The organism is Ruegeria sp. D3 (genome assembly GCF_056534465.1).
This window is the reverse complement of the sequence record NZ_JBQFPK010000006.1, coordinates 57,672-266,846: the sequence shown is the minus strand read 5'-3', so window position 1 is coordinate 266,846 and position 209,175 is coordinate 57,672. Positions and strand designations below refer to the sequence as shown.

The window sequence follows — 209,175 nt, the reverse complement described above, 5'->3', positions numbered from 1 at the left end:
CTAAGTCTCTCCTTGCTCACACAGTCCAGCCGCCGTCGATGGCGAAAGTCTGCCCTGTAGTAAATCCGCTTTCATCGCTGGCCAGATAGGTCGCCAGCGCTGCAATCTCGTCTGCATGGCCAATCCGGCCCATCGGTTGCCGCGCGATGAAATCCTTCAACGCCTGATCGTAATCACCCATCGCGCGCAGGCGATCGTGCAAGCTGGGGCTGTCTACGGTGCCGGGGCAAATCGCGTTGCAACGAATGCCGTCTGTAATGAAGTCCGCCGCGATTGATTTGGTCAGCCCGATCACTGCGGCCTTGGACGCACAGTAGGAAAACCTGTTTGGCACCCCTTTGATCGAAGACGCCACCGACGACATGTTGACGATTGAACCACCGCCCCTGGCAACCATTCCGGGGATAACCAGCTTGGCCAGCCGGAACATTGCCTTGACGTTCAGATCAAAACTGAAATCCCATTGCGCGTCGTCGCATTCCAGAATGTTTCCGGAGCCCACAAATCCAGCACAGTTGAATAGAACATCCACTTCACCCGCAGATGCAATTGCTTCGGCCACCGCGTCAGCATCCGTTACATCCAGATTGACCACCGAGACGCGTTCGATAGCCTCAAGTTCGGCCAGCGTATCCTCGTTGATGTCGCAAGCAATAACTTCAGCGCCTTCGGCCACGTATTGTTCAACACTTGCGCGGCCGATCCCCTGCCCCGCCGCAGTAACAAGCGCTTTTTTTCCGGCCAGGCGGCCTTTTCTTGGCTTCATTTTCCTCGGTCCCAAAATTTTAGTCATGCAACAAGGCACATTCCCCAAAACGCGCAATTGCTTAGCCAACTCTCAGCCATACGGCTTCTAACCTCATTGGGTCAGCAATATTTCGCAATCTCAGGCTTGGCAGGCGCCGGGCCTCCTAAAACTCCGACGCGCTTGATTCCTCCACCTCTTTTCATATTTAAATCAGGTATTCACTAATAAATCAACATTGACATTTTGCAGTCGGCAAAACGATGCTTTATGCATTCGCCCTAGGAGGAAGACGTGGTGGAACAAACCGAAAAGTATCGTGCGCCAGCACTCGAAAAAGGTATTGATATTATTGAGCTTTTGTCACTCCACGGGGATGGACTGACACAAGGTGATATCGCCCGCGCTCTAGATCGGTCGCAAAGCGAAATCTACCGAATGCTGTCCACCCTGGTCCGGCGCGGTTACGTCATTCGTTCCAAAGACGACGACCTGTATTCGTTGAGCCTAAAGATGTTTGCGCTGTCGCAACGCCACCCACCGGTCGAGCGGTTGTTGGAAGTTTCCACACCCAAAATGCGCGTGACGACACGACGCGCCTGGCAGTCCTGCCACCTGAGTATGGAAAGCAATGGTGACATCGTTGTGGTGGCCTCGGTTGCGGCACCAGGTGACTGGGTGTTCTCGTTGCGCGTGGGTACCGTCATGGGGTTGGGCAACACCGGGACAGGTCGGGTCATGGCCGCCTTTCGCACCGATCAACAGATTGAGGCTCTTCTGGACATCCACCGGCTGGCGCGAGGCGAACCACAAATTGACCGGGGCGAGTTCATGGAACATGTCGCCCGCATCAGAGAAGTTGGCTACGAAAGGATGCCATCCGCAACTGCAGTCGGTGTTACCAATCTAGCCTATCCTGTCTTCGATCACGAAGGCACCGCTATTTGCGCCATTAACTGCCCGTATGTCGAACGCATCGATCAGATGGACGTACCTTCGATAGACGAGGTGCATCAGCTATTCCTCGACTTGTCTAAAGAGCTTTCGGCCTATTACTCGGGCGGTTGAATAGTAACGCCAACCGCCAAGATCCCCTGCCGCAGGTCCTGCGCCGCCAAGCCACTGCGACAGCCCCGGACGTTCCGCCCGCATCAGAACAAAGCGAAATCAACCTTGTTTTGCTTTCCGACTTCCGTTCAACTGTTTTCGAGTTTGGAAACCTGAAGAACAGTGTTTCGGTGATGCGCTGATCTCGCCAAATGGAGAGCGCGACATGAATCAGTCCAAAAGCCGTCATGAACATCAATCAGACGCTGCCAGACAAGCCATGTTGGAAGAGATTGCGTCCATAGTTGAAAGAACACCTGATCCCGATCACCTTCTTTTTCAAGTCGCACTCAAGCTGAAGACCTTGTTGGTCATGGACGAATGCGCGTTCGCTTTGCTCAGTCCGGATGGTGATTTCTATTTGGAAGGCACTACCGCACAAGCCAACAAGGATTGGGTTGTCTGGAGCTCTGAGCAAATCCCAATCGCCGAAGACTTTATCGGCAACGCGCTGACTTCCGGCAACCGACAAGTACACTTTGCTTCACCAGAGCGAGATAGCGCACATGACAGCAAGACCTCCGTCGCCACGATGGTGTTACCTGTCAAATCTCTTGGAAGAGTTATTGGCGCCATCCTGCTTCAAGGCGAGCGGGCGGCCGAATTCAGTGAGACCGACACAAACGTCGCACACAGCGCTGCGATCCTTTGTGCAACGGCGTTTCTTGACCGACAATTACGTGTTTCGCGACCAGATCAACAACTGGACGGACTCGTCGATGCAATAAACACAATTCCAGAAGGTTTCGCTCTGTACGATTCCGAAGACCGGTTGGTGCTTGCGAACAAGACCTATCGAAAGATGCTGTATCCAGGGCATGAAGATCTGGTCAAACCAGGTATGAGCTTTGAACAGGTTGTTCGAAAAGCTCTTTCGCTCAATGTGATTGCTGATGCGGTCGGGCGCGAAGAAGAATGGCTGGTGCAACGCTTGAAACGCCATGCCAATCCCGAAGGCACCCAGATGCAAAGCCGAACATCCGGGGGGTGGATAAAAATAAGCGAACGCAAAACCCGCGACAACGCCACAGTCGCGATTTACAGCGACGTGTCCGAGCTGAAAAAAGTCGAAGCACGCAATGCCGAGCTGGCACAGATACCCGAGGAAAACCCCAACCCGGTGATGTGCATCGGTAGCGATGGTACTTTGATATACGCCAACAGAGCCAGCAAGCCGATGTTGGACGCGCTGAGCCTGAAAGTGGGAACGAAGGTTGGCTCGGATTGGATGCAGCGTGTTGAAATGGGCCTGCGAGAAAATGAACGGCAAGACTTTGAATACCAAGCAGGCGGCATGGTCTATACCTTGCTGCTCTGGCCGGTTCCCGACGCTGAACACGTCAATCTGTATGGCCGGGATGTCACGCAACTGAAGCAAGCCGAAAACCGGATGCGAGAATTGGCGCGTATCCCGGAAGAAAATCCAAATCCTGTACTGCGCATCAGCAGTCAGGGTCAGTTAATCTATGCAAACAAAGCAAGCGCCCCTTTGATCAACGCATTGCAACTAAAAGTCGGGGATCGCGTCGGGACCGGCTGGCGCAAACGCGTTAGCAAGGGTTTGCAATATGATGAACGACAAGACTTCGAGTATGAAGCGGGCGGCCTCATCTATTCCCTTCTGCTGTGGCCCATTGCGGAAGGCGGGTACGCAAACATTTATGGCCGTGACATAACCACCCAAAAGCAAGCGGAACGTGAGTTGCGTGTGGCCCGTGACATCGCGGAAACTGCCAACAAAACCAAAAGCACCTTTCTTGCAAATATGAGCCACGAGCTTCGCACGCCGCTGAACGCGATTATCGGCTATAGCGAATTGATGCTGGAAGAAGCCATCGACCAGAATGACGAAGCAAACCTGAGCGATCTTCGTAAGATTCAGTCGGCTGGCAAACACTTGCTCGCATTGATCAACGACATCCTTGATTTGTCCAAAATCGAAGCTGGGAAGATGGAATTCAATCTCGAATCCTTCGACGTCGCCCAGATGGTCAATGATGTCGGCACTACTATGCAACCGCTGGCCGAAAAAAACCGAAATACGCTGAAAATTCAATGCTCCGAAGGCATAGGTGACATGGTCTGCGACCTGACTAAGATACGTCAGGCGCTTCTCAATCTGTTGTCCAATGCCTGCAAATTCACCGAGAACGGAGACGTCGTGTTGTCGGTTACACCGTCGAGCGAGGCTGATTTAATTGAGTTTTCAGTTATTGACCACGGGATCGGAATAACGCCAGAGCAAGTCGACCGGGTTTTTGAGGCATTCACCCAAGCGGACTCTTCAACGACACGAAACTATGGCGGGACTGGTTTGGGCTTGTCGATTACCAAGGTGTTCTGTGAACAGTTGGGGGGCGACGTTCATTGTACCAGCGCTTTGGGCGAAGGCTCCACTTTTACAATTAGACTGCCGCGCATCTGCCAAGATCCGTCAATTGATCGGCTAAAGGTCTCGGACTTCTCCCAAAACGATCCGAACATTGATCCGAACGCTCCGCTTATCTTGCTGGTGGATGATGACCCTACTGTACATGACCTATTAGGTCGGCGACTGCATCGGGAAGGATACCGGGTTTTGGCTTCGACTAGGGGCGAGGATGCTCTGGAGCTCGCTCGGACAGTGCGGCCGGATGCGATAACCCTGGATGTGTTCATGCCTGAGGTCGACGGCTGGGCGGTTCTTTCTAAACTGAAGGATGATCCCGAACTGGCTAATATCCCGGTGATCATGCTTACCTTTGCAGAAGACCGTCAACGGGGCTTGTCTTTGGGTGCCAGTGAATACCTCGCCAAGCCGATTGACACCATCGAACTTCTGAGCGCCCTAAAGGACCATTGCCCCAGTCAGCCGACGCCGAGCGTTCTGGTTGTCGAGGACGAAGCAGCGACCCGCGAATTCATCTCCCGCGTTCTTGAGAAGGAAGGCTGGAAGATAGATCAGGCTGTCAACGGGCTGGATGCGTTGCATCAGCTTTCGGAAGCAGTGCCCGATGTAATATTGCTTGACCTCATGATGCCCGAAATGGACGGTTTCGAATTCCTTGCGAGGATGAGGAAGAATGATCAATGGAAAGAGATACCCGTTGTTATCGTGACGGCTAAGACTCTGTCGAACGAAGATCGGAAACGTTTGAATGGTTCCGTTCAGACGCTGATCCGCAAGGATGGAGATGAAATCGAAACCATCTTGAATCAGTTGAATGAAATTCTGCCAAGCTCAGCTTCACGGACACCTCGGCCGTGACCGACCTACCGGACACCAAAGCCCAACAAGCGCAAGCATTGTGGTTAGCGAATTTACGTCAGACGCTGATATCTCCGGTCAGCGTGATTGTCGGGCTTTGCGATATACTTGAGAACGAAGCTAGACGGATGGTCCCTGAGGATGCCGTATCCGACCTGAGCCGTATTTCCAGAGCGGCAACCGAATTGAACGCATTTGTCGATCAGCTGCTTCGTCCCGAAATGGCGATAAAGCTGACAATCAGCGGTGATGAAGGAATAAAACGACTGCGTCACGACTTGCGAACACCCATGAACGCAATCAAGGGCTATAGCGAAATGCTTCTGGAGGATTTGGAAGCACTGAACGCAGGTCAATTGAAACCCGACATTCTAGGTCTGCTTCAGCACACCGACGCTTTGCTGCATCATATCGACAGGCTGTCGGCTTTGTCCGACCATCAACCGAACGGGGGGTTTGGCCTTCCGGAAGCGTCCGACGACGCCGCCGAAATGTTCACAAAACTCACCCAGAGCATGCAGTCTACCCAACAAATTGCGGATACCGCCGGGCTGATCGGGCGTATCCTCGTTGTGGATGATCTTGAGACAAACAGAAGTCTTTTGGCTCGTCGGTTGGAACGGGACGGCCATGAAGTCAAAACCGCGGACGGAGGGCGAACAGCCCTGAAGATGATGGCGCAACACGCGTTCGATCTGGTTTTGCTAGACCTAATGATGCCCGATATTGACGGCTTCAATGTCTTGGCCCGATTAAAGGATGATGACGCTTACCGCGATATTCCGGTCATAATGATCTCGGCCCTGGACCAACTCGAAAGCGTCGCGCGCTGCATCGAGGCCGGAGCCGAGGACTATTTGCCCAAACCGTTCAACCCCGTCCTACTGAAAGCCCGGATCAGCGCCGCCCTCGAAAAACGGCGTTGGCGGGACTGCGAACGCGAGTACCTTCGGCAAGTGGAATCGGAAAAACAAAAATATATGGAACTTCTCCACAGCATCCTGCCGCAGAAAATCGTGGCACGCATGAATGACGGTGAAACAATGATCGCCGATCGCCACAGTGAAGCAACTGTTCTGTTTTCGGACTTTGTTGGATTCACCGAGTTGTCGTCCAAACTGCCGCCTGCCCATGTGGTTCACAACCTCAACCGCGTTTTCTCAGACTTTGACGAAATCGCGTCAGAACTCGGCGTAGAGAAGATCAAAACAATCGGGGATGCATATATGGCGGCCGCTGGCGTTCCGGATCATCGGGGTGACCATGCAGAAGTGGTCGTAGAAATGGCACTTCGCATGTTGGCAGTGGTCGAATTTCTGAACCATGAATTGGATCACCCCATGGATGTCAGAATTGGCATCCACAGCGGACCCGTGGTCGCTGGCATAATTGGATCACACCGATTTCTCTACGACGTTTGGGGCGACACAGTGAATATGGCTAGCCGTATGGAATCAACCGGTGCGCCAAACCGAGTTCAAGTTTCCGAAACAACAGCCAAACAAATCGAACACCGATTTGACCTTTCCGAACCTGCCGATATTCGTGTCAAAGGCAAAGGTCAGGTTCGTACGTTTTTCGTTATGCGGCGCAAACCTGCAGCGGGATAATTGTGCGGCCACTAGGACGCGGGCAACAGGTTTTCCATCTTTTCCAGTAAGCGGCTAAGTTCAACGGGCTTGGTATCGAAATCATCACAACCCGCGTCCAACGCTTTTTCCCTGTCGCTGGCCATTGCGTGAGCAGTCAACGCAACAACCGGGATCGAAGCCGTGTCCGAGTTGGCCTTGATGCGCCGTGTTGCCTCCCAGCCATCAATCTCAGGTAAGCTCATATCCATCAATATGATGTCCGGAGACTGGCTGCCCGCCATGGCAACGCCCTCCAACCCGTCTTTTGCAACCACGACCGCAAACCCTTTACGGGTCAATCTGCGCGATAGCATATCGCGGTTCATTTCATTGTCTTCCACCAGCAGAACTTTAACCAAAATCCACCCCCCCAATGCGCATCCGCGCGTTTTACCTTTCAATCGGCTTTAATCGAGACAAAACGATGGTCGCAGCCCACCCTAACTCCGGCACAGCGTTCCCCGAAACGATCAGCTTATAATCTCGACAATATAGATGCATGCAACGACAATCTGGCCCGAATAGCCGTCATTGGGTCCGGTGCGATGGTTATTCGAAAAACCAAATAGCAACAGCTTGGAACAAGTATTGCGGTAGCCCGCGACCCCGTATGACACGGTCAACCTAAATTGATCACCTAGTCGCCACACCGAAAAATTATAAGCATACAAGCCAGATAGGTTTTTTGTCCTGCTGTTTGGAAACAACGTAAATCTCGTCGACGTAGGGGTGCGACGACAGTTTCAGTCCGGATGCTTTGGGATTTTCGTGAACTGAAGGGCGCTGATGCAGTCAGCAATTAAGTTGAATTTTGAAGTGATCTTTTGTCAAATCGTTACGTGGGGGAAGCCATGGCGATTGACAAGAAGAAAACAAAAGAACTCAAGGGGCATTTTGCGGCTGCTCGAAAGCGGGAACTGAACTTTGCGATCTGTCTGGGCAAGACGACTGAAAACCTAGTCTTCCTGGTCGATCGCATTTTGGCGCCCGACGCATTGACCAAACGCGCAAAAAGCGAAGGTGAAACACAAAAACTTTCCTCTGGCACAATGTGGTGCGACGGAAACACGCTTAACCTCCATTGCCAAAGTGACGTGGTCGCGCAACTGGCCAAGAAAACGAAAGAGTTCCTTAAACTGGCCGAGGCTCCGATGCGGGTTGAAGTCTTCGGTCCAGAAGACAAACCTGAAAAACCAGTGTTCAATACCGAGCCTGCTGCAGATGACGCCGACGATGATACTGCGCCGGACCCTGACGCAATTGAATGGAAGACGTTAAAGGACAATCTGGCCCCTGACGTAGCCGCGTTTCTGAAAGCCGGTGAAGGAGACGTGTCCAAAATTCGCACGGCCTGGGGTTATGCCCTGAGGATAGGCGATGAGGAAAATGACTATCCAGGTGCAATCAAGGTCGCAAAAAGGCTCAGGACCGCGCTGCACACCCCAGTTACCTCGGATGATGGACAAGACGCAAAACCTGTCGATCTCAACAAGAAGCGCTGGCAAATCGGATCCGAAAAATTCGCACCTGTTTTCAAGTCCGCTTTAAATGCGGGCCTTCTTGATCCCGACAAGGCCAACCCAATCTGGGACAAGGCCGAAGCCTTGGCGAAGGCAGGCAAATATTCCGATGCTCTCAAGATCCTAAAAATCCTTTCCGATAAGATCACTGCCGCCAAAAAGGCAGGCATAAACACTGCCAAGCCGGAAACAACGAATGGGCCCGATCCAACATCCGAATTGCAGCGGGTTGCCAAATTATTGAAGTCGGCACTGGACGAAGGCACGCAAGGGCTTGAGAAAGCACTGCACACATTCGCGGCCTCTAAGGCCATGGTCGCGGGTGGCGATACAGCGGCGGCTCTCATCCAGCTTGAACAGGTCGAAAACGCCATTGCACAGGCAAAACGACCGGATGAACCTTCCGCAAAGCTGGCACCTGAAACAGAAGGTAAAAAGGTCGCGGCCCGCATTCGCAACATCTGGGACGAAGCGCACCGGGATGTATCTGGCCAGATCGATAAATTGAGGCAAGAACTGTCTGCCTTTGACGATCCAAATTGCCAGACCCTGTCGGAAAGTGGTCTGACCGGTTTTTCTGAAAATCTGTTCGTTCAATTGAACGCCGCCTTCATCGAACTGGACCGCGCAAACGAAACGCGCCTGCCAGATGCGTTGGATTCAGCAGAAAAAGCCTTTGACGACATGGCCGGCTTTTTGTCGAGCAATCCGGCAATCAAGTTGATCGACACGAATGATCTTGGGGTCTCCATGTCTTTGGGCACGGTTCTGGGTGATGCGGTTACTAAGATGAAACACGTCCTGAGGGCAGGTTGATTTTCAAAACGGGGGGCGCGCATGCGCGGCGAAAAAGACGAAGATTGGCATGAGGCCAGAGCAAAGGATTTCGCAGCCAAACTGATGGCGGCACTGCGGCTGAAAGCCGTTGTAGTTCCAAACGCCGCCAATGTTGAGGAGCAAATCGCCGAGGCCTCCGAAGCGCTTTATTCCCTTACGGATGACGGAACCGATTTCGAAAAATTCAAACGCGGGAATTTCACTTTCACAGACAAAGAGATTGACACATTCGACTTGACGACGAATGAGGTCAAACTGCTGAAAGCCTGGCGTCACCCAATAGATTTTCGCGCACGTCAACAAGATGAAAAACTGCTCAAGAAGAAAATCAAGGCGCTCAATACATCTATTGATCTTAAACTGAAAACCATCAGCGCGGATCTTGCGGAAGAAGACGATCGGTTCACAAGACGAGGCCAGCGGGTACTGAAACGTTCGGCGAAGTTGGCAAAAAAATTGTCAGAAGCGGGTCGGTATAGCGATGCACAGGCCGTGTTGAATGGGCTTCTGTATCTTGAGACCTTGGAAAAGCTGGCATTGTCCAACGAAAAACCCGCAGCCGCTCCAGGCGGAGAGCTTCAGGGCAATTCAGATGTGAAAGTCAATGTCGCCCAAGCCGTTGACGAGCGAAAATCAACCGAGGAATTGGCTGAAGAGTCGAAGGAAGATCAGCTTGAACACACAGCGCGCGACGCGCTGGCGACACTGAACTATCTCAAGGACATGCGCGCTGCCGCAGGACAGCTGAGCCGCAGGTATGCATACGACAAGGCGCAAACCAAAACCAAGGCTTATAAAGCCCTGGTCGATTTTCAGAGCGCAACGAAGAGCTACAATCTGAAATGGAAAGACTCTGATGATGTCCTGAGCCACTTCGGCAACGATCCGTCGAAACTTAAACCCTGGCAAGATAAGGCGGCCAAGCATATCCACACCGGAGAAATCATCCTGAAAGCCGTTTTCCGAAAAAGCGCAGAATCGCATGAAAGCGCTGTCGGAAATTACCTCAGAGTGAAAGATCACGAGGTTCAGCAAAAAGAGGCCGACGCAACCGGACACGGCAATATCAAAACAGCGCGCGGGGTCTCGGGCTTGCCTCAGGATATCATGAAACCGTTGGCCGCCAAGCTCGAGGTGTTACAGATGCTGGCTGCTTCAGAGGAATTGGGTCAGGCCGACTTCCTTCTACTTCGAGATTTTGAAAACCAAATCTCCGAGGATCTTGATGTTCTGAAGAAGCATTCCGATAACTACAAGGCTTACGAGAAATGCGCAAAACGCTACGAAGCCCTTCTCGAACATCGGGTGATTAAGTATTCAGATTTTCATAAAGAATATTTCCAGGATGAACTGGACCTGCAAAACCGTAACATCAAGGATCCGGAAAAGCTGGCTGAAGCCTTGAAACGATTGCAAGAGCACGAAGATTTGCTGAAGGCTCGTATCAAATCTCTCGAATCCTATCGAACAGATTACAAAGACTTCAAAGATAAGTTCGACAAAGCCAAGAAGGATAAGACCAAGGCGTTCATCGCTCAGTTCAAGAAGACCCTCAAAGTGTTTTGCGAGAAGCTTTCGCAAAAGAACGGCGAAAACACCATCCGCGGCTTAAAGATTGACTCCGAGACGCAAAAATCCCTGGAACAGGCCGCCGACCGCGAAGACTATGCAGGTTTGTACGACAGGTTGTTCGACGGAATTTGGGGAGAAGTCGACATCGGCAAAAACAGCTCTGTTAAGAAAGCTGACCGCAAGTTGGATAAACTGACCGAACGTATGGACTGGAAGATAAACAGTCTGGTTCGAACCGAAAAAGCACTTTCCGGGCTGCCATCTGGGCAGCTGAGCGTGGCAGAGCTGAAGGGCAAATTGAAACGCCAAGACGCCAGCGCTCTGGCTAGAACTATCTTGGACGTAAACAACTCAGGCGACCTTAACGACAGACTCAACAAGTCAGAAGCAAACTTTAAAGAAGCGCAAAAGACCTTGAAAAACTTCGTCAGCAAGGAAAAGAAAAAGCTGAAAGGGGCTGCACGCGACAGTTTCGAAAGCAATGAGGTTCTACTCAAGGCGTTGAAAACACGCGCTAAAACAGCCGCGACCCCTGAAGATTTCGATGAATTAACGATTGAGGCTGAACGTCTGTTATCAGAAGCACGTGATTTCGCAGAAGCAAATGTGCCTTTGAAGATGTCAAAAGATCAGAGCTCGAATGAAAAGTTCGCTTTGATTTTGCAACGTCTCCGTGACGGCCTTTCTCCTTTTTACGACGGGCTTGAAGCTTTTCACAAAGAACATGTTCCGGCGGTCGCGAAGAAAGCCCGGAAGGTCAAAGATGAAGACCCGACCGCCAACGCCTTTGTCAGTCTTTACGACGCGAATAAAAAGAATATTGGCACCGTGGCCGAGCAGATCGAAGAACGGATGGATCTCGATGACAAATGTGGCGACCTGATAAAACGGTCCAAGGGTCTGGGCATGCCTGAACTGATCGCCCTGCGCGAAGAAGCCTTTACCGTGATCCGAAGAAATCGACGGTTCCTGGAAGAAACAATGATCGGCGGTCTGATCAAGACAAACCCGTTCGACAACGGCCGCCCTGTACGCCGCCTGCTACATTTTCTGGAAAAGACCGAAGCCGACTTACTCGCCGAAGTTAAACAGACCTAAGCCAGGAGAGCGAAATGTCATTTGAAGCAGAACGTGTCTGGATGACGAAGGTCTTTGGCGACGGCGGTCAGTTGACTCAGAATCTTCAAGACGAAATCGACAATCTCATCGCGCGTGAAAAGGCCATTGAGGTGCTCAATTCCAGTGAGGATTTCGGAGAAACAAAACAAGCGCTGCGCGACGGTCTGCGTGAGTTGGGTCTTGTCGTCGAAAAAAGGAACCACAACCTTAACGAGGCGATGGCTCTTTCCAATCCAGTGTTGGGGGCTGCCTGGAACGCGGCAGACGTAAAATTCCCGAAGACCATTAAAGTACTGGCGCAAGTGGACGGAGACAAAATCCCGGTCGAAATCGAAGACAGTGAATGGGACAGTTTTGCGGATCGCGCGGGCGAGTTTGTAGGCCTCAAGAAAGGTGAGGAGACATTCGAATTCAAGTCCGAAGCGGCGGCCACCGCGATCCGCGAAATCTTTGACATGTTGCGGCCGCTGGTTGAAAAGTCGAATGAATTGGCGGCGATGGTCGACAAAAAAGGTGAACGCCTGTTCAGCGACCGAGATATCGAAAAAGAATTGTGGACACCGTTGGTTCGTGAAGGGGTTATCCCGTCAAACCTTGTGCCTGACAGTTTCTCGGAAGGTATGCAGGTGTTCAAGAATGCGGCCGCCGTCTACACCGAATTGATGGCCCGCGAAGAAGGTAAGGAGATGAAGGTGGCGGGGGTCGACAAGGCGCTCCGCCGTGGCAAGCTGCTGATGACGGCCGCCAATCTTGGGGCCAGTCAGGCGCTTCACTACGCCAATATCTCGATCACCGAGGCCAGTCGCGAGGATTTGGCGAAGTTCATCAACTTCAAGGAAGAAAACATTGCGCTGGATGAAGACCTCGACGTCGACGAGATGCCCGACGAGTACAATGACCTAGTGATAGAAGGTAAAACCGTCGCCGAGATCAAAGCATTGCCGAAAGCGGACAGACCCGAGATCACCGAAGCCGACCTGACCAAGGCCAAATACCTCAAGGACAATCCAAACGAGGAACTTTCCTATAAGGACTGGTTGGATAAGGAAGAAGCTTCGCTGTCCGAGCAAATCGAAGAAGAAGAAGACCCCGAAAAAATCGAACAGCTTCGCAATGAAAAGGACGGGGTTCGATACGAGAAAAACCGTCTCAAGTTCGGTGGTTTAACAATTAACGACGAGAAAACTCTGGATGAACTCGCTGCAGACGACAAGAAAGTCACCCAGTTACAACTGACGCGCGCCGAATTCGACGCGCAAAAGAAAGATGGGATTAAGGACTACGACAAATGGCTGGACGCGCAGATCAAAAGTGCGGAAGGCGAGGAAAAAGAGAAATACGAAGCCGCGAAGCTGACACAGCAATACGGAAAGTTCGTCGCTCAGGACGCCGCACGCAAATGCGGAGCCGCAGCAGCCATTGGAGCGGTTGAGGCCGCTCAGGCCTATAGGGCGAAACAGGAAAAACGGCGCGATATTGGTATTCAACTGGCAGGTGCCTTTGCTGACTCGGTCGCGGCAGGCATCACTAGCGCAACCGAAGCAGAAGACCTGACCACGAACGCAGATACCCAGAACCGTCAACACAAAACCAAATTCGGGATATTGGCAGGCAAAGCGGGTTTAAAAGCGGTGTCCAAACTCACTCAGGTCGCCGAGGGTAGGAAAACCCTGAAAGACCCCCGCGAGCTTGTGGTCGGAGCCATCGCCGATATCTGCGACGCTGCGGGCGAGTCGATGTCAGCATCGGGAACCAAGGGCGACGACGGTGGCTGGGGCGACACCGGAAATGACAGCCGGGATGAGGCATCCTCCTGGGGCATGCTGGCCAAGGGAATGGGTCTTTCGGTTACAATGATCGACAAGATGGTAGCCGCCGCGCAGAAAGGCGACTGGGACGATTTCGCCAAGCAAGTGCTTCTATTCACGACCTCTGGCCCGTTTACCGGAACAGCCGGGTTGATCGGTGACGCGGTCCGTGAAGACAAGGATGCCGATGACATCGAGGCCGGCTGGGGTGGCCACGGCAGCGATGCAGATTTTGCCGTCACCGCCAGAATTGAAGAAGAACATGCTGAAGGCCAATCCGAATTCGGGATGAGCAAATACATGGCCACAGTCAACGACCAGCGCGACATTATGGAGGAAACAAGAGAACTTTCGAAACAGATGGCCGATGAGAGCTTTCGCAAGGACAAGGTCAAAGTTCAGAAGGCGTATCAAAAAATTAGGGACACGGCCAAAAGGCTGAACATCCCCGAGGATCAAAAGGACCTCAAGCTGTTCATGTCACTGGATCCGGGCAAGCTTGACCCCGAAACGGTCGCAGACGCGGTTTTCAAAATGCTGTCTGTTTGCGATCGCGCTACGCATAATGATGTCCGCGCTGTCGCAGATATGAACTTGTCGAAAGAAGATGAGAATAAAATATTGGGTCAGATGGAGGTTTTGGGCGATCGTGTCGAAAAGCTGCAGGATGATCCGGACGGGGACAACCCAGAAACCGAGGACGAAATCCGCGGTCTCTATGACGACATTTCGAAAACTCTACTCAAGGACCCGGGGTTCCGCGCTGTTATCGAAGCCGACATGGAGGAAGAAGACGCCTGGCTTGAAGACCTCAAAAAGCAGGCCGATTTGAAGCGTTTGGATAAATTCAATGCGGACCCCAAACTCTATCAGGAAGAGTATGAAAAGGCGATGTCAGCGGTCGAACAGCTGACACTTGAGGTGAAAAAGACCGAACAACGCATCAAGATTGCCGATCAGGCCAGTAAGGGGGCGACAGGTATTATGTTGGCTGCGGTGCCCGCGGCCGGATTGATTGGTAAAATTCGAACTCTGGTCATGGATAGCGTTAAGCTGCACCGACGACGCAAATCCCTGTCCAAGTGGTCCCGCGAAATGAACGCGATCGCCGGAAGCTACAGCCCATATGAACCTGCTGTGGTTGGGGAACGCGATGCGCTGATCAAAGGCACCATACACGACGCTGCCGAAGTTGCTGCTGATATTGCTGGTGTCGGTGCAGAAGCTGCGCGTCTGGCCGATCAAACTCATGTCGGCGCGGCAGCTATGACCAGCATCGAAAAGATCGGAAAATTCCTGAATAAATTCTGGTTCGAGAAATACTCGCGGGATCGGATCAAAGAGGGATGGGAGTTGTTCCTGCTGGCCAGGGCAGAACCCAAAAACCGGAGGCTGGCCCGCCAGGCGATCAAGGTTAACACGACGCTGGGCAAGTGTGTGCTGGCTTATGGTGCCTGTATAGACGGTGACGCACAGGCGCGCCGGGCGTTGCAAAGCTGTGGGCTGACCCCCGAGGTGTTCGAGGATTCCGATGACGTATGTCAGGGTGTAGTCGAATATCTTCGCGCGGCATTGCAGGACAAGGAATTTGAGACCATCGGCTCAAACGCGGATGTCAGCTGGTTACCATGCGATATCGAAATGAATATCGAGTCCTGGTCAATGATCAAAGCCAGCGCGGTCAAATTGAAACCAGGATTAGACCCGAAATATTTCAAGACTGCCGAGATCAACGCGCTTTTGTTGGACTTCGAGATTCCAAAAAAAGGCGCATCGAAACAGGAACTGCGCGACGCGGCACGGATTGGAAGTGATCTGTCAAAGGCACTGGACAAATTCCGGCCGCTGGATACGCAAAAAAACCTTCACTCGCCGATGATCGTAGTCACACAGGAACTGAAACATAACGTAGATGTGGCGAACGATCGCATCATCGCGCGCGTTGCCAAAATCCCTGACGATTGACAGACAGCGGGAGATGCAGAACGCTGAAACAGACCGTTCGACTGTTTCAGCGTTTGAACTTCTGGGCTTCTAATATGATGACAATCAGGCGTTTGACAAACGCGCGTCCACATATTCCCAATTGACAATGCCATCGACAACAGCAGCAACGTATTCTTTGCGGCGGTTGCGATAGTCAACGTAGTAAGCGTGTTCCCAGACATCGACGCCCAAAAGAGGGAACATGTCGTGCACCAGCGGGTTCTCACCATTCGGTGTCGAAAGGACAACCAGTTTTCCCGACGTGTCGACAGCCAGCCAACCCCAGCCGGACCCGAATTGTTTACTGGATACGTTGATGAACTGCTCGCGGAAGGCTTCGAAACTGCCGAAGTCACCTTCGATCTTCTTCTTCAGAGCTCCGGGTACTCCGGTGCCGCCGGGGACCAGCATTTTCCAGAACTCCGAGTGGTTCCAATGTTGACCGGCATTGTTCAAAACAGTCTGGTATTTGCCACGATCCGCTGCTGCAGTCTTGATGATGCTTTCAAGAGATTGACCTTCAAGGCTTGTCCCCGGGATCAGTTTGTTCAGGTTGCGCGCATAACCAGCAGCGTGTTTGCTGTGGTGCAACTCCATGGTTTCCGCACCAATAACGGGCTCCAGAGCGTAGTAGCTGTAGTCAAGGGACGGCAGCGAATAGGCTTCACCAGCGCTTACCGATCTTGCCAAGGCAGGCGTTGCTGCAACCAGCAAGCCCGAGCCAGCGGACGCAAGAAAACCACGACGAGAGAGAGTCATTTTTCATTCCTTTCCATTGTCTGTCGATGGACCCGACAGATGACCCTAAAACACCTACGCGGGGGTTTTATTCGGAAAGGTGGATGTACAAATCGCCGCAGTGCCCGACGGAAAACAGGTTCGAATTTAGAAAGGACATTCGTTCGGATCTACCTGTCTGATTATTCCAGCTCGACAATATCTTTGCAGACCTGAGTCAGAAATTCGGTTGTGGTTTGCACATACGGATAAGGCGCGATGTCACTATGGGTTAGTATCCATAAATCCAATGATTGTGTCAGAAAGCCTGGCAGGGCCTCGATCAGATCCGAATGACCAGCCGCCATGAATTTAGGCAGCGCGGCAAATCCCAACCCACTTCTCACGGCCATCAGTTGGGCATTCACATTGTCTGTTCTGGCAGCAACATTGCACTTACCAGTGATTTTACGAAACTCGGTTTCCTGTACAGTTTGACTTAGCGCACCCGTGGCCACGATGACGTTGTGACCCAGAAATTCCTCTAGTGACCTGATCGGTTCCAAATCGCACAAATATTCTCGCGATGCGTATATGCCGAATTTTACAACACCCAACTTCTCGCTGTTGACACGGTACGCTTCGGGTTCACCCAACCGCACGGCAATATCAGCCTCGCGGTTATGCAAGTTGGTTTTTTTGTTCGACAACAAAAGGTCGATCTTGATGTGCGGGTTCAGCGAATGGAATTCAATGAGTTTAGGCGCCAGCACCGAGGCCCCGAACCCCTCTGGTGCGGTGACGGAAACACGGCTGCCCTTAAAGCCAAGATGACCACGGGCCACCTCACCCATATGGCAAAGCTCAGTTTCGATCCGCTGCGCGATTTGCAGGATATCATCACCGATTGGAGTTAGCGTAACACCGCTGGACCCGCGCTCGAACAATGGCAAAGAAAGCGACTTTTCCAGCTCACGTAACTTACGCCCCACTGTGGCCGGGCTTTCCGAAAGCTGCGTCGAGGCCGTAGCAATACTGCCCGAGCGCGCAACACACACCAGAAACCGCAACAAATCCCAATCCTGGACAGGAATTTTCTGGAAAGCATCTGATAGCTGGCCGTTGTCGCTCATGGGGTCATACCTTTGGTCATTCCCTATTTTTTCACATTTCCACGGGAAAAAAACCGTCTTCAACTTTACTTGTGACTTCGTGAGGGGAAAAAATTATTCTTTTGAAAGCAGTGAGTTAATAAATAGTTCAGGATCACAACCCAATTGATGATCCCCCCTTCATTTTTGAACAGTTGAGACGGTTTATTCCAAGCGCAGGTTACCCGGCGTGAGCGCAACAGCGTTTACTTATTAGCTTGGAGTGCAAAATGAACCCCGAAGAAATAATGAACCCGATTATCGAAGGCGACGATAACGACAATCAACTGATGGGAACACCCGAAGACGATATTATCAACGGTCTGGGTGGTGATGATCAGATTGAAGGTCTCGGCGGCAACGATACGCTGATCGGCGGTCTTGGCAATGACATGCTGGACGGCGGCGAAGGTATCGACACTGCAGCCTTTAATGACATCGACGTCCCAGTCGAAGTTGATCTGCCCGCAGGTGAGGCAACACGCGAGACCGGTTTCTCGGTCACAGTCGATGAAGCACCTTTCGTTAACTTTGCCGATCCCGAAGACAGCCTGGTTGACGAAGCGCTGGCGGGAAACCTGTACTATAACATCCACACCGCCGACTTCCCAGCTGGTGAGATCCGTGGTCAGTTGCTCGTCGACGAAAACAACCTGGATCAGGATGGCAACGGTACGCTGACTCTGACCGCGGTATTGGATGCGGCGCAAGAACCTGGCCCGCTGTCCGACTCTCTGGCAACCGGCACGGCGACTGTCACAGTAACCGTCGTTGACGGCGTTGCGACCTACTCGTCGGAACTGTCGGTAACTGGTCTGGCCGTATCTGACCTGCTGACTCCGATCCCAGGCGTCGTTTCTGCCATCCACCTGCACAACGCTCCCGCTGGCCAGAACGGTCCGGTCGTGCGTGACACGCTGGTTGATGCCGGCGCCGAGCTGGCAAGCGCGGAAGAAGTTTCGGAAAACCCGTCGGGCGTTCTATCTGTTGAAGACGTAACCGATGCCGTGACCGAAACCGACACTCTGACCAGCATCGAAAACATCATCGGTTCCGACGATCCTGACAACCTGATCGGTGACGAGAATGACAACGTTCTGACCGGTGGTCTGGGCGACGACATTCTGGATGGTGGCGAAGGTATCGACACTGCCGCGTTTAACGACATCGACGTTCCTGTCAGTGTTGACCTGCTTGAAGGAACAGCAACACGCGAAACCGGCTTCTCGGTCTCGATTGAAGACGCACCTTTCGTGAACTTTGCTGATCCGAACGACAGCCTGGTTGACGAAGCGCTTGCCGAAGAGCTGTACTACAACATCCACACCGAGGACTTCCCCGGTGGTGAGATCCGTGGTCAGTTGCTGGTTGCTCAAAACAACCTGGACGAGGACGGCAACGGTACGGTCGTTCTGACCGCGCGGTTGGACGCAGCACAAGAACCCGGCCCGCTGTCGGATTCCGAAGCAACCGGACTGGCGACCGTGACCGTCACTGTTATTGACGGCGTGGCAACCTACTCGTCCGAACTGTCGGTAACCGGCCTGGCCGTATCCGACCTGCTGACCCCGATCCCAGGCGTGGTTTCCGCGATCCACCTGCACAACGCACCTGCCGGTCAGAATGGCCCGGTTGTGCGTGACTCGCTGGTTGACGCAGGTGGCTTCCTGGCAAGCGCCGACGAAGTCTCCTTTAACCCCTCGGGTGTGACCAACATCGAAGAAGTGACCGAAGCAGTCTCTGAAACCGATACCCTGACCAGCATCGAAAACGTCATCGGTTCGAATGACGGTGACGAGATCATTGGCGACGACAATGACAACGTTCTTGATGGTCTGGACGGTGACGACATCCTGCGGGGTGGTGCCGGAAACGACACTCTGAACGGTGGGCTTGGCGATGACCTTCTGGACGGCGGCGCAGGAAACGACATCCTGAACGGCGGCGAAGGTGACGACGCCCTGCTGGGTGGCGGCGGAACCGACGTCATCGACGGCGGCGAAGGCTTCGACACCAACGACTTCTCCAACATCAACCTGGGTGCCGAAGATCCGACGATCGCAGGTGTCCGTGTCACGCTGGCTGCTGACGGCAGCGGTACGGCCGAATACAACGGCGGTGGTGGAAATGGCCCTCTGATCCAGGAAACCTTCGCCAACATCGAGAACATCACCGGTTCGTCCAACGATGACGAGATTGTTGCGACAGGTGCTGCACCGAACACCATCGACGGTGGTGCGGGTGATGACTTCATCGCTGGCGGCGGCGGTCTGGATGATCTGAGCGGTGGTGAAGGTATCGACACCAACAGCTTCCAGGGCATCGGAGCCGAAGTGATTGCAGATCTGGCAACAGGAAGCGCATCTTACGCGCCGAATGAAAACGTCACGATCTTCGAAAACTTCGACGGTTTCGAAAACCTGGATGGGTCTGCCAATGACGACCAGCTGTTTGGTGACAGTGGCGCCAACACCCTGACCGGCAACGACGGCAACGACCTTCTGGTTGGCCGTGGTGGCAACGATATCCTGGAAGGCGGCGAAGGCAATGACGTCCTGCAAGGCGGCGGCGGTAACGACATCACCGATGGTGGTGAAGGTATCGACACTGCAGATTTCCAGGACATCGGGTCTTCGGTCACAGCCAACCTGGCGAACGGTACTGCAACCTACGCAGCACCCAACGGCAATGCGGTTGCGGACCAGCTGATCAGCATCGAAAACCTGACAGGCTCTGAAAATGACGACTTCCTGACTGGTGACGATGGTGACAACCTGTTGGCAGGTGCTGCTGGTGACGACGTCATCAATGGTGGTGCAGGCAACGATGTCATCCGTGGTGACGCGGTTGGTGACGGCGAAGCGATTACCGTTACGGTAACCAACACTCTGGGCGAAGGCGGAACCTTCCTGACCCCCGTGTGGTTCGGTTTCCACAATGGCGAGAGCTTTGACCTGTTTACCGAAGGTGAAGCGGCCAGCCAGGGTCTGGAACGTCTGGCAGAAGATGGCAGCGTCGAAGGCATTGCGGCTGAATTCAACCAGCAGGTTGGTGACAACGGTGTGGATGCGACCATTCTGGGTGGCCTCGGTGCGCCGGGACCGATTGATCCGGGTGAAACGGCCAGCTTCACGCTGAACGTCAACACGGCTCAGGTTGGGCAGGGCTTCTTTACCTGGGCAACCATGGTTATCCCGTCAAACGACGCCTTCCTGGCCGTGCCGGATGACGCCTTGGCTGATCCGATCTTCGACGAAGAGGGCAACTTCCTGGGGCCGCTCGTCATTGAACGCTTCGGCAACGACGTTCTAGACGCTGGCACCGAGGTCAACAATGAAGAAGGCGCCGCCTTCCTCAACCAGACCGCGCGTGATCAGGGTATCGTCGAGAACGGTGTCGTGGGTCAGCACCCGGGCTTCAACGGCTCGGAAGGCAACCCCGATGGCGAGCCTGTCAACATTCTGGGTGGCACAACTGCTGCCAATACGATTGTTGACCCGATCGAAGGTGACTTCACCCGCAACAACGGCCAAGAGCAGCTGCTGCGCATCGTGATCGACATTGCCGAAGGTGGCGATGACGAGCTGTTCGGTGGCGCAGGTGACGACATCATCGACGGTGGTCGTGGCGACGACATCCTGGATGGCGGTGCCGACAACGACACCCTGATCGGTGGGTCCGGTCGCGACACGTTCACGTTCCGTCGCGGAACGGGCTTCGACGTCGTGGCTGACTTCTCGACCAGTGTTGAAGACGGTGACTTCCTGGACGTGTCGGACTTCGGTGTCACGCAGCTCGAAGAGCTCAACATCACGGCCGATGGTGAAAACACCATTATCGACCTTGGCAATGGTGATCAGGTCACGCTCGAAAGGGTTGCCCCGAACGAGCTGGTCGCTGAGAACTTTGTCTTCGCCGAAGAAGTGGTTGTTGCACCCACCAACGGAGACGACGATCTGATTGGCGGCGTCGGTGACGACGAAATCGAAGCCGGTAACGGTGACGATGTTGTCGAAGCCGGTGCAGGCAACGATGTTGTCGACGGTGGCAATGGCGATGATGATCTGGACGGCGAAGCCGGAAACGATCAGCTTATCGGCAGCAACGGTGACGACGATCTGGTCGGTGGTCTGGGTGACGACAACCTGGATGGCGGCAACGGTGATGACCTTCTGGAAGGCGGCGATGGCGCCGACATTCTGGACGGTGGTCGCGGTGACGACATCCTGGACGGTGGCCTGGGCAACGACATGATCGAAGGCGGCCGTGGCAACGACATCATTGATGGCGGTGCGGGCGACGACGAGATCTGCGGCGGTACCGGTGATGACATCATCAACGGCGGCACCGGCAACGACCGTCTGGAAGGCAACCGCGGTGCGGATACCTTCGTCTTCGAAGCCGGACTGGGTGACGATGTCATTGCTGACTTCGAAGCCTTTGCCAACGGCGACACTCTGGACCTGACCTCGGCAGCGTTCGATCTCGATGAATTCGCGGATCTGGCCGCGGTTGCGTCGCAGGACGGTGATGACGTTGTCATCGACCTGGGTGCCGAAGGCAGCATCACGCTGCTTGGCGTCCAGCTGGCCGATCTGAACGAAGACAACGTTCTGGTCTAACCCAAACTCGGCGGCGGCCTAGACGGTCGCCGCCGTTCCATTCCTTTATGTCAGAAAGAGGGCCACCATGTCCCATAGTCCCCTCAAACGTACCGAGCTTGAGCAAGCGTTTCGTGCTGCTCGCCCGGGCCTTTTTGCCACCGGCGCCATCAGTATGGTGATCAACCTGACGATGTTGACCGGTCCTTTGTTTATGATCCTGGTCTACGACCGGGCACTGCCCAGCCAAAGCTACCAGACCCTGTTCGGTCTGAGCGTGTTGATGTTGGGGCTGTATCTTGTGTTCGGCGTGTTGTCCCTGGTCCGGTCGCGTATCCTGATCCGCATCGGCAACCGGCTGGGCAACACTCTGGAGAAGCGCGTTTTCCAGGCGCAGATCGAGCGGTCGGTCAAAGAAGGTGGTGCCAAAGGGCGCGATGCCGTAGGTGACCTTGGTACGTTGTGTGATTTCATGGGCGGTTCGACCCCGGCCGTTATATTCGACGCGCCGTGGACACCGATCTACCTTGGATTTGCCTATCTTCTGCATCCCTGGCTGGGCTATGCCGGTTTGGCTGGCGTCGCGTTCCTGCTGGTTGTTGCCATGGTGAACAACGTTCTGACTCAACGCGGTGTTGCACGGGCAAATCAATTCCTTACCCGCAGCAACCGAGTGCTGAATGACGTGTCACGTAACCATGAAGTGGCACATGCCATGCGGATGCGCGATGATCTTTATGACCACTGGAACGGCCTGAACGGCCAGGCTCAAGTCAAACAAAGCCAGATCAGCGACATGGCGGCAACCTTGTCTTCGATCTCTCGTACTGTTCGTCTGGTCCTTCAGTCCGCAGTTCTGGGTCTGGGTGCGTATCTGGCGATTTCAGGCGATCTGAGTGCCGGTTCGATCATTGCCGCATCCGTTCTGGTCGGTCGCGCATTGGCTCCGGCCGAACAAGCGATCGGGAGCTGGCGTCAATATGTGCTGGCCACTGCCGCGCGCAAGCGACTGAATTCTCTTCTCGAGGATTACCCGCCGTCCCAGCCTTCGGTTCAATTGCCTCAACCCCGCGGTGTTCTGGAACTGAAAAACGTCTTTGCTACAACCCCTGACGGTACGTCTACCGTGTTGCGGAACATATCGCTTGCGCTGGACCCGGGTGAAGTTCTGGCCGTCATCGGCCCCAGCGGATCAGGTAAGTCCACCCTCGCTCGCGTGATTGTCGGTACTTTGGAACCGAACCGAGGCAGCGTGCGGCTGGACGGCGCGGACATGAGCTATTGGAACGCGCTTCAACTGCGGGACTCGGTCGGCTACATGCCTCAGACTGTGGAACTGTTTGACGGAACGGTACGCGAGAATATCGCCCGTTTTCAGGCAGACGCATCTGACGAAGATGTCGTTGCAGCAGCGCAGGCGGCCAACGCGCACGACCTGATCCTGAAACTGCCCAATGCGTATGACACACCTTTGGGTGAAAGTGGCAGCGCATTGTCTGGAGGCGAGCGTCAGCGGATCGGATTGGCCCGGGTTCTGTATAAAAACCCATCGCTGATCGTGCTGGATGAGCCGAATTCCAATTTGGATGCGGCAGGTTCTGCGGCCTTGGCCATGACAATCGATCGCCTCAAAAGTGAGGGCCGTACCGTTGTCATGATTGCTCATCGTTTGGGCGCCCTGAATCAGGCTGACAAGGTACTTGTCATGGATAACGGCATGGTTTCGGCCTACGGCCCGCGGGATGAAATCCTTCGGACGTACTCCGAAAACCGCAACAAGAAATCAACCGAAAGCGCCGAGAATGCGGCACCAAAACGTGAGGGCAAGACCAATGCGTAACGCAAAGACAGCTCCGGCAGACAAGATCGGCAACTGGGTTCTTTTGGGTGTGGCAACCATGAGCCTGATGTTGGGCGGATTGGGCTACTGGTCGATGGCAACTCGGATCGACGGCGCCATTGTAGCCCCCGGCATGGTCGCGCTGGAGACAGATCGCCAAACGGTGCAGCATCTGGAAGGTGGTATCATCTACGAAATCCACGTGTCAGAAGACGACGCAGTCAAGCAAGGTCAGGTTCTTGTCAGCCTCGACACCACGCGTGAACAGGCGGAACTGAACGCGCTCAGCAGCCAGATCGCGTCCCTGACTGTTCGCAAGGCGCGTTTGCAGGCCGAGTTGAACGAACAAGATTTCATGTCTTCCGCTGCAGAATTCGCCCAAACCGCAGACTACAAGGAGATTTTTGAAAGCGAAGCACAGCTGTTCGAAAGCCGCTCGATGGCTAAGCGCGCGAACATAGCCCAGCTGGAAACTCAAAAAGAGGCCCTTTTGGCGCAGGTCGCGGGTTTGCGTAGCCAGATTAAGTCTCAAGAAGCCAACAAATCGCTGACCCAGGAAGAACTCGAGACTGTTTCGGTTTTGAACGAAAAAGGCCTGGCGAACGTAACTCGTCTGCTTCAGGTCCGCCGGGCGGCATTGGATATCGAGGCCAGCCTGTCCACGAACACGGCTCAGATCGACAGTGTCATGGCACAGATAGCCGAGGTGGAAAGTGCTTTGGTCAGTAACGCAGCAACCTCACGAGAAGAAGTGTCGACTGAATTGTCCGATGTCTCGCAGCGGTTGCGTGAAGCGTTGGAGCGTAAAACAACGGCTGAGGATCGTATTGCCCGCAGCCAGATTCTTGCTCCGCTGGATGGCCGGGTTCTCAACCTTGGTTTTCACACAAAAGGTGGGGTTGTCGCTCCGGGTCAGGCGCTTATGGATATTGTACCTGTGGCCGAGCAGCCCATCCTGATGGCCAACATTCCCGTAACAGAAATTGACCGCGTCGTGCCAGGTCAAGAAGCCCGCGTTCGGCTGACCGCCTTCAACTTCAACCAAACTCCGGAATTGAATGGATTGGTAAAGTGGGTCTCGGCTGATACGCTTTCGGATCCCGCGACCGGCGCGGTCTACTACAGCGCTGAAGTGGAAATTCAGGAAGACGAGTTTTCCAAGATTCAAAACAATGATCTGGTTCCCGGCATGCCCGTTGAAGTACTGGTTTCAACCGGAGAACGCCTAGTCATCTCATACCTGTCACGGCCCATTCGTGACGCTATGAGCAAGACATTCCGCGACGAATAAAAGCCCTGCCCCGCCCGTTTGTGGCGGGGCATGTTTACAGGCCAAAACAATGCGTATTTCACTAGAGGCTCTTGAGTCCTTTGCGATCTTGTGTCGGGTTAAATCCTATTCAAAAACCGCTAAAGAATTAGGGCGGTCCCAGCCAGCAATAAGCAATAGAATACGCTCGCTTGAAGCGTTGGTCGGGTTTGACCTGTTCGAAAACGGTGACGCCAGCCTAAACCTGACAGACAACGGCCGCGAATTGTTGGATTGCAGTCAAGAAATCCTCCGAAATGTACATCGCATTCGCAGTATCTGCGATCCAGCGCGTATTCAGCCGGTTCAAATTTCCTTCGTGTCAACCGTCGAGTCTTTCTTGAACCCTTATAAGATATTCAACTCAGGGACAGATGGCAGCCTGTCGTCCTTGTTTATCGAATTGCTGAATTCCGAAGACATCGAAGGCAAAATCAGGAATTTGAAGGGAAACATCGCGTACACGATGCTTCAGGAGGACAATGCACCGCTTCTCAAGAAGAGCTGGCCGTTTACCATGCGGTGGATTTCAAACAAGGATTTTTCACTGAAAGAAAATATGAAGGGCTTTCAACTGCCGATAGTCGAGCTTTCGGATAACGCAAGATTTTCCAAGGTCTTTTATTCTAAACTCGAATCTTTGGGTGTTGAGTATAAGCCAGTGTTTCGGGCAGATGGGATCAGTACATATTTGAATGCCATTTCGGCCGGTGTCGGGATCGGATGTATTGGTGACTTATTTGTGGTTCATAAGATGAAGTCACGAAACCTGAGCTTTCTGGACGCGCAGATCGGAAATCTCGGGACATTTTACTTGAGCAGATTCAACGATGACGGCCTGTCCGCCGACGCTTTAAGAGCAGTTGGCATTTTCGACAAAGCTGTAAGCAACCAAAAATCTATACGAGATGATTACTATTCGACAGCCTAGACGGCGCAAGTTTCACGGATTCCCGACACAATCCTGGTTTCACCGAACGGCGAAACCGACGGCTGGCAGAATTCATTTCGACTTGATCGCTGGCTCTGTTGCTATCTGCCAGATCGAGCGTAACTCTCGTGCCGCGTGTTCGTAAAAGTCAGGTGCGGTAGACTGCGGCGTTCCAATCCTAAAATGTGCGTTCCCGAAATAGGTTTTCGCGAACACGGTGCTCTCTTACTTGAACCAAGGTCCTTTATATCAGGACGGGGAAAAGAGCGTTCCTCAGATCGCTCTTTTCATCGCGCCGATTTCTGACTCGAGATACGTTCAGCCTAACGGACGTAACACATCCGTAACCTAAGTCGTCGCTAAGGCAGACCCCGAGCCAGCTTATCCAAAAAGTTCATCCCTATTACCAGGAATTATAGGATAGATATTTGCCGGACATCTCGACCTTAACGCGATCGCCTTTTTCATTCGGCACGCGCTTCACCTGCATGTCGAAATCAATTGCCGACATGATGCCAGTTCCGAATTTTTCTTCGATCAACGCTTTCAGTGTCGGGCCGTAAACGCCGACGATTTCGTAAAAGCGATAGATGCACGGATCAGTTGGCACGCTTTGTTCCCAGACCTTGGTTGGCGGCTCAGTCAAAACGCTGGCGGCCTCTTGCGGCAGGGCCATAAGCGCGACCAAGGCGTCGGCCTTGTCGGCGGGGAAAGCGTTCATGCCCATGCAGGCAGAATGGGTCCAGACCGGCGACATGTCGATTTTCTCAGCAATACCCTCCCAGGTCAGCCCAGCCTGCTTCTTGGCAAACAGGATCATCATGGTGACGTCTTCTTTGGTCATCATAGTTGGGATTTCGATTGTGTCTTTCATTGGGTTTCCTCCTGTTTGGAATGTCTGTTCCTGGCGCTTTCAATCATTGACCGCGCGCAGTTGCGGATTGCTCTGCTCCTCGGTCTTTTCGGTCAGGTCGATAGTCACCGTTTCGGGTCGCTGCGCGGCGCCATCGCTGGCCTGACCGGCCAATTCCTTTGAACGTTGTCCGAGGAACTGAACCAGATGGTTGCGGATCGCATAATAGTTGGGGTGATCGACAATCTCAGTCCGGGTACGAGGCCGGGGAATGGTGATGTCAACTGACTCCGCCACCTGAGCGAAGGGGCCATTGGTCATCAGCAGGATGCGGTCAGCCAGCAGGATTGCCTCATCTATGTCATGAGTGATCATGAAAACGGTCTGCTCGGTTTCGCTCCACACCTTAAGCAATTCGTCCTGAATGGTGCCGCGGGTCAGCGCATCCAGCGCGCCGAATGGCTCATCCAACAACAACAGCTTGGGCTGATTTGCAAAGGCCCGCGCGATCGACACGCGCTGACGCATCCCACCCGAAAGCTGGCTGGGTTTACGATGAACCACATCGCCTTCAAGTCCGACCTTGGCCAGAAAAGCACGGGCGTGTTCCTCGACCTTCGCAGCAGGCCGGTCGGGATAGCGCGCCTTCACGCCAAAAGTCACGTTTTTCAACGCTGACAACCATGGCAGCAGAGAATAGTTCTGGAACACCACGCCGCGATCCAGCGAGGGGCCCGACACCTCGAACCCGTCCATCTTGACCACGCCCGAGCTGGGTTCGGCCAGCCCGGCTAAGATGTTCATAATCGTGGATTTGCCGCAGCCGGAATGGCCCAGAATACAGACGAACTCTCCTTTTTCGATGCCAAAGCTGGCGTTTTCGAACACGGTCAGGGTGCCCCCCTGACCGTCGGGGAATTCCTGAGTCAGCAATTCAATACTGAGAAACGGTTGGCTCATTTGAAACGCTCCTTACTCGGCATAGGCCACAGCGCGCTGCAGGTAGGCAAAGGCCGAATCCAACAGCATGCCAACGACACCGATCATGAGGATGGAAAAGATCACCGAAGTGAGGTCGAGATTGTTCCACTCGTTCCACACATAGTAGCCAATGCCGGTTCCCCCCACGAGCATCTCGGCCGCGACGATCACCAGCCATGCAATGCCGATGGATATACGCATCCCGGTGATGATCGTGGGCGCAGCTGCGGGCAGGATGACGGTAAAGGCAGTGCGAAATGGCCCAAGTTCGTGCGTACGTGCGACATTGACCCAGTCCTGACGGACCCCGGCCACACCAAAGGCGGTGTTGATCAGCATCGGCCAGATCGAGCAGATGAAGATCACGAAAATCGCGCTTGCCTCACTGTCCTGAATGATGAACAGCGCCAAGGGCATCCAAGCCAGCGGCGAAATAGGTCGCAACACCTGAATGAACGGGTTGAACGCTTTATAGGCAACCTGACTCATCCCGATCAGGAACCCTAACGGGATCGCCACGAGTGCAGCCATCAGGTAGCCGGTCAAAACGCGATAGATCGAATACCCGATCTGAATGCCGATCCCCTTGTCGTTTGGGCCTGCGTCATAGAACGGGTTCGATAGTTGCTCCCACGCTTTGGCGAGGACCTGACTTGGAGGCGGTACACCCGCCTTGGGGGCACCGCCGCCAGTCAGCCGCTCGTATTCCGTGAGCTCTCCGGCGGCTTTCTGAGCGGGGATGGCGGCCTCCCAAATCAGAAGGCCGACCACCAGCATCACCACCGACAGCAGCGCCGCGCGCTGGTTCAGGGTTAGATTGTCCAACATTTACGAGGCTTTCCCGATTGCAAAGCTTTTGACATAGCCTTCGGGGTCTTTCGGATCGAAGGTCTTGCCCATGATGGTGTGGGATTTGTAGGTCACGTCCGGCGCGTCGTACCCCAGATCGGTCATGATCTTCTTGGCATCGGCAGCCAGATAGACTTGCTCGGCCACGCCCTGATAGTCGACGTCGCCCTCAATGTACCCCCAGCGTTTCATCTGGGTCAGGATCCACACACCCATCGAATGCCAGGGGAAAGGGTCAAAGTCGATCCGGTCAGGGACTTTCTGAACTTCACCCAACCCGTCCGCATAGGTACCGGTCAGAACCTGCTCGATCACCGGGACCGGCTGATTGAGATAGTTGGTTGGCGCGATGGCTTCCGAGATGTCCTTGCGGTTATCCGGGTTCGACGCGAACTGAGTGGCGTCGATGATCGACTTGAGCAAAGCGCCATAGGTGTTGGGCAATTCGGTCGCAAAGCTTTGCGGCGCGGCAAAGGCGCAGCACGGGTGACCTTCCCAGATGTCCTTGGTCAGAGTGTGGATGAAACCTATCCCTTCCCAAACAGCGCGCTGGTTGAACGGGTCGGGCGAGAGATAGCCGTCGAGGTTCCCTGCGCGCAGGTTGGCAACCATCTCTGGCGGCGGCACCACGCGGATTTGGATATCGACATCGGGGTCCAGCCCGAACTCGGCCACGTAATAGCGCAGCAGGAAGTTGTGCATCGAGTATTCGAACGGCACGCCAAAGGTGAACCCTTTCCACTGGGCCGGGTCGCGCTTGTCCAGATGCTCGTTCGACAGCACGATGGCCTGCCCATTGATGTTTTCAACGGCGGGCATGATGTAAGGCGTCGCGACCGATCCCGCGCCCATGGTCATCGCCAGCGGCATCGGGGTCAGCATGTGACTGGCGTCATATTCGCCTGACAGGGACTTGTCACGCGCCACGGCCCAGCCAGCCGTCTTGATAACCTGCGCGTTCAGACCGTAGCGTTCGTAGAAACCCATCGGCTGCGCCATGATGATCGGTGTCGCGCAGGTGATAGGGACAAACCCAATATTCAGGTCGGTCTTTTCGGGTGTTCCCAGATTGTCCAGAATGGCTGCCTTGGCCTGATCCAGCGGAAAGACCGAAGCCAGCGCCGCAGCGGCCGTACCGCCCCCCAACATTCCCATAAAAGACCGGCGATTTATGTCACTTTGACCAAAGATCGACCGCACAATTGCACTTTCGACCAAACGCTCAGTGATCTGCTCGGCAGACATGAGTTCGGGTTCGGCGTGGTCTTTGTCATGCCCGTGAACGGATATGCATCCATCGCAGCCACAATCCGCGCCATGGCGCAAATCGGTCTTTTCTGAGAACGGGTTTCCGAGGCTCTTGATCGTCATGATTTTCCCCTGTTTCGCTAGATTTGCGGCCATGGTGGCAGGGGTTCCGATCGCGAAACAGAGGGCGCTCAAAATTTGTGCGTCCTAAAAAATGTATGTTTGTCAGTTGGTTAATATGGCTTCCCCCAGTAGAAAATTACGAGATTTCGTAAATTACGAAATCTCGTATTCTCGGACCGCACTGCGGCATTACTTTGGTAGCATGACGCTCGATTTGCTTTCCTCCGATTCCCTGCTGCAAGCCTTGCCCGAAGCAGCTTTGGTTCTGGACACGTCGGCTGACCGAATTGTCGACTGGAATCGTCACGCCACCGATTTGCTGGGCGGCACGGTTCCGCTGCCATTTTCCTACTACTTGGGCGAAGCGCTGCCTCAGTTTATCGTCTTCATGGAAGAGGTCGACCACCGGACCGAGGGCTGGACACGCGATGTGCCGCTGACAACAGCGTTTAAGGAGCTATTGCGCTGCGAATTGCGCGCCCGAATGATGCCCGGAAAACCGGGTTGGGTGATGATGACGATTTCCAATTTGGACATGCTGGATCGCAGGGCCGAACAAGCGGCCACGGCAGAGACCTTTCGAGGCGGCCTTGTCGAATGGCAGCGCACCCAAGGCTTCTTTGCCGAACTTGAACGACAGAACCAACTTATCCTCAACGCTGCGGGTGAAGGAATCTATGGCGTCAATGCTGAGGGCAAAACCACATTCGTCAATCGCGCCGCGCAGGAAATGCTGGGATGGACGACCGAAGACCTGCTGGGAAAAGACATCCATTCCATGATTCACCATCACCACCTGAACGGTGAAATCTATCCCTCACAACAGTGTCCGATTTACCGTTCGTTCCGGTTTGAACAAGTGCACCGCATCGAGGACGAGGTGTTCTGGCGCAAGGACGGCAAGCCAATCCGGGTCGAATATGTTTCGACCCCTATTTATGATCAACAAGTTTTGGCGGGGGCTGTGGTCATCTTTCGTGACATTACTGAACGAAAAGAAAACGAACGAAAGCTGCGCGAAGCGTTAGACGAGGTTGCCGCCCTGCGCGACCGGCTGGAACAAGAGAACGCGTATCTGCAAGAAGCCATTACGTCCGAGCGTGCCCATCACGATATCATCGGAATATCTTCTGCGATCCGGCAAATCGTGACTCGCATTGATCTGGTAGCCGGAACAGACGCAACCGTTTTGATCTCGGGCGAAACGGGAACCGGCAAATCTTTAGTCGCGACCGAAATTCACAAGGCCAGCGCACGCGCCCGACGTCCGCTGATCCATTTCAAGTGCAGCTCTGTCGCGCCGGAGCAGGTCGAAGCAGAACTGTTCGGCCAAGTTCGCGGCGCCCCCAACGGGGCCACTCGGGACAAGCCCGGCAAGCTAGAGCTGGCCCATGGCGGGACCCTGTTTTTAGACGATGTCGAGGAGCTACCACTTGAAATACAGGGAAAATTCTTGGCAGCGCTGCAAAATGGGAAAGTTCAGCGTCTAGGCGACACCCGGGAAAAGCCCATTGATATCCGGGTTATCGCCGCGACGGCATTGACTGAAGCACAGGCGCGTCGGGCGGACCGCATCCGCGAAGACCTATTTCTGTTTCTCAGTGTTTTTCCAATCACCTGCCCACCACTGCGCGACCGTCCCGAGGATATCGCTCCACTATCGCTGCACTTGTTGAAAATTGCCTGCCGAAGACTGAACCGCCCGGTCCCGAAACTGACCGAACACGGTGTGCAAAAACTGTTAGGCTATAACTGGCCAGGAAATGTAAGGGAGCTCCACAACGTGATGGAGCGTGCCGCCATCGTATCGCAGGATGCAAAAATGGTGATCGAACTTGCCGGCCAGACCTTCGAAACCGCGTCGAACCCCACTGTACGTACCGAAGCGCAGATGCAGGACCTGATCCGCGAAAATCTAGTTTCTGCACTACGCGAAACTCGTGGTCAGGTTTCCGGAGCAAACGGAGCAGCCGCACTTTTGGGAATGAAGCCAACTACCCTGACTTCGCGCTTAAAAACCATGAGCATTACAGACAACGAATGGGAGTAACTAACTTGGGTCAGGACGGCGTTGCCAACTTTTTTGCGCGTGATTGAGAGGGGTGGGGCGGTTCCTGCCAGACGTTCATTTCGGCAATATAACCTCCCAGAGGCCGAAAGCTTCGGTTCTGGTGTGACGGAATGAGACGATGGAGAGTTGATAGCGGCGAGGTCGAAAAACGGTGTTGAACTGGTCGTGGGTGGCAAGAAACCTTGGCGCCTGTTTTGGCGACTTGAACCGCCCCCTGAGCTTTTCGCACTTTCGAGTGGGTCTGTGTGATCCTTCGATCCGGTTGTCCAACCCTTTGTACGCTCGGTGAGCTGCGCCCGTTGCAAGATCGCGGATCGGCTTGAAATAGCTTCGCAACTTGTCCCCAGTCTGAGCTACCGGTACGCCCGGGAAGCAGGATCAGTCCAGCGCATAGGCCGGGTCGGTCAGCAGTTTGTTCTTCTGAATCTTGCCGGTTGCGGCCTGCGGCAAAGCCGCGACAATCCCGATCCGCGAGGGCACCTTGTAGGCCGCCATACGGTCGCGCACCCAGGCGCGCAGTTCCTGTTCGGTCACGGGCGCGCGGGCGACGACAAAGGCCAGAACCTCTTCGTTGCGGTCCACTTTGCGCCCCACCACCGCGCTGAGCGTGACGGCGGGATGGGCGGTCAGCACCGCCTCGACCTCGGGTGGGTAGACGTTGAACCCCGAACGGATGATCAGCTCTTTCGACCGTCCCGCGATATGCAACGCCCCATCGGCATCCTGCCGCGCCAGATCGCCCGACCGCAGGAACCCATCCGCCGTCATCGCCTGTTCGGTGGCTTTGGGATTGCGGAAATAACCCTTCATCACGTTTGGGCCGCGCAGCTGCAATTCGCCAACTCCCTGATCGTCGGGTGCATGAATGCGGACCTCGACCCCCGGAACAGGCAGACCGATGGAACTGTCGTCGCGCACATAATCCAGTCGGGTCGCGGCCACGCTGGGCGAGGCTTCGGTCAGCCCATAGCCATTGTGCAGCGGCTGGCCGAACAGGGCCTCGACCTCATGCTTGAGGCTCAGGTCCAGCGGCGCGCCTCCGGCATAGATAAAGCGCAGCTTGTTGGGGGTAATCTGGGCCGGATCATGCCCCAGCTCAGCCATCAGGGCGGCGAAAATCTGTGGCACAGCGGGCAGGATGGTCACACCCGACCGGATCGCATCCAACACCGGCGCGACTTCAAACCGCGGCATTGCAATCAGGCCAGAGCCCTTGGCCAGTGCCGCCAGAAAGACCGAGGTCAGACCAAAGATATGAGTTCCGGGCACCACCGCCAGCGTCACATCCTGCGGCGTGATCCGACGCATATCGCCCGAGACCTGAGACATGAAACACAGGTTGCCATGGGTCAGCATCACGCCCTTGGGCTCACCCACCGTGCCGCTGGTATAGATCAGAACCGCCGTCTGATCCGAACCCGCCTGCACCGGCTCGATTGGCACCTCGCGCAGGGGCGACAACATGAACGCGCCGCAATCCAGCGTGGCCACTTGAGTGGCCCCCATTCGCCTGGCATGGGCCGCCGAGGCAGGCGAGGCTTCGGGTGTGAACACCGTGCACCTTGCCTCGGACAGGTCGATCAGGCGATCAACCTCGGCCGCAGTCAGCCGCGCGTTGACCAGAACCGTCCAGGCGTCCAGCCGGCTCAGCGCCATAACGGCGACCAGAAAGGTCACGCTGTTTTCAGCCAGCACGAGGACCCGATCGCCGCCCCGCACCCCATGCCGGGTCAAACCCGCAGCGGCGTCCTTGATCATCGCCTGCAACGCGCCATAGGTAAACGCAGTGCCGTCATGATCGACAATCGCAACCGCGTCCGGTGCGCCGTTCAACAGGATGTCATGAATGCGCTTCACGAGGCTTTCCTTTTTGCCGCAATGTTCCGTGCAGGTTATTCAGCCTTTGCACGTTCCGCCATGCTAAAACCCAACTCTTGCAAGACCGCTTCGGTATGTTCGCCCAGGGCCGGAGCCTGCGTGATCGGACGCGGCGCATGGTTGGAGAACTTTGCCGCACCACGCGCCTGTCGGACGGGGCCAAGACCTTGCTGATCGACCACTTCGACCACCCCATTGTGCAACACCTGAGGATCGTCGAACAGCTGATGTCGGCGCAGCACGGGCGCGCAGGGCACATCATACGCTTCAAGCGAGGCAAGCAGTTCGGCCGTCGCACGGGTCGAAACGACCTCTTCGATCAGTTCCAGCCGTTCCTGACGGTTGATCTCGCGCTGGCTGGGGGTGGCAAATCGCGGGTCTTTGATCAGGTCAGGGCGGTACATCGCCTTGCACAGACCCACCCATTTCTTGTCCGAGATTGCCCCGACCGTGACAAAGCCGTCCGAGGTGGGAAAGATCATGTCATGGGGCGTGTTGGAAGCATCCTCTTCCTTGCCGACAACGGCCACAGGCGCCATGCCGTCAACCCAGTTGAAATTCAGCATCGCATCCAGCATCGAGACTTCCACATGCTGCCGCTGCCACGTCACCGACCGGCTGTAAAGCGCGGCCGAAACGGCCTGAGCGGCATAGACGGCGGAGATCTTGTCCACCACGACTGAACGGATCATCTTGGGCCGACCGGTCAAAGGATCAGATTGCATATCGGCCAGCCCCGACAGGGCCTGCACCACCGGATCATAGACCCGCTATTTGGAATAAGGCCCGCTGCTGTCGACCCCGCTGATCGACAGATAGATCAGGCGGGGATTGCGCCGTAGCGCATCCTCGGCGCTGAAGCCCAGCCGCTCGGCCACGCCTGGGCGGAAGTTCTGAGCAAACACGTCCGCCTCCTCGATCAGCTTCCACAGCACCTCGCGCGCGGCGGCGTCCTTGAGGTCCAGCGCAACCGACCGCTTACCCCGATTGCACGATACAAAGTCCGGGGTGAACCCCGCCACCTTGCCCCGGGCGCGCATGATATCGCCTGTGGGGGGTTCCACCTTGATCACATCCGCCCCCTGATCGCCAAGGATACCGGTTGAACACGGCCCCGAGATCACAGTGGTCACGTCGACAATCTTGATACCGGCAAAGGGGCCGGTCTTCTGCATGTCATCGGTCATGTGTGGTTCGCTTTCATAGCTGCCTGAAAGGCGGGTCTGCCTGTCAGTCTTTCGAAATAGTCGTCGAATTCGGCCGGGCGCTGGACCCCATGCGGTCGGCAAACCGCAGGCAAGTGACAAGCAGGATATCGGCCAGAGTGAATGTCTCACCCAGCAGACAAGGCGCGCCGGTCATGACTTGTCGCGCGGCTTTCTGCGCCATCCGCAGGAAATATGCGCGCGCCACATCGACTGCGACCGGGGCCTGAACGTAGATCTCGTGCAGATCCTGATGGCGGCGGATCGTATAAAGCGATACGGCGTCCAGCTCGGTCGAGATGAAGGACATCCACTCGAAAAACCGGGCCCGCGCCGCACTGTTCTTCGGGATCAGGTCAGGAGATCGGCTGGCATATGTCTCGGCCAGATACAGCATGATCGCCGTACTTTCGACCAGCGTCAGATCACCATGCTGCAGGGCCGGAACCTTGCAATCGGGATTGACCGCCTGAAAATCGGCGCTCCATCGCTGCTGGGCGCGGGCGGATCGGCTGACAGTCATAGCTGACCCCAAGTTCGTGCAGAACCCAATGGGAGCGCAGAGTGCGTACGGTGCCCACGCCCCACAGGATCGGCGTCACGGTTTGATCTGACATCGGGCCCTACCAGTTCTCTCCGTAGGGGCGCAGGTCCAGCTCATGCGTCCAGGCATCAGGGGTCTGGCTGTGAACGGCAAAAAAGGTCTCGGCAATGCTGTCGGGTTTGACCAGAATGTTCTCTGCATCCACGTGATCGTCGCCAAATTTATTGCGGCGGCGTTCATGGTTGGCAGGCATGTCGACACCTGCGTCGATCACGATATGGGCCACGTGAACCCCTTTGGGGCCAATCTCGCGTGCAAGGCTCTGCGCCAGCGCGCGCAGCCCGTGTTTGGCGCTGGCAAACGCTCCGAACCCCGCTTTGCCGCGCATACTGGCCGAGGCCCCGATCCCGTCCCCCGCCCCGATTGCCAAGGCGACCGGCTTTTGATTTTCCGCTGAAGGCATCGCCTTCCTCCCTGCGTCAGTCCTGTCTTGAACTTGACTATAGTTAAATTCAAAATCAGGTAGTAACGCCCAAATTCATATTCTTACTATTCATATGTGAATGCTGGATGCGCGCACTCAGGTAACCGCACCCAGATGCGACAACGCGCCGAGGGCTTCGGCCTCAAGCCGGTCAACGATGGCTGCAAAAGGCTCGACCCGGTCGACAAATCCCAACGCATGGCCCGCCGACAAAATCCCTCGCGACACGTCCCCTGTTTCATAGGCCTTGCGACCGATCTTGCCCGCGACATGTTCCATCAGGCCGCCGATACCGATGTCGGGATTGTCACGCTCCAGCTGCGACACGATGGCGGTGGTTTCGTTACGCAGACTGCGCACGGTGTTGCGCACCGATTGCATGGTCAGGGCCGTATCCAGTTCGGACGCGTCGATCAGCGCCTGCTTGTAACCGGGATGGGCCTGCAACTCTTCGGCCACCAGAAAACGCGTGCCCATGACCACTCCCGAGGCCCCCATGGCCAGCGCCGCAGTCACCTGTTTGCCGTGGCCGAACCCACCGCCCACCAGCCACGGGATCGTCAGGCGTTCGCCCGCCAGACCGGCATTGACCATGCTGCCGACCATATCCAGGCCCGGATGCCCGCCGCATTCCGCCCCCACGATCGAGACCATGTCGACGCCCACCTGTTCCGCCTTCACCGCATAGCGCAGCGACGGCACCTTGTGCAGGGTGACTATCCCCGCATCCTTGAGGATCGGCATGAATGCCTCGGGGCTGCGCCCGGATGTTTCGACAAACCGCACGCCTTCGTCGGCGATCAGGCGAAAGATGTCTTCGGTCTTTTCACCTGGCACCAGCTTCGGGATCATCGAAACGTTGACCCCAAACGGCGCGCCTTCGCTCATGTCGCAGCATCGGCGGATCTCCGAGCGCAGATCGCCGGTCTCGGGGAACGAGGCGGCTGTGATGAACGAGAGGATCCCCGCCTTGCCCGCCGCAGAGACATAGTCGGCATTGGCCAGCCATTGCAGGCCACCGGCGACCACGGGCAGTCTGGTGCCGTAGGTGCGGGTCACTGGGGTATCAAACATCTTTGGTCGGGTGGCAGTCTGGGCCAATTTCAATCTCCTTCGCGGAAAATCGGGGCTTTTTTGTTCAGAAACGCGGTGATGCCGGTCAGGGCCTCATCCCCACCAAGGGCCTGTGCCATGGCGTCCCGCTCGCGGGTCAGGTGGCTTTCGAAATCCGAGGACTCGGCGGCATTCAGCAACTGCTTGATCTCGGCCAGTGCCTGCGGGGGAAACTGATACAACCGATCGGCCAGCGCGCAGGCGCGCGCCAGCGCTTCGCCCGCGGGGGTGGTTTCGGTGATCACGCCCAGATTCAGCAGTCGGCTGGCCCCGAGCGGTTCGGCCATCATCGCCATACGCGCCAGCGTGGCACGTGGCAGAGCCCGGCCGAGCGCATAGGTGACTGCCCCGTCTGGCACCAACCCGGCGCGGATATAGGCCAGCGTGAACTTCGCCTGTTCGGCCGCCACGATCATGTCACAGGCCATTGCAATGGAAACACCCGCCCCCGCTGCGCCGCCTTCGACCGCGGCGACAACGGGCTTTGGACTGGTGCGCAGGCTGCGAATAACATCGCCTAGCTTATCGATCTTGTCCTGCCGTTGTTCATAGGTCAGGGCGCGACGTTCCTGCAGCGCGTTCAGATCACCCCCGGCGCAAAAGAAATCACCCTCACCGGCCAGAACGATTGCCGCGACGCCATCATCAGCGGCGGCCTCCTGCACCCCGGAAATCACCCCGTCATAATAGGCAGGCGTCAGCGCGTTACGCATAGCGGCGTTACAGTTCCAGATGATCAGCGCATGGCCCCGCCGCTCAGTTTTGACATTATCAGTCATTTGCCTCCTCCGGCCCGCTGGTCGGGCAATAGTTTGAACACACCGGTCGAAGTCGCGATCAGCGCGTGCGCCTCGTCGCGCAACTCGCAATCGGCGAACTTGGTCTTACGGCCGCCACCCGTCACCCGTCCCACAGCGCGCGACCGCCCCGAGGCCACTGCGGACACGTAGTTGATCGTCAGCGTTATGGTCGGAGCAGGCATCACCGAGTCTGGGTTTTCCGACAGGCTGGCCGTTAACCCTCCGGCCGTGTCCAGCATCGTTGCCGTTATGCCCCTATGAATGGACCCGCGTGGGTTCCGTTGCAGATCACCCATCTCCAACACGCAAAAGGCCTGTTGGGTTTCGCGGTTAAACCTCACTGAATACCCCAGCGTTTGCGCCAGTTTCAGCGGCCAGCGTTTCAATTCGGTATCCGCCATGATTATTCCGCTCCGAACGCGGTGAACCGCATCAGGTGATGGTCCACGTCGCCGAACTGATGGTCGATCATGGTCAGCCGACGCGCATAGTGTGACAGAGCATATTCGTCCGTCATCCCGATCCCGCCATGCATCTGAATGCACTCTTCCGCGACCAGGGCTGCCACCCGTCCCACCAGGTTATTGGAGGCGCTGACATGGCGTTCCCGCTCGTGGCGGGGCCCGCCCAAATGACCGGCGGCCAGAATGACGCCCGAGCGGACCTGCTCGATCTCGATCAGCATATCGGCCATTCGGAGCTGGAGGGCCTGAAACTTGCCAATCGGAACACCGAATTGCTTGCGCTCTTTCAGATAGGCAACCGTCAGATCGCGGGCGGCCTCCATTGCACCAAGCGCCTCGGCGCTCAGCGCGGTCAGGGCGCGGGCCACCGCAGCCTCGATAACCTCAAAACCTGCACCTGCCTGCCCCAGACGCGCGGCGGGGTCCAGACGCACTTGCTGCAGCGTCACGGTCGCGCCCGAGGTGCCGTCCAGATTAGGGTAATCGACCACTGTCAGACCCTCAGCGTCAATCGGGACCAGAAACAGGGATATCCCGGCCTCGTCCCGGACATCGCCGCTTTCGCGGGCGCTGACGATCAAATGTCCGGCCTGCGCACCAAACAGCACATTGGTCTTGGTTCCGGTCAGCACCCGCTCATCGCCCTGCGCCTGCGCGGTGGTCGAAACATGGTTCAGGTCATAGCGCGCGTCTGTCTCACCATGGGCCAGAGCGATGATCTGCTCGCCCGTGATGATCTCTGCCACCAGTTCGTCACGGCCCATCCCCGCCAATATGCTGCCCGACAGAAGGGCGGGCAGCAGCGGCTCGATCACGCCTGCGCGGCCCAGTTCCTCGAACACCACGGACAGGTCAAAGCCGCGACCGCCAAAGCCACCCTGCTCTTCGGTGAACAAGGCCCCTAGAACGCCCTGCTCAGCCAGTGCACTGAAAACTGTTTCATCATAGGCGCGCCCCGAGGCGATCACCGCGCGCCGATGGTCGTGCGTATAGCTGTCCCCCAGAAACCGCTGCAGCGTGTCGCGCAGCATGACCCGTTCTTCGGTATGATTGAAATCCATCTGAAGGGCTCCGTTACAGCTCCAGGATCGACTTGGTGATGATCGTGCGCTGCACCTCGTTCGAACCACCAAAGATCGACAGTTTACGCATGTTCAGATAGTTCGGCCCCGCCCCGGTGGCATGTTCCGGGCCAAGCTCTTCGGCGTTGTGGCCGCCGTTCAGGAAATCGACCTGAAATGGCTGCGCGTCAGGTCTGATGGCGCGGCGCAACAACGAGGTCAGCTCTTGCCGGATTACCGTCCCCTTGATCTTGAGCATCGAGCTTTCCGCCCCCGGTGCCTTGCCGCTGGCCGCCGCAGACACCATCCGCAGATTGGTCATGGCCATTGCCAGCAGGTCGATTTCAACCTGCGCCATACGCGCCGCGAACAACGGCGTCTCGGGCAGCGGCCGCCCGCCTGACTGCACCTGACCAGCCACTTTTTTCAAAGTCGCCAGCGCGGCATTCGAAAACCCGACGCTCGCATTATTGGTGCGTTCAAGGGTCAGCAGGTATTTGGCATAGGTCCAACCCTTGTTTTCCTCGCCCACAAGGTTTTCGACGGGCACGCAGACGTCGTCAAAAAACACCTCATTCACCTCGGCCTCGCCGTCGATCAGAACAATCGGACGGACAGTGACGCCCGGCGTATTCATGTTGATCAAAAGAAAGGAAATCCCTTCCTGTTTTTTGGCATCAGAGTCGGTGCGAACCAGACAGAAAATCCAGTTGGCGTGCTGGCCCAGCGTGGTCCAGGTCTTTTGTCCGTTGACCACATAGTGATCGTCCTCCCGCACAGCCCGCGTCTTGACCGCCGCCAGATCCGACCCCGCTCCCGGTTCGGAATAGCTCTGGCACCACCAATCCTGACCATCCAGAATACGCGGCAAGAAACGCTGACGTTGCGCCTCGGACCCAAAGGCCAGCAGCACCGGGGCCAGCATACTCAGACCAAAAGGCAGGTTGCGCGGCGCATGGGCCAGACAACATTCCTCTTCAAAGATATGCCGCTGCACGGCGTTCCATTCACATCCGCCATAGGCACGTGGCCAGTTTGGCGCCAGCCACCCCCGAGCGTTCAACAAGCTGTGCCACAGTTCAATGTCAGCTTTGCTCAGGCGTTTGCCCAGACGTACCTTTTCGGACAGGTCTTTGGGCAGGGTATCTTTCAGCCAGGCGCGGATTTCGGCGCGAAAAGCCTCGTCTTTGGTGCTGTAAGTCAGATCCATTGCAGCGCCTTTGTTAGAAGATCTCGAACAGGCCCGCGGCACCCATTCCGCCGCCGATGCACATGGTCACAATGCCCAGCTTTGCGCCACGGCGCTTACCCTCGATCAGCAGATGGCCCGTCATGCGCGCCCCGGTCATACCAAAGGGGTGCCCGATCGAGATCGAACCACCATTGACGTTGCAGATCGCCGGATCAATCTCCAGCCGGTCCCGGCAATACAGTGCCTGGCTGGCGAAGGCTTCGTTCAACTCCCAAAGGTCGATATCCGAGACCTTGAGCCCATGACGCTCCAGCAGGCGCGGTACTGCAAAGACCGGGCCGATCCCCATCTCGTCTGGCTCACATCCCGCAACCACAAACCCCTTGAACGCGCCCAGAGGCTCCACCCCTTCGCGGGCTGCAACATCGCTGTCCATCAGGACCAGCGCCGCCGCCCCATCCGACAGCTGGCTTGCATTGCCTGCGGTGACAAACTGCCCGTCGCCGCGCACCGGGGCCAGGCTGGACAGGCCCTCAAGCGTGGTGTTGGGCCGGTTGCAGTCATCCATCTTAAAGGTCACATCTTTGCGGGTCACCTCGCCGGTTTCCTTGTCCTTGAACGCCTGCGTGACGTTGATCGGAACGATCTCGTCATCCAGCTTGCCGGCGGCCTGCGCGGCAGCCGTGCGTTTCTGACTTTCCAGCGCCAGTTCGTCCTGCGCCTCGCGGCTGATACCATGGCGTTTGGCGACCACATCCGCCGTTTCGATCATCGCCATGTAGACGTCGGGCTTATGCGCCTCCAGCCACGCCTCGCGCGATTGCGGCGGGCGGGTCGGAGGCATCTGGCTGATGCTTTCAACACCGGCACCAATCGCGGCCGGGGCCCCCTCCATCACGATGGCATGAGCGGCCATGGCCACCGTTTGCAGGCCCGAGGAACAGAACCTGTTCACGGTGCTGGCCGAGGTCGTCACTGGCAACCCTGCGCGCAGCACGGACTGGCGCCCGATATTGGCCCCGGTCCAGCCTTCGGGATAGCCACAGCCCATGAATACGTCTTCAACCATGGCCCCATCGATACCGGCGCGTTTGACCGCATGTTCGATGGCATGGCCGCCCATGGTCGCGCCGTGCGTTTCGTTGAACGCCCCGCGATAAGACTTGGCAAGCCCGGTGCGGGCGGTGGATACGATGACAGCTTGTTTCATCGGCTACTCTCCTTGGGTGTTCAGGCTAGCGAAGGAACGATCCTCTTGCGCCAGACGTTCCAGTAATGGGGCCGCTTTGGGATCGCGCATGGGGGCCAGGCGTTTCCGGTTGGCCCAGCCGATATCCAGCCACGCCAGATCACCTACGGCAAAAGGCCCCATCGCCAGACCGAACCCGGTCAGCGCCGTGTCGACGTCACACGGGCTGGCCCCGGCCAGAACCGTAGCGTTGTTCGCCTTTTGATACTGCGACAGGATGCGGTTGCCGATGAATCCATCACAGACCCCCGCGCGCACCGCGATCTTGCCAAGCCTCTTGGCCAGCGCAAAGCCAGTCGCCGTCACATCCGGGGCGGTGGCATCGCCCACCACAACTTCGAGCAGTCGCATCAAATGGGCGGGCGAGAAGAAATGCAACCCGATCACATCAGCGGGCCGGTCTGTCATCTGCGCAATCGCGTTCAGATCCAGATATGAGGTGTTCGAGGCCAATATCGCGCCCGGACGGCAGACCTGATCCAGCGTGCCATAAATCTCTTTCTTGACCTCCATGCTTTCAAACACGGCCTCGATCACCAGATCAGCCTGCGCCAGATCCGTATAGTCGGTCGAGGCCCGGAAGCTGCCGGACAAGATGGCATCACAGGCCTGCTGGCTGAGCTTGCCACGCTTCACGGCCCCAATCAGCAGCTTTGAAACGGTCGAGGTTGCCCGATCAACGGACTCGGCGTCGCGTTCGATCAGTGTCACGTCAAGGCCGGACAAAAGAGAGCATACAGTGATGCCCGCCCCCATCGTGCCGCCACCAACAACCCCGACAGTGGCAATGTCCCTGGGGCTGACCCCTTTGATTTCCGGTAGCTTGCCCACCTGCCGTTCGGCAAAGAATGCATGGGTCAAGGCCGCGCGCTGATCGCTTTGCACAAGATCCAGAAACAGCGCCCGTTCTTTCGCCAGACCTTCATCGAAGGGCAACAGCATGGCGGCCTCAAGCGCCTCAAGGCATTTTAATGGCGCAACCGATCCGCGCGCCGATTTTCGCTCCTTGTCGCACAGAGCAGCAAACCGGTTCTCATTCATCTGATCGCAGTCATTTGCGCTGGTGGGTCGGGGGCTTTTCCCGTCGCGGATCAAAGCCTGCGCAAAAGCCAGCGCCTCAGCCCGCAGATCGGTCAGGGGCACCACCTTGTCAACCAGCCCGATCTCAATCGCCTTTTGCGCCTTGATTGGCCGACCACCGGTAATCATGCCAGCCGCCTCATCCATCGGCACCAAACGTGGCAGGCGTTGCGTGCCGCCCGCGCCCGGCAAAAGCCCCAGACTAACTTCGGGCAAACCCAACTGGCCCGAGTCGGCCGCCACGCGGTAATGTGTGCCCATCGCCACTTCGAGGCCGCCACCAAGGGCAGTGCCGTGAATCGCCGACACAACAGGGATCGGACAGGACTCGATCCGGTTGATCAGATCCGGTAAAACCGGCTCTAACATCGGGCCGCCGAATTCCCGGATATCGGCGCCGGCAAAGAAACTGCGGCCTTCGCAGATCAGAACAATCACCCGCGCCTTACCCTCCGACATCACTTGCAAAAAGGCGTCCTGCAGCCCGGACCGAACCGCATGCGACAAGGCATTCACCGGCGGATTGTCGGATTGAATGACGGCAACCTCGCCGTTGTATTCCAGGCTGATGGGGCGCGTCATACTGTCATGATTCCTTGCTGTGCTCGTTTCGCTTGCGCGATCATTTGGGAGGAATTGGTCGCCTGCCACAACCCGGCCTGTGTAGCGTCCGGTGTCGGCTGCATCCGCAATACCATTGGTGGTCCTCCTGTTTCCACCTATGGTTGCTCAACCCGCTGGCGGATCATCTACTCCATGATGCATATTCTTTTTTGACAGGAAATTGCCGCTTAAGTATAGCATTCATTCAAAAATGAATAGTATATTGAGCTGTTGCGCCCCTGCACTCTCTGACATCTTGCAGTGGTTTTTTGCAGTTTCAAACGGGCACAACAGCGATCGGAGCACCGATGAATGAACCGCTGGACTGGAACGGCGTCCGCGATTTTCTGGCAACTGTCGAGGTCGGCAGTCTGACACAGGCCGCAATCGGTCTGCGGATCAGTCAGCCTACGCTCAGTCGCCGAATCGCAGCGCTGGAAGAACAGCTGGGCGCGCAGCTTCTGGTGCGCGGCCCGCGGCATTTCAAAGTGACCGAGGCGGGCAAGCGCCTGGAGGCTATCGCTAAGCAGATGCAGTTGACCTCCAAGAAAATCGAAAGCAACGCCTGGGAAGGCGAAGACATTCTGGGGGGCACCGTGCGGATTTCCGCAACCGAGGCCGTCACAAATGCATGGCTTATCGATCAACTGCCGGAGTTTGTTACAGCCTACCCCGAAATTTCCATTGAAATGGTCACTGACAATCGTTTGACCGACCTTCTCAACCGGAATTCGGATGTGGCGATCCGGCTTGTACGCCCGACCCAGAAAGAACTGATCGCCAAGAAAGTCGGCGTGATGAAAGTCGGCTATTTCGCGTCGGTGACCTATGTCGAAAAGTTCGGTGCCCCACAGACCATTGCCGATCTGTCCGATCATCGCACCATCGCCATCGAAGGGTCGCGCAGGTTCGCTTCCGAAGTCGACGCCGTCACCCGCCATGGCAATACGGCGCTGCGCCTGCGCAATGTTCTGGGGGTGATGCGGGCCGTTCGCGCCAATTTGGGCATTGGCCCGATCTACAGCTTTCACGCCGCGCGCCATCATGACCTTGTGCGCGTTCTGGAGAAAGAACCTCTGATCGAAATGGAGATCTGGCTGACCGCGCACCCCGAATTGCACGAAAACCCCAGTATTCGCGCGGTGTATGATTATCTGGCACTGTGCTTCGCCACCCAGAAGGCACAGTTCAGCTGACACGCGCTCAGATATTCCGCCCTGCTTTGCCCGGCGTGTATCCGTACTCCTTCGTGAACGCGCGCACGAAGCTTGACGGTTCGGCATAGCCCGCGCGCCAGGCGACCTTGGATACGCTCAGATTGGTGGTGGTCAGCAACTCATGCGCGATAGCCAACCGGACCCGAACAAGAATGGTACGAAAACTTGACCCTTCCTCGGCCAGCCGCCTGGCCAGCGTCCGATCGCTGGTCTTTAGGGTCTGAGCCACCGATTTGATCGTCGGTGCGTTCGAGATATCCGACAGAATCGCATCCTAAACCTGCGCCGTCCAGGTGTTCTGCGCGCCGCTGCCCTGAAGCGCCTCGCATTGCTTGAGGCACATGGCCAGCTTCTCGGGGTCATGTTGCGGCAGGGCCAAATCCAGCAGCGACCGAGGGATCACCACCGCATTCATTCGGTTGCTGCATTCAACAACCAGTCCAAGTTCCCGGTTCAATACGGTGGCAAAACCTGCGTCATATTCCATGGTGCGAAACGTCGTCTTCGCCGCAAGACTTTCAGGCAATAAGACAGAGGCAAAGTTGAACAGAACGGTCAGGTGCCGCTCCAGTAGGAATTTTCGCAGGTTTTGCAGCAACGGCGATGTATCGAAGGTGATCAGCGCCTCGTCGCCCTGCTCAACCAGATCCATCCGTGCGATCATGAAAGACAGGCGCGCATAGTCCATCGCAGTGGCGAGGCTGGCGCGGAAGGTCGGGCTGGATAACAGGGCATAACCCCAGATCCCCAGTGTTTCGGGCCGGATGCGGCGGCCAATTCCGATGCCGAGACCGGGTTCATAGGGTTTGTGACGCAGGAAATTCTCGATCGCCGTCAATTCCTGCCCGATCATCACCTTTGTCGCGGAATCGTACAATTCGAACAGGGTCAGACCCGTTTCCTCCAGGCAATCTTCGGCACAAACGCCGAACCCGGGCGCGATTTTGGCATCGAACACCTCATATCTGGATCTGAACGCGATTGGGCAGATGACAGACCGGCCCGCTGATGTGATCGGGTTGCATTTCTTCTCACCCGCCCATGTGATGCGACTGCTCGAAGTTGTGGTGGATAATGCCACAGCCCCGGATGTGACGGCGAGGGGTTTTGCGCTGGCCAAGAGGCTTGGCAAGATCGGGGTGCGCGCGGGGGTCTGTGATCGATTCATCGGCAACCGCATCCTGTCGCAGTATCAATAGGCGAACAACGCCACGGTTCTGGCAGGGGCCAGCCCGTTTGACGTCGACACGGCGCTGACCGGGTTTGGTCTGGCGATGGTGCTTTTTGCCGTAGGCGATCTGGCGGGGCTGGATGCGGATGGCTATTTCTGGATGACCGGCCGCAAGAAAGAGCTGATCATTCGCGGTGGCCACAACATCGACCCTAAGATGATCGAAGAGGCGATGCACGCCAATCCCGATATCGTCCTGGCGGCTGCCATCGGCCGCCCCGACGAAAAGGCCGGCGAGCTGCCCGTGCTGTATTATCAATCCACAACGGGCCGCGATGTACCTCCGCAGGATCTGGCCGCATACGCGCAGGACAATATCCCGGAACGGGCCTCGCTGCCCAAGGCGTTCATCCGTCTGGATGAACTACCGCTGACGGCCATCGGAAAAGTCCACAAACCCACACTCAACATGCTCGAGATCGAGCGCACCATCCGCGCCGAGGCCGAGGCGGTGGAGGCCACGATCGACAGCCTTGAAGTCACACCCGACAGCCAGCGCGGGATCATCGCGCGGCTGAAAGCGGGCACCGGTCAGGATAACCTGGCCCGTAGGCTGGGCAATTACGAATTCGCGGTCGAATTCAAAGCCTGACGGCCGGGGAGGCCCGGAACAACAGGCGCCATCGGGAGGGAAAAACGTAACTAGCGATTCAGGTGATCTTGTTGCTTGCGCGGGCCTTTATCATGTTTTGATTGATCTTGAGTCTGACAATCGTCGATTTTGCCCGAGTGTTTCTTGCCGGCAGAACGCTAATGACCAGCGTGTTCTGTTAAGTCACCGGGCAGTTCATCAAGGCTTTTTATGTCACGCTGACCTTTGACCTGCACCCATACTGGCCGCAGGGACCATGCTGCTGGCAATTCACCCGGGCGGGTCAGCTCGCGCGTCATCTCGGAACTGACCCGTGAGGAACTGGCGCTGGCGGTGTCGCTGACCATGCATCCGATCGCCCGGCCTGCCGTCATCCTGTTCCGCCGTATCGACACGTTGGACCTGAGCCCAATCGCGCAGACCGCCAAGTAAAGCGGCCTTGATGAAACATTGCACTCAACGTTAGCCCACATTGTCGTGACCGCATGGAAGGCGGATGCCAGTCTGGCCAGCACTCATACCAAAGCTGCCGCCTATGAACAGCTGGATCAGCAATCGTCATTCTTTCGAGGACGTTTCCGACGGGTTCTATTTTAAAAGAGTATTGCCTTTAATGCTCATTTTTCTCACAATTTGCTCACTGCCATGAGGTCATGTTACAGGTGTATGGCGATGTTAGGGTCTTTAATCCTAGCTGTCTTTTGGTTCACCACAATTAACAACCTTTTCTTGTTAAGTTTTTCTGTCTGCTGAAATGCGCGTAGTAATCAATAGCCCTGCTTTTCACCTCAGCAGGTACGCATCATAGTCCGTAGTACGGCTCTTGCTTGTGACTCAGACAACAGACATGGATCGTAGAATTCCGAGCAACTCCGATCAAACCGCAGGACCATTTAGCTTCCGGTTTTGGTATTTCCGGCATGGCTATTCGAAAACTTTTTTCTCGGAAGACGGCCAGCGTACCTGCAAATCTCTTCGCCACTTAAACGTTGACACTTCACGCCCAGCTTTGCGGAACAGCTAAAATCTGATCATTTCATGCCAGTTGAAGTAGCTGCGCTCTGTTCTCTCTCAACGAAGACAGAACACAGCCAACCTTCGAACCCGAGGCTTACAGAATGGAACGTGACCTAGGTCAGACTGCTAGCAATCTTTTCAAGCAACGCCTGAGCTTCCTCGACTGAAACGTCTTCAATCTGAATACGGATACGCACTTCGTTGGCCGACAATTCACCGACCACGTTGCCTCCACCGGACAACGCGACAGAAGTCAGTTTTTGCACTTGCTGAGGTCTACCTCCCCGCGACTTGATTTTGCCGGGTTGGTTCAATGATTTTAGTGCTGCGCTTAGAACAGCCCATTCTGACTTCGCATCACTCGGCTCAGAAGCGACCAAGGCATTCCGAAGCTCCGTCTGAGCGCCCGAACGCAATGCAGCGGCAAGGGACAATCCTATTTTCTCTGTTAAATCAATGGGGTACCTCAAAACGTCCCCCAAAGCCTCATGCACGAGCGCAAAACTTCTGACTTTCGAGCGCTTGGCCTTAGAAGCTGCTGCAAACAAAACATCCACCGCCTCCTCGGTCGAGGAAAAAACCCCCTGCCCCGCAGCCAATACGGCAATGCGGCCTCGTTCGTATGGGCTAAGATTTGCTCTCAGTTCATTCTCTTCGACCATCGAAACGTAGGCTCCCTGCCCCGTTCCAGCTTGGCGCACAAATGCCGGGATTTTAGAAAACCGTGGATCCGTTTGAGATAGACGGCGGAAGGCCACCAGTCGTCGAAAGCCGGAAATCAGCCCATAGCCTTCGCCGCTTTGCGTCACCTCAATTGGCGTTCTCAATCCGTTTTCCCGAAGCGATTCTAGCAACTCGGCCATCGCCTCTTCGTCCTCAACCATACGGTCGCGACGAATGAAGTCAGGATCAATCGCTTCGATAGGCAGCTTTTCAGCGACCAATCCGGCGTCCTGTGCTGCGCGCCATTTGGACGCGTCGCCTTGATCTTTCGCCAAAGCAGCCCGATCAGTGACGGATGTCATACCGTTTAGCATGGCAGCTTCTGCAGCAACTTGCGCTATTGGGGGCGTGACACCCGAACCCTCAAATGGGTTCAACGATGGTTTCGCGGCGAAACCTTCCTCGATCTCTTTGAGCTCCTTAGTGTCCGGCACCGAAAGTCTTCTGCGTTTAGCCATTGCTCTCACCTCCCATATTTGCGTCGCGCCACCAGCAACCGATCAGGACTTCTTTGAATTCTGCGTATGTGCGATCAAACGTTTCCCGCCCTCTGACGTAGGTTTCCCGATTGAAGTCCCTGTAATCCGCTTCATAGATGCCGTTAACTTGCTCGCCCGCCTGCCCGACAAGTGCAGTAAAATCTTGCCGGTAAGCATTCATAAAGTCACCAAAATAGGCTTGGATGACATTCGCCATGTCTGTTTGCTGGCTGGCGTCAAACCTGGTTATGATGGCCCGAACAACGTCCCATTCAAATTTCAGCTCCGGTAGGCCTGCGGCCCTCAAGGCCGCATTCTCTCCGTCCTCAATACTGGCGAAAGTCGTGTAGAGCATATCGAAGAATCTGCCCGTTGAATCAAATTCAAGGAACGAGGCCCCCAACGGCACCAAAAGAATGTCAGCGGCTGCAAGAGCGTTGATTGTAAGGTACCCAAGTGCAGGAGGGGTATCGAGAAAGACAATATCGTAGTCATTCAGAACCCCCTCGTCCTCTAAGAAATTTGTCAAGCCATCCCACAACGGCCAACTCCGAAGTCCCATTCGCCACACAGGTATCTGAAACTCGGCCCAGTAGAGATTCAACTGCGCTCCGATAAGGTCAATGTTTGGCCAATGTGTTTTTTGAATTACGTCTTTTGGCGAGGTTTTCATCGCCTCTTCTAGAGTTTCATCCAAGGCTATTTCTGACTGTCCTGCAGCGCTTCGCACACGGTTCTCTTCCTGTACCGCACGCGCGTAATCTTTTGCTATCAAGGGGAAAACTGTTTGCCACTCATCTGCTACGCGTCCGCCCAAGATAGAGGTCATGGATCCTTGACTGTCCAAGTCAACAACCAGCACCTTGTAGCCGTCTAAGGCAGCGGACATTGCCAAATGCGCGGCGGTAGACGTTTTACCAACGCCTCCTTTGAAATTTGCGACAGCCACAACTTTCGCAGGCAATCCTTCCGGACGATAAGGCAGGTATTCTTTCGTACTAACTCCGCCTGCCGCAAAGTGTTTTCTGAGACTTATAACTTCTTCAAGAGTAAACCATTTGGAGCCGGCCTCACCTTCTCCTTGCGGAAGTTCCGGATTGGCCTTCAATACGCGTCTTAAATGCGCAGGAGCTACCGGAATTAGGTACTTTGTTATTTCCCAAATAGAAAAACGGCGAAGGCGTTTTTCTCCGTCTGGAGCGTAACCTCTTAGTGCCAGGTCTTCCCTCCCTTTAGCACAAAAGGTTGCCGCTTTGGCAAACCGCGTGGTTCCAATAGGGTCTGGAAGTTTCCCTGCCGCTTGCTCTGGATCTAGGTTAAAGTAGGGGGGCAGGGGAGGTTGCGTCGGTTTGCTCATTTTGTGTGCCTCACAGTATGTTCGCTATTAGAGCGTATATCGCCGAACTTAGCGAACATTTTACGTAGGCGCTATCCTGTGTGTCGGGGTTTTCCACAAAAAACATGGATAGAGCGCCCTGGAGGTCCGTTCTGAATAAAAAAACGAATAGAACAACGCAACAAATCGTTTATTTAATTTTAGATATTTAGAATCTTTGCCATTAAAAAACCTTTGGAAAACAACAATATAATGCGTATTGGGTGCCTGGTTACGGTTGTTAAGGGGCCAATCTTCGGTATCAAGGGTACCCATATGCAGGTCGATTGGTAACAGAATTCGGTGGGAACGGGCCCGATTCGCAGGATGTGCCGAAACCCGTTTTTTAGGCTCTGAGAAAAGCAAAAAATGTATCGGCGCTGGCTCGTGGTTACGGAGGTGTGGCCAGTATACAGAGGTTTCTGTGGATAAGTTCGGACGGAAAGTCTTTGGGTACCCGTCTGCAGGATGAGGGCCATCCCGTATTTAGGCACCCAAAATTGTTTGCTCCGGAGGTACCTTTCGTGTCAAATATCACAATAAAGAGCAGTCAGGCAGAATCATGCCAGAAACGAAATTGAACCTCGACCGTCTCTCGGGCGCGTTGCGCCGTGAAGCAGTCAAAAAGAACGTCGCTGCTATACATATCAGCGGTAAGCTGACGCTATTGCAGCGTAAGTTGTCGAATGTACTTTTGCTGAACGCCTATGATGCATTGACGTCTGCGACAACCCATACAATTGATGCGCGAACACTAGCGATGATGGTTGGGTACAACTCAAACGATTTTGATACATTGCGATCAAGCCTTCGAGCTTTGGCTGAAACTGTAGCCGAGTGGGACATGCTTGATGAAAAGGGCCGTCAAGAGTGGGGAGTTTCGTCTCTTTTAAGTTTTGCAAAGCTGAAGGGCGGTGTCTGTGAATATGCCTATTCACCAGCCCTGGCTCAAAAACTCTACGACCCCAAGATTTACGCTTTGATTAACGTGCAAATTCAGAAGAACTTCAGTTCTGGTCATGGACTGGCGCTTTATGAAAACTGTTACAGGTTTGTCAGAACCGGTTCGACTGGATGGTGGTCGTTGGATGTTTTTAGGAAGTTGATGGGCGTTGATGGAAGCGACTACTACAGTAGTTTCAAGCATCTGAACGCAAAGATTATAAAGCCGGCTGTGGCAGAGGTAAACAAGAGCTCGGATATTCTGGTTGAGGCGGATTTTCAAAAGAAAGGTCGTACAGTCACCGATATTAGGTTCAGGATTAAAGGTAACCCCCAAAAGGCAATGTTCCAGATTGACGACAGTGATGGGGTTCGAAATTTGCCGGTTTATAAGAAGTTGCTGAAGCAAGGGGTGTCCGACCGGTTAGCTCGTCAGTGGATCGCGGAGCACGGTGAAGACTACGTACAGCAGAAACTCGAATATGTAAGCGGGCAGGGGAGTGTGAAATCTGCGCTGGGGTATCTTTCAGCGGCTCTACGGGACGATTACCAATCAAACTCACCTGAAAACGACGTTGAACCTTCGCCCGAAGCCAAAGAGGCTGCTCGGCTGCGGCGCCTGGAAAAGTATGAGGAGGATCAGGCATACGCAAAAAGAGCTGCCGAGCGTTCGGAACGTTCACGTATGTTCGCTATTGTTGAGAAGTTGGTTTCGCGGCGAAACCCTACGCAAAGAGATGCTGATAAGCGTCTGTTCATGGCAGGGTTGGAAAATGAACTTGATCGAGAGCACTTCCGGACACATGGTTGGCGGTCCGGGTTGAATGCCTCTAAGATTTTCGAGTTTTGGGAAGATCTTGAGCCTGAAGCGTTCATTCCGGTTTCGAAAGACGCATAATAGGATCTTTGGTATCTCAAGAGTGTATTGCAGTGTTATTTTGAGCGACACGACGTTCGCACGGCATTAGAGCCACAAATTTTTCATTACCCGCATATCCTTAGCAAGGAAGTTTCTCCTAACTTTGAGAGTATATGAAATTGCACAACGTTGGCTGACCAAAATGCCAATTGTAGCTTACTGGGAAGTATTGGGACGCGCGACGATAACCCTTCGTTTGGTGTGTTGAAAGGTAATACGCAAAAAGGTATAATAATGAGCGTATAGTGCGAAGCGCCTATTGCTGACTAGATGGCTTAAAAGAGCCCTATGACTCCAAAACAAACCCGTTTTCGCTGGTTTTGTTGCCAAGTTTTGAGCCACGGATCTGTCCTGGCGATTACGCCAAAGTACCGAGCAACCAATCAGTTTGGCGTGGTGCGGACCACTGAGACACCGCAGCCGGTCATGAATTCTTCCAGATCCTGTTAAGAAATTCCGTACCGGATATAGAAAACTACCGCAAAAAGGATCACTCCCTTTGGATTCTGAGCACCTTTGAAGAAAACCAAGAACTGGCCTTCGGCTGGTTTTACCAAAAGTCATTCATCCGCGGTAACTGACGCCGTCAATAGCCAAAAGTCTGTATCAGATTCTGGCGATACTTATCGAAGTCCCCCTTGGTATTTCGGATCTTGCCGTGAAGGTAGGAATTTTTGTCGGGCAGCTTCAAAGAAGATACTTTAACAAAGCAAGCGCGAAGCTAATGGGTATTTTTAAAGTGTCCCGCTTTCTAAAACATGCTTGATAGTGGCACTGCCAATTTGTTCGCGCGTTTGAATAATGCCTGAACTGCGCAGAGAATTAGTGTGGCCTCAAGTTTTCAAAGTTCGCATTGGTTCTAGCGCTAACAAACGCACTACTTTTGATGGTTCCTTAGTGGATGTGAATGCCTATAAGTTTACTGGTCTCTCGCGCGCTGCGAGAATTGCCAAGACAATCCTCAAAACTTCCAAAAAATAGACAGTTTGCACTTTTTTTTAACTTTTTTGTTGCCGAAACCGGTTTCGGAGCATTGAGATACCCTTAATGACTACGAATCCTTCATATACGCTAACCAACCATTCCAGCCAGATGACGGTGTCCGGCCGAGTTAAGCTGGACGAGTTGGCCGCACATCTTGGCTTGTCCAAGAGCACGGTTTCACGGGCGCTCAACGGGTATTCTGATATTTCTCCGGTCACGCGTGCGCGGGTTGAAAAGGCTGCGCGGGCCTTGGGGTATCGACCGCTCAGTCACGCGCAGGCGATCCGAACCGGGCAGGTTCGAGCTATTGCGATGGTTCTGAACAGCGAAGAGCCGGATCAGCACAATCCCTTCCTGCAGGACTTTCTGGCCGGAGCCTGCCAAGCGGCGAGCAGCCTCGACTGGACCATGACCATCTCTACGGCCACATCCGAGAAAGACACGCTGAAAGTACTCAGCCGACTTTACCAGGAGCGCAAGGCAGACGGATTCATTCTACCACGAACAGCAGTGAAGGATGCGCGCATCGGTTTGCTGCGTAGCCTCGACGTTCCGCATATCCTTTATGGGCGCACCGGCTATGGGCAGCCGAACAAGTGGGACGAAACCTCGTGGTTCGACATTGCGGGGGAAAGCGCAATGCGCAACGCCGTTTTGCGGCTGAACGAATTTGGGCATTCGCGTATCGGCTTTGTTGGAAGCGACCCCAAGTTCAACTACGCGCATCTGCGCCGTGACGGCTATGCCGAGGGTATGCAGGCTGCTGGCCTGCCCTTGGACACGGATCTAATCCGTGAGGGCGCACGCACGCGCGAAGACGGTGCGTCGCAGGGGCGGGCGCTGATGGCGCTGGAATGTCCTCCGACAGCGATTGTGTTTGCGACCGATCTGGCTGCTCTGGGGTTCTGCGCGGATGCGCAGGACCAGGGTTTTGAAATTGGGCGCGATATTTCGGTGATTGGCTATGACGGCGTACCGGAATGCCAATACGCCCGCCCGGCGCTGACAACCTTCTCGGTGGATTCGCGCAAGGCAGGGCAACGGTTGGCAACCTTGTTGATCCAGCAAATCCAAGGGGCTGACCCCTCGACATTACAAGAACTGGTTGATGCCACCCTTGTTACGGGTGGTTCGGACGGCCCGCCCAGACTGACGCCAGAAGAACTGGCGCAGAAACGACAATATCTAACAAACCAAAAACGGGGAGATCTAACATGAGACTGAAATCCAAAGCGTCCCGGCTGTTGCTTGGAACGTCGCTCGCCTTTGCGTTGACCGCGTTGTCGGCGCAAGCGGACACGATCCGGTTCTGGACCACAGAGGAACAGCCCGAGCGTTTGGCCAAGCAACAAGAGATGGCCGATCAGTTCAAAGTCGAAACCGGCACCACAGTCGAGGTGATCCCGGTCACCGAAAGCGATCTGGGAACGCGCGCTACCGCCGCATTTGCCGCCGGGGACCTGCCGGACGTGGTCTATCACACTTTGCAATACGCTCTGCCTTGGGCCGAGGCTGGTATTCTGGACACCGAAGCCGCGACCGAGGTGATCGCAGAACTGGGTGCTGGCACATTCGCCCCGGGTGCTTTGGCGATGGCCGCGTTCAATGGCGAAACCGCGTCGGTGCCGGTGGATGGCTGGACGCAGATGATCGTCTATCGCAAGGACTTGTTTGACGAGGCCGGACTTGAGGCGCCCAGTTCTTATGCAAATGTCTTGGCCGCGCTGGACAAGCTGCACAACCCGCCCGAGATGTATGGTTTTGTTGCCGCAACCAAGGTGGACGAGAACTTCATGAGCCAGGTGCTGGAGCACGTGTTCCTTGCCAATGGCGTCAGCCCGGTCGGCCCGGATGGTTTCCAGCCTCTGGACGAAGCGAAGACAACCGAGGTCTTGGACTTCTACAAGGCGATTTCAAAAGCGTCGCCTCCGGGTGAGTTGTTCTGGAAGCAATCGCGCGAGCTGTATTTTGATGGCAAAGCCGCGATGATCATCTGGTCGCCCTTCATTCTGGACGAGTTGGCCGGTCTGCGCGACAGCGCGCCGCCAACAATCAACGATGACCCGACCTCGCGCGATCTGGCGTCGAAAACAGGGATTGTCACCAATTTCTCGGGCCCCTCCAATCCGGATGGGGCAGCTTGGGGCGATGTTCGGTATTTTGGGATTACCAATGACGCCGACACGGACGCGGCGATGGAGTTTGTGAAATTCGCTATGGATGACGGGTACACCCAAACCTTGTCAATCGCGCCCGAGGGCAAGTTCCCGGTTCGTCGCGGTAACGCCGAAAACCCGACCGCTTTTGCCGAAGCCTGGGCAGAATTGCCTGTAGGCGTCGACCGCAAGGCGCCGCTGGGTGATCTTTATGATCAGGCGATGATCGATGAGATTGTCGGCGGATTGGATGTGGCGCAGCGTTGGGGTGTGGCCGAAGGGCAGCTTTCGCTGGCCTCCAAGATGATCAACAGTCAGGCCATCAACCGGGTTGTGCGCCAGTATATCGATGATGAAATCGACGCCGCGGCTGCCGTGGCCGCGATGAACGATGAGCTTGCCAAGGTCCAGTAAACTCCTGCTTGACCGGCACTTGTAGCGGCGTGCGCGCCGCTACACCTAAACCTCTGAGGTCCCTTATGTCTTCGGCCACCCCACCGACCGGAACCGGGGCGCTAGCCAAACGCGAGGCGCGTTTGGCCTGGGCGTTGCTTTCCCCGACCGTAATCAGCGTATCGCTTGTCGTGATCCTGCCCTTGCTGGCGATCTTCTGGATCAGTTTCAAGCCGTTCACCTTGTCCGATCTGCGGCCGCCCGCACCCGTTGTGCGCGAGAGCTTGCGCGGATCAGGTGATGATTTGCGGATTGAATACCGGGTGCGAAACTCCAGTCAGGATATTGCTGTCACCGGTGTCACCTTATCCGACGTTTTGCCGGATGGCGTGACCGCGGGCGAGGTCTTGGCCCCTTGCGTGCTGGACGGGCAGGATTTGTTCTGTGATTTCGGCACTCTCGAAGGTGGCTATCGCGAACGTGTTCGCATTCCGGTCACGCTGGAAGGTGACCCGGATACTTTCGAAGATCTGATCGAAGGATCCGAACCCAGCATAACTGGAAGTGGCCCAAGCGTTCTGACCAATTTCGAGTTCAGCCTCGAAAACTTCGCCCGCGTTTTTGACGGGGATGAGTTCTGGGGCGTTTTGTGGGTCACGCTGTTCTACACGGTGTTCGGCACGATCGGGGCGCTGGTGATGGGATTGTTCGCAGCCCTGTTGCTGAACAAAAGTTTCAAAGGGCAGGGGATCATACGGGGTCTTTACCTGTTCCCCTACGTGGCCCCGGTCATTGCCGTGGCCTTTACTTGGGTTACGCTGTTCGACCCCTTCTCGGGTTCGGCCAATGCGCTGCTTGTGCAAATGGGGCTGAGCAGTGAGCCTATCAATTTCTTCGGCGAACGTCCTCTGGCCCTGATCATGGTGACAGTGTTCGAGATCTGGCGCTATTTTCCGCTGTCCTTCCTGTTCATTCTGGCGCGAATGCAATCCATCGACTCTAGCATGTATGAAGCGGCAGATATGGATGGGGCGTCACCGTTCCAGAAGTTTTGGCTGCTGAGCATCCCGCAACTGCTGGGCATCCTGTCGGTGCTGTTCCTGCTGCGCTTTATCTGGACGTTCAACAAGTTCGACGACATTTTCCTGCTGACCGGCGGCAACGCGGGGACCCGTACGCTGACCGTCAACGTCTATGAACAGGCCTTTGCGATTTCCAATATCGGGGCAGGGGCGGCGGTGGCCGTGGTGATCCTGATGTGCCTGATCGCCTTCAGCTTTGTCTTCTTCCGTTTCATCAGCCGAGAGGAGGGCCTGTGATGCGCAAAGGCTATTTGACTGGTCCAGCCTTGGGCGCGCTCTGGCTGGTTGTGATTGCGACCACCGTCGCCATTACCATGTCCTTCTCGACAGGGGCGGCGTTTCGACCGCAGGTTTTGCTCTGCCTTCTTTGGGGCGCTGTAGCCGGGTTAATCTATGTGCGTTACCCCGAACGACACGCTATGGCGCGGCTTGGTCTGTCGACCATGCTAGGACTGTCTGCCCTGACGCGCTTTGGTCCCGTTCTGATCGGCTCTGAAACGTCCCTGCAGGCGTTGTTGGTGACCGTTTTTGCCATGGCTGTCGTGACGCACCTGTCGCTTGCCGCTATACTGCGGGATACACCGTTTGGGGAACTCACGCGGCACGAGTTCGAGGATGCCGTGATCCGGTTCTGCACCGGCTTTGGCTATATCTTTTTCACCGCCATTGTTGTCATCCCTTTCTACGTCATGGTCATGACCAGCCTGAAATCGCAACAGGCGCTTTTGCAGAACCCTTTGGATTTCTCGGTCGACCTGTCGCAGGGCAGTGCGTTGTTCCGCAGCTATACCGAGCTGTTTCGCGACTTCAATTTCGGCACCTACCTGTGGACATCCTTCTATGTCTCGGTCCTGACGGTGTTCATCACGCTGGCCTTCAGTGTACCCGGTGCCTATGCAGTCGCGCGGTTCCGGTTCAAAGGCCAAAAGGCCTTCTCGCGCTCAATCCTGCTGATCTACATGGTGCCGATGATCGTGTTGGCGCTGCCGATCTACATCGCGTTCTCGCTGACGGGCCTGCGCAACTCGATCCTGGGGATCGTTATGATCTACCCGGTCACGACGATCCCGGTCGCCCTATACATGCTGCAAGGCTATTTCCGGGGCCTGCCGACCGAGGTCGAAGAGGCGGGTCTGATGGACGGCCTGTCGCGGCTGGCAGTGATCTGGAAGATCACCTTGCCGCTTAGCCTGCCGGCACTGGCCTCGGTCTCGCTTTACGTCTTCATGATCGCCTGGAACGAGTTCCTGCTGGCCTTCATGCTGCTGGATGACCCGTCGAAATTCACCCTGACCCGAGGTGTCACGATGCTTAATTCCTCGGAAATTCCACGCCAACACCTGATGGCCGGTGCGGTGATTGCCACCGTTCCGATCATGGCCCTGTTTCTGGGGCTTGAACGTTTCATGACCAAGGGCCTGACGGCAGGCTCGGTCAAAGGATGACTGACATGAACTACTATACGACCCCAAGTGAATCGGCCCGCAACATTCTGATCGCCAATGATCGCGGTGGCTATACCATCCCCACCAGCGGCCTTTACCCCTATCAGTGGAACTGGGACAGCGCGATTGCCGCGCTGGGTTTTGCCGAGTTCGACATCACGCGCGCCTGGACCGAACTTGAAACGCTGTTCTCGGGCCAATGGGCGGATGGCATGGTTCCGCATATCTTGTTTCACAAGCCCGATCCGGGTTACTTTCCGGGCCCGGATGTTTGGGGCGGCACCGGACCCATCCCATCTTCGGGCATTATCCAACCACCACTGGCCGCCACAATGGCCCGGCGGGTTTTGGACATAGACCCGACCATTGGGGCAGAGAGGATGCGCGCGCTATTTCCCAAAATGCTGGCCTGGCATCGCTGGATCATGGCATGGCGGCTGGACGATCACGGTGCAGTTTGCACGACGCATCCATGGGAGGCCGGGCGGGACAACGCGCCAGATTGGGACAATACGATGGCGGCGATTGATGCCTCGGATGTGGGTGAATATCAGCGCCGTGACACCAGCCACGTGAACAGCGCGGACCGACCGACGAAATACGATTACGACCGTTACATCAAACTGGTGAACATCGGGCGCGAGGTTAGCTGGGATCAGGAGAAACTGCTGGCATTGAATCCATTCCGTGTGGCCGATCCAACCATGAGTTTCACAACCTTGCGCGCCGCCCGCGATCTGTTGGCTATCAGCAACGGTCTGGGGTTAAAGGCGGAAGGGCTCAGTGAGGATGTGGACATACTGGAAACCGGAGCACGTTCGCTTTGGAATGACGCGCTTGGTGCGTTTGATTCGCGCGATGCGCATACCGGTGAATGGGCGGACAGCGTCTCGAACGCCAGCTACTTGTGTTGGTATGCGGGCATTGACTCTGACCGGATGCTTGAGCGGGTCAAGACGGTTCTGACTACTGTCCCACACCCCATTCCAAGCTATGACCCGCAAATGCCCAAGTTTGACGAACGCCGCTACTGGCGCGGCCCGACATGGGCATTCATGAACATGCTGACAGGTTTCGGACTGGCCGAGATGGGCCATGGGGTTGAAGCCGAAGCCTTGCGTCTGAAAACAGCCCGGCTTATCGCGGGCCACGGATTTGCCGAGTATTTCGACCCTCTTACCGGAGGCCCGGCAGGAGGCAATTCTTTCACTTGGACGGCTGCGGTTTGGCTGCATTGGGCGGGGAAGAACTGATGGGGAGTATCCAGCTTAAAGCCGTCGAGAAATGGTTCGGCGAAGTTCAGGTGATCAAAGGCATCGACCTGGAAATCCAAGACGGTGAGTTTGTCGTTTTCGTGGGGCCGTCTGGTTGCGGCAAGTCCACATTGTTGCGGATGATCGGTGGGCTCGAGGATATCTCGCGCGGATCGCTTCTGATCAATGGCGATGACGTAACCGACCATCCGCCCTCCAAGAGGGGGCTGACGATGGTGTTTCAGTCCTATGCGCTATACCCTCACCTTACCGTGGCCGAAAACATGGGTTTTTCGTTGAAAGTTGCGGGCGTGTCGAAACCTGAAATAGCTGAACGTGTGGGAAAGGCTGCCGAGGTTCTCAAATTGGATCCTTATCTGGAGCGCCGCCCCAAGGATCTTTCCGGCGGCCAACGACAGCGTGTCGCGATCGGCCGGTCGATCGTGCGCGACCCCACTGCGTTCCTGTTCGACGAGCCCTTGTCCAACCTTGATGCCGCTCTGCGGGTCGAAATGCGCTATGAGATCGCGAAACTGCACCAAAGTCTGAACCGAACCATGATCTATGTTACCCATGATCAGGTCGAAGCGATGACTCTGGCCGATCGCATTGTGGTGCTGGAATTCGGCAAGATCGCGCAGGTGGGCACTCCGCGCGAGTTGTACGAACGCCCCGCCAACCTTTTTGTCGCGCAGTTCATTGGCAGCCCAAAGATGAACGTGTTGCCTTGCTCTGTGGCGGGGGACCGGTTTCGTCTGGAAAATGGTGGCATTGGCCCATTTGACCGAACAGGTGACGCGACCCGGTTGGGTATCCGTCCTGAACATATCAGCGTTGTTGAATCTGGTGCGGGGAATAGTGATGGCGTGGTCGAGGTTGTCGAATACCTTGGGGCCGACATGTTCGTTATCGTCGACTGCGGATTTGATGAGAAGGTGACGGTTCGCCTTGGCGGGGATACGCAGATCAAGGCCGGAATGCAGGTTGGCCTTCTTTTCGCGCCTGAGAAACTGCAGTTCTTCGATGCGTCAGGGCAGGCGATCAGCGCAAATTAAAAGGGGGATAACCTTTCAGGGTTTAGTCTGATCGTTGCCTATGTTTTGCAAAGGCCATCGCTTCCAAAGCATAGTTTCATGAGCTTGTCGAAAAAATGGAGTGGAGTGGTCGCAACTTTGCTAGGTCCCCCCAAAACAGTTCTGTCGGTTGAATCCAAGCGGTGCAGGGATCAAGTCAACAAGCAGAGCGGCGTCAGGCGGGCGCGACACCAATAGAAACGATCTGAGAGCACAGTGTGCTCGCCGCAGTGAGTGACCGAGCCGTGGTCTGCGCCATAGTCGGTAAGATCATCCATTCCAACGCCCAAGCGCTGCCGGATCTTTCCTGTTCATGCACCAATGCGTGATGCATTCCCGATATCTGTGTTGCGTTGAACCGAGCCAGGGTTACCAGCAGTTCGGCCAGTATAGGGTTCTGTTTGTGAGGCATGGCCGAAGATGTCCCGCCACCGGACAGCGTGATCTCGTCCACGCCCTGTTGGGCCATCAGGCAAATATCCTGCCCGATTTTCCCAAGCGAGCCTGAGATCCGCGACAACAGATTGGCATAATCAACCAAACCGTTGCGGTCGGTCTGCCAACCATGATCCACGTCATGCAACCCCAAAGAGGTTGCAATATGGGCCGCCAAATCCCGTTGCGGGGTCCCAATCGTCTGGCCATCGCCAACAGGGCCGCCTAGCTGAACGCGCTCGATCTCAGGGCGAATGTCTTCGATATTCTGATGAAAGGCATGTAAAGGGCTGCGCCAGGTTCCGATCCGGTGGCCGACGGTGACGGGCAGGGCTGCTTGCATCCGCGTGCGCCCCATGATTTTGCGTTCACTAAACTGTTCACTCAGATCGCCCAACATGTCCGACAGCTGCGACAGGCGCGTTTGCAGCAGGTTGCTGGTCTCGCGCAGCGTCATGGCCAGCGCGGTGTCCATTACGTCTTGGGATGTTGTTCCGGTGTGAATGGCTGTGGCCAGTGGTCCTGCATCCGATCTCAGGGCTTGAACCAGTGCTGGTACAGGCAGCCCATCCGCCATGGTGCCAGCGCGCAAGGTATCCATTCCGGGCACGGCCTGTTCAATCCATGCGGCAGCAGCGTCCGCTTGGTCGGCGGGGATTTTGCCGGTTGCGCCCAAGCCGCGCGAATAGGCGGCCTCGAAGGCAAGCATATGGGTAAGTGACCGCTCCGCAGACCAGATCTCTTGTGCCTCGGCATCTCCGAACAGGCCCGAAAACCAGGGGTGCGAGAACAGATCGGTCATAGTCTACGTCCTTGTCTTGGGTTGTCCGGCTAGCGTTAGGTCGCAGCCGGGCGCAGGCCCAGAATGGCGCGCGCCTGGTCTACACTCGCAACTGGGCGGTCATGGGTGTGGCACAGATCGACGGCCCTATGCACCAGCGATGCATTGGACGGGGCAAGCGTGTCGCGATCCAGGCGCACGTTGTCCTCCAGCCCCGTGCGCACATGCCCGCCCGCCGCGATGGACCATTCGTTCAGCTTGATCTGCCCGGCCCCAATCCCGGCGGCGCACCACGGGACGTCTCCGAACAGGCGGTGCACGGTTTTGACGTAGAAGTCGAATACATCTCGATCCACGGGCATGGCATTGCGGACCCCCATGACGAATTGGACATAGGGTGTATCGGGCAATTGTCCCTCGCGGTGCATCCGGGCCGCTTGCAGGATATGCGACAGGTCAAAAGCCTCGATCTCGGGTTTGACGCCGTAGGTTACCATCTCGCTGGCCAGCCAGTTCACCAGATCGGGCGGGTTTTCATAAACGCGCGTCGGAAAGTTGTTCGATCCCACCGAAAGCGAGGCCATATCCGGGGACAGCGGTAACATACCCCCACGCGCCTTGCCCGCACCCGAACGACCTCCGGTGGAGAGCTGCACTATCATGCCGGGGCAGTGCGTTTCGATCCCGTCCTTCAGCGCCGCAAACAGGTCGGGGTCCGAGGTGGGTTTGCCCTCAGCGTCGCGCACATGGCAATGAGCGATGGAGGCTCCGGCCTCGAAAGCTTCGTGCGTGCTTTCGATCTGTTCCGGCACGCTGATGGGAACGGCCGGGTTGTCGGCCTTGGTGGGCACCGATCCGGTGATAGCCACACAGATGATGCAGGGGGTTTGTGAGACAGGATCAGACATCGAAAAACACTGTTTCTGAGGGGCCTTGTAATTGAATATCGAACCGGTAGCCGCCTTCCACCTGTTCCGCGATAAGAGTTTGCCTGCGCACGGGCTGCTCAATCAGGTTCAGCACCGGGTCCGACGCATTTGCCGCCATTTCATCGGGGAAATAAAGCCGCGTGTTGAGGCCTAGATTGATCCCACGTGCAACGAGCCACAAGTTGATATGTGGTGCCATTACTGCGCCGGTTTGGTCTTTAACAGCGCCCGGTTTGATCGTGTCGAACGCCCATTCACCCGTGTCGAAATCTGGTATCACACGGCCCCAGCCACGAAAGCCCGGATCAACAGAGCCCTGATCGGGATAAACGCCATTTGCATCCGCCTGCCATGTTTCGATCAGTACATCCTTGACCGGCGCGCCGGTTCCGTCGCTTACTACACCGCGCACAGTGATCTTCGTCCCTGACGCGTCTGGCCCCGCGATGTCACGGCCTAACTCGTGCCGGTAGATATCGAACCCGGCGTCTCCGGGGGCCAGCCCGATATGCACATAGGGCCCGGCGGTCTGTGAGGGTGTTTCCTTGAGATAGTTCAGCTTTTGCACCATGGTCAGTTCCCCTCGGGCCGGTTTTCGAAATAGGTCGACCGCAGCCCGCGCAGCACGATGTCGAATTTATAGGCAAGACAGTCGAAGGGAACGGAGGCGTTGATATCCAGCACGGCCACCAGTTGGTCGATCGCGCGCGGGTCGGGGATCGTGTTGATGATCGGGCACTTGGCAATCAGCGGGTCGCCTTCAAAGTAAAGCTGCGTGATCAGGCGCTGTGCAAAGCTTGTCCCGAAGACCGACACGTGAATATGCGCAGGCCGCCAACTGCTGACCCAGTTGCGCCAAGGATAAGCGCCGGGTTTAACGGTGCGAAACTGGTAGTAACCCTGATCGTCGGTCAGCGTTCGCCCGCAGCCGCCGAAATTCGGATCTATGGCGGCCAGATAGGTGTCTTTCTTGTGACGATATCGCCCTCCGGCATTGGCCTGCCAGATCTCGACCAGTGTATTAGGCACCGGGCGAGCGTTTTCATCCAGCACCCTTCCGTGCAGCAGGATACGTTCACCCACCGGATCGCCGGTTGTAGCGAAATTGCGCAGAAGGTCATTGTCCAACGGGTCGATGTCACTATGGCCAAAGGTCGGGCCGGACAGCTCGCTTGTGGTCCCTTCCAGCGACAAGAACGGTTGTTTCGGAGAGCGTGTCACGCTGGTTTTATAGTTGGGGTCCAAGGCTTGCGGATGCCAGGCCCTGTCGCGTGGGAAAAGCTGGGTCATTCCGCCATGTCCTCCATCTCGGAGAAGGTTTGTTTGGCAAGCGCAATGGCCCGATTGGCGCAGGGAACGCCCGCATAGACGGCGGCGTGCAGGAAAGCCTGAAGGATATCGTCTTTCGAGGCCCCGGTATTGGCGCAGGCGCGCACATGCATGGGGATTTCTTCAAAGTTCCGCGTCGCGGCCAGCAGAGCCAGCGTGATCATGGAGCGTTCGCGCGGGGTGATCGTGTCATCCGCCCACAGCGTGCCCCACGCGGTCTCGGTAATCATGTCCTGAAACGGCGCGTCGAAGGCGGTTTTGCGCGCCTCGGCGCGATCTACATGGGCGTCGCCCAGAACTTTGCGGCGCACGGACATGCCGGTTGCATGGCGATCCATCACGTTCCTCTTTTCGTCGGTCATCTTCAATACGGCAGCCCCACATAGTTCTCGGCCATCGCCTTTTGCGCGGCTTCGTTGCTGCGCAGAAAGTCAATCTCGGCCCGTTGCATCTTGAGGTCAAATTCGGACTGGTCGGGAAAGCGGTGCAGCAGCGTTGAAAACCACCAGCTGAACCGCTCGGCCTTCCAAACCCTCGCCAGAGCGTTTTGCGAATACGTGTCGATCCCGGCCTCAGACCCATCTTGGTAATAGTCCTTCAAACCTTGGAACAGGTAGTGCACGTCCGAGGCCGCCGTATTCAGCCCCTTGGCCCCGGTTGGGGGCACGATATGCGCAGCATCCCCGCACAGAAACAGCCGCCCCCACTGCATCGGCTCGGTCACGAAAGAACGCAGTGGCGCGATCGATTTTTCGATCGACGGGCCAGTCACTAGGCGATCGGAAAATTCCTTTGGAATGCGGCGTTTCAGCTCGGCCCAAAAGGCGGCATCGGTCCAGTCTTCGGGGTGATCGGACAGAGAACACTGGATGTAATAGCGACTCAGCGCCTCGTTGCGCATAGAGCACAGCGCAAAGCCGCGATGGGACGAGGCATAGATCAATTCGTGATGCACAGGCGGGGTTTCGGACAGAATGCCCAGCCAGCCAAAAGGATAGATCTTTTCGTATTCGCGCCGGACCGACAGCGGGATGGTTTTTCGGCTGACCCCGTGAAATCCGTCGCAGCCCGCGACGAAATCCGCATCGATACGCTGATCTTGCCCATCGGTGGTGAAGGTCACATAGGGAGTGTCGGTTTCAGCGTCATGAATGGTGACGTTTTCGGTGTTGAAGATCATCGCGCCACCTGCGGCCTCGCGCGCGTCATAGAGGTCGCGGGTCACTTCGGTCTGGCCGTAAACCAGAACCGGGGTGCCGGTATGGTGCTGGAAGTCGACCCGGAAGTAGTCGTCTTCGACCGCGATCAACGTGCCGCTATGTTCAATTGCCTCAGCGTGCAGGCGCGCGCTGACGCCTGCCTGATCCATCAGGTCGACAAAACCCTGCTCCAGCACGCCGGCGCGGATGCGGCCCAACACATAGTCCTTCGTCCGACGCTCCAGAACGATGCTGTCGATTCCCTGCGTTGCCAGAAGCTGTGACAACAGCAAACCCGACGGCCCACCGCCGATCACAAGAACTTGCGTCCGCATCTTATCCTCCTGTCCCCGCTATGCAGGATTGCATTGTGCAAGAGGTTTCGCAACGCACGGATGCGGCCATACCGTTGCGATAAAAGCATAAGGGGGCCATACATGATCCCATGCGATGAGTGGATACCGGCCCGTATCGGACCTAGGACGCTGGACTGATGATAAGCGGGTTTGCAAAAAAAGTTGCGATATTATGCATGTTATGCATTAAATTGCATCGCGACGCATCGCGCAGAGGAGGAGGAACCAATGAAGATCAAACGCACGCTGATCGGGGCGTTAGGGGCTTTGGCCCTAAGCATGGGGACGGCGGCAACGGCTGCCGAATATGAATTCAACCTGCAAAGCTTCTTACCTGCGCAGGCGACGATCCCATCGAAAATCATCGACGTCTGGGCCGACAAGATCGAAGAGGATTCAGGCGGACGTATCGAGATCACCCGCTATCCTTCGATGCAACTGGGCGGCAAGCCACCGGAATTGCTGGATCAGGTGATCGACGGCGTGATCGACATGACCTGGAACGTCATCGGCTATACGCCGGGCCGCTTCCCGTCGACCGAAGTGTTCGAATTACCCTTCCTGGTGAATGACGCCAAGCCCGCTTCGGCCGCGTTCTGGACCTTGCTGGAAGAAGACATCGCCGCGCGTGAGTTCTCGGACGTGAAGGTTCTGGGTGGCTGGGTCCACGGCCCCGGCATGATCCACGCCAATAAAGAGGTTCTGACGCCAGACGATTTCAACGGCATGAAAATCCGTGGTGCCTCGCGTCAGGTCAACGCCCTGCTCAGCACGTTGGGCGCGACCCCGGTGGGTATGCCTGTGCCCGCGGTGCCCGAGGCGCTGTCCAAAGGTGTGATCGACGGCACGACCATTCCGTGGGAAGTGACCAAGGCGCTGAAAGTGCCGGAACTGGTGGAGAATCACACCGAATTCACCGGGCCGATGATGTATACCGTTACCTTCGTTCTTGCCATGAACAAGGACAAGTACGCCGCACTGCCGGATGATCTGAAGGCCGTCATCGACGACAACTCGGGCTTGGAATTTTCCATGTTCGCAGGCGAAGTCCAGCAGGCCTATGACGAACCCGCGCGTGAAATCGCGCTGGATCGCGGGAACAACGTGGTGACTCTGGACGCTGAACAATCCGCCGCCTGGGCCGAGGCCGCACAGCCTGTCTATGACACTTGGCTGTCCGAGATGAACGAAAAGGGCATTGACGGTCAGGCCCTGATCGATCGGGCCAAAGCGTTGATGAACGAGTACGGCAGCTAAGCCGGACCTTCCGCGCGGCGTATTCCGAACGCCGCGCGGCAATTTATCCAAAATCTGCATCGGCACCGTTGGTGGAGGGGACATGCACCAAACGATAGAAAAGCTGGCGCGCGGCATGGCATTGCTGGGCGGCGCTGTTCTGACGGCTTTGATCCTGTTGATCTGTATCTCGGTTCTGGGCCGGTCCCTCAATACATTGCTGCATGGGTGGATCGGGCAGGTTGCGCCGGGCTTTTCCGAATGGGCTCTGGGGCTGGGTGTTGGGCCTATCAATGGCGATTTTGAGATTGTCGAGGCGGGCGTGGCCTTTGCCATCTTTGCCTTCCTGCCGCTCTGTCAGCTGAATTCGGGTCATGCGGTCGTTGATATTTTCACCTCGAAACTATCGCCTCGGGTTGACCGTATCTTGCGCATGTTGGCCGAGGTGGTCTTTGCCGCCGTTCTGGTACTGATCGCAGTGCAGTTGTTTGGGGGCATGATGGCGAAGCTGCGGTTTGGTGAGAATACGTTTATCCTGCAATTCCCTGTCTGGTGGGGTTATGCCGCCAGCTTTTGCGCGGCCGTGGTGGCCGCAGTCGTCGGTCTTTATATGGCGGGCATCCGCATCCGCGAATGCGCGACAGGAAAGGAAATCCTGCCGTGAGCGATCTCGCCATCGGGTTGCTGTCCTTTCCCGCGCTGCTTTTGTTGATTTTCGCCCGCGTTCCGATCGGGTTGGCCATGTTCGTCACCGGTCTGGTCGGGATCGTGACTGTCACCGGCAACCTGAATATCCCGTTGGGCCGGCTGAAATCCGAGACTTACACGACCTTCTCCAGCTATTCCCTATCGATTGTGCCGATGTTCCTGCTGATGGGGTATTTTGCCACGCTGGGCGGGATGTCGACGGCGCTGTTCAAAGCGGCCGAGGGCTTTTTGGGCCATCGCAGGGGCGGTGTCGCCATGGCCGCGATCGGAGCTTGCGCGGGGTTCGGGGCGATCTGCGGATCGTCGCTGGCAACGGCGGCCACGATGGGGCGCGTGGCACTGCCTGAGTTACGTCGGTATGGCTATGCCGGTGGCTTCTCGACCGCCACGTTGGCCGCAGGGGGGACGTTGGGCATTCTGATCCCGCCTTCGGTTGTGTTGGTGATCTACGCGATCCTGACCGAACAGAATATTGCCAAGCTGTTTCTGGCTGCATTCATTCCCGGCGTTCTGGCGGCATTGGGTTATGTGATTGCCGTCTCGGTCTATGTGCGCCTTTACCCAGACAGCGCCGGAACCCGTCCTGCCGTGCCTTACCGTGAACGGTTTCGGTTGCTGCTAGACGTCTGGCCCGTGCTGGTTGTCTTTGGCGGCGTCGTCGGCGGCATTTATGCGGGGTGGTTCACGCCCACAGAAGGCGCTGCTGTGGGGGCGGCTGGAACTGGCTTGATCGCGCTCGCGAATGGCGGGCTGACATGGTCGACGCTGAAAGACAGTTTAACTACCACGGCCAAATCCACGGCGATGATCTTCTTCATTATTCTGGGCGCGGGGTTTTATAACGGGTTTCTGGCGCTCACGAATGTGCCGCAGGAACTGGCGAATTTCGTGCTGAGTCAGGGCTTCAGCCCCTGGGCAATTCTGGCTCTGATCTTGGTGTTTTACCTGATCCTGGGCTGCGTGATGGACAGCCTCAGCATGATCCTGTTGACGATCCCGATCTTCTACCCGGTCATATCCGTGCTGGATTTCGGCTTGGTCGACCTGATCGCGATGCAACATGATGCAGCCCGCGCTGCTCTGGCCGGAGCCGCCGACATTGCCCCCGACATCCGCGCCGAGGTCGAGGCCCTGATTGCCTCAGGGGCCGAGATCAGTCGCGATTTGCAGAAAGAGATCGGTATCCGAGTCACACAAGGCATGGCCGACCGCATCGCCGAAGAGCGCACAGCCATTTGGTTCGGTATCCTTGTGTTGATCGTGGTTGAGGTCGGGTTGATTACGCCTCCAGTCGGGATGAATCTGTTTGTGATCAACACGATGGACCGTGAAACCCGTATGACCGAGACCTACAAGGCCGTGCTGTTCTTTGTCGGATCTGACATCCTGCGTGTTGTCCTTTTGGTGCTGTTCCCGGCGATCACCCTATTCCTGATCCCATTTGGCTGATCTGCGCCGATTTGTGCAAGAAAATGCACAAACGCAAAAAACACTGTTGCAAACATATCCGAGAAATGTGCATTATAACGCATATTTCAGGCGTCGGGGCGGAATTTTCCAAAAACCTCGATTCGAATGATCCCCGAACGAGGCGACCCCATTGGGGAAATGGGTCGCGTAGCAGGGTGATTGTTTTTCCGGCAAGCAGCCGCTGGCCTGTCGAGGGGAGGAGGAACCCGTGTCAGAAAACCAGAATGCAGCCCTTTGGTTTGTGGATCGTCATCTGCGTGAAGGGCGCGGCGACAAAGTGGCCTTTCACGAGGCAGACGGACAGCAACGCACCTTGACTTATCGCGCCCTGGCCCAGGAAAGCGCACGGTTTGCCGGCGCGCTGGCGCGCCATGACGTGCGCCGGGAAGAGCGTGTTGCGATGGTCGTGCTGGACCAGATCGAATTTCCGATCCTGTTCTGGGGCGCGATAAAGGCCGGGGCCATTCCCGTGCCGATCAACACATTGCTATCCGCGCCGGTTTACGCCGCGACCCTGAACGATAGCCGCGCGACGGTTCTGATCGTATCGGCCGAGATGTGGGCCACGGTCGCACCTGCGATCCAAGGCAATACAAATCTGCGGCAGGTGATCGTTATAGGCGACGCGCCCGATGGCACCACCAGCCTTGAGGCGTTCATGGATGGGGCCACGCCAGTGGAAACCGTCACCTCGGACAGTGATGAGGCCGCGTTCTGGCTCTATTCCTCGGGCTCGACGGGTCTGCCGAAAGGTGTGCGCCATGTGCAGTCCAGCCTTCGGGCTACCGCCGACACATTCGGGGCGCAGGTGCTGGGTATCCGGGAAGAGGACGTGGTGTTCTCGGTCGCCAAGCTGTTCTTTGCCTATGGGTTGGGCAACGGGCTGACCTTTCCGCTGTCGGTTGGGGCAACGACGATCCTGCTGGGTGGCCGCCCAACGCCGGATGTGGCGTTTCAGATCATCGCCGCGCACAAGCCGACGCTATTTTGCGGCGTGCCCACCTTCTTTGCCGCGATGAACGCACGGTTCGAGGCGGGCGATCTGCAAAGTGAGCCCAATCTGCGCCTGTGCACCTCGGCTGGCGAGGCGCTACCGCGTGAGGTGGGTGAGGCATGGGAAAAGAACATGGTTGCGCAGATCGTGGATGGCGTGGGCTCGACCGAGATGCTGCATATCTTCCTGTCGAACCGACCCGGAGACATTGTCTATGGAACCTCCGGCACGGCGGTGCCCGGCTATGACGTGCGTCTGGTCGACGAAGCCGATCACGAGGTTGGCGATGGCGAGGTGGGCGAGCTGCTAGTTCGTGGCCCATCCTCGGCCGAAAGCTATTGGAACCGGCGCGAGAAATCGCGCGCGACTTTCGAGGGGCAATGGACCCGGACCGGCGACAAATACGAGCGCACGGCCGAGGGTCGCTATATCTATTGCGGGCGCACGGATGACATGTTCAAAGTTTCCGGCATCTGGGTCAGTCCGTTCGAGATTGAACAGACGCTGATCGAACACCCCGCCATCCTTGAGGCCGCGATTGTGGCCCATGCCGACGAGCAAGGCTTGGACAAGCCCCGCGCCTTTGTCGTTCTGAAAGATGGTCAAAGCGTGGATGCGATTGGGGATCTGAAAGACTTTGTCCAAGACCGGATTGGCAAGTGGAAATATCCGCGCTGGGTCGAGGTGGTGGATGATCTGCCCAAAACCGCAACCGGCAAAATCCAACGTTTCAAACTGAGGGAAACCGCATGATCTGGCAGGATGGCGGCTCGGGCCGCATGGATGTGAACGGCACGGAATTGGAATACGGCACCTGGGGCCCTGCGCCACAGGATGCGCCAACCATCGTGATGCTGCACGAAGGGCTGGGTTGCGTCGCGATGTGGAGGGATTTCCCTGCCGAGATTTCGGCGGCAACCGGCTTTGGTGTTCTGGCCTATTCCCGCGCTGGCTATGGCCAATCCGATCCAGCAGAGCTGCCGCGCACTCTAGACTACATGACTGTCGAAGCGCAGCAAGTTCTGGGCCCCGTTCTGGATCAGGCTGGCATTCAGCGGGCGGTTCTGCTGGGTCACTCTGATGGCGCGACAATAGCGGCAATCTATGCGGGCTCGGTCTCGGACCAGCGGGTGCGGGGGTTGATCCTGATGGCGCCACATTTCTTTACCGAAGAGATGGGGTTGGCTTCGATTGCCGCCGCGCGGGAAGCGTTTGATACCGGCGACCTAGCAGGGCGGCTGGCGTCTTATCACCGCGACCCGGCGGCGATGTTTAATGGCTGGTGTGATGCGTGGCTGGACCCCGGTTTCCGCAACTGGAACGTGGCGGATGTCATCGACTACCTGCGCATTCCGACGCTTGCGATTCAGGGGCGTGATGATCAGTATGGCACACTGGCTCAGATTGCCGAGGTTGAAACCCGCAGCTATGCTCCCGTCGAAACAGCCATACTGGACAATTGTCGGCACGCCCCTCAGTTTGATCAACCCACAGCAACCCTGACAGCAATCGCAGAGTTCACCGCCCGGCTTGAGCGGTTGGAACAGGCAATGCCTGAAATGGCATGACCAGCGACTGTTGGCCTCCGCACGCTTACGTACCGGGTCAAACAGCGCGTCACCCCGAAGGTCTGTTTGACCCGCTGAAAATCGGCCTGTCGGATGTTGCGCCGTCTGATCTGGTGGATACATCCGCCTGGACCAGCGGTTTGGCCTTTCTGAATGAGGGGTACTATTGGGAGGCGCATGAGGTGCTCGAGGCCGTCTGGCTGGCCTGCCCGCCCAATTCGCCAGAACGTCTGATGGTGCAGGCGGTTATTCAATACGCAAACGCCTGTCTTAAAGGCCGGATGGGGCAGCCTCGCGCGATGGCGCGTCTAATGACCTTATCCGACAATCTGGCTCGCGAGGCGGTGGACCGGGCAGGAGGGGCTGTTCTGGGTTTGAATGGCGAGATGTGCAAAATAATGCACAACAAAGTAGAACCAGAGGGTAGAATCGGCAAAAAATGCATCTAAAAGATGCGTTATTTTGCACTCATTCCTTTACTCGATACATGCAGCGCACTATCCTGCATGTCTGAACGTAGGAGTTGCACATGACCAAGGTCATCAATTTTCAGACCCATCCATCGCAGTATCGCCATTGGCGGGTGGAATATGATGGGCCGGTTGCGAACCTGATTATGGATGTCGACGAAGATCAGGGGCTGTTCGAGGGTTATCAACTCAAGCTGAACTCTTACGATCTGGGCGTCGATATCGAACTGGCCGATATCGTGCAACGGATGCGCTTTGAACATCCCGAGGTGAAAGTGGTCGTCATGCAATCCGGTAAGGACCGGGTGTTCTGCGCGGGTGCAAATATCCGGATGCTCGGGGGGGCGGCCCACAGCCACAAGGTGAACTTCTGCAAATTCACCAATGAGACGCGCAACACCTACGAAGCCGCCGAAAAAGACAGCGGCCAGAAATATATTGCCGCCGTCAAAGGCGCCTGCGCCGGAGGTGGATATGAGTTGGCGCTGGCCTGCAACCACATCATGCTGACCGATGACAGCACCTCCTCGGTCGCGCTGCCCGAGGTGCCTCTGTTGGCGGTTCTACCCGGAACTGGTGGGCTGACGCGGGTGACGGATAAACGCAAGGTGCGGCGCGATCTGGCCGATGTGTTCTGCTCGACCGAAGAAGGGGTCAAGGGCAAGCGGGCGCTGGATTGGCGTCTGGTGGATGAGGTCGTGCCGAACTCCAAGTTCGACGCCACCGTGCAAGAACGTGCCCGCGAATTCGCCGCTGCGATGCCCAAGCCGGATGCTGCCGGGGTTGTTCTGGGTCCGTTGGACAAGACGGTCGGCGAAGATGGCTCGGTCACGTATAGCCTGATTGAAGTGGCTGTTGATCGGGATGCCCGCAAGGCGACCGTGACGATCAGTGGCCCGGATGCCGACGCGCCGCAGGACATGGCCGCGTTCACGGCGCAGGGGGATCAGGCCTATCTGTTGCGGCTGGCGCGCGAACTGGACGACGCAATTCTGCACTTGCGCCTGAACGAAATGGAGCTCGGCCTGCTGGTGTTCCGCACCCAAGGCGACCCCGAGCTGTTCCAGGCGCATGAGGCGTTGTTGCTGGCCAATCGCGATCACTGGTTGGCTAACGAGGTGCTGCAATATTGGAAGCGCCTACTGAAACGGATCGACGTCACTTCGCGTTCGATGTCGGCGCTGGTCGAACACGGCTCGTGCTTTACGGGTATTCTGGCCGAAATCCTGTGGGCGGTGGATCGTACGTATATGATGGAAGACGAGTTCGAGGGCGACAATCGTCCCTTGGCGACGGTCACTTTGACCGATGCCAATTTCGGACCTTTGCCTATGGGCAATGATCTGACCCGGCTTGAAACCCGGTTCTATGGCACGCCCGATGCGGCTGGCCAGATGGAAGACCATAAAAACACCGCGTTGGATGCCGAAGCCGCCGACGAGTTGGGCCTTGTGACGATGATCCTGGATGACATCGACTGGGAAGACGAGATCCGCATCTTCGAGGAAGAGCGCGCCTCGTTCAGCCCTGATGCGATGACCGGGATGGAGGCGAACCTGCGTTTCGCCGGTCCCGAAACCATGGAAACTCGCATCTTTGGCCGCCTGACCGCGTGGCAGAACTGGATTTTCAACCGTCCCAATGCGGTGGGTCCCGATGGCGCGTTGCAACGGTACGGCACCGGGTTGCGCGGCGAATATGACATGGAACGTGTGTGACAGGTTCCCCCCGAGCTTCATCAGGAGAAAGACATGCTAGACGTCATCAACGTAAGTTACGACACTCAGATCCCCAACAATGTCGGCCTGAGTCAGGACCGCAAGGTACTGAAAGCGCTTGAGAAATGGCATCCCGGCTATATCGACTGGTGGAACAAGCTGATCCCGCAGAACTTTCAGGACTCGATGGTCTACCTGCGCACCGCCGTCAGCGTTGACCCCAAAGGCTGGGCCAAGTTCGACTATGTGAAAATGCCGGAATACCGCTGGGGCGTTCTGCTGGCTCCGCAGGTCGAAGAGCGCATCATTCCAATGGGTGAGCATAAGGGCGAGAAAGCATGGCAAGAGGTGCCGGGCGAATACCGCAACATGCTAAAACGTCTGATTGTCATTCAGGGCGATACCGAGCCGGGCTCGGTCGAGCAGCAGCGGTTCTTGGGACTGACTGCGCCGTCGCTTTATGACATGCGCAACCTGTTTCAGGTCAACGTGGAAGAAGGCCGCCACCTGTGGGCGATGGTTTATCTGCTGCAGAAATATTTCGGCAAGGATGGCCGGGAAGAGGCGGATGACCTGCTGATCCGGTCCTCGGGCTCTGAAGAAGCCCCCCGTATGCTGGGCGCCTTTAACGAAGAAACACCCGATTGGTTGTCCTTCTTCATGTTCACCTATTTCACCGACCGCGACGGCAAAATGCAGCTGGAAAGCCTTGCGCAATCTGGGTTTGATCCGCTCAGCCGGACCTGTCGCTTCATGCTGACCGAAGAGGCCCACCATATGTTCGTGGGCGAAACCGGTGTCAGCCGTATCGTGCAACGCACCTGCGAGGCGATGAACGAGGCCGGTTTGACCGACCCCTACGATATCGGCAAGGTCCGCGATCTGGGCGTGATCGACCTGCCGACGATCCAGAAAAAGCTGAACCTGCACTATTCGCTGTCGCTGGACTTGTTCGGGCAAGAGGTCTCGACCAATGCCGCCAACGCCTTCAACGCGGGTATCAAGGGCCGGTATATGGAGAACCGTATCGACGACGACCACATGCTGCAAAGCGACACCTATGCGGTGAAATCCATCGTTGATGGGGCGATCGTGACTCAGGACGTGCCTGCACTGACCGCGATCAACATGCGGTTGCGCGACGACTATGTCCGCGATGCCTCGGGCGGTGTCGGGCGCTGGAACAAGATCATCCAGAAAGCCGGGATCGAGTTCAACTTGGCCCTGCCAGACGAGGCGTTCCACCGCCAGATCGGCGTCTTTGCCGCGATTAAGGCCAATCCCGAAGGTGATATCATCTCTGAGGCGGAGTGGGCCGCGAATGCCGACAAATGGCTGCCTTCCAAAGAAGATGGGGCTTATATCCAGTCGCTTATGGTGCCGTGCTATGAGCCCGGCAAATACGCAGGCTGGATCTCGGCCCCGAAGGTTGGGATCGATAACAAGCCCGGCGATTTCGAATATGTGAAACTGCACATGGCCTGATTTTGGGCTTGTTTGGCAGGGCGGTGGGGATCTCCACTGCCCGCCGCATCTTGCCAGCCAACGCGGGAAGGATATGGATAATGCCAGCGGAACGCTCCGCTCTCAGCGTAGACAAGGCCGAGGTACAGCCCAATCACTCGGTGATCCGGGGGCGTTGTCTTGGCTGTGACACCTGCACCGGCATCTGCGCAGCACTTATCGACGCCATGACCCTTCCCACCCTTATCCAGCGACGGCATAAATCATGAACAAACCCATCAAACAGCACCTGATCGACCCGGAAATCTGTATCCGTTGTTACACGTGCGAGATGACCTGCCCCGAACAGGCCATCGAACATGACGACAACAACGTGGTTGTGAATGCTGATCTGTGCAACTTCTGCATGGATTGCATCCCGGTCTGTCCGACCGGATCAATCGACGAATGGCGCGTGGTGACCGAACCTTACAGCCTGGAACAGCAATATGAGTGGGAGGAGTTGCCGGAACAAGAGGATCTGGGCTCGGATGACGCCGACACCGGGATTGAGGCGCTGGATGATGCGATGGCCGCGTTGTTGGCCGATGCACACAAGGGTGCGGGGGGCAAGTCCAAGGCCCCGGCCACGGCATCGAAACCCACGATCAACCTGTACAATTTGGGCAAACCTGTTCAGGCCGTTGTGCAGGGTAATTACCGCCTGACCGAGGCGTCCTCGGACAGTGACGTGCGCCATATCATTCTGGATTTTCAGGGCCACCCGATGCCGGTTCTGGAAGGTCAGTCGATCGGGATCATCCCGCCCGGCACCACCGGCGAAGGGCAGCCGCACCTGCCACGGCTGTATTCCGTGTCCAGCCCGCGCGATGGCGAACGACCCGGTTTCAACAATGTCTCACTGACCGTCAAACGCGAAGAGGGCGGCGTTTGCTCGAACTATGTCTGTGATCTGAAAAAGGGTGATGCGGTCAATGTCACCGGCCCGTTCGGGTCGACCTTCCTGCTACCCGACGACCCGGATGCGCGTATCCTGATGATCTGCACCGGCACCGGCTCGGCCCCGATGCGCGCCTTTACCATGCGCCGTCAGCGCAAGGTGGGCACCATTCACGGTGGCATGACGATGTTCTTCGGAGCCAGAGCGCCCGACAGCCTGCCCTATTTCGGGCCTTTGCAGAAAGTGCCCAAGACGCTGTTGGATCAGCATCTGGTATTCAGCCGGCAAGAGGGTCAGGACAAGGAATATGTTCAGGACAGGATGCTGGCCAAACGGGACATCGTCGCCGATCTGCTGCAAGATCCCAACAGCTATGTCTATATCTGCGGCCTGCGGGATATGGAGGACGGGGTCGAGCAAGCTCTGACTGAAATCTCGGCGGGCGTTGGACAGGACTGGACCGCGCTGCGGGATCAGATGCGCGACGCTGGTCGGTACCACGTGGAGACCTATTGATGTCGGCCCGGCCAGCCTCGGCCTATCGACATGATATCCGGGTGACATGGGGCGATTGCGACCCGGCGCGCATCGCCTATACCGGGCGCCTGCCATGGTTCACGCTGGATTCGATCAACGCCTGGTGGGAAGAGCGTCTGGGTCAGGGCTGGTATCAGCTGGAACTGGACCGCAATGTCGGCACGCCCTTCGTCCGGCTTGAGATGGACTTCAAAGCCCCGGTCACGCCCCGGCACACGCTGGCCTGTCACGTATGGCCCAGTCGGTTGGGCACATCCTCCATCACGTTTCGCGTCGATGGCGAACAGGATGGCCAACTGTGCTTTTCGGCCCAAACGGTCAGCGTCTTCATCGTGGCGGACGCGTTTGAAAAACGCCAACCGCCGCAGGATATCCAAGACCTATTGGCTCCGTTTTTGCATGACGCGGAGCAGACCGGGACATAACCGTTTTCCTTTTTGGTCCGGCGAACGTATTGTGCATTATTATACACATTCGGAATTGCGGAACATGGCGGAAATTACAACCTTCAGCGGGGTGTCGACCCAGATCGACACGGAATCCGAGATCGAACGCAGCATCTCGGCGCTGATGGTGCAGGTGGGCGAACGGGTCCGCAGCGCGCGTGAACGCAAGGGCATTTCTCGTCGTGTTCTGTCCGAAAGCTCGGGCGTGTCACAGCGCTATCTGGCGCAGCTTGAATCCGGGACGGGGAATATATCGATCGGGTTGCTGCAACGTGTGGCGCATTCGTTGGATCACCGGATCGAGTGGTTCGTGGGCGCAGAAGATCCGTGGAATTCCACCAGCCTGCGCGTGGCCGAATTGTTCTCTGCCGCCGATAGCGAAACACGTGATCAGGTGTTGCAGGCACTCTTGCCGGGCAGCGATCAGGGTGGACGGGCACAGCGCGTCTGTCTGATTGGCTTGCGCGGTGCGGGGAAATCGACGCTTGGTAAACTTGCGGCTGAACAACTGGATGCGCCGTTTCTGGAGCTGAACAAAGAAATCGCCCTGCATGGCGGAATGCCGATTGACGAGATTCTCGCCCTTTACGGGCAGGAAGGCTATCGCAAGCTTGAGGCCGGATCGCTGGACCGCGTGATCGAAAACTATGACCGCGTGATCTTGGCCGTGGCAGGTGGCATCGTGTCCGAGCCCGAGACGCTCAACAAGTTGCTGTCCAGTTTCCATACGATCTGGCTGAAGGCCTCGCCGCAGGAGCATATGGACCGGGTGCGCGCGCAGGGTGATGAGCGGCCCATGGCGGGCAATGCCGACGCGATGGAGCAGCTGACCTCGATCCTGGCAAGCCGCGAGGTTCTTTATGCACGGGCGCGGTTCATGCTGGACACATCGGGGCGGGCGCTGGACCAGTCTTTGGATGATTTGGTGGCGATGATCCGGACGCAAAAGCTGTTGGATGCGTGACCTAGGTCTATATCCGTACATAAGTGAACTATAACGCAGAAGGAGCCGATGATGGCCGTGGATGTCTGGCGTCAGGGGGCCGTCGGTTTTGTCATGCTGAACAACCTGCCTGTGAATGCCATCGGTTTCAGCGTTCGGCAGGGCCTGTCGGATGCGTTGGCTTGGGTTCAGGCACAGAAAGGTCTGTCGCGGGTGGTGCTGCATGGATCGCAGTGCGCATTTGCTGCGGGCGTGGATGCGCGAGAGTTTGACGCACCGCCGGTTGCGCCGCATTTGCCGGAGATTTTGAATGGGATCGAGGCCTCGGACGTGCCGTGGGTTGCAGCGATCAAGGGGGTTGCGTTGGGCGGTGGGTGTGAACTGGCGCTGGCTTGCCGCTATAGGATCGCGGCGCCGGGTGCCCGGGTTGGCCTGCCCGAGGTTACGCTGGGCGTGGTGCCCGGCGCGGGCGGCACGCAACGCTTGCCGCGCCTGATCGGGATTGCGGCGGCGGTTGACTTGATTGCAACCGGCAAACCCGTTCCGGCTGAACAGGCCGAAGCCTTGGGGCTGGTGGACGGTATCGCAGAGGACCCGGTGGATGTTGCACAGCATCTGGATGTTGGCACGCTGGAACTGTCTGTGTCGCCCGGATTGCGAGACCGGCCCGCCGCAGATGACACGGCGATTGCGGCTGCGCGCGCCGATGTCGCGCAGCGGATACCCCATCAGATCGCGCCGCCTAGGGCGATTGATCTAGTGGCCCTGTCCGCCACAACCACTTTGTCGGACGCAATGGCCCAAGAACGCGCGGCGTTTCTGGACCTGCGGCAAGGCGCACAAGCCCGCGCCCTGCGACATATCTTCTTTGCGGAACGGGCTGCGCGAGGGCAGGACACCGCCAGCAACAACCACATCGCAAATCGCATTCTCGCCCGGTACCACGAAGCCGCAGATACGGTGCTGATGGATGGCTCGACCCCGTGGGAGGTGGATGAGGCCATGGTCGAATTCGGCTATACCATGGGCCCTTACGAGGCGCAGGACCTGATCGGTGTGGACACTGCTCTTGCCAATCGCCGCGAAACCGCCCCGCGCGACCCGAACCGCCGAAATATTCCCATCGCGGACCGGATGCTCGAGCTGGGCAAGCTGGGCAAAAAGGTCGGAGCAGGCTGGTATCGATATCCCGGCGGGGGTGGGAAGGTTGACGACCCGATCGTGGCCGACCTGGCATTGGAGGAGGCACATTTCGCAGGGATCACCCGCTGTGACTATTCTGAGGAGGAGATCAGGGACAGGCTGCTATGTGCGATGATCAACGAAGCGGTTGGTCTGCTTGACGAAGGAATTGCCTTTTCGGCTCGAAGTATTGATCTTGTTACCGTAAGAAGCTGTGGCTTCCCACGGTGGCGTGGTGGGTTGATGTTTTATGCGGATACGATCGGGGCTGAAACTATCTTGGCGCGTCTGGATACCTATGCGAACGAAGACAGTTTGGTTTGGGCGCCCAGCCCTTCCCTGCGATATTGCGTGGAAAATAACGCCCGCCTGTCTGACCTGTTTCCGACCAAGTGACACTTAGAGACCCACAGTTAAACTTATCTGTTTAGAAAAGATCAGACGTTCGGGATTGTTGGGAGAAGAGTTCTCATGAACTGAGGAAGTGAAGTCAAAACAGCGGCTTGAGCCCGGAGTGGGCTTTCTGAATTCGCCAGTTCTGAGAGAAATAGACCCGTTTTTCAGGTCGATCCCCAGACGCCGGAATTCACTGCTTGTGCCGATGTTCTGTGCATTCGCATAGGAACATGGTTAAACGCCTGGAAAGGTAATATGACGCGAGTGAATAGGCGTCACGGAGTCATCAACCAAACAGCGTTTTCTGGTTTGCTAAACACTGTATGAGATAGCCATGTACTGTGCGAAAGGGATTTGATTTGCTCTGGCTGTTCATCTCCTGAACGATGGCTAAGATGGCGCCATGTCCAAGGTCAGACCGCGCATTCCACATGATTATTTTCCGCCTTTTGGTGGGTTGAAGTCCTTCTACGAGGTTGCTTTGACCGGCAGCGCCGTCAAGGCAGCGGAACGCTTGCAAGTTTCGGCGTCGTCTATCAGCCACCAGGTCAAGTCGCTTGAATCCGAACTGGGGGTCCGGTTGGTCGAAAACCGCAAGGGACGTCTGTTTCTGACTGCCGATGGCGCACAGTTTTTTGATCAGATCAAAGGGCCGATGTCCGAGATACTGCGCGCGACCGAGGCCATCCGTTCGATGCCGGGGCGCAAGCGGATATCTTTGACTCTGACGCCGTCTTTTGCAGCCGGCTGGCTGTTGCCGAGGCTTTCCGATCTTGAACGTAGCCACCCCGATCTTGAGGTCAATTTGGTCACCACAACACGTGTGGTTGATCTAGAACGGGAAAATGTTGATCTGGCAATCCGGCGGGGAATGGGCGAGTGGCCTCAAACGGTTGTAACTCCGCTGATGCGCGAAGTCATCGTGCCCGTGATGTCGCCTGCGTTTGCTCAGACGATTGGGGGTATGGCGCTGGCGGAAGTTTTGAAAACCCAGCGGGTTTTGGCAAATACGACCGTGGATGCAGAATGGGATCACTGGTGTCAGGCGCGGGGGTTTCAACCTCCGGCGGCCAATCAGCGGTATGGTCTTGAAACCTATGAATTGACGATTCAGGCGGCACAAGACGGTTTGGGTATTGCTTTGGGCCGCAGGCCGCTGGTGGATTCTTTGCTTTCTGCTGGCGTTCTGTGCGCGCCTTTTGATCTGCCCGACGCCGACAATATCGGCTATTATGTCGCGCGGCCCGATGGTGCCATGCGGTCCGATGTCAAACGGTTCCATGACTGGTTGCTGGCGCAAAGGAATTGAATTTTTTTCAACTCTTGCTGAGGTTTTTGCAGTACAAACATGTTCCTTCGCAACCTAGCTTCAAACCAAGGTTTGCAGGAGTTTGGCGATGGCCCAGCACAGTGACATTCAGCGCAACGGCCCCCTGTCGGGCATTAGGGTCATTGATCTGACCGCCGTTGTGTCCGGCCCCATGAGCACGATGATCCTTGCCGATCAGGGAGCCGATGTAATCAAGATCGAACGCGCCGACGGCGACTTTACCCGTCACGTGGCGACGCGCCGAGGGGGACATTCGGCCTCTTACCTGAACAATAACCGCAACAAACGCTCGGTGGTGGCCGATCTGAAAAACCCCGATGATATCGCCATGATCAAGACGCTGGTGCAGGACGCCGACGTGTTTATCCAGAATTTCCGCCCCGGTGTCGTGGATCGTCTTGGGCTTAGCTATGAAGTGCTGAGTGTGCTCAACCCCCGGCTGGTCTATATGTCCATTTCCGGGTTCGGGTTCGAAGGACCTTTGGCCAATAAGCCTGTCTATGACCCGCTGATACAGGCGTTATCGGCGCTTACCACGGTTCAGGCCGGATCGGACGAGGAGCGTCCGCGTCTGGTCCGCACGATCCTGCCCGACAAGCTGACGGCGGTACAGGCCAGTCAGGCGGTGACCGCCGCGCTGTTTGCCCGCGAACGCACAGGAAAGGGCCAGAAGGTCACGCTGTCGATGCTGGACACAGTGGCGGCTTTCCTCTGGGCCTCGGACATGAACGGCCACACCTTTGTGGGCGATGAGATGGAGGTTGAGGCCAGCCAGTCTTTCCATGATCTGATCTATGAGGTGAAAGGCGGATACCTCAGTATTTCGATCATGCAGAACAAACATTGGGAGGCGCTGGCCCATGCCACAGGTCGCCCTGATATCATCGACGACGAACGCTTTAAAACAACCGAGCTACGCGACATCAACCGGGACGCGCGGCTGGACTTGACGCAAGAGATGGTGCGTGACCTTGACCGCGACACGTTGTTGACTGCGCTGGAAGAGGCGGGTGTCCCCTGTGCCCCTGTCCTGACTCGACGCGAGATGCGCCAACATCCGCAGCTCGAGGCCAATGGTATGTTCGTCGAATATGACCACCCTACTGCCGGTCGCCTGCGGCAGACCCGGCCGGCTGCCGTGTTTCATGGTACTCCGGCGACCGACTTGCGCCCCGCGCCGGAACTGGGCGAACACACTGCCGAGGTCCGCGCGAGCCTGACCCCAAACCCTCTGGCGGATGCATCATGATTGACTTCTATTACTCCCCCACACCGAACGGTTGGAAAGTCGCGATCATGCTGGCCGAAACTGGTTTGGATCATCGCACCATTCTTATGAACCTGCGCGGTGGCGACCAGTTCCAACCCGACTTTCTGGCGATCAGCCCAAACGCCAGGATGCCGGCCATTCTGGACCATGACGCAGACGGTGGCCCGCTGAGTGTTTTCGAAAGCGGCGCCATCATGTTGTACCTGGCAGATCGCAGCGGCCAATTCGGCCCCGAAACCCCACGCGAGCGGATCGCCTTTACCGAATGGCTGTTCTGGCAGGCAGCCAATCAGGGTCCGATGGGCGGTCAACTGAGCCACTTTGTGAACTATGCGCCGAAGGACCAGCCCTATTCCCACAAGCGATACAAGGGCGAGTTCGAACGGTCTCTGGCGGTCCTAGAGAACCGGCTTGAGGGGCGCGAGTATATGTTCGACCGCTATACGATCGTAGATATGATGTGTTTTCCGTGGGCCTTCATCGCGAAACCTTTGGGCGTTTCACTGGATGCTTTTCCAAACGTTGCCGCCTGGCGTCAACGGATCAAGGCACGCCCTGCCGTTCGTGATGCGATCAACCTGCACAAAAACGCCCAGTTCACGGGCAAAGCCACGGCGCAGCAGAACGAAACCCTGTTCAATCAATCGGCCGCCCACCTGATGCCAACAAAAGAGAAATCCCAATAAAACCAGAACCATCAGCAAGGAGACACCAATGCCCAAGATCGAAGGAAGCTGCCTGTGCGGACAGGTCACCTATAGTTCCAGCGCCGATGAGCCTGCCATGATGGTCGTCTGCCATTGTCCGGATTGCCAGCGGCAAAGCGGCTCGGCCTATTCGACCAATGTGCTGGTGCCGACCGCGTCGATCGCATTCGAGGGTGACAGCCGCAGGACCTATGTGATGAACGGGGCATCCGGGCAGCCGGTGACCCGCAATTTCTGCGGTAATTGCGGCTCGCCTCTGTCGACCGAGATGCCGGCCTTTGGTGACCTTGCGGCGGTAAAGGCGGGGACGTTGCAGGACAGTTCATGGGTCAAGCCATCGATCCAGATCTGGTGCAATTCTGCGCAACCCTGGGGCCCGGTTTCGGATGAAATGGACAAAGCGCCGGCCAATCCGGGCTAAACGTCTGATTTGACACCCTGGCCCGTGCCTGATGAGATCATGCGCGGGTCATAGTTAAAACGAGCAGGACATTGCCTTATGAAAGTTGCCGCTGTTCAGGCCGCTCCGGTCTTTCTTGATCCACAGGCCAGCACGGACAAGCTGATCGCCCTGCTGCAGGATGCGGCATCCAATGGGGCCGAATTGGTTGTCTTCCCCGAGGTGTTTTTGTCCGGCTATCCCGTATGGCTGCGCGCCCCGAGCGTGGCCCATAATGACGAGCTGCTGAAGATCGGGCATGTGGCCTATCTGAAGTCCGCGATTACGACCGACGGCCCCGAGATTGCTGAGATCTGTGCCGAGGCAACTGACCTTGGCGTCGCCGTCATGACCGGGATCGTTGAACGGGCTGGTTCGGGCGGTTCGGTCTATGCCTCGTTGGTGACAATCCTGCCCGACAAGGGTGTCGTGAATGTGCATCGCAAGCTCAAGCCGACGTTTCACGAAAGGCTGCTATGGGCCGATGGGGATGGGCATGGTCTGGCTGTTCAGGATTGGAAAGGCATCCGGGTCGGCGGTTTGAATTGCTATGAAAACTGGCAGCCTCTGGCCCGGCAAGCGCTGTACCAGCAGGGAGAACAGTTGCATATCGCAACATGGCCAGGTGATCTGGACGTAACCGACCACATCACACAATTCATCGCGATGGAGGGGCGAGTTTATGTTGTTTCGGTTTCGGGTCTGCTGCGCAGCAGTGACATTCCTGACAGCTTCCCCTTGCGAAAACACGTAACCGAGGGGCGCGATGTCATCAACGACGGCGGTAGCATGATCGCGGCACCCGGTGGCAAATTGATAGCGGGTCCAGTCACGGGCGAAGAGATCACGCTCTATGCTGAGATCGATGTGGATCAGGTTATCGCCGCACATCTGAAACTGGACCCGGCAGGGCATTACAGCCGTCGCGACATCCTTAGCCTCAACCATAGCAAACAGCGGTTGGACTAACGGCAGCGGTCAGGCAGAGCCGAAGGTTTCATAGTGGATTTGGCTTCCGTCTATTCCGGCAGCTTCTAAACCCGACTTCAGATCAGTCACGAATCCGGCGGGACCGCAAAGCATGTAAAGCGCATCCGCACCGGCATCGAGCGCCAGAACCTCTGCGGCCGTGACACGGCCTTCTGCGTCGAAATCACGACCAACCAGATCGCTGCTTTCGGGCTGGCTGAAAAACACGCGTTTCCGTGCGCCGCGGGTCGCCGAGATCAGGTGGTCTGTTTCTTGGGACAGTGCATGGTGACGGCCGTTGCGTGCGCCATTCACGAACCATACCTGCCGTCCGGTATTCTGTTGCGCCAACCGATGCAGCATGGCCATCATTGGCGTCAAACCAACACCCACGCTGACCAGAACCAAAGGGCGCGTTGAATCAGGGATCAGAAAATCACCAGCCGGAGGGCGGGCTTCGATCGTGTCTCCGATTTTGATGCTGTCGTGTAAGAATTGCGATGCAGTCCCACCTGGCTCACGCTTTACAGTGATCCGGTAAGTGTCTTCACCGGGTTTGCCCGACAGGGAATAAGACCGACGTATTTTTACATCATGCGCAGGTATTTCGAGGGCGATCGGCAAATGCTGCCCGGCTTGAAAGGGTGACAGAGTATCGCCCTCGGCCGGAGCGAGGTGGAACGATGTGATCCCCTCGGCCTCGGATTTCTTGTCGACTACGGTCAGGTTTTGCGACGGGGCAGGGTCCGCTGACCAACGTAACGAAAGAGCCTCGGTCCGTTCAATTACCGCGTCGATCGTAACGTCGATCATGCGCAAAATGTTTGGATCACGCGCTTCTTCGGGCGCCCAGTCGATCTTGGCGCGCCCGGTCAGATGCAAAAGTCCACCGGTTGCGAAATCGACAAACAACAATCCGACACGGGGGTCCTGCAACAGATTTCCGATCGTGTTGAAAAAGTTGTTCCCGGAATAATCCGGTATGCGCAACCGGGTTGGGCTGATCACGCGCACGAACCCCGGCTCACCGCCTCTATGCGAAGCGTCGTAGCCATCCGAGGCCGCCTTTTGCGGGGCGTGATGACCGGAACCCAGGAAAAGCGTGTCAGCGGCACGGATGCGAGCGATTTGGCCGGGGCTGAGATGGTCGGATTCTTGGGCTTCTGTGGGCACGGTTCTCGGGGCGCGCCACCAATCGCGTTCATTGATGTACTGCGGGCAGTTTCCGAACGTTTGGCGAATGTCTATGATCAGCCCTTGGTCCGAACGTCGGGTCCGGCCGCTAAGACGGTTGCGGCGTCTTGTGGCCAGTTCGATCCCGACCACCCCAATATCGGTCCCTTCCTGCAGGCAGTGTGCCAGAGGATCCAGCGGGTCAACTTGTGTATCCAACGTCAGGCGTTCCGGATCAGGAGACCCGATGAAACCATCAGGCCCTTCGATGATTGTTGCCCAGACCTGACCGTCCGAGTCACCCGAGGCGACGACGAGAAACGGTTGCGCCTGATAGAACATACGGTGCTGTTCGGGCATGAAATCGCGTATATAGCGTGTTCCGATGGTGGCAATGTTATCCGCGCCCGCACGTTTTTGTGCGGCCAGTTCACCGGCATGGAATGGGGTATCTGCGTCGACCATCGGTTCACTCCTTCTTTATTTCCCAACACTGGGAACCCTTGCCCGAAGCTCTTTACACTCAAGTTTCGGGCAGGTTTGGTTCAGGCCACGAGGCCCGCAGCGGTGGTGGGCATCGGTTCAAAGCCATCCAGGGCCTCGAAATGCGCGATCCAGGCCCGTACGTTCGGGTAAGGGTCTAGCGAGACATTCCCCTCGGGCGCGTGGGCGGTGTAGGAATAGGCAGCTACATCTGCAATGGTCGGGCGGTCGCCAACCAGCCAATCACGCCCCTCGAGGCCATTTTCTAACTTTTTCATTGCCTTGGCGGCAGTGGCCGCGGCAAAATCGGCATCCAACGGAGCACCAAAGACTGTAATCAAACGTGCGGCACATGACCCGAACGCAATTTCACCTGCAGCAAGGGTCAACCATTTCTGGACAGCAGCTTCTCTGACTGGATCGCTGGGCATCCAGTCAGACGCATATTTCCGGGCAAGGTAGACCAGAATTGCGTTCGAATCCGATACGACGACATCGCCATCTTGCAAGACCGGTACTTGACCGTTTGGGTTCATGTCCAGAAATTCGGGTGTCTTGTGCTCTCCGGCAGCCAGATCAACAAAGATGGCCTCGTGCGCAATTCCTGCGAGCTGGGCGAAGACCAAAGCACGATGCGCGTGACCTGATTTCGGGAAATGGTGGATACGAACTGCGTTGGACATCTGTTGGCTCCTGTCATTCATAAGCTGTGTCTGACGGACAGATAACTCTTGCGAAAGTGGATGATAATTGTCAGATTTTGCGAATAATTAGGCCCTGAAAGGGCGCAATAAAATGGACAAGATTGATCGAATGCGCGCATTCGCGCTGGTGGCGAAAAATGCTTCTTTCACGTTGGCGGCGCAGCGGATGGGGCGTTCATCTCGACTGGTCAGCAAATATGTTGCTGATCTGGAAGAGGCATTGGGCGTGCAGCTTTTGAACCGTACGACACGCAGCGTATCCCTGACAGATGCGGGAGCGACGTATCTGGCAATGTGCGAACCGCTGCTGGATGGGTTTGACGAACTTGAGGAAACAGTCCGAAACGCCCAGAAATCACTGCGCGGCGTAATCCGGATTTCGGCGCCGACCGGCTTTGGCTCGGTGCGGCTTGCGCCGTCTATTGCGGCCTTTGCAACACAGCACCCCGAGGTCGAGATTGACCTGAACCTGTCCGACCGCAGGGTGTCGATCATTGATGAGGGTCTGGACCTCGCTATCCGGATAGGTCCGATGCGCGACAGTTCACTGAAAGTGCGTCAACTGGGGCAAATGCCTTTAATCGTATGCGCATCCCCCGCGTATCTGGACCGCGCAGGCACGCCGACAGACCCACGCGCCCTGGCGACACATGACTGCATTCTTGACGGGAACATGTCCGAGCCTGGTCTGTGGCGGTTCGATATCAAAGGCGAAGATGTGGCGGTTCCGGTAAGTGGACGGTTGCGCGCCAATGCCCCCGCAGCTTCGGCGCGTCTTGCGATGGATGGTGTAGCAATCGCACGATGTCCTGCTTACACAGTAGCTGAGGCTCTCAGGTCGGGTGCTTTGATCGAACTGTTTGCTACTTACCGTGTGGCACCTTATGTCGTCGCCGCTCTTTTCCCGCAAAATCGCCGTATGACGACCCGCGTCAGGCACCTGATCGACCACCTTGCAAACGACGACCTCATCACAAACGCAGGCGCGTGACCGGGCGGGGGTATTTGTCTAAGATCACCTCAGACAATGAATTTGCGGAACGTATTTGCCAAGGCTGCGTTACTTGCCAGAAAAGAGCCTGACGAGAAGATGTCTTGATCCGGCCAAAGCGGCTGCACGACCCCTTTGGCTTCCTGTACCAACAGAATTCCTGCAGCAATGTCCCACGGATCCAGGTTCCGCTCCCAATACCCTTCAAGCCGCCCGGCGGCGACATAGGCAAGATCAAGGGCCGCAGCGCCGTTTCTGCGAATACCGGCACACTCTGGCATAAGTCGTTCAAGGTCCTGAAGGGCAGATTTCAGATAGGTCACACGCCCCCCGGCAGGGACGCCAGTGGCAAACAAAGCTGCGGTCAGATCACCTTCGCCGCTGACCGATATCTGTCGCCCGTTCAAAAATGCGCCGCAGCTGCGTTCAGCTGTGAACATTTCGGCTTTCTGGGGATCGTAGATCAACGCAGCCAGTATATCGTCGCCATCACACAACGCTATGGATATGGCCCAATGGGGAATACCCTTGAGGAAATTCGTCGTCCCGTCCAACGGATCCACCACCCATCGCAAAGCCGTCCCGATGCCCGCGCGCGTTCCAGTCTCTTCACCGAGCCAACCATACTTGGGATAGGTCGCGGTCAGGTGCAGATTGATTTCCGCTTCTGCCGTGCGATCTGCGTCGGATACGAAATCGCCTTTGGATTTTTGCGAAATGTTTAGCGTGTCGCGGGTCTTGAAGGCTTGTTGCAACCCGACCCCGGCGCGAAGCGCGGCCCGTGCCATCGCTTGCATGTGTTCAGACGCCTTGGGCGACAGCCAAGGAGTAACTTCCTGCGGCAACGTCATCTGTTGGAATACCGTATTCTATGGCAGAGGGTCGATGGATCTTCCAGAATAGACCCGTAGTTCTCGGGAAGATCTGCGAAATCAGTTTCACCCGAAATCAATACGTCCAGAACTGGGTCTGCCAACAGGTCAATCGCCTTGGTTAGCCGCTTTTTGTAGTCCCAGCGCGCTCTCATATGTGCGGGGATACGACCGACTTGGCTGCTGATGATCCGCAACCGCCTTTGATGGAACCGGGCACCAAGCGGCACGGTCGTGAGGTGATCACCATACCAACTGGCTTCGATGATTGTTGCTTCGACACCGGCAGCGTTTATTGCTGTCGCCAATCCGCTTGAGGTGGCTGAGGTGTGGATGACCATGTCTGCGTCTTCGGGCACGTTTTCGGGGGTGGCAAAAGCACAACCCAACTGTCCGGCAAGCGCGGCCTTGTCCGGGTTGATGTCCACTATGCAAACCTCGGTTCCGGGCGTTCTGGCACACAGGTATCCGGTCAGCGCGCCGACAACACCGCCGCCAACAATGGTCACTTTGCTGCCTGCGCAAACGCCCGCGTCCCACATGATGTTCAATGCTGTTTCCATATTGGCCGCCAACACGGCGCGGGCAGGAGGAACGGATGGATTGATCGAAATGGCCGCATGTGAGGGTATGCTGAACCGTGTCTGGTGGGGATATAGCGCGAATACAGTCTCACCCTCACGCGGTCCGGATTGAACCGTGCCAACAGCCGAGTAGCCATATTTGACGGGGAAGGTGAAATCGCCTTGCTGAAACGGCGCACGCATGGTGTCATGTTCGCTGCGCGGTACCTGACTGTGAAACACAAGCCGTTCGGTGCCCCGGCTGATGCTCGAGAACAGGGTGGACACTTGTATATGGTCCGGGCCATCAAGGATGTCCGTTTCGCGTATTTCAGTGCTAGCGGCTTTAGTAATCCATAAAGCCCGTGTTGGCGGTTCTGGGTTGGCGGTCATTGTTTATAGTTCAACTTATTCGCGTTAGGACGCATGAGCAGCGGTCCGGCAGGGTAAGGGGTAGGTAGCCACTTGTTCATGTCGAGGTTCCAGTGTGCAGTCAAACAGCACGTCTGTACCCAAACCATAGACGTCCGTCTTAGGCCGAAGGGCCTGCGCCAGGCTAGCGACCGGTGATGTGGTCAGCCCTTGTGGTCCGGCCCCAATCAATAGGGGTGCAACCGCGACATGCAGCCGGGTCAGCAGCCCTGCTTCAAGAAACTGAGCAATCGTGATGCCGCCACCTTCGATCAAGACGCGTTTCAATCCACGCTGACGCAAGGCGCTCAGGATTTGTGCCGGCGAAATCCAATGGGTGCGGGGCAACTTGACCACTTCGATATGGTCAGGACGCGGTGCATCTACCGATTGGATGACTATGCACCGGGCGTTCATGTCCTGCATCAGACCGATATCGTTTGGCATCCTCCCGTTTGGGTCAATGATCACGCGGACCGGATTTTGACCTTTTACGAGGCGAACGGTGAGGCGTGGGTTGTCATGCAGTGCAGTTTTAACGCCGATCACAACCGCATCCGACAAAGCCCGTAGACGGTGTAAATGTACCAGCCCTTCACGACCAGAGATGTCTTTGGCATCGCCCGAAACAGTTGCAATCCGTCCGTCCAGTGATTGCCCGATCTGCCCGATCACCTGACCCGAGGGGTTCGGCTGTGCTAACGCTCCATAGACAGAGATGGCCCGCTTTTCGCCTTCCGTCCAATCCGGATCGCACAGACAACCATGACCCGCTCGAACGGCAAGAATGCGGTCCCAAACCCTGGGTGTTACGTCAATGTCGTGCATTGGTTTCTCCGCATTCTGTATAGAGTTGAGCGACTGTCATCGCGGTACCGATAAGTGGTCAGTGTGCCCAATCGTCCCAAGCGTTTCCGCGACCGCGCCCCGCCTGTCTATTCCCCAATCGAGGGCGTGTTTCTCGCCCGCCTCGTGGGCTGCCTGCGCGATTCCGTCTAAAACTGCGTCATGCAGTTGGGTCTCTTGCGGCCCCAACCGCCACGGGCTTTGTGCGGAAGCAACAGTGTAGCCCACTATTTCGCTCAATTCCGCAAACCGTGACCCGGATAACGGCCCCAGCGCTGGTCCCAAACCTTTGTCGTTCGTCTGGTGCCAGTTGAACGCCCGAGTGACGACACAGTCACGTTCGTCGTTGGGCGTCCAGCTCATTTGGCCATCGTAGTTCAGGGCCGTGTAGATTGGTATGCCCGCTTCGGCTGCACGGAGGATCAGAGCATTGATCCAGCTTTCGGGCATAAGATCGAACAAGGCCGAAGCCGTGATCAGGCCGACGTCCCCGAGCGGCAGATTTTTTACGTCACCGAGATTGCCGACGACGCATTCGGCTTCGGGATGGCGATCACTTGCAATACGCAACAGGGTCGCGTCGTTGTCGAAAAACCGCCAACGCATCTTGGTGAACCCTGCTTGAACAAATGCCCGGGCCGTTGATCCGGTACCACTGCCCAGATCCAGTACAATGGACCCATCTTGAACGCAGCTTGCGGCACTAGCGAGCAGTTTTGGATCGCGGGCCCAGTGATCGGCTGGTTCCCGAAGATTCAGCCAATCCGGTTCAAAGCTGGTTTCAGATGTCTGCTTCATACCACCCACGCGCCACATGGCTTTCGTGCAGCTGCACCCGAATGCGTTTGACGCGGCCATTGTCGCCCAATCCGCTGGTTTTTGCGACCGCCTTGAGTTGATCCCAAATGTGATAGCAAAGAAACTCGGTCGTTGTGATCTTGCCCTTGAACGCGGGGACTTCGTCCAGATTTGCGTAGCGCAGCGGGGCAAGCGTGTTGGCCAGAGCCTCGGTGGCCAAGCCGATATCAACGACCAGACCGTTTTCATCCAGATCTTCGGTATAAAACGCCGCATCCACAACGAAGGTCGCGCCGTGCATCCCTTGCGCGGGGCCAAAAACAGGAGAGGGTAGGGAATGCGCGATCATTACATGGTCGCGGACTTCAACAGCAAACATAGGCAGTCCAGTTCATTTCGTGGGTCCAAAGGGGAAAGGCGGCGCAAGTGGCTCGGCCACCCGTTTGATGACATCGGCGAAATGCCGGGTTGTGTCGTGCCAGCTCGGCAACCCTGCCGACTGTTCCAGTGAAGCATGCGCAGCTTTCGCCAACTGATCCGGGTCTTCCAGCAGGGTGCGCAATTCGGCTGCAAAGGCATCCGGTTGATCGGCGGGCACAAGACGCCCGGCATAGCCAACCGTTTCGGGGACCGCGCCGACTGCGCAGGAAACAACCGGCAGACCGTGCAGCATCGCCTCGCTCAGGACCATGCCGTAGCCTTCGTATCGTGTGGCCAGAGCGAACATACTTGCGCGTCGGTATGCATCCTCGATGGCGGCACCATCGACCTCGCCCCTTAGTTGGATACGATTAGCTAACCCTGCATTCGAGATCTGTGATTGTAATTCTGCTGTATAGTTTGGGTCTTGCGGGCGGCCGATAATCTCCGCCTGCCAAGGCAGGTCGGCTATTTGGGCCAAAGCAGAGATCAGGACGTCGTGGCCCTTACGGGATGACAATAATCCAACGCTCAGGATCAGCGGTGGTGAAACAGGTGCCGAACCAGTCATGGGGCGCAGGAAGCCGGGGCTTGCCACAGTGATCCGATCAGGGGACACACCGAAATCGGCCCAAAGCGTCTCCCCGATATGGGTGCTGGTCACGATGACATGGGCGACATGTTCCAGCACTGCGGCCTCGTTGCGGATCAAATCCTGTGCGCGAGCGGGATCTGTTCCGGTTTCCAGCCCAAGCGGATGGTGGACAAGCGCGATCACAGGTGCGGGAATACTGGCGACACCTTCGGGTGGCATGGCGCCCAGAGCCAAACCGTCCACGATAACCGGGGTAGAGGCAGGAACGGCCCGCAGAGCATTCAGCGCAGTTTCCATGTCATGCGCGGGTGCATTCGGAAAACTGCCGGGCAGTTCCAGATGCGCAGTTGGGCAGCCGACTTGGTTCAACAAATCCAATACGGTCGCGTCATAGATGTAACCGCCGGTGCGCTGGTCTTTGTCTCCGGGTATCGCAAAAACGGCGTTCATGATGCGTTTTCCAAGGGATTTGTGTTCAACTCAGCTTCGGAGGGCATAAAAACAAAAGCAACCGCAGGAAGGGCGGCCAACAGCATCACAGCACCATAGCAGATACCCATCGCGATCCCAGCTTCGGGCGATGCTCCCAGTATGGGAAAAAGCGCGGCGGCGGCACCTTCTCTCCATCCCCAACCGGCGATCGACAACGGAACCAGCATGGCGCACAGGACCAAGGGCAGAACTGTCACGCTTGCCTCAATCGATAGTTCCGTTCCAGTAGCACGGGCGCATGCATAGAGGCCGAATATCAACAGAGCAGCAGCCGTCATGGCATGAGCCGAAATCTCTGGGCGGATCATCGACACAAGGCAGAATTTCGTAAAACGGGCTGTCTTTTGGGCCGACGCCAGCCAGATCAACACACCGAAAGTCAGGGCAATGCCAGCTCCCAGAACCCATCCTGTCCCGCTGGGCCATTCGATCCCGCCTAGCCACAATAAACTAACGGACAGACCGGCAACAAGGACCGCAAACAGAGCCACCTGACCCATGAGCCGCTCGGCCACGACGGATTGCGCGGCGCGTTTCAGGTCGCCATGGTGCCGTGTTCGGATTGCACGGCTGACATCGCCAACGACGCCACCGGGTAACAGGGAATTGGCGAGAAGGGCTAGATAATATTCCTTTAGCGCTGCGCGGTAAGTGATCTTCAGCTCCAACGCCCGCGCGGTTAGCTGCCATCGCCGTGCCATTGATAGGGTGCTGCAATTCAGGGCAAGGATTGCTATCACAATCCAGAACGGCTGAGCTTCGCGCAGTCTTTCCCAGACCTCTCCGGCCGCGCTCCACCACAAGACGACGCCCAACAGCGCGAGTGATCCGAACAGTCGGTACACGCGGCCGCTCATCTCGGTTCCCCCGCCAATTGCCCCGAAGATGTGAAGGCTAACAGGAAATCATCGCGAAACGTATCCATCCGACGCACCGGGCCATCCGCGGCGGGCGCTAGACCGTCAGTCCAGCCCCAGTGGTCAATCAAAGACAGAACATCTGTGGGGCCGATAACATGGATCGGGACATCGCGATTGTCACTGCCAGCCACAAAACCTGCGGCTTGATGATCTCCTGCGACAATAACCAGTGGTGCTTGCTTGCCCAGTTTTGCCACATGTGAAAATACCGCTTGTAAACTGTAATCTACCGCGCGGCGATAGGCGTCCCGCACATCATCGTGATCCTGCCATAACTCGCGCGCGGGGGGACCTTGCTCGGCCATCGGTGTGAAAACGGTTCCATCGCCCAGGTCCTGATCCCTGATCATCCGCGGGATCGGTGTCCATGGCGCGTGGGACGAGATCAGCGCCACTTGAATGAAATCAGGCCGTGGGTCGGGCGGTAGCAAATCCTGATAGGTCGCCAGAGTGAACTGATCAGGCATAGTCACCCAGCCAAAACGTTTTCCGCGATAAGGAATGTCCGCGGCTGCAAATATGTGATCGAACCCCATCACGGCGCTTTCGGGCCAGGCCAGCGTAATCGCAGGCATGATCGCCGCCGTGCGATAGCCGGCATCCCGCGCATAGTGGAACAACCACTTTCGATTGCTGACCAGCATTGCGTTGTAGCGCCCGTTATCCGACGTCCAAAGTCCGGTCGACAAGGCGCCATGTGCCAGCCAGCTTTCGCCACCTGCCGTGGGTGAGGTCAGCCAGCCGCTTTTGACGGACAATCCCGCTTGTGTAAGGGCTGTCTCGGCACTTTGCAGCGTCGGCAGGTGGGTGTCGGAATACAGTGGATTATCAAAGCTCGCGCGGCCATAGCTTTCAATCCAGATCAGTAGAACATCGCGGCCCGAAAGCCTATCCAGTAAACCTTGCGCCTGGCGCATCGGATCTGCCCGCGCCTCGCGACGGAACACAGACAGATCGTCAACGATTGCCTGCATCTCGGTCCCACGCTTGAACACAAGCCGGGATGTCCACGCCGTGCCCGGAGGGCTTTGATCAAAACGCCAATATTTAAGGTGATGCCCGGCGTCCGCCACGGCCCAGGATCCTGTGATCATTATGCCAAGCACCGCAGCCGTCTTCGCCCAAACGGGGGGTGACAGAGCCCCCCAGGCTTTCAACCCAAATCGCAGCAATACGAAATAGATGGCCACCAGCGCGCCGCCTGTCACAGCCATCGCTATGGCCAAGGGCCTGCCAACACTGTCTTGCAACAAGCCAAAACCTGCCTCGATCAAAAATGTATCGACGATTGGATTGAAGGTGCGGTTATACGCGGTGAACGTGGCGTAGTCAGCGAGTTTCATCAGGCTGGCTGCGATCAAAAGGGCCGCCAGAATTGACGCCACCCCAGGAATCCTTCCGAATGCGATCATGAACAAAAAGATCACGGGTAATTCCAGCGGCCAGCGATTCACCGCAGACCAATTCATTGTGCCGGGATGGTTCGGCAGGACCAAAGCGCAAAAGACCAAAAGAGCGCCGAGGACAAGTGCGAAAGATAACCTCATGAGTTGCGGCTCAGCAGCCAACGGATATCCACGCCAAATGAGTAACTCAGCGCGATTGACGCACTGATGGAAATCGGCGCGATCAGAAAGTGAGGTGCCAACGGGCAAATGAGGATCAAAAGTGCCGCGATCTGTACCACGCAGATGGTTTTGCGACGAAAGGATGGCCTAAGCTCTCCTTGCAGTCGGGGTATTGCCCAACCAGCAACAACAAAGGCATAGCGAGCAAAACCAAGGATCAGAACTTCGGCCTGTGTTGTTCCGGATAGCATCAGCCACAGCGCAAGCACTGCACCCAAGGCGGCATCGGTTTCCATGTCGAACCGCGCGCCAAAATCGGACTTCAGGCCAGAGCGACGGGCCAGCCAGCCGTCCAGGCCATCCATCGCAAATGCACTTGTTCCGATACAGAATATCACCCAGCCCGACACAGTGTCGGCGACAAAAAGCGTGCCGAAAAGGAAAGCCACAAGGGCCGCGCGCAGCAAGGTTACGGTATTGCAAAGGCCCAGCAACCTGTGAGGGTACGAAGTTGCCAACCCCAGCCCGGCAAGGGCTGAGGCCACGAAGAACGCAAGCAGAACCCAAAAAACGGTTGGCAGGGTTAACCATGCCAAGATTGTCAGCCCACACCCAATCAAACCTACCTGAAGCCAAAAGGAGGTCAGGGGCGACATCAGCCAGAGAGACTGGCGGTCGGTTGTCACGCGCTGTGACGCTTGGACTTTGGTTTGCGGTGTCATAATCTATTGTGATCTAGCGTAGATTTCCCTTTTGACTAATCTCTTAACAAATGCCGAGCGTCATTATTCAGGTGATCACGAAACCTTGACCGAAGCAATCAATGGTAAATGGTCTGACGCCATGCGCAGATTCGGCGTCGACATAGCCTGTGCATCAAAGACCCCATCAGGCCGATCAGTCATAATTCGGTCCAGAGGCAACAAAGGGCGGCGTGACGGAAAGGTCGCCCGCGCAGGTCCTGCAAGCTTTTGCCCAACAAGACGTCTGTGAAACATCAAACCACCCCACGGCCGCCATTCGTTCAAGTCACCCAGAAGAATTGTCTGCATCTTAGGACGGCGCCGCAAATATTGCCCGATGATACGCATTTGTATGACGCGCAAGGGTTGGAACAGCGATAAATGCGTTGAGAGGATTCGCATATCGACGCCGTCTCGCAGGGTCTCGACCACGACCGCGCCGCGGTGGCAATGCCCCGGAAGATCGACAACATCGCGGTGGGTTACCTCAAGAAGCGGATGAAGAAATAGAATGGTTCCCAGGAACCCGTCGCTTTGCGATCCCCATCGCATCGCATGCTGATCATGCTGGTAAACCAAGCCGGTGTCGGCCTGTATGCGGCGCATGTCTAAAATTCGCGCATGTGGCCGGCACTCGCCATCGGCCTCCTGCAAGGCTAAAACGTCCAGCCGAAGAGGGGCCAGATCAGCAGCGATGGTTCGATGGATACGATCGGGATCAACCCGCTTGTCCGCTCCCTTGGCGCGGTGAATGTTCCAAGTGGCACAAGTTAGACGGGTTAAGCGCATTTAGTTTACTTTGTCGGTGCAGGGCGCGGGCTATATGGTTGTTTGACTAACTTTATCTAGTTCGACAATCGTCAAGGGACCAGCCATGCGCAATATTGCTTTAAGCTTTCTGATCGCAACCTCTCCAATCGCAGCGGCCGCCGAAATGGCAAGCTACGAACTGGACCCCGAGCATACGACGGTGTTTTTTACCATTGAACACATTGGATATGCCGACACGCTGGGGATATTCGGCAATGTGCAGGGTATTTTCGACTATGACACCGAGACGCAGGAATTGGCGAATGTTGAGGTCGCGATCGACGCCAAAAGCGTCAACACCTTTAACAAGGCGCGTGACGGACACGTTAAAAACAAGGATTTTCTGCATGTCTCGGAATTCCCCGAAATCACCTTTGTCGCAGAGACCGGTACAGCCGCCACGGACAATGCGGGCACAGTGACCGGAGACCTGACGATATTGGGCGTGACCCAGCCGGTGACACTGAACGTGAAGTTGAACAAGGCTGAACCCTACCCATTTGGGCACAAACGGTTTGTGCTTGGGCTTTCGATAGAAGCCTCCATCAATCGCAGCGACTATGGCATGACTTACGCGGTCGAGAATGGCCTTGTGGGTGACCTTGTGAACATAAAAATCGAAACCGAAGCTATGCGGATCGAATGACCCGTTTCGGCCTGCACCAAGCTTAAAAATGGTCTCTTTTTTTTGTGCGCGTTTGTGAACGGTGCATCCATTGCGTGCGTAGTCCATGTGCCTAATGTCCTGACCACAGCAAGCATCGCCGTTTGTCACGTTTCGGGCGGCTGCCAGCCAGTGAAAGGACATTTGATGAAATCGTTGGTAAAAGCCGCACTAGGGGCCGCCATAGTTGGCACCTCGTTAGGGACCGTTGTGAATGCCGGAGATATCCAGGCTGGTAGTGAAACGGCCGCGCAATGCGCCGCCTGCCACGGTAGTGCTGGTATCAGTACGGCCGACAACTTCCCAAACCTTGCCGGTCAAAAAGAAGGCTACATCAAAAAGCAGTTGATGGCGTTCAAAACCAAGAGCCGCAAGGATGATTTGATGAACGCCATCGCAGCGAACCTGTCCGATGCAGAGATCGATAATCTGGCCGCTTATTTCGCCAGCCTGCCCGGGGGCGAAGCTGGGGCGGTTGCCAGCAATGACACGGGTCTTGACGGATCGTTGATGGCGTTCCCGAAGGATCATGAAACCACGTTCACCCGTTATCACCGCAAAGACTATGACGACCGTAAACAGGTTCGGTTCTTCAGCGGTAACGATTTGGCGCTTGAAGGGGTCAAGACCGGTCTGCCGTTCAAACCTGGTTCGTATTTCCTGGTCGAGATTTACGACGCTAAAAAAGACGCTGATGGTAATCTGCTAAAGGACGCTGAGGGTAAATTGATTGCTGGCGAGCGTAGGCTCTTTACGGCAATGGAAAAGCGCGACGGTTGGGGGGATGATGTCCCTGAAATCTATAAGAATGACGATTGGCGTTATTCGGTCTTTGAGGTCGACGGCTCGAACAAGGCTGGTGTGAACGAAGCTCCGTGCATGGCCTGCCACAAGCCGCTGACCGAGGATGACTACGCGTTTACCGTTGACTGGGTCGAAGACTTCCACGCGTCACAAACGGCTGGCTATTCGCACAAGATCGTTGAGTAACAGGGCAATCGCCTCACTGTAGATTTCTGAAAACCCCGGTTGAATTGCCGGGGTTTTTTGCTTGTGCAAGGCGCCCAAGGCTATCCCTTTTTCTTGCGCATGCTCAAACCAATGCGTTTGCGCTTGGTATCCACATCGACGACGGTCACTTTGACAATCTGGCCGGTTTTGACCACGTCATGGGGATTTTTGACAAACCTGTCGGCCAACTGGCTGACATGCACCAGGCCGTCCTGATGAACACCGATATCAACAAACGCGCCGAAGGCGGCGACGTTGGTCACGGTGCCTTCCAGAACCATTCCGGGCTTTAGATCGGAAATCTCCTCGACACCTTCGCGGAAAGTCGCTGTTACAAAACTTGGACGCGGGTCGCGCCCGGGTTTTTCAAGCTCGGCAAAGATGTCTTGGACAGTCGGAAGGCCAAATCTGGCATCGACGAATTGCTGCGGTTTCAGCCGTTTCAGGGCCTGTTCATTCCCCATAATCTGCCGAATGTCTCGACCGCAGGCAGAAACGATGCGCCGGGCTACGTCGTAGGCTTCGGGATGCACCGAGGATGCATCCAGGGGCTCTTTGCCGTCCCGGATGCGCAGAAACCCTGCGGATTGTTCATAGGCGCGTGGTCCCAACCGCGCGACGTCCAAAAGTTCGGACCGCGTGGCGAACGGGCCGTTGATGTCTCGATGTGACACAATGGCTTCGGCAAGGCCAGGCCCCAGGCCCGAGACGTGCGAAAGGAGCGGGGCAGAGGCGGTATTCAGGTCCACCCCGACGGCGTTCACGACATCTTCGACGGCGGATGCCAGCGACTGCGATAACCGGTGCTGATCCACATCGTGCTGATATTGGCCCACTCCGATTGATTTGGGTTCGATCTTGACCAGCTCGGCCAACGGATCTTGCAGGCGCCGTGCGATTGAAACAGCGCCGCGCAGAGAAACATCCAGATCGGGAAACTCACGCGCCGCGAGTTCCGATGCCGAGTATACCGAAGCGCCTGCCTCGGAAACCACCACCTTGGTGGGCGCTTTCACTGACTTGGGCAGCAGTTTCAACGTGTCGGCGACAATCTTCTCAGTTTCGCGGCTTGCTGTGCCGTTGCCGATCGCGATCAACTCGATCTGATGCGCTTCGATCAAAGCCAGAATGCTTGTCTGCGTGGCCTTCAGTTCGTTTTTCGGTTGAAACGGATACAGCGTGGTGGTGGCGATGACTTTGCCGGTTGGGTCGACAACAGCCGCCTTCACACCAGTACGAATGCCCGGGTCCAATCCCAGCGTTGCCTTGGCACCTGCTGGTGCGGAAAACAGCAAATCCTTGAGGTTATTCGAGAACACTTGAATTGCGTCATCCTGCGCCCTGCTGCGCAGATCGGCCATCAATTCAACCATAAGGGACAGGGACAGTTTAACCCGCCACGTCCAACCCGCCACCTTGCGAAGCCAGACGTCTCCGGGTGCATCGCTGCGCGTCTGCAAACACGCAGCAACGATGGCCTCGGCGCGCGCCACTCCTGTCTCGGGTTCAGGCGCGATATCAAGTGTAACAATACCATCCTTGGACGCGCGCAGCATCGCCAACGCCCGATGAGAGGGCGTATTCGCCCAAAGCTCGACATGCTCAAAATAGTCGCTGAACTTGGCACCCTCCATTTGTTTGCCGTCGATGACTTTGGACGTCAGATACGCTTCGCGTTGCATGAAGCCGCGTAAATCGCCAAGCAAGCTCGCATCCTCGGTCAATCGCTCGGCGATGATGTCACGCGCGCCGTTCAGGGCATCTTTGGTGGTGGGCACCCCTTCGGTTACATAGCGCTCGGCCAGTGCCTCAGGATTGGCCGAGCGGTTTGTCAGGATCGCATCGGCCAGCGGCTCCAACCCGTTTTCGCGCGCGATCATGGCTTTGGTGCGGCGCTTGGGCTTGTAAGGCAGGTAGATGTCTTCCAGCTGCGCCTTTGTGTCCGCCCGAGTAATGGACTTGACCAGATCGTCGGTCAGTTTGCCCTGATCCTTAATCGAGCCCAGAATCGTTTCGCGCCGCGCTTCAAGTTCGCGCAGATAGGTCAGCCGGTCAGACAGCGTGCGCAGTTGAGTGTCGTCCAACCCACCCGTCGCTTCTTTGCGGTACCGCGCGACAAAGGGAACGGTGGCCCCTTCGTCCAGCAATTTCACCGCAGCACCGACCTGTTCGGAGCGGGCGCTGATCTCTGTGGCGATGGTGCGGGCGATGCGGTCCAAGGGGGCCTCCTGAATATTATCCGGAGGACCTACTTAGCCAGCCATATGCCGAAGGGAAAGAGGCCTTACACCTGAGCGGCTAGCGCCTGCAAATCGTCGTGCAGCGTTTTGGCAATTTCGACGTAACCACGTTCAGTGTTGCGGGCCCTTGCGGCAAAGCGCCTTTGCGAGGGCAGGCGTGCGCCCTGACCGATGATATCGGCGAACAAACGCTCGGCGCGGGTATCATTTGCGGCCAAACGGCCGCCGCTGAACTGGGCCGGATCAAAAGCAAGAATGATCTCGCCGTGATAGGGCGCGCCGCCCGCGCCTTCGGCGTATTCCATGCTTTCAAGGCTGGTCAAATCGTCGATCAAAGGGCCTGCCATCAGCTCGATCATGATCGACAGGGCCGAGCCCTTATAGCCGCCAAAGGTCAGCATTGCGCCCTCCATCGCCGCCTTTGGATCGGTCGTGGGTTGGCCGTCCTTGTCGATGGCCACACCCTCGGGCAGGGGCTTGCCCGCGCGTCGATAGAGTTCAATTTCACCGCGGGCGAAGGCACTGGTGGCAAAGTCGAATGTAAACGGGTCTTGCCCCTGACGCGGCCAACTGAAGGCCAGCGGGTTGGTGCCGAGGCTACCGCGCGTGCCCCCCGCAGGGGCGACCCAGGAATGGCTGGGCACCATCGCCATCGCGGCCAGGCCAACTGCAGACAAGCGCTCGACCTCGGGCCAGAGCGCCGAGAAGTGAAAGCAGCGGTTGATCGCCATGGCGGCAATGCCGTGGGTTCGCGTCTTCTCGATCAGTACCGGCAGCGCCTGTTCGAAGGCCAGCAAGGACATGCCGCCCTGCGCATCCACCCGAATGATGGCATTGTCAGAATGTTCCAACACCGGCGCGACACGCCCATCGATCTTGCCCGCTTTCATGGTGTCGTTGCACATGAACAGGCGGAACAACCCGTGAGACTGGCAATCGTCGATTTGACAGGTCGCAAGCATCCCTGCAATTGCGTTAGCGTGGTCCGTTCCAAAACCGGATTTCGTCAAGATGTTGAGGCTAAGGGCCTTAATCTCGTCCAGTTCCAGTTTGACCGTCTCGTTCATGCCCCGCCCCTGCGCTGTCATTTGGTTATGACAGGCATAGCGCGGCGGGGCAGGTGAGGGAAACGGTTTTGAGCCTTAGCTCTGCGCCTCGTCCTGCAAATAGGCAATCACGTTGGTGATATCTTCCTCTTTCTTCAGGCCGGGGAACTGCATTTTGTTGCCGGGCAGGGCGCCTTTGGGGTCAGCCAAAAAGGCAGCCAGAGTTTCAGGGTTCCAGACCAGCCCTGAAGCCTTCAGAGCATCCGAGTATTTGAACCCTTCCGCTTGTGCTGCTTGTGCACCGACGATTCCGTACAATGACGGTCCAACGCCATTCTTGCCTTCTTTGATTTGATGGCAGGCTTTGCATTTGCGGTAGACTTTCTTACCGGCTTTAATGTCGCCTTCCACCGCAGCGACGGCGACAGGGGTTGCAGCGGCAGCGGGTGTTGCCTCGGCTTTGTTTTCATCCATGTTGAAGAACAAGCGCGCAGTGACCGGTACGGTGCGGGTGATGCCGGGCAGGCTGGCCAGTTCCATCAGCTTGTCGACACCTGTATTCACGCCTGCGTCTTCGGTGCTGATAAACACCATGTCATTGGTCGACACCATAACTGACGTCTCGGATACGCGGACAACGAACATTTCTGCGTCGAATTCCACGTCTGTCCCCACCAGAGTAAGTACTGCTTCGACGTCAATTACCGCGGTTTCGCCCACTCCAAGCGCCTTGACCTCGGCCATGTCGAACTCGGCCTTAAGGGCGGCAGTGCCCGCTTTGCGGAAGACGTGCTCGATCATCCGCTCGTTACGGATGTCGATATTCGTTTCGACCGACGACAGATCGATTTCGATCTCGGCCTTGCCATCTGGACCCACGTGACCGGATAGGTTGGTGAAGGAATTGACCTCGCCCACGGTATCTTTCTTGATGGTACCATACGCCAAATGAGAGTTTTCAGGCGACAGGGTCCAATGCTCGGCCAATACTGGCGTTGCAACAATTGCCGACGCAATCGTGACTGCTTTCAACAGAAGTTTCATTTCTTTCCTCCACGGGTTATGTCAATTCTGACCAGGCGGGCCAGGCTCGTGAATGTCAAACACACACAGGTCACTATTTATTCAATGGTTGGTGCAATTAGTTCCGAACAAGCCGTACGCGGCGCGATACAGACGCATTCAAAACGCGTCTGGCGGTTTGGGCTGGCCTTGTCCGGCGCCTCCGACGTAGCCGACGATTTATTGCAATCCACTTGCCTTCGCGCGCTCGAGCGCCATCATCAAGTGACATCACATGACCGGTTGGACAGTTGGCTGATGACGATCTGCCGCTCGATCTGGCTGAATGAAGTCCGGGCGCGCTCGGTTCGAAAGGCGCAGGCGCTGTCGGTCACACCCGAAGCAGAATTAATTTCGCCTGAAGCTGACTCGGAAACGAATATTTTCGCAGCTGAGGTGTTTACTCAAGTGATGCACCTGCCAGAAGCGCAGCGGGAAACGGTCATGCTTGTGTTCGTTGAGGGCTATAGCTACCGCGAAGCGGCTGCGATGCTGGATGTGCCGATTGGAACCATTATGAGCCGGTTGTCTAACGCCCGGCAGAAACTTAAAACCGTGATGCAGCTAAGTGCTGCAGACGCCGTTCGACGGAGTGGCAAATGAAGTTTTCCGATGAGACGCTGATAGCGTATCTGGAAGGCACAGTGGATGACGACCAGGCAACCGCGATTGAACACGCGGTCCAGGACGACCCTGAGCTCGAGGCGCGCCTTATGGCGCTGGACCCGTTCGCACCTATGGTGCAGGCGGTATTTGAAAAGGTGCCCGCCGAGGCGCCGAAAGTTGAGCTGCCAGAGCCGCAGCCGGTGGAATCTTCGCATTCTTCAGGCGGACCGTGGCGCCTGATGGCCGTTGCGGCTTCGGTGGCAGTTGTCGCTGTGTCAGCAACGTTCTGGACAACCCGGCCTGAACCTCTGGGTTGGGCGCAGCAGGCGGCGATCTATCAGTCGCTTTATGTACCAGACACGATTGCGTCGCTGGACAACTCGGAACAGGCGCTGAAAATGCAGTTCGATTTGGCAGAGGCAGAGCTGGGACGGTCCTTGAACCGCGAAACGCTTGAAGCTTTGCCAGGAATGGAACTGAAACGCGCGCAGGTTTTGTCATTCAATGGCAAACCGCTGGTTCAGGTGGTATTTGCCGACGAACAAGGCCAACCATTCGCCTTTTGTATCATCCGACAAGGTGAGGGTGCCCCCAGTAAGGACGTCAATCTTGCCGAGCTTAGCGGTCTGGCAACGGCGACATGGTCCGAAGGTGGCTATGGTTATATGCTGATTGGCAGCAATCCGCAGACACCTCTGGAAGGGCAGCTGGATATTTTGACCGCAAGTTTCGCCAGCTGATCCATCCGCTGCAGAAACGCCTTGTGAACTGGTGGAAATACCCGAAATATGCCGGGTATGACCACTAAACCTGTCAGGCCAGACCCGGAAGACGACGACTCGCTGGGGCCGCGCAGCATCTATGATGCTGATCCGCCAGAGGAAGACGATCTGTGGTTTCTGCCCGCCGACGCCGAGATTGACGAAGATTTTCTGCCACCGGGCCCGAAGGCCGATCGCAGAACACTGTTCGACTTCAGGGATTGGCGGGCCGCGCAGGCCGAACTCTCCTATGAACTGGCGGATCTTGCGGCAAGTTTCGGGGCTCTGGACGAAAGACTACGAGCGGGTCCAGAGGGATGGACGCATCGGTTGGCACTGATGGATGTTTCGGACCTAGGTTGGTGGACCGGTGACCGGATTGGCGTTGATCGCCTGGCGCTGTGGACAGGGTTGCGGATCGGATCGACCGGAGATGACGTTCAGGCGTTGTTTCGGGCAGGTTGGGCCGTCAGACGCCTGACAACCGGAGCTGGCCCGGCCGAGGGTGGCTGGACCACTGGATTGACCGCATTTCTTGATCGTATGGCGCTTGGCATGGACGAGGTCCCCGAGGCGATTGCTGATTTGGCGGACGTGATGGACGGGGTTGCAAGCTTGCACTCGGTTACGCAAGCAGCGATTGCATTCCACGCATGGCGCGCTCTGTCTCAGGGCATGGGACAAGACACAGAGGCTGCGGTCATTGCGGCCCGACACGCGGCAACGATGGGCCGGGGAGGCGCCCTTTTCATGCCGGTTGCACTGTCTGGGCCGGGTGCTTTGCGTGGGGTTGGAGAGGTCAACGATAAGCTAAGTGCATGGATCAAGGGGTTAGGTCAGGCCGTTTTGGCTGCATTGCTTCACTTGGACCGTGTCAGCGCGTGGGAACTCCGTGCTCGGGATCTGACGTCCGATCTGAGTGGGAAAACCCCGCCAATGCTGCTTGATGTGTTAGCCGCGTGGCCAATGGTTTCGGTTCCTTTGGCCGAAGAATTGACCAAGGCGTCACGAGCGACCGCGCAGCGTAACATTGACCTTTTCGCGTCACGCGGTTTGATCCGCGAGGTGACAGGGCAGGGACGTTACCGTGTCTGGACCGCAGCACTGTAATCCATGATCCAGTTGCGAAAGTCCCGGGCAGGGGGTCGCAAAGCAGATTTGGACGGGTAAATCAGGTGATAGGCTTCTTGCCCCGCGACGTCGATGCCGGGCAGGCAGGGCACAAGGCCCGACAGGGCCATGACCCGGTCGGATGCAGGGGCACGCGCCAACGCAATACCGCCTCGGTTGGCGGACAGCTCAGCCGCCATTATGGAATTGTCGGCAAAGAAAAACCGGGCCCGCCCGGCTGGAAGGCGCAGTGTTTCGAACAGATGAAGCCAGCTGGCGCGATGGGTTGATACTTCGATGAGGGTGAACTGAAACAGGTCCTCTGGGCTATGGATGCGATCCGCGATATCTGGCGGAGCGACGGGGTAAAGGCGTTCGCGCAACAATTCGTCGCCCTCAGTGCCGAAAAGTGTCGGATTACCGAAAACGATTTGAAGATCAGTAAATCGATTGGCAAAGTCTGCCGTCAGATTACCTGTCGTCAAAGACAGGTTGATCCTGGGGTACAGGTCCTGAAAGGCTGGCAATCCGCCGGCCAGAATACCATGCGCAAACAAAAGTACCGACTGAACGTACAAGCGTTGCCCGCGCGTTTCGCCAAAAAGACCCTTGGTCGACGTTTCCAGCATCAAAAGCGATTGCTGGACCGACGGCAAATAGGCGCGACCTGCCTCGGTCAGTGTCACAGAGTGGGGATGGCGATGGAAAAGGGGCGTTCCCAGTTGATTTTCCAGGGCTTTGACTTGCTGACTGACGGCGGCTGAAGACATGTTCAACTGCCCAGCCGCGCGCGCAAAGCTTTCGGTGCGGGCCGCGGCCTCGAAGACACGAAGCCAATTGAGTGATGGGATGCGGGACGACATGAATTCAGGCTAAGCTCAACTTACCCTCACGGGCAAGACACAACATTCTGCCTTACTTCGGATAACGTCTAAGCTTTGAAGACATGCCTGAGAAGGAGACACGCATGTCTGCATTGAATTCCGCGCCGATTGGCAGTCTGACGCCTGAGCAGATAGAAAGCTATTGGGAGGATGGATATCTGTACCCGCTCACTACGTTTTCGGAACAGGAAACGTCCGAGATCAGGGCAGAGTTCGAACAGATCGAGAAAGACTGGCTTGGCGCAGATCTTCCGCTACCCCTGAATACTTATAAACGGGTCAACGCACATCTTGTTATGCCGCTGGCAGCGCGTGTTGCGACGGACCCTCGGGTGCTGGATATCGTTCAGGGTATTCTGGGGCCGGATATCATGGTTTGGTCGGCCGAGTTTTTTGTTAAGGAACCGAACACCCGCCAAACAGTCGGTATGCATCAGGACCTGACCTATTGGGGGATGGGAGAAACGCCGGATCAGGTGACGGCGTGGATCGCGCTGTCTCCTGCAACGTGTGACAGCGGATGCATGGATTTCGTACGTGCTAGCCATAAGAACCCGATCCTGCCGCATAACGACACCTATTCGGATACGAATTTATTGTCGCGCGGGCAGGAGATCGCGGTAGAGGTCGCGGATGAGGATAAAACCCATATCGAGCTGGCACCGGGTCAGATGTCGCTGCACCACGGGTTGACCATCCACGGCTCCGGGCCGAACCGCTCGGATGACCGGCGGATTGGTCTGGCGATCCGTTATCTGAACCCGAATGCTAAGCAATTGGTGGCCGAACGCGATTATGCCCTGTTGGCACGGGGCGCCGATACGCATAGCAATTTTGTGCCGGTACCTGCGCCCGAAACGCTGTTTTCACCCGAGGCGTTGGCGCTTTACGAGCAGGTACGGCAAGATCAGAGAAAGGCCCTGGCCGAGGGAGCAGACAGTTCTGTGCCGCTGTACGCCATTTCTTAAAGCGGCGGTCAGCGGCCCACACCGATATAGGTTTCGAATCCCGATTTCCGGGCGGCCGATTTGGAATAGATGTTCCGCAGATCCACCATTCGGGGGGACTTCATTGAACGTGCCATGTCCGACAGGTTCAGGGCGCGGAACTCATTCCATTCGGTCAACAATACGACAGCATCCGCATCGGTGGTTGCGGTATAAGGGTCGTCGCACCATTCCACGCCCGGCAACAAGGCTAATCCTTCGGCCCGACCCTGCGGATCCACAACCCGAACCGTTGCGCCTCCGCCGATCAGTGCGGGGACAATGGTCAACGAAGGGGCATCACGCATATCATCTGTATTGGGTTTGAACGTAACACCCAGAACCGCGATGGTCTTACCGTTGAAGCTGTCATCGCATACGTCGCGAATTTTCTCGATCATGCGGTGTTTGACGCCGTCATTCACGCGCATAACCGTTTCGGTGATCTGCATCGGATAAGCGTGTTCCTGACCGATCCTCGCCAAAGCAGCGGTATCTTTAGGAAAGCATGAGCCACCATAACCCGGACCAGCATGCAGGAACTTGTTGCCGATACGACCATCCAGACCAATGCCACGCGCGACTTCTTTGACATCACCGCCCACACGTTCGCACAGGCCGGCGATTTCGTTGATGAAAGTAATCTTGGTCGCAAGAAACGCGTTTGCCGCGTATTTGATCATCTCGGCGCTTTCCAGATCCGTCGTCAGGATCGGGAAGTCTCGCAGATAAAGCGGCCGGTAAATCTCGGCCATAACTTCTGCGGCGCGGTCGCTTTCAACGCCAACGACAACACGATCGGGGCGCATGAAATCGTCAATCGCCGCTCCTTCGCGCAGGAATTCAGGATTTGAAGCGACGTCAAAATCTGCATCCGCATTGGCCTCAAGAACAGCCTCGTGCACCTTTCTGTTGGTGCCGACGGGCACGGTCGATTTGGTGACGATCACGGTGTAGTCGGTGACCGACTGAGCAATCTCTTGCGCGGCGGCCATCACGTAGGTCAGATCAGCGTGCCCGTCGCCGCGCCGGGTTGGGGTTCCTACGGCAATGAAAACTGCGTCTGCACCGTCCACGGCAGCAGCCAGATCGGTCGTGAAACTCAACCGCCCTGCTGCTACATTCTTGGCCATCAGGACATCAAGTCCCGGTTCGTAGATGGGAACTTGGCCGGCTTGCAACATCTCGATTTTCTTTTCGGCTTTGTCGACGCAAATAACGTCATGGCCAAAATCCGAGAAGCAAACGCCCGACACAAGGCCAACGTAACCTGTGCCGATCATCGCTATCCGCATTTTTCAATGTCCTTCAACAAAAGACTGTTTAACGCGCGCCAGCATTTCGCAAAGTTCAACGGGTTTCAATGCCGTTTCCTGCCGCCGGGTTGCATTCTGGGTGTTCTTGCTGTTTCTGAGGGTCCTACCAGCCAGATTGAGTTTTGTGGAACGAGACAATGACAAAAACTGCTTTAATAACCGGCATCACAGGGCAAGACGGATCGTATCTGGCCGAGTTTCTCTTGGAGAAAGGGTATGAAGTTCACGGAATCAAGCGCCGCGCCTCGTCGTTTAATACGCAACGTATTGATCATATCTATCAGGATCCGCACGATCCGAACCCTCAACTCCACTTGCACTATGGTGATCTCAGCGACACGTCCAACCTGACCCGAATCATTCAGGAAGTTCAGCCGGATGAGGTCTATAACCTGGGCGCGCAATCCCATGTTGCCGTCAGCTTTGAATCGCCGGAATACACAGCGGATGTCGATGCGATTGGGACGCTGCGATTGTTGGAAGCGATACGGTTTTTAGGCCTGGAAAAGAAGACACGTTTCTATCAGGCGTCCACTTCCGAGTTGTATGGCTTGGTGCAGGAAATTCCTCAGAAAGAAACCACACCGTTCCATCCCCGGTCCCCATATGCCGTAGCCAAGCTTTATTCATACTGGATTACTGTGAATTACCGTGAGGCGTACGGGATGTATGCTTGCAACGGAATTCTGTTCAACCACGAAAGCCCGCGCCGGGGTGAAACCTTCGTGACGCGGAAAATCACACGGGGTCTTGCGAATATTGCGCAGGGGCTTGAGGAGTGCCTGTACATGGGCAACATCGACAGTCTGCGCGATTGGGGGCACGCGAAAGACTATGTGCGGATGCAATGGCTAATGCTGCAGCAGGATGCGCCAGAAGACTTCGTTATCGCGACAGGCGTACAGTACTCCGTCCGTCAGTTTATCGAGTGGTCCGCTGCGGAACTGGGTGTTACGCTGGAGTTCTCGGGTGAAGGCGTTCAGGAAGTTGCGACTGTTAAAGCGGTCGAAGGCGAAAAAGCGCCCGCGCTTAAGCCCGGGGACGTCGTCATGCGTATCGATCCGCAATACTTCCGACCCGCCGAGGTCGAGACCCTGTTGGGCGACCCGTCGAAGGCCAAAACCAAACTGGGATGGGTGCCGGAACTGACCGTTCAGGAAATGTGTTCTGAAATGGTAAGCGAAGACCTCAAGACCGCCAAACGTCATGCCTTGCTGAAAGAGCACGGCTTCGATTTGCCAGTAAGCCTGGAAAATGGCTGAGGTGGGCGCAATGCGGAAAATCTATGTTGCCGGTCATCGTGGTATGGTCGGTGCGGCCATACTACGGCAGTTGCAAGATCGTCGGGCGGCAGGTGAGGCATTAAGCATTGTAACCCGCACTCATGCGGAACTGGATTTGACTGATCAGTCCGCAGTTCGGCACTTCATGGAGACCGAACGGCCCGATGTTGTCGTTTTGGCGGCAGCCAAGGTCGGAGGTATTCACGCGAACAATACATACCCGGCAGATTTCATTTACGAAAACCTGATGATCGAATGCAACGTGATCCATCAGGCGTTTTCAGTAGGAGTCCAGCGCCTGCTGCAACTTGGCAGCTCATGCATCTATCCCAAGGCTGTACCGCAACCGATGCGAGAAGATGCTCTGCTGACCGGAGTGCTTGAGCCGACAAATGAGCCGTATGCAGTCGCCAAGATTGCAGGTATCAAGCTGTGCGAAAGCTACAACCGGCAGCACGGCGTTGACTATCGCTCGGTTATGCCAACCAATCTGTACGGCCCAGGCGATAACTTTCACCCTGAAAACAGCCATGTTCTGCCGGCTTTGATCCGTCGTTTTCACGAAGCCAAGCGGGACGGTCTGGACGAGGTAGTCATTTGGGGAACCGGTAAGCCGCGCCGAGAGTTTCTGCACGTAGACGATATGGCCGAAGCGTCTCTGTTTGTGCTCGATCTGCCACGCGATGTTTACGAAGCGAACACAGAACCCATGCTGAGCCATATCAACGTCGGCTGTGGCGAGGATATCTCGATCGCGGAGCTTGCAACTCTGGTGGCCCGCACGGTGGGTTACACCGGGCGGATAACTCAGGATGTCAGTAAACCAGATGGCACAATGCGTAAGCTCATGGATGTGTCACGACTGGCGGATATGGGTTGGCGTGCGCGGATCACCTTGCAAGACGGCATCCACGAAACCTATGCGTGGTTTCTGGAACAGGCAGATGCTGACTTGCGGGCAAAGTGAAGCTCAGATTACAAAACCTCTGATCAGAACCAGCGTCCTGTGGCGGTTGCGGTCGGAGCGACAGGTGCAGGGTCGGAAACCGTTGATAGTACTTGATAGGAAACATCTGTGGCTGCCGGCGCATCAAACCCGACAAATCGCGAGACCGATCCACCGCTGCCGCTTAGGGCAGGTTTGGTCCCAGAGGCAAAGGCAATTGGAAAGGTCCAACTGTTTTGCCCGCTTGAAAAAATCGCGCCTTCGCCGATGGTGCAGCCTACTGCGCTCAGATTGACTGTACAGATTTGAGTGCCGTCTGCGAAACGAACAAATTCACCATTTGCGTTCGAGCCCCGCTCGATCACCGCGCCTGTCGGCGTGCCAGATGTTTGTGACACAGATCCTAGCACGTTGCCGGGGCTATAGCCAAAATCCGCCCGCATCAAACGACCCGCAGTTACGTCCGAAGCACTGCTTTGAATCGCTGCACCAGTTGCAATTGCCGTTGTCGGATCGAAAACAAGGGCATCTGTCCATGTATTCCCATCTGCCGAAACTTTGATCGAAAAACCAGTTGAGCCTGCCAGTCCCATTTCGGCGTGACCGGTCCAGTTGGATTGAAACAAAAGCGAAGCGGTATCCCCCGCGCTTGCCTTGTTGATCTTTAACTGGTGGCTATTGCCCTCATGGCTTAGCAATGTGGCAGAAGAACGAACCGAGAGGCGGTTTGTTGCGTCCGAGGTCGTTGCGACGCCTATCCCGTCCAGATTCTGCGTTGCCCCTGCCGGCACAACCCAATCCGAGCCCGTCCAGACTTTCACACGCCCGGCGCTGATGTCCCACGCTCTCCAGCCAATATCTGGCGCTACAAAGTGCCACGCATTATCCAACCATGCCGCAAGCATGTTTTCCTGACCTGACCATTCACCAACCGGAGCTTCACCCACGGCATGAACTTCACCCTGCGCTGGGGCCACTGGTGGGTTTGATGCACCGGTTGACACGACGCTTAATTGAACAATCACATCCAATTGCCGTAAGGCTTCGTTATGAGTGACGTGCTTTTGTGCTTGCGAGGGTTGAATGAATGGTAAATCCAAGCGGGGTGAAACTTGTGGCATTGGGGCGTGTCCTCCTGAAGATGCTGGTCCGACAATTGCTTTGCGCGCCAAACTGCCATCAAATGGATGAATCCACGCTAAGCGGGCAGAACGCTTCCGAAAGAAAGTGGTAAGTTTTCTGTCAGGTTGCCCGAAAAAGAAAAGGCACCCAAAACCGGGTGCCTTTGTACTGAGATAATGGGGCGGAAATTATTGGGCTGCTTGGTCAGTCGCCATCGTATCGTGCAGATATTCCCGCAGGTCGTCGCGCAGATCGGGTCGGGCCAATGCAAAAGCCACGGTTGCTTGTAGAAATCCAGCCTTCGAGCCGCAGTCGAAACGTTGTCCTTCGAACTTGTGCCCAAATACTGGCACACCATTTCCGATATCCTCGGCAATCGCGTCCGTCAGCTGAATCTCACCACCGCTGCCTTTTTTCTTCTGGTTCAGATTATACAGAACCGATGGGCCCAGAATGTAGCGGCCGATCACGGCGAGGTTCGAAGGTGCCTCATCCGGTTTGGGTTTTTCGACCATGCCACGGGCGCGGACAACTTGTCCGATATTCTCACCTACGTCCAAAACACCATAGGAGCTGGTTTTTTCCTGAGGAACCTCCATCGCAGCCACCATGTTTCCGCCGGTTTCCTCATAGGCTTCGACCATTTGCTGCAAGCACGGTTTGTCCGCGGCGATGACGTCATCAGGCAACATGACGGCAAAGGGCTCATCCCCGATCAATCGGCGAGCACACCACACAGCATGGCCTAGCCCCAAGGCTTTGTGCTGCCTGATATACGCGATTGCGCCACTTTCCATGTTGGTTTCATCCAGCACTTCAAGCAGCTCGTCTTTGCCCTTGGCCTTGAGTTCTTGCTCCAGAATATGGTTGTGATCAAAATAGTCCTCAAGCGCGGATTTGCCGCGCGATGTGACAAAGATGAATTCCTTGATGCCAGCCGCACGCGCTTCGTCAATTGCGTATTGGACCAGCGGACGATCGACCAGAGTCATAATCTCTTTGGGGACGGATTTCGTCGCAGGCAGAAAGCGGGTACCCAGTCCCGCAACCGGGAAAATCGCTTTGGTAACCTTGCGTACCATTGTACCTCTCAGTTTTTAAAATTTGCACCGAAGTCCAGAGGCTTCGGAACGTTGTCTTAGGCCGTGAACCCGGAATGTTCAATGACATCGCGAGACCGCTAGGGAAACAGGAGAAATCGTGCCATCCCAATACAGGGAAGTCAAAACGATCCATTGTCACATGCGAATGAAACCTTACCTTTCGTGCTATTTTAGGAAACTAATTTACATTTTAGAGCGAGATAGTTTCCAAAAAAGCGCCTAATTGATGGAAAAACAGGCGGGTTGGTTAATACCTCAAAGCCAGAATCTGGCTTTGAGGTTTGTACTATGCATTGGCCACAATGCTTTCCAGTGGATCATGTTCCGCAACGAAGTGATCGGGCTTAATTTCGTTAAGTTGCGGGACATAGTCCTCTTGGCCAGCGGACAGGCGACTGGGGAGAAACCGCAGGGCAGCCTTCGGATCCATCGGCGAGGGAAGCTCACCGGGGATTTTCAGCCTTTGGCGGCTCCGTTCCACATCTGGGTCAGGGATCGGAACAGCCGATATCAGAGACTTGGTATAGGGATGGATCGGATCAGAGCAGATCACCTCGCCATCCCCCAGCTCCACGATCCGACCCAGGTACAACACCATGATCCGGTTCGACACGGCACGTACCACCGACAGATCGTGGCTGATGAAGATCATCGAAAGGCCGAACTCCTGCTGCAACTCGCGCAGCAATTCAACGATCTGCGCCTGAATGGACACGTCCAAGGCCGAGACCGCTTCGTCGCAGATGATCAGCTTGGGTTTGTTGATCATCGCGCGCGCGATGCCGACCCGTTGGTTCTGACCGCCTGACAACTCGTGTGGATAACGGTTGATCATGTTGGCGTTTAAGCCCACACGCTCCATCATTTCGCTGACCATCTGCTTGCGCTCGCGGTCCGTCAGATCAGGGCGGTAGGTCTTGAGCGGCTCGGCGATCGAAGCCGAGATTGTCATGCGCGGATCGAGGCTGGCCAATGGGTCTTGAAAGACGATCTGCAAGTCCTTGCGGTACTTGTTCAGCTCGGCGCGTTTCAGACCCACAATAGGATTGCCCAACCAGCTGACATTTCCGCCACTGGGTTCTATCAGTTGCAACACGGCGCGCGCCAGCGTGGACTTGCCGCAGCCGGATTCGCCCACAACGCCCAGAGTTTCACCCTTGCGGATGTCAAAGCTTACGCCATCGACGGCTTTGAGTGGCACTTTGCGCCCGAACAGCCCGCCTTTGACGTTGATCGGGAAATGCACCTTGACGTCATCGACCTTGAGCAGCGGTTCTTCGACCTTCTCCAACGCCTTGGGCGCATCGCCCGCATCAATGCGTGGCATCGCCTCGAGAAGGGTGCGGGTATAGTCGTGCTGCGGGTTGCGGAAAATTTCGCGGGTGTCTCCGGCCTCAACAAATTCGCCCATGCGCATGACTTGAATACGGTCGCACATACGGGCGACTACGCCCATATCATGGGTAATCAGGGCAATCGCGGTGCCTTCGTCCTTTTGCAGGCGCACCATCAGGTCAAGAATGTCGGCCTGAACGGTCACGTCCAGCGCCGTTGTCGGCTCATCCGCGATCAGCAGTTTGGGATTGCACAGCATCGACATGGCGATCATCACGCGTTGGCGCATCCCGCCTGACAGCTCGTGCGGGTATTGATCCAGTCGCCGCGCGGCCTCGGGGATGCGGACGCGGTTCAGCCAGTCCAGACAGCGAGCCCGCGCTTTGGAACCCTGCAGCCCCTCATGCACCTGCAGAACCTCGCGCATTTGCTGGCCGATGCGCAGATGCGGGGTCAGCGCGGTCAATGGGTCCTGAAAGATCATGCCCACGTCTGAGCCACGGATCTTGTTCAGGCGGTTGATGGGCAGGTTCAGGACTTCGGTGCCGTTCAATTTGACTGACCCAAGCGCCCGACCAGCAGGTGGCAGCAAGCCCATGGCCGCCATGAAGGTTTGGCTTTTGCCCGACCCGCTTTCACCCACGATGCCAAGGCATTCGCCGGGGTTTATGTCGAAACTGATGCCTTTGACGGCCTCGACCACGCCATCGGGCGTGTCGAACTGGACTTTCAGGTCTTTTACGGAAAACAGACTCATATCAGCGATCCTTTGGGTCCAGAGCGTCACGCAAACCATCCCCGATGAAGAACATCGTGATGATGATGGCGACGTAGAATGTCAGCGGGAACATCAATTGCCACAGGGTGCCATACCCCATGGTTCCCGCCCCTTCCGCGATGAGACGACCCAGCGAGGTGTACGGTTCTGAAATCCCCAGCCCAAGGAACGAGATAAAGCTCTCGGTCAGGATCATTTCAGGCACCAGAAGCGAGGCATAGACGATCACCACGCCCAGCAAGTTGGGCAGGATATGGCGGTACATGATCGTGAATTCGCTGACGCCTGCGGCGCGGGCGGCCTCGATAAACTCACGGTTTTTCAGGGTCAGGGTTTGACCCCGTACGATCCGCGCCATGGTCAGCCAGCCGACCGCGCCAAGTGCGATGAACAGCATGAAGAAGGATCGACCTGCCACGACTAGCAGCAGAATAATCACCAGAGTTGCCGGGATCGCCAGCAAGATGTCGACAAAGCGCATCATGACGCTGTCGGTCCGGCCACCGATATAGCCTGCGGCGATACCATAGCAGGTGCCCACGATTAGCGCCGTGGCCGCCCCGATCAGACCGACTAACAGCGATGTGGTGGTGGCCTGTATGACGCGGCTGTACAGATCGCGCCCTAGATCATCGACGCCAAAAAAATGCCCCGTCTCAACCGAGGGCATCCCCATGCCACGAACGTCACCCATGACGTTCCAGTCGATCTCTTCATTGTTCCAGACCGCGAAATAGGGACCGATGATGGTGAACAGAACGATCAGCGCTAGAATGACTAGGCTGGCCATCGCAGCCTTATTGCGCACAAAACGCATCCGCGCGTCCTGCCACAGTGAACGCCCCTGAATGACCGTGTAATCGGTGATATCTTCGGCCAGGTGGGCGGCTTTTTGAGATTTTCCAAGCATGGTGCGCCCCTTAGTACCGGATTTTCGGATCGAACCAGGCATAGGCCAGGTCGGTAAAAAGGTTCACGACGACGGTCAGCGCGCCATAGAGGATCGTGACCCCCAAAAGTACCGCGTAGTCGCGTGAAAGGGCCGAGCCGACATAGGCTTGCCCCAGACCTCCGGTCGAGAAATAGATGTCCACGAAGACCGAACCGGTCAGAACATAGACGAAGACCGGGCCCAAATAGGAGACGACGGGCAAGAGCGTCGGTTTCAACGCATGGCGCCAGATCACGGTTCTGGTCGGCAGGCCCTTGGCCCGCGCGGTGCGGATGAAGTTCGAGTTCAGAACCTCGAGCATCGACGAGCGTGTGATCCGCGCGATCGAGCCGACATATGAGGTCGCGAGCGCGATGACGGGCATGATCAGGTATGGCCATTGCCCCCCATTCCAGCCACCGCCCGGCAACCAGCCCAACCACAGGGTAAAGGTCAGGATCAGGATCGGGCCCATGATGAAGTTCGGCAGCGCCTGAGCTGCAATGCCCAGACCGACAGCGAAATAGTCGATCCAGCTATTGTGCTTGATGGCTGCCGCAATCCCCAGGCCTACGCCAATCGTGGTAGCAAACAGGAACGACAGCGATCCATAAGTCAGCGAGATCGGGAAACCTTGGGCGATGATGTCGTTTACATCGCGGTCCTTGAACTTGAAGGATGGTCCGAAATCGAAATGCACCACGATGTTATAAAGATAGTCCCAAAGCTGCTTCCACAGCGGCTGGTCCAGCCCATAGCGTGCCTCGATATTGGCCAGAACCGCAGGCGGCAGAGGCCGTTCCGAGGTGAAAGGCCCACCGGGCGCGAAGTGCATCAAAAAGAAACAAGCGACGATCAACAACAAGATCGTCGGAACGGCGACCAACAGCCGCCGGATGATATAGGCAAGCATTTCATGCCCCCAATTATTGGCTGTGCCCCAAAAGCGGTTCTTGGGGCACAGCGGGATCTAAAGGTGATTACTCGGCTGTTTTGTAGAGGTTTTTGGAGTACCAGTTCTGCTCTACATTATTGACCGGCCAGTTCCCCACATCGCTGTCCATCATGTAGACGCCAGCATAGTGATAGATCGGGATGACGGGGGTCTCTTGCGCGATGATACGCTCGACCTCGGTATAAAGCGGCGCGGCATCGTCCGCGGTTTTGGCAGAGGCCAGCAGTTCATCAACTTTGGCGTTGTTATACTTGCCGTCGTTATAGCCCGAATCCGACTGCAACAGGTCCAGGAAGGTCGAGGCTTCGTTGTAGTCGCCACACCATGCGCCACGGGCCAGATCGAAGTTCTGGTTGCCGCGCTCTTCCAGGAACACTTTCCATTCCATGTTGGCCAGCTCGGCGTTCACGCCCAGTTTCTGTTTCCACATCTGGCTCAGCGCCACGGCAACTTTCTTGTGGGCCTCTGACGTGTTGTAGACCATCTCAAAGCTCAGCGGATTGTCTGCGCCATAACCGGCCTGGGCTAGCAGTTCCTTGGCCAGTTCGTCCCGTTCGGCTTGCGACATCGACGCCATTTCGACGTCCGGAACGGTGAAGCCTGCGGTTGCTTCGGGCGCGAAAGTATATGCCTGCGGCTGACCGCCTGCCATGATGTTCTCGGTGATGATCTTACGATCTACGGCAAGCGACAGGGCCTGACGGACATTCGGGTCTTTGAACGCTTCCGGACCACCTTCGGACAGGTTGAACGTGTAGTAATAGTTGCACAGACGCGGGAAGCTGATCGCCTCTTCCGGGTGCTCTTTTTGCAGGCGCGGGAACTGGCCTGCGGGAACTTCCGTGCGGTCCAGTTCACCGGCCAGATAGCGGGTCAGGGCCACGTTTTCATCGTTGATGACCAAGGCCACTACCTTTTCGATGATCGTGTTGTCATTGTCCCAGTACATCTCGTTACGCTCGCGGACCGAGCGTTCCTGCGGCAGATGCTCGGTAAGAACATAAGCACCGTTCGACACGATGTTGCCGGGCTTGGTCCAGGCGTCGCCGAACTCCTCAATCACTTTCTGCGGGGCAGGGAAGGTGGTCGCATGCGTGGTCATCTGCGGGAAATAGGACAGCGGTGCGCTCAGCTTTACTTCCAGCGTGTGGTCATCGATGGCCTTGACGGCCAGATCGTCAACCGGCTTTTCGCCTGCGATAATTTCAGACGCGTTTTCGATCGACATCAGTTCCATGTACCATGCATAGGGCGAGGATAGAGCGGGATCGACGGCGCGTTTCCAAGCATAGACGAAGTCGCCTGCCGTAACCGGATCGCCGTTGGACCACGTAGCGTTGTCTCGCAGGGTGAAGGTGTAGACATCTTTGGCGTCATTCGTGGTAAAGCCCGTTGCTACACCTGGAACCAGATTTCCGTCTTCGTCCTGGTTCATCAGACCTTCGAACAGATCGCGGACGATCTCGGCGCCCGAAACATCCTCAACTACCTGCGGATCGACCGAGCTGTGCTCGTCCAGAATGCGATATGTGAACGTCTGGTCATCGGCCAGCGCTTCACCCGTGGTCGGGTGGGTCCCGGCGGCAAAAGCCGCGCCGGTGATCATGGTCGAGGTCAACAGACCTGCTAGCGAAGTTCGAATATATTTGTTCATGTTTGTATTCTCCCGTTTTTGGGGGCGACACACGCATAGCCCGTCAGAGCGGTCGCTGACCTCTCTGATTGTCCGGCTCGGATCGAGCTCGGGACGGGTTCACAGTTTGCTTTGTCAGATCGCAATGAACACCGCGTCGCAGTCTTTCGGTTGCAGTCGGAAACGTGGTTGCGAAAGTCGCCCTTCACTGGGGCTGACGTTGGCATTATTTCAAAAAAGGTTAAAGCCTTTGCCTGCAAATTGGGCAATCTAACGTCAATTGTGAATGAAAACGGGTCCTATCCGGCAATAAAATAATTTAGCGCAGGCGCTTCTTGACACTTTTGTGAAGCTGCTTGGAAACAGGTTGACGCTTTACGCTTGGTAATGGCTCAAGCATAGCCTGTGAAAACAGCGAATCGCTATTTGGCCAGAGTCGCTTTCATTGAAGCCGCGGGGAAACAGGTCGGGATACGGCCAGTTTGTTCCTGCCACCTACCGATAGAACGGCGCGTCTTGAATCCAGGTAAACCATCCGCTCCGCCCACGTCGTGCCCTTGAGCTTCTAATGCTTTCTGCATTGCTACAATGTCTGATCGGTAAAGCGGGTCTATCGCACCCCAACGTCCCTTGAAGTCGCCGATTTGGTACTGGATGCGATCGCTTACGTGGCCGACAAACAGTGCATACAGATCGCTGTTGTTGTATCGCTTCAGCACATAGAAATTTGGTGTAACCAGAAATGCTGGTCCGTTTCGACCAGCAGGCATCATCAGATATCCTTCTTCGGGCAGTTCATGCTGTGGGAATGGTTTCCCCGACACTCGCTGAATGCCCAGTTTAGCCCAATCACGAATAAGTTTACCCTGATCAGGCCCCTCGTTTGCGCAGGACACAGATAGGGGAACCGTGACTTCAAATCCCCAATCGCGGCCCGGCACCCAGCCATGCCGCGCAAGATAGTACCCAATTGACGACAAAGTATCGTCAACCGAGGTCCAGATGTCTGCGCGTCCGTCTCCGTTTCCGTCAACCGCATGTTCAAGATAATTCGAGGGCATGAACTGGGGTTGCCCAAGAGCTCCGGCCCAACTGCTTTTCATCCTACCAGGTGGGGCGTGGCCCGCCTCGGCAATCTCGAGCGCTGCGATCAGTTCTTTGGTGAACAGTTCCGTCCGCGTGCTCATAAACGCTTTGGTAGCCAGAACCTGTATGGCGTCATGCCGGATGGGCACTTGACCGTATCCGCTTTCTCGTCCCCAAATAGCCAACAATATGCGGGCAGGGACACCGGTTTCAGTTTCAACTCGGGCAAGCACCGCGCCATGGCGGCGGGCCATCTTACGCCCAACCGAGGTTGCACCTTGCACTGAGCCAGGGTTGAAATAGCGGGCAGGCGCACCGAATTCGGCCTGTTTCTGTTGCGTCGGCTGCACCCTGTGTGTTCCGGGTGGAACCAGGTCGGGAAGATCCCAGTTGAGCATCACACCGTCAAATGCTCGCTGAAAAGTGTGTTTTGAAACGCCCTTGGCTTTTGCGTTCGGCCATATGGTTTCATCAATCCACGCTTGAAATTGGTGTTCGATGGCAGCGCGGTCCTGAGCCCGCGCAACAGTCGTGCAAAGTAGAAGAGCAAGAAAACAAACAATCCAATGCATTTCCGAATTGTCTCAACCTACGTGGTTCGCAAGTCAATAGTTCGTTTGTATAAGGCAGGGGTTGATCGCAAAGGAATAAGAACAATTTGGGGTTTTGGAAAACTCTTGAGAAATCGCCCGACTCTGTTGATAGTTCAGCCAGACCATATGCCGTAGGAGGGCGAACAGGCGTGGCCCATTTCAGAGTGTCATCCGCTGTGTTGCCAATCGCTGCATTGGTTCTGACCGCGGGGTTGTTTGCACATGTGGCCCATGCTGCCGACAGTTTTCTGGAGCCGCAAGGCCCCATCGCAGCCGTTCAGAAAACACATCTGGTGCGAGCAACGCTGTTGATCCTGATTGCTGTTGTGCCGGTTTTATGCCTCGTACCTTTGATCGCAATCAGGTATCGGAGGCGCAAACAAAGTCAGTCAGCTTATGCCCCGAACTGGGACTTTTCGGCGCGTCTGGAGTTCTTGATGTGGGGCGTTCCGGTCGTGATCGTCGCGGTCTTGTCTTTCTATCTGTGGAAGGCAACTCACCGGTTGGATCCTTATGCAAACTCATTTGGTGAAGCGCCTGCCATCAATGTGCAGGTCGTAGGCTTAGATTGGAAATGGTTGTTTATCTATCCTGACCACGGCATCGCCACTGTGGGAGAGTTCGGGATACCTGTAGGGCAACAAGTCGCGATAACGTTGACGACTGACACCGTTATGCAGTCTTTCATGATCCCTGCGTTAGCCGGCCAGATTTACGCGATGCCGGGAATGACCACTCAACTGCATCTCGTCGCCAACACGCCAAAGACCATGCAGGGTGAAAACACGCAGTACAATGGCAGGGGCTTTACCAAGCAAAAATTCCTGACACAGGCCATGCAGTTGCAGGATTTCGATACGTGGGTAAACAGCGTGCGCGCCAACGGTATTCCGCTAACAACCGAGACCTATAAAATACTGGCAATGCGCACCGACAGGGACGAAGTTCAGGCTGCGTTGGGCACCGCGACGATGCCTCTGAACGCCTTGTATTTCACACTGGATGACGGCGACTTGTTTCATTCTATTCTGCACCGTTACCACAGCGGTCAACCTTTGTCGGCAGCGCAACAGCCCGGGACCGTTTCATATGGTCAGGAGAGCGGGCAATGACGATTGAGTACAGCGGAATATTCGGCCGTCTGAGTTGGGAATCTTTTCCGATTGCGGGGCTGATCCAGTCTCCGAACGCCAATGAGATTGTCGCCAACGCCGCCGCCGCGATTGTGATAGTCGGAGCAATAGCCGTTATCGGCTTACTGACTTGGTTTCGTCTTTGGGGTCCACTGTGGCGCGATTGGCTGACCAGCGCAGATCATAAGAAAATCGGCATCATGTACATCGTCTTTGCAATCGTCATGTTGGCTCGGGGCGTTCTTGAAGGTGTTGTGATGCGCGCTCAGCAGGCCGCAGGCCCAGGTGAAGGTTTTCTGGAAGCTGAACACTTTGCCGAACTGTTCAGTACCCATGGCACAATCATGATTTTCTTTGTCGCGGTTCCTTTCGTTTTCGGCATTGCGAATTTTTTGGTTCCCCTGATGATCGGTGCACGAGATGTCGCCTTTCCGGTCATGAACCAGATCAGCCTTGGTCTTACGGTCTCCGCAGGCATGATGCTGATGGTGTCATTGGTGGTCGGAGAGTTCTCGACCGGTGGCTGGACGGCCTATCCACCCTATACTGGTGCAGCCTTTAACCCCGGCATAGGACCGGACTACTGGATCTGGGCCATTGTTGTGTCGGGTATCGGAACAACTCTGACAGGCATAAACTTCGCGGTAACGATCTATAAATTGCGCGCGCCCGGTATGACCTTCATGCGTCTGCCGATGTATTGTTGGACGATCATCTGCAGTTCGATCCTGATCGTTTTCGCAATGCCACCGCTTAGCGTGGCGGCTCTGATGTTGGCGGCGGATCGATACCTGGACTTCCATTTTTTCACCAACGACCTTGGTGGGAACATGATGAACTATGCCAATCTGTTCTGGCTGTTCGGCCACCCCGAGGTCTATCTGCTGGTCCTTCCCGCGTATGGGATTTATTCCGAGATTTTCGCAACCTTTTCGGCCAAACGACTGTACGGCTACAACTCGCTTGTCATCGCCACGATGTCGATCGCGGTTATGTCGTTCACGGTTTGGCTGCACCATTTTTTCACGATGGGTCAAAGCGCGCTGATAAATGCGGTGTTTGGGATTGCTACGATGCTGATCGCTATTCCGACCGGAGTGAAGGTTTATGACTGGATGGCCACACTGTTTCGGGGCCGAATCCGTTTCTCGGTCCCGATGCTGTATGGCCTCGCATTCCTTATGCTGTTTGTGATTGGCGGCCTCAGTGGCGTTCTTCTGGCTAATCCAACGTTGGATTATCAGGTTCACAACACGCTGTTTCTTGTCGCGCATTTCCACAACGTGTTGTTGCCCGGGGTGTTGTTTGGGTTGCTGGCTGGATATAACTACTGGTTCCCCAAGGCCTTTGGGTTTCGTTTGAACGAAGCTTGGGGGCGATTGACGGTTGTTCTGTGGACAGTTGGGTTCATGTTGACCTTTTTGCCGCTGTATTTCGTCGGTCTGATGGGGATGCCCAGACGGTCTTTCAGTTGGGAGGACCCCAGCTTCCACCCCTATATGATCGTTGCGGCGCTTGGATCACTGGTGATCCTGTCAGCATTGCTGGCGGTCGTTGCGCAACTATGGATCAGTATCAGAGACCGCGAGAAAACACGCGTGCCGGTTGGCGACCCATGGGATGCCCGCACACTGGAATGGTCGACGCCGGCGCCGCCGCCGCCTTACAACTTCGCTATTATCCCCAAGGTGACCGAGCGGGATGATTTTGCTGCGGCCAAGGAACGAAACGAAGCTTACCCGCGGCCTGAGACTTACGAGGATATTTTGCTGCCGCGCAATACCGCGATCGGTTTCGTTTTGTGTGTTTTCAGTGGTGTTTGGATGTTCGCGCTTGTCTGGTGGATCTGGTGGTTGGCCGCGTTGATGAGCGTCCTTATCGTCGTGGCGTTCATCGCCTGGACGTTCCAAACGGACACCGAAGAGGTCATACCGGCCACCGAGGTGCGCAAACAGCATGAAGCATGGCTTGAGATTGTGCGCAATTCGGACCCTGTCAATCGCGACCATGAATGCACACCTGAAAACCGTGGTCTTGCGCGACCAGATATGGAGGCCGCAACATGAAGCGCGCTCCAACCCATAGTTACCCTGGATTGAACCTGGGCCGCAGGCATCCCGAAGCGGACAAGGCCAGTGAAGTCGTCACATTCGGTTTTTGGGTCTTTCTAATGAGCGACCTTGTCTATTTTGGTCTGATGTTCGCGATCTACATCACCATGATAGATGCGCAGGCCAGTGGACCCGGTCCGCATGAGCTGTTCAACCTTAAGAGCATTTTTGCCCAAACGCTCATCTTGCTAACGAGCAGCTTGACTGTGGGGCTGGCGATGCTGGCCCTGAAGTACAACCTGCCACGCTCACGCATTGTGATGTGGTTTGGCGTGACGCTGGTTCTGGGGTTGAGTTTTCTGGTTCTTGAAATGAGTGATTTTGTGGCGATGGCTGAAAAGGGAGGCATTCCCCAACGCAGCGGGTTTCTGTCCGCTTTCTATGGCCTCGTTCCACTGCACGGCCTGCACGTTGCTGCCGGTTGCATCTGGTTGATCGTGCTTGGCATCCAGCTTCGCGTTTTTGGTCTGACAGACCTGCTTATGTCGCGGGTCGTGCGGTTGGCCTTGTTTTGGCATTTCCTTGACCTGATCTGGATCGGGATCATCACGATCGTTTATTTCGGAGGGCTTGCCTATGGATAAGCGCAGCGAAATGCACCGTCGGGAACGCCGTCGTTATCTTATAGGATATGGCGGCTCACTGCTGCTGACCATTTCTGTCTTCTTGGCAGCGTTTGTCTTCGGTATTGCGACCAAGGGCGTTTATTTGACGATTGGATTGCTGGGGCTTGCGCAATTGATTTTACAGCTGGTCTACTTCCTTCACATTGATCGCAGGCGCAGTAGTCGTGAAGATTTGGATCTTGTGTTGTTTTCAACGCTGGTTTTGCTGATCATTATAGTCGGTACAATCTGGATCATGGGAAATTTGGCGGTGCGCATGCACACGTTTCCAATGTAGTGGCCAAGTTGGAAACGTGAACTCTTCGGTATTCAAAGCCTTGCCAACAAAAGACCAAATCCAAGCGCTATCCAGCACAAGGCAAGGCTGAGGCATATGTTGCCCGCAGCCAGGGCAAATGTGTTCCTGCGCCGCAACTCCAGCGATTGATAAGCAAAGCTTGAAAAGGTCGTGAAGCCACCGCAGAACCCGAAAACAAGGTTTTTCTGTTCCTCGCTTATCTCAGTCACTCCGCCGAGGTACCCGATCCAGAGGCCCAGAATGAAGCTTCCAGCAACATTTACGATCAACGTCGCAAAAGGCAGATCGTGATTGATTTTCAAAGCCACCCAATGGCGCAGGACCGCACCTAGACCCCCGCCTAAACCAAACATTATATGCTGGTAAAATTCGCTCAACACCCGGACCTCGTGTTGAAAACGCGGCGACCTATTGCTTCGCCCGCGAGGGCGGCAATTAGGCCACATGCGATCTCAAGTACGGCAGCCATTACGGCGTACCAGGGGTTTATAGCGGCCAACATGTCTAAGTCTGCAACAAAAGAGGAAAAGGTAGATAGCCCGCCGCAAAACCCGACAGCGCCAAGGTGCAGGACATGGGCATGTACGCGGTGTCTTATGGAATATAGCCAGCCCAAGACAAAACAGGCGGCAATGTTAATCCCGAAGGTTGTTGTTAGGATCCGAATGCCGGGGATCTCTAAAGAAAAAGCCTCTCGAAACAATGACCCTGCTGCGCCACCCACGAAAACAGCCAAAAACATCCACGCTGTGGCTGAAACCTTCGGGTGGGTAGATTTTTGGGCCAATGATTTCGTCCGTTTCAAGCGTGCGAGTTGGATACCGTGTGACTAAAGTAGGATCAACTATGAGCCGACCTGAAGCCCTGCCCTCAAAATCATCGTCATCTAAATGCACTGATACAATTGCTTGCAATCAAACGCCAAATGCCCCCACGATTTGATCGAACCGCCATCTGATTTGGAGAGCTAGGATGATCGTCCGCAGACTATTTTATTTTCTCAGTTATGTGTGTCTGCCGCTGACGGTTGTTTGGGGACTCTTTTGGCCTCCTGCGCATTGGTTGTTGATATTCTTGGTGCCATATTCAGTGATCGGGCTTTATGACGTTCTGACCACCAAGCACAATGTGCTCAACAACTATCCGGTTCTAGGTCACTTCCGCTATATGTTGGAGTTCGTCAGCCCCGAGATACGTCAGTATTTCGTTGAGACCAACGAAAGTGGCCGACCTTTTAATCGTATCATCCGTGGGTTGGTCTATGCGCGCGCCAAGGGGCAGGTGGATACGCAGGCGTTTGGTACGCAATACGATATCCTGACCGTTGGGTATCACCGCGCCAACCACTCGCTCGCGCCCAAACATGTGGATGAAAGCGAAAAGCGTGTCTTTCTGGGTGGCCCCCAATGCAGCCAGCCCTACAACGCCTCGCGATTGAATGTATCTGCCATGAGTTTTGGTGCCTTGAGCGCAAACGCGATCAGAGCTTTGAATGGTGGCGCTAAGGATGGTGGATTCGCCCATAATACTGGTGAAGGTGGGTTGTCTCCGCACCATTTGGCCGAGGGCGGAGACATCATATGGCAGATTGGAACCGGTTACTTTGGGTGTCGGACGGCCGATGGCGGTTTCGACAAGGACAAATTTGCCGAAAAAGCCGGTACAGAAGTTGTCAAGGCGATTGAAATCAAGCTGTCGCAAGGGGCCAAGCCATCTCATGGCGGTGTGCTGCCTGCCGCAAAAGTTGACCAAGAAATCGCTCAAATCCGGGGTGTGCCGGTGCATCAAGACGTTATCTCTCCGCCGGTGCACTCTGCGTTTGAGGGGCCAACGGGGCTGATGCAATTCGTGCAGCATCTGCGCGAAATATCAGGTGGTAAGCCGGTCGGGTTTAAACTGTGTATTGGACGCCCGTCTGAGTTCATGGCGATTTGCAAAGCGATGCTTGCAACAGGGATTGTGCCGGACTTCATCACCATTGACGGAGCCGAAGGTGGCACCGGCGCGGCCCCGGTCGAATTTACCAATCGACTGGGGATGCCTCTGAACGAGGCTCTGATCTTCGTCAACAATTGCCTGCGCGGTGTAGGGTTGCGGGATCAGATTAGGATCATTTGCTCGGGCAAAGTGGCGACGGGATATGACATGATCGAGAAATTCGCGTTGGGTGCCGATATGTGCAACTCGGCTCGGGCGATGATGTTCGCGATAGGTTGTATTCAGGCCTTGCACTGCAACACAAACAGATGCCCGTCCGGCGTGGCGACCCAAGACCCGATCAGGGGGAGAGCGGTGAACGTACCGCAAAAACGCAAGCGTGTTCAGCGCTACCATGACGCGACTGTGGAGAGCTTTGTAGAAATTCTGGGGGCTATGGGCAAAGAAACCACCGCCGAGTTGCACCCATCAGATATCCGGCGCCGTACCGCAGATGAGCGTGAGAATTCCTATGCTGATCAATACACGCTAGTGGATTCCGGTGCTTTCCTTTCAGGTTCCATTCCGGATGAGTATGCGGCTGATTGGGAACAAGCCACATCCGAACATTTCTGATTTTTTTACGAATGCCGCCAAGGATTGACCTTTCAGATGCGTCTTACTCATCGTGATGCGCATGGAAACGTCGGATGAAGACTTGGCTCAAGCCGCGATTGAAGGGGACGCTGAGGCGTTTGCTGCCCTTCTGGAGCGTCACTACGATCGAATTTTCCGTCTGGCCTATCGATTGACCGGCCGCGAGGAACAGGCCGAGGATATTACTCAGGATATCTGTGCCAGTTTGCCGTCCAAGATTGCCGGGTTTCAAGCGCGGTCGAAATTTACCACTTGGTTGTATCGCGTTGTGGTGAACGCCGTCGAGGACACACGCCGCAGGCAGGCGACGCGCAGCAGAGCCGCGCTTGGGTGGGGCGACGTTGAGCAGATGCGCCGCGCCGAAGCAGCCGAGATAGCGGAAGCCGTGGAGTGGCTGCAAACAGCGATGCGGTTGTTGCCGCTCGACTTGCAGGAGACGCTGGCCCTGACCGTTGAAGATGAGATGACGCATGCGCAGGCGGGTGAAGTATTGGGAGTGTCCGAAGGTACCGTGTCATGGCGTCTTGCTGAAATTCGAAAGCGTCTGCGTGCAATGCGGCAAGAGGAGTTGGCGCAATGACCGATGATCTTGAGCAGTTGAAGAAAGTAATGGACGTCTCGACCCCCGGTCCAGACGCATCCCGTCGAGCCGCCAATATGAAACTGGCGCAAAAAAACTTTGCGGCGCTCCAAGGATCGTCCGCCCAGGACCGTCCCAATGTCAGGCGAGGCCTGTTGGCCCGCGTGACAAAAGGAGCGAAATCCATGTTGAATGCCCTCTTACACCGTGGTCTGCTGACGGCCACGACAGCCGTTGCAGCCGTTGCTCTGGTTGTGGTCCTGCCGCAGACACGTGACTATGTGCCGAACCCAACGTCTTGGAAACAAGTCCAACCCGATGTCCCACAAAATGTGGTGGCAGAGGCTGAAGACGCTCTCGGTAACAGTGAGCCAGGGTTTGAAGCCCCAGTGTTGGCCGAACTCCCCGCCCCATTGTCTGAGCCGAGAAACCAGCGGGCTACAGGCCAGAGATCCGTCGTAAATGGTAATTCCCTGACTGCGGATGAGGGCGGCAGCACGCCATCTGAGCTGTCGCGCCTGCATGGCTTGTCCCTCGAAAGGGATACTGAGGCATTTGCCACTGCCGAAACAAACCCGCTGAAAATTACAGCAGACGATCCCGTGTCCACATTTTCGATCGACGTCGATACGGCCTCATATTCAATCGTTCGGTCGTCGTTGCTGAATGGCAAATTGCCCCCGCGTGATGCGGTGCGTATCGAGGAAATGATAAACTACTTCCCCTACGCCTATCCTCTGCCCGAGGGTCAAGCGCCTTTCCGACCTTCGATCACTGTAAGCCCAACCCCTTGGAACGATGGGACTCAGCTTGTCCATGTCGCAATTCAAGGTATGACGCCGGTTGTCGAGGAACGCCCGCCGCTTAACCTTGTCTTTCTGATCGATACGTCGGGTTCGATGCAGGACGCCAATAAACTGCCGCTGCTCAAGAAGTCCTTCCGCTTAATGCTGGCTGAGTTGCGGCCCGAGGATCAGGTGTCCATCGTCACCTATGCAGGCAGCGCTGGACAAGTTTTGGAGCCGACATTTGCATCTGATCAAGGTAAGATCCTAGCTGCCCTTCAGCGCCTTGAAGCCGGTGGTTCGACTGCAGGGCAGGCCGGCTTACAGCAAGCATATGAAGTGGCGGAAACTATGTCTGCTGAAGGTGAGGTTACCCGAGTCCTTTTGGCGACAGATGGTGACTTCAATGTTGGGATGGCTGATCCCGAAGCGCTGCGGGACTTTATTGCTCGCAAGCGAGACAGCGGAACATATCTCAGCGTTCTGGGGTTTGGGCGCGGCAATCTTGACGATGAGGTCATGCAGACGCTGGCTCAGAATGGGAACGGTCAGGCCGCTTACATCGACACCTTGAGCGAGGCGCGTAAAATTCTGGTCGACCAACTGACAGGTGCATTGTTCCCGATCGCAAATGACGTGAAGATTCAGGTAGAGTTCAATCCCGCTCAGATCGCTGAATACCGCCTGATCGGTTATGAAACCCGAAGCCTCCGACGCGAGGACTTTACAAACGACAAGGTCGATGCCGGAGATATTGGGGCAGGGCATTCGGTCACGGCGATATACGAAGTGACACCGGTGGGGTCTGAAGCCATTAGGAACGAACCTCTTCGCTATGCCGACAGCGTGGTGTCCGACGCGTCTGAAGAGATTGGCTACTTGAAGCTGCGCTTCAAAGCACCGGGCTCAGAGGAAAGCCAATTGATCCAGGAACCGATTTTCTCCGGGCAGGGCAACGTGACCGAAGATATTGGTTTCTCATATGCCATTGCAGGGTTCGGCCAGTTGCTACGCCGAGGTGAATATCTAAACGGCTGGTCCTATGATGAAGCCATCGCATTGGCCAGCACATCCCGTGGCGATGATCCGTTTGGGTATCGATCAGAAGCTGTGACGCTGATGCGCCTCGCGCAATCGCTTGAGCGTTAGTCACAACGGGTGCCGTCCTACGCGGCACCCAACGACCTCTATCAGAAAGACCTAGGGTTGTTGCTGGCGTGGGTGTGTATTCTCCGAATACTCCATTCGACAGCGTCGCGCATGGTCTTGCCCAATGCGACGTCAAAGGCATTGACCAGATCGGGTGTCTGGTCGCTTTCTGAAATGACATATTCTTGAAACGAGTCCGACGCGATGATCTTGTCCTCGAACTCATCGATGATTTTGATATTCATTCTGACTTCGACCCGTACAATTGATGAGCCGTCGGGCTGTTCTACGACGATTCCCTGAAATTCGCGTAGGTCTGGGACTATGACATAGTCCGCGCGCAAACCCACAATGGACCGTCCGACTGCAGCGACTTTTCCGCTGTTTTCATAGCTTTCGACCAGCAGGGATTGAACAATCAAAGGTGCCCGGTCCACCCAACGCGCCCGCGGTAGGTATTGCACCTGAAGCGGTGTAGGTTGCACCGCGATCTGATCCGTATTGACCGCCGCGGTTGCGGTCGGTTCTTCCACTACAATCTGTCGTTGGATTCGTGGCAAGGACGTTGAAAATGTGCTTTTGGGCGTGAGCAAGTAGAGATCGTTCGGTTTAGACGCCTGCGTAAGCGTTCCCAGCCCTGTACAGCCCGCGATGGCCGCAACCACCAGTAAAGCAAGGAATATCCTGATCATTGGCGAAACTCCGATGCTTGGGTTCCCAGCAAAAAGCGTGCAGGATCGCGTTCGACCTTGTCGACCAACCGATCGAGGCTAACGACAAGCCGTTGGGATTCTTCGATAAAGCGAGTGAATTGGGGCAAGCCAACGCGCATGAAATCAGACAGTTGACGGCGGTTCTCCTGAACGATGCCGTCAATCGTGCCTAGCAATTCAGAAGCGGACTTTGAAGCACTGAGAACATCAGCTGATATTTCGTCCAGCCGGTCGGTTACCCGTGTGACCGTGTTCGCCACCTGATTGGCTGCGTTACGAATGTCTGCAACCACCTCTCCCACGTCTTCGTTAATCACTCGGTTCGCCGAGTCAAAGGCACGCTCGGCCGAGGTGAGGGTTCCCTTGGCCGCTTCCATCGCACCTGTGATCGTACCAAGGGTTTTGTTTGCATTCAGGAAAGTCTCGGAAACTGTTGCCAGCGCGACGCTGCCTTCATCCGACAGGCCCGACAAGTTCTCAGCCAAAGACGAGGCTTGCTCAATGAATGGTTTGAGATCCTGTTGGATGACCTGATCCGCTGTTTCAAAAGTAACCTTTGCACTGTCCAAGGCAGCAGCGGCGGATTCGGACGCTGTTCTAACGCTTTTTAAAGTGTCCGTACCAGTTTCCAGCGTTGTTTCCGCCGTGTCGGCCAGATTATCAAGCCGTTTTGAGAAAGCAGAAATCTCACGCGCTGCTCCACCCAGATCAGACGACAGGCCTTCAAAGTCTGACAGTGTCTTATCTAGGCGACCAGTGGCCGAGGCGACGTTTTCCAGAATATCCGAAACCGCCTGCCGGTTCTTGTCGTCGACGACCTCATTGATGTCTTCTAGCAACGTTATTGCTTTTTCCATCAGCAGCGGAGCGCCTTCGAATAAGGATTGTATCGCGCTGCGTTTACTTTTGATGAGGCTATCTTGCGGTAGACGCTCGGCTGTGGGCGAACCACCGGTCAGCTCTACATAGCTGACACCTGTTACACCAAGCGATTGTAACTGAGCGATTGTCTCTGTCGTAACCGGGATTTCAGCGTCAACTTCCAGACGAACGCGTACTTTTGAAGGGTCATTTTCATCGAGATTCAGAGAAATCACCTGACCTACCGGCAGGCCATTGTAGCTGACTCCACCAGCAGCGGATAGGCCCGAGACATTTTCGAACAACACATCATAATAAGCGTATTGCCGCGAGATTTCGAATTTGGCGAGCCACAGAAAGAACCCGAAAGCACCAAGTATGCCCGCAAGGGTGAAGGCGCCGATCAAGATATAATTCGCTCGGGTTTCCATGGTTCTACCTGCTTTGCCCTTTCTCTTGCGCTGCGCGCGCCCGAGGGCCGGTGAAATATTCTTGCACCCAAGGATGATCGACTTTGGTCATTTCTTCAATCGGCCCTTCAACCAAAACGCGTTTTTCCGCGAGAACGGCAATACGGTCACAAATGGCATACAGGCTGTCCAGATCGTGCGTGACCATGAATACAGTTAATCCCAGCGCATTTTGCAGTTCTCCGATCAGATCGTCATAAGCGGCGGCTCCGATCGGGTCCAACCCGGCCGTGGGCTCATCCAAGAAAACGATTTCGGGATCCATTGCCAACGCACGGGCCAGCGCAGCCCGCTTGCGCATCCCGCCTGAAAGTTCCGAAGGAAATTTGCCACAACTGAGCTGAGGCAAACCGACTAGGCTGATTTTCAAACTGCCAAGTGCGCACATTAGGCTTTCACTCATACCAGTGTGTTCGCGCAGAGGAGCGATGACATTCTGCAAAACGGTAAGTGACGAAAACAGCGCCCCATCCTGGAATGCAACACCCCAACGCTGTTCAATCCTTCGACGCTCCTGTTCGGGACCGTTCAACACGTCGACGCCCAGAACTTCAATACTGCCAGCTGTAGGTTTGTTCAGCCCGACAATTGTCCTTAGCAGAACGGACTTACCAGTACCTGACCCGCCGACAATGCCCAGTACCTCACCGCGCCAGACGTCCAGATCAAGGTGCTGGTGAACCACCTGCGGCCCAAACTGGTTGGTCAGGTTACGTACCCGAATGACGGCCTCGCGCTGGGTGTCGGCCTGGGTTGTTTTCTGCAGAACGGTTCCGTCCATGTCAGACCCCCATGACCGAGAAGAAGATCGAGAACAAAGCGTCCAGTGCAATAACCATAAAAATGGATTGAACCACAGACGAGGTTGTCCTCTGCCCGACGCTTTGCGCAGACCCCTTGACCTGCAACGCTTGCCAACAGGCGATAACACCGATGACCAGTGCAAAGAACGGCGCTTTGATCATGCCGATCGCAAATTGCCAGATGCCTGTGTTTTCCTTCAACCGCGTCGCGAACATTCCGGGGCTGACGTCGAGGTCGATCCAGCTCATAAGTCCACCACCAATCAGGGCGGAGATATCGGAAATGAAGCCAAGGATCGGCAACATAATCAGCAAGGCGACCACCCGCGGGATGACCAAAACCTCAATCGGGTCCAGGCCCAAGGTGCGCATGGCATCAATCTCTTCTTGCACTTTCATCGAGCCTATGGACGCCGTGAAAGCCGAACCGGACCTACCTGCCACAATAATAGCCGTCAGAAGGATGCCCAATTCCCGCAAAACCGAGATCGAGATCAGTTCGACTACGAAAATCTCGGCGCCGAACTGTTTCAACTGGGTTGCACCTTGGAATGCCAAAACGACGCCAATCAGAAAACCCATCAAGGCAACGATCGGAATGGCTTTGAAACCGACCTCTTCCATCTGCGAGACCAGAGCCGCCCGCCGTAGCCTGCGTGGGTTCAGAAGGGTCCGGCCTAGTCGGTGCAGCGTCAGGCCAAGAAAGTCCAGCATCGACAGGGTGTCTTTCCACCCGCCCGCCGTCCGTTTGCCGACGCTTTCCACCCAGTCTCCAAAGCTGCGATGGTGAATTTCAGTTACTGGGTCATCGGGGATGCTTTTGGACACAGTCGCAATCAGGTCGGAATAGGCAGGTGACGCACCATGAAGATCAATCTCACCCCCTGCCTTTTGTACCCGGCGGGTCAGATCGGCGACCAGCCATGCGCCGCTTGTATCCATTGCCTGAACGTCTGACAGGTCGACAACGACCTTGTTCCCCGTAGGCGTGAAGGATGTGAATGCGGCTTCTATACTGCTTAGGGTTTGGGTTAGCAGTTCACCCGACACTAGAATGCTGATGCCTTCAGCATCATGGTTCAAATTTACAGTTGGTCGGGTCATGAGCGTATGTGATTTAAAACACGCGTGCGCTGCAACGTATTTTTCGAAAGATTCTGGTAATTCTCTCCTCTCAATAGCGCATGTGTGACAGTTTCAGACGCAGGATTGATCGACCAAGCCGACAAACACGTTTCAAGTCTGATCTTAACTAAGGCCAAGTCTAACGAATCTGTTGCTGCTTGGGCAGAACCCGGACAATGTCCGCATCAAAAGCCAAGCCAGCAGGATCAGAGGAATTGGGATGCATCGCGCCGGGAATGTCCTTTTTATCATTATTGACCAGCTTAGGGCCGATTGTCTGAACGGCGCACTGGCGGGACATGTCGACCTGCCCAACATGCGCGCCTTCATGCAAGAGGCGGTGACGTTCGACAGGCATTTTTCAGTGACCAACCCTTGTGGCCCGTCGCGCGCGTCTATCCTGACCGGGCAATATGCGATGAACCATCGGTCCGTGCGAAACGGAACACCTTTGCGTCACGATACCCCGACCATAGCAAGTGAAATGCGAAAGGCTGGCTACTCGCCTTTGTTGTTTGGCTATACCGACACGACGGCCGACCCTAGGATACACGACCCAAATGACCCTGTTCTTCGGTCTTATGAACAACCCATGGCCGGGTTCGAAGAAGTGGTCGAGATGCGACTAGAAGAGTCTTACCCATGGCGGTCGCACTTGATGAAACAGGGCTATTCCTTTGACAGCTATTGGGATGTCCATTCACCGGTCTCTGAGTCCGGTGGTCCGGCCAAGCTGAATGATCCAGCGTTGTACGCGGCCAAAGACAGTGACACCGCGTTTTTGACGGATGTATTCCTTAATAGTATGGCGCCGCTTGTTGGGCAGAATTGGTTTGCACATCTCACCTATATCCGCCCGCATCCACCCCTTGTGGCACCTGCCCCCTACAACAACATGTATGACCCAACGTCGCTCCCTCTGCCTGCCGGGCTTGGGGGCGCGAACAGCGAGGCCGAAGTTCATCCTTTCTTTGCACCTACTATGCAAAAACAGACTGCTGCTGATTTCGTCCTGGGTTTTAAGAACGTTGATCCGACGCCTGAGAACATCCAAATTCTGCGATCTGTTTATCTGGGGTTGGCGACGGAAGTTGATCACCATATCGGACGGGTCGTCCAGTTCCTGAAGGACAGTGGGCAGTATGACGACACTTTGATCGTCATAACTGCCGACCACGGAGAGATGCTCGGAGATCGAAACAGCTGGGGCAAAATGACCGTCTATGATGCGGCCTTTCACACGCCCCTTATGATCCGGTTGCCTGGCAATCGAGACCAAGCGGGTTCCGTCATTTCTGCTCCGACCGAATCCATCGATGTTACTCCGACCATTCTCGACTGGATTGGGCAATCCATTCCAAATTCGATGGATGGGCGGTCTCTGTTGCCTTTGCTGCGTGGGAACCTGCCCGAGGACTGGCGCAGCTATTCCTTTAGTGAGCTGGACTTTTCCGAACCTTTGAACCCTACGATCTGGCAGGAACAGCTAGGGACTGATCCCAGCGATTCATCCCTTGGAATATTGCGGGATGACCGCTTTACTCTGGTAGAGTTCGCTGCGGACCTGCCTCCCATGCTTTTTGACCAAACGGGCCGTGGAGAGTTTGAAAACGTGGCGTTCAACCCCGACTACGCACCCGAACTGGCCCGGCTTACGCGCCAAATGTTGCGGCACCGAATGCGCAATATGGACCACACGTTGTCATTATGTGCGATTACATCCGACGGCCCAAAGTCTCGCTCTAGGCATTGATCGAATTCTGCGTGGCCTTGGGCGCTAACGCCTCTACACCTGCGAGATTTCCGATGTTACGGATATAACTCGGGGAGGGTGAAATTGGACATCACCGAAGAACAGATCAAAGCGATGACGTCGGCCGGGTTGAATCTGATTGGTCAGGCGTTGTCGATCTATGACAGTCAGCTTCGACTGGTTGTAAGCAATCGACCGTTTCAGGTGATGTTTGACCTGCCCGATGACCTCGTCAAACCCGGTGCGCTGTTTCGGGATACCATCCACTATCTGGCAACACATGGTGAGTATGGCGATGATGCGGATGCTGACCAGATCGTCGAACGCCGAATCCGACAGGCTTTGACTTTTGAACCCCACTACCTTGAACGCGTTCGAGCCAACGGTCAGGTTATCTCGGTCGAGGGCGCGCCGTTGCCGAAGGGGGGGTGGGTTGCAGTTTATACAGATATCACAAACACCAAACAGGCTGAGGCCCTGCTGCGCGCCCGTTCGGTAGAACTGTCCGGGCAACTTTTGGACAGGGCCGAGGAACTGTCGGCAGCGAACCGAAAGCTCGCTTCTACAAATTCGGCATTGGAAGAAGCCAAGCGGCAGTTGACCGAAACCGAAGCCCGCACGCGCATGACGACTGAAATGATGCCTGCTCATATAGCGCATTTGGATATTGAAGGAAGATATGACTATTCCAATCGACGTCTGAATTCAGTGATGCCAGGCCGTCCGTCCGACATAATCGGGATGCATATTTCTGAGGCATTGGGTGCTGCGGCCTATGACAAAGTCGAGCCGCACCTTCAGAAAGCGTATGACGGTGAAACTTCCGTTTTCGAGTTCACTGAAAACCAGGGTTCGCGACGTATTCGTGTTTCTTTCACGCCAGACAAAGAAGGCGGGGTTTATATCATGTCAGTTGATATCACCGAAGAAACACAAGCCCGGGTCGCCTTGCAGCAAACGCGCCGTCGGGCCATGGCGGCCCAGATGACCAGCGGCCTTGCCCATGATTTCTCGAACCTCTTGACGATCATTCTTGGAATGCAATCCCGACTGCAAAAGATGGACTTGCCGGAATATGCCCGTGAGTTGGTCACCGCCACGCAGCAGACTGCCCGCCGCGGGGGCCAATTGCTGAACAGAATAGCGGATATGACGGGCAATCGCACTCCTCAACCCAAGGCAACCGATATGCGTGGGTTACTTGAAGACCTGCGAATTCTGGCCTCGCCGTCGTTGCCGCGCGGTGTTGGGCTATCGGTGGTCAATACACTGCCAGACGTCGCCTTGATGCTGGATTCGGGCATGGTGCAGGATGCCCTGCTGAACCTTGTGTTAAATGCGCGCGATGCCTGTGGTGAAACAGGTCAGATTACCATCAGCGCTCATAAGGTGGGTAGCATCTGGGCGGAAATCGCGGTTTCCGATACTGGCCCCGGCTTTTCGCCTGAAGCTTTGGACAAAGCACTCAACCCGTTTTTTACCACCAAGGGGAATAAGGGGTCTGGGCTTGGTTTGCCAATGGTTTATGACACGGTCAAATTGGCTGGCGGGGATTTGGATCTGCGCAACACACCGTCTGGCGCCTTTGTGGTGCTGCGTTTGCCGTACAGACCGGCTCCGCCCGTGCAAGAGGGGCTTGTGCTGCTGGTCGAAGACAGCGACGCGCTCAGAAGCCAATTCCGTGACATGCTGGTCGAACTGGGATTTTCCGTGATCGAGGCAACTTCGAAATCCGAGGCTTTAGCTTTAGTTCAAAATTTACAGGACATAGTCTTGGTGCTGTCGGATATCCGCCTTGAGGGAGAGGAGACCGGGTTGAATCTTTTGGACGACATAAACGCATCGGTGCCCTGCATTCTAATGACTTCGCTGCCTTATTCCGACCCATTGCACAAACAAGCGCTTGTCCGAGCACCAGTTTTACGCAAGCCATTCACCCGCGCTCAACTTTGCGCCCTGATCAGAACCGAGGCCGCCTGATGACCCAACCACTGGTCACGATCGTTGATGACGAACCTGAAATTCGACGGATATTGACCGATGCTTTGGAGGAGGCAGGCTTCCGGACCCAGAGTTTCTCTCGTGCGCGCGAGTTCGAAGCCTCGTTGAAACGTGTTACTCCAGACGTGTGCCTGGTGGATCTTTCATTGCCTGACACAGATGGTCTGGCGCTGGTGCATCGCTTGGCGCTAGAGCAAGGCGCAGCGGTCATAATCATCTCGGGCCGAGCCCAGGTACAGGACCGGGTTACCGGATTGGAATTGGGTGCTGATGATTATATCACCAAGCCCTTTGATCCTGCCGAAGTTGTCGCGCGCATACGGGCCCGGTTGCGAGCGCCGCGGGCGCGACCAACTCATTCTGATGTGGCGCATTTTAACGGTTGGACTGCCTATTTCGATCGCTACATCCTGGATGATGGCGCAGGGACCGAGACCCCATTCAGCCACGCCGAAGGGGAAGTTTTGCGGCTGTTTCTGGAAAGCCCAAAAAGGTTGATCAGTCGCGCACATATGCAAGAGACTTTGGGCGGTGCCGCAGGGGATAGTTTTGATCGGGCGATGGACGTCAGAATATCCCGACTGCGTACCAAATTGGGTGAAGACCCCAAAAACCCCAAATTAATCAAAACGATTTATGGTGCAGGCTACATTTTTCTGGGAGATGTCGTTTGGCAATAAGCGATCGGCATTATGAGTTTTTCAGTCCACGGCCGCCAAGTGATTTCAGGTTATTAGTTCGGTTGGCCCGCCTTCAGAACCCCTTTCTATTCCCGCAGAGCTTGCTCTTTGACTTTGACGACGGGTCTTATCAGGTATTCCATCACAGTTTTTCGCCCCGCTAGAATATCGACTTCAGCGATCATGCCGGGAATGATCTCAACTGCCACTCCGTTGGCATCCAGAAAAGACTGTTGGGTTTGAATCTCAACGACAAAAACTTCTTCGTCATTTCGTTCTGATCGCGTTATGGTGTTTGCACCGATCCGGACTATTTCCCCATCCAGCGCACCGTATCGAGCGAAATCATAAGCGGTGATTTTGACCTTCACCGGCTGTCCGGCGTGCAAAAACGCGATATCATCTGGACGCACGTAGGCTTCGACAAGCAAATTGTCCCCGAGTGGAACTAACTCGATCAATTCCTCTCCGCTGCGGGCCAACCCACCAATCGTGGTTCTGTGAATCCGGTTGACCACGCCTCGAACCGGAGATCTAACTTGCGCGCGACTTGCGCGATCCTGCAAAGCCGGCAAAACGGGTTTTAGCGCTGCCAATTCCGCCGTTGTAACAGCAAGGTCAGTCAAGGCTGCAGTGTGAAACCGGCTGCGCGTCGCACGAATTCGGTCGTCAATCTCTGCGAGGCCAGTCTGCAGTCTGTTGGTCACAGCTTGCGCACGTGTTCTGCGCCCATGCCACTCGGCTTCATTACGGCGCAGAGTCAACAGCGTCGTGGCGGGTTCCATCCGTTTTTCTACAAGCGGCGTCATGATGGCGCGCTCTTCAGCTAGGATCTTAAGAGTTTCGTCGGCTGTTAACTTGTCTACCAGCCCTTCTTCATACTCCCTTTGTTTCTGCTCCCGTTGACGCTCGAGGATCGCGATTTCAGCGATGAGCTCTGACTGACGACCTTGGTACAAAGCAGTTTCCGATCGGGCCACGTCCGGCGCCCCTTCCATCAGTTCCTTGGAAAAAAAGAGCTCACGGTCTTCAATTTCGGCCATCAGCCGTTCCGCCCGCGCCATTAATCCGAAAGCGCGCTGTTGTTCCTGACTGAATTGACTATCGATTTGCGTCGTGTCGAACTCCATCAGCAACGCGCCTTTTTCCACGAATTGACCTTCGTTCACGTGCAGATGCTGCAGCACACCAGTTTCTGTTGCTTCGATCAGCTGGACGTCCGCCAATGGAACCACCCTGCCGTCTACACGTGTTACGTCGTCCAGTTCTGTAAGATATGCCCACAAACCCGCGCTGATAAGACACGCCAATATGACCAATAACAGGATCGAGCCCTTAAGAGGTGACCGTCCGCGCATTTCCCGTGCCAATGACGCAAAATCATGATGCTGCGACATTCAGATGCCTCCGCTGAGCAAGGGTGTGGTTAGTTAGGATACTCTTGGGACCATCGGCGCTGACCTGTCCATTTTCGATAACAATGACACGGTCCACTAAAGACAGCAGGCTGGTTCTATGGGTAACGATGACCATCGTAGTGTCTGTCGTCGCTTTTTTGAGGCGGTCTATAACTTTCGCTTCAGTTTTGACGTCCATCGCACTGGTCGGCTCATCCAACAACAATATTGGAGGTCGAGTTACTAAAGCCCTGGCTAGGGCAATGGACTGCCGCTGCCCACCTGATAAACCCTCGCCACGTTCTGACAGCATTAAGTCATACCCCCCGGATCGGGCGGCGGTAAAGTCTTCTACACCTGCAATTTTACCGGCCTCGATAATGTCCCGGTCGCGAGGCCTGGTGCTGCCACTTGCAATATTGTCCCGTATCGACCCTGAGAAGAGCCAGATATCCTGTAGAACAGTACCGATGTTTCGACGCAGATCCCCGGGGTCCAACTGGCGAATGTCCACTCCGTCAAGCATCACAGACCCGGACTGGGGTTGGTACAGCCCAAGCAACAGCCGTGTGACTGTGCTTTTCCCCGAGCCGATTGGGCCGAGAATTGCGACTTTTTCTCCGGGTTTGATATCAAAGGAAAGGCCAGACAAAGTAGCATCCGCCTGCTCTGGATAAGTGAACTCTACGTTTCTGAATGTTATTTGGCCTTGGCATTCAGGTCGACGTATCCACTTTTGACCTTGAGGTCGTTCATTCGTGGCGTTCATCAGTGCGTTAAGATTCTTAAAGGCACTTCGGGCCTGATTGATCCGTGTAAGTGTCTGGGCCAGTTGACCAAGCGGCGCCAATGCCCGTCCTGTCAACATAACCGAAGCTATAAGCGCACCCATACTTCCCTGACCATCGGCAATCAGAAAAACTCCGTAGAACACGATCAACACTTGGGCCGCCTGTTGCGTGAAACCCGTCAAATTTAGTGCAAATTGCGTAACTGCACGACTTCTCACGCCGTGGGAAGACTGCCGTTCCAATGCATCTTCCCAAAGGGCACGCATTTGTTGTGCCGCCGCCGTGGTTTTGATGGTTTCCAACCCTGACACAGTTTCGACCAGTACGGATTGCTTGGATTGCCCGTCTGAAAAACTTTGCTCGGCCAGCCGTGACAGAATTGGTTGAGCAATCAGACCCGTCATCAGAACAACCGGCACTGCCAAAGTGGGCACAAGTGCTAAAGGGCCCCCGACCAAGTAAATTACAAATATGAACAAGCCAATGAACGGCAAATCCACTAAGGCGACGAGGGTTGCCGAAGTAAAGAACTCTCGCAGAGTTTCGAATTCCCTAACTGTGCTCGCCACAGCGCCGGTTGAACCGGTACGAGAAGTCATGCGCAGATCAACCAATTGATTGAAAATCCGACGCCCGATGATCAAGTCGGCTTTCTGCCCAGCCTGATCAATGAACCCTGCCCGCAACAACTTGAGGGCGAAGTCGAACAGCAAAGCCAACCCAACACCTATTGTCAGGGCAATTAGTGACTCCTTGGCTTCGTTAGGTAAAACACGGTCATAGACGACCATGATGAAAACAGAGGTGGACAAACCTAGCAGGTTGGCAATCGAGGCCGCCAGGACAACCTGAAAATAGGACCAACGGTTTGCTGCCATCGCGGACCAGAACCAATGGCCCGCAGTAGGGTACCCGCTGTTTTTTGTATCTTCGGATTGAGACCGGCGAAATACGATCGCATAACCGGTATAAACATCTTGGAGATTGTTTTCGAAGACTTCACCAATCTCATCACCCAGACTTGGATCATAAATTAAGACCCTGCCACTGGTCGAGCGCCCATGAAAAACCACGACGCGATCGTCTTTTAAAAATAACAGGGCAGGAGCCAACGTATTGTCGAAACTCGAGAGCGTCCAAGCGCCATAACCAGCTTGGAGTCCAGCATTTTGCGCAACTTGAATCGCGTGGGGAATGGTTAAGTTCCCCGATACCCCGGACCTTGCAGCCTGCAAACTGGCTACTGAAATCGATCTTTCCAAAGATGAAGCCACGTGAATCAAACACGTTTCCAGATCAGGTAAATCTGTCCTTTTGGTTAGGGAACGCAGGTCGATCATTGATTTGCTCCATGTTCAAACGTCTGGATTCCCAACAGATCAAGGATGTCCCCTGTCAAACTGAGCACCGCGTAGTTTGTCAGAAAGAAACTCTGTTCGGCGAGGATTAGCCGTTCCTGCGCGTTGACAAAGTCGCGTTGTGCGTCGAGGATTTCGATCAGGCTGCGCCGTCCTATGGTGAACTGAGCGCGAGCAGCTTTAACGCTGTCAGCATTAACGGTGGCTGCAATCCGAGCTGCCTGTAGTCTTTCCGCTCCCGCCATTTGGTCAGAGCGCACGAATTCTAACTCACGGCGAAGTTGACGAACCAGATCTTCTCTTGCAAATTCTGCCTCTTTGACCTGAGCTTCTGCTGAGGCAATAGCCGCTTTTCGTTGGCCTGTGCTGTCAAGTTCGTAGCTGAACGATAGATCAACGCCGAAATTCGCATCATTGCCGTCATCGCGATCCGTGAAGGCCACAATTTCTATGTCGGGTTGACGTCTTGCAATCGCCGCTGACTGTTGCGATTTAGCCGCCAGCAAAGAAGCATCAGCGCGGCGAACCTGAGGGCTTTCGGCAATGATCTGTGCATCTGTTCTTGGCACTCTTGGAGCTTCTATCGCTGGTGATAAGGTGCCAGGTTCGTGGCCAAACACTTCATGAAACTGAGCTTCAGCACGATCTGTGCGGGCTCTGGCATCTGCGAACCGTGTCCGCGCGTCTGCCATGCGGGACTGCGCAGTCAATACGTCGGCATTTGAACCGGCGCCCTGTTCAAAACGCTCTGTAATTTGGCGCGTTATTTCCTCATGGACGCCCACGTTTTCAAGGGAGATTCTTTGAATCTCTCTTTGATTAGTAACTGAGACATATGCCTCAATTGCGGTTAGGGCGATGGCAGCGGCAGTTTGCAGTTGATCGCCGCGACTTTCAAGAACTCGGGCTTTCGCGGCAGTCAATTCTCCGGACGCAGCGCCGCCGTCATATACTAGTTGCGATATCCGAACGAAGGGCGTCACACCTGCAATATCGCTGTCCATGCGTTCGGATCTGGCGTTAATCCCCATTGAAACGCGAGGCAGAAATGCGCCCCGGGCGGAATCGCGATCTGCAATTGCCAGGTCATATCTGCTTGCGCTACGTGCGTTGGAGGGACTATTTTGAACGGCTGAACGTACGAGTTGACCGAACTCACTTTTTGCCAATTTAGGTGAAGGCGCGGTTGCGCCAACGCCGACCGATCCGCGCTCAAAAGACTTTTCAACAAACGCCAGGTCAGGTGCGGAAGCACATCCTGATAAGCAACAAAGAACAAAGAGCAGTTTTGTGATGGGGGTGAATTTGAGATTTGACATTACATTTCACATTTCACCGGATTCTATCATTTCATCCGACTGGGCGCACGCTAATGCTTGAATGAAATCAGAGACTTCTGAATTTTCTGTGAATGGTTTTGCGAAGCGATCATAAGTCAATTTTTCTTGAGCGCGCGAAATCCAGGTGCAGTGAGCCATAGAAACCTTATGTGCATGGATCAAAAGCAGAGCACCGCTTTCGTATAAAAACGCTAAGGTGTCTGATGGCATTTCTCGTACTTTTGGAAGCGATGCACCAAAGCAACCCTTAGGTAGTGAAACGTTTTCGAAAGTTTCCATGGGCTTAAGAAAACCGAGATCAGAGATCATCTGGCATAGCTTGCGTGTTTTGTTGGTCTCGATCGCGCAGGCTTTTAGAAAGACTAGAACGCGGCGTAATTCTTGCGACAGTTCACCTTTGTCATCGAAAAAAGGTTCCCCGTCGGATTTTAGTCCAATCAACTCGGAACGCTCGTTGACCATTAGTCTGTAGTCTTCGGTTTTCGGGTCTGTTACTTCCACCTCAAAAGGGGGGCAGCGCAATGCAGCTGGCACATAGCTTGCAAGCCAGCGACCATCCGGCGCAATAAAAGGTGAAGTCTGTGTTTCGCTCATTGAAAGCAGAGCGACCGGCATGATGTGTTGACCAATTTGTCTGAAAACAATTGGATATGCTGACGCTGCCTGAAAAATTTCCTGAAGAACAATAGGGCAGTGCCTAAGGTTTTCTGCGAAGTGGTAGCTCTCGAACCGAGACCAACCTTTGTCTTTGTGGCGACAGTAGGTCACTGGTGCCAAGTAAGTTTTTGACATGTGCGGACTTCCGTTCTGGAGTCGCTGCCAGCAATAATTGCCGGCAGCGTGGCAGGAATTTAAACCGACGCGCCGGTCGGGTCGGTATGTAGGATGTTGTCCGCGCTCAGTCCGCTTAGATCATTCAATCCCGTGAACTGAGCGACAGTATCGACCGTTGCCGATCCCGGAGCCGAATAATCAACCTTGACCAGTACGCTGTCCGTGCCGTCGGTGGCGAGTACGAAGATCTCGTCCCCATTCTGTACGCCAGTCAGGCTTTCAACTGCCGTTTCGATGGTGCCAGATGTCAGATCTGACAAGACAGTCGTGAAGCCCACAACGCCGGTATTCGTGCCTAAAGCGTCCCCTGCGCCGAGAGTCTCAACTCCGGTTCCATTGCCGCGCAAGGAACTTACGTTGAGACCACTGAACATCAATGCGTCGGTGACGTCGGCAACGGGACCCAAAGTGAAACCTGTAGTCGTGTCCACCCCGTTTTCCGCTGGGTCGGCTTCAAACACTACAAGGTCTCGTCCCATACTGGTCAAGTCGATCGAATCGTCGCCTCCCTGACCACGCAAAACGTTGTCGACATCGGTTGCCGTTAGGGTTTCGTCAACGTCCGTACCTAAGTGATAAACTGTTGGACCACCGTCAGGTGTTGTCACGGACAACACTACAGGCTGGCTGGCGTCTTGTACCGTCATGGTGAAAGTTACTAGAGGTTGGGAAAGATCCGTGAACACAGTGGCTGCTCCGCCGAAACTTACCGCCGATGCTCCAACCGGATTGGTGAGAAACAGGTCAAAAGCTCCGTTTTCAACATCCGATCCGGAATCGAACGCTACGACCGATGGGTCAAACCCTAGTTCTGCAGTGATTGCCAAGCCACTCGATATATCTCGGCCGGGGTCTGCGTAAATCTCGAAAGTCAGAGTTGAGCCGTTGCTGTTTGTTTGGACAATCGTATACGCTCCAGGTTCGTGAGCATTGTTCTGGTCCGAAACCGGGAGAGGATCAGAACCTCCGCTTACCGTTGCCGAAGCCTGAAAGTTCAAATTGTCCCCTGCATCAATGCCGGTGAAAGCTGTCGCGCTGACCGGCAAAGACCAACTGCCATCGGCGGCCACAGTCGCAGACCCGACCGGAGACCCATTCAGCGTAATGTTAACACTTTGTCCTGAACTCAAACCAACTGATGTTCCGGAAACTGTAACGCCCGAGCTCTGGGCGTTGCCGAGATCAACCGCACCATTTGGTCCAGTCTGGTTTATAGTCAAAATCGGGCGCAAATCAGTTGTAAGGTTTGTCGTAGCCGGCGTCGCCGAGTTGCCTGCTGTGTCGCTGACCGTCGCTGACAAGGTGAATCCGGTGCTGTCCGACAAGGATGAAAGGTCGAGCGTTGGGATTGTTGTGGACCAAGTCCCTCCGGTGACAACAGCTGCGTAAGTTTGATTGTTCAATGTGACTGATACAATCTGTCCGTCTTCTGCACTGGTCGACCCCGACACCACAAGATCGCTGCCTGCTTCATTGATATCCAGGATTGGCCCAATCGGCAGTGCATCCAACGTGATGGAAGGCGCGCTAAAATCGGTTTGCAAAGTCCCGGTGTCGCTGGAAACATTTCCGGCTGCGTCCGCAATCGTAGATGTGACATTGTACGTGACCCCATCTTGCAATGTACCCAACGCCGTTGAAGAGGCAGTATAGCTCCATGTGCCACCTGAGACCGTTGTCGTCCCGGAAACATCCACGGTTCCGTCTGGGAGAACAATTTTAACAGTGACAACCGTGCCGTCTGCAGCATCCGATGTCCCAGAAACTGTCATGTCGGTGGTTTGCTCAGATACGTTTAGGACAGCGCCATCGGATAGCCCGGTGATATTGATCGTCGGAGCCGTAAAGTCCGTGTTAAAACTGCTGCTGGCCTCGGATGCAGGATTGCCCGCTGCATCCGAAACATTGGCAGCGACAGAAATCGTAGCGCCATCAGTCAACGCCGACAGATGTGCCGCAGGGATGGTGGCGTTCCAGGTGCCACCGGACACGGTTCCAATGTATGTCTGCCCATTGATTTCAACAGTGACAGCTTGGCCGTCTTCCGCTGTCGACGATCCAGTAACCGTCAAATCAGTTCCCCGCTCGGATGCGTTTAAAACGGTTCCACTAGAAAAGCTGTCGATGCTCAGGGTCGGGGGGGTCACGTCTTTGTCTAAAGTCGCGCTGGCCTGAGGGGCATTAAGACCATCTGTGTCCATCACGTCTGCCGTAATCGTGAATGAGCCACCGTCGCTGAGGGCGACCAGATCAGCTGTGGGGACGGTTACACTCCAGCTGCCACTCGTGATGTTGCCGGTATATGCCTGCCCGTTCACTGTTACTGTAACCTGCTGTCCATCCTGTACACTTCCGCTTGTTCCAGTGATCGTCAGATCTGCCCCAACTTCAGCGGCATTGATGACACTTCCAACGGGCAGTGGTGAGATAGCGATAGTGGGGCCAGTCAAGTCCACTGGTACAGAACTGAAGGCCGGAGGTGAAACGTTACCGGCGGCATCAGAGGCAACCGCGTTTACAGATACCAACGTTCCTGTCGTCAAACCCGAAAGATCGGCGACCGGAACCGAAACGCTCCAGCTGCCGCTCGAGGCCGTTGTCGAATATGTTTGACCGTTGAAGTTTACCGTAATTGCTTCCCCGTCGGCGGCCGTGGTCGTGCCGGTCAGTGACAAGTCGCTGCCTACATCAACAAGGTCAATCGACCCACCTGCAACCTGATCTAAAGTGACAGCCGGTGCGGTGAAATCGGTTTCGATGCTGGTTGTGGCCTGAACGGCCGGATTTCCGGCCTCGTCTTGGACGTCCGCGGTAACAGTAATGGTGGAACCATCGGATAATGCAGTCAGATCCGAGCTGGGAACCGTGACGGCCCACTGTCCTCCTGAGATTGATCCGGTATAGGTTTGACCTCCGACGGTAACCGTAATTGTTTGTCCATCTTCAGCATCTGTCGTGCCAGAGACTATCAGGTCAGTTGCCTGCTCGGCTGCGTTCATCACGTTCCCAGCTGAGAGTCCTGAAATTGCGACGTTTGGTGGCAATGTATCGATGTCAAAAATGACCGTCTCGGTCGAGATTTCGTTCCCATCAACGTCGAGGCTGCGGACGACAACATTTGTCACGCCTTGAGGTAGGTTGGCTGCCTGTGCAGGCGATAAAGACAGGCTCCAGGTTCCATCACTGTTCAAGGTGGCCGGCGCGACAAAACTTCCAACAGCAACTTGGACTGACTCCGCGCCTTCAGCCGCATTTATGTTCAATGCGGCACTGCTCAATGCAGTGGATTGTACACCAGAAAGGTTCAGGTGAGGGTAGGTCGGAGCTGGGGGAGGAGCAGAGTCGCCACCGCCTCCTCCTCCTGCGCCGGCTGCTGCGGCCCCTGCCAGCCCAAGCCCGCCAAGTGCGGCTCCTACGCCACTGATGCCACCGGCACTAGCCGCGCCGCCGGCTTCGGCCGCTAGGCTGAATTGTGCAATTTCGGCCACCGCATCCTCGGCTATCATAATGGCGCCGCTTTCAAGAATTTGAACTTTTTCAGCGGCAACGACTATCGTTTGACCATTGGCCAATTTCAGAACAACATCTCCGTCTTCTAAAAGCTTGACCGATCGAACACCTGGAATGGTTTCCGCGAATTGGAAGGCGTAGAGTTCCTCGACGGTGGCCTGAGCAAGTGCGGGCAATGCCAACAGAGTCGAACCAAGACCACTGGCTAGCCCTGTTCCGGCCCAACGGCGCATCTTTCCGTCGATCCGCTTTTGTAGTTTGGATTTGTCAGCTGCGTCCGCCAGCAATTCGTGCGTACGGGTTCTGGATTCAGGTTCTTTGGTCATCTTACCCTCATATGTGGTGTCCGCGTCCGCCCGATGGGGCAAGTTGCTGTTCATCTGTCTTTCCCATCTGTGACTCATGCGGTCGGACCTGAAAAATTTGTGTTAATCTGAAACTGAACTCCTCGTTTTCACCACAATCGCGCTTTTGTTTCGGACTGGGCATCAGGTCATCCTGTTCACGAGGCCAGATGTGGCGTGGGGAGATGGTTATGATGCTTCAGTTCGAAGGAGTGGTTGCAACGGGAAGTGCAGCGCTCGATTCAGGTATCGGCGATACGGCTTTAAAAACGTTTAACGGAGATACGTATCTGTACAGCGTGACGGGCCCAGGCGGCGGCGTGGTTGTTTGGAAACTGATCGACGGTGCGATCCCGCAAGTGCAAGACACCGAGTATTTTGCGGGTTCGATCGCGTTTCAGGTTGGACGTATGGGAACTCCCGTTTTCTTTGCGGATGGAGACCAACTGGTGCTGGACGTGCGATCGGCCAGCGGTTTGGTTGGGTATGAACTGAATCCAGACGGCATAATCGGGGCGCTACAAGAAACAGGAACACTTGTGGGAGGCGGGGATGTCTCTGCCGTGGCCCAGCTATCTGGTGGAATTTTGGCTGTAGCTCACGAAGCCACCGGGAAGATAGCGACTTATAACCTTAACGGCGATGGGACTGTACGTCTTGCGGGGTCAAGCACGGGCCAAGCTGATTCGATGCAAGTGATACAGATCGGGTCCAGTTCGATTCTGGTGACAAGCGATGCCACTTCCGGGACAGTCGGAACCTTCAGTATCGATCACGGAACAGGCGCAATACGTGAAGTGGATAATACCGAAACGCTTAGCACCTTGGGGATTGCGACACCGACCGCAGTAGAAGTCGTTCAAGCTTATGGTCAGTCCTGGGTTGTGGTTGCCGGTGCCCAGAGCAACTCGTTGAGTGTCATGATGCTTGGCAGTGACGGCAGTTTGACCCCCACAGATCATGTGCTGGATTCTTTGCACACGCGGTTTGGCAATGTTCAGGATCTCGAGGTTGTCGAGGTGAACGGCCATGTTTTCGTTGTCGCGGGCGGAGGGGATGGCGGGATTACACTGTTCACCATGACGCCCGACGGGCAACTGGTTCACCAAGACAGTTTCGAAGATACGCTTCAAAGCGGTCTGCAAAACGTAGAAGCCTTCAGCGTTGCACATGTGGGTGATGAGTTGCAGATACTTGTAGCCTCGCAGCAGGATGCGGGTCTGACTCAGCTGTCCGTCGATGTGTCCAATTTGGGCGTCGTACGGGACGGGTTCGGTACTGTGAACGGAACAAGTCAGAACGACATCCTCAGCGGCAGCATTCTGGAAACAACTTTGAACGGTGGAGCAGGGGACGATATCCTGATTGCGGGCACCGGAGCGACAACAATGACGGGCGGGGCTGGTGCGGACATTTTCGTTGCCCAATACGGAAGTGACCCCATGACGATCACCGATTTTCAGGTCGGAGTCGATCGGTTGGACGTGTTTGACTACCCTCTACTCAGAACGCCCGAACAATTGACCTTTACGTCCACGGCAACAGGTGCGTTAATCGAGTACCTGAATGAAACGATCGAGGTAAATTCGAACACGGGTAGCCCGTTGTCGCTTGTACAGGTGTTCGGGGCGGGATTTGGAGGGCCGGACCACATTCCCGTCGATTTTGGCGACTTCGGTGGGCTTGATCCCGGCAGCTCGGACGGCATTCAGGGCGACATTACGATTGATTCCACATCTACAAATGCGGGGTTAAGCGACGCTGAGATCCGCTTTTCGATAGATGGAGGCGGGACCGTGAACGTGCGGGCTGACGACGATGGGGTGTTCGACTTGGGCCTGCCATCAGGAACCTTCACGGGTGAGTTGGATATCGTGAAAGGGTATTCAACGGCGTCAGGAGACATTACAGCCCTTGATGCTCTTCAGGTTCTTCGTATTGCGGTTGGGCTTGACCCAACATGGGGACCGGCTACCGCGGAAAATCTGATTGCGGCAGATATCAACAGGGACGGTGCAGTGAACGCGTTGGATGCGCTTGCGGTTTTGCAAGTGGCAGTTGGGCAATCTTCTTCACACCAGGCGGAATGGGTTTTTATCGACGCCGATGCCGACCTTTCAGTTGTCACCAGAACCAATGTCAGTTACGAGACGGGCACAGATATCGTTGTGGTCGACAATGTCCTGGCTGCTGACATGACTTCAATTCTGCTAGGTAACCTCGAGTCAGTTTAAGCCCGTTCCCAGGTCATTCTCGAAATGCTCGATTGAAATAGTCTGATAGCGGTTTGACGAGGAAGGAAAGGGGCGTTCTTTCGTCCGTCTTGATCATAGTCTCAACAGGCATACCCGGTAGCAGTTCCTGGCCATTCAGACGTTCGACCTGGCCGTCATCGGGTGTTACCTCAGCGCGGTAAAAGGTTTGACCTGTTGCCTCGTCAGTGAAGGTGTCTGCTGACACATTGATCACCTTGCCCGCAATTTCCGGCGTTTCACGTTGGTTAAAGGCTGTGAAGCGCAGCAGAACGGGTTGCCCGACATGCAGCTGATCCACATGGATCGCATCCACTCGTGCTGCAACCAGTAACGGTGTGTCTTGCGGCACAATATACATCATAGGCTCACCTGCCTGGATCACCGATTGCAAGGCAAATACCTCGCTGCCATAAACGGTGCCGGTGACCGGAGACCGAATATCCAGGCGCGACAAGCGAACGGTCAACGACAATCTCCTTTCCGCAAGTTCTGCGATCTGGGCCTGAATGTCCCTCAGGGTTGCGATGGCTTCCTCGCGCCGTGTCGCGGTCAACTCGACGATTTCGATTTCCGTCGAAGCGATCTGCCCCCGAAGTCGCGCGATGGATGCCTCAAGACGTCCGATTTCCCCGGTCAGGCTAGCCTGTTCACGCTGCAGGGCTAGAACGCGGCTTGCAGGGGTTAAACCACGTTTAAACAGGCTTTGCTGGTCTTCCAGTTCTTCGTTAATCAGCTCCATCTGACGGCGCAGGGAAGCCAGTTGAGAATCGTTGCCTTTGATCTCACTTTCAATCTGAACAAGCTGGTTGCGCAATTGTCCGGTCTGTTGAATCAACGTTTCTAGGCGCGCTTCGAACAGACGCTGTTGTCCGTAGACAAGGTCATCGGCCAAACCTTCTTGCATTTGAAGCTCTTGCAACTGCGCCGCAAGGTTGTCGATAGAAACACCGTCGCGTTCGGCTTCCAAACGGGCTCTGCGCGCCAGAAGCTCGAACAGCTGCGCTTCGACAATGGTTTTTTCAGAGGCGAGGAAAGTATCATCAAGCCGCACCAGCAAGTCGCCGCTATCCACCGCATCTCCGTCGCGGGCAAAAAGCTCTCCGACGACGCCGCCGTCAGGATGTTCAACGACCTGACGATTGCTTTCTACTTCGATGGTACCCTGGGACACGATGGCACCGGCAAGCCGTGTACGAACCGACCATATACCTAACCCTCCAACTAGGATCGCCAAGGCAACAAACCCGACGATAGCAGGGAAAGTTATGCGCCAGACAGGCCGTATATTATTAGCGTCCTGGTCTGGCATCAGTCGTTCGCCTTTTCTCGGGTTACCTTGACAGTCGTTTTGCTTAGGTCGCGTTTGATCACGTTGGCATTTTGTACCATAGCTCCTAAAACCTCGTCCCGATTTCCGGACTTCACGACCTGCCCTTTTTCAATAACGACCAAGTCGTCGCATTCTGAAATTGCTTGCGGGCGGTGGGTCATTACGATGGCGGATTTTCCTTCGGACTTGAGGCCGCGAATTGCCGCGTTCAGTGCCTCGGTTCCATCGGCATCCAAGGCCGAGTTCGGCTCATCCAATATAAGCAGAACCGGATTTCCATAGAGCGCGCGTGCTAGAGCTATACGCTGCTTCTGGCCGCCTGATAGCTGGCTATCATTGCCATCAAGAAACGTGTCATAGCCTTTGGGCAACGTTAAAATTAGATCATGAGCATTTGCCTTTTTGGCGGCGTCTACCACGGCCTGAGCATCCGGGTTCTCGGACATGCGCGCGATGTTTTCCGAGACGGTTCCGTTGAACAGCGTCACATCCTGCGGCAGGTATCCAATGTGCTGTCCCAACTCGCCGGAATCGTATTGATCCAAGGTTGCCCCGCCCAAGCGGACCTCTCCATTTACGGGACGCCAAAGGCCCAAAAGCGCCTTGGCCAGTGTTGACTTTCCTGACCCGCTTTTCCCGATCACGCCGAGCGCTTTTCCCGGCTCCAAAGACAAGGACACATTGCGCAATGTCGGACTTTCCGCGCCAGGCGGAATTAGCGTGACCGTCTTGGCCGTTAAATTGGCCTCGGGCGTGGGCAGTTTTGTGCGCAGAGCGTCGGGCGGCGTAGATTGCAGGAACTCGTTCAATGAGCCCCATGCAGTTCTGGCGCGCTGAACCATCGACCACTGTCCTATAGCCTGTTCAACCGGGGCCAAAGCTCGGCCCAGTAGGATCGACGCGGCGATCATAGCACCTGGCGTCAATTCGTTGCGCAACACCAGCAACGCGCCAAGGGCCAACATGGCAGATTGTAAAAACAGACGGAGGGACTTTGTCAGAGATGAAAAGCTGCCAGTCCAATCACTGGCGGAAATCGTTTGCCGCAATGCGTCCGTCCGCTGTCGTTGCCAGCGGTTGGTGATGTCTGTTTGCATACCCTGAGCGCGCACAATCTCAGCGGCTTGGCGGGCATGTTCCGAAAATGAGTTGGCCTTGGCCGAAGCAGATTGTGCGGCGGCGATTTTGCGATGCGTCAGTTGTTGGTTCATCAGAGCGATGACGACCAGAACCGCACCGCCTGCGATGGCCAACCACCCTAGCAGCGGATGAAAAAGGAAAATGGCCGCCAGAAAGACTGGTGTCCACGGGATATCCATCACAGCAAGCAATACCGGCGATGAGCATAGGTTTTGAATGGATTCCAGATCCCGCAGGGCCGTTGCCGGAGCTGCACGGATTTGTGGATGCAGAGATCTGCGCATAGTGGCGTCAAACACCCGTTCATCCAACTGGGATTGGAACCGTGCACCAAACCGCGCAACAATCCGACCGCGGGCATAGTCTAACATGGCCATCAGGGCATATAGCAGAGCGACCAACAAAAAAAGCGCTGCCAGGGTTTCCACCGCGCGTGAACCAAGCACCCGGTCGTAGACCTGCAACATAAAAAGAGGGCCAGTGAGCATCAAAAGGTTAACAAACACACTGAACAGGAAAGCAAGCGCCAAAAATTTTGCACCCTGATTGCGCGCGGCTCTTAGCTCCTCGCGAGGGGCAGGTGGTGGTACTAAGTCATTTTTCACGAACGGAACCCTGGGTCCTGAGAGCTTTGACACATCTTAGACTGATGGTCAGAAAGAGAAAATGCCAGTCTAGGCTGAAGCCAGAAAACAGCGTGGTGTTCGCAACAAATGAGCCAGCCGAAATGGTTTGGAAGCAGCCAGCGTCACTTGGCTTCTAATGCTGTTTTAAAGAAGGATTGGACAAGTCGAGAGTCTCCGCGCTCTTTCAAATGTGCCAGATAATAGCGGGTCTCAACCTTTACATCTCTAAGCGGAATTGCGCGCAGATTGGGGTGAGAAACGAATTCGAAATCGGCGACGAAGCCGATTCCGATACCCTGTTCTACAGCTTTCCAAATAGCTTCCCTGCTTCCCAACTCCAGAATTGGATCCAGAACGACTCCTCGTTTTTCCGTTTCGGTTTCGATGGCCAGCCGCGTGGTGGAACCGACCTCGCGTCGGACTACTCGTTGTCGGTGAAGGTCGGCAATTGAGATACTTTCCTTGTGGTAAAAAGGGTGGTCGGAATTTACGAACGCCACTACCTGGTTTGTGCTATAGAGCTGAGTTGTCACTCGGGGGTCAGATTGAACTTCAGCCAGGATGGCGACATCAGCGTCGTAGGACAGAATCCGATCAAAACACCTTTGCGAATTGCCAAACCAAACCTCAATGTCGATCGCCGGGTATTTGGATTTGAAGGCAACGATCATATCCGTTGCATGAAAAGGACCGACCGCGGCAATACTGAGGCGACCGGCGTGAAATCCCCGAAACGACTCCAGCAGCGTTTCGGCGTCAATCTCGGCCTGGTGCAATCGCGATGTAATGGCTAACAATTCTTCGCCTGCGTTGGTCAGATGTACTTCACGCCCAACGCGGTTGAAAAGTTGAATATTATAGCGGCTTTCGAGGTCTTTTACCTGTGTCGAGAGTGTAGGTTGCGTGATGTTGAGCTCCCTCGCGGCAGCCGAGAACCCTCGGAATGTCGCAACCGCATGGAAAGATCTGAGCTCGGATTTAAGCATTGAGAAAACCTGAATTTACATCCGCATTTATTAGAAAAGTATATATATCGAGCTCGGGTTATTTGAAAGAAAAGACCAAATCCCGAGTTGCGATGGTTGCAAAGATTTCATTCAACTAGCTACCATTGCTCAGAGTATTTACATCCTTTGACAGGTTTTTAGGGCTCTGGAATGAGCGGAATCGATTATATCTATAGCTATGATGGCCGCTCGTCCTTGGCGGGTTCCGGACAAGCCAAGTTTCTGCGATTGGCTTCGGACAAAGGCCAACCAGAAAGCGCGCAAACTTATCTGAAAGCGAAAGCCATTCAGCCGGAGCTAACCGCAAAAGCTCTGCGCGCGATATCTGAAATTGTTGGTTCACGATTCTATGTTCCGCCGGCCATGCTGGCGCGAATCCTGCGTGAAGCTGACCCGGTTGCGACCGTCGGGCGAGAATGTGTCCGGTTTGAAGGGTTTTCCGCCTGTTGCAGTGTGTATGCGCGACTGGACCTCGAGCATGAGTCGCTTGACGTGGAAAAGCGGAGAACTGGCACTACGAATGTGGATTTTGGGCCTGAATTGCGTGCTCTGTTGGCGCAGGTTAAACCGAGCAGCGAACTAACAATCGGAATCGGTTCATCCTTTGTAGATATTGCGCATGAAAAAGGCTGCGTAACAGAACGCAAAGTTCCGCTGCCGTTGCGCTGGCTGAAAGGGTTCGCCGAGGTTCAAGGGCATCTTGCAAGCATGGAGAAGGTTTTTTCCCTTCCGTCCGTGCCGGCACAAAGGTTTTTGCGTACGTTGCCGCGTTCAAAAGCCGATCATTTGCTCTGGGTTTCTGCCGCGGGAAACCGTGTGCGAACGATGACGCGTAAAAGCGCTGATAATGTACCTTTGCGTGGGGCGCATCGTTTACGTGTTTTGGAGACTCTGGCGAGTAAAGCGCGATATTTGAATGTTTATGGAAACCCGGCACTTGGAAGCTCTGCCTGGGAGTTGGAATTCGGCTCTCAGAGATTCACGTTGGTATTGAACGCAGAGCCTTGGCGCGGCTTTTCGGGGGATGGGCGGTTGCTGTCTGATTTGGTTCATCCGAACAGTTGCGTTCCGATCATTCGCGCCCATTTGAATTGGCAAGATAGTCTCGACCTAGCGTTTATGGGGCATGAACCTGGCGTATCAGGCGCAGACATTCGTCAGGCGATCTCACATCTGGCGGCAATTGGCCAAGTAGGTTTTGACCTTTCTCGAAACGCCTGGTTCCACCGGCAGCTCCCGTTTGGTCTGGAGCGTCTGCAGGCGCTCAACCCTCGTCTCAAGTCCGCGCGGGCGCTTTTTGACAGCAAGGCTGTGACGTTGTCGCAAACTGGCGCCGACGTAGTCAGCGAAAACGTTACTCACCGCGTGCGTCTCTCTCAAGACGGATACAGTTGTACTTGCCCGTGGTATGCCAAACATCAGACAACGCGGGGGCCCTGCAAGCATGTTCTTGCAGTAGAGATGGAGTTGGAGCGTTTGCATTGAACGAAACGGATTTCATCCGGTTGGTTACGACAAAGTCGGCCAAGCGTGTCCTGAAGGCACTGGCCGATCTTTCCGAAGAAGACCGCCGTAAACTTGCTCCAACTGCGCTGAAAGTTCAAAAGCGTCAGCAGAAAGTAGCCTGGGACGTTCAGTTCAAAGGTCTCAAACCTCCAGTTGATCTCGCCAAGGATTTGGAGGCTTTAGGCGTGGCTGTCTTGGCAACGGCGCGCCCGTCCGAATACAATTGCGGCGATTGGCGCATTCTGCCAAGTTCGATCCCGCTGGAGGAGGTTTTTGCCGTACTGAACCCAAGCTGGATGAACGCGTGGGCCGAAGCTGCGGTCGAAGATAACCCTCGATTGATCACCACAATCCACGCCCTTGTTAACAAGGGGCTTTGCACCATCCCCAAAACTGATGCTTACATACTTGGATATTATGCTGGACAGGCCGGCATACCGGAATTGGCCCGCACACAATTTCTTGCCGAGGATGTCTGGCGTTTTTTTAAGGTCGAAGGTGGCGGCGACCTCAGCCTAGCCGCAAGCGATAAGTACTGTGGGCGAAATGTTTCATGGGCCAACTTACTCATTGAACTCAGCCGGGACGGGACTTTAGACAGGCAAAGGCTTCTGGATGCGTCCTTGGATGCGTTAGAGCGGGACTTTGGCCAGTTCAGGGCTGGGTGGTATTTCCGGTTCCACGTCGCCATGGACCCCACGGAAGATGAGATTGCAAACCGGGCAAACCGTTACCTCGACTTGCTGAGCAGCCCTGTTCCACCCACTGTTGCATTCGCCCTGAAGTTTCTGAAACGGATGGACACAAATGGGGGGGTGGACCCGACTTTACTTGTGACTTCTATCGAACCGGCGCTTCAAAGTCGGCAAAAATCATCGGCAAAACTGGCGATAAAGCTATTGAAAAGCAGTGCCAAACGGCATCCCCAATGCGTGCATGACGTGGCCAAAGTCGCCGTTTCGGCCCTGATATCTGAGGCCGGAGAGGTTCAGGCGCTAGCGCTTGATTTGGTCGAAGAACTGGATCAGGTGAAAGATGCCGAAATACAGGCTCGGATGCGGGATTACCTGGAGCTGGCAGCCCCTACTGTTCAAACTCGACTTGCCGCTCATCTGCAAGACGCTCCTGTCCAAACCAATGAAACCCTTTACCCAACTCCAGTGCTCGAAGACGTCGTTCCAGTTGCGTCGGCGGAAGAAGCTGTTGAAACGTTTTTGGCGCTGCTTGAGCACTGCGATGATGCAGTACTGACCGAACGTGCTCTGGATGGCATGGCACGCTTTGGAGCGGCAGCAGAGCCCTTGCTGAATCCGTTGGCCAAGCGCGCAAACCAGTTGAGGGCGCGCGGGATTGATGCTGGGCTTGAAAGCAGAAGCCATTTGCAGATTCCTATTGCAGCTACGGCCCTCGCGTGGGCGCGCGATAGCGATTTTGTGGCGGAAATAGAACCTTCCCTGCAGCCCCGATACTCGGGTCATATTCCTTTGGGAACCGATCCAAACAGCTTTGTTGGTATGTTCTCTGCGCGTTCTGCTGAACTGCTGGCATTTGTGCAGGCCGGTCTATCGGTACCCATGTTGTCTGCTCCGACCGACAATCGTGGATACCTGGCTCCGCAAAAGCTGATCCAGCGTATGAATGAGTACCGGCAGAAGAAGTTGGTTCCGGGGCAGGCGGATTTTAAGTTGGCGCTAATGCGACTCGCGCCAGAGGATCGCGAAGCGGCCCTTTTGGATTTCACGCCCGAAACCGAGGAAGAAAGAGCCCTGGCCTACGCAATGGGCGCAGATCACATTCCCGAGAAAGATCCGCAATTATGGGCGCTTGCCTGGGCTTCACGGCTGCCATGTAGACCTGATCCCGCAGTGCAGAAGTTAGTCGGAAACTCCATTCCCGGAGCGGGTGTACCAGCAATTTATACGTTCCACGCCGAAATTCGTCGGATCGACGAATATTTCTGGCCTATGCCGCGAGTGGACATTTCGCCTGAGATACCGAAGCATTTACCCCGAGAATTGGGTTTTGCTGTGCCGGCAAAGCTTGCGCACACATATCTTGGTGATCCAGGTGTCAGTTGGTTCACTCACCCAAGCCCGTGGGTCGGTTTACTTAGACCCTCGCAATCAGAGCTGTTTTTTCTGTCTGGTATCTTCGAGTTGGAACTCGATCAGAAGTTAACCAACCATTTCTGTCTGATGTTTTTGGACCCTTTCTTCAGACCTGGACTAAACACCGGTCCGATGTCTCACGCAATGTTGGCTTGGTATTTGGCTAGCGCCGATGAAGGGATCGGAACAAGCTCGGTTGATGCGCTTGCGACGATCATCGCGCAGAGGACGTTCAGTCCGACCGAATTCGCTACCGCCGCCCGTCAGCTTGTCTTTTTCGCAGCATTGCCGCTGCGGCGATGGACCAAGCGTTTGGCCGAGGTGGCAGGTGTGTCCGCTCAGCATGGCAAGGCGGTCAGACGGGCCTTGTCCTGGATGTTGGTGGACCTGCCCGACGATGTGCCACGAGATTTGGGCGGGTTGCTTGAGTTGCTGCACGAGTTGTGTACCGCGAGCGGTACGGGTCTTGAGAACACAGAAGCCGTCGTCGCCCTCAACAACATCAAGGTTGCGGGCAAAACAGGTAAGTTCGCCAAAAAGCTGGTCGGTTTTATAGGCCCTATAGACTAGGGTCTGGCTCCGGCCGAATTGACAAAGATCGAGTAGACGGACGTCGATGCGGTGATGAACAGAACATTTCCCCGCGCTCCACCAAAAGTCAGGTTGGCAACGGTTTCGGGCACTCTGATTTTTCCTAGCAGATCACCGTCAGGAGAAAATACATGAACCCCATCCGCTGCCGAGCACCAGATATTGTCGTGTCGATCTACACGCAGCCCATCAGGAAGGCCGTTGTCAATCTCACAAAACTCTGCGCTATTCGCAAGACTACCATCTTCACCCAAATCAAATACGCGAAGAACAGACGGTACAGATGGATCGTGGCTGCTGCCGGACTCCGCGATGAAAAGACGAGTTTCATCCTTTGAAAATGCCAGCCCGTTTGGTTGGACAAAGCTTTTCGTGACCGCGTTGATTTCAAACGAATTGGGATCGACACGATACACGAAACTGCCGTCCTGTTCGGGCTCGGCTTTGTACCCTTCCAAGTCTGACAGTATGCCATAGGTTGGATCCGAGAACCAAATGGAACCATCCTGTCGCACGACCACGTCGTTGGGAGAGTTCAGGAGTTTCCCCGCGTGGCGATCTGCAATCACAGACCTGCTGCCGTCGTGCTCGGTCCTGATCACCGATCTGGTTCCGTGATGGCAGGTTACCAGACGACCCATCGGATCACGGGTGTTGCCGTTGGCATAGTCCGAATGCTGCCGGTAAACACTTACCCCTCCGTCGGGTGTCCACTGACATATCCGCGCGTTCGGAATGTCTGAAAACAGCAGCAGATTATGAGCAGGAAACCAAACAGGACCTTCAGTCCATATATGTCCCGCAGATATTCGGGAAAGCCCTACATTAGTGTGGATCAGATCGCGAAATTCCGGGCGTATGATTTCATATGTCTGCGAAAGGGTCATACATCGTATCCTTTGCGACTGGCCAATGCGACGACCCCGACGATAACGACACCGGTCAGGATCAACCGAATTCCGGCCCCTAGCCCGTACGAGTTCAGCATTGAGACGATCAAAAACATAAAGAGAGCGGCACCCCAGATACCGGGCACATTTGAATTGCCGCCACCGATGGATGATCCTCCGATCACGACCACGGCAATCGACATCAACATGTATTCGGTTCCCATGTTGAGGTTGGCCCCGCCCGAGAAGCTGGCGAGTAAAAACCCCGCAAGTGCAGCGCAGACGGCCGAATTCACGTAGACGCCAAAACGTACTGCGTGGACGGGCACTCCGCTGAGACGGGCGGCGCGCAGGTTTTGACCGATTGCGGAAATCCAGCGGCCGGCAATTGCGCGCTCTAGCACGACCCACGCGAGGATTGCCAACAGGATGCCGACTACGGCGATGTTCGGAATACCAAGTGCGCCACCGGTTGCGAATTCTGCCAACGGTTCGGGCGGTTTGATCCGCAGGCCCCGGTTCGACCAGATCGCAAGCGACTGGTACAGGAACGAGGCTGAAAGCGTGGCGATAATAGGCGGGATACGCAGCAACAGTATCAGGCCAAAGTTAATGACCCCGCAACCGATACCAACCCCGATTGCGACCAGCAGGCCGGGCAGGATCATCGCGGTTTCACTGTCCATGAATTTCAAGGCAAGCGTGGCTGCCAAAGTCATCGAAGCCGGAATGGACAGGTCTATGTTGCCGGGACCCAAAGTGATAACCAGCATCTGACCAATGCCGACGATGGCAGAAAAAGACGCAAAGGTCAGGGCGGCGTAAAACAGCGATCCAGCCCCGGACCCGGCGATCAGACTGGTGGCGCCGAAGGTAATGGCAGCCGCAAGAAATGCCCAAATCCAGGGTTTGCTCAGTAACGCGCGGACAGAAGTTGCAGCCGTCATCGGTTCTGATGCGTTGTCGATCATGCAACGGCCCCTTTGCGGATGAAGACAAGCCGAACGGCAAGAACAAGGATCAGGATCGCGCCCTGCGCGCCAATCTGCCAGTCCGGTGACAGGCGCAGAAACGACAGGAAACTGGCGGCCAGCGTTAAAGTCAAAGCACCAATCACGGCCCCGAAAGGAGAAATGCGACCGCCGACGAATTCTCCGCCGCCGAGAATCACGCCAGCTATCGACAACAGCGTATAACGCAGCGCGATATTGGCATCCGCGGCGGTTGTCAGCCCGACCAGAGACATCCCTGCAAGTACGCCAAACAGCCCCGCCAGCCCGTAGGCCGAGGCTCGCAACCGCACCAACGACCATCCTGCACGTTCCATCGCACGGTCATTTCCGCCGACACCCTGTAGGATCACTCCGACCCAAGATCGCTTGATCAAAAAGTGCACGGCCAATGCAATGACCAGTGGTGCAACAACGGCGATCGGAACCAGCGGAGTCTTCAGGCTCATTAGTGTTTTCAGCCATTCCGGCGACGCTCCACCGGGGGATGGCAGGATCAAGACCGCTAGGCCTCCCCAGACAAAGGACATGCCCAATGTAACAACGATGGCGGGCAATCCGCGCAATTGGATCAATGCGCCCAGCAGCGCGTAAGCCAAGATGGCTGCGGCCAGGATCATGTAGCCAATAACAGGGGTGTCATGGACAAATGTCGCCGTAACGCAGGCGCAAAAGCTGACAAACGTCCCGATGGAAAGGTCGATGTCATTTACCATGATGATCATCATTTGGGCGATGGTGGCCAAAGCCACTGGTATGGCAAGATTGAACAGCAGGTTCAGACCAAAATAGCTCATCGCGCGGGGCTGCAGATAGAACACGGCCCCCAACAATAAAACAAGCGACAAAACCGGCAGGGCCAGGCGTAGACGATCGCCGCTCATTGTACTGCCTCCTGCATTTCGAATGAGGCATGCAGGATGTTTTCTTCGCTGATCTCATCACCGACCAGTTCTGCAGCGATTTCGCCAGCGCGAAACACAAAGACCCGGTCACATTCCAGGATTTCGTCGGTCTCGGTTGAGTACCAAAGAAAGCTGCGGCCTTTGGCGGCTTCGTTCTGAATCATTTGATAGACTTCTTTTTTCGTTCCGATATCCACGCCGCGCATCGGATCGTCCATCACGACCAAAGGGGCCGAGGATGCAAGGGCACGGGCAAACAGGACCTTTTGCTGATTGCCGCCGGACAGAGATAATATCGGGTTCAGCAGGTTGTCTGTGCGAATTCCGATCCGGTCTTTCCATTTCTGAACCAGCCCCGACTCGGCCGGTCGGTCTACCATCCAGCGCTTGCTGAACTCTGGCAAGGTCGTCAAAGATAGGTTCCGCAAAATGGACCATAGGGGCATCACACCGTCTCGGGCGCGGTCACCGGCCACGAAAACAACCTCGGGGCGCTTGCCTGATTTCCAGACGGAGGAATGGTCAAAGAAGATCTGAGCCAGCGCTTCGGCCTGCCCATGCCCGGCCAGACCGGCCAAACCCACGATCTCGCCCTGACGCGCGTCCAGCCCTATAGCAGAGCTGACAAGGACAGGCCCCAGCTCCCGTTCGGATCGCGCGCTGCCCTGCGCGTCGTCATCCGGTGCGACATGCCCCATTGCGTCAACGATGGATTGACGGGTAAACGCCTGCGCTGGCTTGTCATCCACGATCTGACCGTCTTTCATGATCACGATGCGGGTCGAGACGTCGAAAATTTCGCCCATCATGTGCGAAATGAACAGAACCGCTCCGCCCTCGGAACAGTAACGCTTGATATGGTCCAGCAACTGCTGAGCGATTGCCGCATCCAGCGACGAGGTTGGTTCGTCCAGAATAACAAGACTGGGCTCGCTGTCGCGGTCGGCGAAAGCGATGGCGATCTCGACCATTTGGCGTTCGGCAATACTAAGATCGCCAACTGTGGCGCGAGGGCGAATGCCATGGCCGGGAAAGACAAGGTCCAGAGCGTCCGTCATTTTCTGCGACGCGACTTTGCGCCAGCCTTTGCGCGGCATATTGCGATACGGGATCCGCAGGTTTTCCAGAACCGTCAGATTTGGACAAAGCGAGAGTTCCTGAAACACGCTGCGCACTCCGGACGCTTGCGCGTTTTCGCTGTTTTTATGGACGGGGTCCGAGACCCGATACCGAACCGCACCTTCTGTTGGGGTTAAACGCCCATTGATCACATTGGCCAGCGTTGATTTCCCTGCGCCGTTGTGGCCTACAAGACCAACACATTCCCCGGCTTTAATCTCGATCGACGCGGCCCGAAGCGCCTGAACCGGCCCAAATGACATATGGGCCGCGTCCAGCGCGACAACCGGCGCATCAGGTGCGCCGGATATCGTTTGCATGTCTTTCATCGATTTACTTGGACGAAGCGATCACGGCCTTGGCATCTTCCAAGGAGTATTCGACATTCGCAACCGAACCCTTGGGCGTGGTTTTCAACGCGTCTTCAAGTTCGTCCTGTGAAATAGCCAGGAAGGGAACGGTAAGGTCCTTGGGCACCTCATTTCCGTCCAGAACCTGCTGCGCCACCCAGAAAGCCAGGGTGCTGACACCGGGTGCAATCGACAGCGAAGTCGTTTCATAACAGTTCGCGGATTTTTCATCTGACCACCACTGCAGCTCATCCTGCCGGTTACCCATGACGATGGTTGGCATTGCTCGGTCGGTGGCTCCGATGGCTTGTGCGGCCCCATAGCCGTCACCGCCTTGGGTCACGACACCGACAATCTCGGGCAGGCTGGGCAAAATACCCGCAACGGCTTTCTGGGCCACGTCTTGAGCCCAATCGCCATGGACCGAACCCACGATTTCAAAGTTGGAGTTCTTCACTTCGTCATGGATGCCGGCGCTGATTTCATCGTCCACGAAAACGCCTGCCAAGCCCCTGATTTCAAGCAGGTTACCGCCTTCGGGATAGCGTTCAGCCAAGTATTTGACCTGCTCGCGACCCATTTGTTGGAAATCGACGGCGATACGCCATGCGCAGGGTTCCTGTACGATACCGTCAAAGGATACAACGGTAATTCCGGCGTCACAGGCAGCTTTGACGGCGCCGTTGATCGCTGTGGGCGAGGCCGCGTTGATCACGATCGCATCATACCCCTGCAGGATCATGTTTTGAATTTGCGCAGCCTGCTCGGTGGCCTGGTTTTCGGACGTCGTAAAGGCATCAGCGGAAGCAACTTTACCGTCTGCAACCGCGGCCTCTCCGACTTTTTGCCAGCTTTCCAGCATCGCTTGGCGCCATGAATTACCGGCATAGTTGTTGGACAAGGCGATGCGCTTGTCAGATGTGTCCGCCACGACGTTGGTGGCTGCGAATACCGTGATCCCGGCGGCTGCGCCGAGCATAATGGCCTTGAGTGTCATTCTTTCCTCCCTCGGCGGCCGATCCGCCGCACAAATACCGCGCCCGCTCCTCCGGGACGATGTCGGAAAGATTCCCCGGCAGGTGCGAAAGGTTAAGAGTAGGATGCGCGCAAAGCTTGCGGGTTCCCGCAAAACTGTTGCGGTAATCCGCATGACAGGATCGGGGCAGACTTCTATACTCTGGTGTGCTGGCCAATTTACCGAAAGTGCGTCGATGGCTGATCTTGCCTACTACCTTAGAATTTCCAACCACCTGGCGGGAAACCTGGACATCAAATCCGCGCTGCGCTCGGTCAAGTCCGAGATTGACCGCATTCTGCAGGTCGATCATTTGGATGTTTGTCTCATCGACGACAAAGGATACTGGAACACAAGCTACGAAGTAGGTCTTCGCACGAGTTGGAGCCGTACGCGGGCTCCTGTCGAGGTATCTCCGGTACGCGATATACTGCGCGGTGAATGTGACAGTCTACTCACTGGAAATGCTTTGGAGGACCCGCGATACGTTTTCGAAGGCGCAGACTGCGGACCCATCATCAGACATGAAATGCGCAGCCGCGTGAATGTTGCGATGAAGGTACTTGGCCGTACGATCGGGGCGCTGAACTGTTCTTCCCGAAAGCCCGATTTCTACGATGAACAGGCCTTGGAACAAGTGCGCAATATCGCAGATATCCTTGCCCCATATTTCTATGCCTTGCGTGCAAATGAACAAACACGGCGCGAAGCGATCATGCGTGCGGAACTACAAGCCCGTGAGGAAGGGTTGCGTCTAGGTGCACTTAGCCTGACAGATGCGTTGGAACTGGAGCGCCAACGGATCGGCATGGACTTGCATGATCAGACTTTGGCCGACATGACCCGTATCAGTCGTGAGTTGGAGCGGTGTAAGACAGCTAAAGACATCGAAGTGCTCCGCGGCAATTTGCAGATCTGCATTCAGGGTCTGCGGGAAATAATCGATACATCCATTCCATCGTTGTTGGAGCTGTTTGGCTTTCAACACGCTGTCCGGACTCATTTAGAGCGCGCGGTAGGCGCTGATCAGGACATCGAGATCGACGTGCGTGATTTTTCTGATGGTCTGATAGATGACCTGCCACAAACCAAGCGGATCGCTTTGTTTCGGATTGCACAAGAAGCCATCAACAATGCTGTACGTCATGCGGATGCTTCTTCGATCCTGGTCGAGATCGAATGTCGCGAAGGGCTTCACTTGCGGATCAGGGACAATGGCGCAAGCGCCTCCGCACTCGAGGCAAAAAAGGCGTCTGGTGGTCTGACCCATATGCGCACACGCGCCAGATTGATCGCTGCGCAGTTTGACATTCGGTGTTCTGAAGGCACTGAAATCAGTGTTTGTCTTCCGGTGTCCGAATGCCCCAACAGAAAGGTGAGTGCATGAAAGTTCTGTTGGTCGAAGACGACGCTATGCATGCCAATTACTTGAAGGAATTGGTTCAGGAAGCGTTGCCCGAGGCGTCAGAAGTGAGTCTGGCGACAAATGGCCGAGACGGAGAAATTCAGGCCCGCCAGGACGCCGTTGAAGCCATTGTCATGGATCTGCGCATGAAAGAGCGCAATGGTATCGAGGCCGCACGCACCATTTGGTCAGAACGACCTGACACGCGTATCCTATTCTGGTCGAACTATTCGGATGAGGCTTACCTGCGTGGCATTGCTCGGATCGTGCCGAAAGAGGCGGCTTATGGTTATGTCCTAAAGACGGCCAGCCCATCCCGGATGCATCTGGCTCTGCGTGCGGTGTTGCTTGAGGCTCAGATCATGGTGGATCGCGAGATTCATCAGATTCAAAGAGATCAGAGCCGGTCCGGTGAAGCCCTGACCGAGGTTGAACTAGCCATCCTGACCGATCTTGCGCTTGGCTTGCCGGATAAGGCGATTGCTGCCCGTCGCAAACTGGCGCTGCGGACGATACAAAACCGACTGCTTTCGATATACGAAAAACTGGATGTGAACGATTTGCTGATTGATACCGGCGATGTCGCGATCAACAAACGTGTCCGCGCCGTTTCAAAAGCAATGACGTCTCAGATTTTGAACAACGAAGCCATCGTAGCAGCAGAGAAAGACCTCAGCAGCTGGTTGGCCCGATCGTCTTTTCACGTATAGCGCCACGCGTCAGGCGGGCAGAATATTGTGGTTAAGCCGGAACAGATTTTCCGGATCATACTGCGCCTTGACTTTGGCCAGCCTCATCCCGTTTTCACCGTAGGCACCGGCCATGTGATCGGCCTCATCTTCGGGCATGAAATTGACATAGGCGCTGCCGGTGGCATGGGGCGTCATACGATCATAGAGCGCGCGTGCCCATGCAATGCATTCGTCGTCTTTTTGAGGGTCCTCCCACCGGGTATGGACGTTCATGATGAAATGCGCGGACCGTTCCGGATATGCGGTGGCGTCGGAAGACACGCGGGCCATGGCACCGCCCACATGCGCAATAAACACCTCGCATGCCGGGTCGGGCAAGCTGGAGATACCATTCAGCAACCCCGTTATCGCATCTGATGACAACGTGCTGAAATCGTGACTTTTCCAGTAGTTCCGTGCACCCGGTGTCAAAAGCGGGTCAAACGCCGCCTGCCAGTCCACAAAGGCGTGGGGCGAAATGACATCCACAATCGGAGAGCCCAACCCGCGTAGTTCCTTCATGGCGTCCTCGCCATCTCCCATGGGGCCGGCATAGCAGGCGGCAAAGATCAGAACTTCCCGCCCGTGCCATTCTTCGGGCAGGAAGGGCAAAGGGGGCGCTTTGCGCATCACGCTCCAGACTGTCAATTCATCGGGTGCAGAATCCGCTATTTGCACATACTCGGCCAACAAGCCTGGCGCGGCTTCGATGGGGTGAACAATCAGTCCGGATAGGACCTGAGGACCGAGAGGATGCAGTTGGAATTCAAACGAGGTGACGACGCCGAAATTCCCCCCGCCACCACGGATTGCCCAAAATAGATCGGGGTGGCTGGACGGTGATGCAGTGACGATCATACCTTCCGCTGTGACCACCTCGGCTGAAAGAAGGTTGTCGATAGTCATGCCAAACTTGCGTGTGGTCCAGCCGAAACCTCCACCCAGGGTCAATCCGGCTGTACCGGTTGTCGAGTTGATCCCGAGCGGAACGGCCAAGCCGTGGGCCTGCGTCTCGCGGTCAACGTCGCCCAGCAAGGCGCCAGGTGCGACTCGAGCGGTTCTGGCCATCGGGTCTACGTGGACTGATCGCATCTGGGACAAGTCCAGCATAACCGCATCGTCAGCAACAGCGTGACCGGCGATCTGATGTCCGCCCGATCGAACTGACATGACCAGACCAGCGTCCCTTACAAAATTCACTGCCTTTTGTACGTCGCTTGCACCCAAAGCCTGAATGACGAATCCAGGATGGCGATCCACGATACTGTTCCAGGTTGTGCGTGCTGCGTCGTATTCCGCAGTACCTTCGCAATACACGCCACCGCGTAAAGCCGCACTAAGATCATCCAGTGAAGACTGGTCAACTTGGGCCGAAGTCCCATGCAGAGTTTTTACGTCGAACATAATCGATGCCTTCCTTAATAATGGAAGGTCTCTTGCCACTTGCCTCTGATAGAAATTGGAGTTTCAATTATTGCGTCTTACGCGAAAACTCCCGGATCTATCCGATCTACCGGAGTTATAACATCTGCCGGAATATTCAGGCGCGCGGCTGCTTTTCTCAGGCTTTCCTCGTCAGGCGCTTCGTAAAGACAATAGGTTTTGCGTTTATCGGCACTAAGGAACGAGAAGATCCATTCGACCCCCTCCTCATCGTTGATTTCCTTGATGTGCGCTTTGCCGTCGTCCGTGATATTCAGCTGTTCGGCGAAATGGCGTTCTATAATATATCTTGGCATATGCACCCCCAGGGCATGCGTTTATGAACTAAGTGACCGTTCCTTCAAGCTTAGACATAAGGGAAATCATACCCAAATTCTGTGCGATTGCCAACGCTTCGGCCTCTAGGTGAAACGCATGTTCGAGGTTCTGCTTATGCCCGAATTTTCGCAAAGCAGACGCGTATGAAGCCTTGCTGTGCGCGATCCAAGGTGGGCTGGCCATATTTGTGTCGATCTCGATTGCCTTGGTCAGCATATGTTCCGCGATGTCGCGATCGCCCAGCAAGGTTGCCAGATTGCCTAGCCGGCGTGCGGCCGCCCCGGTGCAAACGGTGGTGGCACCAGCAGTGATCGTCAGGTCCTCGTAGGGCAAAAGCAGGTCAAACAGCGTTTGCGCATGGTCTTGCCTGCCAACCGCGACACAAATATCCGCAAGATATGACAGCGTAGTTGAATACATGGCATCTGCCGGTAGGTCGAACCGGTTTGCCGCCAATTCGTTGAGAATCCGTTCGGCCGGGTCGGAATAGCCCAACTCGGCGGCGATAAGACCAAAGCCAGGTTTCCAAGTGATGTCGTCGGGGTCTTCCTCCATCAGTTTCTTGATCACCGGAGCGACCTCGTGAAGCCGGTTCTGTTCGCGTCGGATCGTGAACATCTGCACACCGAAAACACCTTCGATGTGTTTACCGTGGGTTTTTCGGCCGATCTTTACAGCCTCAGTCGCGAATGCTTCGGCTTGTTGCCAAGCGCCTTCCATGATGGCAACCATCGCGCGCGCGTGGATTTGAACCCAGTAAAGCTGCAGGTGATTGTCCTTTTGCGAGACCTCTGTCAGCAGCTTGAGCGAGCGGTCAAGCATAACCCTGTCAGCCATCTCGGCCCCAACAAACAGGCTGAGGGTCCGGTCGCGCCCTTGGTCAATCGTGCCCAGTTTTTCGGCGACGTCGTGCATGGCTTGCAGGTTTTGCCGCCAATTTCGCGCCTCTTCATCCTGCCGAGCCACAAACGGGGCACCAAAACGCATCATCATGACTGAGAACTGCGATTTGTAGTCACCGAGATTTGCCGCCAGTTTCATGGCGCGGTGGCCGTACTCCGCCCCTTCACTAAACTGACCGATAAACATATAGGCCCGAGCGAGTTGGCTCATCAACTGGCACTGGCGTCTTTCGTCGTCTTCGGGCAGACCATTCAGTGCCTCAAGACACAATGAGATCGCCTCATTGTGACGTTGGCTGGACATCATGCACGAATCCGCGAAGTGCTGCGCGATGTCTGCGGACAGTTCGGCATGTCCCAGTGTTCGGGCCGCGTCGGAGGCTTGTTTGAGCTTGGCAATCCCTTGAGGCAGATCCCCGAGGCTGTCGTAGCTGCGCCCAACCAGAACCATCGCCGTAATTGTTTCTGCGCTGTTTTGCGTTCCAAGTTTCTCTGCAGCATGAAGTGCCTCGGTCGCGTTGGTCATCGCTTCTTGACTGGCAGACCGGGCAAGGGCCATTTCTGTTGCCAATTTCCATTGCGTGAACGCGACCTGCCAATCTTCTGCTTCGGTCAAATGCCTTGCTACCAATTCAGGTCGGCGCGCAATCTCGGCCGATCGCAGACGTGTCAGGGCCTTGGCTACGTTTGCGTGTTGGGTTCTTCGGGTCGCAGACAGCATGGATTGGTATGCGGTATCGCGGATCAGGGCATGCCGGAAAACAAATTGGCCGCGGCTGTGTCCGCTTTCGAAAACAAGTCCCGTTTCCACCAGTTCTGCCAGCCCCGACTGCAGGTCCGGTCTTTCCAGATCAATTGCCTCCGCCAGAAGGTCCAGCGCAAACTCGCGACCGATGACCGCGCCTGTCAACGCCATTTGCTTTGCCTCTGGCGACACAGCGTCGAGCCTGGCCATCAATGCGCCCTTCAACGAAGACGGAACGGCCAGATTTTCTTCTCCGGCTTCCATATATGCGCTGGTAAGTTCTTCGACGAATAGAGGCACGCCGTCGGTTTTTTCCATGATCAGGCGAACCAGAGACGCGCCTGGTGACTGGCCCGATATGTTTTGGATCAGGTTTTCAACTTGTTCAAAGTTGAAACGACGCAGGTGCAAGGTCTGGACGTGCGCATCGCCGGCGTCGCGCTGTAGTTCCCAGCCAGGGCGGTGCGTGATCAGGATCATCAGCGGCAAATCTGCGCAGATCGCCCGGAACCGATCAAGCAAGGCGTTCGTCGACGGGTCGATCCAATGCGCATCCTCGACGCACAGAACGACCGGTTTAACCTGCGACCGCGCCTGCACCGTCTTTATCAACGTTTGCACAGTTATGTCGCGCTGTTCCTGCGGAGACAGGTCCAGAATATCCCGAGCCAATGCGCTTGCGGGGGCGACCAAGGCTGCAAAAACGGGAAGAACCTGATCCAAGTCGATGCCTTGCCGCGCTTCGAGCATGGCCCGGACGTGGCGCAACACCTGGTCGTCGTCGAAGCCTGGCTCCACTCCTGCATCCTGCGATATTCGCTCGGTTACAGGATGGAACGGACTACTGGTTAGATATGGCGAGCAATTCAGTCTGATGATATCAGCCTGACCTGCATTCGTAACGTCGTTCAGAAATTCTTCTGTCAGGCGTGATTTTCCTATGCCCGCTTCTCCGGTCAGCAGAATGACTTCACCCTGTCCTGCGCGGGCGCGAAGCCAGGTTTGTTGCAGGATACCCTTTTCGGAACTGCGCCCAACAAGCTGGTTTGATCCGTCATCACGATGTGCTGCTTTAAACCGGCTTTCAGCTTGCCTTTCACTAACCACCTGCAAGAGCTCTCGGGGGTCTTCAAATCCCTTAAGGTCGACGCGCCCAAGCGACGAGAATTCGAAAATACGATGTAGCATCGCTTGCGAATCCTCTTGGGTCAGAACAACCGTGTTCGGCGGGGCTTTTTCCTGCAACCGAGCAGCAAGGTTGAGGATTGGGCCCGTCATCGCGCCTTCTTCATGTGTGTTTTCGCCGATTGTATCGCCAACAACTACATCGCCACTTGCGATGCCTATACGTGCGGCCAGCGGTTGACCGGAAGGCGTCCGGAGCTTTTGAACCCGGGAGATAGCCTCTAAACCGGCCTTAACCGCGCGCAAGGCGTGGTCTTCGAATGCACGCGGCCAACCAAAAAAGACCAGCAATCCATCGCCAAGATACTTGGCGACAAAGCCACCATAGCGTGATACCGCACCTGCAACTGCGTCCTGATAGGTTTGCAACAGCAGGCGCATGTCTTCGGGGTCCAATTGGTTCGTCAGTTCTGTCGAGCCGACAAGATCAGCGAAGAACACCGTCAGATGCCGGCGTTCGGCCTCATCGTTTTTGACCGCTTGATCCGGAAGCAAAGAAGTAGCCGAAGAATAGACATGGTCTTGTTGATCGAATTCCTGAATGGCAGCCAGCAGGATTTTCCTGTGGCCCAATGACACCCCTATTTCCTTGAGGTCGTCATTCGTAAGCAGAGGCAGCGCACGCGCGTCGACGTCGTTTTGCCGAAACGCATCAGTGTACTGACCCAACCCAAGTTCTTGCAGCCATGTTCCGACTTCAAAACCCATTGCAGGATCATGCGGTGGAAACGGATTTGGATCAAGTTGAGCGTTCAGGCGCGCAACGGGAAGCGCGTAGGCGACGCGAAGGTTCGCGTCGCCGATACCGTTTGGTTAGACAGTCGCACCTTTGATGCGGATCGCCGATCCAAGTGCTCCGGCGCAGAAGCCGACGACGACTGCGATAACCAATTCGATGGTCTGGATATTGGCAAAGGACCAGTGTGCGAAGATAAGCGTTTCAAGCACACCGACGACACCGCCCATAACCGCGCCTAGCATCAGGTTGCGGGTCATCATACCCAGCGCAAGGCCCAAGATGCCCGGCAGGCTGATAATGTTGGCGCCGATTGTTCCCAGAAGTTCAAGCATATCGTGCCCTTTCTCAGTCGGCCTGCTTGGTCAGGAATGACCGGATTTCTGCGCTGCTATCAGCAACCTGATCTTGCAGCGTTCCAGACGCTTTGCTCGCCAGAGTTTCCGTCACCTCTTGGTATTGTTCCAGGTATCCGGGTGGCAGGCTGTGTGCGATGCCCTGATGGCAGTCGATGCATGTCATGTTGTTGTCGATCGCCCTTTGGTGTTCGGACGCGGCGCGGGTTTCCTGAATAGTGAAGTCCATGTAGTCGAAATTATGGCAGTTGCGGCATTCGCGACTGTCCGATGCCTTCATCTTTTTCCACACAGCCGAGGCCATACTCAGGCGATGGTCTTCGTATTTTTCAGGCGTACTGATTGTGCCAGCCAACTCGTGATAAACGTCTTTGACAGCCATGATCTTGGCCTTGATTTTGTGGTTCCATTCATGGGGAACGTGACAATCCGAACAAATAGCCCGGACGCCCGAGTGGTTGTTATAGTGAACCGTTTCGCGGTATTCGCCCAGATTGGTCTCCATCGTGTGACACGAGGTGCAGAATTCCTCGGTGTTGGTCAGTTCCAGGGTCCAGTGGAACCCGCCCCAGAACAGGATGCCAGCCAGAAAACCTGCCAGCACCAGAAAACCCGAGCTGAACATGACGGCCGGTGTCCAGATCGCGTTCCAGATGCGGTCTATCCAGCCGCGTTTTTCGGGGGAGTCTGCCATGTCGGTGCTCCTTTCAGTCAAGCGTTGGATCAGTTTCCGGAAGAAGGTTCAAAAACATTGTCGACGAGCGCGGGCGTGTCTGCCTGCGGAACATGACACTGATTGCAGAAGTACCGAGTACCGGCGATTTGATCCAGTTCACGTCCTTCGCGATCCAGGTAGTGCGTCATCGATAAAGTGGGTGCGTTGCGCTCACCGGCCTTTGTCCAGTCGTGGCAGGACAGGCATTGGTTGGTCCGCAGATCAATCTGGTACTGGTCGATTGAATGCGGGATCAGCGGAGGTTGCTGTCGGTAATTCCTCTGCATACGCCCTTCGATAGTGCGGTGGACCTGATCGAGTGGAACGGGTTCATCAACCTCGGCCCCGCGCAGGGCTTCGACTTGCGCGGATTGGGCAAGGGCGAAACTACTCAGAAGTAAAACGGGGATCAGGGCGGTGACGCCGGTCAGGATTGGCTTGTTCATCTTGGCACTCCCTTAGGTAGGTCTGGCTGCGCGCCTCTCGGGCGCGGGAACGGGATCGAAAGGCGCGGCGACCTGGTCGTCGAACCGGTGAGTAAACTTGAAGACATCGACCGCGCAGACATCGATACAGCGGCCGCAATTCGTGCAGTCGGGCGACAGGATCAGCGGTGTGGTGCCGGTTTTGCCGCGTAACGCGGGTGAGATGACGTGGTTTTCCGGGCAAACGGCAAAGCAATCCATGCAGTCGTCACAGGCTGCGCGATTGGGCGCGCTGACACGCAACATCGCTTTGGTGCCAATCAGGCCATAGAATGCTCCGACCGGGCACAGGTGCCCGCACCATCCGTGGCGTGACACGAACAGGTCGAAGAAGAAGATCGCAACGATCATCGCCCAGACAAAGCCCGCGCCGAAAATCAGCCCGCGATGCAGCATGGTAATCGGGTTGATCAGCTCCCACGCAATGACGCCGGTCAGACCCGAAACGATCAGCACCGTAGCTAGGATCCACAGTCGGGTACCGCGTTTGGGTTGCCAGCCTTTGGGCAGATCCAGCTTGCGGTGCAGCCAATGGGCGGCATCGGTTACGGGGTTGATCGGGCAGGCCCAGGAACAATAAACCCGACCGCCGATCAGCGCGTAGGCGACCAGAACAATCAGGCCTCCGATCAGGGCGGTAAGCTCGGGCCAGTGCCCGGCAACCACGCTTTGCAACAGCACAAGCGGGTCGGTCAGCGGCAGCACGCCAAGGGTCAGCGACCCGGCCAGCGTGCCCTGAATGATCCAGATGCCAAACCACGGGCCCAGCAGAAACAGAACCAGAAAGAACAGTTGAGAGGCACGGCGCAGCAGCAGGTATTTGTGCGCGCCGATCCAGCCTTTGACTTCGATGGCTTCCTGTCCGACAGGCATATGGGTGCGGGTGCTCATTGTCCGGCCCCCGGCAAATTGTATTCCGGCGCAAAGCCGCCCGGCGCGACCAGATTATCGGTACCCGGTCCGGGAAGGCGATCGGGCAGGTCGATGATACCTTCGACCACGGGCGCGCCTTTAGCGGCCTTTTCTTCCCAGCCTTTGCGATAGTGGTCGGCACTGCTACCGCGTGCCAGCCGGGTGGGCAGAACCTTGATCGCGGCTTCCGGTAGAACGCAGCTTTTCTCGCACATTCCACAACCGGTGCAGCGGTCGCCGTGTATGGTAGGGAGGAACAGCGCGTGGTGACCCGAACGGGTGTTATGCGCGGTCTCAAGCGTGATTGCCTCGTCAATCACGGGGCAGACGCGGTAGCAGACGTCGCACCGCAGCCCCAGGAAGTTCAAGCAGTTTTCCTGATCGACCAGAACGGCCACGCCCATATCGGCGTCGTCGATGTTGTCCAGCGAAGGGTCCAGCGCCCCAGTGGGGCAGGCGGCGACACAGGGAATGTCGTCACACATCTCGCATGGCACGTCGCGAGCGGTGAAATAGGGTGTGCCGGTGGCGACGGCATCGACGCCAAGTTCGGCCAGTTTCAGCGTGTCGTAGGGGCAATCCCGCACGCACAGGCCGCAACGGATACAGGCTGACAGGAAGTTTTGTTCCGGCAAGGCTCCGGGGGGACGCAATGCCTCGGCTGGTAACGCCCGCGCGTCGCGCGCCAGCCAGGCCAACATGGACCCGGCCGCCACGCAGCCACCTGCGGCGCGCGCCGAGTCCTGAAGGAACCGGCGCCGCTGCGGCGAGAGGGGAGAGCCAACACCTGACATGGGTCTTACCTTTGCCTTGCCAGTCTCTTACGCGCGCTCGACCTTGCAGGCGCATTTCTTGTAGTCGGTTTCCTTCGATAGCGGGCAGGTTGCATCCAGCGTCAGCTTGTTGGTCAACTGGTGCTCGTCAAACCAAGGCATGAACACCAGTCCGCGTGGTACCTTGTTGCGCCCGCGGGTTTCGACCCGGCTGGTCACCTCGCCCCTGCGAGTGGACAAAACAATTTCCTGACCGCGCCGCAGACCGCGATCCCGTGCGTCGTCGGGGTGCATGAAAACAACGGCTGACGGGAAGGCGCGGTGCAATTCCGGAACCCGACGGGTCATCGAACCCGAATGCCAGTGTTCCAGAACCCGACCAGTACAGAGCCACAAATCGTATTCATTATCCGGCTCTTCAGCAGCAGGTTCATAAGGTGCGAAGATGATTTTGGCCTTGCCGTCTTTGTGGCCATAGAATTTCACGTCGGCCCCTTTGGGTACATAGGGATCATAGCCTTCGCGGAAACGATAAAGCGTTTCTTTACCGTCCACGACCGGCCAACGCATGCCGCGTGCCTGATGGTACATTTCGAACGGTGCCAGATCGTGCCCATGACCGCGCCCGAATTCAGCGTATTCTTCGAACAATCCTTTCTGCACGTAGAACCCAAAATGTTCTGCTTCGTCATTGTCGAAACCTTCGGCGGTTTCAGAAAGCGGGTATTTGTCCACATTCCCGTTCTGGAACAGAACCTCGAACATCGTTTTGCCGCGATGCTCTGGCATCTTGGCCAGCAGCTCTTCGCCCCAAACTTCTTCTACGGTGAAGCGCTTCGAGAATTCCATCAGCTGCCAAAGGTCGGACTTAGCCTCGCCCGGCGCTTTAACCTGTTGATGCCAGAACTGAGTGCGGCGTTCGGCGTTGCCATATGCGCCTTCTTTCTCGACCCACATAGCCGTTGGCAGGATCAGGTCAGCTGAAACTGCGGTGACGGTTGGATAGGGATCTGAAACTGTGATGAAGTTTTCAGGATTGCGATAACCGGGGTACCCTTCCTCATTGATATTCGGGGCGGCTTGCATGTTGTTGTTGCATTGAACCCAATATGCATTCAGCACACCGTCTTTCAGCATTCGGTGTTGCAAAACAGCGTGGAAGCCCGGTTTGGGCGGGATTGTACCTTCGGGAATTTTCCATGCGGTTTCACAAATCTCGCGGTGCTCGTCATTCGCGACAACCATGTCCGCGGGCAGGCGGTGGGCAAATGTGCCAACCTCTCGGGCGGTGCCGCAGGCAGATGGTTGGCCGGTGAGCGAGAAGGGCGAGTTGCCGGGTTCGGAAATCTTGCCAACCAAAAGGTGGACGTTATACATCAGCGAGTTCACCCAAGAACCGCGCGTATGCTGGTTGAAACCCATGGTCCAAAGGCTCATGACTTTCCGGTTTGGATCCGCATATTGTTTCGCAAGTTTCTCAAGCTTGTCAGCGGGAACACCTGAGAGTTCAGATACATATTCCAAAGTGTATGGCTCAACAGCTTTGGCATATTCTTCGAAGCTGATGGGTTCCATTTTGCCCGAGTTCGGGTTTTCCGCGTCTTGCTGAAGTTGGTTTTCGTCGCGCAGGCCGTAACCGATGTCGGTTGCCGTCTTGGTGATGTTTACGTGCTTTTTGACGAAGTCTTCGTTCACCGCACCATTCTGAATGATGTAGTTGGCGATATAGTTCAGGATCGCCAAATCGGTCTGTGGGTTGAACACGATGCCATTGTCCGCCAATTCGAAAGAACGATGTTCAAATGTTGACAGGACATGAACTTCGCAGCCCGGTTTGGTCAGACGCGTGTCTGTCAGGCGCGACCACAGGATGGGGTGCATTTCGGCCATATTGGAACCCCACAGAACGAATGTATCTGCGTGCTCGAAATCGTCATAGCAGCCCATCGGCTCATCTATGCCAAAGGTCCGCATGAACCCAACAACAGCCGAAGCCATACAATGGCGCGCGTTGGGGTCGATATTATTCGAGCGGAAGCCAGCTTTCATCAGTTTGGCGGCGGCATAGCCTTCCCAGACCGTCCACTGACCCGAGCCGAACATGCCCACGCTGGTCGGGCCTTTCTTGGCCAGCGCCTCTTTCCACTTGGCGGCCATGACATCAAAGGCTTCGTCCCAGCTGACCGGTTCGAACTCGCCATTCTTGTCGTATTCACCATTGGTTTTGCGCAGCAACGGAGTGGTCAGGCGGTCTTTGCCATACATGATCTTGGACAGGAAATAGCCCTTGATACAGTTCAGGCCGCGGTTCACCGGCGCGTCCGGGTCGCCCTGAGTGGCCACAACGCGGCCTTCCTTGGTGCCAACCAAAACGGAACAGCCCGTTCCGCAGAACCGGCACGCGGCTTTGTCCCAGCGGATATCCGGCGTTGCCGCCTGAGCGTCGGCTGCGCCTGTGGCCAGCGGAATACCGGCGGCCGAGGCTGTGGCTGTGGCCGCAGTGGCCTTGAGGAATGTCCGGCGTGATTCAGAATGTGTCATAGCGTGAGCCTCCGGCTGGTGGTTTGGCTTGGGGCATCGGGACGCGGGCGGGTCTCTGCGAGGTCCTCGAAATGGTGATAGGTCAACGTCAGAGACACGACCCCTGGGATCTGGTGCAGATCCATGATGGTCTCGGACGCAAGGCGTTCAGGGGTATCTTCGACAACGACGACGAAACGGCCGTCTTCGGTCTGGGCGTGGAGTTCGACGCCCGGAGTTGCGGCCATGGATTGCGCCGCATTGGCAGCATAGTCCGGCGCGACATGGGCAAGGCAACCGCAGATGTTCATTGTATCGCTTCCATTTGAGGTTGAGGGTTATGCTTCAGTGTAAGTGCGTCAGCAGGACAAAGCGCCTCGCACAATCCGCATCCATTGCACGCGTCAACATTCAAAGCGGGTTCCGCGCGCCCTTGGGTTTGGAGCGAAAATCGGATTGCGTTCTGCTCGCAATTGTCCTGACAGATGCGACAGCTGACGCCGTTCATGGATAGGCATGCTTGCTTTTCAAGCGACGCGCGCCATGGCCACAGGGCCAATCGGCTGATATCAAGCGCCGGTGTTGGGCAGGCTTCGGCGCACGCGCCGCAAAACGTGCAGGGATTTTCGGTTGGAGTGAACGCGGGAAATCCATCTGCCGCGATTGAAAGAACGCCTTCGGGGCAAGCCACGACGCAGTCTCGGCATTTTGTGCATTGATCATAAAAGACCTGGCCGACCGATCCCGGAGGCCGGGCTATTTTGCCGTCCTCTTCTTGAAATCGGGCGCGCAGGAAAGCGCGACGGGTCGTCACTTGGTCCATTTTAGACCTGGCTCTCGTCGTTTCTTTTGTTTGCTAATTTCCGCTTAGCGTTTTTGAACCGAGCAGGTTTTGATTTAGATCATTTTTTGGGCACTCTTAAGGTTGATCTAGGATATATTTTTAAATGAATGTCGGAATTTGACGGGTGACCACAGTTTGCAGCCCAAGAATGAGAGAACAGGCTCGGTGTGACCTACCGTTTCGCGTTTGCAGTTCTCAGCAACAAAATGAACACGAAAACGGACCCTAACGAGGTGGTCACTATGCCGACCGGCAGTTCTTGCGGGGCCAGCAGCAGTCTGCTGAGGATATCGGACCCGGTCAGCAGAACAGCGCCGACCACCGCGGCCGCAGGGATTAAGTGGGTGTGCAGTGGTCCGGCAATTCCGCGCGCGATATGCGGAACCATCAGCCCGACGAACCCGATCACCCCGGCGACCGAAACGAATACAGCCGTAGCCAGAGCGGCAACAAAGAACATCTTGAACCGCAGCGACTGGACCGGGACACCCAGTGTCGACGCCGTCATGTCACCGGTCAACAAGGCGTCCAGCCAACGGCTGCGATACAGTGAATAGACCAGAATTAGGACCAAACCCGCGCATACGAGCGGAAAGGTTTCCCAACGCGCCAGACCCAATCCGCCCAGCATCCAGAAGATGACAGAATGCGCAGCACGGTTGTCACCTGCGAAAATCAGGTAATTAGTCAACGCCGAGAACAGAAACGACACGGCAAGCCCAGCCAGGATTAGCTTTTCCGGTGCACTGGTTCGCAGCCCGTGGACAAGAGCCAGCACAATGCCCGAGGCCACCAGACCCCCACAAAATGCTGCTATCGGCAAAGTCCAGAACCCCAGTATGTCACCAGTCACCGTAATGACGAACACTGCCCCCGCCGCCGCACCGGAGGAAAGACCGAACAGGAACGGGTCGGCCAGATCGTTTCGCGTAGTCGTTTGCAGCACGACTCCAACAACTCCAAGGCCAGCGCCGATCACGGCGGCAAAAAGCGCGCGGGGCAGGCGCAGGTCGAAGACGATGCGGTGAAGGGGTGACATGTCTCCCTCGACCAAACCAGCGCCGAGCAGAATAGCTAAGACCGTATCGGACAGAGGAATGGATGTGGTTCCGTAGATTGTCGAAACCAGAAGAAGGGCGGCCAGAATGGCCACCCCCATCAAAAGTGTCAGCCCCAGACGGCCCAAATCAGTTCAGACCCGTGCGCATGGCTGCTGCCAATTTTGCGATGGCCTGAATGTTTGCCGGCCCAGGGGTCAATTCTTCGTACCGCAAACCGATCCAGCGCTCGTTTTTGACCGCGTCGGTTTGTGACATCACAGGATGTTCTTGCAGAAACCTGAACGTATCCGCGGCTCCGTTTCCGGTTTGATAGTCCAACAGCACTAAAAACTCAGGGTTCGCGGCTGCCACGGTTTCCCATGACGTGCGACCCCAGCTTGTGTCCATATCACGGGTAACGTTGAGACCACCCGCCGCTGCTATCATAGCGTTGGGGATTGCGTATTTCCCAGCAGTGAACGGAGCGTCCGCCGGGCCATCCAACAGAAACACTCGAGGTTTCGGTAAGTCTGCGGTTTGTGCCTCGATTGCGGTCAGTTCATCCTTCCAACCAGATACAAGCGCTTCGGCCTTGTCTTTGACATGCATGACTTTGCCCAGTCGCAGAATGTCGTCAAACAAAAGGTCCATGCTGGCCTCGGGGCGGTCTTTATGCAAATGAACGCAGCTTTCAGTCAGGATCATGGTTTTGATCCCGAACGGGGCAAGTGTTTCTGGCGTTACATCACCACCGGGACGCATTCCATAGTACCAGCCGGCGAAGAACAGATCGGGTTCTACCGCGACAATATTTTCCACCGATGGATATTTCGGTGCCAGTTCGGGGATATCTCCACGAAGCGTGTCGAATTCAGGACTGGTTTTGTACCAGCCGGTGATGCCCGTGAGGCCGACGATTTTGTCTTGCAGACCCAGCGCAAAGGCCATGTCGGTCATGTTCATGTCATGTACGACCAACCGTTCGGGCTGGGTTTCAAACACTAACGGTTCACCACAATTGTCTACGGTCACTTCATGCGCAGCAACACCGCCCGCCATGGCCATAACCAGAGCCACGGACAAGATATGTTTCATTTTGGAAATCTCCTGGAGGGTTGGGAAACAGTGGTTTTTCGTATGTCCAGCGCAGGGATCATCCGACCGTCGTGCTGAAAGAACAAGTAGTCGACGCCGAACGTGTCGCGCACATGTTGAGTCGTCAGGACCTCCGAAACAGGGCCAAAGCCGGTCAGCCGGGTAGATTTCATTAATGCGACATGGGTGGCGAATTCGGGGATCATGACAATGTCATGGACAATCATTATGACAGTTATCCCCAGTCCAGCGACCAGCGACAGCATCCGCCCTTTGGCGTCGGGATCCAAATGGTTCGTCGGTTCGTCCAAAAACAGAAGAGTAGGGTTCTGCGCCAGCGCACGCGCGATATGGGCGCGCTGACGTTCGCCACCCGACAACACTGCCATGCGCTTGTCGGCAAGCTCCATAAGGCCGGTCAGGTCCAGAATTCGCGTCAAGTCGTTTGCGTGATCTTCAGAGGAGCGGTCCGAGCGAATTGGAATTTGCCCAAGTGCCACATAGTCACGCAGATGCAACCGCCCATCGGGATATTCCTGCTGACTAACGACGGCAATTTTTCGGGCGCGCTCCGTCGCTGACAATGTTTTCAAGCTCTGCTCTTGCACCAGAACGTCGCCTTCAGACAGAGCTTCAGCGCCACATAGTAAGTTCAGCAGAGTGGTTTTGCCAGCGCCATTCGGACCGGCAATGGCCAGAACCGACCCCTCTTCCAGATCGAACGAGATGTCCTGCAACAGAACGTCACCGTGAAAAGAATAGTAGGCTACACCACGCGCCTGCAGGAAGGGTCTGCTCATCATCGAGCTTCTCGAACAGCCAACGCCGGCATGCGCGCCAATGTCTTAGTTATCAGAGGCGCAGGCCTGTCTGTGGCCTTTGTCCAACCAGTTGCGCTGCCCAGGTATTGCGCGGCGAATTGGGCAAGAGCATTCAGCTCCTGCTCGCTGCCGATATCACCAAACAGGTATTGGGCTTTTCCCAGGGCCTGAAATCCGACAGTGACCGGGTGATCGCATCCAGCCATACAATCTACTGTGCGCACTGCGAAACCCGCAGGCAATTCAGGGCACAAGGCATCCGCAATGTGCTGCGCTGCCTCCAGACCCTGACAGGTCGCGCAGATCAGAACGAAATGATCAGTGGTCTCGACCATCAAGCGCCTGTTCCACGGCCGCTGGGGCCGTACTGAAACGCGGTCGCGCATAAAGGCGTAAGAGGTACCATCAAGCCTCCTTCCAGGACGCCCCGCCCCGGGTTGGTTTCGGTTGCGATGGCAGGTCTCCTGACTTGCGAGTCGAGGCTTGGCCACCCTTCCCGACATTATTCACGTCAGTGGGATATTGGCTTCGCTCACCGCCTACAGTTGCGGGGGCAGTTACGGACTTGGCACTTAAACCTCACCGTATTCCCTTTTCACCGCTGGAGCATGCCCCAGGGAACCATCAAATGCGTCACTGCCCGAGATCAGATCGCCGGTCAACACAAATCACCGGAGGTTGCGCAGGAATGTAGTTTTGAAAATATGTTTCCCTTCAGGAAAATTGCAGGCGATAACGACGAAGCGAAAGGCGTTAAGGATAGGTTGGTGAAAGCATCAAACGATAGGTCCAAACCTCAGTTTTCTCAGGATCCCCACAAGGTCAGGGACCCCGGTGAAAAGAATCTCGAAACGGCGATCGGTCGGGAAATCCGCGCGTTGAGGTTGCAGCAGGGTGTAACAATTGCGGAATTGTCGGGGCTGACCGGGTTATCCATCAGTATGCTGTCAAAAATCGAAAACGGATACACATCGCCTTCATTGACGACGCTGCAATCTCTGGCCAATGCCCTAAGCATGCCGATCACTGCATTTTTCCGCAGATATGAAGAAACCCGAAACGCAACCCACACCAAAGCGGGGGAAGGCATTGAAACCGAGAGGGCCGGGACACGCGCAGGCCATCAATACAGCCTTTTGGGTCATATGGGGTCCAATGCCAGCGGTGTTGTGGTCGAACCCTATCTGATCACGCTGACGGAAGAATCCGACACTTTCCCGACGTTCCAGCATGACGGGATTGAAATGCTCTATATGCTTGAAGGCGAAGTCGATTACAGACACGGCGATCAAATTTATTTGCTGGTGCCGGGTGACACGTTGTTCTTTGATGCGGACGCACCGCATGGACCCGAGGTGTTGCGCAAACTGCCAGCCCGCTACCTGTCGATCATCTCATATCCGCAGACGCGTTAGCCACGATTCGGCGATTGATAAACCGCTGCTGAGGTTTTGCGGGGTTGCTCTCCGTGATTTTTGAATGCGGGGGAAATAGATAGCCGAAAATATTCCCCTTATGAATATTAATTTCCCCTTGTTGATAACCTGAAGTTCAGGTGTTAGCGTCTGCCCAACTCAATACAGGAGAAGCTGACACATGTGTGGAATTGTCGGCCTTTTTTTGAAGGACAAAACGCTCGAGCCTCAATTGGGCGCGATGCTGACAGATATGCTGATCACAATGACGGATCGCGGCCCGGACAGCGCCGGGATCGCGATTTATGGACCTGTCGGAGATCAGGCAAAGCTCACCGTGCAATCCGACAATCCGGACGCGGATTTTCAGACTCTGGCCGAAGATTTGGCCGATGTCTTGACCAGCCCCGTCAGCTTGGGTCGCAATGACACTCATGCGGTTCTGAGCATGGCCAACGACAAAGTCAGCGCTGCGCGGCAGGCCCTGAGGGAATTGCGCCCTGGCCTGCGGATCATGTCCGACGGCGATACGATCGAAATTTATAAAGAAGTTGGATTGCCTCGGGAGGTGGCGGAGCGATTCCAATTGACCTCGATGTCCGGCAGCCACGGGATTGGCCATACACGCATGGCGACTGAATCTGCCGTCACCACAGAAGGGGCGCATCCGTTCAACACCGGCGCGGATCAGTGCTTGGTGCACAACGGATCGCTGTCCAACCACAATGCGCTGCGCCGCAAACTGATGCGTGAAGGCGTGCGCATCGAATCCATGAACGATACCGAGGTTGGCGCGGCCTATCTGACGTGGAGGATGCAAAATGGGGCCACTTTGGGCGAGGCGCTGGAAAGCAGCCTTGAGGATCTCGACGGGTTCTTTACCTTTGTGGTCGGCACCAAGGATGGGTTCGGCGTGGTTCGCGACCCCATCGCCTGCAAACCGGCGGTGATGGCCGAGACCGATCAGTACGTGGCCTTTGGCAGCGAATACCGCGCCTTGGTCAACCTGCCGGGGATCGAGGATGCCCGCGTCTGGGAACCCGAACCTGCAACCGTCTATTTCTGGAGCCACTAAAATGCAGAGCTATGATGTTGCCGAACAGGGCCTGCGCGGGCTGAACGCCGCCCTTCAGGCCCAAAGCACCGAGGCGAACCAGACCCAGTGGCAGGTTCAGAACCCCAAGGGCAGTCACGCCATCGCTGTTGGTTTGGACGCTCCGATTGAGGTCACGGTCAAAGGCTCGACCGGGTACTACTGTGCGGGGATGAACCAGCAGGCGACCGTTCGGGTCGAAGGCTCGGTCGGGCCGGGCGTGGCCGAGAACATGATGTCGGGCACAGTGATCGTTGAAGGCGACGCCAGTCAATATGCCGGGGCCACGGGCCATGGCGGGTTGTTGGTGATCAAGGGCAATGCCAGCTCGCGCTGCGGAATTTCCATGAAGGGGATCAGCATCGTGGTGCATGGCAATATCGGCCATATGTCCGCCTTCATGGCGCAGGCGGGGACGCTGGTGGTCTGCGGCGATGCGGGTGACGCGCTGGGGGACTCATTGTACGAGGCGCGGCTATTCGTGCGCGGCTCGGTCAAAAGTCTGGGCGCGGATTGCATCGAAAAAGAGATGCGCCCCGAACATCTGACCCTACTGGCCGACCTGCTGGACCGCGCAGGCGCGGATGCCAAGCCCGAAGAGTTCAAACGCTATGGCTCGGCCCGCCAGCTGTATAATTTCGATGTCGACAACGCGGCAGAATACTGAGGAAGACCGTTATGGACGATCACACACCACGCACGATGCCGATACAGTCTGAAACGTTTTCAAACCCGGTCAACGCGGAAATTCGGCGGGCGGCGGCAACGGGCATCTATGACATTCGCGGTGGCGGCGCGAAACGCAAGGTGCCGCATTTCGACGATCTGCTGTTTCTGGGGGCCTCGGTCAGCCGCTATCCGCTGGAAGGCTATCGCGAACGCTGTGACACCTCAGTCACGCTGGGCACGCGCTTTGCCAAGAACCCGATACAGCTGGATATTCCGATCACCATCGCAGGCATGAGTTTCGGCGCGTTGTCCGGCCCCGCGAAAGAGGCGCTGGGTCGCGGAGCGTCCGCTGCGGGCACGTCGACCACCACCGGTGACGGCGGTATGACACCCGAGGAACGCGGTCATTCCTCGAAACTGGTCTATCAGTATCTGCCTTCGCGCTATGGCATGAACCCCGACGATTTGCGCAAGGCCGATGCGATTGAGATCGTGGTGGGGCAGGGCGCCAAACCCGGCGGCGGCGGGATGCTGCTAGGCCAAAAGATCAGCGACCGCGTGGCCGAGATGCGGACCCTGCCCAAAGGGATCGACCAGCGCTCGGCATGTCGGCACCCGGATTGGACGGGCCCGGATGACCTTGAGATCAAAATCCTCGAACTGCGTGAAATCACGGGCTGGAAGGTGCCGATCTACGTGAAGGTCGGCGCGACGCGACCCTATTACGACACGGCGCTGGCGGTGAAAGCCGGGGCTGATGTGGTGGTGATGGACGGGATGCAGGGCGGCACTGCGGCCACGCAGGACGTGTTCATCGAACATGTGGGTATCCCGACGCTGGCCTGTATCCGCCCCGCCGTGCAGGCATTGCAAGATCTGGGTGTGCATCGCGAGGTGCAACTGGTGATCTCGGGCGGTATTCGCAACGGTGCTGACGTGGCCAAGGCAATGGCGCTGGGTGCAGATGCGGTGGCCATCGGCACGGCGGCTTTGATCGCCTTGGGCGACAATGATCCGAAATGGGAGGCCGAGTATCAGAAGCTGGGCACCACCACCGGGGCCTATGACGACTGGCATGAAGGCCGCGATCCGGCCGGCATCACCACGCAAGACCCGGAGCTGGCGGCGCGCCTTGACCCGGTTGAGGCCGGGCGGTGTCTACGCAATTACCTCAAGGTCATGACACTTGAGGCGCAGACCATCGCGCGCGCCTGCGGCCACAACGATCTGCACAATCTGGAGCCCGAAGACCTGTGCGCCCTGACGATGGAGGCTGCCGCCATGGCGCGCGTGCCTCTGGCGGGGACAGAGTGGTATCCGGGCAAGCCGGGGTTCTGAGACAAGCGGGCGCGACCCTGACCGGGGCCGCGCCTTTTCTTTTGGGTTCAACAGGGAAAGGAAAGCCGACCATGACGACAGATCTGGCTGCTTTCGCCAAGGAAAAAGGCGTCAAATACTTCATGATCTCGTTCACCGATCTGTTCGGTGGACAACGGGCCAAACTGGTCCCTGCACAAGCCATCGCCGAGATGCAGATCGAAGGCGCAGGCTTTGCCGGGTTCGCCACTTATCTGGACATGACCCCGGCGCACCCTGACATGTTGGCGGTGCCCGATCCGTCCTCGGTCATTCGGCTGCCTTGGAAGCCCGAAGTTGCGTGGGTTGCAGCAGACTGTGTGATGGAGGGTGAAGACGTGGCCCAAGCCCCGCGCAACGTTCTGCGCCGTCTGATCGACGAGGCCGCCGCCGAAGGGCTGCATGTCAAAACCGGGGTCGAGGCCGAGTTCTTTCTGTTGACCCCCGATGGCGAACAGATCAGCGACCCGTTCGATACCGCCGCCAAACCCTGCTATGACCAGCAGGCGGTGATGCGCCGCTATGACGTTGTGCGTGAGATTTGCGATTACATGCTGGATCTGGGCTGGGGCCCGTATCAAAACGACCACGAGGACGCCAATGGCCAGTTCGAGATGAACTGGGAATTCGACGACGTTCTGCGCACCGCCGACAAGCATTCGTTCTTCAAGTTCATGACTAAATCCGTGGCCGAGAAACACGGGTTTCGCGCTACCTTCATGCCCAAACCGGTCGAGGGACTGACAGGTAATGGCTGTCACGCCCATATCTCGGTCTGGGATGCACCGGGGGCTGATGCCAAGACCAACGTATTCGCGGGTGAAGGTGACGGCCCGACCGGAGAAGTGGGCCTTAGCGAAAAGGGCAAACATTTCCTCGGCGGGATTATGAAACATGCCAGCGCGTTGGCTGCGATCACCAACCCCACGGTGAACAGCTACAAACGCATCAATGCCCCGCGCACCATGTCGGGCGCGACCTGGGCACCCAATACCGTCACGTGGACGGGCAACAACCGCACCCATATGGTGCGCGTGCCCGGTCCGGGCCGGTTCGAGCTGCGTTTGGCGGACGGTGCAGCAAACCCGTACTTGTTGCAGGCGGTGATCATCGCGGCGGGGCTGTCCGGGCTGCGCTCCAAAGCCGATCCCGGCCCGCGTCATGATATCGACATGTATGCTGAGGGTCACACCGTAACCGACGCACCGAAACTGCCGCTGAACATGCTGGACGCGCTGCGCGCCTATGACAGTGACGCGGGGCTGAAGGCGGCGATGGGGCACGAATTTTCCAGCGCCTACCTGAAGATGAAGCATCAGGAATGGAATTCCTTCGTCAGCCATTTCTCACGCTGGGAGAAAGAGCACACTTTAGACATCTGATTGGCAACCCGCCGATATTCAGCACAACTCTTGTGCGGTTGTTACATTCTCTTGTTATGCGGCGCTGCGGCATGGGCGGTTTTGGACGCTATGCCGTAGCGTAAACTTTGTGGTTTTGGGTGGAATCGCCTATGCTGCAGCGCAGAAAAAACGAGAGGATCGGCACCATGTTCCGCCTGGATGGAACGAAAGCGCTGGTTATTGGCGTGGCCAATGATCAGTCGATTGCCTGGGGTTGTGCCCGCGCCCTGCATGCGCAGGGGGCCGAGGTCGCATTGACCTATCTCAATGACAAGGCCGAACTGCATGTGCGAGGCCTCGCGGATCAGGTCGGGGCAAAAATCGTTATGCCGCTGGATGTCCGAAAACCAGACCAGACGCAGGCGCTGTTTGATGAGATTGGCGCGCGGTGGGGTCGGCTGGATACACTGGTGCATTCGATCGCGTTTGCTCCGCGTGATGATTTGCATGGTCGCGTTGTGGACAGCTCGGCCGAGGGGTTTGCATTGGCCATGGATATCTCGGTCCATTCTTTTTTGCGTATGATCCGTCTGTCAGAACCATTGATGGATCGTGGCGGCACCTGCATGACGGTCTCGTTTCTGGGTGCCAGCCGGGTCGTTGAAAATTACAGTATCATGGGCCCGGTCAAAGCGGCGCTTGAAGCTGCTGTTCGATATGCTGCTGCGGAGCTGGGGCCAAAGGGTATCTCGGTTCACGCATTGTCGCCTGGCCCGTTACAAACACGGGCTGCCTCTGGGCTGGCTGAATTCGATGCCCTGCTGTCAGATGCCGCCGCCCGAGCACCCACGCACCATTTGGCGACGATCGAGGATGTTGGTGCCTATGCCGCTTTTCTTGCCAGTCGCGAAGCATTCAACGTCACCGGTGGGGTCCATCCCATCGACGGCGGATACAGTATCGTCGGTTAAAGGATGCCCTCATGATACCGCATACACATTCCAAGTCTCTGCAGTTCGGGTCCGATATGGCCCGCGATGCAGCCGTCGCAAATGACAGAACCTATAGTGCCGTTGAAAATGCGCTGGAACAATCGCAGGTCAAATGGAACTTGTTGTCAAAATCAGCTGCGTTGCAATCCAGTAAAATCGCGACGGATCACTCCGAGCGTACGCGAAACCTGCTTCAGGGCCTTGCAGACGCGTCTGCGCGAATTGCTGGCTCATCGTTCATTGCGAAGGATTGGGCGGATTACCTGAAGGACGCAAGCCAGCGGGTCGCTTTGACAATGGATGTGCTGCGTGAGCGCGGCGATATTTTCCTTGAACACGAAGCTGCTGGGTGCCCACCCGTATTGGTTTACGATTACGAAGTTGTGGTGGATGGCGCGCAGCTCAAGCGGCCTTGCAACTATCAGCTGTTGCAGATCGTGCCGCCTGAAGGTGTCAAAATCGACAACACCAAACGCCCGTATGTGATCATTGATCCAAGGGCGGGCCACGGTGGTGGTATAGGCGGATTTAAAACCGACAGTCAGGTCGGGGTAGCGCTATCCAAGGGGCACCCGGTTTATTTTGTCAGCTTTGGTCGTGACCCGGTGCCGGGCCAGACCCTCGCCGACGTCATGCATGCCGAGGCTGGATTTGTCAGAACGGTAAACGCCCGCCATCCCAACAGTCCTCAACCTGTTGTCACGGGTAACTGTCAGGGCGGTTGGGCCACGTTGATCATGGCGGCCTGCAACCCCGATTTGACGGGCCCGCTTGTGCTGAACGGAGCGCCGATTGCCCCTTGGTCAGGCGAAGTCGGGGAAAACCCGATGCGGTACAATGCCGGAGTTCTGGGCGGCACATGGCAGCCGATGTTTTGGTCCGATCTGGGTGCTGGCAAGTTTGACGGTGCCAATCTGGTGATGAGTTTCGAACAGCTGAACCCCAGCCGGAATTACTTTGGAAAGTACTTTGATCTCTATCGTGATCCCGAAGGCGGCCGCCAGCGGTTTCTGGACTTTGAACGCTGGTGGGGTGGTTACTTCATTTTGAACGAAGCCGAAATCCACTGGATCGTCGAGCAGCTGTTTGTGGGCAATCGTTTGGTCAAGAACACGGCGCAGCTGGAGCCCGGTGTGCCAATCGACATCAAGGCAGTGAAGGGCCCGATATTTGTTTTCGCCAGCCAGGGTGACAATATCACACCGCCTCAACAGGCGCTGAACTGGATTGCCGCAACCTATACCGACGAAGAAGAAATCCGCCTGCGCGGTCAGCGGATCGTTTACATGTTGCACGACGAAGTCGGGCATCTGGGTATTTTCGTATCGTCCAAAGTCGCGCGGAAAGAGCATACCGAGCTTGCCTCGACCCTTGAAACGGTCGAAGCCATGGCGCCGGGGCTTTATGAGATGAAGATCGAAAACGTCGAGGGCGAGGGGCTCGACAAGAAATTCGAAGTCCGCTTTTTGGAGCGGACACTGAAAGATGTGGCAGCGCTGGATGACGGGCAGCAGGACGAGACCTGTTTTGCTGCTGTAGCGCATATGTCGGAAACTCAGGCAAATATCTACGAAACCTTTGGCCGCCCTTTCGTGCAATCTGCGGTTACGCCGACCACGGGTCAGGCTTTGCAAGATCTTCATCCTTTGCGGCAGCAACGTGCGTTGGCGTCTTCCGCTCAGCCTGCGATGTTGCCCGTGAAAATGGCCGCTGACTTGGCCAAGGAAAACCGCTTGGTTGCTGCGCAGGACAATCCCTTTTTGCAATTGGAGAAACTGACAGGGGACTGGATCGAGCAGATGATGGACTTGGGCCGGGACCTGCGCGATGCCTGGTACGAAGCCGCGTTCTTTTCAATGTGGGGCGGCCCGGTGGCGACGTGGTTTGGGCGAAAAAATGCGGCCCATCGAACCTTGCCAGACCCTGAAGGACTGAAGGCCCTTCCCGAAGTGCAGGCCGCTTTGGCCCATATGAAACAAGGGGGCGTCGCCGAAGCTGTCGTCCGCATGTTGATCCTGCTGGCCTACAGCAATCAAAGTTTTCGCTCGGAAATATTGGATCGTTGGGCTCATGTGTTTAAACACGAGGATCCGTTCAAAGACCTGACAGTTGAACAGCGTCGCCGCCTTTTGCACGAACAGACGATCATAACGACGTTTGACGAACAAGGCGCCCTCGACAGTTTGTCTGATCTATTACCCGCCGAGGAAGAGCGCAGCAAAGCCGTTGATCTGATCGAGAGGATTGTTGGAGATATTCCGCAACCTACAACCGAGCTGATAGCTATGGTTCGAGACTTGCGACAAGTGCTTGACCTGCCTGCGCCAGAGCCTAAGACAGCGGCACTTCGGACATCAAAGACTCGCAGACCAGCAAAGCGGCCTGCTGAAATCAAGCAGAGTTGATACAGAATGAAAATCCTCGAAAATCGAACGTTTTCGCAACTGGAAGTTGGCGATGAGGCGCAATTGACCCGACTGTGTACAGTCGACGACCTGTACGCGTTTGCCTCGGCATCAGGTGATCATAATCCGTTGCATCTGGCGGCTTATGATGGCGATGGCGACGGTCGGCCCGAAGCGGTCGCACCTGCGTTGTGGCCTGCGGGCCTGGTGGCGGCGGTGTTGGGAAATATTCTGCCGGGCGCAGGGACGCAGACCCGACGTGCAGATCTGAGCTTTCATGTTCCGGTCTTGGCAGGGGATGAGCTGACGGCCTTTGTTACTGTCGCGGAAAAGCTGGAAGACGGCGATCTGATCTGCACAACCGAAGTGCACCGCGTTGGGGACAATATTCTGGTCCTCAGCGGAAGTGTTCAGGTAACGCCACCCGCCCAACACATGGAGTTCGATTCGGTCGAAGTTCCGGGTCTTGTTGTTCAGCGCCATCGCCATTTCGACGCGCTGTTGGAAAAGGCGCGCCCGCTTGATCCGATGCCAACAGCGGTTGTCGCCCCCGAGGATGCCAATTCGCTTGGCGGTGCCTTGCTGGGCCATGCTAACAACATCATCACGCCCATACTTGTGGGGAACCGAGGCAAGATCGAAGCCGCTGCAGCCGAACTGGGTGCCGATTTGACAGGTATCGAGATCGTTGAAACCGCCAGCCATGGGTTAGCTGCGCATAAGGCAGTAGACCTGGTGGTCGAAGGAAAGGCGGAAACCTTGATGAAGGGGTATCTACATACAGATGAGCTGTTGCACGCGGTTCTGCGTCGGGAAAAGGGGCTGCGGACCGGGCGGCGACTGTCGCATGTATTCGTTATGGACGTACCGGGCATGTCGCGGCCGATCATGGTAACGGATGCCGCAGTCAATATCGCGCCTGACCTCGAGACCAAGGCGGATATCGTCCAGAACGCAATTCATCTGGCGCACTCGATAGGGATCGAAACCCCGAAAGTTGGGGTGTTGTCGGCGGTTGAAACGATAAATCCTCATATGCCCTCATCAGTAGACGCAGCGCTGCTGTCCAAGATGGCCGAACGGGGTCAGATCACAGGTGGTCTGGTCGACGGCCCTCTGGCGATGGACAACGCGGTTGACCTGAACGCGGCACGGACCAAAGGTATTACGTCCGAGGTCGGCGGCGCTGCGGATATTCTGGTCGCTCCGAATATCGAGGCCGGAAATATGGTGGCGAAACAGCTTACTTTTATCTCTCATGCCGAGGCCGCCGGCATTGTTCTAGGGGCGGCAGCGCCCATTATCCTGACGTCCCGGTCAGACGACGACGAGTCGCGCCTGGCATCTTGTGCAGTGGCAGCGCTGCACGCCAATGCAACCAAAGGCAAAATCCATGGCTAACCATGTTCTGGCGTTGAACGCCGGCTCCTCTTCGCTCAAGTTTGCGCTGTATGAACTGGTGGATGACAATCGCCCCAGTACGCGGTGGCGTGGACAGATTGAACGCTTGGGCGACGCGCCGCGTCTGCTGGCGCAATCCGCTGGTGGGCGGTCGATAGACCGGCCTTTGAGCAATACCAAAAACCATGACGAAGCAATCCATGCGTTTCTGGAACTGGCGCAGGAATATCTGCCTGACATTCAGGTCCGTGCGATCGGGCATCGCGTGGTGCATGGGGGCACCGTATATTCCGAGCCTGTTCGCATCGACGACGCTGTTATTGATACTCTCAGCAGCTTTATCCCCTTTGCGCCGCTGCACCAACCATACAGCCTTGCGGGTATTCGTGCCGCCAGCGCGGCTTTCCCCAACACGACGCAGGTCGCTTGTTTCGATACCGCCTTCCATCGTACGCACCCGTGGGTCAATGACACCTTCGCGCTGCCGCAAAGCTATTATGACAAAGGTGTGCGTCGGTACGGCTTTCACGGACTTAGCTATGACTACATTACACAAAAGCTGAAAGAGATCGCACCGGGTCTTTACGATGGCCGGGTGGTTATCGCGCATTTGGGCAACGGTGCTTCGATGTGCGCGGTGTCCGGAGGGCGTGCCATTGCATCGACTATGGGGTTCTCGGCGTTGGATGGTTTGCCTATGGGGACGCGCAGCGGGCAACTGGACCCCGGTGTTGTGCTTTACATGATGCAGCAAGATGGCCTGTCTGCCGATGAAATCGCCGAAGTCCTATATCGCAAGTCAGGACTTTTGGGTCTTTCAGGTATTTCTTCGGACATGCGGACTCTGTTGGCCGCGGATACGCCCGATGCGCACAAAGCCATTGACTATTACGTGTTCCGCATCCGTCGGGAGTTGGGCGCGTTGTCGGCCGCGCTGGAGGGGATTGATGCACTGGTCTTTACCGGTGGTGTTGGCGAAAACTCAGCCCCAATTCGGCAAATGGTATGTGATGGGATGCGGTGGATCGGAATTGATATGGACCACGCACGCAATGCAGATGGCGGTACAGTTCTGTCGACCGATTTCAGCCGAGTCCGAATTCTGTCGATCCCAACGAATGAAGAGATGGTGATCGCGCGGGCCGCTGCAGCGATGATGTAATCAATCTGCTTTCGTTTTGCGGTTCCGCGCGTACTTGAGCGCGGAACCCAACAGCGCACTGACGATTTCTGGCGTCAGCGCGCCTATTGGATCGCGCCGGACGCCCGAGACAACATTTCGCGCTTCGGTTAGGTTTTCTTTTATTTCAACCTCAATGTCTTGCAGGGCCATATCGCGCAGCTCGACGGCTGCGGTTGTATCCGTCGACGCAGTCATCGAGTTCGCGATCAATGCCAGCAAGACGGCGAGTACCAGATTGAGCCCGGCCAGAATAAGAGCAGCCACAGGTTTGGTCAGCGTCGCCGAAAGCCAGAAGAAACCGGCTATGTTCAGCATCACTACAGCCAGACCGATGGCAAATCCTGCCGCGGCGTAGATGCCGGTTCGTTTCGCTGCGACAGCAACCTGCCGTTGCGCAATCAGGCGTTCGGCGCGCAGGATGATCGAAATATTTCGGGAAATGCGGCTCATGCGTGGTCTCCTACCGGGAACGGCCCATCAGGTAGCCAACCGCGAAGATTCCGATGGCAAACATAATCGATTTCTTATGAGGGATATCCTCAAATTCCGTCAGCACCTCGTCAATCTGCGAGGTCCATTGATCCAGTGTGTCCGAAATCTGTTCGGTTACGCTTTCGCTTTTGGCAGGGTTTTCAGTCTGGGACCTATCTTCCAGTTGTCGACGGAGCTCCGCAACTTCTGCTTCCAACTCGGCTTTTGTTACCATCCTCGGGCCCTTTCACCGCTGACATACTATCACAGCTTTGCAGTGCGCCTGAGAATGATACCGAGTTTTTCCGTTTAGTAAAACGGACTTATGTGGCTAGTAGTCCGATACCAGCAAGAAGTCAGGCGCAACATCTTCTTCGATCGTTGCAAAACGCGGGATAGGGTCTTCGAATACATTGTCCGTGCGGTCGTCGTTAACTGTGGAGACCTCGCCGATCAAGCAGTCGCCCTTTTCCGCCCAGAAGGCGTGCCATATCCCGGGCATTAGCGTAACGCTTTCTCCAGGTTGCAGGCGCAATAGCTCTCCGGGTTTGATGGTTACAGGACAACTGTCGCTGGGGACGACGACAGGGTTGTCACGGTCAATACTGCCATCCGGGTCCGACGCATAAATCTCCATCACAAGATCGCCGCCGCCGCGGTTGATGATGTCTTCGGCCTTGATGATGTGGCGATGCATCGGCGAAAGCTGTTTGTCGCGAGACACCAACAGCTTTTCGGCATAGAGCATCCCCCGGCCTTTATTCAGATCGGTCACGTCGCCGTTGCGCAAGGTGAAAAGGAATAATCCCAGCTCATCAAACCGGCCTTGCCCGTAATCGGTGATATCCCAGCCCAAACTACGGTCTCGAATCCCTTGCGCATCATCGCTGCGCATACGGTCAGGCGACCACGTGGCGAACGGAGGCAATACAGCCCCGAAAGAGTGAATGAATGCCTCTGCTTCGGATTTGATGGAATTAATTTCAGATCGTTTCATCTGTGCCTCTTCAGCTCAAAGCTCATGCGCCCATGGTGGGTTTGCTCCGGCGCGTGATACGGTGATCGCAGCAACCTGTGCCCCTTTGATGAGGGCCGCGCCTAGCGTATCAGTTGTGAGATGGCGTACGGCTGACTTGGTCAAGTGACCGGATTTCTGCAACTCTGCAAGAACGCCCGCATTGAACGTGTCGCCAGCGCCGACCGTATCGACAACTTCTACCGGGTTGGAGGGTGTCGATATTTCTGTTCCGTCTGCCAAATAGCCCGAAGCCCCATCGCTGCCTTTCGTTACAATCAAGGCGGTAGGTCCGTCTTGTAGCAATCGCCGGGCTTTGTCAGCGGTACCTTTTTGTCCGGGAAGAATCCAATCAAGATCCTCGTCCGATACTTTTACAATATCCGACTGCGATATCATCCGGTTCAACCGCGTTCGATACCGTGACTCATCCTTGATGAAGCCCGGCCTGATATTAGGGTCCAGCATAACGGCGCGGTTAGAACCATGCTGCTCCAGAACTGAAGCGTAGGCATCAGCGCAGGGTTCGCAAGCAAGACTTATCCCGCCAAAATAAAGGGCCGTAACACCGGCCAACTGCGGCGGCATGTCTTTGGGCATCAGCATTCGGCCCGCTGTGTTTTCGTCGTTAAACGAGTAGGTCGCGTGGCCGTTTTTCAACTGTACGAATGCCAAAGTCGTTGGACGATCCGAGCGAATGACATGCGTCTGATCTACGTGGCTGTTGGTTAGGGCGTCGACAAGCTGATCGCCGAACATATCGCGGGACAAACCAGTGAGCATTCCGACCGATGCGCCCAAACGACCCAACGCGATGGCGGTATTGAAGATCGCTCCGCCTGAATGGGGGACAAAGCCCTGTGCCCCGTCGGTGGTTGGGGTAGGGATCATGTCGATCAGCGCTTCACCGCAGCACAGGATCATGCCGGGACCTTTCCAGTTTGGCCGCGTCAGGCCATCCGACGCGCGAGCGCACTTTTGCAGAAATTGTTAGCGCCAACAATGCCAAATTCATCCTGTTCCGAGACATAAAGGTTCATCGACCGGCGCAATTCACTAAACCGCCCCCCTGCGTTGAAGGCGTCTCGGAAGGCGTCCTTGAACAACCAACGGTTCTTTTCAGCCACGCCGCCTACCAGAAAAACACCGCCCGCAGGCATCATGGTCACAGCCATATCGCCCATGACGGCCCCCAAGTGTGTGGTAAACATATGGGCCGCGCGTACCGCATGAGGGTCTGTTTGAGCCTGCGCGTCTTGCAGGATATCCTTTGCAGGACGGGTTTCTGCGTTGGTTTGACCGGCCGCGAGTTGGATGGCTTGGTAGAGGATGGGCAGGCCGGTGCCGCTCAGGAACATCTCGGCTTCAAGGGTCAGCGAGTCGTCAAAGAAACACTCGGTCGCGACCTCGCGGGCGGCGCGAAATACTTCAACCTCGTCAGCGTGGCGCGGTGACAGGCCTACATGGCCGCCTTCGCCAGATGCCGTATGATAGTGCCCCTCGGAATAGAGCAGCGACCCAACCCCGAGGCCGGTGCCCGGCCCAACGACCAAACGGGTGCCGACCGGTGGGGTTTCCGCACCCTGCAACACTTCGACGTCACCGGCACCGATTTCGGCCACAGACCACGCCGCTGCGGTGAAGTCATTGATCACGAAGGTATGCTGCGCGCCGGTCGCACGACCGATGTCGTCCTCAGACAAATCAAGCTGCGCGTTGGTCAGTCGGATCGTACCATCTCGCACCGGGCCCGCCCCCGCGGCGACAACAGCGCGTGGATCGGTGCCAATCTCGTCGCGCAGGCTGTGAAACGCCTCAAGCAGTTGCGGCAGCTGACCCGTTGGGTATTTGCGCAGGTCGGTGAGTTTCCCGTTTGAGATAACTCCCAACCGGGTGTTGGTCCCGCCGATATCGGCAACCAGATTCCAGTGTTCATGCATGGCTCCGGCGGGTTGTGCCAGGGGGACAGAGACTTGTGCACCGGCGAGGGCAGTTTTCACCGCCTCAAAGGACGCTTTGGGTGTCCGCTCCATCGTATCGAAATCCACATCAACCAGACCAAAGCGCTTCTCGTAGCCAAGGGCCCATTCGTAGTTGTCCAGCAGCGACCAGATAAAATAGCCTTTGACGGGCACATCCTGATCCAACGCGTCTTTCACAGCGGCCCAATGCTGGTTGAGGTAGTCGATCCGGTCCTCATCCTGCTGGCGCTCAGAGCTGGCCATGCCATTTTCGGTCACATAGATCGGCAGATCGCCGGTATATTCTCGAGCGGCCCGGGTAAGGAAACGTGTCAGGGCAGAAGGCTCAATCTCCCACCCCATTTGAGTTTTGGGCAGGGGGCCAGGGACCTCTTGCAGGCTGGGCCAGGCGGTGTCGGCGGGCGCGATCAGTTTGCGGGTGTAGTAGTTCAGCCCGCACCAGTCGACCGGCGCGCCGATCGTGTCGAAATCATCCTGCCACCCGGTTGGCAGATAGGGTTCCAACCCGTCCAGAACATTTTGCGGATAGGCTTTGTCGAACACGCCGCCCAGAAAGAACCGGTTGTAGATACCGTCATACAAGTCGGCCGCCTTACGCGCCTCGGCGCTGTCATCGGCGGGTTCGGCCCATTCCAGATTGAACACCGCGCCCAGATTGGACATGCCCAGACCGCGCATCGCCTCGATCGCTCGGCCATGCGCCAGCAGAACATGATGCATCGCGCGAGCCGTCGCGCGGATATCGCGCAGGCCAGGAGCGTGGTGGCCGTCGAAATGGCTCAGCCAGCTGACGCACCAGGGTTCGTTGATGGGGGCAACACTGAACATCCTGTCGCCGATGCGGCCCATGATGACCTCGGTGAAATCGGCGAACCATCCGGCAATATCCCGGTTTCGCCACCCGCCCAAATCCGCCAGCGGCGAGGGCAGTTCCCAATGATAGAGCGTCGCACAGGGGCGAATACCGCGTTCCAGTAGCGCATCTGTCAGCCGGTCGTAATAGTCCAACCCGGCTTCGTTAACCTGACCGCGTCCTTCTGGCAAAACCCGTGCCCAACTGGTTGAAAAGCGATAGCAATCAAACCCCGCTTCGCGCACCAGATCAAAGTCCTGATCGAAACGGTTGAGGTGATCGCAGGCGAGGTCTCCGTTTTCGCCGCGCACCACGTTGCCGGGCGTGTTCGCAAACGTGTCCCAATGGGTCTGACCTGCGCCACCCTGCGCGTGGCCTTCGATTTGATAGGCAGAGGTTGCGACACCAAAGAGGAAGTCTTTGGGGAAATCAGCACGGGTATATTTCATGTTCAGAACCTGTCAGGAGCGGGGCCGGTCGAGCCGCCAACTACCAGTTCGGCCTCCAGCAATCTAGTTTTAACCGGGTCGTCCGGTGTTTTGATCCGGTCAATCAGCATTTCGGCGGCGATCTCCCCAGCCTGCCTGACCGAGGATCGCGTTGCAGTAAAGATCGGTACGTCCTGTCCATTCTTGAGATAGGAAAGGTCGTCATCATGCGCGATGACCGATACATCGCGACCCATTTTCAGCCCAGCCTCATTCAAGGCGCGCCGCACCCCAATGGCAGAAATCATTGACGAGACCAATATTGCCGTCGGGGGGTTATCCAGTTGCAGCATGTCGCGGGCTTCGTGATGGCCGTAAACCTCGGTCATCTCGGCGCTGCGCATCAGGGCGGGTTCGGGCGTCAGATCAGCTTCTTGCAGAGCCTGCAGATATCCTTCGCGGCGACGTTGGGCGAAATCCATATCCTCTAACCCATTGATCAGCGCGATACGTCTATGCCCCAGATCAATCAGAAATCGGGTCGCCCTCAGGAATGAGCTTTTGTTGTTCACATCGACCCAGTCATACGGCACCTCGATCCCGGTCGAGCGGCCATGGACGATGAACGGAACCGCCATGCGGGTCAAAACCTCGATCCGGTGTTCGTTGACCTTGGGGCCTTGCAGAACGACCCCGTCGACAGCGCCGCGTTGGAACAAGTCCCGATAGGTGCGTTCGATCGAGGTATCGTCGGCATTGGTGAACATCATGTCATAGCCATGCGCGCCATAGGTCCGAGCGGCCCCCGCTACAAAATCCCCAAAGATCGGGTTCACCATTTCATGTTGCGCTGAGCTGGGAATCACATGCCCGATCACCATAGAACGCCCCGTGGCCAGCCCTTTGGCGCGGCTGTTCGGACGGTAGCCGTGTTTGGTCGCCGCAGCCTGAACCCGCTCTCGCGTGGCTTCGTTCACCTCGGGGTATCCGTTCAGCGCGCGACTGACCGTTGTCTGCGAAAGACCAAGGATTTCTGAGAGCTGCTTTAGGTTCATTTAGCTTCAAAGCGCCTTCAAATTGGTGGCAAAACTGTTGTGAGTCGGTTTTCCTATTGGGTCAACCTGTTTCTACATACCGTGTGTTTTATTAATTTTTTGGCGAATTTCAAACCCAATATTGACAGAACTTGAATGTTAGCGGATAAAGCCCGTCATTCAAAGCGCTTTGAAAATTGAGTCTCACGGGCGCGACAGAGTTGGGAGGAGAATTCATGAAACACTCGCTTTACGCAGGCGCGGCAACGTTCGCCCTGATGGCGGGCGCGGCGCATGCCGACAAGGTCACGGTGTTTGGCCCCTGGTTGGGGCCGGATCAGGAAAATGTCGAAAAGGTGCTGGACGGCTTCGCTGCCGCGACCGGGCATGAGTACGCCTATGTCGGCTCGGACAGTTTCGAACAGCAGATCCGCATCGACGCGGAAGCAGGATCTGCCCCTAACGTTGCGGTTTTCCCGCAACCCGGTCTGGCAGCGGATATGGCCAAATCCGGATTCTTGACGCCTTTGGCAGATGGCACATCCGATTGGATTCGCGACAATTACGCTGCAGGCCAATCCTGGGTCGATCTGGGGACTTACGCAGGCCCGGATGGCGCAGACAATCTTTACGGATTTTTCTACAAGGTCGATGTGAAATCGCTGGTCTGGTATGTTCCCGAGAACTTCGAGGACGCCGGGTACGAAGTGCCGACCACGATGGAGGAACTCAAAGCTCTGACGGACCAGATTGTGGCAGATGGCGAGACGCCTTGGTGTATCGGTCTGGGGTCTGGTGGAGCGACCGGCTGGCCCGCGACCGACTGGGTTGAGGACATGATGCTGCGTACACAATCGCCCGCGGACTATGACGCCTGGGTCGCAAATGAGATGAAGTTCAATGACCCAAAGGTCATCGCGGCGATCGAGGAATTCGGAGCCTTCGCTCGCAATGACGACTATGTCGCCGGTGGGGCAGGGGCTGTGGCCACAACCGATTTCCGCGACAGTCCCAAAGGCATGTTCAGCTCTCCGCCGCAATGCTATCTGCACCGTCAGGCCTCGTTCATCCCGGCATTCTTCCCGGAAGGTACGGTCGTGGGTGAAGATGCGGATTTCTTCTACTTCCCGGCCTATGAAAGCAAGGACTTGGGCAGCCCGGTTCTGGGTGCGGGCACGCTTTGGGCGATCACCAATGACAGCCCCGGCGCTCATGCTTTGATCGAGTATCTGCAGACCCCCGAAGCGCACGAGACCTGGATGCAATTGACCGGGTTCCTGACACCGCATAAGGGCGTTGATACCTCGCTGTTCTCGGACCCGACGTTGAAGAAGATGAACGACATCCTTCTGGGTGCGACCACTTTCCGGTTTGACGGGTCTGACCTAATGCCCGGCGGTGTTGGCGCAGGGACGTTCTGGACCGGCATGGTCGACTATGCTGGCGGGGCCTCGGCGGAAGAGGTTGCCAACGAAATCCAATCCTCCTGGGACGCGCTGGACTAAGCGTTCCTGATCGGGCAACCCGCTGGTTCGGGTTGCCTGCCACCGTCGCAAGGGAGACGCGGCATGCATCCGGCATTACAGGGCCTGCTGACCATCGCCATCGGCGTGTCAGGGTGTGTGGGCTATTTCTACCTCTCCAACCAATTTCTGGACAAAGTGCTTTTCCCGGCGCGCGGCCCGAATGCAGGGCGCAATATCAACCGCGCCAACATGATCCGCCCGTGGCTGTTCCTGTTCCCGGCGTTGGCGGCGTTGGGCCTGTATCTGGCCTATCCGGTGGTCGAAACGCTGCGCTTGTCCCTTACGGATCGGGTACCCGGTGGGGGCTATGAATGGGTGGGCCTGGAAAACTACATCCAGATGGCGAATGAGCCCAAATTCTGGGAAGCCATGCGCAACAACATGTTCTGGTTGATCATCGTGCCGGCGATGTCCACCGCTTTGGGTCTTTTGGTTGCGCAACTGACCGACCGCATTCGTTGGGGCAATATCGCCAAGTCGCTGATCTTCATGCCGATGGCGATTTCTTTTGTGGGTGCATCGGTGATCTGGAAGCTGGTCTATGACACTCGGCCGGCCGAACAGGATCAGATCGGGATGCTGAACGCCCTTTACATTTTCTTTGGCGGGACCGCGCCGCAAACTTGGCTGACTATCCCGTTCTGGAACAGTTTCTTCCTGATGGTCGTCCTGATCTGGATACAAACCGGTTTTGCCATGGTGATCCTGTCCGCGGCCTTACGTGGCATCCCCGAAGAAACCGTCGAGGCCGCCATTCTGGACGGCGCCAACCCGTTCCAGATTTTCTTCCGTATCAAGGTGCCGCAGATCAAGACCACCATTCTGGTCGTTTGGACCACGATCACCATCACCGTGCTCAAGGTCTTTGACATCGTCTTTGCCATGACCAACGGCCAGTGGGAGACACAGGTTCTCGCCAACTACATGTATGACAAGCTGTTCCGCGCCAATGACTGGGGTGTGGGGTCGGCCTCGGCCATGGTGATTATGCTGCTGGTCACTCCGATCCTGATCTGGAACGTGCGCAACGCGCGCAAAGAGATGGAGTGAGGCCATGAGCGATATTGCAGGAACCAAACCGGCGCTGCGCTGGGTCGTCCATGCCTCGGTCATATTTCTGGTCGTGCTTTGGGTTGTGCCAACACTTGGGCTGTTGATCTCGTCTTTTCGCACGGCTGATCAGATTGCCACAAGCGGCTGGTGGAAATCGCTTTTCCCGTCCGAACAGAACCTGACTTTGCGGTCCGCCCCGCCGGACACACAGGTTCTGGAAAACGGGGTTTACGTGATCGAAGGCAACCTGTTTGACGCGGGCACAACGGCTACGATCTCTCAATGGGGTGTCAGCTCTCGGGCCGTGGACGCATTTGTTCCGGGTGACACTGCTGAGCTGCGCCGGGGTGGTACGATTACCGTGGACGCGCAAGGCAACTACCGGATGGAGAATTCGGAAGAATTTACCGGCAGCCGGGGCGCCCGTGTGTTCGTGACCGCAGAATTGCCGCCCGAGTTCACGTTGGCCAATTACCACAAGGTTTTGTTGGCCGAAGATTCCTCTGACAGCATGGGGCGGGCGTTCTTCAACACTTTGACTGTGACCATCCCTGCGACGATCATTCCGATCTTGGTGGCCGCCTTTGCGGCCTATGCGTTGGCGTGGATGGATTTCCCCGGCCGCGCCCTGCTGATTGCTGCCGTAGTTGGATTGTTGGTGGTGCCGTTGCAACTGGCGCTGATCCCACTTTTGAAATTCCACCTCAATATCGGGATCGGGAAAGGCTATCTTGGGGTTTGGATGGCCCATACCGGCTTCGGGATGCCGCTGGCAATCTACCTGCTGCGCAACTACATGGCTGGCCTTCCCCGAGACCTTATCGAAAACGCGCGGGTCGACGGAGCGACCGAGTTTCAGATCTTCACCAAACTGATCCTTCCACTGAGTTTCCCGGCGCTGGCCTCTTTCGCGATCTTCCAGTTCCTGTGGACTTGGAATGATCTGCTGGTCGCCAAGGTCTTTTTGATCGACGCGTCGGGTCAGACCACCGTCATGACCAACCAAATTGTCGAGTTGCTGGGCACGCGGGGCGGCAACTGGGAAATTCTGGCCACGGCGGCGTTCGTGTCGATCGCCGTACCGCTGATCGTTTTCTTCGCAATGCAAAAATATCTGGTCCGGGGCTTGCTGGCCGGATCCGTCAAATAGAGGCTTCTGATGAACGTGCAGAACACTGTGGACACAACCAAGGTAACCCAAGCAGCGTCCGATTGGTGGCGCGGCGGTGTGATCTATCAGATCTATCCCCGCAGCTTTCAGGACAGCAACGGCGACGGAATTGGCGACCTGAAAGGGATTACTCAGCGTCTGGGCTATATCGCCTCGCTTGGGGTCGATGCGATCTGGATATCACCGTTCTTCAAATCTCCGATGAAGGATTTCGGTTATGATGTCAGCGATTACCGCGATGTCGATCCGATGTTCGGAACGATGGCTGATTTCAAAGAGCTTCTGGATCGGGCGCATGGGCTTGAGCTGAAAGTGATGATTGACCTTGTATTGTCGCACACCTCGGATCAGCACCCGTGGTTCAGTGAGAGCAGGTCCAACCGCGAAAACGAAAAGTCCGATTGGTATGTCTGGGCGGACCCGAAACCGGACGGAACGCCGCCAAACAACTGGTTGTCAATCTTCGGAGGCTCGGCCTGGCAGTGGGACTCGCGGCGGTTGCAGTATTATCTGCACAACTTCCTGACTTCGCAGCCCGACTTGAATTTCCATTGCCCAGCGGTTCAGGATGCCTTGTTGGATGTGGCTAGGTTCTGGCTGGATTTGGGCGTAGATGGGTTCCGGCTGGACACGATCAACTTTTACTTCCACGACAAGCAGCTGCGCGACAACCCCGGCCTGCCGATGGATCAACGCAACGCCTCGATTGCGCCGATGGTGAACCCCTACAACCATCAGGATCACCTTTTCTCCAAAAGCCAGCCTGAGAATATCGCCTTCCTCGAACGGCTGCGCGCGCTGACTGATGAATATGAAGGCCGCGCCTGTCTGGGAGAGGTCGGCGACGCGCAGCGCGGGCTTGAGATCATGGGCGAATACACCACCGGCGATAAGCGGATGCACATGTGCTATGCCTTTGAGTTTCTGGAAAAACGCGCGCTGACGGCGACTTATGCCAAACAGGTTTTCGATCAGTTAGAGGACAAGGCCGGTGATGCGTGGCCTTGCTGGGCCTTCTCGAACCACGACGTTCAGCGACACGCGACACGTTGGGGATTAAGCGACGAGGCCGTTCGACAGCACGCGGTTCTGATGATGTGCCTTCGCGGCTCTGCCTGCCTGTATCAGGGTGAGGAACTGGGCCTGCCCGAGGCCGATGTGGCATTCGAAGACCTGCAAGATCCCTACGGCATCGAGTTCTGGCCAGAATTCAAAGGCCGCGACGGATGCCGCACGCCGATGGTCTGGACCGCGCAGGACGAGCAATCGGGATTTAGCGCCGGTCGTCCTTGGCTGCCCGTCAGCCCGCTGCAAGCCGAGCGCGCGGTAGACAGGCTGGAACAGGACCCGAACTCGATGCTGCGCCACTATCGTCGCGCAATTGCGCTGCGGCATGCGCATTCGGCACTGATGTCTGGGGAGCAGATGCAGATGACCCAAATCGGTCCTGTTCTGACTTTTCTGCGCGACGCGCCGACCGAGCAGGTTTTCTGCGCCTTCAACCTGGGCTCGTACCCGGCTGAGGTCACTCTGCCGGACGGAAAATGGCACATAATCGGGGAGGAGTTGGGCAGCGTCGACGGGGAAGGGGCATTGTCCCTCGACGCTGCGCAATTCTGTCTGCTGGCGCGGGACAAGGGGTAGGTTATGTCTGAACTCAAACTCACGGACGTGGCCAAGACATATGGTCATGTGGATGTTCTGAAGAACATCAATCTGGACATTGACCGGGGCGAGCTGATCGTTTTCGTCGGCCCTTCGGGCTGCGGTAAGTCCACCTTGCTACGTATGATTGCAGGGCTGGAGAAGATCTCGGGCGGGACGCTTGAGATCGAAGGGCAGGTGATGAACGATGTGCCCCCGGCGCAGCGCGGCATTGCGATGGTGTTCCAAAGCTATGCGCTTTATCCCCACATGACCGTGCGCGAGAATATGGCCTTTGCCCTCAAGATCGCCAAAATGCCTGCGGCGGATGTGGATGCCGCTGTCGAACGCGCCGCGCGTATACTTCAGCTTGAACCGTTTCTGGACCGTTTGCCCAAGGCTCTGTCCGGGGGGCAGCGTCAGCGGGTTGCCATTGGGCGGGCCATTGTGCGCGATCCCAAGGTCTATCTGTTCGACGAACCGCTTTCGAACCTCGACGCGGCCCTGCGTGTTGCGACGCGCATTGAAATTGCGCGCCTGAAAGAGGCGATGCCCGACAGCACAATGATCTACGTGACCCACGATCAAGTTGAGGCCATGACACTGGCCACTCGGATTGTTGTTCTGGCCAACAAGGGTATCGCACAGGTTGGTACTCCGTTGGAGTTGTATGAAACACCCGACAATGAGTTTGTCGCGCAGTTCATAGGCTCTCCGGCGATGAACCTGTTGCCAGGTGTCATCGTGCAAACTGGTTCCGAGACGGTGGTTGATCTGGATTCAGGCGGAACGGTTACAAGCAGTATCGCGACCCAAGAGCAAGACATTGGCAAGCAGGTCAATGTCGGCATCCGGCCCGAAGACTTTGTACCCACCGATGAAAACCCTGCGTTCGAAGGCGTTGTCGATTTCACAGAAGCATTGGGCGAGGTGACTTTGCTGTATTTCGAGAGTCGTAAAGGCGCCGAAGCCGTCATTGCCAAATTGCAAGGGATTCAACGCGGCAAAAGAGGGCAAACAGTCGGAGTCTCGGCTAGCCCTGAGAAAGTTCACTTGTTCCATGATGGCAAAAGCATGCGCGCAACATCCTGATTCTTCTGGAAATCACTAAAGCAATCTCATATCTGGTTTTGCCTGCTTCACTCGACATGTAAGCGGGTCTGCTCCGTTTTGCCTCATTTATCGGCATGTGGATCAAGCGGCATATTTTTAACGTTTCTGCGATTTTGATGTTTTTCAAGCCAGAGCCGTGCATTTGCTGAATTGCGCACAGGATCGTGCAAGAGAGCAGCGCAAACTGGACCTATGAAAACTGATAACTGTCACTTTTGGACTGACAGAGGTCTCGCAAAGGTCTAGCGTGTAGACACAAAAACAAAAAACTAATGAAAACGGGAGATACAACTATGACTGAATTCAAGACCCTGTCCCGGCGGACAGTCCTGAAAGGCGCTGGTGCGGCGGCGCTGGCTGCCCCGCTTTATAGCAAAAGCGCGCTGGCCTCGTCGGGTGAAATCAACATCCTGATGTGGTCGGACTACCTGCCGCCGTCCTTCCTGCAGGAGTTTGAAACCCTGACCGGAATCAAGGTCAACTATACTGGTATTGGTTCGAACGAAGAGATCATCAACAAGATGAAGGCCACCAAAGGCCAGGGATTTGACATCGTCTCGCCCACCAACAACCGGTCCTTGCAGTGGGAACCGCTGGAGCTGTTGCAGCCCTTCGACATGAACAAGGTGCCGATTGATCTGGTGAACCCGGCGATGGCCGCAATTGGCACGGATGCGTGGAACTTTGGCGATGCGGGCGTGCATTGGCTGCCGCATATCTGGGGCACCGAGGGCATTGCCTATCGCACCGATCTATGGCTGCCCGAAGGCGATGCGCCGTCTTATGGCGATGTATGGTCCGAGGAGAACGCGGGCAAAACCATGGGTCGCGCGCATTCGATGATGCTGGGCGCAGGTCTTTACATGGAACGTTCGGGTGAGATGGAGCCGGGTTCGGTCTGGGCCGCTTATGGTGACGAAGACACCATGCGCAAGGTTTGGGGCCAGATCGCCGACTGGTGCATCGAGCGCAAGAACCGGATCAAGCTGATCTGGAATGACGCGGATACTCAGAAAAACGGTCTGCTGAACGAAGGTGTTGTGGTTGGTCAGACTTGGGACGGCCCACCGCTGGCGCTGAAATCGGCAGGCGAGCCTGTACACTACCAAGCCCCTGTCGAGGGTGCGATGGCCTGGGTTGACGGTATGTCGATTCCGACCGGTGCGACGAATATCGATCAGATCTACGCCTTCATCGACTTTGCTTATCAGGCGAAGCCGGCTGGTGTGGCGATCGACAGCCACGGCTATAACTCGCCCGTTCTGGGTGCCGATCAATATTCGGGCGACACCTACAAGAAGAACTTTGCCGAGGCTTATCCGGGCGACTCGCTGGCCAACCTCAACCCGTGGCCGGCTGAGGCACCGTGGTACGCCGAAACCCGGACTGAGTTCGTCAACAAGTTCAAAAGCGCCTGATCGCTTTGAAACGAAGCCCTCCGCGATGTCGCGGGGGGCCATCCATCCGTGCGCTTTGGCGTGACGGACCCAATATCGGTGTGGTCCCCATCCGCACCAGACGGAGATACCTAAAATGAGTGCAGGGGTCGGTGTAGATCTGGAAAACCTGTGGATTCGGTTCGGCGATTTCGTCGCCGTGCGGGATGCTAATGTGAACATCAACGGGGGGGATTTCTTTTCGTTCCTTGGCCCCTCGGGCTGCGGCAAGACGACGATCTTGCGGGCTGTTTCCGGCTTTCTTGATCCCAGCGAAGGCAAGGTTCTGATCGGTGGCAACGACATGCGCGGGATCGGCCCGAACAAACGGCCCACTGCACTGATCTTCCAGAACCTCGCGCTGTTTCCGCTGATGAAGGTCTGGGAGAACATCACCTTTTCCATGGAGATCAAAGGCGCCAGCGCGGCGCAGCGGCGCAAGCGGGCGGATGAGTTGCTGGATATGATCGCGCTGCCGGGGCAGGGCGACAAGCTGCCCAGCGAATTGTCTGGCGGTCAGCGCCAACGCGTGGCTATCGCACGGGCGCTGTGCGCCGAGCCCGACGTGCTGCTGCTGGATGAGCCGCTCTCGGCGCTGGACCTGAAGCTGCGCCAGCATATGCGCACCGAACTGCGCGAGATTCAGCAACGTGTGGGGATTACTTTTATTTACATCACCCACGATCAAGGCGAGGCGCTGACCATGTCCGACAACATCGCCGTGATGCGGGCGGGTGTGATCGACCAGATTGCTGACGGCAAGACGATTTACAATGACCCAAACACGGCTTTTGCGGCCTCGTTCGTTGGGGAAAACAACGTGTTCCGGGGCAAGATCAAGCAGGTCATGGGGACCGAGGCGGTGATCTCGACCAATCGCACCGGCGATCTGGTGGCGCGGATTTCCACCGCCAATCAGGGCAAGATGCGCGAAGGGGATGAGGCGATGATGTTTGTCCGGCCCGAAGCCTTTGCCATCGCCTCAGACGATGCGCCGGGCGATCACTGTGTCTCGGCGCGTGTGAAGCATGAGGAGTTCGAGGGCAACGTCTTCAACATCTTCACCGAAGGTGAGGGTGGCAAAGAGATCAAAGTGTCCCTGCCCAATGTCGGGCAATCCTTTGAGGACCACACAGGCCAGACCATCCGGTTGGAATACGAGACCCGCAACGCGGTTCTGGTTCCGGCGGGTGAGCTGGCGGCGGAATAGGGGAAATCACATGCCCCGTTTCCTGAAAGAATTCTTCAACCGCAACGGCACCGGCATGGGGCTGGCGATTCTGGGTCTGGTGATCTTCTGGACCATCGGTCTGATCATTTTGCCTCAGTTGTCGATGCTGGATTTCTCGTTCCGGCCCAACCTGCCACCGCCTGAGATTGGCGGGCCCAAGGATGTCTACACGCTGGAGAATTATAAATACCTGATCTATGGCCCCGAGGGTGGCAGTCAGGATTACAACGCGGTCGATTTGCGCGTATTCTTCCGCACCTTGCTGGCTGCGGTCTGTGTGACGATCTTCAACCTGATCCTGTGCTACCCCATCGCATATTATCTGGGGCAGTCCAAAGGCAGCCACATCCGCATCTTTGCGATCATGCTGATCATCCCCTACTGGATTAACGAAATCCTGCGTGCCTTTGCTTTGCGGATTATCTTTGGCGAGACAGGTGTGCTGAATACCTTGTTCATGGGGCTGGGCATCTGGGATACGCCGTTTGACTTTATCCGCAACGATATCGCGCTCTATGCAGGGCTTGGTTATGCCTACATCCTGCTGATGATCTTCCCGATCTATAACGTGATCGAAAGTCTGGACCACAATCAGATCGAGGCCGCGCGGGATCTGGGTGCGCCCTGGTGGCGTATTCACTGGCGGGTAGTTATTCCTTACGCCAAGCCGGGGATCAGCTCGGGCTGTACGATGGTGTTCATGCTGTCGGCCGGTGCGCTGGCCGCGCCGCAGATTCTGGGCGGGCCGTCCAGCTTGTGGTTCACGCAGCTGATCTATCAGCAGTTCAACGATAATAATGACTGGCCGCAGGGGGCCGCCTACGCCATCGTGCTGCTGGTGACCTGTATCCTGTTCGTGCTGGCCGTGATGCGCCTGTTCAAGGTGAATATGGGGGATATCGGGAAATGAACCTGTCCTTCCTGCGTATTAGCATCTGGGTCTATCTGGCGATCTTCTTCCTGTATCTGCTGGGCCCGCTGGTGATCATGTCAGTCACAGCCTTCAACTCGTCCGCATTCCCACGGATGACCCCGTGGGAATGTCTGACCTTCCAGTGGTTCGGAGAACTGTTTCAGGATCAGCGTATCCTGAATGGCATCAAGAACTCGCTGATCATCGGGGCCGGTACGGTGGTTTTGTCGGTTGCGATGGGGCTGGCGGGGGCGCTGATGCTGACCCAAATCTGGCCCAAGCTGCGCGCGACTTATTACACTATCATCATCGCGCCGATCCTGATCCCCGGCGTTGTGCTGGGGATTTCGACACTGGTGTTCTGGGACCGGATCAACCGGATGCTCGGGCTGGGTGCGGATAGTGTCCTGTCGAACGGGATTTTTCTGACGGTGATCGGCCAGTCCACCTTTATCGCCAGCTATTGTATGCTGGTTCTGGTGGCGCGTCTGCAGCGGTATGACGTGGCCTTGACCGAGGCCGCGCTGGACCTTGGCGCGACCCATGCACAGGCATTCCGCAAGATCCTGCTGCCCTTCATGCGTCCGGCGATTGCAAGCGCCGCAGTGCTGGCGTTTCTTGCATCGTTCGAAAACTATAACACCACCACTTTCACCTTTGGCGAATACCCGACGCTGACCATCGAACTGGCTCAAAAGGTGCGGTACGGCATCACGCCTTCGATCTCGGCTTTGGCCTTTATCATCGTGGCGCTGACTGTGTTCTTTGCTCTGCTGAACGAGGCCAAGCTGAAACGGCAGGAGCTGGTGGCCGCCGCGCGCAAGAACGCTACGGTCGAGGAATTGGCGGGCAAGATCAAGTTGCCCAGCTTCTTCGCG

The 209,175-nt window shown here is 56.1% G+C and carries 173 protein-coding genes, 4 pseudogenes and 1 riboswitch (1 of these 178 cut by a window edge); of the genes and pseudogenes, 82 read left to right on the top strand and 95 right to left on the bottom strand.

Annotated features, from left to right (window positions below):
* Positions 1 to 16: 16 nt before the first annotated feature.
* Positions 17 to 766, bottom strand: coding sequence for an SDR family oxidoreductase (locus ACR0DX_RS11315; RefSeq protein ID WP_170527603.1), 750 nt, complete (start codon positions 764 to 766; stop codon positions 17 to 19).
* 273 nt (positions 767 to 1,039) lie between these two features.
* On the opposite strand from ACR0DX_RS11315, the gene ACR0DX_RS11310 reads away from it, so the two are divergent.
* From ACR0DX_RS11310 to ACR0DX_RS11300, 3 genes are all read left to right on the top strand, one after another.
* Entirely contained in the window at positions 1,040 to 1,813 is a 774-nt protein-coding gene (locus ACR0DX_RS11310) for an IclR family transcriptional regulator (protein ID WP_170355280.1), read from the top strand.
* Positions 1,814 to 2,018: 205 nt separating this feature from the next.
* A complete protein-coding gene (locus ACR0DX_RS11305) occupies positions 2,019 to 5,099 on the top strand; it encodes a response regulator (RefSeq protein ID WP_170355279.1) in 3,081 nt (1,026 codons plus the stop codon).
* A complete protein-coding gene (locus ACR0DX_RS11300; protein WP_480846166.1) occupies positions 5,096 to 6,709 on the top strand; it encodes an adenylate/guanylate cyclase domain-containing protein in 1,614 nt (537 codons plus the stop codon). Before ACR0DX_RS11305 ends, ACR0DX_RS11300 begins: the two co-directional genes overlap by 4 nt.
* 11 nt (positions 6,710 to 6,720) lie before the next feature.
* Here ACR0DX_RS11300 and ACR0DX_RS11295 read toward each other — a convergent pair whose 3' ends face one another.
* Positions 6,721 to 7,089, bottom strand: a complete 369-nt coding sequence (locus ACR0DX_RS11295; protein ID WP_170355278.1) for a response regulator — start codon at positions 7,087 to 7,089, stop codon at positions 6,721 to 6,723.
* Positions 7,090 to 7,581: 492 nt separating this feature from the next.
* Between ACR0DX_RS11295 and ACR0DX_RS11290 the strand changes: the two genes are divergently transcribed.
* The 3 genes from ACR0DX_RS11290 to ACR0DX_RS11280 are packed head-to-tail and all read left to right on the top strand — an operon-like array spanning position 7,582 to position 15,551.
* The gene (locus ACR0DX_RS11290; protein ID WP_170355277.1) at positions 7,582 to 9,066 is read left to right on the top strand and encodes a hypothetical protein; all 1,485 of its coding nucleotides are present in this window, start codon (positions 7,582 to 7,584) and stop codon (positions 9,064 to 9,066) included.
* Positions 9,067 to 9,087: 21 nt separating this feature from the next.
* Complete coding sequence (locus ACR0DX_RS11285; RefSeq protein ID WP_170355276.1) at positions 9,088 to 11,757, top strand: hypothetical protein; 2,670 nt, start codon at positions 9,088 to 9,090, stop codon at positions 11,755 to 11,757.
* A 14-nt stretch (positions 11,758 to 11,771) separates the two neighbouring features.
* Positions 11,772 to 15,551 (top strand): hypothetical protein, encoded by a 3,780-nt coding sequence (locus ACR0DX_RS11280; RefSeq protein ID WP_170355275.1) that lies wholly within the window; start codon positions 11,772 to 11,774, stop codon positions 15,549 to 15,551.
* Between the two features lie 84 nt (positions 15,552 to 15,635).
* Here ACR0DX_RS11280 and ACR0DX_RS11275 read toward each other — a convergent pair whose 3' ends face one another.
* Positions 15,636 to 16,331: a superoxide dismutase gene (locus ACR0DX_RS11275; protein ID WP_170355274.1), complete on the bottom strand. Its 696-nt coding sequence runs from the start codon at positions 16,329 to 16,331 to the stop codon at positions 15,636 to 15,638.
* 161 nt (positions 16,332 to 16,492) lie between these two features.
* Positions 16,493 to 17,422, bottom strand: a complete 930-nt coding sequence (locus ACR0DX_RS11270) for a LysR family transcriptional regulator (RefSeq protein WP_170355273.1) — start codon at positions 17,420 to 17,422, stop codon at positions 16,493 to 16,495.
* A gap of 248 nt (positions 17,423 to 17,670) precedes the next feature.
* Here ACR0DX_RS11270 and ACR0DX_RS11265 point away from each other — a divergent pair, with 248 nt between their 5' ends.
* The 4 genes from ACR0DX_RS11265 to ACR0DX_RS11250 all read left to right on the top strand — a co-directional run bounded on the left by ACR0DX_RS11265 (position 17,671) and on the right by ACR0DX_RS11250 (position 26,121).
* Entirely contained in the window at positions 17,671 to 22,062 is a 4,392-nt protein-coding gene (locus ACR0DX_RS11265; protein WP_480846162.1) for a CHRD domain-containing protein, read from the top strand.
* Positions 22,063 to 22,129: 67 nt separating this feature from the next.
* Positions 22,130 to 23,881, top strand: coding sequence for a type I secretion system permease/ATPase (locus ACR0DX_RS11260; RefSeq protein ID WP_480846160.1), 1,752 nt, complete (start codon positions 22,130 to 22,132; stop codon positions 23,879 to 23,881).
* A complete protein-coding gene (locus tag ACR0DX_RS11255) occupies positions 23,874 to 25,172 on the top strand; it encodes an HlyD family type I secretion periplasmic adaptor subunit (RefSeq protein WP_170527609.1) in 1,299 nt (432 codons plus the stop codon). Before ACR0DX_RS11260 ends, ACR0DX_RS11255 begins: the two co-directional genes overlap by 8 nt.
* A gap of 49 nt (positions 25,173 to 25,221) precedes the next feature.
* A complete protein-coding gene (locus ACR0DX_RS11250) occupies positions 25,222 to 26,121 on the top strand; it encodes a LysR family transcriptional regulator (RefSeq protein WP_170355269.1) in 900 nt (299 codons plus the stop codon).
* 403 nt (positions 26,122 to 26,524) lie between these two features.
* Here ACR0DX_RS11250 and cynS read toward each other — a convergent pair whose 3' ends face one another.
* From cynS to ACR0DX_RS11230, 4 genes are read right to left on the bottom strand one after another with little or no spacing between them, the layout of a single operon-like run.
* On the bottom strand, positions 26,525 to 26,995 hold the full coding sequence (gene cynS, locus ACR0DX_RS11245; RefSeq protein ID WP_480846158.1) for a cyanase: 471 nt from the start codon (positions 26,993 to 26,995) through the stop codon (positions 26,525 to 26,527).
* A gap of 39 nt (positions 26,996 to 27,034) precedes the next feature.
* A complete protein-coding gene (locus ACR0DX_RS11240; RefSeq protein ID WP_480846156.1) occupies positions 27,035 to 27,934 on the bottom strand; it encodes an ABC transporter ATP-binding protein in 900 nt (299 codons plus the stop codon).
* A 12-nt stretch (positions 27,935 to 27,946) separates the two neighbouring features.
* Positions 27,947 to 28,783 carry a nitrate ABC transporter permease gene (gene ntrB / locus ACR0DX_RS11235; RefSeq protein ID WP_170355267.1) on the bottom strand — a complete coding sequence of 279 codons (837 nt, stop codon included), beginning with the start codon at positions 28,781 to 28,783 and terminating at the stop codon, positions 27,947 to 27,949.
* Entirely contained in the window at positions 28,784 to 30,175 is a 1,392-nt protein-coding gene (locus ACR0DX_RS11230; protein ID WP_480846154.1) for a CmpA/NrtA family ABC transporter substrate-binding protein, read from the bottom strand.
* A gap of 202 nt (positions 30,176 to 30,377) precedes the next feature.
* On the opposite strand from ACR0DX_RS11230, the gene ACR0DX_RS11225 reads away from it, so the two are divergent.
* Entirely contained in the window at positions 30,378 to 32,225 is a 1,848-nt protein-coding gene (locus ACR0DX_RS11225; RefSeq protein WP_170355265.1) for a sigma 54-interacting transcriptional regulator, read from the top strand.
* Positions 32,226 to 32,235: 10 nt separating this feature from the next.
* Here ACR0DX_RS11225 and ACR0DX_RS11220 read toward each other — a convergent pair.
* The 12 genes and pseudogenes from ACR0DX_RS11220 to ACR0DX_RS11165 all read right to left on the bottom strand — a co-directional run.
* A pseudogene (locus ACR0DX_RS11220) lies at positions 32,236 to 32,591 on the bottom strand (DDE-type integrase/transposase/recombinase); the annotation flags it as partial.
* Positions 32,592 to 32,624: 33 nt separating this feature from the next.
* A complete protein-coding gene (locus ACR0DX_RS11215; RefSeq protein WP_170527612.1) occupies positions 32,625 to 34,103 on the bottom strand; it encodes an AMP-binding protein in 1,479 nt (492 codons plus the stop codon).
* A 35-nt stretch (positions 34,104 to 34,138) separates the two neighbouring features.
* A pseudogene (locus tag ACR0DX_RS11210) lies at positions 34,139 to 35,299 on the bottom strand (CaiB/BaiF CoA transferase family protein).
* Positions 35,300 to 35,354: 55 nt separating this feature from the next.
* Complete coding sequence (locus ACR0DX_RS11205) at positions 35,355 to 35,852, bottom strand: glutathione S-transferase family protein (RefSeq protein WP_170355263.1); 498 nt, start codon at positions 35,850 to 35,852, stop codon at positions 35,355 to 35,357.
* A 100-nt stretch (positions 35,853 to 35,952) separates the two neighbouring features.
* The gene (locus ACR0DX_RS11200; RefSeq protein WP_170724628.1) at positions 35,953 to 36,336 is read right to left on the bottom strand and encodes a Rossmann-fold NAD(P)-binding domain-containing protein; all 384 of its coding nucleotides are present in this window, start codon (positions 36,334 to 36,336) and stop codon (positions 35,953 to 35,955) included.
* A 117-nt stretch (positions 36,337 to 36,453) separates the two neighbouring features.
* Positions 36,454 to 37,431 (bottom strand): NAD(P)H-dependent flavin oxidoreductase, encoded by a 978-nt coding sequence (locus ACR0DX_RS11195; protein WP_480846151.1) that lies wholly within the window; start codon positions 37,429 to 37,431, stop codon positions 36,454 to 36,456.
* Positions 37,432 to 37,460: 29 nt separating this feature from the next.
* Positions 37,461 to 38,249 (bottom strand): oxepin-CoA hydrolase, alternative type, encoded by a 789-nt coding sequence (locus ACR0DX_RS11190; protein ID WP_170355260.1) that lies wholly within the window; start codon positions 38,247 to 38,249, stop codon positions 37,461 to 37,463.
* Entirely contained in the window at positions 38,246 to 38,671 is a 426-nt protein-coding gene (locus tag ACR0DX_RS11185; RefSeq protein ID WP_170355259.1) for a PaaI family thioesterase, read from the bottom strand. The genes ACR0DX_RS11190 and ACR0DX_RS11185 overlap by 4 nt, the downstream gene beginning before the upstream one ends.
* A gap of 2 nt (positions 38,672 to 38,673) precedes the next feature.
* The gene (locus tag ACR0DX_RS11180; RefSeq protein WP_170355258.1) at positions 38,674 to 39,795 is read right to left on the bottom strand and encodes an acyl-CoA dehydrogenase family protein; all 1,122 of its coding nucleotides are present in this window, start codon (positions 39,793 to 39,795) and stop codon (positions 38,674 to 38,676) included.
* Between the two features lie 13 nt (positions 39,796 to 39,808).
* Entirely contained in the window at positions 39,809 to 41,005 is a 1,197-nt protein-coding gene (locus tag ACR0DX_RS11175; protein WP_170724627.1) for an acyl-CoA dehydrogenase family protein, read from the bottom strand.
* Between the two features lie 13 nt (positions 41,006 to 41,018).
* A complete protein-coding gene (locus ACR0DX_RS11170; RefSeq protein ID WP_170355256.1) occupies positions 41,019 to 42,197 on the bottom strand; it encodes an acetyl-CoA C-acyltransferase in 1,179 nt (392 codons plus the stop codon).
* A gap of 3 nt (positions 42,198 to 42,200) precedes the next feature.
* Positions 42,201 to 43,898: a 3-hydroxyacyl-CoA dehydrogenase NAD-binding domain-containing protein gene (locus ACR0DX_RS11165; protein ID WP_480846147.1), complete on the bottom strand. Its 1,698-nt coding sequence runs from the start codon at positions 43,896 to 43,898 to the stop codon at positions 42,201 to 42,203.
* A gap of 329 nt (positions 43,899 to 44,227) precedes the next feature.
* On the opposite strand from ACR0DX_RS11165, the gene ACR0DX_RS11160 reads away from it, so the two are divergent.
* Entirely contained in the window at positions 44,228 to 45,115 is an 888-nt protein-coding gene (locus ACR0DX_RS11160; protein ID WP_170724625.1) for a LysR family transcriptional regulator, read from the top strand.
* Positions 45,116 to 45,122: 7 nt separating this feature from the next.
* On the opposite strand, the gene ACR0DX_RS11155 is transcribed toward ACR0DX_RS11160, so the two are convergent.
* Positions 45,123 to 45,365, bottom strand: coding sequence for a helix-turn-helix transcriptional regulator (locus ACR0DX_RS11155; protein ID WP_170355253.1), 243 nt, complete (start codon positions 45,363 to 45,365; stop codon positions 45,123 to 45,125).
* Between the two features lie 45 nt (positions 45,366 to 45,410).
* Positions 45,411 to 46,094, bottom strand: a complete 684-nt coding sequence (locus ACR0DX_RS11150; protein ID WP_480846145.1) for an AraC family transcriptional regulator ligand-binding domain-containing protein — start codon at positions 46,092 to 46,094, stop codon at positions 45,411 to 45,413.
* Between ACR0DX_RS11150 and ACR0DX_RS11145 the strand changes: the two are divergent.
* The 3 genes and pseudogenes from ACR0DX_RS11145 to ACR0DX_RS11135 form a co-directional block, all read left to right on the top strand.
* Positions 46,069 to 46,482 (top strand): annotated as a pseudogene (locus tag ACR0DX_RS11145) (3-hydroxyacyl-CoA dehydrogenase family protein); the annotation flags it as partial. The gene ACR0DX_RS11150 and the pseudogene ACR0DX_RS11145 overlap by 26 nt on opposite strands.
* Positions 46,468 to 46,959, top strand: a complete 492-nt coding sequence (locus ACR0DX_RS11140) for an AMP-binding enzyme (protein WP_480846176.1) — start codon at positions 46,468 to 46,470, stop codon at positions 46,957 to 46,959. The pseudogene ACR0DX_RS11145 and the gene ACR0DX_RS11140, both read left to right, overlap by 15 nt.
* A 225-nt stretch (positions 46,960 to 47,184) precedes the next feature.
* On the top strand, positions 47,185 to 47,391 hold the full coding sequence (locus ACR0DX_RS11135) for a hypothetical protein (RefSeq protein WP_170355252.1): 207 nt from the start codon (positions 47,185 to 47,187) through the stop codon (positions 47,389 to 47,391).
* A 698-nt stretch (positions 47,392 to 48,089) separates the two neighbouring features.
* On the opposite strand, the gene ACR0DX_RS11130 is transcribed toward ACR0DX_RS11135, so the two are convergent.
* On the bottom strand, positions 48,090 to 48,920 hold the full coding sequence (locus ACR0DX_RS11130) for a ParB/RepB/Spo0J family partition protein (RefSeq protein WP_480846143.1): 831 nt from the start codon (positions 48,918 to 48,920) through the stop codon (positions 48,090 to 48,092).
* Between the two features lie 229 nt (positions 48,921 to 49,149).
* The gene (locus tag ACR0DX_RS11125; protein ID WP_170355250.1) at positions 49,150 to 50,535 is read right to left on the bottom strand and encodes an AAA family ATPase; all 1,386 of its coding nucleotides are present in this window, start codon (positions 50,533 to 50,535) and stop codon (positions 49,150 to 49,152) included.
* 580 nt (positions 50,536 to 51,115) lie between these two features.
* On the opposite strand from ACR0DX_RS11125, the gene ACR0DX_RS11120 reads away from it, so the two are divergent.
* The 7 genes from ACR0DX_RS11120 (at position 51,116) to ACR0DX_RS11090 (ending at position 60,782) form a co-directional block, all read left to right on the top strand.
* The gene (locus ACR0DX_RS11120; protein WP_170355249.1) at positions 51,116 to 52,393 is read left to right on the top strand and encodes a replication initiation protein; all 1,278 of its coding nucleotides are present in this window, start codon (positions 51,116 to 51,118) and stop codon (positions 52,391 to 52,393) included.
* A gap of 1,068 nt (positions 52,394 to 53,461) precedes the next feature.
* The gene (locus ACR0DX_RS11115; protein ID WP_480846140.1) at positions 53,462 to 54,616 is read left to right on the top strand and encodes a LacI family DNA-binding transcriptional regulator; all 1,155 of its coding nucleotides are present in this window, start codon (positions 53,462 to 53,464) and stop codon (positions 54,614 to 54,616) included.
* The gene (locus ACR0DX_RS11110; protein WP_170355248.1) at positions 54,613 to 55,968 is read left to right on the top strand and encodes an extracellular solute-binding protein; all 1,356 of its coding nucleotides are present in this window, start codon (positions 54,613 to 54,615) and stop codon (positions 55,966 to 55,968) included. The genes ACR0DX_RS11115 and ACR0DX_RS11110 overlap by 4 nt, the downstream gene beginning before the upstream one ends.
* Positions 55,969 to 56,033: 65 nt before the next feature.
* On the top strand, positions 56,034 to 57,266 hold the full coding sequence (locus ACR0DX_RS11105; RefSeq protein WP_170355247.1) for a carbohydrate ABC transporter permease: 1,233 nt from the start codon (positions 56,034 to 56,036) through the stop codon (positions 57,264 to 57,266).
* The gene (locus ACR0DX_RS11100) at positions 57,266 to 58,474 is read left to right on the top strand and encodes a carbohydrate ABC transporter permease (protein ID WP_170355246.1); all 1,209 of its coding nucleotides are present in this window, start codon (positions 57,266 to 57,268) and stop codon (positions 58,472 to 58,474) included. The genes ACR0DX_RS11105 and ACR0DX_RS11100 overlap by 1 nt, the downstream gene beginning before the upstream one ends.
* A 5-nt stretch (positions 58,475 to 58,479) precedes the next feature.
* The gene (locus ACR0DX_RS11095) at positions 58,480 to 59,727 is read left to right on the top strand and encodes an MGH1-like glycoside hydrolase domain-containing protein (protein ID WP_480846137.1); all 1,248 of its coding nucleotides are present in this window, start codon (positions 58,480 to 58,482) and stop codon (positions 59,725 to 59,727) included.
* Positions 59,727 to 60,782, top strand: coding sequence for an ABC transporter ATP-binding protein (locus tag ACR0DX_RS11090; protein ID WP_170355244.1), 1,056 nt, complete (start codon positions 59,727 to 59,729; stop codon positions 60,780 to 60,782). The genes ACR0DX_RS11095 and ACR0DX_RS11090 overlap by 1 nt, the downstream gene beginning before the upstream one ends.
* Positions 60,783 to 60,975: 193 nt before the next feature.
* Here the strand turns inward: ACR0DX_RS11090 and ACR0DX_RS11085 are convergent, their stop codons facing one another.
* Genes ACR0DX_RS11085 through pobA form a run of 6 tightly spaced genes read right to left on the bottom strand, consistent with a single transcriptional unit; the run spans position 60,976 to position 65,808 of the window.
* Positions 60,976 to 62,037 carry a 3-carboxy-cis,cis-muconate cycloisomerase gene (locus ACR0DX_RS11085; protein ID WP_170355243.1) on the bottom strand — a complete coding sequence of 354 codons (1,062 nt, stop codon included), beginning with the start codon at positions 62,035 to 62,037 and terminating at the stop codon, positions 60,976 to 60,978.
* A gap of 35 nt (positions 62,038 to 62,072) precedes the next feature.
* Positions 62,073 to 62,924, bottom strand: coding sequence for a 3-oxoadipate:acetyl-CoA acetyltransferase (locus ACR0DX_RS11080; protein ID WP_170355242.1), 852 nt, complete (start codon positions 62,922 to 62,924; stop codon positions 62,073 to 62,075).
* On the bottom strand, positions 62,917 to 63,516 hold the full coding sequence (pcaG, locus tag ACR0DX_RS11075) for a protocatechuate 3,4-dioxygenase subunit alpha (RefSeq protein ID WP_170355241.1): 600 nt from the start codon (positions 63,514 to 63,516) through the stop codon (positions 62,917 to 62,919). The genes ACR0DX_RS11080 and pcaG overlap by 8 nt, the downstream gene beginning before the upstream one ends.
* A 2-nt stretch (positions 63,517 to 63,518) precedes the next feature.
* Positions 63,519 to 64,235 (bottom strand): protocatechuate 3,4-dioxygenase subunit beta, encoded by a 717-nt coding sequence (gene pcaH, locus ACR0DX_RS11070; RefSeq protein WP_170355240.1) that lies wholly within the window; start codon positions 64,233 to 64,235, stop codon positions 63,519 to 63,521.
* Positions 64,232 to 64,636, bottom strand: coding sequence for a 4-carboxymuconolactone decarboxylase (gene pcaC, locus ACR0DX_RS11065; RefSeq protein WP_170355239.1), 405 nt, complete (start codon positions 64,634 to 64,636; stop codon positions 64,232 to 64,234). The genes pcaH and pcaC overlap by 4 nt, the downstream gene beginning before the upstream one ends.
* 2 nt (positions 64,637 to 64,638) lie before the next feature.
* Positions 64,639 to 65,808, bottom strand: coding sequence for a 4-hydroxybenzoate 3-monooxygenase (gene pobA / locus ACR0DX_RS11060; protein WP_170355238.1), 1,170 nt, complete (start codon positions 65,806 to 65,808; stop codon positions 64,639 to 64,641).
* Positions 65,809 to 66,057: 249 nt separating this feature from the next.
* On the opposite strand from pobA, the gene ACR0DX_RS11055 reads away from it, so the two are divergent.
* The 18 genes from ACR0DX_RS11055 (at position 66,058) to ACR0DX_RS10970 (ending at position 84,616) form a co-directional block, all read left to right on the top strand.
* The gene (locus tag ACR0DX_RS11055) at positions 66,058 to 67,086 is read left to right on the top strand and encodes a TRAP transporter substrate-binding protein (RefSeq protein WP_170355237.1); all 1,029 of its coding nucleotides are present in this window, start codon (positions 66,058 to 66,060) and stop codon (positions 67,084 to 67,086) included.
* Positions 67,087 to 67,168: 82 nt separating this feature from the next.
* Complete coding sequence (locus ACR0DX_RS11050) at positions 67,169 to 67,729, top strand: TRAP transporter small permease (RefSeq protein ID WP_170355236.1); 561 nt, start codon at positions 67,169 to 67,171, stop codon at positions 67,727 to 67,729.
* Positions 67,726 to 69,222, top strand: coding sequence for a TRAP transporter large permease (locus tag ACR0DX_RS11045; RefSeq protein WP_170355235.1), 1,497 nt, complete (start codon positions 67,726 to 67,728; stop codon positions 69,220 to 69,222). The genes ACR0DX_RS11050 and ACR0DX_RS11045 overlap by 4 nt, the downstream gene beginning before the upstream one ends.
* A gap of 229 nt (positions 69,223 to 69,451) precedes the next feature.
* Positions 69,452 to 70,990, top strand: a complete 1,539-nt coding sequence (locus tag ACR0DX_RS11040; protein WP_170355234.1) for a benzoate-CoA ligase family protein — start codon at positions 69,452 to 69,454, stop codon at positions 70,988 to 70,990.
* Complete coding sequence (locus ACR0DX_RS11035) at positions 70,987 to 71,805, top strand: alpha/beta fold hydrolase (protein WP_170355233.1); 819 nt, start codon at positions 70,987 to 70,989, stop codon at positions 71,803 to 71,805. Before ACR0DX_RS11040 ends, ACR0DX_RS11035 begins: the two co-directional genes overlap by 4 nt.
* Entirely contained in the window at positions 71,802 to 72,254 is a 453-nt protein-coding gene (locus tag ACR0DX_RS11030; protein WP_170355232.1) for a DUF309 domain-containing protein, read from the top strand. The genes ACR0DX_RS11035 and ACR0DX_RS11030 overlap by 4 nt, the downstream gene beginning before the upstream one ends.
* An 80-nt stretch (positions 72,255 to 72,334) precedes the next feature.
* Entirely contained in the window at positions 72,335 to 73,993 is a 1,659-nt protein-coding gene (boxC, locus tag ACR0DX_RS11025; protein ID WP_170355231.1) for a 2,3-epoxybenzoyl-CoA dihydrolase, read from the top strand.
* A gap of 33 nt (positions 73,994 to 74,026) precedes the next feature.
* Positions 74,027 to 75,478 (top strand): benzoyl-CoA 2,3-epoxidase subunit BoxB, encoded by a 1,452-nt coding sequence (gene boxB, locus ACR0DX_RS11020; protein ID WP_170355230.1) that lies wholly within the window; start codon positions 74,027 to 74,029, stop codon positions 75,476 to 75,478.
* Positions 75,479 to 75,558: 80 nt separating this feature from the next.
* The gene (locus tag ACR0DX_RS11015) at positions 75,559 to 75,726 is read left to right on the top strand and encodes a hypothetical protein (protein WP_170355229.1); all 168 of its coding nucleotides are present in this window, start codon (positions 75,559 to 75,561) and stop codon (positions 75,724 to 75,726) included.
* Complete coding sequence (gene boxA, locus ACR0DX_RS11010) at positions 75,723 to 76,913, top strand: benzoyl-CoA 2,3-epoxidase subunit BoxA (RefSeq protein WP_170355228.1); 1,191 nt, start codon at positions 75,723 to 75,725, stop codon at positions 76,911 to 76,913. The genes ACR0DX_RS11015 and boxA overlap by 4 nt, the downstream gene beginning before the upstream one ends.
* On the top strand, positions 76,913 to 77,359 hold the full coding sequence (locus ACR0DX_RS11005) for an acyl-CoA thioesterase (protein ID WP_480846127.1): 447 nt from the start codon (positions 76,913 to 76,915) through the stop codon (positions 77,357 to 77,359). Before boxA ends, ACR0DX_RS11005 begins: the two co-directional genes overlap by 1 nt.
* Before the next feature lie 64 nt (positions 77,360 to 77,423).
* On the top strand, positions 77,424 to 78,344 hold the full coding sequence (locus ACR0DX_RS11000; RefSeq protein ID WP_170355226.1) for a helix-turn-helix transcriptional regulator: 921 nt from the start codon (positions 77,424 to 77,426) through the stop codon (positions 78,342 to 78,344).
* A gap of 51 nt (positions 78,345 to 78,395) precedes the next feature.
* Positions 78,396 to 79,901, top strand: a complete 1,506-nt coding sequence (locus ACR0DX_RS10995; RefSeq protein ID WP_170355225.1) for an enoyl-CoA hydratase-related protein — start codon at positions 78,396 to 78,398, stop codon at positions 79,899 to 79,901.
* Between the two features lie 403 nt (positions 79,902 to 80,304).
* On the top strand, positions 80,305 to 81,210 hold the full coding sequence (locus ACR0DX_RS10990) for a LysR substrate-binding domain-containing protein (RefSeq protein WP_170355224.1): 906 nt from the start codon (positions 80,305 to 80,307) through the stop codon (positions 81,208 to 81,210).
* An 88-nt stretch (positions 81,211 to 81,298) separates the two neighbouring features.
* Positions 81,299 to 82,480, top strand: a complete 1,182-nt coding sequence (locus ACR0DX_RS10985) for a CoA transferase (protein ID WP_170355223.1) — start codon at positions 81,299 to 81,301, stop codon at positions 82,478 to 82,480.
* On the top strand, positions 82,477 to 83,187 hold the full coding sequence (locus ACR0DX_RS10980; RefSeq protein ID WP_170724620.1) for a glutathione S-transferase C-terminal domain-containing protein: 711 nt from the start codon (positions 82,477 to 82,479) through the stop codon (positions 83,185 to 83,187). Before ACR0DX_RS10985 ends, ACR0DX_RS10980 begins: the two co-directional genes overlap by 4 nt.
* A 28-nt stretch (positions 83,188 to 83,215) precedes the next feature.
* Positions 83,216 to 83,629 carry a GFA family protein gene (locus tag ACR0DX_RS10975; RefSeq protein ID WP_170355221.1) on the top strand — a complete coding sequence of 138 codons (414 nt, stop codon included), beginning with the start codon at positions 83,216 to 83,218 and terminating at the stop codon, positions 83,627 to 83,629.
* A gap of 78 nt (positions 83,630 to 83,707) precedes the next feature.
* The gene (locus ACR0DX_RS10970) at positions 83,708 to 84,616 is read left to right on the top strand and encodes a carbon-nitrogen hydrolase family protein (protein ID WP_170355220.1); all 909 of its coding nucleotides are present in this window, start codon (positions 83,708 to 83,710) and stop codon (positions 84,614 to 84,616) included.
* A 9-nt stretch (positions 84,617 to 84,625) separates the two neighbouring features.
* On the opposite strand, the gene ACR0DX_RS10965 is transcribed toward ACR0DX_RS10970, so the two are convergent.
* Together ACR0DX_RS10965 and ACR0DX_RS10960 are read right to left on the bottom strand one after the other, a co-directional pair.
* Entirely contained in the window at positions 84,626 to 86,254 is a 1,629-nt protein-coding gene (locus ACR0DX_RS10965) for an FAD-binding oxidoreductase (protein ID WP_170355219.1), read from the bottom strand.
* Between the two features lie 80 nt (positions 86,255 to 86,334).
* Positions 86,335 to 86,955 carry a glutathione S-transferase family protein gene (locus tag ACR0DX_RS10960; protein ID WP_480846122.1) on the bottom strand — a complete coding sequence of 207 codons (621 nt, stop codon included), beginning with the start codon at positions 86,953 to 86,955 and terminating at the stop codon, positions 86,335 to 86,337.
* A gap of 112 nt (positions 86,956 to 87,067) precedes the next feature.
* Between ACR0DX_RS10960 and ACR0DX_RS10955 the strand changes: the two genes are divergently transcribed.
* Positions 87,068 to 87,967, top strand: coding sequence for a LysR family transcriptional regulator (locus ACR0DX_RS10955; RefSeq protein ID WP_480846120.1), 900 nt, complete (start codon positions 87,068 to 87,070; stop codon positions 87,965 to 87,967).
* A 29-nt stretch (positions 87,968 to 87,996) separates the two neighbouring features.
* Here the strand turns inward: ACR0DX_RS10955 and ACR0DX_RS10950 are convergent, their stop codons facing one another.
* The 10 genes from ACR0DX_RS10950 to ACR0DX_RS10905 form a co-directional block, all read right to left on the bottom strand.
* A complete protein-coding gene (locus ACR0DX_RS10950; RefSeq protein ID WP_170355216.1) occupies positions 87,997 to 88,818 on the bottom strand; it encodes an inositol monophosphatase family protein in 822 nt (273 codons plus the stop codon).
* Positions 88,815 to 89,795, bottom strand: coding sequence for a zinc-dependent alcohol dehydrogenase (locus tag ACR0DX_RS10945; protein WP_480846118.1), 981 nt, complete (start codon positions 89,793 to 89,795; stop codon positions 88,815 to 88,817). Before ACR0DX_RS10945 ends, ACR0DX_RS10950 begins: the two co-directional genes overlap by 4 nt.
* A gap of 24 nt (positions 89,796 to 89,819) precedes the next feature.
* Complete coding sequence (locus ACR0DX_RS10940; protein ID WP_170355214.1) at positions 89,820 to 90,641, bottom strand: RibD family protein; 822 nt, start codon at positions 90,639 to 90,641, stop codon at positions 89,820 to 89,822.
* A 36-nt stretch (positions 90,642 to 90,677) separates the two neighbouring features.
* Complete coding sequence (locus ACR0DX_RS10935) at positions 90,678 to 91,457, bottom strand: class I SAM-dependent methyltransferase (protein WP_170355213.1); 780 nt, start codon at positions 91,455 to 91,457, stop codon at positions 90,678 to 90,680.
* Positions 91,441 to 91,836, bottom strand: a complete 396-nt coding sequence (locus ACR0DX_RS10930; RefSeq protein WP_170355212.1) for a 6-pyruvoyl trahydropterin synthase family protein — start codon at positions 91,834 to 91,836, stop codon at positions 91,441 to 91,443. Before ACR0DX_RS10930 ends, ACR0DX_RS10935 begins: the two co-directional genes overlap by 17 nt.
* Before the next feature lie 12 nt (positions 91,837 to 91,848).
* Positions 91,849 to 92,922 (bottom strand): glycosyltransferase family 4 protein, encoded by a 1,074-nt coding sequence (locus ACR0DX_RS10925; RefSeq protein WP_480846115.1) that lies wholly within the window; start codon positions 92,920 to 92,922, stop codon positions 91,849 to 91,851.
* The gene (locus ACR0DX_RS10920) at positions 92,919 to 93,821 is read right to left on the bottom strand and encodes a lysylphosphatidylglycerol synthase transmembrane domain-containing protein (protein WP_170355211.1); all 903 of its coding nucleotides are present in this window, start codon (positions 93,819 to 93,821) and stop codon (positions 92,919 to 92,921) included. The genes ACR0DX_RS10925 and ACR0DX_RS10920 overlap by 4 nt, the downstream gene beginning before the upstream one ends.
* Positions 93,818 to 95,353, bottom strand: a complete 1,536-nt coding sequence (locus ACR0DX_RS10915; RefSeq protein WP_480846112.1) for a sulfatase-like hydrolase/transferase — start codon at positions 95,351 to 95,353, stop codon at positions 93,818 to 93,820. The genes ACR0DX_RS10920 and ACR0DX_RS10915 overlap by 4 nt, the downstream gene beginning before the upstream one ends.
* 74 nt (positions 95,354 to 95,427) lie before the next feature.
* On the bottom strand, positions 95,428 to 96,048 hold the full coding sequence (locus tag ACR0DX_RS10910) for a CDP-alcohol phosphatidyltransferase family protein (protein WP_480846110.1): 621 nt from the start codon (positions 96,046 to 96,048) through the stop codon (positions 95,428 to 95,430).
* A 201-nt stretch (positions 96,049 to 96,249) separates the two neighbouring features.
* The gene (locus tag ACR0DX_RS10905; protein ID WP_170355209.1) at positions 96,250 to 96,984 is read right to left on the bottom strand and encodes an endonuclease/exonuclease/phosphatase family protein; all 735 of its coding nucleotides are present in this window, start codon (positions 96,982 to 96,984) and stop codon (positions 96,250 to 96,252) included.
* An 85-nt stretch (positions 96,985 to 97,069) separates the two neighbouring features.
* Between ACR0DX_RS10905 and ACR0DX_RS10900 the strand changes: the two genes are divergently transcribed.
* Complete coding sequence (locus tag ACR0DX_RS10900; RefSeq protein WP_170355208.1) at positions 97,070 to 97,651, top strand: YceI family protein; 582 nt, start codon at positions 97,070 to 97,072, stop codon at positions 97,649 to 97,651.
* Between the two features lie 165 nt (positions 97,652 to 97,816).
* Positions 97,817 to 98,659: a cytochrome P460 family protein gene (locus ACR0DX_RS10895; RefSeq protein WP_170355207.1), complete on the top strand. Its 843-nt coding sequence runs from the start codon at positions 97,817 to 97,819 to the stop codon at positions 98,657 to 98,659.
* 80 nt (positions 98,660 to 98,739) lie between these two features.
* On the opposite strand, the gene ACR0DX_RS10890 is transcribed toward ACR0DX_RS10895, so the two are convergent.
* The 3 genes from ACR0DX_RS10890 to ACR0DX_RS10880 form a co-directional block, all read right to left on the bottom strand.
* Positions 98,740 to 100,899 (bottom strand): Tex family protein, encoded by a 2,160-nt coding sequence (locus ACR0DX_RS10890; protein ID WP_170355206.1) that lies wholly within the window; start codon positions 100,897 to 100,899, stop codon positions 98,740 to 98,742.
* Between the two features lie 65 nt (positions 100,900 to 100,964).
* Positions 100,965 to 101,987 (bottom strand): Ldh family oxidoreductase, encoded by a 1,023-nt coding sequence (locus tag ACR0DX_RS10885; protein WP_170527619.1) that lies wholly within the window; start codon positions 101,985 to 101,987, stop codon positions 100,965 to 100,967.
* A 75-nt stretch (positions 101,988 to 102,062) separates the two neighbouring features.
* Entirely contained in the window at positions 102,063 to 103,010 is a 948-nt protein-coding gene (locus ACR0DX_RS10880) for a c-type cytochrome (RefSeq protein WP_170355204.1), read from the bottom strand.
* An 84-nt stretch (positions 103,011 to 103,094) separates the two neighbouring features.
* Between ACR0DX_RS10880 and ACR0DX_RS10875 the strand changes: the two genes are divergently transcribed.
* Genes ACR0DX_RS10875 through ACR0DX_RS10865 form a run of 3 tightly spaced genes read left to right on the top strand, consistent with a single transcriptional unit; the run spans position 103,095 to position 105,505 of the window.
* Complete coding sequence (locus ACR0DX_RS10875; protein ID WP_170355203.1) at positions 103,095 to 103,631, top strand: RNA polymerase sigma factor; 537 nt, start codon at positions 103,095 to 103,097, stop codon at positions 103,629 to 103,631.
* Positions 103,628 to 104,374, top strand: a complete 747-nt coding sequence (locus ACR0DX_RS10870) for a hypothetical protein (protein ID WP_170355202.1) — start codon at positions 103,628 to 103,630, stop codon at positions 104,372 to 104,374. The genes ACR0DX_RS10875 and ACR0DX_RS10870 overlap by 4 nt, the downstream gene beginning before the upstream one ends.
* Before the next feature lie 57 nt (positions 104,375 to 104,431).
* Complete coding sequence (locus ACR0DX_RS10865) at positions 104,432 to 105,505, top strand: helix-turn-helix domain-containing protein (RefSeq protein WP_170355201.1); 1,074 nt, start codon at positions 104,432 to 104,434, stop codon at positions 105,503 to 105,505.
* Here the strand turns inward: ACR0DX_RS10865 and ACR0DX_RS10860 are convergent.
* The gene (locus ACR0DX_RS10860) at positions 105,478 to 106,368 is read right to left on the bottom strand and encodes a LysR family transcriptional regulator (protein WP_170355200.1); all 891 of its coding nucleotides are present in this window, start codon (positions 106,366 to 106,368) and stop codon (positions 105,478 to 105,480) included. The genes ACR0DX_RS10865 and ACR0DX_RS10860 overlap by 28 nt on opposite strands.
* 104 nt (positions 106,369 to 106,472) lie before the next feature.
* Between ACR0DX_RS10860 and ACR0DX_RS10855 the strand changes: the two genes are divergently transcribed.
* Positions 106,473 to 107,357, top strand: coding sequence for a phytanoyl-CoA dioxygenase family protein (locus ACR0DX_RS10855; protein ID WP_170355199.1), 885 nt, complete (start codon positions 106,473 to 106,475; stop codon positions 107,355 to 107,357).
* Between the two features lie 8 nt (positions 107,358 to 107,365).
* Here the strand turns inward: ACR0DX_RS10855 and ACR0DX_RS10850 are convergent, their stop codons facing one another.
* Entirely contained in the window at positions 107,366 to 108,670 is a 1,305-nt protein-coding gene (locus tag ACR0DX_RS10850; RefSeq protein ID WP_170355198.1) for a UDP-glucose dehydrogenase family protein, read from the bottom strand.
* Positions 108,671 to 108,828: 158 nt separating this feature from the next.
* Between ACR0DX_RS10850 and gmd the strand changes: the two genes are divergently transcribed.
* A complete protein-coding gene (gene gmd / locus ACR0DX_RS10845) occupies positions 108,829 to 109,953 on the top strand; it encodes a GDP-mannose 4,6-dehydratase (RefSeq protein WP_170355197.1) in 1,125 nt (374 codons plus the stop codon).
* Positions 109,954 to 109,963: 10 nt separating this feature from the next.
* Entirely contained in the window at positions 109,964 to 110,941 is a 978-nt protein-coding gene (fcl, locus tag ACR0DX_RS10840; RefSeq protein ID WP_170355196.1) for a GDP-L-fucose synthase, read from the top strand.
* Between the two features lie 23 nt (positions 110,942 to 110,964).
* On the opposite strand, the gene ACR0DX_RS10835 is transcribed toward fcl, so the two are convergent.
* From ACR0DX_RS10835 to ACR0DX_RS10805, 7 genes are all read right to left on the bottom strand, one after another.
* Positions 110,965 to 112,041, bottom strand: a complete 1,077-nt coding sequence (locus ACR0DX_RS10835; protein WP_480846104.1) for a DUF2793 domain-containing protein — start codon at positions 112,039 to 112,041, stop codon at positions 110,965 to 110,967.
* A 189-nt stretch (positions 112,042 to 112,230) separates the two neighbouring features.
* Entirely contained in the window at positions 112,231 to 113,124 is an 894-nt protein-coding gene (galU, locus tag ACR0DX_RS10830) for a UTP--glucose-1-phosphate uridylyltransferase GalU (protein ID WP_170355194.1), read from the bottom strand.
* 307 nt (positions 113,125 to 113,431) lie between these two features.
* Positions 113,432 to 115,237, bottom strand: coding sequence for an ABC transporter ATP-binding protein (locus ACR0DX_RS10825; RefSeq protein ID WP_480846101.1), 1,806 nt, complete (start codon positions 115,235 to 115,237; stop codon positions 113,432 to 113,434).
* A 1-nt stretch (position 115,238) separates the two neighbouring features.
* Positions 115,239 to 116,168 (bottom strand): ABC transporter permease subunit, encoded by a 930-nt coding sequence (locus ACR0DX_RS10820; protein WP_170355192.1) that lies wholly within the window; start codon positions 116,166 to 116,168, stop codon positions 115,239 to 115,241.
* 10 nt (positions 116,169 to 116,178) lie between these two features.
* Positions 116,179 to 117,102 (bottom strand): oligopeptide ABC transporter permease OppB, encoded by a 924-nt coding sequence (oppB, locus tag ACR0DX_RS10815; RefSeq protein ID WP_170355191.1) that lies wholly within the window; start codon positions 117,100 to 117,102, stop codon positions 116,179 to 116,181.
* 67 nt (positions 117,103 to 117,169) lie between these two features.
* Complete coding sequence (locus tag ACR0DX_RS10810; protein ID WP_170355190.1) at positions 117,170 to 118,798, bottom strand: peptide ABC transporter substrate-binding protein; 1,629 nt, start codon at positions 118,796 to 118,798, stop codon at positions 117,170 to 117,172.
* Positions 118,799 to 119,199: 401 nt separating this feature from the next.
* Complete coding sequence (locus ACR0DX_RS10805) at positions 119,200 to 120,435, bottom strand: lytic murein transglycosylase (RefSeq protein WP_170355189.1); 1,236 nt, start codon at positions 120,433 to 120,435, stop codon at positions 119,200 to 119,202.
* Between the two features lie 170 nt (positions 120,436 to 120,605).
* Here ACR0DX_RS10805 and ACR0DX_RS10800 point away from each other — a divergent pair, with 170 nt between their 5' ends.
* Genes ACR0DX_RS10800 through ACR0DX_RS10785 form a run of 4 tightly spaced genes read left to right on the top strand, consistent with a single transcriptional unit; the run spans position 120,606 to position 124,603 of the window.
* Complete coding sequence (locus ACR0DX_RS10800) at positions 120,606 to 121,568, top strand: cytochrome ubiquinol oxidase subunit II family protein (RefSeq protein ID WP_170355188.1); 963 nt, start codon at positions 120,606 to 120,608, stop codon at positions 121,566 to 121,568.
* The gene (locus tag ACR0DX_RS10795) at positions 121,565 to 123,655 is read left to right on the top strand and encodes a cbb3-type cytochrome c oxidase subunit I (protein ID WP_480846097.1); all 2,091 of its coding nucleotides are present in this window, start codon (positions 121,565 to 121,567) and stop codon (positions 123,653 to 123,655) included. The genes ACR0DX_RS10800 and ACR0DX_RS10795 overlap by 4 nt, the downstream gene beginning before the upstream one ends.
* Positions 123,652 to 124,284 carry a cytochrome c oxidase subunit 3 gene (locus ACR0DX_RS10790; RefSeq protein WP_480846095.1) on the top strand — a complete coding sequence of 211 codons (633 nt, stop codon included), beginning with the start codon at positions 123,652 to 123,654 and terminating at the stop codon, positions 124,282 to 124,284. Before ACR0DX_RS10795 ends, ACR0DX_RS10790 begins: the two co-directional genes overlap by 4 nt.
* On the top strand, positions 124,277 to 124,603 hold the full coding sequence (locus ACR0DX_RS10785) for a cytochrome o ubiquinol oxidase subunit IV (RefSeq protein ID WP_234899478.1): 327 nt from the start codon (positions 124,277 to 124,279) through the stop codon (positions 124,601 to 124,603). Before ACR0DX_RS10790 ends, ACR0DX_RS10785 begins: the two co-directional genes overlap by 8 nt.
* 32 nt (positions 124,604 to 124,635) lie before the next feature.
* On the opposite strand, the gene ACR0DX_RS10780 is transcribed toward ACR0DX_RS10785, so the two are convergent.
* Both ACR0DX_RS10780 and ACR0DX_RS10775 read right to left on the bottom strand, forming a co-directional pair.
* The gene (locus ACR0DX_RS10780; protein WP_480846092.1) at positions 124,636 to 124,977 is read right to left on the bottom strand and encodes a fluoride efflux transporter FluC; all 342 of its coding nucleotides are present in this window, start codon (positions 124,975 to 124,977) and stop codon (positions 124,636 to 124,638) included.
* Between the two features lie 20 nt (positions 124,978 to 124,997).
* Positions 124,998 to 125,366: a fluoride efflux transporter FluC gene (locus ACR0DX_RS10775; RefSeq protein ID WP_480846174.1), complete on the bottom strand. Its 369-nt coding sequence runs from the start codon at positions 125,364 to 125,366 to the stop codon at positions 124,998 to 125,000.
* A 335-nt stretch (positions 125,367 to 125,701) separates the two neighbouring features.
* Here ACR0DX_RS10775 and ACR0DX_RS10770 point away from each other — a divergent pair, with 335 nt between their 5' ends.
* From ACR0DX_RS10770 to ACR0DX_RS10760, 3 genes are all read left to right on the top strand, one after another.
* The gene (locus ACR0DX_RS10770; RefSeq protein ID WP_480846090.1) at positions 125,702 to 127,177 is read left to right on the top strand and encodes an FMN-binding glutamate synthase family protein; all 1,476 of its coding nucleotides are present in this window, start codon (positions 125,702 to 125,704) and stop codon (positions 127,175 to 127,177) included.
* 61 nt (positions 127,178 to 127,238) lie between these two features.
* Positions 127,239 to 127,778 (top strand): RNA polymerase sigma factor, encoded by a 540-nt coding sequence (locus tag ACR0DX_RS10765; protein ID WP_170355183.1) that lies wholly within the window; start codon positions 127,239 to 127,241, stop codon positions 127,776 to 127,778.
* Complete coding sequence (locus tag ACR0DX_RS10760) at positions 127,775 to 129,712, top strand: VWA domain-containing protein (protein ID WP_170527623.1); 1,938 nt, start codon at positions 127,775 to 127,777, stop codon at positions 129,710 to 129,712. The genes ACR0DX_RS10765 and ACR0DX_RS10760 overlap by 4 nt, the downstream gene beginning before the upstream one ends.
* A gap of 41 nt (positions 129,713 to 129,753) precedes the next feature.
* Here the strand turns inward: ACR0DX_RS10760 and ACR0DX_RS10755 are convergent, their stop codons facing one another.
* Genes ACR0DX_RS10755 through ACR0DX_RS10740 form a run of 4 tightly spaced genes read right to left on the bottom strand, consistent with a single transcriptional unit; the run spans position 129,754 to position 133,663 of the window.
* Positions 129,754 to 130,404, bottom strand: coding sequence for an ABC-type transport auxiliary lipoprotein family protein (locus tag ACR0DX_RS10755; protein ID WP_170355181.1), 651 nt, complete (start codon positions 130,402 to 130,404; stop codon positions 129,754 to 129,756).
* Positions 130,401 to 131,717: an MlaD family protein gene (locus ACR0DX_RS10750; protein ID WP_170724616.1), complete on the bottom strand. Its 1,317-nt coding sequence runs from the start codon at positions 131,715 to 131,717 to the stop codon at positions 130,401 to 130,403. Before ACR0DX_RS10750 ends, ACR0DX_RS10755 begins: the two co-directional genes overlap by 4 nt.
* A 4-nt stretch (positions 131,718 to 131,721) precedes the next feature.
* Positions 131,722 to 132,537 carry an ABC transporter ATP-binding protein gene (locus tag ACR0DX_RS10745; protein WP_170355179.1) on the bottom strand — a complete coding sequence of 272 codons (816 nt, stop codon included), beginning with the start codon at positions 132,535 to 132,537 and terminating at the stop codon, positions 131,722 to 131,724.
* Position 132,538: 1 nt separating this feature from the next.
* Positions 132,539 to 133,663 (bottom strand): ABC transporter permease, encoded by a 1,125-nt coding sequence (locus ACR0DX_RS10740; protein WP_170355178.1) that lies wholly within the window; start codon positions 133,661 to 133,663, stop codon positions 132,539 to 132,541.
* Positions 133,664 to 133,904: 241 nt separating this feature from the next.
* Here ACR0DX_RS10740 and ACR0DX_RS10735 point away from each other — a divergent pair, with 241 nt between their 5' ends.
* From ACR0DX_RS10735 to ACR0DX_RS10725, 3 genes are all read left to right on the top strand, one after another.
* Complete coding sequence (locus ACR0DX_RS10735) at positions 133,905 to 135,437, top strand: alkaline phosphatase family protein (protein WP_170355177.1); 1,533 nt, start codon at positions 133,905 to 133,907, stop codon at positions 135,435 to 135,437.
* Positions 135,438 to 135,551: 114 nt separating this feature from the next.
* Positions 135,552 to 137,417, top strand: a complete 1,866-nt coding sequence (locus ACR0DX_RS10730) for a PAS-domain containing protein (protein ID WP_480846172.1) — start codon at positions 135,552 to 135,554, stop codon at positions 137,415 to 137,417.
* The gene (locus ACR0DX_RS10725; RefSeq protein ID WP_170355175.1) at positions 137,417 to 138,118 is read left to right on the top strand and encodes a response regulator transcription factor; all 702 of its coding nucleotides are present in this window, start codon (positions 137,417 to 137,419) and stop codon (positions 138,116 to 138,118) included. The genes ACR0DX_RS10730 and ACR0DX_RS10725 overlap by 1 nt, the downstream gene beginning before the upstream one ends.
* A gap of 86 nt (positions 138,119 to 138,204) precedes the next feature.
* Here ACR0DX_RS10725 and ACR0DX_RS10720 read toward each other — a convergent pair whose 3' ends face one another.
* Genes ACR0DX_RS10720 through ACR0DX_RS10700 form a run of 5 tightly spaced genes read right to left on the bottom strand, consistent with a single transcriptional unit; the run spans position 138,205 to position 147,674 of the window.
* Positions 138,205 to 139,515, bottom strand: coding sequence for an HlyD family type I secretion periplasmic adaptor subunit (locus tag ACR0DX_RS10720; protein WP_170355174.1), 1,311 nt, complete (start codon positions 139,513 to 139,515; stop codon positions 138,205 to 138,207).
* On the bottom strand, positions 139,499 to 141,646 hold the full coding sequence (locus ACR0DX_RS10715) for a type I secretion system permease/ATPase (protein WP_480846084.1): 2,148 nt from the start codon (positions 141,644 to 141,646) through the stop codon (positions 139,499 to 139,501). Before ACR0DX_RS10715 ends, ACR0DX_RS10720 begins: the two co-directional genes overlap by 17 nt.
* Positions 141,643 to 142,983 carry a TolC family protein gene (locus tag ACR0DX_RS10710; RefSeq protein ID WP_170527626.1) on the bottom strand — a complete coding sequence of 447 codons (1,341 nt, stop codon included), beginning with the start codon at positions 142,981 to 142,983 and terminating at the stop codon, positions 141,643 to 141,645. Before ACR0DX_RS10710 ends, ACR0DX_RS10715 begins: the two co-directional genes overlap by 4 nt.
* Positions 142,984 to 142,989: 6 nt before the next feature.
* Positions 142,990 to 143,796 (bottom strand): SapC family protein, encoded by an 807-nt coding sequence (locus ACR0DX_RS10705; RefSeq protein ID WP_170527629.1) that lies wholly within the window; start codon positions 143,794 to 143,796, stop codon positions 142,990 to 142,992.
* Positions 143,797 to 143,855: 59 nt separating this feature from the next.
* Positions 143,856 to 147,674 (bottom strand): beta strand repeat-containing protein, encoded by a 3,819-nt coding sequence (locus tag ACR0DX_RS10700; protein WP_480846082.1) that lies wholly within the window; start codon positions 147,672 to 147,674, stop codon positions 143,856 to 143,858.
* A gap of 209 nt (positions 147,675 to 147,883) precedes the next feature.
* Here ACR0DX_RS10700 and ACR0DX_RS10695 point away from each other — a divergent pair, with 209 nt between their 5' ends.
* Entirely contained in the window at positions 147,884 to 149,926 is a 2,043-nt protein-coding gene (locus ACR0DX_RS10695; protein WP_480846080.1) for a dockerin type I domain-containing protein, read from the top strand.
* A gap of 13 nt (positions 149,927 to 149,939) precedes the next feature.
* Here the strand turns inward: ACR0DX_RS10695 and ACR0DX_RS10690 are convergent, their stop codons facing one another.
* The 3 genes from ACR0DX_RS10690 to ACR0DX_RS10680 form a co-directional block, all read right to left on the bottom strand.
* The gene (locus ACR0DX_RS10690) at positions 149,940 to 151,256 is read right to left on the bottom strand and encodes an HlyD family type I secretion periplasmic adaptor subunit (protein WP_170355168.1); all 1,317 of its coding nucleotides are present in this window, start codon (positions 151,254 to 151,256) and stop codon (positions 149,940 to 149,942) included.
* The gene (locus ACR0DX_RS10685; protein WP_480846077.1) at positions 151,256 to 153,022 is read right to left on the bottom strand and encodes a type I secretion system permease/ATPase; all 1,767 of its coding nucleotides are present in this window, start codon (positions 153,020 to 153,022) and stop codon (positions 151,256 to 151,258) included. Before ACR0DX_RS10685 ends, ACR0DX_RS10690 begins: the two co-directional genes overlap by 1 nt.
* Positions 153,023 to 153,165: 143 nt before the next feature.
* On the bottom strand, positions 153,166 to 154,029 hold the full coding sequence (locus ACR0DX_RS10680; protein ID WP_480846075.1) for a LysR substrate-binding domain-containing protein: 864 nt from the start codon (positions 154,027 to 154,029) through the stop codon (positions 153,166 to 153,168).
* Positions 154,030 to 154,200: 171 nt separating this feature from the next.
* Between ACR0DX_RS10680 and ACR0DX_RS10675 the strand changes: the two genes are divergently transcribed.
* Complete coding sequence (locus tag ACR0DX_RS10675; protein ID WP_170724608.1) at positions 154,201 to 155,535, top strand: SWIM zinc finger family protein; 1,335 nt, start codon at positions 154,201 to 154,203, stop codon at positions 155,533 to 155,535.
* Positions 155,532 to 158,234, top strand: a complete 2,703-nt coding sequence (locus ACR0DX_RS10670) for a DUF6493 family protein (protein ID WP_170355164.1) — start codon at positions 155,532 to 155,534, stop codon at positions 158,232 to 158,234. Before ACR0DX_RS10675 ends, ACR0DX_RS10670 begins: the two co-directional genes overlap by 4 nt.
* Here the strand turns inward: ACR0DX_RS10670 and ACR0DX_RS10665 are convergent.
* From ACR0DX_RS10665 to ACR0DX_RS10645, 5 genes are read right to left on the bottom strand one after another with little or no spacing between them, the layout of a single operon-like run.
* Complete coding sequence (locus ACR0DX_RS10665) at positions 158,231 to 159,142, bottom strand: SMP-30/gluconolactonase/LRE family protein (RefSeq protein ID WP_170355163.1); 912 nt, start codon at positions 159,140 to 159,142, stop codon at positions 158,231 to 158,233. The genes ACR0DX_RS10670 and ACR0DX_RS10665 overlap by 4 nt on opposite strands.
* Positions 159,139 to 160,116 carry an ABC transporter permease gene (locus tag ACR0DX_RS10660; RefSeq protein ID WP_480846072.1) on the bottom strand — a complete coding sequence of 326 codons (978 nt, stop codon included), beginning with the start codon at positions 160,114 to 160,116 and terminating at the stop codon, positions 159,139 to 159,141. The genes ACR0DX_RS10665 and ACR0DX_RS10660 overlap by 4 nt, the downstream gene beginning before the upstream one ends.
* Positions 160,113 to 161,039, bottom strand: a complete 927-nt coding sequence (locus ACR0DX_RS10655) for an ABC transporter permease (RefSeq protein ID WP_170355162.1) — start codon at positions 161,037 to 161,039, stop codon at positions 160,113 to 160,115. The genes ACR0DX_RS10660 and ACR0DX_RS10655 overlap by 4 nt, the downstream gene beginning before the upstream one ends.
* Positions 161,036 to 162,499: a sugar ABC transporter ATP-binding protein gene (locus tag ACR0DX_RS10650; protein ID WP_170355285.1), complete on the bottom strand. Its 1,464-nt coding sequence runs from the start codon at positions 162,497 to 162,499 to the stop codon at positions 161,036 to 161,038. Before ACR0DX_RS10650 ends, ACR0DX_RS10655 begins: the two co-directional genes overlap by 4 nt.
* 13 nt (positions 162,500 to 162,512) lie before the next feature.
* Entirely contained in the window at positions 162,513 to 163,526 is a 1,014-nt protein-coding gene (locus tag ACR0DX_RS10645; protein ID WP_170355161.1) for an ABC transporter substrate-binding protein, read from the bottom strand.
* 214 nt (positions 163,527 to 163,740) lie between these two features.
* On the opposite strand from ACR0DX_RS10645, the gene ACR0DX_RS10640 reads away from it, so the two are divergent.
* Together ACR0DX_RS10640 and ACR0DX_RS10635 are read left to right on the top strand one after the other, a co-directional pair.
* Positions 163,741 to 164,931, top strand: a complete 1,191-nt coding sequence (locus ACR0DX_RS10640; RefSeq protein WP_480846069.1) for a GAF domain-containing sensor histidine kinase — start codon at positions 163,741 to 163,743, stop codon at positions 164,929 to 164,931.
* Positions 164,928 to 165,659: a response regulator transcription factor gene (locus tag ACR0DX_RS10635; RefSeq protein ID WP_170355159.1), complete on the top strand. Its 732-nt coding sequence runs from the start codon at positions 164,928 to 164,930 to the stop codon at positions 165,657 to 165,659. Before ACR0DX_RS10640 ends, ACR0DX_RS10635 begins: the two co-directional genes overlap by 4 nt.
* Positions 165,660 to 165,668: 9 nt before the next feature.
* Here the strand turns inward: ACR0DX_RS10635 and ACR0DX_RS10630 are convergent, their stop codons facing one another.
* From ACR0DX_RS10630 to ACR0DX_RS10560, 15 genes are all read right to left on the bottom strand, one after another.
* Positions 165,669 to 167,084: an FAD-binding oxidoreductase gene (locus ACR0DX_RS10630; protein ID WP_170355158.1), complete on the bottom strand. Its 1,416-nt coding sequence runs from the start codon at positions 167,082 to 167,084 to the stop codon at positions 165,669 to 165,671.
* A 77-nt stretch (positions 167,085 to 167,161) separates the two neighbouring features.
* Positions 167,162 to 167,419 carry a DUF4242 domain-containing protein gene (locus ACR0DX_RS10625; RefSeq protein WP_170355157.1) on the bottom strand — a complete coding sequence of 86 codons (258 nt, stop codon included), beginning with the start codon at positions 167,417 to 167,419 and terminating at the stop codon, positions 167,162 to 167,164.
* Between the two features lie 28 nt (positions 167,420 to 167,447).
* A complete protein-coding gene (locus tag ACR0DX_RS10620; protein ID WP_170355156.1) occupies positions 167,448 to 170,981 on the bottom strand; it encodes an AAA family ATPase in 3,534 nt (1,177 codons plus the stop codon).
* A 105-nt stretch (positions 170,982 to 171,086) separates the two neighbouring features.
* Positions 171,087 to 171,344: a hypothetical protein gene (locus tag ACR0DX_RS10615; RefSeq protein ID WP_170355155.1), complete on the bottom strand. Its 258-nt coding sequence runs from the start codon at positions 171,342 to 171,344 to the stop codon at positions 171,087 to 171,089.
* Between the two features lie 13 nt (positions 171,345 to 171,357).
* Entirely contained in the window at positions 171,358 to 172,059 is a 702-nt protein-coding gene (locus ACR0DX_RS10610; protein ID WP_170355154.1) for a NapC/NirT family cytochrome c, read from the bottom strand.
* A 29-nt stretch (positions 172,060 to 172,088) separates the two neighbouring features.
* Complete coding sequence (locus ACR0DX_RS10605) at positions 172,089 to 172,526, bottom strand: nitrate reductase cytochrome c-type subunit (RefSeq protein WP_170355153.1); 438 nt, start codon at positions 172,524 to 172,526, stop codon at positions 172,089 to 172,091.
* A gap of 12 nt (positions 172,527 to 172,538) precedes the next feature.
* Positions 172,539 to 173,456: a quinol dehydrogenase ferredoxin subunit NapH gene (gene napH / locus ACR0DX_RS10600; protein WP_170527632.1), complete on the bottom strand. Its 918-nt coding sequence runs from the start codon at positions 173,454 to 173,456 to the stop codon at positions 172,539 to 172,541.
* On the bottom strand, positions 173,453 to 174,271 hold the full coding sequence (gene napG / locus ACR0DX_RS10595; RefSeq protein WP_170355151.1) for a ferredoxin-type protein NapG: 819 nt from the start codon (positions 174,269 to 174,271) through the stop codon (positions 173,453 to 173,455). The genes napH and napG overlap by 4 nt, the downstream gene beginning before the upstream one ends.
* Before the next feature lie 27 nt (positions 174,272 to 174,298).
* Complete coding sequence (napA, locus tag ACR0DX_RS10590) at positions 174,299 to 176,791, bottom strand: nitrate reductase catalytic subunit NapA (RefSeq protein ID WP_170355150.1); 2,493 nt, start codon at positions 176,789 to 176,791, stop codon at positions 174,299 to 174,301.
* Positions 176,788 to 177,081 carry a chaperone NapD gene (locus ACR0DX_RS10585; RefSeq protein WP_170355149.1) on the bottom strand — a complete coding sequence of 98 codons (294 nt, stop codon included), beginning with the start codon at positions 177,079 to 177,081 and terminating at the stop codon, positions 176,788 to 176,790. Before ACR0DX_RS10585 ends, napA begins: the two co-directional genes overlap by 4 nt.
* The gene (napF, locus tag ACR0DX_RS10580) at positions 177,078 to 177,593 is read right to left on the bottom strand and encodes a ferredoxin-type protein NapF (RefSeq protein WP_170355148.1); all 516 of its coding nucleotides are present in this window, start codon (positions 177,591 to 177,593) and stop codon (positions 177,078 to 177,080) included. Before napF ends, ACR0DX_RS10585 begins: the two co-directional genes overlap by 4 nt.
* A gap of 193 nt (positions 177,594 to 177,786) precedes the next feature.
* Positions 177,787 to 178,800, bottom strand: coding sequence for a FecCD family ABC transporter permease (locus tag ACR0DX_RS10575; protein WP_480846063.1), 1,014 nt, complete (start codon positions 178,798 to 178,800; stop codon positions 177,787 to 177,789).
* Position 178,801: 1 nt separating this feature from the next.
* Positions 178,802 to 179,749, bottom strand: coding sequence for an ABC transporter substrate-binding protein (locus ACR0DX_RS10570; RefSeq protein ID WP_170355147.1), 948 nt, complete (start codon positions 179,747 to 179,749; stop codon positions 178,802 to 178,804).
* Positions 179,746 to 180,549 carry an ABC transporter ATP-binding protein gene (locus ACR0DX_RS10565; RefSeq protein WP_353391988.1) on the bottom strand — a complete coding sequence of 268 codons (804 nt, stop codon included), beginning with the start codon at positions 180,547 to 180,549 and terminating at the stop codon, positions 179,746 to 179,748. The genes ACR0DX_RS10570 and ACR0DX_RS10565 overlap by 4 nt, the downstream gene beginning before the upstream one ends.
* Positions 180,549 to 180,905 (bottom strand): DUF1636 family protein, encoded by a 357-nt coding sequence (locus tag ACR0DX_RS10560; RefSeq protein ID WP_170355145.1) that lies wholly within the window; start codon positions 180,903 to 180,905, stop codon positions 180,549 to 180,551. Before ACR0DX_RS10560 ends, ACR0DX_RS10565 begins: the two co-directional genes overlap by 1 nt.
* A gap of 102 nt (positions 180,906 to 181,007) precedes the next feature.
* Positions 181,008 to 181,211, bottom strand: a riboswitch (cobalamin riboswitch).
* 126 nt (positions 181,212 to 181,337) lie between these two features.
* On the opposite strand from ACR0DX_RS10560, the gene ACR0DX_RS10555 reads away from it, so the two are divergent.
* The 9 genes from ACR0DX_RS10555 (at position 181,338) to ACR0DX_RS10515 (ending at position 192,406) form a co-directional block, all read left to right on the top strand.
* Positions 181,338 to 181,985, top strand: coding sequence for a helix-turn-helix domain-containing protein (locus ACR0DX_RS10555; RefSeq protein WP_480846060.1), 648 nt, complete (start codon positions 181,338 to 181,340; stop codon positions 181,983 to 181,985).
* A 181-nt stretch (positions 181,986 to 182,166) separates the two neighbouring features.
* Complete coding sequence (locus tag ACR0DX_RS10550) at positions 182,167 to 183,060, top strand: class II glutamine amidotransferase (protein ID WP_170355143.1); 894 nt, start codon at positions 182,167 to 182,169, stop codon at positions 183,058 to 183,060.
* A gap of 1 nt (position 183,061) precedes the next feature.
* Complete coding sequence (locus ACR0DX_RS10545; protein ID WP_170355142.1) at positions 183,062 to 183,745, top strand: GltB/FmdC/FwdC-like GXGXG domain-containing protein; 684 nt, start codon at positions 183,062 to 183,064, stop codon at positions 183,743 to 183,745.
* 11 nt (positions 183,746 to 183,756) lie between these two features.
* Entirely contained in the window at positions 183,757 to 185,085 is a 1,329-nt protein-coding gene (locus ACR0DX_RS10540; protein WP_170355141.1) for an FMN-binding glutamate synthase family protein, read from the top strand.
* Between the two features lie 71 nt (positions 185,086 to 185,156).
* The gene (gene glnT, locus ACR0DX_RS10535; RefSeq protein WP_170355140.1) at positions 185,157 to 186,485 is read left to right on the top strand and encodes a type III glutamate--ammonia ligase; all 1,329 of its coding nucleotides are present in this window, start codon (positions 185,157 to 185,159) and stop codon (positions 186,483 to 186,485) included.
* Positions 186,486 to 186,652: 167 nt separating this feature from the next.
* Complete coding sequence (gene fabI, locus ACR0DX_RS10530; protein ID WP_170355139.1) at positions 186,653 to 187,417, top strand: enoyl-ACP reductase FabI; 765 nt, start codon at positions 186,653 to 186,655, stop codon at positions 187,415 to 187,417.
* A gap of 11 nt (positions 187,418 to 187,428) precedes the next feature.
* Positions 187,429 to 189,843, top strand: coding sequence for a DUF3141 domain-containing protein (locus ACR0DX_RS10525; protein WP_170355138.1), 2,415 nt, complete (start codon positions 187,429 to 187,431; stop codon positions 189,841 to 189,843).
* A gap of 6 nt (positions 189,844 to 189,849) precedes the next feature.
* Positions 189,850 to 191,244, top strand: coding sequence for a bifunctional enoyl-CoA hydratase/phosphate acetyltransferase (locus ACR0DX_RS10520; RefSeq protein ID WP_170355137.1), 1,395 nt, complete (start codon positions 189,850 to 189,852; stop codon positions 191,242 to 191,244).
* Positions 191,237 to 192,406, top strand: coding sequence for an acetate/propionate family kinase (locus ACR0DX_RS10515; protein WP_170355136.1), 1,170 nt, complete (start codon positions 191,237 to 191,239; stop codon positions 192,404 to 192,406). Before ACR0DX_RS10520 ends, ACR0DX_RS10515 begins: the two co-directional genes overlap by 8 nt.
* Here ACR0DX_RS10515 and ACR0DX_RS10510 read toward each other — a convergent pair whose 3' ends face one another.
* From ACR0DX_RS10510 to ACR0DX_RS10480, 7 genes and pseudogenes are all read right to left on the bottom strand, one after another.
* Positions 192,407 to 192,877 carry a phage holin family protein gene (locus tag ACR0DX_RS10510; RefSeq protein WP_170355135.1) on the bottom strand — a complete coding sequence of 157 codons (471 nt, stop codon included), beginning with the start codon at positions 192,875 to 192,877 and terminating at the stop codon, positions 192,407 to 192,409.
* Positions 192,878 to 192,887: 10 nt separating this feature from the next.
* On the bottom strand, positions 192,888 to 193,133 hold the full coding sequence (locus tag ACR0DX_RS10505) for a hypothetical protein (RefSeq protein ID WP_170355134.1): 246 nt from the start codon (positions 193,131 to 193,133) through the stop codon (positions 192,888 to 192,890).
* Between the two features lie 96 nt (positions 193,134 to 193,229).
* Positions 193,230 to 193,895 (bottom strand): D-lyxose/D-mannose family sugar isomerase, encoded by a 666-nt coding sequence (locus tag ACR0DX_RS10500; protein WP_170355133.1) that lies wholly within the window; start codon positions 193,893 to 193,895, stop codon positions 193,230 to 193,232.
* Between the two features lie 15 nt (positions 193,896 to 193,910).
* On the bottom strand, positions 193,911 to 194,837 hold the full coding sequence (locus tag ACR0DX_RS10495; protein ID WP_170355132.1) for a carbohydrate kinase family protein: 927 nt from the start codon (positions 194,835 to 194,837) through the stop codon (positions 193,911 to 193,913).
* A gap of 26 nt (positions 194,838 to 194,863) precedes the next feature.
* Positions 194,864 to 195,853, bottom strand: coding sequence for a glucokinase (locus tag ACR0DX_RS10490; protein ID WP_480846169.1), 990 nt, complete (start codon positions 195,851 to 195,853; stop codon positions 194,864 to 194,866).
* Positions 195,854 to 195,895: 42 nt separating this feature from the next.
* Positions 195,896 to 197,197 (bottom strand): annotated as a pseudogene (locus ACR0DX_RS10485) (GH1 family beta-glucosidase); the annotation flags it as partial.
* Positions 197,198 to 197,199: 2 nt separating this feature from the next.
* Entirely contained in the window at positions 197,200 to 198,231 is a 1,032-nt protein-coding gene (locus tag ACR0DX_RS10480) for a substrate-binding domain-containing protein (protein ID WP_170355130.1), read from the bottom strand.
* 215 nt (positions 198,232 to 198,446) lie between these two features.
* Here ACR0DX_RS10480 and ACR0DX_RS10475 point away from each other — a divergent pair, with 215 nt between their 5' ends.
* From ACR0DX_RS10475 to ACR0DX_RS10435, 9 genes are all read left to right on the top strand, one after another.
* Positions 198,447 to 199,715 (top strand): ABC transporter substrate-binding protein, encoded by a 1,269-nt coding sequence (locus tag ACR0DX_RS10475; RefSeq protein WP_170355129.1) that lies wholly within the window; start codon positions 198,447 to 198,449, stop codon positions 199,713 to 199,715.
* 63 nt (positions 199,716 to 199,778) lie between these two features.
* Positions 199,779 to 200,786, top strand: coding sequence for a carbohydrate ABC transporter permease (locus tag ACR0DX_RS10470; protein ID WP_480846053.1), 1,008 nt, complete (start codon positions 199,779 to 199,781; stop codon positions 200,784 to 200,786).
* A gap of 4 nt (positions 200,787 to 200,790) precedes the next feature.
* On the top strand, positions 200,791 to 201,939 hold the full coding sequence (locus tag ACR0DX_RS10465; protein ID WP_170355127.1) for a carbohydrate ABC transporter permease: 1,149 nt from the start codon (positions 200,791 to 200,793) through the stop codon (positions 201,937 to 201,939).
* Between the two features lie 9 nt (positions 201,940 to 201,948).
* Positions 201,949 to 203,604, top strand: coding sequence for an alpha-glucosidase (locus ACR0DX_RS10460; protein WP_170355126.1), 1,656 nt, complete (start codon positions 201,949 to 201,951; stop codon positions 203,602 to 203,604).
* Between the two features lie 3 nt (positions 203,605 to 203,607).
* A complete protein-coding gene (locus ACR0DX_RS10455; RefSeq protein WP_170355125.1) occupies positions 203,608 to 204,696 on the top strand; it encodes an ABC transporter ATP-binding protein in 1,089 nt (362 codons plus the stop codon).
* Positions 204,697 to 205,010: 314 nt separating this feature from the next.
* Positions 205,011 to 206,135 carry an extracellular solute-binding protein gene (locus ACR0DX_RS10450; RefSeq protein ID WP_170355124.1) on the top strand — a complete coding sequence of 375 codons (1,125 nt, stop codon included), beginning with the start codon at positions 205,011 to 205,013 and terminating at the stop codon, positions 206,133 to 206,135.
* Between the two features lie 115 nt (positions 206,136 to 206,250).
* Positions 206,251 to 207,363 carry an ABC transporter ATP-binding protein gene (locus tag ACR0DX_RS10445; RefSeq protein WP_170355123.1) on the top strand — a complete coding sequence of 371 codons (1,113 nt, stop codon included), beginning with the start codon at positions 206,251 to 206,253 and terminating at the stop codon, positions 207,361 to 207,363.
* 10 nt (positions 207,364 to 207,373) lie between these two features.
* Positions 207,374 to 208,294, top strand: coding sequence for an ABC transporter permease (locus tag ACR0DX_RS10440; RefSeq protein ID WP_170355122.1), 921 nt, complete (start codon positions 207,374 to 207,376; stop codon positions 208,292 to 208,294).
* Positions 208,291 to 209,175: the 5' portion of an ABC transporter permease subunit gene (locus tag ACR0DX_RS10435; protein ID WP_170355121.1), read on the top strand. 369 nt of this gene lie beyond the right edge of the window; the window shows 885 of its 1,254 coding nt (coding positions 1-885); the start codon lies at positions 208,291 to 208,293; its stop codon lies off the right edge, out of view. The genes ACR0DX_RS10440 and ACR0DX_RS10435 overlap by 4 nt, the downstream gene beginning before the upstream one ends.

Coding starts and splice junctions, on each gene's coding strand:
- galU (WP_170355194.1), bottom strand. CDS start 113,124: ATGGTACGCAAGGTTACCAAAGCGATTTTCCCGGTTGCGGGACTGGGT.
- ACR0DX_RS10895 (WP_170355207.1), top strand. CDS start 97,817: ATGAAATCGTTGGTAAAAGCCGCACTAGGGGCCGCCATAGTTGGCACC.
- ACR0DX_RS11260 (WP_480846160.1), top strand. CDS start 22,130: ATGTCCCATAGTCCCCTCAAACGTACCGAGCTTGAGCAAGCGTTTCGT.
- ACR0DX_RS10755 (WP_170355181.1), bottom strand. CDS start 130,404: ATGATCAGGATATTCCTTGCTTTACTGGTGGTTGCGGCCATCGCGGGC.
- ACR0DX_RS11305 (WP_170355279.1), top strand. CDS start 2,019: ATGAATCAGTCCAAAAGCCGTCATGAACATCAATCAGACGCTGCCAGA.
- ACR0DX_RS10790 (WP_480846095.1), top strand. CDS start 123,652: ATGAAGCGCGCTCCAACCCATAGTTACCCTGGATTGAACCTGGGCCGC.
- ACR0DX_RS10950 (WP_170355216.1), bottom strand. CDS start 88,818: ATGACGTTGCCGCAGGAAGTTACTCCTTGGCTGTCGCCCAAGGCGTCT.
- ACR0DX_RS10920 (WP_170355211.1), bottom strand. CDS start 93,821: ATGAGCGGCCGCGTGTACCGACTGTTCGGATCACTCGCGCTGTTGGGC.
- ACR0DX_RS11180 (WP_170355258.1), bottom strand. CDS start 39,795: ATGGATTTCAATCATACCGAAGAACGGGTCATGCTGCGCGACACGCTG.
- ACR0DX_RS11035 (WP_170355233.1), top strand. CDS start 70,987: ATGATCTGGCAGGATGGCGGCTCGGGCCGCATGGATGTGAACGGCACG.
- ACR0DX_RS10510 (WP_170355135.1), bottom strand. CDS start 192,877: ATGAGCCGCATTTCCCGAAATATTTCGATCATCCTGCGCGCCGAACGC.
- ACR0DX_RS10820 (WP_170355192.1), bottom strand. CDS start 116,168: ATGCTTGGAAAATCTCAAAAAGCCGCCCACCTGGCCGAAGATATCACC.
- ACR0DX_RS10905 (WP_170355209.1), bottom strand. CDS start 96,984: ATGCGCTTAACCCGTCTAACTTGTGCCACTTGGAACATTCACCGCGCC.
- ACR0DX_RS11270 (WP_170355273.1), bottom strand. CDS start 17,422: ATGAGCGACAACGGCCAGCTATCAGATGCTTTCCAGAAAATTCCTGTC.
- glnT (WP_170355140.1), top strand. CDS start 185,157: ATGACGACAGATCTGGCTGCTTTCGCCAAGGAAAAAGGCGTCAAATAC.
- ACR0DX_RS10810 (WP_170355190.1), bottom strand. CDS start 118,798: ATGAACAAATATATTCGAACTTCGCTAGCAGGTCTGTTGACCTCGACC.
- ACR0DX_RS10680 (WP_480846075.1), bottom strand. CDS start 154,029: ATGCTTAAATCCGAGCTCAGATCTTTCCATGCGGTTGCGACATTCCGA.
- ACR0DX_RS11015 (WP_170355229.1), top strand. CDS start 75,559: ATGCCAGCGGAACGCTCCGCTCTCAGCGTAGACAAGGCCGAGGTACAG.
- ACR0DX_RS10675 (WP_170724608.1), top strand. CDS start 154,201: ATGAGCGGAATCGATTATATCTATAGCTATGATGGCCGCTCGTCCTTG.
- ACR0DX_RS10900 (WP_170355208.1), top strand. CDS start 97,070: ATGCGCAATATTGCTTTAAGCTTTCTGATCGCAACCTCTCCAATCGCA.
- ACR0DX_RS11225 (WP_170355265.1), top strand. CDS start 30,378: ATGACGCTCGATTTGCTTTCCTCCGATTCCCTGCTGCAAGCCTTGCCC.
- ACR0DX_RS11205 (WP_170355263.1), bottom strand. CDS start 35,852: ATGACTGTCAGCCGATCCGCCCGCGCCCAGCAGCGATGGAGCGCCGAT.
- ACR0DX_RS10925 (WP_480846115.1), bottom strand. CDS start 92,922: ATGAACGCCGTTTTTGCGATACCCGGAGACAAAGACCAGCGCACCGGC.
- ACR0DX_RS10835 (WP_480846104.1), bottom strand. CDS start 112,041: ATGCCACAAGTTTCACCCCGCTTGGATTTACCATTCATTCAACCCTCG.
- ACR0DX_RS10940 (WP_170355214.1), bottom strand. CDS start 90,641: ATGCACGACATTGACGTAACACCCAGGGTTTGGGACCGCATTCTTGCC.
- ACR0DX_RS11005 (WP_480846127.1), top strand. CDS start 76,913: ATGTCGGCCCGGCCAGCCTCGGCCTATCGACATGATATCCGGGTGACA.
- ACR0DX_RS10480 (WP_170355130.1), bottom strand. CDS start 198,231: ATGAACCTAAAGCAGCTCTCAGAAATCCTTGGTCTTTCGCAGACAACG.
- ACR0DX_RS11290 (WP_170355277.1), top strand. CDS start 7,582: ATGGCGATTGACAAGAAGAAAACAAAAGAACTCAAGGGGCATTTTGCG.
- ACR0DX_RS10775 (WP_480846174.1), bottom strand. CDS start 125,366: ATGTTTTTGGCTGTTTTCGTGGGTGGCGCAGCAGGGTCATTGTTTCGA.
- ACR0DX_RS10455 (WP_170355125.1), top strand. CDS start 203,608: ATGTCTGAACTCAAACTCACGGACGTGGCCAAGACATATGGTCATGTG.
- ACR0DX_RS10855 (WP_170355199.1), top strand. CDS start 106,473: ATGTCTGCATTGAATTCCGCGCCGATTGGCAGTCTGACGCCTGAGCAG.
- ACR0DX_RS11160 (WP_170724625.1), top strand. CDS start 44,228: ATGAATGAACCGCTGGACTGGAACGGCGTCCGCGATTTTCTGGCAACT.
- ACR0DX_RS10495 (WP_170355132.1), bottom strand. CDS start 194,837: ATGATCCTGTGCTGCGGTGAAGCGCTGATCGACATGATCCCTACCCCA.
- boxB (WP_170355230.1), top strand. CDS start 74,027: ATGCTAGACGTCATCAACGTAAGTTACGACACTCAGATCCCCAACAAT.
- gmd (WP_170355197.1), top strand. CDS start 108,829: ATGACAAAAACTGCTTTAATAACCGGCATCACAGGGCAAGACGGATCG.
- ACR0DX_RS10980 (WP_170724620.1), top strand. CDS start 82,477: ATGATTGACTTCTATTACTCCCCCACACCGAACGGTTGGAAAGTCGCG.
- ACR0DX_RS10500 (WP_170355133.1), bottom strand. CDS start 193,895: ATGAAACGATCTGAAATTAATTCCATCAAATCCGAAGCAGAGGCATTC.
- ACR0DX_RS10965 (WP_170355219.1), bottom strand. CDS start 86,254: ATGGTCGACGCAGATACCCCATTCCATGCCGGTGAACTGGCCGCACAA.
- ACR0DX_RS10735 (WP_170355177.1), top strand. CDS start 133,905: ATGCATCGCGCCGGGAATGTCCTTTTTATCATTATTGACCAGCTTAGG.
- ACR0DX_RS10630 (WP_170355158.1), bottom strand. CDS start 167,084: ATGTTCGACGTAAAAACTCTGCATGGGACTTCGGCCCAAGTTGACCAG.
- boxC (WP_170355231.1), top strand. CDS start 72,335: ATGACCAAGGTCATCAATTTTCAGACCCATCCATCGCAGTATCGCCAT.
- ACR0DX_RS10520 (WP_170355137.1), top strand. CDS start 189,850: ATGAAAATCCTCGAAAATCGAACGTTTTCGCAACTGGAAGTTGGCGAT.
- ACR0DX_RS10695 (WP_480846080.1), top strand. CDS start 147,884: ATGATGCTTCAGTTCGAAGGAGTGGTTGCAACGGGAAGTGCAGCGCTC.
- pobA (WP_170355238.1), bottom strand. CDS start 65,808: ATGCGGACGCAAGTTCTTGTGATCGGCGGTGGGCCGTCGGGTTTGCTG.
- ACR0DX_RS11165 (WP_480846147.1), bottom strand. CDS start 43,898: ATGACGCGCCCCATCAGCCTGGAATACAACGGCGAGGTTGCCGTCATT.
- ACR0DX_RS10635 (WP_170355159.1), top strand. CDS start 164,928: ATGAAAGTTCTGTTGGTCGAAGACGACGCTATGCATGCCAATTACTTG.
- napF (WP_170355148.1), bottom strand. CDS start 177,593: ATGGACCAAGTGACGACCCGTCGCGCTTTCCTGCGCGCCCGATTTCAA.
- ACR0DX_RS10690 (WP_170355168.1), bottom strand. CDS start 151,256: ATGCCAGACCAGGACGCTAATAATATACGGCCTGTCTGGCGCATAACT.
- ACR0DX_RS10660 (WP_480846072.1), bottom strand. CDS start 160,116: ATGATCGACAACGCATCAGAACCGATGACGGCTGCAACTTCTGTCCGC.
- ACR0DX_RS11080 (WP_170355242.1), bottom strand. CDS start 62,924: ATGTCTGATCCTGTCTCACAAACCCCCTGCATCATCTGTGTGGCTATC.
- ACR0DX_RS11120 (WP_170355249.1), top strand. CDS start 51,116: ATGCCAGAAACGAAATTGAACCTCGACCGTCTCTCGGGCGCGTTGCGC.
- pcaG (WP_170355241.1), bottom strand. CDS start 63,516: ATGGTGCAAAAGCTGAACTATCTCAAGGAAACACCCTCACAGACCGCC.
- ACR0DX_RS10955 (WP_480846120.1), top strand. CDS start 87,068: ATGGACAAGATTGATCGAATGCGCGCATTCGCGCTGGTGGCGAAAAAT.
- ACR0DX_RS10990 (WP_170355224.1), top strand. CDS start 80,305: ATGTCCAAGGTCAGACCGCGCATTCCACATGATTATTTTCCGCCTTTT.
- ACR0DX_RS10450 (WP_170355124.1), top strand. CDS start 205,011: ATGACTGAATTCAAGACCCTGTCCCGGCGGACAGTCCTGAAAGGCGCT.
- ACR0DX_RS10620 (WP_170355156.1), bottom strand. CDS start 170,981: ATGGGTTTTGAAGTCGGAACATGGCTGCAAGAACTTGGGTTGGGTCAG.
- ACR0DX_RS10505 (WP_170355134.1), bottom strand. CDS start 193,133: ATGGTAACAAAAGCCGAGTTGGAAGCAGAAGTTGCGGAGCTCCGTCGA.
- fcl (WP_170355196.1), top strand. CDS start 109,964: ATGCGGAAAATCTATGTTGCCGGTCATCGTGGTATGGTCGGTGCGGCC.
- ACR0DX_RS11090 (WP_170355244.1), top strand. CDS start 59,727: ATGGGGAGTATCCAGCTTAAAGCCGTCGAGAAATGGTTCGGCGAAGTT.
- ACR0DX_RS10785 (WP_234899478.1), top strand. CDS start 124,277: ATGGATAAGCGCAGCGAAATGCACCGTCGGGAACGCCGTCGTTATCTT.
- ntrB (WP_170355267.1), bottom strand. CDS start 28,783: ATGTTGGACAATCTAACCCTGAACCAGCGCGCGGCGCTGCTGTCGGTG.
- cynS (WP_480846158.1), bottom strand. CDS start 26,995: ATGAAAGACACAATCGAAATCCCAACTATGATGACCAAAGAAGACGTC.
- ACR0DX_RS11255 (WP_170527609.1), top strand. CDS start 23,874: ATGCGTAACGCAAAGACAGCTCCGGCAGACAAGATCGGCAACTGGGTT.
- fabI (WP_170355139.1), top strand. CDS start 186,653: ATGTTCCGCCTGGATGGAACGAAAGCGCTGGTTATTGGCGTGGCCAAT.
- ACR0DX_RS10795 (WP_480846097.1), top strand. CDS start 121,565: ATGACGATTGAGTACAGCGGAATATTCGGCCGTCTGAGTTGGGAATCT.
- napG (WP_170355151.1), bottom strand. CDS start 174,271: ATGTCAGGTGTTGGCTCTCCCCTCTCGCCGCAGCGGCGCCGGTTCCTT.
- ACR0DX_RS10640 (WP_480846069.1), top strand. CDS start 163,741: ATGGCTGATCTTGCCTACTACCTTAGAATTTCCAACCACCTGGCGGGA.
- ACR0DX_RS10490 (WP_480846169.1), bottom strand. CDS start 195,853: ATGCATGAACACTGGAATCTGGTTGCCGATATCGGCGGGACCAACACC.
- ACR0DX_RS10470 (WP_480846053.1), top strand. CDS start 199,779: ATGCATCCGGCATTACAGGGCCTGCTGACCATCGCCATCGGCGTGTCA.
- ACR0DX_RS11140 (WP_480846176.1), top strand. CDS start 46,468: ATGACCGGCCGCAAGAAAGAGCTGATCATTCGCGGTGGCCACAACATC.
- ACR0DX_RS11185 (WP_170355259.1), bottom strand. CDS start 38,671: ATGGCGGATACCGAATTGAAACGCTGGCCGCTGAAACTGGCGCAAACG.
- ACR0DX_RS10995 (WP_170355225.1), top strand. CDS start 78,396: ATGGCCGTGGATGTCTGGCGTCAGGGGGCCGTCGGTTTTGTCATGCTG.
- ACR0DX_RS11240 (WP_480846156.1), bottom strand. CDS start 27,934: ATGAGCCAACCGTTTCTCAGTATTGAATTGCTGACTCAGGAATTCCCC.
- ACR0DX_RS10880 (WP_170355204.1), bottom strand. CDS start 103,010: ATGAAACTTCTGTTGAAAGCAGTCACGATTGCGTCGGCAATTGTTGCA.
- napH (WP_170527632.1), bottom strand. CDS start 173,456: ATGAGCACCCGCACCCATATGCCTGTCGGACAGGAAGCCATCGAAGTC.
- ACR0DX_RS10825 (WP_480846101.1), bottom strand. CDS start 115,237: ATGAGTCTGTTTTCCGTAAAAGACCTGAAAGTCCAGTTCGACACGCCC.
- ACR0DX_RS10805 (WP_170355189.1), bottom strand. CDS start 120,435: ATGCATTGGATTGTTTGTTTTCTTGCTCTTCTACTTTGCACGACTGTT.
- ACR0DX_RS11100 (WP_170355246.1), top strand. CDS start 57,266: ATGCGCAAAGGCTATTTGACTGGTCCAGCCTTGGGCGCGCTCTGGCTG.
- ACR0DX_RS10730 (WP_480846172.1), top strand. CDS start 135,552: ATGACGTCGGCCGGGTTGAATCTGATTGGTCAGGCGTTGTCGATCTAT.
- ACR0DX_RS10705 (WP_170527629.1), bottom strand. CDS start 143,796: ATGTCAAAAACTTACTTGGCACCAGTGACCTACTGTCGCCACAAAGAC.
- ACR0DX_RS10725 (WP_170355175.1), top strand. CDS start 137,417: ATGACCCAACCACTGGTCACGATCGTTGATGACGAACCTGAAATTCGA.
- ACR0DX_RS10720 (WP_170355174.1), bottom strand. CDS start 139,515: ATGTCGCAGCATCATGATTTTGCGTCATTGGCACGGGAAATGCGCGGA.
- ACR0DX_RS10540 (WP_170355141.1), top strand. CDS start 183,757: ATGGACGATCACACACCACGCACGATGCCGATACAGTCTGAAACGTTT.
- ACR0DX_RS11085 (WP_170355243.1), bottom strand. CDS start 62,037: ATGACCGATCTGTTCTCGCACCCCTGGTTTTCGGGCCTGTTCGGAGAT.
- ACR0DX_RS10445 (WP_170355123.1), top strand. CDS start 206,251: ATGAGTGCAGGGGTCGGTGTAGATCTGGAAAACCTGTGGATTCGGTTC.
- ACR0DX_RS10960 (WP_480846122.1), bottom strand. CDS start 86,955: ATGTCCAACGCAGTTCGTATCCACCATTTCCCGAAATCAGGTCACGCG.
- ACR0DX_RS11115 (WP_480846140.1), top strand. CDS start 53,462: ATGACTACGAATCCTTCATATACGCTAACCAACCATTCCAGCCAGATG.
- ACR0DX_RS10545 (WP_170355142.1), top strand. CDS start 183,062: ATGCAGAGCTATGATGTTGCCGAACAGGGCCTGCGCGGGCTGAACGCC.
- ACR0DX_RS10550 (WP_170355143.1), top strand. CDS start 182,167: ATGTGTGGAATTGTCGGCCTTTTTTTGAAGGACAAAACGCTCGAGCCT.
- ACR0DX_RS10850 (WP_170355198.1), bottom strand. CDS start 108,670: ATGCGGATAGCGATGATCGGCACAGGTTACGTTGGCCTTGTGTCGGGC.
- ACR0DX_RS11250 (WP_170355269.1), top strand. CDS start 25,222: ATGCGTATTTCACTAGAGGCTCTTGAGTCCTTTGCGATCTTGTGTCGG.
- ACR0DX_RS11195 (WP_480846151.1), bottom strand. CDS start 37,431: ATGTTTGATACCCCAGTGACCCGCACCTACGGCACCAGACTGCCCGTG.
- ACR0DX_RS11105 (WP_170355247.1), top strand. CDS start 56,034: ATGTCTTCGGCCACCCCACCGACCGGAACCGGGGCGCTAGCCAAACGC.
- ACR0DX_RS11315 (WP_170527603.1), bottom strand. CDS start 766: ATGAAGCCAAGAAAAGGCCGCCTGGCCGGAAAAAAAGCGCTTGTTACT.
- pcaC (WP_170355239.1), bottom strand. CDS start 64,636: ATGACCGACGAAAAGAGGAACGTGATGGATCGCCATGCAACCGGCATG.
- ACR0DX_RS11285 (WP_170355276.1), top strand. CDS start 9,088: ATGCGCGGCGAAAAAGACGAAGATTGGCATGAGGCCAGAGCAAAGGAT.
- ACR0DX_RS10665 (WP_170355163.1), bottom strand. CDS start 159,142: ATGACCCTTTCGCAGACATATGAAATCATACGCCCGGAATTTCGCGAT.
- boxA (WP_170355228.1), top strand. CDS start 75,723: ATGAACAAACCCATCAAACAGCACCTGATCGACCCGGAAATCTGTATC.
- ACR0DX_RS11125 (WP_170355250.1), bottom strand. CDS start 50,535: ATGAGCAAACCGACGCAACCTCCCCTGCCCCCCTACTTTAACCTAGAT.
- napA (WP_170355150.1), bottom strand. CDS start 176,791: ATGACACATTCTGAATCACGCCGGACATTCCTCAAGGCCACTGCGGCC.
- ACR0DX_RS10935 (WP_170355213.1), bottom strand. CDS start 91,457: ATGAAGCAGACATCTGAAACCAGCTTTGAACCGGATTGGCTGAATCTT.
- ACR0DX_RS11175 (WP_170724627.1), bottom strand. CDS start 41,005: ATGGATCTGACTTACAGCACCAAAGACGAGGCTTTTCGCGCCGAAATC.
- ACR0DX_RS10515 (WP_170355136.1), top strand. CDS start 191,237: ATGGCTAACCATGTTCTGGCGTTGAACGCCGGCTCCTCTTCGCTCAAG.
- ACR0DX_RS10860 (WP_170355200.1), bottom strand. CDS start 106,368: ATGTCGTCCCGCATCCCATCACTCAATTGGCTTCGTGTCTTCGAGGCC.
- ACR0DX_RS10885 (WP_170527619.1), bottom strand. CDS start 101,987: ATGAACGAGACGGTCAAACTGGAACTGGACGAGATTAAGGCCCTTAGC.
- ACR0DX_RS10715 (WP_480846084.1), bottom strand. CDS start 141,646: ATGATCGACCTGCGTTCCCTAACCAAAAGGACAGATTTACCTGATCTG.
- ACR0DX_RS10655 (WP_170355162.1), bottom strand. CDS start 161,039: ATGAGCGGCGATCGTCTACGCCTGGCCCTGCCGGTTTTGTCGCTTGTT.
- ACR0DX_RS11275 (WP_170355274.1), bottom strand. CDS start 16,331: ATGACTCTCTCTCGTCGTGGTTTTCTTGCGTCCGCTGGCTCGGGCTTG.
- ACR0DX_RS11000 (WP_170355226.1), top strand. CDS start 77,424: ATGGCGGAAATTACAACCTTCAGCGGGGTGTCGACCCAGATCGACACG.
- ACR0DX_RS10440 (WP_170355122.1), top strand. CDS start 207,374: ATGCCCCGTTTCCTGAAAGAATTCTTCAACCGCAACGGCACCGGCATG.
- ACR0DX_RS10765 (WP_170355183.1), top strand. CDS start 127,239: ATGGAAACGTCGGATGAAGACTTGGCTCAAGCCGCGATTGAAGGGGAC.
- ACR0DX_RS10975 (WP_170355221.1), top strand. CDS start 83,216: ATGCCCAAGATCGAAGGAAGCTGCCTGTGCGGACAGGTCACCTATAGT.
- ACR0DX_RS10465 (WP_170355127.1), top strand. CDS start 200,791: ATGAGCGATATTGCAGGAACCAAACCGGCGCTGCGCTGGGTCGTCCAT.
- ACR0DX_RS10985 (WP_170355223.1), top strand. CDS start 81,299: ATGGCCCAGCACAGTGACATTCAGCGCAACGGCCCCCTGTCGGGCATT.
- ACR0DX_RS10525 (WP_170355138.1), top strand. CDS start 187,429: ATGATACCGCATACACATTCCAAGTCTCTGCAGTTCGGGTCCGATATG.
- ACR0DX_RS10875 (WP_170355203.1), top strand. CDS start 103,095: ATGGTTGGTGCAATTAGTTCCGAACAAGCCGTACGCGGCGCGATACAG.
- ACR0DX_RS10585 (WP_170355149.1), bottom strand. CDS start 177,081: ATGAACATCTGCGGTTGCCTTGCCCATGTCGCGCCGGACTATGCTGCC.
- ACR0DX_RS10760 (WP_170527623.1), top strand. CDS start 127,775: ATGACCGATGATCTTGAGCAGTTGAAGAAAGTAATGGACGTCTCGACC.
- ACR0DX_RS10750 (WP_170724616.1), bottom strand. CDS start 131,717: ATGGAAACCCGAGCGAATTATATCTTGATCGGCGCCTTCACCCTTGCG.
- ACR0DX_RS11190 (WP_170355260.1), bottom strand. CDS start 38,249: ATGACTGATAATGTCAAAACTGAGCGGCGGGGCCATGCGCTGATCATC.
- ACR0DX_RS11050 (WP_170355236.1), top strand. CDS start 67,169: ATGCACCAAACGATAGAAAAGCTGGCGCGCGGCATGGCATTGCTGGGC.
- ACR0DX_RS10565 (WP_353391988.1), bottom strand. CDS start 180,549: ATGAGCAGACCCTTCCTGCAGGCGCGTGGTGTAGCCTACTATTCTTTT.
- ACR0DX_RS10570 (WP_170355147.1), bottom strand. CDS start 179,749: ATGAAACATATCTTGTCCGTGGCTCTGGTTATGGCCATGGCGGGCGGT.
- ACR0DX_RS10780 (WP_480846092.1), bottom strand. CDS start 124,977: ATGTTTGGTTTAGGCGGGGGTCTAGGTGCGGTCCTGCGCCATTGGGTG.
- ACR0DX_RS11110 (WP_170355248.1), top strand. CDS start 54,613: ATGAGACTGAAATCCAAAGCGTCCCGGCTGTTGCTTGGAACGTCGCTC.
- oppB (WP_170355191.1), bottom strand. CDS start 117,102: ATGCTTGCCTATATCATCCGGCGGCTGTTGGTCGCCGTTCCGACGATC.
- ACR0DX_RS11170 (WP_170355256.1), bottom strand. CDS start 42,197: ATGAAACAAGCTGTCATCGTATCCACCGCCCGCACCGGGCTTGCCAAG.
- ACR0DX_RS11055 (WP_170355237.1), top strand. CDS start 66,058: ATGAAGATCAAACGCACGCTGATCGGGGCGTTAGGGGCTTTGGCCCTA.
- ACR0DX_RS10865 (WP_170355201.1), top strand. CDS start 104,432: ATGACCACTAAACCTGTCAGGCCAGACCCGGAAGACGACGACTCGCTG.
- ACR0DX_RS10615 (WP_170355155.1), bottom strand. CDS start 171,344: ATGCTTGAACTTCTGGGAACAATCGGCGCCAACATTATCAGCCTGCCG.
- ACR0DX_RS10700 (WP_480846082.1), bottom strand. CDS start 147,674: ATGACCAAAGAACCTGAATCCAGAACCCGTACGCACGAATTGCTGGCG.
- ACR0DX_RS10740 (WP_170355178.1), bottom strand. CDS start 133,663: ATGACCCGACCAACTGTAAATTTGAACCATGATGCTGAAGGCATCAGC.
- ACR0DX_RS10970 (WP_170355220.1), top strand. CDS start 83,708: ATGAAAGTTGCCGCTGTTCAGGCCGCTCCGGTCTTTCTTGATCCACAG.
- ACR0DX_RS10930 (WP_170355212.1), bottom strand. CDS start 91,836: ATGTTTGCTGTTGAAGTCCGCGACCATGTAATGATCGCGCATTCCCTA.
- ACR0DX_RS10710 (WP_170527626.1), bottom strand. CDS start 142,983: ATGTCAAATCTCAAATTCACCCCCATCACAAAACTGCTCTTTGTTCTT.
- ACR0DX_RS11095 (WP_480846137.1), top strand. CDS start 58,480: ATGAACTACTATACGACCCCAAGTGAATCGGCCCGCAACATTCTGATC.
- ACR0DX_RS11030 (WP_170355232.1), top strand. CDS start 71,802: ATGACCAGCGACTGTTGGCCTCCGCACGCTTACGTACCGGGTCAAACA.
- ACR0DX_RS10625 (WP_170355157.1), bottom strand. CDS start 167,419: ATGCCAAGATATATTATAGAACGCCATTTCGCCGAACAGCTGAATATC.
- pcaH (WP_170355240.1), bottom strand. CDS start 64,235: ATGACCCAGCTTTTCCCACGCGACAGGGCCTGGCATCCGCAAGCCTTG.
- ACR0DX_RS11280 (WP_170355275.1), top strand. CDS start 11,772: ATGTCATTTGAAGCAGAACGTGTCTGGATGACGAAGGTCTTTGGCGAC.
- ACR0DX_RS10475 (WP_170355129.1), top strand. CDS start 198,447: ATGAAACACTCGCTTTACGCAGGCGCGGCAACGTTCGCCCTGATGGCG.
- ACR0DX_RS11230 (WP_480846154.1), bottom strand. CDS start 30,175: ATGACGATCAAGAGCCTCGGAAACCCGTTCTCAGAAAAGACCGATTTG.
- ACR0DX_RS10560 (WP_170355145.1), bottom strand. CDS start 180,905: ATGGTCGAGACCACTGATCATTTCGTTCTGATCTGCGCGACCTGTCAG.
- ACR0DX_RS10915 (WP_480846112.1), bottom strand. CDS start 95,353: ATGAATTGGTCTGCGGTGAATCGCTGGCCGCTGGAATTACCCGTGATC.
- ACR0DX_RS10460 (WP_170355126.1), top strand. CDS start 201,949: ATGAACGTGCAGAACACTGTGGACACAACCAAGGTAACCCAAGCAGCG.
- ACR0DX_RS10645 (WP_170355161.1), bottom strand. CDS start 163,526: ATGACACTCAAGGCCATTATGCTCGGCGCAGCCGCCGGGATCACGGTA.
- ACR0DX_RS10610 (WP_170355154.1), bottom strand. CDS start 172,059: ATGGCAGACTCCCCCGAAAAACGCGGCTGGATAGACCGCATCTGGAAC.
- ACR0DX_RS10650 (WP_170355285.1), bottom strand. CDS start 162,499: ATGCAAACGATATCCGGCGCACCTGATGCGCCGGTTGTCGCGCTGGAC.
- ACR0DX_RS10870 (WP_170355202.1), top strand. CDS start 103,628: ATGAAGTTTTCCGATGAGACGCTGATAGCGTATCTGGAAGGCACAGTG.
- ACR0DX_RS11200 (WP_170724628.1), bottom strand. CDS start 36,336: ATGCCTTCAGCGGAAAATCAAAAGCCGGTCGCCTTGGCAATCGGGGCG.
- ACR0DX_RS10605 (WP_170355153.1), bottom strand. CDS start 172,526: ATGAACAAGCCAATCCTGACCGGCGTCACCGCCCTGATCCCCGTTTTA.
- ACR0DX_RS11265 (WP_480846162.1), top strand. CDS start 17,671: ATGAACCCCGAAGAAATAATGAACCCGATTATCGAAGGCGACGATAAC.
- ACR0DX_RS10745 (WP_170355179.1), bottom strand. CDS start 132,537: ATGGACGGAACCGTTCTGCAGAAAACAACCCAGGCCGACACCCAGCGC.
- ACR0DX_RS10945 (WP_480846118.1), bottom strand. CDS start 89,795: ATGACCGCCAACCCAGAACCGCCAACACGGGCTTTATGGATTACTAAA.